Consider the following 230686-nt stretch of genomic DNA (forward strand, 5'->3'; position numbering starts at 1 on the left):
GCTAGCGCGTAGCGTAAAAGTTTTCGCATAGTAGAAAGTAGGTGTGGAAAGGCTGTTTCACGGGCTGCGTTGTGGCGCAGCCGGATTTGGGGACGCAAACTTCCTAGTAACAGAGCGTTATTCCTAATATGAGGTGTACCGCATTTGGGGGTAACGCCGGGGTTGCGCCGGGGCGGCCATAGCCCGTCCTTTGCGGATATGAATTCCCCGATTCGATTGGCTTTGGTAGAAGACGACCCCGAAGTGCGCGCTCTGCTGCACGGCTACCTGTGCCGGCAGCCCGAACTCGACTGCGTGCTCGTGGCTGACTCCGTAGAAGAGTTTATGGCCCAGCTGCCCGACTTAGTGCAGGCTCCCCAGGTTGTGCTGCTCGACGTGCACCTACCGGGCCTAAGTGGCCTAGACGCGCTGCCACTCATCAAACAGCGCCTCCCCGATGCCGACGTGGTCATGCAAACTGTGTTTGATGACGCCGACCGGATTTACCGGGCCCTGTGCGCCGGGGCCAGCGGCTACGTGCTCAAAAACACCCCGTTGGATGAGCTGAAAGCCGCCGTGTTAGAGGTCAGTCGGGGCGGCGCGCCCATGAGCCGGGCCGTGGCCCGCAAGGTGCTGGCGCACTTCAAGCCTACCCCTGCCGTACAGTCAGACCTGTTATCGGAGCGGGAACGAGACGTAGTGAAGGCCATTGTAGATGGCCTCGGCGATAAACAGGTGGCCGCCCGCCTAGGCCTATCGGTGGAAACGGTGCGCACGTACGTGAAGCGCGTGTACAAAAAGCTGCAGGTCAGCAGCCGCACGGAGCTGGTTAGCCGCCACGCCCGCGGTCAACTGTAGCCCTACCCCCTGGCAACAGGCCTACTGAGCCGGCACCGACAGGCGCACCCCAAACCCACCATCTTTGTGCGGGGCGGCCCGCAGGCTTCCGCGTAACGCCGCCGCCCGCTGCTGCATATTGCGTAGGCCCATGCCGCTGCGGGCGGTGCTACCCTCGCTTCTCCCGTCATCCTCCACAGTGAGCAGAATCTGGTCCTGCTGGCGGGTAAGCGACACTCGCAATTGGGTGGCATGCCGGGCGTGCCGCACCGCGTTGGTAACGGCTTCTTTGAAGACGAGGTAGAGGTGCTGGCGCAGCTCGGGCGTCAGGGCCTCCTGGTCGTTGAGGCCGTGCGTAGTCAGCTCGGTTTCCAGGCCGACGGCAGCGGCAGTTTGGTCGAGGTGGTCGCGCATACGGTCCAGTAGGGCGCCCACGGTATCGGCTTGCGCATCAATGCTCCACACGATGTCGCGCATGGTGCTGGCGGCGGCCCGGCTGTTGGTCAACAGGCGGTCCAGGGCAGGGTCGGGCTGATTTTGGCGCAGCAGCTCGGCCTGCAGGTTTACGCGGGTGAGCAGTGTGCCCACTTCGTCGTGCAGGTCGGCGGCAATGCGGTTGCGCATGCGCGGGGCGGCGGCTGTGCTTTCCAATAGGTGCCGGGCGCGCTGCCGCACTACCACCAGCACCAGCATCAGGCCCGCGCCCACCAGACCAGCCAGAAACAGCGTAGTGCGGCGCGTCAGCTCGGCTTCGTGCAGACCGGTGCTGACCTGCAGGCTGGCAATGCGCTGGCGCTGCCGGGCCAGCTGCTGCTCCTTCTGCTGGGTTGCGTACAGGGTTTGCAGCTCCCGGGCGTGGCGGGCGCTGGATTCCTCGAACAGGCTGTCCTGCAGCACGGCGTAGCGCCGCTGATGCTGCAGGGCTTCGCGGTAGCGGCCCAGCCGTTCCAGCGCGGGCACCAGCGTTTCCAACACACTCATCTCATCGTGAATCTGATGGTGGTCGTAGCTGGTTTTCAGCGTGGCCCCGAGCAGTTGGGCCGCTGCCGCGTACTGGCCTTGCTCGTAGGCCAGGGCACCCTTTAAGTTGTCGAGGATAAGCTGAACGCCCACGTAGCGCGGGGGCGGGTACACGGCGTAGGCGGAGTCGAGTAGTGCGGCCATGCGCGGTAACTGCCGCTGCTTGTGGGCAATAGCAGCCAGGTTCGCCAGCTCCACTGCCACGTTGGCCGTGTCGCCATCGGCGCGGGCCAGCTGCAAAGCCTGCCGGTCGCAGTAGGCGGCTAGTTTGTAGTCGGGCACAATAAGCGCACAGGAAGCCAGGTTGGAATAAATGCCGCCTAGCTCCTGGTAGCCAGCTGGCGTATGCCGGGGCACCAGCCGCAAGGCCTCGCGGCCGTAGGCAATGCCTGGCTGGGGCTGTTTAAGTAAATAGTACGAGTAGCACAGCCACTCGCACGCCACAGCTGCCCGCAACGAGTCGTGGTCTTCCAGGGCCATGCGGCGGGTTTGCAGCATCTGCATAATGGCCAGACTGGGTTGGTTTTCGTGCAGGTAATGGCCCGCCAGATTAGCCCGTAGCTCCGCCTGTACACGCCACGGAATATCGGGGCGCCGTAGCAGCCCGATAACCACCGGCGCCGTAGCGGGCGTAACGGTAGCTCCGGCCAGGCGCATCTGCTGGTGAAACGGCCACCGCCATAGCTGCCGCAGACTATCGGGCGCCGTACGTGGCCCGGCGCCTGCCAGATCCGACCATAGCAACAGGACCACGCATAACAGCGGCACAACGCGGGCAAAGCGGTTCATGCTGCAAGTTAAGCGCCTGAACCGGCCAGGCCTAACGCCTTCTAGGCCAGTTGCCGCACGGTTTACCGCGCAGGTGCGGCCAATTCCTTGTACCTTTGCCCGCAGTGATGGGTCGCCCCACCGCGGCGCCAAACGCAAGAATGGCGACGAGGAAAGTCCGGGCAACACAGAGCACCCTGCTTCCTAACGGGAAGGACTGGGCGGCGTAAAGCTTCCCAGGACAGCCAGTGCCACAGAAAATTACCGCCGGTTTTGAAGGGTAAGCGGGTAGGAGGGTGTGAGGGCAAGAGGTTTTTACCTCCTGAACTCCTACCCTCACACCTTCCTACCCAACCAAACCGGTAAGGGTGAAAAGGTGCGGTAAGAGCGCACCAGCGGCTGGGTGACCATGCCGGCTGGGTAAACCTCAGGGGTTGAAAGACCAAATAAGCTGGCACGCGGGCCCTTTCGGGGGCCGGCACCGGGCGGCTCGTCCGGCGCCAGCGGGTAGGTTGATGGAGCCTTTCCGCGAGGACTGGCCTAGATAAATGGTGGGGCCGCTTCTGCTTGCAGGGGCGGACAAAACCCGGCTTACAGACTCATCACCGCCATCAAACGGCCGCCGCAACTTCGGGTGCGGCGGCCGTTTTTGTAACTATATGGTGTTACTTCGCGAATTCAAACGTTTGCATTATGTCTGATTCCTTGCCTTTCCCTGGTTCCGCTCGTAGTGGCCGGTGGTGGTTGCTGGCCGGTTTTGCCTGGCTGCTGGCCGGCACCCCCGCCGCTCTGGCCCAAAAAACTCCTTCCCAAGCCGCCGATGTGTACACGGATGCTAAAGGCGTGCTGCGCTGGCAAGGCAGCAAGCAGGAAGTAGCGCTGTTTGGAGTAAACTACACCACGCCCTTCGCCTACTCCTACCGTGCCCACCAGAAGCTGGGCGTGAACCTGGAAAAAGCTATTGACCAGGATGTGTACCACCTTTCGCGCCTGGGCGTAGATGCCTTCCGGGTGCACGTTTGGGATGTGGAAATTACCGATACCCTGGGCAACATCATCCAGAATGAGCACCTGCGCCTGCTCGACTACCTGGTACAGCGGCTTAAGCAGCGGCGCATCAAAATCATTCTGACGCCCATTGCCTACTGGGGCAACGGCTACCCCGAGAAGGACACGGCCCAGACGGGTTTCTCCAGCATTTACCCCAAAGGCCGGGCCTATAACAACGAGCGGGCCGTGCGGGCCCAGGAAAACTACCTGGCCCAGTTCCTCAATCACCGCAACCAATACACTGGTCAGCTCAACCGCGAAGACCCCGACATCATCGCCTACGAGGTTTGCAACGAGCCCCACTACCGCCAGCCCGAGGCCGAGGTGAGCCGCTTTGTGGAACGCATGGTGCAGGCCATGCGCAGCACCGGCTATAAGAAGCCCATCTTCTACAACATTGCCGAAAGCCCGACGGTAGCCAACGCTATTCTTAACAGTCCGGTGCAGGGTTTCACGTTTCAGTGGTATCCTTCGGCCCTGGTGGGCGGGCACACGCTGCAGGGCAACATGCTGCCTCTGGTAAGCCAGTACCCCATCCCGTACGCCCAGGACCCGCGCTTCAGCTCCAAGCCCCGCATGGTGTACGAGTTTGAGTCGGCTGATATTCTGCAGCCTGTGATGTATCCGCTGATGGCCCGCTCCTTCCGCAGCGCCGGCATGCAGTGGGCTACCCAGTTTGCCTACGACCCGCTGGCTATTGCCTTCGCCAACACCGAGTACCAGACCCATTACCTGAACCTAGCCTACACCCCGGCCAAAGCCCTGAGCCTGCTGATTGCGGGCAAGGTATTCCGGGACGTGAAGCGGGGGCAGCCGTTCGGGGCCTACCCCCAGGATTCGGTCTTCAACAACTTTCGGGTAAGCTACCGCGCGGGCGTCAGTGAGCTAAACACGCCCGAGGAGTTTTACTACACCAGCACCACCACCACCCAGCCGCGCAAGCCCGCCGCCCTGCGCCGCCTGGCCGGCACCGGCTCCTCGCCCCTGGTAACCTACGAAGGCACCGGCGCCTACTTCCTCGACCAGTTGGCTACCGGCGTGTGGCGGCTGGAGGTGATGCCCGACGCTATTCCGGTGCGCGACCCGTTTGCGACTACCTCCCTGCGCCAGCCCGTGGTGCGCATTGCCTGGAACACCCAGCCCCTGCGCCTGAGCCTGCCCGGCCTGGGTTCCGACTTTACCGTGCGCGGCTTAAACGAAGGCAACACCTTCCAGGGCCAGGCCACGGACGGCACCGTGCGCCTGCAGCCCGGCGTGTACCTGGTAGCGGCCCGGGGCAAAAACACCGGCGCCTTCACGGCCCAAACCCAGGTAGGCGACATCCGACTGGGTGAGTTTGTGGCCCCGGCCCCTACCCCTCTCCCCACTCAGGTAGTTCACACGGCGCCTACCCAGCTCCCGGCCGGCCGGCCCGCCACCCTTCAGGCTACCGTGGCCGGCGCCGACGCGGCTGACTCCCTGTTTCTGGTGGCCCAGCACTTTTACGGCCGCACCCGCGCCGTGCCCATGCGCCGCCTTACCCTGACCACCGCCGAAGCCACCGTACCCGCCGACCTGCTCTACCCAGGCCTGCTACGCTACTGGGTGGTAGTGAAGCACAATGGCCGCTCCACCACCTTCCCCGGCGGCTTTGCCGGCAGCCCCCAGGACTGGGACTACGCCCCGCGTGAGCATTGGGAGGCCCAGATTGTGGCGGCCGGCGCGGCTCTGCCCCTGTTTATAGCCGCTCAGGACCAGCAGCGGGTAGAAGTAGGCGGCGTGAACGGGGCCGGCTGGGCCGATTACGTCACCAGCGGCAACGGTCAGCTGGCCCTGCGCCTGCTCCAGAGTCCCCCGTCCCCTACCCCCATTCCCTTCGCCGATGCCACCGCCCCCGTGGCCTTCCTGCGCGCCTACTTCGGCGACCGGCTGGCCTCGCGCGCGGCCGAGGCAGGCGCTTTCCGGGAATTGGTTATCCGGGGCCGCCGGGGCGCCGGGGCGGGCCGCGCGCGCCTCGTGCTGACCACCCGCGACGCGGCGGCTTACGTGGCGGAAGTGGAGCTCGGCGACGACCTGCAGGAAGTGCGCGTGCCGTTGTCGGCGTTCCGGCCCGGGGCCCAGCTGCTGCTGCCCCGGCCCTACCCCAGCTTCCTGCCCCTAAGCTTCCAGACGCCCGGCCCGGCTACCCTACCCCTGGCCCAGGCCGAAGTGCTGCAGGTGCTGCTGGAGCCCGCCGCTACCCCCGCTCCGGCCGCCAACGCCCGCCCCTTCCTCGACCTCGAATCCATCTATCTGCGCTAATGAGTAGTTTTCGTCGTGCCTTACTTGCTCCGCTCCTCACCTTCGGCGGGCTCCTGACGCTGGCCGCCTGCACCCGCCCGAGCGGCCAGGCGGCCTCCTCCGCCCTCCGCCCCGAGACCTTCAACCAGGACTGGGAGTTTGTGAAGGACGTGGATACGACGGTGGGACCTGCCTTCTTCGGGCGCGCCGCTGAGGCTGCCCGGCCCTGGGCCGCGGTGGGCCTGCCCCACACGCCCCGGCTGGAGCCGGTGGTAACCACCGCCCGGCAGTGGCAGGGCACCTGCTTCTACCGGCGCTTCTTCCGGGTGGCTGCTGCTGATACTGCCCGCCGCGTGGCCATTCGGTTTGAGGGAGCCATGCAGGAAGCCGATGTGTACCTGAACGGCCGCCGCCTTGCCCATCACCAGGGCGGCTACCTGCCCTTCACCGTAAACCTGACGCCCTACCTCCGCCCCGGCGCCGAAAACTGCCTGCTGGTGAGGCTCAACAACCAGGACAATCCAGCCATTCCCCCCGGCAAGCCTCTCAAAGACCTCGACTTCAACTACTACGGTGGCCTCTACCGCCCCGTACAGCTGCTAGTGCAGGACAAGCTGCACATTACTGATGCCGTGGAATCAGGGCGGGTGGCCGGGGGCGGGCTACTGCTCCGCTACGAAAACGTGAGCGAGCAGCAGGCCACCCTGCATCTGCAGGCCGAAATCCGCAACGACTACCGTACCGACCGGGCCGCCCGCCTGCGCACCGTGGTGCTTGATGCCGAAGGCAAGGAGGTAGCCCGCGTCCTCACCGATGCGCCCCTGCTCACGCCCGGCGGAGCTACTGCGGTGCGGCAAACGCTGCCCCTGGCCCAGCCCAGACTCTGGACGCCCGCGCGCCCCTACCTTTACCGGGTGGTGACGGAAGTGCTGGACGACAAGGGCCGCGCCCTCGACCGCCAGGAGCTGACAACTGGGGTGCGCACCATCCGCTTCGCGCCGGATGGCTTCTACCTCAACGGCCAGAAAACCCGCCTGCGCGGCACCAACCGCCACCAGGAGTACCCGTACCTGGCCTACGCCCTCTCAGACGAGATGCAGTACCGCGACGCCTGGAAAATCAAGGAAGCCGGGTTCAACTTTGTGCGCTGCTCCCACTACCCGCCCTCGCCGGCCTTTCTGCAGGCCTGCGACGAGTTGGGTTTGCTGGTGATGAACTCCATTCCGGGCTGGCAGTTTTTCGGCGGCGAGGACTTTCAGCGCAACAGCCTCCAGAACGTGCGCGACATGGTGCGCCGCGACCGGAACCACCCCAGCATTGTGCTCTGGGAAGCCGCCCTCAACGAAACCGACATGAGCAAGCCGTTCATGGACCAGGCCCACCAGGCCGTGCACGAGGAGCTACCCTTCCCGACCGATGTGTACACCTGCGGCTGGCTGGATTACGCCTACGACGTGTTTATTCCGGCCCGCCAGCACGCCAAAGCGCCCGACTACTGGCACAAGTACAATAAGCAAAAGCCCATTTTGCTCTGCGAGTACGGCGACTGGGAATACTACGCCCAGAACGCGGGCTTCAACCAAACGGCTTACGCGGGCCTGAAGGAGGCGGAGCGCACTTCGCGCCAGCTGCGTGGCCAGGGCGAGCGGGCCCTGATTCAGCAGGCCCTCAACTTCCAGGAGGCCCACAACGACAACTTTATCGGCCCGGCTATCGGCGACGCCAACTGGCTGCAGTTCGACTACAAGCGCGGCTACGCCCCGGATATCGAGTCGTCGGGCATTATGGACATTTACCGCCTGCCCAAGTTTGCCTTCTACTTCTATCAGAGCCAGTACGGCCCCACCCCCGATGCCCAGGGCTTCGGCAAGCCCATGGTGTACCTGGCCAGCTACGCCCAGGCCAGCCCTACCCCCCGGCAGGTGCGCGTGTTCAGCAACTGCGCGGAGGTAGAGCTGCAGCTTGACGGCAAGCCCCTGGCCCGCCAGCGCCCCGACCAGGACCGTTATTCCGACCACCTGGCTCATCCTTCGTTTACGTTCACTGTGCCGCCGTTCAGCACCGGTACGCTGCGGGCTGTGGCCTATCTGAACGGTCAGGTGGCCGCCGAGCATACCCGCCGCACGCCCGGCCCGGCCCACCACCTGCAGCTTACCTTCGACCGGAGCGGCCGCGACCTGACCGCCGACCGCCAGGACGCCGTGTTCGTGTATGCTACCGTGGTAGATGCCCAAGGTACACCTGTGCCGGACGCCGCTACCCCTATCCGCTTCGCCGTAACCGCCGGCGACGCCGAGCTACTGGGCGACAACCCCGTGGCCGCCGAGGCCGGCATTGCCACGGCCCTGCTGCGGGCCGGCCGCACCCCTGGTACAGTACGGCTTACGGCCTCGGCCGAGGGCCTACCGGCCGCTACCCTGTCGGTGCGCAGCGTTAAACCGTAAGCCAGACTGCTAATCTAAGCTGTCCTTGAAATCAGCCGGGCTATTCGTAGTAGACTACGATTTTCTTCGGCCCATTCCACCAAGGTTCGGGGGTAGGCTTCATCTTTTGCCGCCGGCTTTTCGTTACTTTGGTTTCCTTCAATTGCCCTTCCCTAGCTTATGCCCCGCATCTTAATTATTGACGACGAAAAGGCCATTCGGCACACGCTGAAGGAAATTCTCGAATACGAAAGCTACCAGGTAGATCAGGCCGAGGATGGCCCCACGGGCCTGGACATGCTCATCCGCGACAAGTACGACGTGGTGCTCTGCGACATCAAAATGCCCAAGATGGACGGCATTGAGGTGCTGGAGCGGGCCCGCATTGTGGCGCCCAACGCGGCCTTCATCATGGTGTCGGCCCACGGCAACGTGGAAATGGCCGTGGATGCTACCAAGAAGGGCGCCTTCGACTTCCTGCAGAAGCCACCAGACCTGAACCGCCTGCTGGTAACTGTGCGCAACGCCCTGGACCGTACCAAGCTCACGGCCGAAACCACCAAGCTGGCCACTGAAAACAAGACGCTTAAGAAGAAGCTGGCCAAAAACTCGGAAATGATTGGCGATTCGGCGGCCCTCACGGCCGTGCGTAAAGCCATCGAGAAGGTTGCTCCTACCGATGCGCGCGTGCTCATTACGGGCCCTAATGGTGCCGGCAAGGAAATGGTGGCCCGTCAGCTGCACGAGCTTAGCAACCGCAGCAGCGGCCCTCTGGTGGAGGTAAACTGCGCCGCTATTCCTTCGGAGCTGATTGAGTCCGAGCTGTTCGGGCACGAAAAGGGCTCGTTCACGTCGGCCGTAAAGCAGCGCATCGGTAAGTTTGAGCAAGCCGACGGCGGTACGCTGTTCCTCGACGAAATTGGCGACATGAGCCTTTCAGCCCAGGCCAAAGTGCTGCGCGCCCTGCAGGAAAGCAAGATTACGCGCGTAGGCGGCGAGAAGGAAATTTCGGTGAACGTGCGGGTGCTGGCAGCTACCAACAAGGACCTGCTCCAGGAAATTGCGGACCGCAACTTCCGCGAGGACCTTTACCACCGCCTCTCCGTCATCCTTATCCAGGTACCCGCCCTCAACGACCGCCGCGACGATATTCCGGCCCTCATCGAGAAATTCCTGAAGGACATAGCCGCCGACTACGGCAACAAACCCAAGCGCATTGAGGATGCCGCCCTCTCCTACCTGCAACGCCTAGACTGGCGCGGCAACATTCGGGAGCTGCGCAACGTGGTGGAGCGCCTCGTTATCATGAGCGACGATACCATTACCGAAGCCGACGCCCGCGCTTTCGCCGGGAAGTAATACTGTCATTGCGAGGACGCAGGACGAAGCAATCCGTTCTGACCAACGTACTTAATCCTGAAACGTGACAAGCCCTTGACATCAGCGCGAATGTCAAGGGCTTGTCACATTTAGGGGGCAGTTCTTCGTAAAGGATGGATTGCCTCGTCCTGCATCCTCGCAATGACACTACCTCTCGGCCCCTTATACCATCTGGTTGCACCCCCTGATATCGGAGTTATCGAGGCGGCCGAGCACTTCAAATGAGCCATCGGGGTGCATGCGGGCCAAGTCCTTGGTTTCGATAAAGGCGCAGGAGTCCACGTTAGCTAGGTCGATGACGTTAATGGCGCCACTAGCCCTGGTGGCCGACACCGAAAACGGGTCAGAAGGGTCGCGCAGGAGCACTTGCAGCTGGGGCGGGGCGTGGAAACGGCCGTCGCCGAAGCTGTAGGCCTGGCCCAGCAGCTCCGTCATGCCGTACTCAGAGTGAATGCCGGCCGGTCCGAAAGCCTGTTGCAGCTCGGCGTGCAACTCCTCCCGTATCATTTCGCGACGGCGGCCCTTCATGCCCCCAGTTTCCAGCACCGTCAGGCCCAGCAGGGCTGGGTCGCCGGCGTACTCGGCGGCCAGGTCCAGCAGGGCGTAGCTCACCCCCATCAGCAGCACCCGGCGGCTGGTATCCTGCTTGGCTTCGCGCAGAGCCGCCAGCAACGCCGCGTGGTCGTGCAGAAAGAAAGCCGGCTGCCGCTGCCCCGAAACTTGGGCGAAATAATCGACCATAGCCACCAACGACGACTGGCCTTGCTCCAGATACGAGGGTAGCAAAGCCAGCACCGTCCAGCCAGAAAGCGGGCCGTAGTAGTGTTCAAAGATGCGGGCCGCGTGCTGGCGGTACAGCTGCGGGTCGCGGACGTAGTGGTGGCTGCGCTGCTGCTGGGTGGTGCCGCTGCTCAGAAACACTTCCTGCGGCTCCCACTCGGCCCCGTCGGTGCGCACCTCGTGGGTTTTGAAAAACTCAATGGGTAGGAACGGGATATCCGCCAGCCGCTGCACCTGATCTGGCTGGCAACCCAAGGCGGCCAGGTACGCGCGGTAAGGCGGGCAATGCCGGGCCTGGTAGGCAAATAATTGCAGGGCGGCCGCCTCGGCGGTGGCCGCCGTCAGGTGCGGGAGCTGGTGCAGGTATTCGGTGCGGAAACTCATTCCAAGAGTGCGGGGTTAGCGGAAGAATAGAACAATGCGGGCCGTACTTCGTTCGTTGAGATGTTGTACCTTCCCCCAGTGGGGCCGTTTCTTCACCTCGTTCTTCTCCCTCTTATGATCATACTTCGTACGCTCTGCTATGTGGCCCTGGTGGTTTTGCTGGGAGCCGGAATTGCCTCCTGCGTCAGCCCACCCGACTACCCCGACACGCCGGAGATTTCCTTTAAGAAGATAGAATCGTCCCGGATTGTGAAGTCCACCGGCTCCTACGATACCGTTTCCGTGACCATCTCCTTCAAGGACGGCGACGGCGACCTGGGGCTGGACAACAGTGATACGGGCTACCCTTATAGCCGGCTGGATCAGAACAACCAGCTCAACAAGTATTACAACAACTACTTCATGACCATGCAGGTGCAGGAAAGCAACGGCAACTTCGTGGATCTGCCCCTGGGTACTCTGGACTACAACAGCCGCTACCCCCGCCTCTCACCCGAGGCCCAGGGCGGCCGCAAAACGCCCCTGCGCGGCGACCTCACCTTCGGCCTGACCATCACCCAGGGCACGCTGCGGGTAATCAAGCCCGATTTGCCGGCCCAGATTATGGTGCGCTTCAAGGTCCGGATCGTTGATCGGGCCCTGCACGAAAGCAACGAAATCATCACCGACCCGATAGCCACCCGGTAAGGACACCCCTATGTAGCTTAGCAGCCGGCTCCGGCGCCTGCCTCATGGTTGTGAGGCAAGTGCCGGAGCCGGCTGCTTTTTTGCTACCTAGTAGATGGCCGGAAAGCGCTTGGGGTCGGCCTCCTGCATGATTTCGTACACGGCGTCGAACACGTCCTCGGCGTTGGGCTTGCTGAAATAGTCACCGTCGGAGCCGTAGGGCGGGCGGTGGGCCTGGGCCGAAAGGCAGCGCGGCTGCGAGTCAAGGAAGCGGTAGGCCTGCTGCTCATCCAGCACCTGCTGCATCATGTAGGCAGTAGCGCCGCCGGGCACGTCCTCGTCGGCGAACAGTACGCGGTTGGTGCGCTGCAGGGAATCGGCAATTACGTGGTCCACGTCGAAGGGCAGCAGGGTCTGCACGTCAATGATTTCCACGTTGATGCCTACTTCCTCGAGCTGCTTGGCGGCGTCCTGCACGATGCGGCACATAGAGCCGTAGGTCACAATCGTCAGGTCCTCGCCTTTCTTCAGGGTTTCGGGCCGGCCGAGGGGTAGGGTGAACTCGCCCACGTTGCTGGGGATGCGCTCCTTGAGGCGGTAGCCGTTCAGGCACTCAATCACGATGGCGGGCTCATCGGAGCGCAGCAGTGTATTGTAGAAACCAGCGGCCTGGGTCATGTTGCGCGGCACACACAGGTGCATGCCCCGGATAGAGCCCAGAATCATTTGGATGGGTGAGCCGCTGTGCCAGATGCCTTCCAGCCGGTGCCCACGGGTGCGCACAATCAGCGGGGACTTCTGGCCGCCCTTGGTGCGGTACTGCAGCGGGGCCACGTCGTCGGAGAGAATCTGGATGGCGTAGAGTAGGTAGTCGAGGTACTGGATTTCGGTGATGGGTCGCAGGCCGCGCATGGCCGCGCCAATGCCCTGCCCCACGATGGTGCACTCCCGAATACCCGTATCGGTCACGCGCAGCTCACCAAATTTCTCCTGCAGACCGGCGAAGGCCTGGTTCACGTCGCCGATGCGGCCCACGTCCTCGCCAATGGCGAAAATGCGGGGGTCGCGCTGGAAGTTGGCGTCGAAGCAGGCCTGCAGCACCTCGCGGGCATCTACCTGGGGGGCGTTGGCCTCGAACTTGGCGGGCACTTCTTCGATGTTGCCTACTGCCGCTTCGCTCTGGCTGAAGAGGTAGGAGTTGTAGCGGTCGGCGTTTTCGGCCAGGGCCTGCTCCAACCAGTTCTGTAGGTCGCGACGGGCGGCGCTGCGCTGGCCGCGTACCTGGCGCAGGGCGCGGCGCACGGTGCGCACCAGGTCGGCCCGGATGGGTGCCGAGTTGTGCTCCAGGGTTTCTACCAGCTCGTGCAGGCTGTTTTCGCGGCCAGTTTCGGCCACAAGCTTATTGAGCAGCTGCACTACCTCGTCGCGCTCCTGCTTGATGGGGTTGAAGAAGCTGTTCCAGGCGGCGGCGCGGGCTACCTTCACGGTTTCCTTGGCCTCGTTTTCAATCTGGTCGAGTTCCTGCTCGGAGGCGTGGCCTTCCTGCAGCAGCCACTCGCGCATTTTGCGCAGGCAGTCGTGCTCTTCTTCCCACGAGAGGCGGTCTTTGCTCTTGTAGCGCTCGTGCGAGCCGCTGGTGCTGTGGCCCTGGGGCTGAGTAACTTCCTGTACGTGAATGAGCACGGGAACGTGCTGGGTGCGGCACACCTCAGCGGCGCGCTGGTAGGTATCCACCAGGCCGGCGTAGTCCCAGCCTTTCACCCGGAAAATTTCGAAGCCCTCCTGGCCCTCGCCTTCCCGCTGGAAGCCTTTCAGAATTTCGCTGATATTCTGCTTGGTTGTCTGATACTCAGCGGGAACCGAAATGCCATAGTGGTCGTCCCAGACGCTGACGAGCATAGGAATCTGGAGTACACCGGCGGCATTGATGGCCTCGAAGAACATACCTTCCGAGGTGCTGGCGTTGCCGATGGTACCAAAAGCTACCTCATTGCCATTCACCGAAAACTGCGAAAACTGGTGCAGCTCGGGGTTCTGGCGGTAGAGCTTGGAGGCGTAGGCCAGGCCCACAAGGCGAGGCATCTGGCCGCCGGTGGGCGAAATATCGGCGGAGGAATTTTTGCTCTGGGCCAAGTTGCGGAAGTTGCCGTCCTCGTCGAGGTGACGGGTACCGAAGTGGCCGTTCATGGCGCGGCCGGCCGTGGAGGGCTCAGCTTCTACGTCGGGGTGGGCATAGAGCTGGGCGAAGTACTGCTGCAGGGTCAGCTCGCCGATAGCAAACATAAACGTCTGGTCGCGGTAGTAGCCCGAGCGCCAGTCGCCGGCCCGGAAAGCGCGGGCCATGGCCAGCTGGGGTACTTCCTTGCCGTCGCCGAAGATGCCGAACTTGGCTTTACCCATGAATACTTCCTTGCGGCCAGCCAGGGAGGCCTGGCGGCTTTCCCAGCCCAGGCGGTAGTCGCGGAGCAGGTCTTCTTTGCTGAGGGAGGCGACGCTAGTTTGCACGTCGGCGGCGGTTTCGGCAGTGGACATAGAGACGAAAGAGGCGGGTGGAGTTAGGAGCCGGACACTGGTGGAGGTGGGAAGCTGCTGCCCGGAAAGCAGGCCCCCAAAAGTACGGATTTACCGTTGATGCGGGGGTAGGCGTTTTTGTGGCTATCTTTGGGGAGGGTGTGCGGGCGTGAGGGTATGGGGGCAGGAGTTGAAAAAAGGGTGTTTGGGCTAGGGGCAAGGCGTCGGAACGTACGGTGAACCGGCTTGCCTCACGCCCTCCTACTTCCCCAACTCCTACTCCCATACCCTCACGCCCTCCTACCCCCATACCCTCCTACCCTACTCTACTGCCATGAAACACGTATTCTTCTTTCTGATTGCCCTGCTGGCAGCCTCGGCGGCGCACGCTCAGGGCGTGCTCAAGTTCGAGCAGGAGCTGCATGATTTCGGTAACGTGCCGGAGGGCACCATGGCTACCCACGAGTTCCGCTTCCGGAACGTGGGCAACCAGCCCGTTATCATCGCCAACGTGCAGGCCAGCTGCGGCTGCACTACCCCTGACTGGACGAAAACCCCGGTGCTGCCCGGCAAAACCGGCATTGTGAAGGCTGTGTACAGCAGCGCCGGCCGCCCCGGCATCTTCAATAAAACCGTAACGGTGACCAGCAACGCCGCTACCCCCAGCACGGTGCTCACCATCAAAGGCAACGTGCTGACCAAGGACCAGGTGAAGGCCTCATTGACGCCGGCCCAGCTGGCTCAGTCGGCCCGCCTGACGGTTGACCGCACCACCCACGACTTTGGCAAAATGGAAGCCGGCCAGTCGCCAGTAGCACGCTTCACCGTGAAAAATACGGGCAAGCAGGACCTGGTGCTAGGCACCATTACCTCGCAGTGCTATTGCGTAGGCTATAAAAATGCACCCTCGCCCATCAAGCCCGGTCAGAGCGCGGTGGTAGAGCTGGTGTACAACCAGCGCAAGCTGGGCGCCCAAACCGAAACCGTTACCATCACCAGCAACGACATGAACGGCGACACCAAGCTGACCCTGAAAGCCCAGGTAGTGCAGGACCTGAACGGCGGCAGCATGGTAAAGGAAAGCGGCGCTTCGGTGCCGTTTAAGTGATTTTAGGTGATGAGGTGACAGGTGACGGGTTTCGTACCCCCAGCCTGATAAAGCCGCAAGCCCTTACTTCCAGCACGGAGGTAAGGGCTTGTCACATTTCAGGGGGTAGCAATTTGGCCGGGAAGGATTGCTTCAGCTACCGCCTCGCAATGACAATTACACCTTATCTTTGCCCCGCCTTTTCCCGGCAACACCCATCCACCCACTTTCACTCTTGCTTCGAGCCATGATTATCGGCGTACCGAAAGAAATTAAGAACAACGAAAACCGCGTAGGCCTGACCCCCGCCGGCGTAGCTGAATTCCGCAAGCATGGCCACGAGGTGTTCGTGCAGGCTACTGCCGGCAACGGCAGCGGCTTCTCCGACGCCGAGTATGAGCAAGCCGGTGCTACCATCCTCGCCACCATTGAAGAAGTGTACGCCAAGGCCGAAATGATTGTGAAGGTGAAGGAGCCGATTGCCTCGGAATACCCTCTCATCAAGGAGAATCAGCTGCTATTCACCTACTTCCACTTTGCCTCAAGCGAAGAGCTGACCCACGCCATGATTGAGCGTAAGGCTACCTGCCTGGCCTACGAAACCGTGGAGCTGCCCTCGCGCGCCCTGCCCCTGCTCATCCCGATGAGCGAGGTAGCCGGCCGCATGGCTCCGCAGGAAGGCGCTAAGTACCTGGAGAAGCCCCTGAAAGGCCGCGGCATTCTGCTGGGTGGCGTACCCGGCGTGAAGCCCGCTGAGGTGCTGGTGCTGGGTGGCGGCATTGTGGGAACCCAAGCGGCTAAAATTGCCGCTGGTCTGGGTGCCCGCGTCACCATCATGGACATCAGCCTGAACCGTCTGCGCGAGCTGGACGACATCATGCCCAAGAACGTGGTGACCCAGTACTCCAACGAGTACAACATTCGCGAAGCCATCAAGACTGCCGACCTGATTGTGGGTGCTGTGCTGATTCCGGGCGCGAAGGCTCCGCACCTCATCACCCGCGAGATGCTCAAAACCATGAAGCCCGGCACCGTGCTCGTGGACGTGGCCGTGGACCAGGGTGGCTGCATCGAAACCTGCAAGCCCACCACCCACGAAGACCCCACCTTCATCATCGACGACATCGTGCACTACTGCGTGGCCAACATGCCGGGTGCCGTGCCTTACACCTCTACCCTGGCCCTGACCAACGCTACCCTGCCCTACGCCGTGAAACTGGCAAACCTGGGCTGGCAGGAGGCTTGCCGCCGCGACGAGGCCCTGCGCCTCGGCCTGAACGTGGTGAACGGCAAAGTGGTGTACAAAGGCGTGGCCGATGCCTGGGGTCTGCCCCTGGAATCGGTAGAATCGGTAATGGAAGTAGCCGTAGCCTAAGCGGTAATCCATCCGAAGTACATAGAAAAGCCTTTCCGGCCGGGTGGTCGGAAAGGCTTTTTCTGTAGCGCGGAGCTCCAGCTTCGCGCCTCGGTGAACGGCCAGCAGATACCTCGTTCAACGACCAACGTACCCTGACACGCAAAGCTGGAGCTTGGCGCTATTTCTTATGAGAGGCATTCTATATACCGGCGGCGAGCTGACCGACTTAGTGAGCTTTGCCCGCCTTCCTTCCTACCTGCAAGGCTTCCTGCGCGAACAAAACGGGGTGGTAGCTTACTTCGGCGGGCTCCACATCCGGGGCTGCGTAGCGGAGCCTACCTGGCATTCCCTGGCTGAAGCCTTGCAGGGCGAGCAGGCCTTCTGGCGCACTTACGATGAGGTGGAGGAAACCGACATTCCGTTCGCGCAGGACTGCGTGGGCAACCAGTTTTTGCTGCGCGGCGACGCGGTGCTGTTCCTGGATACCGAAACCGGGGAGCTGGCCGACTTAGAGGTGGACTTCAAACACTTCCTGTTTGGGGCCGAGAGGTTTCCGCTTGATGCCCTGGGCATGGAGCCATTGCGCATCTTCCAGCAGGGCGGCGGCGTTCTGAAACCGGGGCACCTGCTAAGCTTGCATCCACCAGTGTGCATTGCTACCACCAGCAAAAACCGGCCAACCGCCAAGCCCGTGCCCGCCGCGGACCGTCTGGCCTGGCTGGCCGACTTCTACCGGCAGATCAAAAACCTTCCCGACGGGCAGCAGGTGCGCCTGAAGCCTCTCTAGGTAGGCGCTTCATTTCTGCATAGCATTGAAGGGGCTTAAATGGCACTGTCATCCTGAGGTGGCGCCGAAGGACCTCTACTGCCTGACTACTTCAATCGTCCGAGCGACGCGGTAAAGGCCCTTCGGCGCCGCCTCAGGATGACAACCAGTATTCTTGCTATGCAGCAGCTTGCCCCCTTTGCTTTGCTCTTTACTTAGTACCCACTATGCCTTCTTTGTTTCTGCGCCTGCTGGTGCGGCGGTTTGCGCTGCTGCTAGGGATTTACACGCTCCTAAGGCTGGGCTTTTACTGGGCCAACTACGCTGTGTTCCAGGAAGCAACGGGAGAGCAGGTGGCGTGGGCATTTGTGTACGGGTTGCGGTTTGATATAGCGGGGTTGCTGCTGCTGAATCTGCCGTTTGTGGTGCTGTCGTTGGTGCCCTCTGCGGGCCGCCCGTGGCAGAAGCTGGTGCGGGGCGTGTATCTCACGTTAAACGCAACGGGCATAGCACTTAACCTGATTGACACGCAATACTTTAAGTTTATTGGCCGCCGAACCAGTAACGAACTGTTCACCATTACCGGCGACATTCAGCGGCAGGCCGGGCAGTTGGTGGGGCACTACTGGTTTCTGCTGATTCCGTTTGTGGTCTTGTTCGGGCTGCTGTGGTACGCCTACCCCATGCCGCGGCCCGAAGCCTTCGTGGCAACTCGGGGGGTAGCCCCCCGGCAGTGGTGGCGGCCAGGGCTGGCATTTGTGCTGGTGGCGGGCCTGACGGTCCTCGGTATTCGGGGCGGGTTTCAGTTGAAGCCCCTGCGCACCGGTCACGCCTTCGTGCAGGCCCCGCCCATCCTGGGCCACGTCACGCTCAACAGCACCTTTACTTTCCTGAAAAGCCTGGGCTATCAGCCCCCCGAGCGGCGCAACTACTTTGCTTCCGCCGAGGCCCTGCGTGCGGCTTTGGCCGCGCATCAGCCGGAGGCCCGCCCCAACGCCCCGCGCGACAACGTGGTGGTGTTGCTGGTGGAAAGCTTCGCCTCGGAGTACAATGGCATTGAAAACGGCGGGCAGGGCTACACGCCATTCTTTGATTCCCTGGCCACTCAGGGCCTGCTCTTCCGGCACCACTACGCCAACGGCCGCCGCTCCATTGAGGCCCTGCCGGCGGTGCTGGCCGGCTTGCCTTCCCTCATGGAAAGCCCCTTCATCACCTCCAACTTCCAGACCGATGAGCTGCACGGCCTGGGCGAGCTGCTGGGCCGGGCAGGCTACGCTACCTCCGTGTTTCATGGGGCCCAGAACGGAACCATGGGCTTTAATACCTTTGCAGGTATCATTGGGATGCAGCAGTATTACGGTCTGCAGGAATACCCCGGCGGCGCTAAAAGCCCCGATTACGACGGGCATTGGGGCATTTTTGATGAGCCCTACCTCCAGTACTTCGCCCGGCAGCTAAGCCGGCAGAAGCAGCCGTTTTTCTCCACGGTGTTCACGCTTACCTCGCACGAGCCGTTTCCTGTGCCGGCCCAGTACAAAAGCCGGTTTACGCCGGGGCAGCTGCCTATTCACGCCTCCATCCGGTACACCGATTTTGCCCTACGCCAGTTTTTCCGGGAGGCCGCACGGCAGCCCTGGTACCGCAACACGCTGTTCATCCTGCTCGCCGACCACACTTCCCAAACCCTGCGGCCTGACTACCAAAACACGCTGGGCTCCTACAAAACCCCGCTGCTGCTCTTCCACCCCGGCCGGCAGCTGCCGGCAGCTAACCCCCAGCGCATCACCCAGCAAGCCGATGTGCCGGCTACCATCCTCGACTACCTGGGGGTACCCGCGCAGGGTCGGCTGCTGCCTTTTGGCTACTCGGTGTTTGACACTGCCACTCCCGGCCGGGCCCTGTTCCTGAGCGGAGGCAGCTACTTTCTGGTCCACTCTGATTTCGTGACGGAGCTGACGGTGGACAACCAAGTGCGCCTCTACCCCTACGCCAATCATCAACTCTCCCCTACCCCCCTTGCCACCCCCAACCCCGAGAAGCTGCAAGAGTACGGCAACGAGTTGAAAGCCTGCGTGCAGTTCTTTCTGAACGGTCTGGCCGATAACAGCTTATACAAGTAGTCGATGCAGTGTCAGGGCGAGGAGGCACGACGAGGCCATCCGTCCTAACCAACGCCCTACCCCCTCGAAACGTGACAAGCCCTTGACGACTGTACTAGCGTCAGGGGCTTGTCTGTTTACTAGGCTTGTCACAGAAGAGAGGAAAGATGGCTTCGCTCCGCTCGCCATGACACATCACTCATTCACCATATCTCGGCACTTCCAGCAGGCGCTCATTGGTGCGCGCGGCAAAATCAACGCGCCAGCAGAAGTGGCTGAGGCCATTAGAAAGTAGCAGCAGTGGGGCCCCGATAGTTTGGTTGTAGGTGGCGGCCTGCAGGGCTACTGCGGCAGTAATGGGCACGGAGGGAGCTTTGCATTCCACCAGCAAGAGCGGCTGGCCGTGGGCATCCAAGGCCACTAGGTCGGTGCGTTTTTGGCGCTGGTTGTAGCGGTGGCCGCGCTCCAGGCTCAACAAACCCTTGGGGTAGCCGCGGTGGTTGATGAGGTAATGTACTACGTGCTGACGTACCCATTCTTCGGGCGTAAGCACCACGTTGCGGCGGCGTAGAACATCCCAGATTAGCAAATTTTCGCTGGATTGTGTAACTTTGTACTCGAAAGGCGGCAGGTTCAACTCTTGCATCACCTCCAAAGGTACGGCCCTGGGTACTTACTCCCGCTTTTCGCCCCGTACCGTCGCACCCAGCTTTCTGGGTCCCGACGGTTTTTTTGTACCCCAATTTTCCGGCTGCCCGTAGCTGGTGGCGGCAACCTGCCGCGGCCGATGCTCGCGCAGCCTTTTCACAAGCAACACATATTTGACATACCCTATGAAGACCAAAGCCGACATCGTTGAGAACTGGTTGCCCCGCTACACCGGCGTTCCGCTGGATGAGTTTGGCCAGTACATCCTGCTGACCAACTTTATCAACTACGTGCATATGTTCGCCGAGCAGTTCGGCGTGGAAGTACGCGGCCTGGACAAACCCATGCAGACGGCTACGGCCAACGGCATTACCATTATCAACTTTGGCATGGGCTCCCCCATGGCCGCTACCGTTATGGATCTGCTGTCGGCCATCAAGCCCAAAGCAGCTTTGTTCCTGGGCAAGTGCGGCGGCTTGAAAAACAAAACCAAGCTCGGCGACCTAATTCTGCCCATCGCAGCTATCCGGGGCGAGGGTACTTCCGATGACTACCTGCCCGCCGAGATTCCGGCCCTGCCCTCCTTCCGCCTGCAGCGCGCTGTGTCTTCCATGATCAAGAAGCACGAGAAGGACTACTGGACTGGCACCGTGTACACCACCAACCGCCGCGTGTGGGAGCACGACGAGAACTTCAAGGAGTATCTGCGCCAGATCCGGGCTATGGCTGTGGATATGGAAACAGCTACCATCTTCACCGTAGGCTTCGTCAACGAAATTCCTCACGGTGCTCTGCTGCTGGTATCAGATAACCCGATGACGCCCGAAGGCGTGAAAACCTCCGAGAGCGACAAGAAAGTAACCGCCGACTTCGTGACCTCGCACCTGCAAATTGGTATTGAGTCGCTGCTAGAGCTGAAAAACTCCGGCGAATCGGTGAAGCACATGCGCTTCGAGTAAAGCATTTGCTACCCCTACGAAAAGCCTCAACCCTACTCAGGGTTGGGGCTTTTTCGTGGGGTAGGGCGCGGGGCTTGTTCCCGGCCGCCGGCCGCGCCAAGGAACAGTTTAGGGCTCTACGAAAGCAAAACAGTAGAAAGCATAACGCCCCGGACCCAAGCGGGAACAAGCCCCGCACCCTACCAACATTCGAATTTCTACCTCAACTTGCAGCCCACGGCCGGTAAATCCCGACTCTGCCTCACCACAACCATTTCCATCTATATGACCCCACGTTTCCGCCCGTTGCTGGCGCTGCCCCTGCTTCTGGGGAGCTTTACCGCCTGCCAGACTACCTCTCGCCAGACCGCCGACCTGCTGGTGTACAACGCCACCGTGTACACCGTCGATTCGGCCTTCAGCAAGACGCAGGCATTTGCCGTGAGGGATGGCAGGTTTGTAGGGGTAGGCACGGCCGATGAGCTGCGCGGCAAGTTTCAGGCGGAGCAGGAAGTGGATGCCCAGGGCCAGTTTATCTACCCCGGCTTCTATGATGCTCACTGCCACTTCTACCGCTACGCCCTGGGCCTGCGCGATGCCGATTTGGTGGGTACCGGCTCCTGGAAGGAGGTAGTACAGAAGCTCCAGCAGCAGCGCCAGCAATACCCGCAGGCTGCTTGGCTTACCGGCCGCGGCTGGGACCAGAACGACTGGCCCAGCAAGCAATTCCCGACCAAAGACACCCTGGACGCGCTGTTCCCTAACACGCCCGTTTTCATTATCCGGGTTGATGGGCACGCAGCCCTGGTGAACCAAAAGGCCCTGGACTTGGCCGGCGTAACGGCCCGCACGCCTATCAGCGGGGGTACCATTACGAAGGATGCTGCCGGCAAGCTCACTGGTTTGCTGGTCGATAATGCCGTACGGCTGGTGTCAGGCAAGATTCCGGAGCCAACCGCCGCCGAGGCCGAAGCTGCCCTGCTCGAAGCCCAAAAACGCTGCGTGGCCGTGGGCCTCACCAGCATGGCCGATGCCGGCCTGGAAAAAGCCAACGTGGACCGCATTGATGGCTTGCAGCAGCAAGGCAAGCTGAAAGTGCGCCTCTACGCCATGCTCGGGCCCACTAAGGAAAACAAGGACTATTACCTCAAGAACGGCCCCGTGTTCAAGGACCGCCTCACGGTGTGCTCCTTTAAGGTGTACGCCGATGGGGCTCTGGGCTCCCGCGGGGCCTGCCTGATTCACCCCTACTCCGACCGACCCAAGGAAACCGGCTTCCTGCTTTCGTCGGTGGCCGATTTCCGCAATCTGGCCAGGGAGCTGGCGGCCAGCAAATTTCAGATGAACACCCACGCCATCGGCGACTCCAGCAACCGCCTGCTGCTGGATATTTACGGCGAGGCGCTGAAGGGCCAGAAGGACCGGCGCTGGCGTATTGAGCACGCCCAGGTAGTCAGCCGGGAAGATGTGGCCAAGTTCGGACAGTACGGCATTGTGCCCTCGGTGCAGCCCACCCACGCTACTTCTGATATGTACTGGGCCGGGGAACGGCTGGGCGCCGAGCGCCTCAAAACCGCCTACGCCTTCAACGACCTGCGCAAGCAGTATGGGCAGGTAGCCCTGGGCTCCGACTTCCCAGTGGAAGACATCAACCCGCTATTCGGCTTCCACTCGGCCGTAGCCCGCCAGGATGCCAAGAACTACCCTGCCCAGGGCTTCCAGATGGAAAACGCCCTGAGCCGCGAAGATGCCCTGCGCGGCATGACCACTTGGGCCGCGCACGCCGCCTTTGAGGACAAGCAGAAGGGTAGCATTCGCCCCGGCATGGCCGCCGACTTCGTTATCCTCGACCTCGACCTGCTGCAAGCTCCTAAGGAGAAACTGCGCGGCGCCAAAGTGCAGCAAACCTGGATTGCCGGTGAGCGGGTTTTCGGCGGGAAGTAATGAAGGTAACTGCCTAAAGGATAACTGATTTACTAGCAGTAGCGTGAGGCAGCACTTCCATAGGTTGTCTGGCGCTACTGCTTTTGTTTACACTAGTCTTGTATTACGATGCGCCGGACCACTGGACTAGCCTTGGCGTAGTGCACTTGCACATGGTAAACACCGGCAGCCAGCCCTGTTAGGGGCACAGTAAGCGCCGATTTAGGCTGCAGTAGCGTCAGCACGGGCCGGCCCAGTGCATCGAGCACTTGCACCCTTTGGGGGGCGCTGGATGCATCTAGGCTTAGGTGAAGTACTTGGCGGCTCGGGACGGGCCAGGCACTGGTGCCGGATTCTGCAACGGATGGGCTCGCCTGCAATACGTTGGCATCGCGCAGCCGTACCAGAGACGCTATGTAGTTCAGCCCAGGATGCTGCAAAGAACCCGCTACCAGTATCGCACAGTCGGGTTGCACTAATAAACTATTGATACCGCGGTTGTTATGAGGGCTTCTAGCTGCCTGAGGCGTGTCTTTTGACTGGAAGCTGGCATCCAGCGCCCCTGTGGGCATGATTCGCTCCGTTAGGAGGCCGCCTGTCAGGAGGCGGCCATTGGGCTGCATCCAGAGGGCTCTCATGGTATTCAGCTGATTGCCCCGATAGTCAAAGGAAGCATCTGTGGTGCCGTTGGGCCGTAAGCGGCGCAGGAAAGGGTGGCCGCTGCCGGCGCTGTTGTATAACCCGGCGGCGTAAATGTTACCCGCTTCATCGGCAGTCAACGCCCTGATTTCTGATGTGTAGCTGTTGCCCAGGCTGGTGAAGCTGTTGTCCGGCGAACCGTTGGAGTTTAGTTGAGTCAGCAAGGTGCCTTGCTGGTAGGAGAATACAGCCCCACCCACCACTATTTTGCCGTTAGGCAGTAGCAGCAGGGAGTAAACGCCGGAGTTAACGGTCTGATACGGCTGAAATTCAGCGTCAGGCTGACCAGTGCCCCCATCGAGGCGGTCGAGCAGTTGCCTGGTGGTGCCACCCCGGACACTAAAATAGCCACCCAGCAGAATACGACCATCTGGCTGTATAGCCAAGCTATATACCGTAGCGGTTGCGTTGACTAGCTCTGTGGAAGGAGGCGTGAAAGTATTATCAACGGCTCCTGTAGTGAGCAGGCGGCCTATAGCCAGGCGTCTGCTGCCCGATAGCTATGAGAATGAGCCACCAACTACAATTCTGCCGCTAGCTTGCAATACCAGCGCCAGTACCGGACCGTTGGTGGCACTAGCAGCCGTAAAGGCAGCGTCCACGGTGCCGTCGGGCAGTAGTCGGGCCAGGTTATTAGCCGGCACCCCGTTGATTTCGGTGAATACGCCGCCTATTACATACTTGCCATCGGGTTGCCGCACAATGGCGTTAAGTACACCATTCACGCGCGTTCCGGCCGTTTCCTGCCACACCTGGGTGGGCTGAAAGCTGGCATCAAGTACCGGTGCCTGCGCGCTAACACAGAAAGCCATGCCTAGCAATGTATAACTGGCGGCCGCCAGAAAGCGCCAAATTTGGGAAGCTGCCAGCACAGTCATACACAGGCTTTTATATCAAGAACAATAAAGCTTAGTAATATACAACATATTAGCTATATATTACTAAGCTTTATTACTCTGCTAGACTGTGCTATCCGCGCACCGGGCCTTCATCGGCGGAGCCGCCGTAGATGGCAGGCACCGGAATATCAAGCAGGCGCAAGTACACCGACAGTTGACCGCGGTGGTGGATGAGGTGGTTGAGCACCATGGTGCGGGCCACGGCGGCGCGGGGCAGCGTCATGAGCACCTGCTCGCCCCGGCGCAACGACCAGCTGCCATGGAAGGTAGCGTCATCTACCTGCTCCAGCGCCTTGTGGATGTTTTCGCTGTTCACATCAAAGCGGCTTAACACCGCGTCGGTATTCTCGCCCTGGGGCATCTGCACGGTGGTCACCTCCGTTTCCGGCCCCGTAAGGGACAATTCCAGGAAGCCTACCAGGTTGGCCATGTGCGAAGCCAGCGCGCCAATGCTCATGGACTTGGGGTGGGGCTGCCAGCTGAACTGCTCGGTGGGCACGCGCTCCAGCAGGCGGCGGGTGAGTTTCAGCTCGGTGCGCAGCTCCTGGCTGAGGGCGGCTTGCAGGGTGGGTTGGGTGTCGGTCATGGGTTGGAAAAAGGATAATTTAGAAACAACGCCAAAGTAACCGTTTCAGGCAAGGTTGGTTGGCCGCTGAATGCAAAAGCCGCGTCAGGTAGCTGACGCGGCTTTTACTGTGAAAGGGAGGATAGGGCAGATTAGCGGGCGGAAGCGGGCATGCCCACGTTTGGGGTGGCGGGCGGCGGGCCTAGCGTAGTGGCTTCTGAAGCGTCTGTGTCGCGCAGCCTTTTGCCGCGCAGCTGCAACAGGAAAATCAACCCCAGAATAAAGAACACAATCAGGGCTAGAATACTATAGCGCATGTTGCCGTCCATTAGCTGCGAAATTCCTCCGAATACAACCAGCCCGATTACAATACCGACTTTCTCGGTTACGTCGAAGAAGCTGAAATAAGCGGCGGAGTTGGGCGTGTTTTCCGGGATGATTTTGGAGTAGGTGGAGCGCGACAAACTCTGCACCGCACCCATGGTCAGGCCAATGATAGCCGCCAGGGCATAGAAGCTCCAGCCGGCCTGCACGAAATAGCCAGCAATACAAATCAGCATCCAGATGAACACGGCCCAACTGAGGGCGCGCGTATTGCCGATGCGCTCCGAGAGCTTAGAGAAGAGGTAAGCGCCCAGAATACCCACAATCTGAAGTAGTAGAATGGTAATAATAAGCGACTTGCTATCCAGGTGCAATTCCTCGTCACCGAAGAGGGTAGCGACGTACATTACCGTTTGCACGCCCATGTTGTAAGTAAAATAGGCTAGCAGGAAGCGCTTCAGGTTGGGTTGATGCTTGGTTTCTTCCCACACTTTGCCCAACTCCCGGAAGCCGTTCAGTAGCCAGCCCGACTCTGAGACAGCACCAGCGGGGCGGCCACGGTCGGCGGGCAGGGTAAAAAACGGAATCTGGGCAAAGCCCGCCCACCAGATACCGGTTAGTAGAAAGCTGTAGCGCGTGGCGGTGCCAGCGTCGAGGCCAAACATAGGCGTACCTGATAAGGTAGGGCCCTGAATCAGCATCAGGCACAGGATCAGTAGAAGCACTGATCCAATGTACCCCATCGAAAAGCCCCTGGCTGAAAGAGAATCGAAATTCTTTTCCGAGGAAATATCAGGCAGATAGGAGTTGTAGAATACAATGGAGCCTGAAAAGCCTACCGTAGCCATGATAAACACAAACACGCTAATGGTGAACGTGTTGGGCTCAAAGAAGTACAGACAAGCGCAGGAAATAGCCCCGATGTAGCAGAATATCTGCAAGAACAGCTTCTTCCGCCCCGAGAAATCGGCCAGAGCAGTAAGCAGGGGGCTAATTAAAGCAATAATGAGGAAGGCTGCTGATACGGAATAGTTCTGCAGAGAAGTACCGGGCACATGCAGCCCCAGGAACTCAACCGGCGTTTTACCGCTGTCCGTGTTGGTAACGGCCTTTACCATCGAGCCCCAATAAATGGGAAAGATAGAGCTGGTAATCACAAGCGGGTAAACCGAGTTGGCCCAGTCATAGAAAGTCCAGCCGCGGGTAATACGCTTGTCGTCCTTAGGAACGGTATCGAAGGAGGGGTCCGCCGCGGCGGCCGGGGTAGTGCTCATATAAGCGAGGGGAAATGTGGCAACGGCCAAGATAACGGGAATTCCTGGTTGCGGTTGCCAGCTCGGCACTACCATTTTGTTTCCCCAGCAGGCGCTATTCCCCGGCCAGCAAGGCGGCGTACTGCGCTTCCGTGTCCACATCAATCGCACCCTGGGGGAAAGGCACCGACGCAACCAGTTCCGAGTGGCGCTTCAGGAGCTGGCCCGCGCCGGCCTCATCGGGCAGCTGACGGAGTAACGGAACCGCCGAGGCGCTGAAAAATACGGGCACGCCGTGCACACTCGCATAGGCGCAGGCCACAATAGCGCGGCCAGTGGCAACGTGGGTGGCGGCAAGCTGCTGCAGGAGCGCCGGGGTTACGTGCGGCTGGTCGCAGAGCATAAGCGTTATACCTTCCGGCAGGGCCTGATGCTTCTCCAGGGCTGCCAGGCCGCATTTTATGGAGGCCCCCATTCCCTGTTTCCACGCCGGGCAGTGCGCTACCGTTACTGGCAACCCAGCCAGTTCCGGCAGCAGAGCATGATGCTGGGCACCGGTTACTACCACTACCGCCGCGCCAGCTGCGGCGGCTATGGCCGTTTCGGCGGCACGGCGCAGTAGCGTCTGGCCGTGGTAGCGCAGCAGTTGTTTAGGTCGACCCAAACGCGTGGAAGCACCGGCGGCAAGCAGAATGATGGCGGGCATGAAGAGGTTTAAGGCAGATCAGGGGGTAGGGCGCAATAGCGTGATGCCGCAGGCTACAAGCCACACACGGCATCTACCCGGCCCTCTGCCACCAGTGGCCCATCAGCACGCAGGGGCGGGTGGATAGGATGCGGGGAGTCGCGGAGGAAGCCGGCGGGGCGCTTGGTAAGCACCGCCTGGATTTCGGCAATGATGGACAAGGCAATTTCCTCGGGCGTTTCGGCGCCCAGGTTCAGGCCAATGGGGCTGTGGATGCGGCCCTGCAGCTGCTCGGCGGCATCGGGGGTTTGCTGGCGGAGGTCGTCGAGGAGGCGCTCATATTTCTTGCGAGGGCCTAGCAAGCCAATATAGGTAGTGCTCGGGTCGGGCAGCAGGTGGCGCAGCACCGCTAGGTCGTAATAGTAGTTGTGGGTCATCAGCAGGGCGAAGCTGCCGTCGTAGGGCTCGGTTTCCACCTGAGCCAGGGGTAGCACCCGCACCACATCGGCCTCCGGAAACCGATTGAGTTGGGCCTGGGCTGGCCGGCCATCCACTACCTGCACGCGCCAGCCCAACCCCGAAGCCAGTCGCACCAAGGGCTGCACGTCGTTGCCGGCCCCGTACACCGTCAGGCGCACCGGGGGCCGCAGTATTTCCAGGCTTACGCGCACGGTGCCAGCCTCTACAGGGTAGTGCCGGGTAGCGGGCTGACCGGCGGCAAGGGCCGCCTGAGCATCGGCCAGAATCTGGGGGTAGAGCGCCGCCTGTTCCGGCAGGGTGCCCTGAGCGGCGTGGTTGTGGGTGAGCAGCAGGCGCTGCCCTACCCCTACTTCGGAGCTCAAACCGGCCACCCCAAACACAGTGGCTACCACGGCAGGTTTTTCTACCCCATCGGCCCAGCGGCGTAACAGCTCCACGGGGTTATCGGGGTTCTGAAAATCTAGGGGCTCCAGCAGAATCTGCACAACGCCCTGGCAGCCCAAGGCAGCTCCAAACTGCAGGTCATCGTCGGGGTCGGTCGAGTCGTAGGTAACTACCATGGGGCGACCTTGCTGAATGGTGCGGCGGGCCCGCTGGCGGGCATCCCCTTCCAAGCAGCCCCCACTGATGGCCCCGGTCAGCTGGCCTTCATCTGTTACCAGCATACGGGCGCCGGGCCGGCGGTAGGCCGAGCCGGCTACATCTACCACCGAGGCCAACGCGCAGGCGCGGCCGGCGGCGCGGTGTTCATCATAAGCCCGCAAAAGGCGTTGTAATTCGGTCATAATCGATAAATCAGCTAACCGCTGATCAACAAGCACTACGCAGAAAGGAATCTGCAGGCTGCATGCCCGGATGTTCTAACCCGAGCATGCAGCCAACTGTTTTCAGCTTCTCTGTACCGTTCCAGGGTGCAGCCGGAGCATACGGATCGATAACTTAGGCTTGCACCTTTTTCGTTTCCAGCACTTTATCTGGGGTGATGGGCAGGCTACGAATGCGCTTGCCGGTGGCGTGGAATACGGCATTGGCCACGGCTGCCGACACGCCTACCATCGAAATTTCGCCGATGCCCTTCACGCCCATGGCATTAATGTAAGGGTCGTGCTCCTCAATGAATTCCACGGTCATATCAGGAATGTCGGCGCAGACGGGGACGTGGTAGTCGGCGAGGTTGGAGTTGGTGTACCGGGAGAAGTTCGGGTCGCGGAAGGTGCCTTCCATGAGGGCGTTACCGATGCCGAAAATGCTGCCCCCGATAATCTGGGAGCGGGCGGTTTTGGCGTTCAGGATGCGGCCGGCGGCGTGCACGCTTACCCAGCGCGAAACGCGCACGGTGCCCAGGTCGGGGTCAACTTTTACCTCGCAGAAGTGCACGCCAAAGGAGTGCATGGAGTGGCCAGCCATGTCGTCCTGGTGGCCCGAGTCGGCGGGGCCGGCGGCCAGGCCCGATTCGTAGCCGGCGCCGTACTTACCGTTGCCAGTGCCCTCAATGTCGGTGGTTTCGTTACGCTTCATCAGGGTCGCAAAGTCTTCGCCTTTGGCTTTGTTGGCCTTAAGTACCATGCGGCCGTTTTCTACCACCACATCAGCCGCTTTGGCCCGGTACAGGGGCGACTTTTTATCCTGGGTAGCCAGCTTGATGAGCTTTTGCCACACGTCCTGAGCCGCCATGTAAATAGACGACGACACCGTGCCCGCCGCTACCGACCCGCCCGAGTTAGGAGCGGTGGGCAGCCGGGTGTCGCCCAACTCAAACCGGATTTTATCGGGCGTGAGCCACAGCGCGTCGGCCGCTACCTGGGTCATGACGGTGTAGGTGCCGGTGCCCAGGTCGGTGGCGCCGGTTTGCACCACCGCGTGTCCATCGGCGTAGAGGCGGACGCGGGCGGTGCCTTGGTTGTTGTGCACGGGGTAGGAAGCGGTTGCCATGCCCCAGCCCACCAGCAGGCGGCCGTCGCGGGTAGCGCCGGCCTGGGGATTGCGCTTGCTCCAGCCGAACAGCTCGGCCCCGCGGGCGTAACATTGCTTCAGGCTTTTGCTGCTCCACGGTTTGCCGCTGCTGGGGTCTTTTTCAGCATAGTTGCGCAGCCGAATTTCCAAGGGGTCAATGCCCAACTGGTAGGCCAGATCATCCATGGAGCACTCAATAGCAAATGAGCCGGGCGCCTCGCCGGGGGCGCGCATAAACGTGGAGGTCATCACGTCGGCGCGGGCCAGCTGGTACGTCGATTCAAACGCGGGGCAGTTGTAGAGCAGGTTGATGATCCGGCTGTTGGGCTCCGCGTAGTTGTCCCAGGGCGAGGTGGTGGAGGTTTTCTCGTGGATGAGAGCCAGCAGCTTGCCGTCCTTGGTTGCGCCTACTTTCAGGGTCTGGGTCTGGTCTTCGCGGTGACCCATGCTGGTGAACATCTGCGGGCGCGTGAGGGCCAGCTTCACGGGCCGACCAACCGCCTTAGCTGCCTGCACCGTCAGGACGGTGTGGGGCCAGGTGGAGCCCTTGCAGCCAAAGCCGCCGCCGAGGTACTTCGTGACGACGCGCACCTGCTCAGTAGGCAGGCCCAGCATGGCACTCAGGGCCTTCTGCGTGCGCGTCACCCCCTGCGTCGATTCATACACCGTTACGCGGTCCGGGGCTTCCCAATGGGCCGTAGTAGAGCCCGGCTCCATGGGGTTGTGGTGGTTGATGGCGTGCTCGTAGGTGTGGGTAAGCTGCACCGGCGCCGCTGCGAAGGCCGCTTTGGGGTTGCCGCGCACCGTATGGCCCTGAGTTTTGCCATCCTGCACTTTCTGCGGATCGAACAGCTCAGCGCGCGGATCGGCGTAGGAAGCCAGGGGCTTTTCAGCGGCAATATTTACCCGCACCAGGGCAGCTGCGTGCTGGGCCCGCTCTAGGGTATTGGCCAGCACAATAGCTACCGGCTGCCCGGCGTAGTGCACCTGGTCGGAGGTGAGGGGTAGGAAGCCCATAGGGGCGCCAATGGCCTTTTTCCCCTCAGGGCTGTTGGGCGTTTTGGCCAGCTGGGGCAGGTTCTGATGGGTGAGAATGGCTACTACCCCCGGCTCTTTCAGGGCCAGACTGGTATCAATGCTCTGGATGCGGCCTTTGGCTACCTCGCTGGTTTTGAGCACGGCGTGCACCAGGCCGGGCAGGCTGTTGAACTCAGCCGAGTAGCGAGCCTGACCCGTCACTTTGGCCCGGCCATCCACCCGGTCCAGGGGTTGGCCCACGGAGCCGGCCTTGGGGTTGGTTTCAAAGAATGCGGGTTCGGTATCCATGAGGAAGTCTAAACGTTAAGCGGAGAAAACAACATCCTGCTTCATCCCTCGCGGGCGCTGGGTTCAGCAAGGATTGGGGGGTAGGCCACGACTGCGCGCCTAAGGCGGCATGAACTTGCCTACCCATTCGGCGGGAGCCTATCCCGCTACTTTCTGCAAAGCCTGCACCAGCGTGTTCTGGGCCAGCTCTACCTTGAAGCGGTTATGCTCCCGGGGCTGGGCTCCACGCAGAGCCGCCGCCGCCGCCGCCCGGAACGTAGCTTCGGTAGCAGGGGCACCAGTCAGAATCTGCTCGGCCTCGCGGGAACGCCAGGGCTGAGCTCCTACCCCACCCAGGGCTACGCGAGCTGCGCGGATGGAACCGCCCTGCACTTCCAGACCCACGGCCGCTGAGGTCAGAGCATAGGCGTAGCTGCTTCGCTCGCGCACCTTAAGGTAAGTGGAACGTTGGGTGTAAGCGGCTGCCGGCACCAGAATGGACACGATTAGCTCGCCGGGCTCCAGCACGGTTTCAATGTGCGGGGTGTTGCCGGGCAATCGATAAAACTCCGTGATGGGTACGCGGCGCTGCTTGCCCTTCTGGTTTTCCAAGGTCAGGACGGCATCGAAGGCAGCCAGGGCTACGCTCAGGTCGCCGGGGTAACTGGTGGCAATGCAGGCCTCGCTCACGCCCAGGATGGCGAGGTTGTGGTTGTCGCCCTGCTGGGCGGGACAGCCGGAGCCGGGCACGCGCTTGTTGCACGGAAACGCGGCGTCGCGGAAGTAGCCGCAGCGAGTGCGCTGCAAGATGTTGCCCCCAATGCTGGCCATATTCCGCAGCTGGGGCGAGGCCGCCAGCAGCAGCGACTCCGAAACGGCCGGGAACTGCTGTTTTACCAGTGCATTTTCGCCTACGTCGCTCATGCGCTCCAAGGCCCCGATGCGCAGCCCGTCCTTGGTTTGCTCGATGCCTTTGAAGGGCAGCACGTTGATGTCAACCAGCTGCGGGTGCTCCTCCAGGTTGGCCTTCATCAAATCCAGGAGGGTAGTACCGCCGGCAATGTAGGCGGCCTGGGGCTTGTCTTTGCGGATGCCGGTGGCTTCCTTGGCCGAACTGGCCTGGGTGTAGCTGAAGTTGTTCATCTAGACTTTTCCTCCTTTTTGCTGCACCTCGCGCACGGCGGCTACAATGTTGGGGTAGGCCCCGCAGCGGCACAGGTTGCCGCTCATGTACTCCCGGATTTCGGCATCCGAACCGGCATGACCCTCGCGCACGCACGCCACGGCCGACATAATCTGGCCGGGGGTGCAGTAGCCGCACTGAAACCCATCGTGCTTGATGAAGGCCTCCTGCATGGGGTGCAGTTCCTCTCCCTTCGCCAATCCTTCAATGGTAGTTATTTCCTTGCCCTGGTTCATCACGGCCAGGGTCAGGCAGCTCGTAATGCGGCGGCCATCTACGTGCACGGTGCACGCCCCGCACTGGCCATGGTCGCAGCCTTTCTTGGTGCCGGTCAAGTCGAGATACTCGCGCAGGGCATCAAGCAAACTCACGCGGGGCTCAGCCTGAAACGAGCGCACGGTGCCGTTTACTTTCAGCTGCATGGTCGTTACGCCTTCCACCGTTTTGGAGTAGGCGGCCAGGCGCTCGGCCGGCCCGGCGAAGGGCGGAGCCAGGGCCAGCCCCAGAATGCCGCCGGCCTGTTTCATGAAGGAACGGCGCGTGCCGTCCTCAGGACGCGGCTCCTGCGGAAACTCGCCCGGGTTATCGGTTGAAGAGGTCGTCGACATAGAAAATAGAAAGTTGAAAAGCCCGCACCACGTACCGCACTCTACTGCAAACAACCGCTTACCGTTGGGCCGGGTTAGCTTCCATAGGGTACAACATCTTGGCCTGGTAAAAGACCTGACGTGTCTTTACGCCGGAACCGGGGTATTGTTCAGGTACAACCATAGGTCCCCTACCCCACCCTAACTTCTTAAAAGCCGGTTAATGCTTCCCTAGCTGGCTGTATATGCGTTCCAGATATACGTTCCAGGCTAATGGTCATTCCGAGCTTGTCGAGGAATCTCGCGTGCTGATGTTGTGGTGCTAATCGTACGTCAGCACGCGAGATTCCTCGACAAGCTCGGAATGACGTTCTTGACCACACCGACCCGGCTGGACACCTCTGGGGCCAACAACAAACAACCCTGCCCGGCGCGAAGCCGAACAGGGTTGAAAAAAAGATACTGGCAGCTGCTAGCGGCGGCCGACGCTGCCTTTGCCCGCGGCGGACGTGGCAGTTGGGCTTTCCGGCGGACCGAGGTAGGTGGCTGGCAGCGTACCCCGGCTGATAACCAGCTTTTCCAGCACCACACCGGGATCCACGCGCCAGAATTTCACGGTGTGGGTGCCCGCGGCGGCTATGTTGTGCTGGGATGTTTTGATGATGATGCTTTCGGCTACAGCCCGTTCCCAGGGTCTGTTACCATTATCGGCCACCATGCCGGTGTGCAGATTGACGAGCTGGGGCGCTTCGTCGTCAATGGAAACGGCGTATTGCAAGCCTTTCCCAGCGGTGAAATTCAGGGTAGGCGCCAGGTAGGCGTGCACCGTAACGGGGCCGGCCTGCTGCAACGTGATGGTGTACTGCAGGTGAGGCGACTCACCACCGGGCGCGGCCTGCGCGGCGGCTGTAACGGGGAAGGTGGTCATGGCACCCAGGGTGCGGCCCAGGTCGGGCAGGTGCTGCCAGGTAACGGAGCCAGCGTTTACGGCTTTGGTGTAGTGCTCGGCTTCCATGCTCACGTAGCCATCCGTCTCCACGAAACCAGCGCCGGATACTGCAGCAGGCTTGGGCGTGGCAGCGGGGACTGTTGGCTCTACAATCACCTTAGCTTCTTTAAGCGACAGAGTTTTCACTTCGGGCATTTTCTGCTCGTTGGGCTGCTGCCAGTAGGTGTAGCCGATGTGAGTCTGGTCCATCATGTGGTTCCACTTGCCTCCGGCCAGGGCGTGGTAGCGCTTCGTAATTTCGGCATCCTTGGCGTAGAGGGCCCGGGCTTTTTCGGCCAGCTCATTGGTGTTGGCCTGGCCTTTTTGGGCCGCATCGTGGTTCAGGGCCACGGTGTAGTACAGCTCGTTGAGGTTGGCGCAGGCCTGCACAGGGTGCAGCACCAACTGGTAGTAGGCGTCGCGGGAGGTGGCCGGAATCTTCTGGTTGATGGCTTCGGCGCGGGCTAGCAGCTGGTTGTACTCGGCTACTACCGTGGCCCACTCGCCGGTAGCGAGGCTGTAGGTTTTCTGGTCGAGCAGCTCGGGCTTGCGGCGGGCGTTGTACTTGGCGTACTTGGCCAAGATGTCGGCAATGTCGGCGGCATTCTTCTCCCCAAACTGCTCGGCAGCCCAGCGCTGGGTATATGCGGCCACGTCGGTAGCCTTAATCTGGTCGGGGTTCCAGGCGTAATTCAGGAAGAAGCTGATGGGCAGCTCCATGGGCTTCAGGTCGCCCACGTTCACAATCCAGATCTGGTTGGCGCCGTACTCGTGGGCCAGGTGCATTTGCTCCCAGATGCGGGGTAGCGGGTTCGTGTTCAGCCACTTGTAGTTGCGTGGGCCACCCACGTAGTCGAAGTGGTAGTAGATGCCGTAGCCGCCGCTGCGGGGCTTCTCACCGGGCTTGGGCAGCTTGCGAAGGTTGCCCCAGTTATCGTCGCAGAGCAGCAGCGTCACGTCGTCGGGTACGCGCATGCCCCGGTCGTAGTAGTCCTGTACTTCCTTGTAGAGGGCCCAGAGCTGGGGCGTTTGCTCGGCCGGTTTGCCGGTGGCTTCGGCCAGAATCTGGCGCTGGTCGGCCACGATGCGCTCCAGCAGGGAAATGTTGCTTTCCTCGCTCATGGGCTCGTCGCCGTCGCCGCGCATGCCAATAGTCACGATGCTTTCGTGGGTGCCCATGTTCACGATGCCCTGGCGCCAGAAGTCGGCCAGCGTTTTCTGGTTGGTCTGGTAGTTCCAGGGGCCCGAGCCGAAGCGCTTCCACTCCTGCTGGGCCCGCAGCATGGGCTCGTGGTGGGATGTACCCATTACCACGCCGTACTCGTCGGCCAGCACCGGGCTTTGCTTGTCGTCGTCGTTGAAGGCATTGCCCCACATGGCGGGCCACAGGTAGTTGCCCTTCAGGCGCAGAATCAACTCAAACACGTGCACGTACATCTTCGAGTTGATGCCCCCGAACTTCTCCTTGGCCCAGCCGCTCAGGGCCGGCGCCTCGTCGTTGAGGAAGATGCCGCGGTACTTCACTTTTGGCTCGCCCTGGGTGTGGCGCCCCGCCGCCACATAGAGCGCCTTCTGCGGCTGCACCGGCACATCGGCCCACCAGTACCACGGCGACACCCCGATTTGCTGCGACACATCATAGATGCCATAGATGGTGCCGCGCTTGTCGCTGCCGGCAATTACTAGGGCCCGGTCTACGCCCGCCATCGGCTTGTCAACCGTTTGCACCACAAACGTTTCCCACTTGCCCATCAGAGCTGAGGCATCCAGCTTGCCGGCTTGCACCAGCCCATCAATCAGCGGACTTTTGCCCAGGGTACCAATCAGCACCACCTCTTTGCCTTTGGGCGCCTGGTCAGTCGTCAGGGCAGGCTGCTGCTTGGTAACCCGCTGCACGTCAGCCTGCAAATCCCGGGCGGCGCGCAACACGCCGGGCCAATCCTGGGCACTGGCGAACAGCGGCGCTACCTTGCCGGAGGCGGCCAAGGCAAAGCTACCCTTGCTTTTTTTCGCGGAAATGTAGGTTTCGCCTAAGCCAGTCGGCGTATCGGCCCAGCTTGGCGTGTAGGCCAGTAAGAGCAGCAGTAGGGCCAGCGAGAAGCGGGTTAACCTATGGAGGGATGGAGACATCGAATAACCTTGAAGATGAAATGAAACTGACCCGGCAACTGTGGCTACGGCAGCGAGTGTTAACATTCTGCCGCGTCAGTAGCCGGTAGCGTATCTGGTTCGGGCTTACTTGCTCGCCCGGAGCACTGCCTGCACCGCTGGCTTTGGCTGGTAGTTGCGGTCAAACAGCAAAGGGTAGCTCGTGCGGCCTCGGATCGGCCAGTCGTTCAGCCAGGAGTCGGCGTCGGTCACGCCCCAGAGCGTAACCCGGTCGATGACGTCGCGGTGCTTGTGAAACAGAGCAAACAGGTCGGCGTAGCGTTTGGTCAGCTTCTGCTGCACCGAATCAGGCAGGCCGGTGGTGTACACGTTGTATTTGGCATCGGCCCCGAACGTTTCGGCAATGTCGGCGCCCTGGCGGCGGCTGGGGTTCGGCAGCACGTCGATGTCCAACTCCGTGAAATTGACTTTGCATCCCAACTGAGAGAAGGCCACGATGCTGGCTTCCACATCCTCTAGGCTAGGCTTAGTGAGGCCGTAGTGGCCCTGCATGCCAATGGCGTCCACCTTGATGCCTTTCGCCTGCAGGCTCTTGACCAGCTTGATGACGCCCGCCCGCTTTTCGGGACGGTAGAGGCTGTAGTCGTTGTAGTAGAGCTGTGCTTTGGGGTCAGCTTTATGGGCATACTCAAAGGCCTTGGCGGCAAAATCCTCCCCGAGGATTTCCAACCATTTGGTTTTGCGCAGGTCACCCTGCTGGTCGTCGATGGCTTCGTTTACCACGTCCCAGCCCGCAATTTTGCCTTTGTAGCGCCCCACCACCGTGTTAATGTGCTCCTCCAGCCGCTTCAACAGCAGTTCCCGGCTGGCGGGTTTGCCCTCAGCATCCTCAAACACCCACTTGGGCGTTTGCTGGTGCCACATCAGAGTGTGGCCAATCGTGAACATTTTGTTTTGCTGCCCGAAGGCCACGTAGTCGTCGGCGGGCTTGAAGTTGTACGTGTCCGGTTTCGGGTGCACAGCCTCCCACTTGAGCAGGTTTTCGGGGCTGATGGTGTTGAAATGCTTCTTCACCAGGTCCATCGACTTAGCATCACGGCCGCTTATCTGGCGGTTGTTGAGGGCAGCGCCCACGTAGAAATCCTTTTTGAAGGCATCCTTCAAGGGCTGATCCGCCTTGGGTCCAAAGCCGAGGCCAAGGCCGGCTAGCGCAAGGCACACGAGTGCTTTCTGAGGTTTCATAAATCGGTTCTGAATGATGGAGCAGCCGGGCACACGCCGCCGCTGCCTCGACAAATACTTACTTCAATTCCAGCACCAGCACCGACTGCGGGGGCACTTCCACGCTGAGCTTGTCGCCGCGCTTGCGGGCGCCGTTGAAGGCGGCCAGCTTAACGTTGTTGGGCTTGTCGAAGGTGTTGTGGTCGGCCACGTTACCGGAGGTGAGGATGCGGCCCGACACAGTTTTCCAGCTGACGCCGGGTAGGACGGTTTCCAGCTTCTGGCTTTTCTTCGTGTCGAGGTTGACCAGGGAAATGTGCACGACGCCGGCCTTGTCCCGCGAGGCGGAGGCGTTCAGGGCCGGCAGCTTCTCGCCGTTGAGCACGTAGTCGGGGCTGGCAAACTGCAGGGGCAGGAGTTGGGCATCCTGGTGCACCTGGTACAGATCGAAGACGTGGTAGGTAGGCGTGAGCAGCATCCGCTCCTTGTCGGTCAGGACGAGGGCCTGCAGCACGTTCACGGCCTGGGCCAGGTTGGCCCCACGCACCCGGTCGGCGTGGTTATTGAAGATGTTGAGGGTAGTACCGGCCACCAGGGCATCGCGAAGGGTGTTTTGCTGGTACAGATGGCCGGGGTTGGTGCCCGGTTCCACGTCGGTCCATACGCCCCACTCGTCCACCAGCAGCGCTACCTTCTTGTCCTTGTCGTACTTGTCCATGATGGCGGCGTGCTTGGTGACCACGGCGTCTATTTTCAGGCAGTTGCGCAAGGTGTTGAAGTACTGCTGCTCATCGAAACCGGTGGCCTTGCCCTTACTACCCGTCCAGCTACCGGTGGGCAGGGTGTACTGGTGCAGGGTCAGGCCCCACATCTGGTTGAGCGGGATGTTTTTCATGCACGTTTCCGTCCAGTGGGCATCGTCGCCGTTAGCCCCGCTCACGATTTTCTTGAGCGGCGGCGAGGCGGGGTAGCTGTGGGCGAAGGTGGCGTAACGCTTGTACACATCGGTGTAGTACTCGGCCGTCATGTTGCCGCCGCAGCCCCAGCTTTCGTTGCCAATGCCCCACCACGACACGCCATACGGCTCAGGATGGCCGTTTTTGCGGCGCTCCAGCACCAGCGGCGTATCGTCGTTAGAGTTGAGGTACTCCATCCAGCCGGCCATTTCCTGCACCGTGCCGCTGCCTACGTTGGCCGCCAGGTAGGGCTCGGTGCCCAGCAGCTTGCACAGCTCCAGGAACTCGTGGGTCCCGAAGGAGTTGTCCTCCAGGTTGTTGCCCCACCACATGTTCAGCATTTTGGGGCGCTGAGCCGCGGACCCTACCCCGTCGCGCCAGTGGTAGGTATCGGCAAAGCAGCCGCCGGGCCAGCGCAGGTTGGGCACCTTAATCTTGCGCAGGGCCTCCACAATATCCATCCGGATGCGGCCCTGCTTGGGTACGTTCAGCTTTTCATCTACCCAAAAGCCGTCGTAAATACACCGGCCCAGGTGCTCGGCAAAGTGCCCGTAAATGTGCTTGCTGATGACGACTTTCGGGTTGCCGGGCTGCACGGTTATGGGGATGGTTTGGGCCTCTGTTGGAGCAGCCGTTAGCAGGACCAGGCCAGTAGCCAGGCCGAGGGTTTGGCGCAACAGGCGGGGTAGGGAGAAAGGTTGGGACATGGGCGGGAGGTAGGAAACAGTGGGAAAGGTCGGGCACAAAAAAACGTCATGCTGAGCTTGCCGAAGCATCTCTACCGGCTTCGGTGGGATAAACCCCGGCGAAGCGGTAGAGATGCTTGGCTATGCCGACCTTCGGTTCGACAAGCTCAGCACGACGTTCTGTATTTTCCGGTACAAGCAACAAACGATCCTGGCCGACCTTTCCCCCTTGGGTTCCCACGCCCTTAGGAAGGCCGGCCAGTTTCGTTTGTAAAGTCGCTTAGATGTACTGGTTGATGATGTTTTCCAGCCACTCCTGCTTGCCGCTGCGCAGGGTGGGCTCGCCGTGCTCGTGGGCAATGCGGCGCAGGTCTTCCAGGGTCAGCTGGCCTTTCTCGAAGGCAGCACCCTCACCCGAGTCAAACGAGGCGTAGCGCTCGGTGCGGAACTTGCGGTAAGCCGACTTCTCCAGGATGTCGTTGGCTACCACCAGGGCGCGGGCGAAGGTGTCCATGCCGCCGATGTGGGCCACGAAAATATCCTCCAGGTCGGTGGAGTTGCGGCGGGTTTTGGCGTCGAAGTTGATGCCACCGGGCTTGATGCCGCCGTGCTCCAGAATGATGAGCATCGATTCGGTCAGCTCATTTAGGTTGTTGGGGAACTGGTCGGTATCCCAGCCGTTCTGATAGTCACCACGGTTGGCGTCCATAGAGCCCAGCATATTGGCGTCGGCGGCTACCTGCAGCTCGTGCTGGAAGGTGTGGCCAGCCAGGGTGGCGTGGTTTACTTCCAGGTTCAGCATGAAGTCGTCCTGCAGGCCGTACTCTTTCAGGAAGCCGATTACGGTAGCGGCGTCGAAGTCGTACTGGTGCTTGGTGGGCTCGGCGGGCTTGGGCTCAATGAAGAACTTGCCCTGGAAGCCCTGCTTGCGGGCGTAGTCGCGGGCCATGGTCAGGAAACGACCCATGTGCTCCAGTTCGCGCTTCATGTTGGTGTTGAGCAGGGTCATGTAGCCTTCGCGGCCACCCCAGAACACGTAGTTTTCGCCGTTCAGAGCAATCGTCGCGTCCAGCGCATTCAGCACCTGAGTGCCGGCGTGGGCTACCACTGCGAAATCGGGGTTGGTAGAAGCGCCGTTCATGTAGCGCGGGTTCGAAAACACGTTGGCCGTGCCCCACAGCAGCTTAATGCCGGTTTCCTGCTGCTTCTGCTTGGCGTACTCTACAATGCGCTGCAGGTTGCTTTCGTACTCGCTCAGCGAAGAGCCTTCGTCCACCAGGTCGATGTCGTGGAAGCAGTAGTAAGGGGTGCCGAGCTTGGTGAAGAACTCGAAGGCAGCGTCCATCTTGTCCTGAGCACGGCCCAGAATATCACCTTTAGCATCCCAGGAAAACTGCTTGGTGCCGGGGCCAAACGGGTCACCGCCGGTGCCGGTGAAGGTGTGCCAGTACGAAATGGCGAAGCGCAGGTGCTCCTTCATCGTCTTGCCGGCTACAATGCGGTTCTCATCGTACCATTTGAATGCGAGCGGGTTGTCCGACTCACGACCTTCAAACTTAATGGTATCGATGCCCTTGAAGTACTCCGTCTTAGAAAGCGTGCTGAGCGACATGGTGGGAAGTAGTGGTAGGTGAAAGAATTTGTTGGGTGAGGGCCTCATGCCAGCGGGCATAAGCTGAGTGGTATTGCTCCTGCAGGGCAGGGGTAGGCTCCAGGGTCAGGATGCGCTCCAGCCCGGTGAAGGCTTCTGTGGGGCTGGCGTAAAGCCCTACCCCTATGCCGGCACCACGGGCCGCGCCCTGGGCCGCATCGGTGTTATAAAGCTCCAGCTCCACGTTGCCGCTGTTCACGAAGGCCTCGCGGAACACTGGGCTCAGGAACATGTTGGCGTTGCCGGCGCGCACCTTGCGCACCTGCACTCCCGACTCTCGCATGATGTCCATGCCGTAGTTTAGGGCGAAAACGATGCCTTCCTGGGCGGCGCGCAGCACATGGCTCCGGCCGTGAATATTGAAGCTGAGGCCGCGCAGCTCGGCGGTAGTGGGGCGGTTTTCCAGCACTCGCTCGGCGCCGTTGCCGAAGGGCAGGAACTGCAGCCCCTCCGCTCCTACCGGGGCTTGCGCCGCCAGCTGGTTCATTTCGTCGTAAGGGAGCTCGCCCACAACCTTGCGGAGCCAGCTGTTCAGAATGCCCGTGCCGTTTACGCACAAGAGCATGCCATTACGGGGCTGAGCCGGAGTGCTGTTGACGTGCACGAAGGCATTCACGCGGGAGCGGGCATCTACTACGGGCTGGTCGCTGATGCCATATACTACCCCCGAGGTGCCGGCCGTAGCGGCAATTTCGCCGGGCTGCAGCACGTTGAGAGAGAAGGCGTTGTTGGGCTGGTCGCCGGCGCGGTAGGCAATGGGCGTGCCGGCGTGCAGGCCCAGCTCCTGGGCGGCCTCAGGTGTCAAGCGGCCCTGCTCGGCGAAGGTATCCACTACCTCGGGCAGCAGGTCGCGGCTGATGCCGTAGAAATCCAGCAAGTCCTGGGCAATGGCCTGCTCCCGGAAGTTCCAGAACACCCCTTCCGATAAACCCGACACCGTGGTGCACAGGCGGCCGGTCATCTGAAAGGCAATAAAGTCGCCGGGCAGCTGAATTTTGTGGATCTGCTCGAAAATGGCCGGCTCGTTTTCCTTTACCCACTTGAGCTTGGAAGCTGTGAAGTTGCCGGGCGAGTTCAGCAGGTTCTGCAGGCAGTACTCCTCTCCCAGGCCCTCGAAGGCCTGGTTGCCGTACTCCACGGCGCGGCTGTCGCACCAGATAATGGCGGGGCGCAGCACCTTGCCGTTCTTATCTACCAGTATCAGGCCGTGCATCTGGTAGGTAATGCCGATACCGGCTACCTGCGTGGCATCGAAGCCGTAGGTCTGCTTTAGCTCGTGGGTAGCATTTACTACCTCCTGCCACCACCGCTCCGGGCGCTGCTCGGCCCAGCTGGCCAGCGGCGCCAGTATTTCCATTTCCTTTTTAGGAGAGGTGACGCTGGCCAGGCAGCGGCCAGAATCGGCATCGAGCAGGGCTACTTTAATGGAGGAGCTGCCGATATCGTACCCGAGCAGGTAGTTCATGGGTGGGAGTTCAGGGGAGCTACCGGGGTAGCCCAGTGGGAAGCCAGGGTCCGCTAGGCAGCGGACCACAGATCAGCAACGCTTGGAAATATTCAATTTTAGCCACTACCGCAACTACCTATACCAGCTTGTTGCCTGTCGCCGCTAAAAGACCACTTCCAGGGTTTAGTATTCGAATATACAGCAACAGCTTTTCCAGAAGATACTATCAAAACCCTTGTAACAGGCTTATTTTCAAATAAAAATACCGAAAACGTTTCCGAAAACGGTTCCGATAGGCAGCAAGCAATAATTTTATTTTCGTAGAATATCTTCGAATAGTAAAACGAACAAGGCGCGTAGCGCACTATCTGCACTACGCGCCTTGTTCGTGATAGTTCTATTTAACCGGAAACCAGGTGCTAAAGCCGCTCTATGCTACTGGAGAACTACTTTATAAGAAAGTAATTGCCCACTCTCCTCTACCTGCACTACATACAAACCGGGGGCTACTGCCAGCTGCAGCTCCTGGGTAGGCAGGGCTTTGGCGCTCAACTGTTGTACTACCCGGCCCTGCAGATCCAGTACCCGCACCTGCGCGGCTTTGCTCAGGCCGCTGAGGGTAATGCGGCCATGGGTGGCGGGGTTGGGGTACACCCGCACCTTGGAGGCTTGGGCGGCTTTGCTGCTGAGCACGGTGGCCTGCACGTAGGTGCGCAGCCAGGCCAGCGCCGAGCGCTCGGTGTTGTCGGCGTTGGCGAGGTAGGCGCCCTGGGCCGTGCGCCAGTGGCCGGGACGGTAGCCCCACAGGGTCACGCCCTTCACGGCCGGGTGCGTCCAGAGGGTGGGGAATACGCGCTGGTACTCGGCCAACTGCACGGCATCGTCAAGCTGGTTCGAGGAGTTTACACCATCAATGTCCAGCTCCGTAATATAAAGCGGCTTGCCGGCCGAAGCCAGCACATCGAGGTTGGCCTGCAGAGTAGCGGCCGGGATGTTACGGGTCTCGAAGGCGTGACCCTGAATGCCTACCCCGTCCACCAGGTTGCGCTCCTTGAGCAGGTTGATGATGCCGAGGTAGCGCTGGGCGCTACCGCTGCTGGTGATTACGCCGTAGTCGTTGATCATGAGCTGGGCCTTGGGGAAGTATTGCCGGGCCAGCTGAAACGACTTGATTACCCAGTCCCAGCCGGTGGCGCCGGCCCCACCCAGGGCTTCGTAGTAGTTGCCGGCGCCGCTGCCGGGGGTGTTGGGGCCGTTGTTGCCAGTGGAGCCGTTCAGGGGCAGGTCGTTGGTAGCTTCGTTCACGACCTCAATCTGGTCGAGGTCGGGGTAGCGCTGGGCCACGGCCGCAAACCACTCGTTGATTTCGGCCAGCTGCTCGGCAGCGGGCAGGTTTTCAATCCAGACCGGCTGCTGCTGCCCCCAGATGAGGGTGTGCATCTTGAAGGGGTAGCCCTTAGTCTTGGCCAGAGCGTAGGCCGAGTCCAGCTCGGTCCAGTTCATCTGGTTACGGGTGCCTTCCACGCTGCCCCACTTGCCGGCGTTTTCCGGCGTTACCTGGTTGAAGTAGGCGTTGAAGAAAGGCTTCTGGGGCTGGCTGTACACCCCGCCCAGGAACTTCGACTTACCGGCCGCTAGCACCGGACCTTTGGGAATAAAGGTAACCGGGGCGGTAGTAGAGCCCTGGGCGCCGGCATCGAGGTTAGCCACGGTGAAGTGGAGGCCCGTAGCGCCAAATACCAGCTTGTCAATGTCCAGGCCGTCTTCCCGGGCCCCAATCTGAAAGGTCTGGGTCAGGCTGCCGGCTGCTACTGTGAAGTTGATGGGCGCCTCGCCCCCGTTGAATTTTGAGAGGTTAATCCACTTCCAGACGCCATTGGTTGCCCCGCCGGCTCCGTCCACGGCAATGTTGCCGCTGGTGTAGCCCACGGAGTTCAGCTGGTTGACGGTAATCCAGTCGGCGTCAGCATCGACCTGCTTGGTCCCGAAGCCATTACCGTAGTAGAAACTGTCGTCGTTGGCGGTGGCGGGTCCTACCCGCACACGGGCGTAGAGGTCGTAGGCGCCGGCGCCGGGGAACGTTACGGAGTAGGTGATGACGCGCGCGGCCGTGCCGGGGTTCTGGCTGTTAATCGTAGCCGTGGGCTTCACGGTCACGTACTGCACGTCGGCCTGAGTGGCAGTGTTCCAGTCGGCGCCCAAGGTGCCGGTTTCGGCCTGCTGCACCACGGGCGCATTCTGCGCCCAGGCGGCCCCATTGCCGAGGAGAGCGAGTAGCGCTCCGGCAAAAAGAGTAGAGGTTTTGAACATGATAAATGGGAAAAGTGGGTGTTTAAAAGCAGCCCCGGCAGGCAATGTGGGAGCCTGGCTGGGCTGTGGTTGGGAGCTACTGGAGGGGTAGGAAAATCAATCGGCTTCCCTTGGCCCCTCTCCGGAAAAGGATAGGGGAACTAGTTTCAGCATCATTCTGGCTTATCTTTCCCTCCCCCCTCCAGCCGAGAAGTCAGCTTATACTTCCAGCTTTTAGCCCCTCGAAGAGAAGACAGGAGGTAGGCGAACCAGAAATTACTTAACCGCCAACACCGCCGTGGCCGGCTTGCTGGCCCCGAGGGTTTGGCTGCGCGCAGAGGGTAGGGAGCCGCCCACGGCAATGGTCACGGGGGCGGTGGGCGCTACCGATTTGCCCTGGGCGTCGATGAGGGCCAGCTGCTCGGGGGTGAGGGTGAACTTGATGGTGGCGCTGGCGCCGGGCTGAAGCTGCACGCGGCGGAAGTGTTTGAGGGCGTAGCGCGGAATCTGCTGGCCCTGTCGAGGGGTATGGGTGAGGTAGAGCTGCACCACTTCCTCACCGGCTACTTTGCCAGTGTTGCGCACGGTGGCTTCTACTTCTACCGGCTTGTTCCGGGCTGCTTTCTTGGGCAGCTTCAGGCCGGAGTACTCAAATTTGGCGTAGCTCAGGCCGTAGCCAAAGGGGTACATGGGCTCCTGGCTCATGTAGCGGTAGGTGCGACCCAGCATGCCGTAGCTTTCGTAGGCGGGCAGCTGGTCGAGGCTCTTGGGGAAGGTGATGGGCAGCTTGCCCGAGGGCGACACTTTCCCGAACACGATGTCGGCCACGGCGTTGCCGCCTTCCTGACCGGGGTACCAGGCCAGCACCACGGCATCGGCCAGTTCGTGCACCTCCGAGAGGTTCATGGGGCTGCCGCCAGTAATGATGGCTACGATGGGCTGGGTGTTGTTTTTGCGCAGGCCACGCAGGAAATCAATCTGGTTCTGGGGCAGGTTGTAGTCGAGCCGGTCGCCGAATGAGGGAGAGGCAATGGACTCGCCCTCCTCTCCTTCCAGCAGCCCCGTAATGCCCAGCACTACAAACGTAGCATCCGAGGTGCGGGCCGTGCCGCTCACCCAGTCCACGCCGTTCTGGTTGGGGCGGTCGAGCAAGGCGCCGGGACGGTACTGCATCTGGCTGGCGGGACTCACCCCGGCCACCAGACCCTCCAGAATAGTTTTCATCTCGGGGTTGACGCCGTAGTAGTTGCCCAGCAGCGCGTCGAGGTTGGCGGCGTTGGGACCCGTCACGAAGTACTTGGCTAGGTCGTTGCGCAGGGGTAGCACGCCGTTGTTTTTCAGCAGCACAATGGACTTCTGGGCGGCCTCGCGGGCCAGGGCGCGGTGCTGGGGGCTGTTGATGACCTCGGCGCCCAGCTTGTCGTAGGGGCTGCTGCCGGGGGCGTCAAACAAACCCAGCTTGAACTTGGTGCGCAGCAGAATGGCCAGGGAGCTGTCCATCTTGGCCTCCGTGGTCAGCCCTTTCTGCACCGCCTCGGGCAAGGACGGGTACACGCTGCCGCAGTTCAGGTTTACGCCGCGCTCCAGGGCCAGAGCGGCGGCCTCGGCGGGCGTTTTCACCACGTTGTGACCCTTGTAGAAGTCCACCAGCGCCCAGCAGTCCGACACGATGTGGCCCTTAAAGCTCCACTGCTTGCGCAGCACATCCTGCAGCAGGTACTGGTTGCCGCAGCAGGGCTCCCCGTTGGTGGCGTTGTAGGCGCACATTACGGCTTCCACATCGGCATCTACCAGCTGCTTAAAGGCCGGCAGATAGGTTTCCCGCAAATCCTGGGGCGAGGCCACGGCGTTGAACTCATGGCGCAGCTTCTCGGGGCCACTGTGCACGGCAAAGTGCTTGGCGCAGGCCGCTACTTTCAGGTGCTGGGGGTCAGGGCCCTGCAAACCTTTCACAAACGCTACCCCCAGGCGCCCCGTCAGGGTCGGGTCCTCGCCGTAGGTTTCCTGGCCCCTACCCCAACGCGGGTCGCGGAAGATGTTGATGTTGGGCGTCCAGAACGTGAGGCCGCTGTACTGCTGGCGGTAGCCCTTGGCCACGGAGGCGTTGTACATGGCGCGGGCCTCATCGGAAATAGCCGTGGACACACGCAGGGCCAGGTCGTCGTCGAAAGTAGCGCCCAGCCCGATGGCCTGCGGGAACACCGTAGCGGCACCCGCCCGCCCTACCCCGTGCAGGGCCTCGTTCCACCAGTTGTAGGCCGGGATGTTCAGCCGCTCAATGGCCTTGCTGTTGTACATCATCTGATCGGCCTTTTCCTCCAGGGTGAGGCGCGAAATCAGGTCCCGTACCCGCACGTTCACGGGCTTGGAGGGGTCGAGGTAAGCGGCCGGAGCCTGCTGGGCCTGTACCGTGGGCAAGCTCAGGCAGGCCAGCACCCCCGATAGGAGCAGATGTTTCTTCATAGGGTGGGAAAGGAGGAGTCAGGAAACGCAACGCCCTGAGGCCCCGAAAACTCGGGACCTAACAAAGCGGCATAGTACGGGTAGGTGCGGACGTCAGCCTGGGGAGCCGACGGGTAGGTAGGGTTGCTTCGGAAGAAAGACTTTAGAAGCAGCAAAAGGGCAGTTATTGAGCCGGTGCGGTTACTGGCACGCTGGCCTGAAACGGCGAAGCGGGTAGTCCTTCCTTGTTGTAGAGGTTGGCGCCCTCTGGGTTATCGGCCCAGGCGTAGCGCACGGCCACGGGAGTAGGCACGGCATCGCTCCAAACCACCACCTTGTCGCCTTCAATCCGGGCCTGGGCCCACACGAATTTCTTGTCGGACCCGGCCACGGCGAAGTGCTTCAGCGCACCGCCGCCTTGGGCCGCCAAGCCGCCCCCGATACCCGAAAAGCTCAGCGTCACCTGGTTGCCGCTAACCTGCATGGACTGGTAGAGCGGCCCCGAGGCTACTACTTTTTTCTCGCCGTAGGCTACCTGCTGCGCCGCCAGCGCCAGGCGGTGCCCCACGGTTTGCTTGTCCAGGGGGTGAATGTCGTTCCACTCGCCCACATCCGTAGCCACGGCCATGGCGGTGCGCGGCACAGCCAGGGTGCGGCGCTGGGCGTCGCGTACTTCGGCCCAGCCACTCTCGCCGGGCTCCGGCCTCGTCACCATGAAATTGGCCAGTTGCACGTATAGAAACGGCAGGTCGGGCCGCCGGAACTGGGCGCGCCAGTCACTGATCAGGCCGGTCATCAGGGCTTGGTAGTCCTGGGGGCGGCCGGCGTTGCTCTCGCCCTGGTACCAGAGCACGCCCTTGAGGGCATAGGGCAGCACTGGGGCAATCATACCATTAAACAGGGCACCGGGCTGAAACTGAAAGGGCGTTGTGCCGGGTGTAGGCGACAGCGCGGCGCCCAGCCTGTACTGCCAGGGCCCGCGCAGATCCAGGTTCTGCTCACCGGCCCGCAGCTCGTATTTTTTGTCGGGCGTGAAGCCGCCACGGCCCCCGTTGCTGATCAGGCGCACGATTACCACGTTTTTGCCGGCCTTCAGCACACCGGGCTTCACTTCGTATTTGCGGGGCGGATACTGGTAGCCGGTGGTGCCCACCAACTGCCCGTTGATGTAGGTAGAGTCGGCATCGACGAGGGTGCCCAGCTCCAGGCGGGCAGGCTGCCCTACCATGCTGGCGGGCACCTCTACCTCTTTCCGGAACCACACCACACCATTCACCAGGCCCAGCGGAGTCTGGTCGGCCCAGTAGCCGGGCACGCCCATGGTGCGCCAGTCGCGGGCATCGTAGGCCGGTTCCGACCATTTTTGCTGGCCGCGGACCTCGCCCTGGTCGGCCTGGTAGAGGCGCTGGTACCAGCCGGCTACGGCCGCGCCTTCGCGCTGCCGCTGCCCGGCTACCTGGGTGCTGTCGCGGTACTTATCGGCCTGCTGCACGTAGTTCGGGAACTGGCGCAGGGCGTCGGCGCTCAGCCAGGCTTCGGCAGGCGAGCCACCCACAGCATCCTTGATGAGGCCCACCGGCACCTGGTACTTGGCGTTAATTTCCTTGGCGAAGAAGTAGCCTACCGCCGAGAACTGCAGCACCGTCTGCGGGTCGGCGGCTACCCATTTGCCGCCGGCCACGTCGGTGCGGGGCTTCTGCAGGGTAGAGGTCATGGGCACCTCAAACTGCCGGATGCGCGGGTTGGCAGCCTGGGCAATGGCCTCCGGAAACTTGTCGCGCAGGCGCGACATGGGCGTTTCCATGTTCGACTGCCCCGAGAGCAGCCACACGTCGCCTACCAGCACATCAGTCAGTTCTACCTGGTTTGAGGCCTTGAACCGCATGGTGTAGGGCCCGCCGGCTGCTTGAGCCGGCAGCGTTATGGTCCACTTGCCGGCGGGGCCGGTGGTGGCGGTGTAGGTTTTGTTGCGGAAGGTCAGGGCGACCTTCTCACCCTGGGCAGCCCAGCCCCAGAGGGTCAGCTTCGTATCCCGCTGGAGCACCATTCCGTTGCTAACCAATCGTGGCAACCGGACCTGGGCTACGGCCGCGTGGCTGAGCAGTGCGGTTGCTACGAACAGGATATTGGAAATCAGCTTCATGAGGATATGTGCGTGACTGAGGAAGATGAGCAAGGTACCAGAAGAAGAAGCCGTAGCTTCCTTGCGGAAAACCACGGCTTCTGTCCTGGCGGCAATTAATAGCCGGGGTTCTGGGTAATCTTACCGCCGGTCCGGTCAATGTCCTGCTGCGGAATCGGACGGAGCACGTGGTAGGGCTGGATGTTGGCCGCCGCGTCGGAGCCGTAGGTGCCGCTGATGCCATTCACGGGCACGGTCTTATTGACGGTGGCCGGCACGCGGGTTACGGGGTTGGTTTTCACCCGCTCCACCAGCTTGCCGGTGCGGGTCAGGTCCATCCAGCGCATCACCTCGCCGCCCAGCTCGCGGGTGCGCTCATCCAGAATGAAGTCGATGTTGAGCTGGCTGGCCGTGATGCGCATCTGGGCTTCCTTGCCCGGCGCCGCAGCCCGCACCCGCACCGTATTGATGAAGTCGACGGCCTTGGTCATGTTGTTGAGGTACATGTTGGCCTCGGCGGCAATCAGGTAGGTTTCAGCCAAGCGGTACACGATGAAGGGACGAACTGAGGGCGCGTTGGTGCTGGCCCGGCGCACGTCGTCGTACTTGTTCATCACGGGGTAGTACTCGCGGGTGTGCTGGCTGGGCTGGATTACCCGGTAAGGCACCGGGCGGCGGGCGGCGATGCGCGCCAGTACGGCGGCCGGCAGCTCGTAGCTGGGGTACCAGAGCGAGGTGTCGCCGATGATGGCGGCAGTGCTGCCACTGGCCGCGCCCGGCGAGTTGACGTACCAGGTGGTCGTGAACCACTTGTTGAAGCGCGTGTCGGTGGTGCGCAGGGTCCGGCCAGCTTCGCCGGGCATGTTGTAGGAGTTGAGCAGGTAGGGCGTGGGCACGAACCGGGCAAATGGCCGGCCGTTCTTCAGGTCGCGCACCATGTTCGGGATGCCCTGCTCGTAGCGGCTGCGGTAGAAGAAGCTGGAAGCGTTGCCGCCGTTGAAGTAGTTCTGCTCGCTGGTCTGCGTGAAGGTTGGGTCGGTGCTGTACTGCACGTTCATCAGCACCTCGGGGCCGTTTTCGTTCTGGTCGGCAAACACGCGGGCGGGGTCGGCTTCCAGGTTTTTGCCGTAGCGCGTGCGGTTGTTGATCAGCTCCTCGGCGTACTGCGCGGCCTTGGCGTAGTCGTCGGCCTGCTTGGCCGTGGAGGTGGCGCGGGTCAGGTACACTTTGGCCAGAATGTGCAGGGCCGTGGCGCGCGACACGCGGCCGGGCTGGCCCGGTGTGTTGGCAATGTTGGCCAGCGCATCCGTCAGGTCCGCAATAATGGCGTTGTAAACGTCGGCAATGGGCGTGCGCGCAATGTCGGTGGTAGGCGTATCGCGGAATTCGAGCTGCAGCGGCACGTCGCCCCACTGCTGCACCAGCAGGAAGTAGTAGTGGGCGCGCAGCACTTTGGTTTCGGCCACAATCTGCTGCACGCGGGCCGCCGGAATGCCCTGCACCGTGGCGGCGTATTTCAGCACGCCGTTGGCCCCGTTGATGTACTGGTAGTAGTTGTTCCACTGGTTGGTTACCACGCCGGCCGAGGGCCCGAAGTTCAGGCCGCGGGCATACTCGTGAAAGCCATCCTGGTCGGCAATGCCGCGCATGAACTCATCGGTACCCGTCACGGCCATGTACATGGCCTGCTCGTTGCCGTAGATGTTGCGGTGGCCGGCGTACACGCCGGTCAGGCCGGCCTCCACGCCCTGCGGAGTTCCCAGAAACGACGGTACCAGAACGGATTGGGGATCTTCTTCCAGAAGATCTTCGCACCCGCTAACGGACACGAGCAGAGCAAGTCCCAGAAGTGCAAGAAAAGACTTTTTCATATAAAGTAGCGCCGCGGCGCCGGTTGAATCGTTGAAAAGGAGGTGAGAAAGGCGGCCGGAAACCGAGGCAGCTCCCGGCCCGCCGGCCCACAATCAGTAGTTAGAAGCCCAGATTCAGGCCCACAATGAAGGCGCGCGTAGCCGGGTAAGACACCCCGCGGCCTGCTACCCCGGCATTGCCGTTAGACGGGTTGCCGTCCGTGAATTCGATGCCGCCCTGGCTGGAGTTGGCGTTGTTGAAGCGCGACGAGTACGACAGCGCATCCGGGTCAATGGCCTTGTTCTTCTTATACACGTCCACCGGCGACCAGATGAAGGGGTTCTGCACCTGCACGTAGATGCGGGCCGTGCTCATTTTCACCTTGCTGAACAGGCTGCTCGGCAGCGCGTAGCCCAGATCAATGCTGCGCACCTTGACGAAGGTGCCGCTTACGTAGCCCAGCACGCGGCTGTCGGTCTGGTAGTCGCCGATGCCCTGCACCGGCTGCGGGAAGTTGTTGGTAGGGTTCTGCGGCGTCCAGTAGTCCAGATTGATCTGGTTGCGGCGGCCGTCGAAGGTGGTAAAGTACGAGGGGCCGAACAGCAGCGGATCGACGATGGTGGCGCCCACGCGGGTGAGGGCCACGGCCGTCAGATCGAAGCCTTTGTACTTGAAGCGGTTGGTCAGGCCGGCCTCAAACTTGGGCTGGCGCGAGCCGATGATCTGGCGGTCGGCGGCGTCGATGCGGCCGTCGTTGTTCACGTCCTCAAACTTGATCTGGCCGGGCAGCGTGCCGTAGCGGGCCGCTTGCGACTCTTCGCCCAGCTGCCAGATACCGGTTTTTTTGTAGTCGTAGATAACGTACAGCGGCTGGCCGATGAAGCGCTGGTTAGCCAGGTCGTCGATAGGGTCGCCGTTTTCGTTGTAGCGGTTCAGGTCCAGCACTTTCTCGCGGTTCACCGTGAAGTTCCAGTCCGTAATCCACTCAAAGCCCCGGTCGCCGCCGGTACGCATGTTGATGGTCGAGAGCGTAATTTCCAGGCCACGGTTCTGGGTTTTGCCCGCATTCACGAGCACCGAGGTGTAGCCGCTGGAGCCCGGCAGCGCGAAGGGCAGCAGCAGGTCGCTGGTGCGCTGCTGGTACAACTCTACCGAGCCGCTCACGCGGTTGTCGAAGAAGCCGAAGTCCAGCCCGAAGTTGGTGGTAGTGGTGTATTCCCAGCCCAGGTCGTTGTTCGGAATGCTGCCCGGCACCACCCCTACCGCGCCGGTGGAGCCGTAGGTGTAGTTGCCGTTGCCGAGGCCGGTGTTCAGCGAGCCGAGGGTCTGGTAGGGGTTGATGGCCGTGCTGCCCACGCGGCCGATGCTGGCGCGCAGCTTCAGGCCGCTCACCCAGCTCTGGTCCTGAATAAAGCCTTCGTTGGCAATGTTCCAGGCCACGGCCGCCGAGGGGAAGGCCTTGTACTTGTTGCCCGGCGACAGGCGCGATGAGCCATCGACGCGCATGGTCACGGTGGCGGAGTAGCGGTTGTCGAAGGCGTAGTTCAGGCGGCCCATGTAGGAGATGATGTCCCAGCGGCTAAAACCGCTCGTGGAGGTCACCGGCTTACCCGCGCCCAGGTTGTTGTAGAGCTGGTAGTTGGTGGGCAAATCCTGCACCGTGGCCGAGAAGTTGTCGGTGCGGAAATCCTGGATGCTGTACAGGCCCGTGAAGTTCACGTCGTGCTTGTCGGCGAAGGTGCGGTTGTAGAGCAGCAGGTTTTCCAGTAGAATGTTGGAGGCCGTGTTGCCGGAGCGCCCAGCCTGGTTGACGCCCGTGCCGCGGGCCGGCGTGCCGGTAGCAAAGAAGTTGCCACCCGTTTCGGACCGGAAATCCAGGCCCACGTTCAGGCGGTAGTCCAGGCCCTTGAGGATGTTGACCTGGCCGTAGAGGCTGTTGAAGCTGCGCAGCCGGCGGTTCTGCTCCTTATGGGCATCTTCAACGTAGTACGTCAGCGGGTTGGGCAGGGCCGTATCGGTGTTCGGGAACAGAATCGGCAGGCCGTTGGCATCGTAGGGCGAGGCCAGCGGGCTGCCCGTCAGAATCGAGTTGATGATGTTCAGGTTCGGGTCGTCCTGCTGAATGTAGGTATTCAGCGTGTTGAAGCCGATTTTCACCCGCTTGCCAATCTGCTGGTCCAGGGTGCCGCGCAGCGAGAAGCGCTGAAACTGCTGCACCGGCACCACGCCCGTTTCGTCGTAGTAGCCCAGTGAGGCCGAGTACTGGGTCTGTTCATTACCGCCCGACATGCCCAGGGCGTGGTTCTGCAGGCGCCCCTTCTGAATCAGCAGGTCCTGGTAGTCGGTGAAGCGGCCGGCGGCCAGGTTGTCCCGCTCGCCCTGAGTCAGGAAGGTGGGCGTAGCTACCGGGTCGAAGGTGGGGTTGCGGGCCCGGTAGGCGCGCAGGCGGAAATCGTAGAACTCCTGCCCATTCTGCAGGTCGAACTCGCGCGCCTGCTTCACGCCGTAGTAGCCGCTGTAAGTAACGCGCGTCGGGCCGTTTTTGCCGCGCCGCGTCGAAATTAGAATAACACCGTTGGCGCCGCGGGCCCCGTAAATGGCCGTGGAAGAGGCATCTTTCAGCACTTCCAGCGACACGATGTCGTCGGGGTTCAGGTCGTTGAGGCTGCCATCGTACGGTACCCCGTCCACGACCAGCAGCGGGTCGTTGGAGCCCGAGAACGAGCGGTTGCCACGGATGCGGATCACCGGGTTCTGGCCGGGGGTGTTGCTGGAGCTCGAAATGTTCACGCCGGCCGCGCGGCCCTGCAGGGCCTGGCCCACGTTGGCCACCGGCACGTCGCGCAGGCTCTGCTCATCCACGGAGGAAATTGCGCCCGTTACCTGGCTTTTCTTCTGTACGCCGTAGCCTACTACCACTACCTCATTCAGGGCTTTGGCATCGGTGGAGAGCGTAACGTTGAAGGTCGTGTTTGAGCCGATCGGCCGCTCTACCGACACGTAGCCGATAGCCGAGAACACCAGAGTGTTGCCCTGGGCGGGAGCTTGCACGGTAAAGGAGCCGTCGGTGCCGGTAGAGGCGCCGGCCGAGGTGCCTTTCACCAGCACCGTTACGCCCGGGATACCCTCGCCGGTAGCCTGGTCGGTTACGCGGCCCGTAATGGTGCGGGCAGTTTGCGCTTGTACCTGCGTAGGGGCAAGCAGCGCGCCAGTCAGCGGCAGGCCAGCAGCAAGCATCAGCGGCCAACCCAGCCCAAGGGCCGATTTTCGTATAGTTGATTGCATGAGGAGTGGGAACTTTAAAAGTGTGGGATGTTGCAGGTTATCCGCCGCAGCAGAAGTTAAAAACCGATGGAATTACCACCATCGACGGGTAAGGAAGCGCCGGTGATGTAGCGGGCCCCCTCGGAGGCCAGGAACACGGCCGCGTGGCCGATGTCAGAGGGTTGGCCGAACTTGCCCATGGGCGTGCGGCGCATAGCCCGGTCACGGCGGTCGGGGTCAGAGTTCATGGCCGTGCGGCTCATTTCCGTTTCGATGAAGCCGGGAGCAATGGCATTCACGCGCACATTGTGCTTGGAGAACTCCGAGGCCAGCACCTTCACCATGCCCTCTACCGCCGACTTAGAAGCAGCGTAAGCCACTACCCTATCGATGCCGTAGTAGGCAGCCATGGAGGAAATCATCAGAATAACGCCGCTTTTGCGCTCCACCATGCGCTTGGCGCACACCCTGGTCAGGGCAAACACGGCATTCAGGTTGGTGTGAATGATGCGGCTGAACTCCTCGTCGGTTACATCCAGGGCCGGCTTCTTCATGTTGATGCCGGCGTTGTTGACCAGAATATCCAAGGGGCCGTGGGCGGTTTCAATCTGCTCCACCAGGTCTTCCAGGGTATCCAGGGCGCACACGTCGTTGGTGAGGTAGTGCACCGAGGGGCCCAGGTCGGCTACGGCCTCCTGAAGCACGGCCTCGCGGCGGCCCGTGATGATGACGGTAGCGCCGGCCGTAGCCATGCACCGGGCAATTTCCAGCCCGATACCGGTACCGCCGCCCGTCACGAGGGCCAGCTTCCCTTCCAGGGAAAAGGTGCCCGGCTGGTGCTGCCCGTTGGTTTGGGTATGCGGAGAAACAAAGGACTGGATGTGTGCCATGCGAGAAAGAATAGGACTGTCTTGTAAGGGGTTAGCGCAGCTGGTAGATATCCACCAGCTCCTTGATTTCGGCCAGGGGGCGGGTAGGCGGCGGGAGGCCGGGGGGCAGGGGCCGCTTGGCGTAGGTCTGGAAGTAGAGCACGCAGGCATCGCGCCACCACAGGGCCTCACGGTGCTGAATGCGCAGGCGGGCGGCTACATCGGCGTGCAGCTCGGGGTCCACAGCCGGCTTGGCCTGCTCCCACTGCTGCTGCATCCAAAGCACGGAGTCGGCGCCGGTGTAGTAGCGGGTGGTTAGCTCGTCCCAGAGGGTGCGGCCGGTGCTGAGCTGCTGCCCCCAGCCCACATGATGGAACCAGAGCAGGTAGTCGGGCGGGCAGGTGGCCGGGTTGCTCCACACCTGACGGGCGCCGGGGGCGTACAGGCTCAGGGCGTTGGAGCCGCTAGCGGTGCGGTTGAAACCGAGGCCCTCGGCATCGGCCTTGTGGTAGTACACGGAGGTCCAGTCGGGGCGGGCGCTTTTCTCCAGCCAAGGCTCAGGGCCGTAGTGAATGCTCTGACCCATGATGTGGTGCAAACCCAGCGGCGTGGTATAGCGTACGTAAACATCGCGCGACTGATTCAGGACCTGCGTAACGCTGGCCACGGCTTTGGGCTCGCGCGTCACGGTCATTTTGGTCCACTCATCGGCAATGGCCTCGGAGCTGAGCGTATGATCCCAGGCCAGGCGGCCGTAGGCGTACCAGTTGGCTTGCCCCACCGGGTGGCCGGTCCAGTTACGGTCGGAGCCGATGTTGGCTACCCCCGCAATACCGCTGAGGTTGTGCTTTTCCAGAGTACCATCTACCACCTTGGCCACCGTAGAGCCAGAGCCCTGGGCGTGGGTATCGGCCTCAAGGCACTCTTTAATCAGCGGGCCCAGGTACACAAGGTGGGTAGCGAAGCCCAGATACTCCTGGGTTAGCTGCACCTCCAACACCAGCGGGGTGCGCGGCATGGCCCCAAACAGCGGGTGGAACGGCTCCCGCGACTGGAAGTCAATCGGGCCGTTTTTTACCTGCACCAGCACTTTGGGGTTGAACTTGCCATCTAGAGGCTGAAACTCTTCGTAGGCTTCCTTGAACCGGTCGCCTTTGGAGTTGGCTTTGTACACGAAGGCCCGCCACATTACTACCCCATCGTGGGTGCCCAGGGCCGTGGCCAGCATGTTGGCGCCATCAGCGTGGTTGCGGCCATAGTCTTGCGGGCCAGGTTCGCCTTCGGAGTTGGCCTTTACCAGAAAGCCCCCGAAGTCGGGAATGGTCTTGTAGATTTCGTCGGTTTTGGCTTTCCACCACTGCTGCACCTTAGGGTCCAGGGGGTCGGAGGTGGGTAGGCCCCCGATTACTTTGGGCGCGGCCCAGAACACCGAGAGATACACCCGGATGCCGTAAGGGCGCATTACGCCTGCCAGGGCGGCTACCTTTTGCAGGTACTCGGCCGTGAGGTAGCGGGCGCTGGCGTTTACGTTATTGAGTACTACCCCATTCAGGCCGATGGAAGCATTGGCGCGGGCGTAGTCCTGGTAGCGCGGGTCGAGGCGGTCGGGCAGCTCCAGCCACTTCCAGATGGAAGAGCCGGCGTAGCCACGCTCCACGGTGCCGTTGGCGTTATCCCAGTGGTTGAGCAGGCGGTACTGAATGCGGGGCTGGCTGCTCAGGCTGAGTTTGTCGGGCAGCTGCCCGGTTTGCACCTGCCGCAGCAGGGCAAAGCAGCCGTAGAGCACGGCGGCATCGGTGGGGCCGGTAATTTCCAGCCCGTTTTTCTGGCTTGTGATGCGGTAGCCTTCCCGGCCCAGAGCAGGGTCCGGGGCTACGCGCAACCGAATGCTACCCCTACCGCCCGGCGCCGCCCCTATCGGCACCGGGCGCCCCAGCAGTCCTTGCAGCCCGAGTTGCAGCTCGTGCGCGGCGGTTTGCAGGGTGGGGGTTGCATTGGATTCCACTACAATACCCCGGGCCTGCGCCTGCCAGGCCTTGCGCAGACCGGCTTCGGGCAGTTCGTCATACTTCAGCCACAAACGGTAGCCGTCATCGGCGCGCCCCGGAAGGACGGTACCGAAACAAAGCAGCGCGAGTAGCAGAAAAAAGCGGGGTAGCATGCGCAGGAAAGGGTAGAAAGGTCGAGGTTGGGTAGGGCGGCGTGGGCTAAACAAAGCGGGTGGCGTGGGCCTCGTCGGAGAGCTGAGCGGAAGCATTTTCTTCGGAGGCCTCCAGGTTGCGGCGAATGCCGAGCTCCAGCCCCCGAAGTTCGGCCAGCCCGCGCAGGCGGCCAATGGCGGAGTACCCGGGGTAGGTGCGCTTTTCCAGGTCGTCGAGCATCTGGTGGCCGTGGTCGGGGCGCATGGGCAAGCTGGGGTTGCCTCCGCCGGTGCGGGCCCGGCGCAGCTCTTCGCGCACCAGCTCCTGCACCACCGCGTACATATCCACGTCGCCCTCCAGGTGGTCGGCCTCGTGGAAGTTGCGCGGGTTTTCCTCGCGCTTGGTGGCGCGCAGGTGCACAAAGTGAATGCGGTTCCCGAGGCGCCGCACAATACCGGGCAGATCGTTATCGGGCCGCACGCCCAGGGAACCAGTGCAAAAGGTCAGGCCATTGGCCGGCGAGTCGTAGGCCTGCAGCAGGCCTGCCAGGTCGGCTTCGGTGCTTACTACCCGGGGCAGGCCCAGCAGCGGGAAAGGCGGGTCATCGGGGTGAATGCAGAGGCCAATGCCCACCTCTTCGGCTACCGGGCCTACCTCCCGGAGGAAGTAGTACAGGTTTTCGCGCAGGGCATCAGCATCAATAGTGGCGTACTCATTCAGCAGCTCCTGAAAGCCGTTCAGCTCAAACGCCTCTTCGGAGCCGGGCAGGCCCAGCAGCACCACGTTGGTGAGGGTAGTAATTTCTTCCGGGGTCAGGGTAGCGAACTTAGCGCGGGCGGCAGCGGCTACCTCGGGCTCGTAGTCTGCTTCGGCACCCGGGCGGCGCAGAATGCAGAGGTCAAAGAGGGCGAAGTCTTCCCACACAAAGCGCAGGGCCCGCGAGCCGTCGGGCATCTCGTAGGTCAGGTTGGTGCGCGACCAGTCCAGCACCGGCATAAAGTTGTAGCACACGGTGCGGATGCCACAGGCAGCCAGGTTACGCAGACTCTGCTGGTAGTTGCGGATGTACTCGGCACGGGCCGGCCGTCCTTTCTTTATATCCTCGTGCACGGGCAGGCTTTCCACCACGGCCCAGTGCAGGGGTGCGTACCGGTCATTATCGGCTTCAATCAGCTGCTGGCGGGCCCGAATGTCGTCTTGGCTCCATACTGACCCGACGGGCAGCTGGTGCAGGGCGGTTACTACGCCCGTACAGCCGGCCTGCCGGAGAGCAAAAAGAGAAACCGGGTCCTGGGGCCCGAACCAGCGCATGGTGTGCAGCATAAAAGCGTACTCTTCTAACCAAAAAGTCCTATTAACTATTCAGTAGTAATCCCGCGGGCTATCTGGCAAGGTTTTCGTCCAGCACAGCAGTTAGGGAGTACTTACTACCGAAGATAGAAGAACAATTGAGCGGATTAGCAACCTAAAAACCGGCCTAAATGCCTGATTTCTAAATAAAAATATCGAAAACGTTTCCGAAAACGTTTTCGATAGGTATTAATAACACCTGGCGAGGCAAAATTTTTTCTGTAGATTATCCCTGAATTAAAAAGTATCGCATCGGCCTTGACTTTTCAAATCATCTGCCCAATTTTGAAATAATTCAATTCCATCCATGATTAAATGCACCAAGTGCCGGTCGGCCGACGCTGTAATGCGCGCCGGCTTCATTCGGGGGCGGCAGCGGTACCACTGTAAGGCGTGCAACTACCACTTCACCGATGAGAAGGCCCTGCCCCTCCCCGAGAAGAAGCGCCGGCAGACCACCATCAGCGACGTAGCCAAGGAATTGGGGGTAGCCCCGTCCACAGTTTCGCGCGCCCTTAACGGGCATTCTGACATTAATGTGAATACCCGGCAGGCCATTCTGGAGGTGGCCCGCCAACTCGACTACCAGCCTAACCTGCTGGCGCAAAGCCTGAAAAGCAGCGAAACCAAAACCATCGGGGTGGTGATTCCCGACATTGAGCGGCCATTTTTCGCAACGGCTGTTAGCGGTATTCAGCAGGTAGTGGCTGAGGCCGGCTACCGCGTGATGATCTGCCAGTCGAAGGAATCCTACGATATGGAGGTCAGCAACGTGCAGGCTCTCATTGCCAGCCGCGTGGACGGGCTGCTGATCTGCCACTCCCGCGAAACCGAAAATTTCGACCACGTAAAGCAACCTGCCAGCCGGGGCATTCCCATTGTGCACTTTGACCGGGTTTGCAACGAGGTAGATACGGCCAAAGTAATTCTCGACGACTGGAACGGGGCCTTCAGCGTAACGGAGCACCTGATTCAGCAGGGCGCCCGGCGCATTGCCATTCTGGCCGGCCCCGAAGGACTGCTCATCAGCCGCAACCGCCTGGCCGGCTACGTCAGCGCCCTGCAGAAATACGGCTTGCCCCTGCGCGACGAGCTGCGCATTCACATCAACTTCAAGCCCGAGCAGGCGGTAGCAGCCCTGGATACCTGGCTGGCCCTCCCCCACCCGCCCGACGCCATCTTCGCCATTAACTACACCAACGCCTTTGACTTGCTGGTGGCCCTTAAGGCCCGGGGCCTGCGCGTGCCTGAGGACGTCGCCGTGGTTGGCTTCGGCGACGAGTTTATGGCTTCCATGATTGAGCCGGGCCTGACGACGGTAAACCTGCACCCCTACCGCATTGGGCAGCAGGCGGCGCGGCTGTTCCTGGAGCAGGTGCGCGAGAAAGAAGCTTTTCAGCCCCGCACCTTCGTTATTACCGGCGACCTGGTCATCCGACAGTCCTCGCTGAAAAACAAGGGCGAGTTTTTCAAGTTGGATATTTAACAAACTGGCCGGAACCCACGCCTGAGGCGTGAATTCCGGCCGTTGTCTTTGCCGGCAGCTAATGCCAGGTTAGCGCGTGGTACCGGTAGTGTTGCCAGCGGTGGTACCCGTAGTGCCGCTGGTAGTACCCGTGGTGGTAGCGCCCGAGGTGCTGCCCGAAGTACTGCCGGTGGTATTGGCGCCCGAGGTGCTGTACGTAGTTGAGCCGCTGGTAGAACCCGTAGTGGCCGAGCCACTAGTGGAGCCGCTGGTAGAGGCGTCGGTGCCAGAACCAGAACCGGCCGGGCTATCGGTGCTGGTGGAAGAGCAAGAGGCCAGGGCAATGCCCCCGCAGAATACTACCGCAGCCGCCAAACGGGCCGACCATGCGGAAAGGGAAGTGAGTTTCATAGGATGCAGGTTGGTTGGAACAATGTGCTTCTGACAGGCTATCAGGCCATTACCGAGCTTATACGGGCTGGTGCCAAAAAAGTCGATAAACCATTGGTCGTGGTACGCCCGCGGCCGGGATAATAAGGAGGGCAGGCAGCTATAGGAGGATGAAGCGGCTGGATTTTATATATAACTCTTTCATTAATTAATAGTACTTTTATAAAAGCGCGTTGCCTTTCCGGCGGGGCTTTGATTTTAGTTACGAATGAAGCTAGTACTACTACTTGCCTGTCAGCTGATGCTGGCGGGCTGGAGCGTGGGCGCCGCCTGCGCCGCGCCGCCTTTATTCCACCCCGGCCCGCAACCGGCAGCCATTACCCGCATCGGCCAGATCCAGGGCAGCGGGGCAGCGGCTACGCCGGGCACTTACACCATTGAGGCCCTGGTAACGGCCGTGTACGCAAACCTGGCTCCGGGCGGGTTTTACGTGCAGGAATCCGCCGCCAGCGCCGATGCCGACCCAGCTACTTCCAACGCGTTGTTCGTGGTCCAGGCGGGGGCCACTGTAAAGGCCGGCGACCTGGTGCGCGTGACGGGCACCGTGCTGGAGGGCCCTGCGGCTCCTTCCTCGGGCCAGGCCGTCATGACCGAGCCTACGGTTACGGTGCTTTCCGCGGGCAACCCGCTGCCGGCCTTCACGGTGCTGCCGAACGCAACCTTCTCGGCGGCGGGGCTGGAACGCTACGAGGGCATGCGGGTGCAGTTTTCGGGCCCCCTGACCGTCACGGACGTGTATAACCTGCAGCGAAGGGGCGAGCTGACGCTGACTCCCGGGGGCACCCTGTTTCAGCCTACCCAGTTCATTGACCCCAACGACAATCCCGCCACAGGCACTACCAGCACCGGCACCAGCAATATCGCCGCTATCCGGCAGTACGAGGCCGCCAACCTCGACCGGTCCATTCTGCTCGACGACGGCAGCGCGGCTACCAACCCCCAGCCCATTCCGTACACCGATGCCACCTACCGCACGGTGCGGGTAGGCAGCACGGTAGAGGTGCTGCGGGGCGTGCTGGGCTACGGCTTCAACCAGTGGCGGGTGCAGCCCCTCCCCGCTCCGGAGGCCCCGCAGCTGACGGTGGCGCGCCCGGGCGTGCCGGCCTTCGGGCCCCTGGATCTGAAACTAGCCAGCTTTAACGTCCTGAACTACTTTAACGGCAACGGCATCGGGGGCGGCTTTCCGACCAGCCGCGGGGCCAAAACCCTGCCCGACTTTGCCCACCAGCGCAGCAAAATCATCCGGGCCCTGGTAGCCATCAACGCCGATATCATCGGGCTGACGGAAATTGAGAATGACGGCACGGGACCGGCCTCGGCCATTCAGGACCTGGTGAATGGGCTGAACCAGGCCGCCGGGGCCGAGGTGTACGCAGCCGTAAATGATGGGGGCGCCACCCAGCAGCCTAACAATACCGACCAGATTCACTGCGCCCTGATTTACAAGCCGGCCGAAGTGCGGCTGCTGGGCCCGGCCCTGGTAGCGGCGGTGCCGGGCGTATTCGAGCGCCCCCCGCTGGCCCAGCTCTTCATCACACGGCGCAAGCCCCGCCCCGATACGGTGGCTGTGGTTATTAACCACTTCAAGTCCAAGGGCAGCGGCACGGGCCTGAACGCCGACCAGAACGACGGGCAGGGCGGCTCCAACGACCGGCGGCGCGGCCAGTCGCGGGCCCTGGTAGAGTTCATCAACACCACTGTAGTACCGGCCGGCACCCGGCGCGTGCTCTGCCTCGGCGACTACAACGCCAACTACGAGGAAGACCCCATTGACATTCTGCGGGCGGCCGGGCTGGTAGCCGTGACGCCGCCCACCAGCGCGTCGTATGTGTTCAAGGGCCTTACCGGCTCCCTCGACCACTGCATCGTGACGCCTAATCTGGTGGGCTTTATTGATGTGCACAAGTGGAACATCAACTCCTTCGAGCCCCTGTTTCAGCAGTACGACGTGGCCGGCGAAGCCACTGACGCCAACAGCCCCTTCCGCTCCTCCGACCACGACCCGGTGCTCATCGGGCTGAACTTCGCGGGCATCCGGCCCGCCAATGAAGCCAAAGCCCGCCTGTTTGTGTACCCCACCCCCACCGCCGGCAACCGCGTGTACCAGCTGCCGGCCAGCACGGGCATGCTTACCCTGGAGCTGGGCCTGCCCCAGGGCCCGCCTCTGCTCCATTTACAAGGCTCAGGGGCTTTGCTGCAGGCCGAGCTGAACCGGTACACGGCCCACTTGGCGCCGGGCATTTACGTGGTGCAGCTGCGGGGTAAAGGCCTTAACCAAACCCAGCGGGTCATGAAAGAGTAAGGTTTTTCTCTGCTTCCTACCCCTGCTCCCGCCTATAACTCGCCCAGCCGCTTGCCCTGCTGCCGGCCCAGGCGCAGATGCTTGGCCTGCCCGATCAGCTGTGCCGAATAAATGCCCCGGTGGCCCGAGAACAGATAGGCCACCACGCAGGCCAGGGCCAGATACCCTCCGGCCGGCGTCCCGAACAGTTCCAGCCCCATGAGCAGGCAGGCCAGGGGCGTGTTGGCCGCGCCCGCAAATACTCCCACAAAGCCCATGGCTGCCAGCAGCGCCACCGGCAGAGGCACCACCACGGCCAGGGCGCTGCCCAGCGTGGCCCCCATAAAAAACAGAGGCGTTACTTCGCCACCCTTAAAGCCGCAGCCCAGCGTAAGGGCCGTGAGGCCCAGCTTCAGCAGGAAATCGTGGGGCGGCAGTGGAGCGCCGAAGGCCGCCTCTATAACGGGTACGCCCAACCCGATGTAGCGAGTAGTTCCCAGGGCTCCTACGGCCGCTACTACCAGCACCCCGCCCACTACGGGCCGCAGCGGTGGGTAGGAAATACGGGCGAATTGCCGGCTCAGCCAGTGGGTAAGGGTAGCAAAGCTGCGGGCAGTCAGCCCAAACAAAGCCGCCGCCAGCAGGGCCCACCCCATTCCGGCCGGGGTAATGGGCAGCACGGCCAGCTGCGGGTAGTGCGTATGGCCCACGCCCCAGGCCCGCGTGACGAAGTCGGCGCTGAGGGCGGCCAGAAAGGCGGGCAGCAGGGCCTCGTAGCGAATGGTGCCCAGCCGGACCACCTCCAGCCCAAATACGGCCCCGGCCAGCGGCGTCCCGAATACCGAGGCAAACCCCGCACTCATGCCCGCCAGCAGCAGCAGGCGCCGGTCGCGGGGGCGCAGGCGCAGCGGGCGCGGAAGCTGGTCGGCCAGGGCGGCACCCATCTGCACGGCCGTACCCTCGCGGCCGGCCGAACCGCCAAACAGGTGGGTCAGCAACGTACCGCCCAGCACCAGCGGCACCAGGCGCAGCGGAACAGGGGTGGTAGGCGACTGTATTTCGTCGAGTATGAGGTTGTTGCCCCGCCCCACCAGAGTACCCGCGTGGTGGTAGGCCAGCCCGATCAGGAAGCCCGCGGCGGGCAGAAGAACCAGAACCCAAGGGTGCAGCTCGCGCCAGGCGGTAACCCGCTCCAGCGCCACCAGAAACAGGGCCGAGGCGGAGCCCGCTGCCACACCTACCAAACCGCTCAGCAGCACCCAGCGCAGCACGAACAGCAGGGTAGCCGGGGTACTGAGCAAACGAAGGCGGGCCGGAAACAGCCGCAGAAACGCAGGACGATGACGCATACGCAAGACGAACAACACGATGAGGCACCCCGGCCGCTACCGCAGCGGCCGGTTCAGTAGGAATCATCAGCGCGGGGCCCGGGGCGCCGGCGGTTCGCGGTGGAAATCCATCACCGTATGCGGGGTAAAGATAGCGCCGCCCCGCATTAGCTGCCCCCTACCCCCGGAAAGTTATTGAACCCGCCGGTCTGGCAGCCTCGGGGTAGGTTTTACTGAACCACTGGCTGACCCTGGCGTAAACAGCTATTTTCTAACCTATTACCTGTTTGCCATGCGTCATACCTTCTGCTTTTCCCTGCTGCTGGGCAGCTTGCTTATCCTGGGCCTGGGCGCCCGCCCGGCCGCGGCCCAAACCGGAGAGGCCGTGAATGCCACGGCTAACGGCACTCTGCTGGGCATGTCGAAGCTATCTACGGAGCATACTACCCTCATGAAAGCCGTGAAGGCCGCCGGCCTGGAGGAGGCCGCCCGGGGCACCACCAAATACACCGTATTTGCGCCCACCAACGCAGCCTTCGATAAGCTGCCTGCCGGCAAACTGAATGAGCTGCTGCGCCCCGCCAACAAAGGCCGCCTGGCGCAGCTCATTGGCGCCCACGTAGTGCCCGGCAGCTACTTGGCCGCCAACCTTACCGATGGGCTGCAGCTGCAAACCGTGCAGGGCGAAACCCTGACCGTGGTGCGCCAGGCCGGGGGAATTGCCCTGCGCAACAGCCAGGGCACCGTAGCCACCGTCGTCAACGATGATATCGTGGCTGAAAACGGAATTATCCACTCCATTGATGCCGTGTTGGCGCCCGCCGCTGCCCCGGCTCAGAAATAGCGCGGCCCCCTACCCCCGCCGGGGTGGCAAGGCCGCGCCATTCGTCTTACCTTTGCCGCCATGAAACCGCCGCTCTTTCATATCGGACAGGAAGTTATCTGCACTAACGATGACTTTACCCTGCTGCTGGTCCAGAACCCCAACATCCAAACCCCCAAGCGGGGCCCCATCTACACCGTTCGCGGCCTCTACGATACCCACCGGGGCTACGGCATCACCCTCCACGAAATCAACAACGCGGAGGTAGCGCCCGGCTTTCCGGAAGCCAATTTCCATGAGTCGCGCTTTGCCCCGGTGCCGCCGCTGGAGGAAATCAGCATAGCCGAGGCCATAGAGGAAAGTGTTACCGTGTAAACCCACCACGCCCACACAGCGCCGACCCGGCTGGGTCGGCGCTTTTTTTATGGGGCTTCGTCCCCACCGGTTTGTGTGAACCGGCGGGGGTAGCTGGGAAATTATTTCGCGGCCTTTGCCCTACGCGGCCTTACTTTTAGCAGATCATTTAGCCCCATTTTCTTACTGCATGGCTCTATTCTACAAGTCTTTATTCCTGGTGGGCGGATTGTTAACGGCGGGTGCGGCCCGGGCCCAGGCCCCGTACCTCCAGAACCGGCTGCCCCAGGCCAATGCCGTAGCAGCCCCGCGCACGGCTCCCCTGCAACTGACCTTCTCGGAGCCAATGAGCGCCCAAACCGCCTCGCCCGATGCGGTACGGGTTGTAAGCGCCTGGCGGGGGCGGCTGGCGGGCACTTTCCAGGGCGCGGGCACCAACACCATTTCCTTTACCCCTGCCCAACCCCTGCTGGTCGGCGAGCCAGTGCAGGTGGGCGTAGGCACCCAGGCCACCAGCCAGGCGGGCACGGCGCTGGCCGCAGCTTCGCTCTTTCAATTCACCGCCGCCACGGCCCCCAGCACGGGCCGCTTTCTGGATGAGGAGGTAACCCTGGACCTGGGCCCGCGCTGCATGGCCGTGGGCGACATCAACAACGATGGCAACCCCGACTTTGTGGCCGGCGGCTCGGATAACATGCTGGCCGTGCGCCTGGGCGACGGGCAGGGCGGCTTTGCCCCGCCGCCGGCTCCCATCCCGGCCAGTTCAACCGGCGGTGGCTCGGCGCCCAGCAACGTGGAGCTGGCCGATGTCAACAAAGATGGCTTCCTGGATATGCTGGTGGCCGACGGCTCAAGCCGGACAATGGCTATCTCCCTGGGCGATGGCACCGGCCGGTTCACGATTCCGGCGGCAGGCGGCCGCATATACCCGCCGGGCGAGAGCCTGCGCGGGCTGGTTGTGGCCGACTTCAATGCCGATGGCAACCTGGATTTCGCCGTGGGGCTGAGCCGCAGCAGCCAGGTGGCCGTGTACTATGGCAACGGCAAGGCCGGCTTCACGGCCCAGCCCCTGGTTGCCATCGACTCGCTACCCCTGTGGCTGGCCGTAGGGGATGTAAACGCCGATGGCCGGCCAGACCTGCTTTCCCTGAATACGACTTCCGCGGGCAGTTCCGTGTCGGTGCGGCTTAACGACGGGGCCGGTGGATTTACGGCCCGCCCCCTGGTAGCTGTGGCCCCCGATGGCTATACTCTCGTCCTCGGCGACATCGACAACAATGGCACGCCCGATATCCTGACTACCAGCAGCAGCACCAACTCCGTGTCGGTGCGCCTCGGCGACGGCTCGGGCGGCTTCACGGCTCCAGCTACCCCCGAGGTAAAAGTGGGTCCCACGCCCCGCAACATTGCCCTGGCCGACCTGAACCGCGACGGCCGCCTGGACTTTGTGACGGCCAACAATCAGCAGAATACCACCACCGTATCGGTGCGCCTGGGCAACGGAGCCGGCGGGTTCAGCCCGGCCGCCGTGCCCGAAGTTACGGTGGGCCTACAGCCCTATGCTCTGGCCCTGCAGGACATCAACAAGGACGGGCAGCCCGACCTGCTGGCCGGCAACATGGGTATTTACTACTCCTCCACCGTCATCAGCTCGTACAGCCTGACGGTGCGCCTGGGCAACGGGGCGGGCGGCTTTGTAATGCCTGCCGGCGAACCGGTGGCCCTGGCCGACGCCGCTATCAAGACGGCCGTGGGCGACCTGAATAATGACGGCCGCCTGGATATTCTCAGCATCAATTCCCGGGGGGTGGCTTCCGTGCGGCTCGGTGATGGCAAAGGCCGCTTTGCCCCTCCGCCCGCCCCTACCCCCGCCGACATCAGCAGCATCGGCACCTACCCCGGCTGCCTGGCCCTGGGCGACCTGAACAACGACGGCAACCTCGATTTCGTGACCAACATCACGGTTCAGTTTTCTCCGCGGCTGGCTATTTATCTGGGCGATGGGCGCGGAGGATTCAGCCCCCTGCCCGCCTCCGTGCCGCCCGTACCGATACGCTTCGACCAAGTGGACATGGTGCTGACGGACCTGACCGGCGACGGCAACCTAGATTTGCTTGGCTGCAGCCGCGACCAGGGCGTGGTATCGGTGCGGCTGGGCACGGGCACGGGCACCTTCACTACCCCGGCCGTGCCCGAGGTAAGTGTAGGCAACGCCCCGCTTGCCGTGGCGGCCGGCGACTTCAACAACGATGGTCGGATGGATTTTGCCACCGCCAACTACGTCCAGCGCCTGGAGGGCAGCGTTTCCATCCGCCTCGGCGACGGCACCGGCCGCTTTGCTCCGCCCGCCGCCCCCGCCCCGGCCGAGGTACAGCTGGGCGAGGACCAGCCCAACGACATTGCCCTGGGCGACCTGAACAACGACGGCAATCTGGATTTTGTCATCTGCAGCGTGGAAGGCCTGAACGGAGCCGGCAACAATGTGTGCGTCCGGCTGGGTACGGGTACCGGCGCTTTCACCACTCCGGCCGTAGCGCGCCTGCGCGTGTCCCTCGACCCTACCGGAGTAGCCCTCGGCGACGTGAACGGAGACGGCAACCTGGATGTGGTCAGCTCGGCCAAATACCGCAACCGGATGGCCGTCCGCTTCGGCGACGGTAAAGGCGGCCTGACGGTGCCCGCTACCGGCGGGCAGGTGGGAGTAGGTCCTTCCCCCTCTGATATTCTGCTGGCCGACGTGGACAACGACGGCGACCTGGACGCCCTGCTACCCCACGGAGCCGCGCGCAGCCTCTCGGTGCGCCTGAACGGAATTTTCACGGGCACCGTGCTACCCGTGCGGCAGCCCACAGCCCTGGCTTCGGCCCCTCGGCTGGTGGTGTACCCCAACCCGGCCCGACAGGTAGTGCGCCTAGAGCACGCGACTCCCCACGCCCCGCTGGTGCTGTTTGACCTGCTGGGCCGGGAGCAGCGGCGCCAGCCGGCCGGCCCCAGCTTCGACCTGAGCGGCCTCACTCCTGGGCTCTACATCCTGCGCAGCGGTACTCAGTCTGCGCATCTGGTAGTGGAATAGCCTACCCCATCAACAACGGAAAAGGCCCGGCGCTAATTAGCGCCGGGCCTTTTCCGTTGTATAGTCAGACTGTACAGCTCAGCTGCCGGTGACTCCCGCTATTTCGTGGCCGCTGTTGTGGTTTGCAGCCGGATAGCGCCGTCTTTCAGGCCCTTGCCCGAAACCTTCAGCTGCACCTCCCCAGCCTGGGTGGTGGTTTGTACCAGCGCCACCAGTTGGCCTTGAAAAGCCTTCATGCGGGGTTCGTGGAAGGGCTGCAGGTTGGTGGCGTCGCCGTTGGCTACGGCCCGGAATTTGCCCGCCCCGCCCACGCTGAACTGCAGTTGGGTAGTGGCCTCGGGGCAGAGGTTGCCCTGGGCGTCCTCTACCCGCGCCGTCACGAAGGCCAGGTCCTGCCCGTCGGCCCGGAGGGTGGTGCGGTCAGCTACCAGCCGGATGTGGTGGGGCTGGCCGGCGGTGCGCACTTCCTCTTCGGCCACGGCCTTGCCGGCGGCGTCGTAGGCCACTACTTTGATGCTGCCGGGCTCGTATTTCACCTCATTCCACATCAGACGGTAGCGGGCCTGGGGGCTGCCGGTGGTGGTTTTGGTTTGGCGGCCCTGGCTTTTGCCGTTCACGAACAGCTCGGCCGAAGGGTAGCTGGTGTAGCAGAATACGGGCGTGGCCTGGCCCTCGCGGCCAGACCACGTCCAGTGGGGCAGCAGGTGCAGGGTAGGCTGCTGAGTGTTCCAGCGGGCCCGGTACAGGTAGTACCGGTCTTTGGGCAGGCCGGCCAGGTCCAGAATTCCGAAGTAGGAGCTGTGCGAAGGCCACCGCTCATCGTAGGGCGTGGGCTCCCCAAGGTAGTCGAAGCCGGTCCAGACGAACTCGCCCAGGGTGTAAGGCAGCTCGTCCTGGGCCACAAACTCGTCGTCGGGCACCTGCGACCAGCTGCAGGCCTCCAGGTCGTACGACGAGGATTGGTTATCGGGGTACTTCTGCTCCTTGGCCTGCACCACCGGAAACTTGTACACCCCGCGCGAGCTGACTGTAGAGGCCGTTTCGGAGCCCAGAATCATGCCCTGGGGCAGTTTGGCCTGGGCCTCGGGGTAGCGATGGGGCTTGTAGTTGAAGCCCGGAATATCAATAACTGAGGCAAAGTTGTTTTTCAGGTCGTCGTCGAAGCGGTCCATGCCCATGGTTACGGGCCGGGTAGGGTCCTCGCGGTGCACGATGTCTTGGAGGCGCTTGGCGATTTTGTTGCCGCCCGCGGTGCTCTGGTCGGGCACTTCGTTGCCGATGCTCCACATGATAACGCTGGGGTGGTTCCGGTCGCGGTGCACCATGTTCACCAGGTCCTTTTCGGCCCACTGGTCGAAATACTGGCTGTAGCCGTTCTTCACCTTGGGGGTTTTCCACTCGTCGAACGACTCGACCATGAGCATAAAGCCCATTTCGTCGCAGAGCTCTACCAGCTCCGGAGCGGGCATGTTGTGGGCGGTCCGGATAGCGTCGCAGCCCATGTTTTTGAGCAGGGTAAGCTGGCGGCGCAGGGCAGCCGTGTTGATGGCCGCGCCCAGCGGGCCCAGGTCGTGGTGGTTGCACACGCCCTTGAACTTGCGCGGCTGCCCGTTCAGGGAAAAGCCCTTGCCGGCCTCGAAGGAGAAAGAGCGTATTCCGAAGCGGGTTTCGTACTCATCCTTGAGCTCCTCGCCGGCGAAGAGCTTGGAGGAGGCCGTGTACAGCGCCGGCGTTTCCGGCGACCAGAGCCGGGGCGTGGGCACCACCAGGTTTTGCTCGAAGGTTTGCCCATCCGTAGCGCCCAGCGGGGTGCTGAGGGTAGCCACCATCTGGCCCTGGGCGTCACGAATTTCGGTTTGCAGGCGCAGGGCCGACGTGGTGCCGACCGGCGCTTCCACCTGGGTGCGCAGCTTTACCTTGGCGTAGTTCGCGTTGATTTCGGGAGTGGTGAGGTAGGTGCCCCAAACCGGAATATGCACGTCGTTGGTGACAATGAGGTGCACGTTGCGGTAGAGGCCGGCGCCGGGGTACCAGCGCGAAGACTCCGGCTGATTTTGCAGGCGCACGGCCAGGGTGTTGGGGCCGGTGGCGTTCAGGGCGCCCGTTACATCCACGTAAAACGAGTTGTAGCCGTAGGGCCAGACGGCTACCTCTTGCCCATTCACGAAAACGTGGGCGTCGCTCATGGCCCCGTCGAAGAGCAGCACGGCCCGCTTGCCCGGCCCGAAGCCCGGCACCGCCAGGGCCCGCCGGTACCAGCCCGTGCCAATAAACGGCAGTCCGCCGGTGCGGCCCGCTTTGGTGGTGGCCTGCGTTTCGTTGTTCTGCTCAATCCTGACTTTTTGCAGGTCGTTGGTGCTGCTGAACGGGCCGTAGATGGCCCAGTCGTGAGGCACGCTCACGGTTTGCCACTTGGCGTCCCGGAAGCCGGGCTGCTGGGCGGCGGGCTGCTCGCCCTTGGCAAATTTCCAGTCACTGGTAAGCAGGTACTCCCGGCGCACCTGCGCCCAGGTAAGGCCCGCCGGCAGCAGGAGCGCCCCCGCCAGGAGGCCGCGCCGCGCCAGCCGCGCAAATAAATCGTTGGTCATAAGTAGCAGGAAAGAAGCCGTTGAGCCCATACGGGCAGGTAGGGAGGAAAGCAAGACAGAACCAGCGCAGCCCGGCCCTGCGGGCGCCGGAACCCGGCCGGCGGGACGCCCGCCCAGGGGCTATGCCCCCGCGAAAGAGCGGGCCGGGCTGCGCCTTCGCCCTGCATAAACGATTGCGTAAGTATAAAGCAAAACCAGAAACTTCCGTCTGCTCTATCCTTTTGCTTGGTTGGTCTGCCCGCCCTGGCAGCTTGCGTTCCACCCTATCAGGCAGGGCGCACAGTAACTAAGCACAACGTTCCGAGGCACCTAGCCCATTATGCTACACCCTGCACAGCATCGCTACCAAACACTGTAGTGTATGCGAAGCTGTAGGAATGCGTCGCGGGGCTCAGTACCAGGGCCTTTCGCGTGCTGTCCACCTTACTGGTTACTCTGGGTCGGGAGCGGGTTGCGGAGGGCTGATATGTGCAAACGTTTGCGTGTATTTTCCTATCTTTGGTAGCTGGCGCGGGCAGTGCTGCTTGCCGGGCCCGCGCTTTAGTTTTTATACTCCCTCGTTCTTCTTCAACCCTGCTTCCTGTTTCTATGACCCTACCTTTTCTCCTTAAATCTGCCCTGCGCCGGGGGCTGCTGCTGGGCCTGGCGGTGTGCCTGGGCCTGCTCACCTCCTTCTCCGCCGCGGCCCAGACCTTTGCCAAAGGCGCCGATACCAGCTGGCTTCAGCAGATGGAAGCTAACGGCTACAAGTTCTACAACGAGCAGGGCGTGGAGCAGGACTGCTTCCAGATTCTGAAGAGCAAGGGTATCAACTCCATCCGGCTGCGGGTGTGGGTAAACCCCTCGATGGTGGACTGGGTGAACGGCCACTGCAGCCCCGGCGAAGTGGTGCAGATGGCTACCAGGGCCAAAAACCTGGGCTTCCGGCTCATGATAGACTTCCACTACAGCGACTCCTGGGCCGACCCCGGCCAGCAAACCAAGCCCGCCGCCTGGGCTGGCCACAGCTTCCAGCAGCTGCAGCAGGACGTGTACGACCACACTCTGAGCGTGATGACAGCCCTGAAAAACAACGGCGTTACGCCCGAGTGGGTGCAGGTGGGCAACGAAATTCCCAACGGCATGCTCTGGCCCGAGGGCAACACCGCCAACTTCGGCCAGCTTACCCAGCTCATCAACCAGGGCTACGAGGCCGTGAAGGCCGTTAGCCCTACTTCTAAAGTGGTGGTACACCTGGACAAGGGCCACGACAACGCCCGGTTCCGCTCGTTCTTCGACCGCCTGACCGCCAACGGCGGCAAGTACGACGTAATCGGCCTCTCGTACTACCCCTACTGGCTAAACCAGGACTACTCCGTTTCCATCAGCGGCCTGCAGCAGAACCTCACCGACCTGGCCAGCCGCTACGGCAAGCAGGTGATTGTGGCCGAAGTGGGCGCCGACTGCACCAACGCCCCCCAGAATGCCTACGACATGCTGGTGGCCGTGCAGAACGCCGTGGCCGCCGTGCCCAACGGCAACGGCCTGGGCGTGTTTTACTGGGAGCCCCAGGGCTACCGCAGCTTCAGTGGCTACCAGCTCAGCGCCTGGGGCAACGATGGCAAGCCCTCCCCGGCCCTGAACGCCTTTCTGGTGACGCCCACCGCCCCGCCGCCCACGGCCCCCATCACCAACCTGCTCGCCAACCCCAGCTTCGAGGCCAACGGCGCCACCCAATCTCCTGCCTCCTGGAGCACCTGGGCCAACAACACCGCCAACCAGGCCGCCGACAAAACCGAAACCGGCGGCCAGAGCGGCACCTACCGCCTCACCCACTGGCTCGGCACGCCCTACCAGGTCAGCACCTTCCAGACCCTGACGGGCCTGCCCAGCGGCACCTACACCCTGCGGGCCTGGGTGCTGAATGGCGGAGGCCAGAAAGCCTGCCACCTCTACGCCAATAACTTGAGCGGCACGGAAAAGAACGTGCCCCTGCCGCCCACAGAGGCCTGGGTCCAGATTCAGCTTACGGGCATTGAAGTCAGCAACGGGCAGTGCGAAATCGGGCTGTGGTCTGATGCCAACGCGGGCAACTGGTGCAGCCTCGATAACGTGGAGTTTTTCCAGACCTCATCCCCGGCCCTGAGCAGCACCAACCAGGCCCCGGCCCCTACCAGCCGCCTCTACCCCAACCCCGTGGCCGATGTGCTAACCCTGACCCTGCCCACGGGGGTAGGCGCCGCCACCGTGCGCGTTTACTCCGCCACCGGGCAGCCCGTCCTCACCCGCACCCTCACCAGCTCGCCCGCCGGCCAGCGCCTCGATGTGTCGGGGCTGGCGGCCGGCCTGTACCAGCTGCGGCTGGAGGGTGGGGGCCGCACCGAAACCCATAGGTTTATAAAGCGGTAGCTTCCTGGCTACCACGCAACAGCAGGGCCCGTGCTGCTTCCTCCCCCTGGAAGTGGCACGGGCCCTGCTGTTAAGCGGGTATATTCCGAATACGGTTCGCCTTGGGATGATCAGCTACCTTTTAGTTTTTCTGATACCCAACTAATTATGAATCCAACTACCAGTACAATGCCTCCGATTATCATTGCCCATTTGACAAGAACTGCAAGAATATATAGGATAGGCGCTACAACATGCTCGATGAATAGTCCTATAACCGCAAAGCCAAGGATTACCAGGATGAAGAGGCCCAAATAGTATAGAAGTGTTTTCATGATGAAAAATTTTTGCTCCCTGCGTGTCACCGAATGGACAACGCCATGACTTATTTTTTGATCAGATTATGTAGAAAGTAGATGCCACCGCCTATTAAGGCTACTACTAGTCCTAACGCCATAACGGACTGCACAAGAACATGAAGCCAGTTCAGTAGCGGAATCAGGCAAATCAGGCCTCCCAAGTAAAGCAATCCAGCTACACACCCCCAATTATTACCTTCTTTACTGAATTTTGAGAGGCCATAACCTACTAGAAAGCAACAGGCAGCAGCAAGAATACCTATCCCAACATCGGTTGCTGATAATAGCTCTATCTCTTCATCACCGTAATAGTGGCCTCTATCGTAAATTCTTTGAGCACTTGCAGGGAGTGATACTCCTACTGCAATAACGGTTATTAACCTCTTCACTATTTCCTATTGCCTTTCGATTTTAAGAGAAAGAAAACAATGGCGGCGCCACCTAAAATAATCCAGTTCATATTTCCTCGCACGCCCCGGTGATAGTGGTAGCCGCCAGTTTTTCTATTATGATGACCACCATCACTATCTAAGCCGCCACTATGGGCCATAACTTTAGGCGTGGTAAATAAGAGCAAAGCTGCAACTGTAATTGAGTAGAGTGATTTCATAAAGAAGACAGGAATCCAGACAGCGCGCAAGAACCTAAAAAAATACCATTCTGACCTATCCAAAAGATTCGCTTCGCATAATTATCTTCCGCCCTCGATTTCTACCCCAGCTATTCCCTCCTTGACTTACCCCGAATTTGAAGCCCGCTGGAAGCCCGCCGGCGGCGCCGAACGTGCCAACTACGGCCTGTTTCTGCAAGACCTCTGCGACCTGCTGGGCGTACCCCGCCCCGACCCCACCACCGACGACCCCACCCAGGACCAGTACGTGCTGGAACGGGCCGTGCAGTTCAACGACGGCCAGAAGAAAAGCACCGGCCGCATCGACCTGTACAAGCGCGGCTGCTTTGTGCTGGAAACCAAGCAGGGCACCGATACCGCCGACCAGCAGCAGAAGCAGCAGCGCGCCGAGCTGGGCCTGGAGCCCGCCAAACGCCGCAAGGGCCACGCCGTGCGCGGCTCGGCCAAGTGGGCCGAAATGATGCAGGCGGCCCGCCAGCAGGCCCTGGGCTACGTGCGCGCCCTACCCCCCGACGAGCCCCGACCCTTGTTTGTGCTGGTGGCCGACGTGGGCTACTGCCTGGACGTGTATAGCAACTTTGCCGGGGTAGGCGACTCCTTCGTGCCCTTCCCCGACCAGACCCGCTTCCGCCTGCCCCTGGCCGCGCTCCAGGACGAGAAAACGCGGGCCATGCTCCGCCAGATTTTCCTGGAGCCCCGGGAGCTGGACCCCTCCCGCCGCGCCGCCCGCGTTACGCGGGAGCTGGCCGCCCGCCTGGCCAAGCTCTCGGAGCAGCTGGAGCGGGCCGGACACGCCCCCGAGGTGGTGGCCCAGTTTCTGATGCGCTGCCTGTTTACCATGTTCGCCGAAGACGTGAACCTGATTCCGAAGCAGAGCTTTACGGGCATGCTCAGCCAGTACCGCACCCCCGAGCTGCTGGAGTTTCTGCCCGATGCCCTCCAGGGCCTCTGGCGCACCATGGATACCGGCGGCTTCTCCCCCGACCTGAAAGCCCGCCTGCGCCGCTTCAACGGCAAGCTCTTCCACGATGCCACCGCCCTACCCCTCTCCGCCGACCAGGCCGAGCTGCTGCTGCAGTCGGCTAAGGCCGACTGGACGGAGGTAGAGCCGGCCATCTTCGGGACGCTGCTGGAGCGCGCCCTCGACCCCAGGGAGCGGCACAGCCTGGGCGCCCACTACACCCCGCGCCGCTACGTAGAGCGCCTGGTGCTGCCCACCGTGCTGGAGCCCCTGCGCCGGGAGTGGGCAGCCGCCCAGGCCGCCGCCGCCCGCCGCCTCGACGAAGGCCAGCCCCGCGAGGCCCGCCAGGAGCTGGTGCGCTTCCTTACCCGCCTCACCTCCATCAAAATCCTGGACCCGGCCTGCGGCTCCGGCAACTTCCTGTACGTGACCCTGGAGCACCTCAAGCGCCTGGAAGGCGAAGTGCTGGCCGCTATTAACAGCTACGGCCACACGGGTTTGCTGGAATTGGGCGGCGGTACCACCGTGAGCCCCCACCAGCTGCTGGGCCTGGAGCTGAACCCGCGCGCCGCCGCCATTGCCGACGTGGTGCTGCGCATTGGCTACCTGCAGTGGCACCTGCGCACCTACGGCCCCTCCGAGCTGCGCGAACCCCTGCTGGATGAGTACCAGAACATCCGCCAGCAGGATGCCGCCCTCCGGCACGATACGCCCCTACCCCGCCTCGATGCCCAAGGCCTGCCCGTAACCCGCTGGGATGGGTTTACTGTGAAGGTGAATCCGATTACGAATATTGAAGTGCCTGACGAAAAGGCACAGGTTACTGTATTAGATTATCCAAAACCTGTACCTGCAGAGTGGCCGGAGGCTGATTTTGTCATCGGAAATCCGCCGTTCGTAGGGATGAAAAAAATGCGGCTTGCATTAGGTGACGGTTACGCTGAGGCACTTCGCAAAGCCTATAAAGGAGTAGTCCCTGATTCTGCTGATTTGGTTATGTATTGGTGGTACAATGCTGCCAAACTCTTAAAAGAAGGCAGGATTGAGCGGTTTGGATTCATCACAACCAACTCCATTACTATGATTTTTAATCGTCGAGTAATGGAACATTTCCTAAGCAATGACAAAGCCCCTATTTCTCTAGACTTTGTTATTCCAGACCATCCTTGGGTTGATGGGGCAGAAGGTGCTGCAGTTCGTATTGCTATGACTGTAGCGCAGCGTGGTTCATCAGTAGGACGATTGTTGAATGTAACTAAAGAGCATGCGGCAAATGATGAAACTGTTGAAGTCGAATTTATTGAGCAGGAAGGCATCATTAATTCCGACTTGTCTGTAGGTGCAGATTTAACAAGTGCTAAGGTCTTAGAGTCAAATTCTAGCCTCTGCTTTCTCGGGGTTAAGTTCTATGGTCAGGGTTTTGTTCTTGACAAAGCAACTGCTAAGTCATTAGAATCAACAAGCAGCAAAAGCCTTGTCAAAAGATTTGTTGGTGGGCAGGATTTAGTCAAGTCGCCTCGTGGCTTGCATGTAATTGATGCGACTGGGTACACAACCAGTGATTTGACGACGCAATTCCCTGATGCTTATCAGCGGCTTTTAACGCACGTTAAGCCTGAGCGTGACCACAATCCACGTGAGTCAAAGCGACAGAAGTGGTGGTTATTTGGTGAAAACCAGCCTTCAATGCGGGCAGCGGTAAAGGAGTTAAACCAGTACATAGTTTCTGCTGAAACCGCCAAGCATCGCACTTTTACATTTGTTCCAGGAGATTGGGTAGCAGAAGGGACGGCTGTTGTAATTGCTTCTGATGACCCCTTCATTTTAGGTGTTCTTTCTAGTAAAATCCATATAGTTTGGGCATTAGCAGCAGGTGGTGACTTGGGAGGTAATACACCCCGCTACAATAAATCCCGTTGCTTCGACCCGTTCCCCTTCCCGGCGGCCACGGCGGAGCAGCAGGCGCGCATCCGGGAGCTGGCCGAACAGCTCGACGCCCACCGCAAGCGCCAGCAGGCCCAGCACCCCACCCTCACCCTCACCGACCTCTACAACGTGGTGGAGAAGCTGCGCGCCGGTCAGCCCCTGAGCACCGCCAAAGAGCAGACCATCAACCAGCAGGGCCTGGCCTCCGTGGTGCTCAGCCTCCATCAGCAGCTCGACGCCGCCGTGGCCGAGGCCTACGGCTGGCCCCCTACCCTCCCCGACGCCGAGATTCTGACCCGCCTCGTGCGCCTCAACCACGAGCGCGCCCGCGAGGAGCAGCAGGGCCACGTCCGGTACCTCCGCCCTTCCTACCAGGCCCCCGAGCTGCAGCAGGCCGCCCTGGCCCTGCCCGCCGCCCAGGCCGCCTCAGCCGCCGCGGCCCTCACCCCCAACGCCACCGCCCTCCCCGATTTCCCCAAGGAGCTGGCCCAGCAGATGCAAGCCATCCGCGACGCCGTGCAGCAGGCGGGCCAGTCGGTAACGGCCGCCCAGGTAGCCGCCCGCTTCCGGCGCACCAAGCCGGAGCGCGTGCAGCCCCTCCTGGACACCCTCACCGCCCTCAGCCTGCTCCGCACCACCGAGGAAGGCGCCTACGCGGCCTAGTGGGGTAATGGGTTGATGAACTGATTTTTAGCTCTAGAAAACTGTTTAAGTCAGCAAAACACGCCAGATCAGGCATGACAGTCAGAAAATAACTCAAACCGCTATACCAGCCGCCCTCAGCTAACAAACCCCGTGACCGTCTTGCCCAGCCCCGGTAGCATCTCGCGTACCAACACCGGGACTCGGTTCAGAAAGTCGCCAACAACTTAACAAACCATCAAAGCAGAGCCCCGCGAAGCATCCCTACCGCTCCGTCTGAATGATTCAGCGAGGCGGCAGGGATACTTCGCGGGGCTCCGCCTTGATGGTATTTTCTATTCCTGGGTTTGCTTAAACCGGTATTTCAGCCACACCACGTCGTTGTCGAGCTGCTGCACCTGGGCAAGGTACAGGCGGGTGGCGGGGCCTTTGGGCAGGTAGTCGCTCACCTCAAAGGTGGTTGGCGAAAGGGGCGTACCATCGGCCAGGGGCAGCACCAGCAGGCTCAGCTCGTCAATCAGGCCGGCATTAAGCAAAGAGCCGTTGAGGTGGCCGCCGCCCTCCAGCATCAGGGTTTTAATGGGAAACAGGGCCGCCAGCTGCTCCAGCACCACGGCAAAATCCACCTCTTTCTCACCCCCGAACAGGTAGGAAATGCCCTGGCGCTGCAGGTAGTACAGGTACTCGTCGCTGACCTGCTCCGTGAGCACCTCCACAATATGGTCGCCGCCGGTGGAGTTGGTTTCCCATCCCAGCTTGCCATGTGCGTCCACGGCCACAGCAAAGGAGGTAGCGTCCGGGTCGCCGATGAAGGCCTCGCGGGCTATGGGTTGCGGAGCGGGCCGCAGCTCGGGCTGCACACCACCCGAGAAGTCGCGCTCCATGGTGATGCGCCCGCACATCCAGGCCTCAGTGGTAAAGGTTTCGTGGTACTTCTCGAAGTAGCCGGCAAAGGTGTCGGTCAGCTCCTGGTCCTTCCAGTTCGCGGACAGAATCTTTCCGTCCACCGTGGACATCATGTGGCAGATTACGTGGGGTCGTTTCATAGTAGGCCTTCAACGGAAATTACGCCGCCATGGCTTACTGACCCTGAAATACCCTGGCTCCATGATGCCGGCACGTTAAACACCGCCGGCCCCAATGGTTCAGTACGGGGAGTAAAGCACGGGGCCCGCCGCCGCTCGGTGTATGTGGCTCAATACCAGCAGTAGGGCGCGGACAAGCCCTGCACTACGGGCAAACACCTTTGAAAAGCAAAAAGCCCGTTTCTGAATCAGAAACGGGCTTTACTGCAGAGAGGAAGGGATTCGAACCCTCGATGAGCTTGAGACCCATACACACTTTCCAGGCGTGCTCCTTCGACCACTCGGACACCTCTCTAGGATGCGGGGAAGTGGCGCAAAATAACACCCGATTTTCGGAATACGCAAGCCCCGGACCCCGTTACGCTACATTATCGTGATTTCGCCGCGCAGGTCCTGCGTGAGCAGGTGGCGGGTTTCCGGGGCGTTCTGCCTGAGTCCCAGCACGAACATGAGCTTGGCAATGGCTGCTTCCACGGTTACATCGGCCCCGCCTACTACCCCCAATTCGGTGAGGTAGGCGCTGGTTTCGTAGCGGCCCTGCATCACGCGGCCCTCCTCGCACTGGCTTACGTTGAGCAGGTGCACACCCCGGTCAGCGGCGTCGCGCAGGCACTTGAGGAACCAGGGGGCGGTAGGGGCATTGCCCGAGCCGTAGGTTTCCAGCACGCAGCCGCGCAGGTCGTCGGCCTCCAGGTGGGCCCGCAGCACCCGCTCCGTCAGGCCCGGAAACAGGCGCAGAATGGTCACCCGGTCGTCGAGGCGCTGGTGGGCCAGCAGGGGCGCGGAGGGCAGCCGCCAAATCTGCTGGTCGTTGAAATCCAGCTCGATGCCGGCCCGGGCCAGGGGCGGGTAGTTTTCGGAGCGGAAGGCATTGTACTGCTGGCTTTCCACCTTTTTGGCCCGGTTGCCCCGAATCAGCAGGTCGTTGAAGAACAGGCATACCTCCGGCACTCGCGCCGTGCCGGCCGTGGGATGGCGGGCGGCGGCCATTTCCAGGGCCGTAACCAGGTTGCGGCGAGCATCGGTACGGATGCGGCCCACGGGCACCTGGGCGCCGGTAAACACCACGGCCTTGCCCAGATTTTCGAGTAGGAAGCTAAGCGCCGCCGCCGAGTAGGCCATGGTATCGGTGCCGTGCAGCACCACGAAGCCGTCGTAGCGGGCGTAGTTTTCCTCGATTAACGCCGCCAGCCGCAGCCAGTCGGCCACGGTCACGTTGCTGGAGTCAATGGGCTCGCCGAGGTTGGTGACTTCCACCTGCATATTCAGCTGGCGCAGCTCCGGCATCTTCTTCCGGATCTGCTCGAAGTTCATGGGCACCAGCTCGCCGCGGCGGTTGTAGGCCATGCCCACCGTGCCACCGGTGTAAATGACCATGATGGCAGTTTCGGGCTTGGGCGGAAGCGGAGGGGTAGGCAAAGGGCGGGTGGTTGTGGTTGGGTGGTGAAACAGCACGCCGGGGGTGGGCCGGACGGGTCGCCAAGTTAGGAATGAGGACCCACTGTACCGCTTACGAATCGGGGCGGGGCGGCAGACTTCATATAGAGACAGAGCCAAAGCATTTCGCGTCCCGCAGTGGTAATAGTAACTGTCATTCCGGGCTGATTGAGGAATCCGGCGTGCTGACGTTGCCGAAGTAATCAGACGTCAGCACGCGAGATTCCTCGACTGCGCTCTGAATGACGGTTTTACTTCCTGGATTCTATCTCTTTAGTAGCCGGCATTGGCTGAGGTTATGCTTAGCAAAGCATTCCTATAACTACCCTACTTCCCTACCTCCCCAAACAAGGCCAGGGTGTTGCGGGTGGTGACTTCGGCTACTTCCTCGGGGTCCTGGCCCATAATTTCGGCTACGCGGTGGGCCACGAAGGGCAGGTAGGCGGGCTCGTTGCGCTTACCCCGGTACGGGATGGGCGCCAGGTAGGGGCAGTCGGTTTCCAGCAGCAGGTGCTCCAGGCCCAGGCCCGGCAGCACCTTGTCGAGGCCGCCGTTCTTGAACGTCGCCACGCCCCCGATGCCCAGCTTAAAGCCTAGGCGGATTACCTCGTCGGCCTCCTGGCGGGTGCCGGAAAAGCAGTGAAACACGCCGCGCAGCGTGCCGTCCTGGGCGGCCGTAATAATGTCGGCGGCTTCGCGGAAGGCTTCGCGGGTGTGCAGTACCAGGGGGAGGTTGTATTTCTTGGCCAGATCCACCTGAATGCGCAGGGCCTCCTGCTGCTCCGCCAGGTGGGTTTTGTCCCAGTACAAGTCAATGCCGCACTCCCCTACCGCCGCGAAGGGCCGGCGGCTCAGCCAGGCTTCCACCTCATACAGCTCCTTCTCGAAGTGGCGGGTGACGTGGCAGGGGTGCAGGCCCATTTGGGCAAAGCACTGCGAAGGATATTTGGCTTCCACTTCCAGCATGGGGTCAATGCTGGTGTGGTCGATGTTGGGCATGAAGATGGTGCGAACCCCGGCCTCAAAAGCCCGGAGCAGCATCTCATCCTGGTCGGGCTTAAACTGCTCGGAGTAAACGTGCGCGTGCGAATCGGAAAGTTGCATGTCGCAAAGGTAATGAGGTGATGGGGTGACAGGTGATGAGGTGACAGGTGAATGGACGACTGGCGGCAGACTTCTGGCCGCAGGCCAGGCGTCTGCCCGCCGGCAAATCAGGCAAGTCTCCCGACTTGCGGCCGCCGAAGGCGGCCATCCCGCGCCCGCACCATCTGCGCCGCTTGGCAGGATTACTAGAATATGAAAAAGGCAGCCTGCACGATATACTCATGCTGGCTGCCTTTTGGCCTCAGAAGAGGGTAGCAAGTTGTGCAAGTGACGCGGACGAACCCAGGCGCGAGTTGGCCGCCGTTGGCGGCCGCAAGTCGGGAGACTTGCCTGATTTGCCGGCGGGCAGACGCCTGGCCTGCGGCCAGAAGTCTGCCGCCAGTCGTCCATTCACCCATCACCTCATTACCACCAACTCACAACTTCACTTCCCCCGTCTGGCGAATGTCGCGGGAGGAGCTGCCGACGAGCAGAGTGAATTTGCCAGGCTCCAGCACCCACTGCTTTTTGGCTTCGTCGTAGTAACGGAAAGCATCGGGGCCCAGGGTGAGGGTCACCGTTTTCGATTCACCGGGCTTGAGGAAGACTTTCTGGAAGGCTTTGAGCTCCTTTTCGGGGCGCTTCACGCTGGCCTGGTCGTCGTGCACGTAGAGCTGCACCACCTCGGCGCCGGCTACTTTGCCTGTGTTGCGCACGCTTAGGGTTACCGTGGCGCTCTGGGCGGCGGGCTTCACCGTGAGCTTGCCGTAGTCGAAGGAGGTGTAGCTCAGGCCGTGGCCGAAAGCAAACTGGGGCGCTACCTTATAGGTATCGAAGTAGCGGTAGCCCACAAAGATGTCTTCCTTGTACGTCTGTTTCAGGGGGTTGCCGGGGGTGCTGGGGTACTCGCCCAGCTTGTGGGCCGGCGAATCTTCCAGCTTCACGGGGAAGGTGAAGGGCAGCTTGCCCGAGGGGTTTACATCGCCCAGCAGAATGCTGGCCAGGGCGTTGCCGCCTTCCATACCCGGGTACCAGGCCTCCACGATGCCCTTGGCCTGCCCCGCCCACGCCGATACGTCAATAGGCCCGCCGCCCAGCAGCACTACCACTGTGTTGGGGTTGGCTTTCAGCACGGCCTGAATCAGCTCGTCCTGCCCGAAAGGCATTTTCATGTCGGGCTTGTCGTAACCCTCCGCGTCGTAGGCGTTGTCGGACCACACTTTGTAATCGTAGCCGTGGGTGGCGCCCCCCACAATGATGGCTACGTCGGCGGCTTTGGCGGCGGCCACGGCCTGCTCAATCAGCTGCGGATCGGCCTTCTGGTTGCGGGCAATTTTATAGCCGGGAGCGTAGGTGATTTTCGCTTGGGGGCCCAGGGCTTTCTGCAGGCCCTGCAGGGGCGTAATCTCATACTTTGCCTTTACCTGGGAGCTGCCGCCGCCCAGGGCGTTTTCGCGGGTAGCGTTGGCCCCGATAATGGCAAAGGACTTCGCGGTTTTCCGGAGGGGTAGGATGTTACCCTCGTTTTTGAGCAGCACGATGCCTTCCTCGGCCACTTTGCGGGCCGTGGCCTGGTGCTCGGGGGTGTTGTAGGCGCCGGGCTTGCGCTTGGCCCCGTCCATCATGTGGGTGGCATACATAACGCGCAGAATCCGGCGCACCTTGTCGTCTATCAGGGGCTCCAGAGACTTATCCTTTTTCACAGCCTCCAGAGCCGGCCGGCCGAAGAAGAACCGGTCATAGAGGCTGGGCATGTCCTCCTGCTTTACCTGGCTGGCCGTTTGGTCCACGCTGTTGTACATCAGGGAGAGGTCGGTGCCCATTTCCAGATCGGTGCCGTTGCGCAGGCCTTCCTGAGTGTCATGCACCGAGCCCCAGTCACTGATAACCAACCCCTTGAAGCCCCACTCCCCTTTGAGAATGTCGTTCATGAGGTAGGCGTTGTGGGTGGCATACTGGCCCCGGAATTTGTTGTAGGAGCCCATGAGTGTATGCGCCCCGCCCTCCTGAATAGCGGCCTGGAAGCCCGGCAGGTAGATTTCGCGCAGGGCCCGCTCGCTCATGTACACGTCAATGTCGTTGCGGTGCTCTTCCTGGTTGTTGGCGGCGTAGTGCTTTACGCTGGCCGATACGCCCTGGTCCTGCACTCCCCGGATGTAGCCCACCACCATCTTCGACACGAGGTAGGGGTCTTCGCTGAGGTATTCGAAGTTGCGGCCGTTCAGGGGAGTGCGCACGATGTTGATGCCAGGACCCAGAATAATGTCCTTGCCCCGGAAGGCGGCCTCACTGCCCAGCACCGAGCCAAAGGCGTAGCCCAGCTCGGGGTTCCAGGTAGAAGCCAGGGTGTTGCCGGTGGGCAGGTAGGTACCCGAGTCGTTCACGCCTTCGTCGGGCTTCCAGTCGCGGCCGTGCTCCAGGCGTACGCCGTGGGGGCCGTCGGAGGTAGCCATTTCCGGAATGCCCAAGCGCTTCACGCCTCCCGAGTTAAAGGAAGAGGTAGCGTGAATCATGGCAATCTTTTCCTCCAGGGTCAGCTTCTTGAGCAGCTCATCGATTTTAGCCTCGTTGCCCATCAGGGCCTGCTGGCGGTTGGTGCCGGCAGCTGTGGCAGTTTTGGGGGTAGCCGGAGTAGCGGCCCGCTTGGCTTGGGCAGTGGCAAGGTGGCTGGATGCGCAGAACAGAGCGGCCATCAGCAGGGCGCGGGAAGAGGGCGGGAACAGAGGCATGAAACGGGTAGGGTAAATACGCGGAAAGATGAGGCAGCAGCCAGACCCCGCCGATTGTCAGGGGGCCTGGGTAGCCAAAGATATCGGCAGTGTGCCCGAAAATCCACCCCAAAAATGCGCTAATGAGTCTGTTAAGGCCGTTTTCATTCTGACCCCATACACTTACAGCACACGCAGCCCCGCGCCAGCCCAACCTTGCCAAGGCTCGGCCACGAAAAACAAGCGGTTAAAAAACAACTACTTTTTAGCGGTACGCCCGCCCTTTCCAGGTAAAGGCCACCGGCAGCAGGCGAAAGATGACCAGCCCCCCACTGAGCAGAATCGTGTATAGCTCAAACAAGGGCAGCAGCCCCAGGGGGGCGCGGCGCCCCACCCGCCGGAAGCACAGCCAGGCCCATGCCCCCTGCAGCAGCACCTTGCCGGCCCACACACCCAGGGCCGGCCCTACCCCCGCCACCACCGCAAACCCGGCCAGCACCAGGTAAAACGAGCCGTACAGCGCCAGGCAGGTTTTGAGCCAGGCGGGCAGCTGCTCCACCCCACGCATCCAGCGCCGCCGCTGGTGCAGCAGCCCGTTCCAGGTGTATTGGGGCAGCGACTCGGCCAGCACCTCGGGCCGGAACAGGTTGCGGGAGGTGTACCCGCGCCGCAGCACTGCCTTGAACAGCTCGTAGTCTTCGGTGACGGAGAAGGGTAGCTGCTCATAGCCGCCGGTGGCCTCGTAGGCAGCACGGGTAATGAGCATGTTGTTGCCCATGGCGGTTACCGGCCGGCCCAGGTCCGTAACCACCTGCACCAGCCCCAACGACATCAGCCAGTCGAGGCCCTGCAGGCGGTGGAACAGGCGCGGCCCCGTTACCAGCGTCAGGCCCGTAACAATGCCCACGCCGGGCCGGGCATGAGCCAGCAGCCCTTGCAGCCAGGTAGGCGGCACGGCAATGTCGGCGTCGGTAATAAAGAAGAAGTCAGAAGAAGAAGCGCGGGCCAGATGGGCCAGCACATTAGCCTTGCCGCGGGCCGTGCCCCAGGCCTCGGTAATGGACAGAAGACGAAAGGAACCGCCGTAACCCTGCATAGCGGCCGTGGCCACAGCGGCGGTATCGTCAGTAGAGGCATCGTCGCCGAGCAGGACTTCGACCAGCCCCGGGGGGTAGCGCAGGGCCCGGATAGCTTGCAGGCAGCGGCTAATGGCGGCCTGCTCGTTGCGAGCGGCAATGAGAATGCTCACGCGCGGCAGCGGTTGGGGCAAAGGCCCCGGCTGGCTCCCCTGCTGCCGGACAAATAATATGGCCGCGGCGGCCAGCAGCCCAAACCAGCTCAGAAAATAAAGCGTCAACAGCAGCATACAGCACAAAGAACGGGGCGACGCGGCACTTATCAGCACACCACCCACCCTGGCCCGACGCTGGAGGCACCTGACCAGTTAACACCCGCGCCTCTTGCACGGCACCCGCCTCCCCCCTGCCGGCTCTGAACCCTTCCGCATAGAAGTCAGCACGAGGCTAACTGGTCCGATGCCGGAGGTTCCCGACCGGAACGCGCGGCTCCTCCCTACCCCCCTACAGCCGCTCGAAGCGGTAGCCGCGTTCGGCGAAATGGGCGAGGTAGCGAGGCAGCACGTAGCGCAGGTTAGGGCTGGCTTTCAGGCTGTCGTGAAACACGACTATGGAGCCCGGCCGCGACAAGCGAATGGCAGTAGCCAGGCAGGCTTCGGGGGCGAAATCCCGGTCGTAGTCGCAGGTGAGCATGTCCCACATTACTACTTTGTGGGTAAGGTTCAGCTCCCGGGCCAGGCCGGGCGTGATGCGGCCGTAGGGTGGGCGCAGCAGGGGCCGGGCCTCAGGCTGCAGCTCCGTGAGCAGCTCCTGGCACTGGGCCACATCCCGGAGGTAGTGGGCCTGCGGGTGACTCCAGCCGCTGATGTGGTGGTAGGTGTGGTTGGCCAGGCGGTGGCCCTGCTCCACTACCAGCCGCGCTACCTCCGGGTGGCGGCGCAGGTTGTCGCCCACGCAGAAGAACGTGCCTTTGGCCCCGTATTTTGCCAGCTCCTCCACCACAAACGGCGTTTCCTCGGGAATGGGGCCATCATCGAAGGTAAGGTAGAGGGTAGGCGGCGCGGTAGCGGGCATCTGCCAGAGGCAGTCCGGAAACAGCCGCTGAACCAGGCCCGGCATTCGGTGTAAGTGCATGGAAGGTCGGTTGTCAGGTACTGGCAGCCGGGGCCGCGCCGGATCAGCGCGCCCCCCGGCCCCGGCAGAGCCGCAAGCTACGGCTTACGCCACACTTGCTTCGATTTCCAGCCACAGGCGACGGGCGCTTTCTTCCCAGGAAAACCGCTCCACATTGCGCAATCCACGTTCTGTAAGCTCGGCACGGTAGCTCTCGGAGGCGTACACCTCCCCCAGCCCCTCAGCAATAGAAGCCACCGAAAACGGATCGACGAGGCGGGCCGCGCCGCCAGCTACCTCGGGCAGGGAGCTGCAGTTGGAGGTGATAACCGGGGAAGCGCAGGCCTGGGCCTCAATAACCGGAATACCAAAGCCCTCGAAATACGGCACGTAGCAGGTAGCCAGGGCGGCCGCGTACAGCTCCGTCAGCTCGGCGTCCGTCACGCGGCCGGTCAGGTGCACGTCGGAGCGGTGGCGCATCTGCTGGTACACCTCGAAGATTGGGCCGGCTTTCCAGGCCGTGCGGCCTACTACCAGCAGCTTCACGGGCGCGCCGGTGGCGTCCTTAAACGCATCGAAGGCGCGAAGCAGATTCACCAGGTTTTTACGCGGCTGCAGGGCGCCTACAAACAAAAAGTAGGGCTTACCGGCGCTGAACCGCTCCCGCGTGGCCTGCTGCACGGCCGGGGGCTGAGGCCGGAAGTGGCTGTCGGCGGCATTATACACCACGCTGATTTTCCCGGGGGCTACCCCATAGGTTTGCACCAGGTCCTGCTTCGTGGCTTCCGACACAGCCACCACCCGCTGCGAGGCCCGCACGAAGCGCGGGGTGAAGTAGCGGTAGTACCTGAGCACCAGCCGGCTCACATCCTGCGGAAAATGCTCAAAGGCTAGGTCATGAATGACTGTGACGCGGGGCACCCGGGTCCGCAGGGTGGTGTAGCCATCGGGGCTGAGGAACACGGCCGGGCGGTGGCGGCCCAGCCAGCGGGCCACGGCGCCTTCAAACCAGGCCAGCCACAGCAGCGGGTGCCGGGCCGGCGGGGCCAGCACGTGCGGCACCACGTTCGGGCCCAGCCGGTACCGCTCATCAAGCGCCCGGTCAAACAGGAAATGAAACGTGTGCTCGGGGTGCTGCCGCACCAGGCAGCGCAGCGTTTCCAGCGTAAAGCGCCCGATACCCTCCAGCTTGTCGCCGGGCAATAAAAAACGGACGTTAACAGCTATTTCCACTGGGGTGAGGAGGTGATGGGGTGAATCGTGACAGGTGACAGGTGACAGGTGACAGGTGATGGGTGAGAAGGTGTACTGGCGGCAGACGTCTGACCGTTCTCTGTTACCATTCACCTGTCACCATTTACCTCATCACCTTTTCTCCTTAGCTGCCGGATTTCGGAGGGTTTTACTACCCCCAGCGCCCCTACCAGGGTCAGTAGCCAGAGGCCGGCGGCGGCGGTTTCCAGCCACCAGGGCAGCGCGGCGTAGGTGCGCAGGCCGTACCAGCCGGCGCACAGGCCCCCGAAGGCCAGCGCCAGCCGCCGCAGCAGGGCCCAGGGCAGCCGGACGCCCGTGCGGCGCGGGACCAGCCACACATACCCTACCGATACTACCACGGCGCAGAGCAGGGTATTGGCGGCCCCGGCCAGGGCGCCATAGCGGGGCATCAGTAGGAAGTTCAGGCCCACGTTCAGGGCTATACTGGCCGTTACCAGCCAGGAAACCGGCTTTTCGTGGTCGGTGCTGGTGAGCAGGGTGCTGTAGATGGCGAAGAAGGCATGCACCAGCACGTTCAGGAACAGCAGCTGCAGGCACTGAGTCATGCGGGCTACCTCGGCGGGCGTGCTGTGCGCGAACTGAAAAAACAGCAGCTCGCCCCGAAACAGACCGAAGCCCACCACGAACAAGAGCGGTACCGTAACCACGCGCTGCCCGAACCAGAGCAGATCCTGCTGCTCCTGGCGGCGGCCGGTGGCGTGAGCGAAGCGGGCAAAAAACAGCGGCAGCACCGTCCAGAGGTACATCATCACGGCATCAACCCAGCGGTAGGCGGCGGCATAGTAGCTGGCCTCTTTCGCCGATACCAGCCGCTCCAGCATTAGCATATCTACCCGCTCGTTGAGGCCGTACACCAGCGTAATCAGGGCCAGGGGCAGGCTATCGAGCAGAACCTGGCGGGCCTGCGACCAGCGCGGGCGCAGGGCCACGCGGCCGTAAAACCGCCGGATCAGTCCTACCAGCAGCAGAAAGGTAAAGCCCACGGCTATGGTGCGCACGCCCACGTACCGATCCAGCGTAAGGCCCAGGGGCAGCAAAGCCAGCACCAGCGCCAGCAGCAGCAGCCGCTCCAGCACCGAGAGCACGGCATCGGTATTGAAGCGCTGGTGGGCCTGCAGCACGCCCCGCAGAAACAGCATATACTGGGTCAGCAGCAAGCCGGCAGCCGTTACGGCCAGCAGCAGCAGCCAGTGGCCCCGGTAGCCCAGCACCCAGCCCAGCCCCACCGTGGCCCCCAGAAAGCCTACCCCCAGCCCTACCCGCAAGGGGAGCAGAGTGGGGAAAAACTCCTGGAAAAAGCCTGGCCAGGCCGCCAGCCGCTTGGTAGTGAGCTGGGTAGTGCCCAGGTCGGAGATGCCGGCCACAATGGTAGCCAGGGTCAGCAAGGCCGTGAAGGTGCCGAATACCTCGTGGCCGAGGCGGTCCTGCACCACGTTTTCGAGCACCACCCAGGCCGGCTTTACCAGCAGGTTGAGCAGCACCACGAAGCTGATATTTCCTAGAAAGCGTTTGATGCGATACGTCTTGAAGCCTTGGAATACAGGGGCAGCAGCGGGCTTTCTTTCTGGCCGGGCTAGGCTGCCAGGCGCAAAACTAGGCAAAATTGAGGCGGCAGACGTGGCGCCGCAGGCGCTTCCTGCGGCCATTTTTCCTCTATATTTGTTCGCCCCCGCTCGGCCTTTTCATCTCTCCGGCGGGCGGCCTTGTTGCACTATGTCAGAGTCGTCGTATTCGCTTTTGGGGCTGTGGCCCATCATCAACCGTTGGAAAAAGCTGGTAGGTAGTGCCCTGGTCCTGGCCCTGATTGTAAGCATTATCGTGGCGCAGTCGCTGCCGAATATTTATAAGTCAACCGCCGTTTTCTTTCCTACCAACCCTCAAACCACTGACCCTGACCGCATTGCCACTGAGGGCAGCAAGCTGGAGCTGGGCGGGCGCACCGAGGACCTGGACCGCATTATCACCATTGGTGAGTCGCAGCCGGTGGCCGAGCTGCTGATTAACCGCTTTCAACTGCACCAGCACTACGGCACGGGCCAGCCCGGCACCGACCAGGCCGACGACGCGGCTCTGCGCGAGTTCAGCAGCAACCTCAGCATTGTGCACAACGAGCGGGATGCCATTGAGCTAACGTTTCAGGACCGGGATAAGCAGCTGGCCGCCCGCATTGCCAATACCCTGGTGCAGGTAATCGACTCCATCAACCAGCAGCTGACCCTGGAAAACCGCCGCAACGTGCTGGGCCTCTACCAGCAGCGCTACCAGTTTCTGAGCAACGAGTTTGAAAACTCGCGCCAGCAGCTGCTGCGTGCCCGCCGCCGCTACGGCATCTACGGCCTGGAGCAACAGTCGCGCTATCTGGCCCGCGAAATCATCAAGGTAGAAACCGAGCTGCGCACGGCCGAAGGCGGTGGGGCCGATGGGCGCAAGGTGGCCGGTTTGCGCCGGGCCCTGCGGGGACTTACCGAGGCGGAGCAGGGCAACGTCATCAACCTGGAAGACTACACCCGGGGCGTGGACTCGCTCAACTTGTTTACCTCCCGCATGACCGACCTGCAGGAGCGGCTGGTGAAAGCCCGCGGCGACTACGAAACCGCCGATCTGGCCCTGAAGGGTAAGCTTTCCTCCCTGTACCTGGTGCAGAAGGCCTACCCCGCTACCAAGAAAAGCAAGCCCGTGCGCTGGCTGATTGTGGCCGGCTCGGTGTTCCTGACCCTGGCCCTTTCGGTGGTGGTTATTACGCTGCTGGAACTGTGGCGGCGCACCCGCCAGCCGCAAGCTTCGGCGGGCCTATGAGCCAGCGCTTAGCCCAGTGGCTTCCCCGCTCCCCGGAGCAACGACTGTTTGCGGGCTTTGTGCTGCTGCTGCTGGGTGGAGGGGCGGCTACCCTGCTGCAGGGCACGCCCATGGCCCTGCTACCCCTGGCGGCCGGCGTAGGCCTGCTCCTGCTCCTGACGGAGTGGCGCCTGCTCTACTACCTGCTGTTTGTTACGCTGGCTTTCTCGCGGGAGGTAGGGCTGCCCGGCGGCCTGAGTATGGATGTGCCTTCCGAGCCCCTGCTGCTGGTGCTTACCGGTTGCGTACTGGCTACTCTGTTGCTACGCCCAGCGGCTATTCCGGGGCGCGAACTGCGCCACCCGTTGGTTATCCTGCTGCTGCTGATGCTTTTGTGGGCTGTGGTATCCACTACATTTTCCGTGGATACCACCAAATCGGTGAAATACCTGCTGGCTAAAACCTGGTACCTGGTGCCGTTTGGCCTGGGCACCCTGCTGCTGGTGCGCCGCCCCCAGGATTTGTGGCGGGTTGCGGGCCTGTACACCGCGGGGGCCTGCCTGACCGTATTTATCGTAGCCGTTCGGCACGCGGCGCACGGCTTCAGCTTCGAATCGATTAACGAGTCGGTACAGGTGCTGTACCGCAACCACGTCATTTATGCCACGGTGCTGGCCCTGCTGCTGCCCTTCACGCTGTATGGGGCGCGCAGCTCCCAGGGGGCGGCGCGGGTAGCCTGGCGCGTGGGCATGGTTATTCTGCTTTTCGGGCTGATTACGGCCTACGCCCGGGCCTCGGTGTTGGCGTTGCCGGTAGCAGGCCTGTTCTACGGTGTGGCCCGCCTGCGCCAGACCCGGCTGCTGCTGATAGTGGCCGTGGCGGGGCTGGTAACGGGTGCTACCTACTTCCTGAGCCAGAACAACTACATGCTCTATGCGCCGGAGTTCGAAAAGACGGTGTTCAACGGTCAGAACTTTAGCAAGCACCTGGAGGCCACCTACAAGCTGCAGGATGTATCGGGCATGGAGCGGGTGTACCGTTGGGTGGCGGCTATCCGGATGACGGCTGCCAAGCCACTGGTGGGCAGTGGCCCCAGCACGTTTTATCCGGAGTACAAGCGCTACACTGTGCGCAGCTTCCGCACCTACGTGAGCGACAACCCCGAGAAATCAACGACCCACAACTATTTTCTGCTGGTGCTGGCTGAGCAGGGCTTCCCAGGCCTGATTCTGTTTTTTATTCTGCTGGGAGTGGCGCTGCTTACCTTCGAGGCCCTCTACCACCGTACCCGGCCCGGCTCCCAGCCCCGGTACGTGCTGCTGGCCTGCGGTATGAGCTTCGTGATTATCCTGTTCCATCTGCTGCTCAACGAACTAGTAGAAGTAGATAAAATCGGCTCTTTCTTCTTCCTGAACCTCTTCATGCTGATCCGGGTAGGCTCCTGGACAAGAAGTGAGTTGGCGAATGAGGTGATGGGGTGAACTGGCGGGCAATCGGGCAAGCCTCCCGCGATTTGCGGCCGCGCAGCGGCCCGCTCACGCCGGTGCCGTTTGAGAGTTTTCACCTCTTTGTAACGCCATGAAAAAGCGAAGCCAGTGCAGGACAACTGCACTGGCTTCGCTTTTGGGTTCAACGGATAGGGTAGCTCTGCAAGCGCCTCCTGATGGCGCAGCTGGCTCTAACGCGGGCTGGCCGCCTTCGGCGGCCGCAAGTCGGGAGACTTGCTTTATTTATCGGCGGGCAGACGCCTGGCCTGGGGCCAGAAGTCTGCCGCCAGTCCGTTCACTTCATCACCCTACTACCCCATTCACCAACTCACTTGAACCGACAACTCAGGATAGTTACGTCGTCGGCGAAGCCGGCGCCGCTGGCGTTATGGGCCTCGATTTCGCGGAGCAGCTCGCGGTGCACGGTGGGCAGTGGGGCGTAGCGGTTGTGGCGCAGCACCCGCAGCACGCCTTCCTCACCGAACTCATTCTGATCTTCATCGAACACTTCCGTCAGGCCATCGGTGTAAGAGAGTAGCAGGGTGCGCGGGGGCACGTAGATGGTGCCTACCTTCAGCATAGGCAGCTCGTCCATTACACCCAGCATAATAGAGCCTTCCTTCAGCAGCAGAATCGGGCCGGAATCCGGAATCAGCAGGGGGTCGTTGTGGCCGGCGTTAACGTACTGCAGCTCCCGGGTAGCGCGGTTGTAGAGGCCGAAAAAGACGGTAATGAACTTGTCGCCACCGGCGTTGCGGAAGATGAGGTTGTTGAGCTCCTGGGCTACGGTGCCCAAATCGGCCTGCTGGCGCAGCAGGGTGCGCAGCCCGGCTTGGAAGTTCGACATCAGCAAGGAAGCCGCCACGCCCTTGCCCGAAACGTCGGCCACGCAGAACAGAAACCGGTCGGCATCCAGGCTTACCACGTCGTAGTAGTCGCCGCCTACGGCCGTGTGGGGCACGTAGGAAGCATGCACGGCTACGTGGGCGTCGTTGGGGAGCTTGCGCGGGAAGAGCATGGTTTGCACTTCCTGGGCAATTTCAATTTCCTTGCGCATGGCCGCCGCCGCTACCCGCTGCCGGGCCAGGCGCCGGTTTTCAATGGCCCCAATGAGGATGTTGCTCAGCGTCTGCAGAAACTTGGTAGCTTCCTCGCTGGCGTAGTCCTCGTGCACGTTGCCGATGAGCACGTAAGCCAGCACCTCTCCGTTCTGTACCACCGGAATAACGGTTTCCAGGTGCTGCCACGCCGGGCCCAGGTTGCCGAAGCTGCTAAGGGGACACGGGACGCTGGTGCAGTTTTCCAGAATGGCGGCGGGCAGGGCGATTTTATAAAAATCGGGCAGGCCGGCCCCGAACGACACCGTGCACTGCCACTTGCCTTCCTCTTTCACGTAGAGCACCAGCCGCCGGATATTGAGCTGGCCGAGCAGGGTAAACTGGAAGATCTTGTACAGCGCGGCCTCGGTAGGGTCCTGGTTGATGGCCTGGGTGATTTCCAGTAGCGCCCCCAGCTCACGCTCCTTCAGGAACAGGCGCTTTTCGGGAGTAATCGTTGGCATATAGGCAGGGAGAAAGAAAGGCTACAAAAGAAAGAAACACCCCGAAAGTACGACGGTGCCACTCTACTCGAAACCTGAACCGGGAGTTTATATGTGCGGCCAGCGGTCGGCGCCGTTAGCTCAGCGGAGTTTTGGGGTCGTAAGCATCGCGCAAGCCGTTACCTAACAGGTTGAAGCTCAGCACCAGCAGACTGATAGCCAGACCCGGCAGCAGCGTCAGCCAGAAACCGGCCGCGGTGCCCAGCAGCTGAAAGCCTTCGTTCACCATCAGCCCCCAGGAGGGCGCCGGCGGCTGCACCCCCAGCCCCAGGAAGCTCAGGCCGGCTTCCAGCAGAATGGCCGCCGCGAAGTTGCTGGTTGCCAGCACAATCAGGGGGCCAATCATATTGGGTAAGAGGTGGCGGGCAATCAGGCGGCTCTGGGGCAGGCCCAGTACGCGGCCGGCTTCCACGAAGGTTTTTTCGCGTAGGCTCAGCATCTGGCCCCGCACCACGCGGGCCACATCCACCCACATCGTCAGGCCCACGGCCACGAAGGAGGTCCAGACGCCTTTGCTGTCGAGGGCCAGGGAAATGGCAATAACCAGCATGATGCCCGGAATGCTCCACACCACCGTCATCAGGCCCAGCAGCAAACTATCGACCCAGCCCCCCACGTAGCCCGCTACGGCCCCAATAAGCATCCCCAACGCCACGGAAATCAGGACGGCCACCAGCCCAATGCCCAGGCTCACGCGGGTGCCCAGCAGCAGGCGGCTCAGCTCGTCGCGGCCGGCTTTGTCGGTGCCCAGCCAGTAGGTGCGCGGCACAATGTGATCCTGCTCTATCTCCTGACGAAGCGCCGCCGCGGGCCCGGCGTGGCCCGTCACGGCCGACAGGGGGTAGGCCTGCGGCTGGTCGGCGAGGGCGGAGTGGTTTTGGTAAGGCGTGGTCAGGAGCGAATCGCCCTGGAAACGGTAGCCCCCGATGGGCACTTCCTGAACCTGCGGAGCCTGGCCTTCCCACCAGGTACGCAGGAAGTTGCTACCCCCGGCGCGGGCCGAATCGGGCAGGGCCAGGCGCAGCACGGTAGCCCGGAAGCCGGGGGCTTCTTTCTGGAGCTGCACCAGGCCGTTGTTGGCGTTGGGCGAGTTATCGGGCAGCACCCAGTAGCCCAGCAGTGCCACCAGCGTGCACAGCACGATAAAGCCCAGCCCCAGCATGGCCGGCGCGTTGCGCAGCAGGCGCTGGCGCACGTAGTAGCTGGGCGGCCGGGCCACGGAAGCGGCGGCTACGGGAGCCGTAGTAACTGCCACGGCTAGCGGGTGTTGTGTTGGAGCAGCCCTTCCTTGGAGGCCAGAAAGTAACAGTCGCGCACGATGGCCCCGAAGGAGCTTTCCTCGAAGGCCAGCTCCGTATCGGGGTCGGGCCAGAAGCTGCGGATCAGGCCCTGCTCTAGCAGGCCGCGCAGGGTGCGCTCCAGCTCGGCGGGCCCGAGGCCGGTTTTCGGGCTCAGGTCAGCAAAAGAAGTGACGAAGTACAGCTCGTCGAGGATGTCAAATTCAGCGTCAGTCACGGGGAAAGGCGGGTGGTTGTGCGGGGCAAAGGTAGGGTTTGGGAAGGTTCGGGGGGTAGCGGGAGGAATGTCCTTTTCTTAAACCAACGAAGCAATCTACACCTCGCTGTTATTTGAAAAAGGAATCCGGATTATCTGTAGGCAACCGCCCCTGTAGGGATAGAGTGTTCAATATGCTGCTCCTGGAATTCGATATACGTAACAATAGCTTTGATTTCCCGGTCGGTGAGCTGGAAACTGGGCATCTCCTGCTTCTGGTACTGGTTGAAAATCTTCACTGCATACTCATCGCCCTTTGCCACCATTTTGCTGGAGTTTTTCACCCAGGGAATGATCCAGGATATAGGTCGGCGCTTGGCAATGCCAGCTAGGGCTGGTCCTACCACCACTTCGTTCACATCATGACATTGAGCGCAATTGCCTTTGAACAGAGCATCACCGGCGGCAATTGCAGCGGCATCAGGGCCGGTTGGCTGTTGTGTTGGCATAGCGGGCTCGGCTGTTGGCTTAGCAAGCCCGCCCGCTAGTGCCGTCTCCACCTGCTCAGGCTGGGATAGCAGCCCGCTCATTGAAAATCCAAACACCATAATCGTACAGAAAATCAGCACCAAACTAGCCGGCATCACAACTTCTAACCACGCCTTATTCATATTGAAACGGGAATGAAGGATGAAACAATAAAGACAGAATAAGTACGCGCCGAAACGCCGTAAACACAAGTATAAATGTGCCTTTATCTGCTGGCTTGGCTGATGCCCCTACCCCCTACTTAGCGCCCAACCTTCGGCCCTTCCATTTATAGCTGCCGCGCAGCCCCAATAGGCCGGTGACCAGGGCGTAGGGCCCGTAGGCCAGCTGCAGGATCGGCACCCACCACAGCCACCCCGGTCGCCCCAGAAACCGCAACACCGGCCGCAGAAACACTACGTCGGCCAGGAGCTTGATGGCCCAAGCACTCAGTACCCCTACCCCCGAAACCACCCCAAACCACCACAGCCCTACCCCCACCGGAAACGTGAGGTTGCTCAGCAGCACCAGCACCGCCAGGCGTTGCGGGGCGGCGGTTTGGTAGTGGCGCCACTTGCTGGCCCAGCGCACCCGCTGCCGCAGTAGCTGGCGCACCGTAGGCTGGGCCGCCGTGCGGACCAGAGCCGCTTCCTGGGCCAGAAACCGGATGCTGCCGGGAAAGGCGGCGTGCAGCTTGTGCAGCAGAAACTCATCGTCGCCGCTGGGCACGGCCTCGTTGCCCTGGTAGCCATTCACGGCAAAGAAATCGGCGCGGCGGTAGCCTAGGTTGGCGCCGTTGCACATGGTAGGGCGGTTCAGGCCAATACTGGCAGCCCCTACCCCTACCAATCCGGCTAACTCCAGGCCCTGCAGCGTTGCCAGCCAGCCGCTGCCCGTCAGGAGCACGGGGCCGCTGATGAAGCGGGCGGTGGCGTCCGCAGCGGCCAGCTTTGCGTAGGCCTGCACCCAGCCGGCGGGCACCCGGCAATCGGCATCGGTGAGGAGGACCCAGGGGGCGCGGGCTACCTGCACGGCCGCTTGCACGGCGGCTTTCTTGCCGGTGGGTGCCCCGGGCAGCTGCGCCAGCTGCACCAGCAGCACCGGAAACGGCAAATCCCGCGCCGCTGCGGTTACAATGCGGGCCGTGTCGTCGGTCGAATGATCATCGACCACAATCAGCTCTACCCCACCCGGAATCAGGTTTTGCTGGCGTAAGTCGTCGAGTAGGTTGGGCAGGTTTTCGGCCTCGTTGCGGGCCGCTACGATGATGGAAAAGCCGGGAGTTGCAGCTTCTTCTGGAGCTCCGCTGGTTTCAGCAGCGGCTGCCGCTGCTTCTGCTACCTGTGGCTCTTCAACTACCCTACCTCCTGATGCCGCCTGCCGCTGCCACGCCTCCCGAAACCGCAGCATCTGCCAGAGGTAGGCGCCGTTGAGGCCCAGCAGGGCCAAGGTGGCTATCCAGGCGCCGCTGCCCATCAGGAAGCAACCGGCGCGGGCCAGCTTTTCTGGCGCTTGCGCAGCACCTTCATCCGCAGCACGAACACCAGCCCAATGGCGCTGGGCACGGCGATATTCAGCACCCACAAGCTCAGGCTGGCGCTGAGCACAGGCAGCACCGGCTCGCCCAGCAAACCAAACAAGTGGGTGGCCGACAGCTCCCGCACACCCACGTCGGCGAGGGCGTTGAGCGAGGGCACCAACGACTTCAGCAGAAACGTGCCGGCTACGGCGGCCAGGGCCGGTCCTACCGGCGCCTGCACCCCGTAGGCCCATAGCAGCAACCCGAATTGCGCGCAGAACACGGCGTAGCGCAAACTGGAAATCAGCAGCACGGCCGTGAGGGCGCGGGCGGGGTAAGTGGGCATTACGGCCAGAAACCGGCTGAAGCGCCGGAGCGGACGCACGGCCTGCACGGCCGCCACCAGCATTTGGGAGTAATAGAGGGGTAGCAAAACGGCCGCGTTCAGCAGCAGCGTAGCCAGCCCTACCCCCACCTGGGCCGCCGGGTAGCCCACCAGGTAAAACCGCAGCAGAAAATACAGCAGCCCCGCCGTGCCGGCCACTACCGTAGCCACCAGCTGACAGTAGCGCCCCAGAAATACCGCCCCCAGGGCATCGAGCCGCCGACTTTTCAGCTCGATGATGCGGCCGGCGTAGTCGCCTACCCGGTTGGGAGTCACGAACCCCAGGGTGAGGCCCACCAGCACCGCCCGGAAGCTGCGCCGAAACGATACCGGCTCCAGATGCCGGGCCAGGCGCCACCATTTCCAGGCTTCCAGCCCCCAGTTGAGGGGCATGAGCAGCAAAGCCAGCACCACCGGGCCCCGGCCTTCACCGCTGAGGGTGCGCCGGAGCAGGCCCCGCCAGGCGGCAGCCGTGGCTTCATCGGCCACTACGGAGTGCCAGAGCAGCCCCAGCGTGAGCAGCGTGATGAAGAGTTTGCCCGCTACTACCAGTCCGCGCCGCCGAGAGGCCGGTTCTTCCGGCTTTTGGACGTAGTTTTGTAGGTGAGGCGCAGACAAGTGGGCAGCTGGTTGATTTGCTTCGGCAAGTTACCGACGAAAATTCACCTCACTCTGCCTATCTTCTCGCTCTCCCCTAACCCGCTATGATTCTACCCCTTGCCTCTGCCGATCTGCTGCCCAAAGTGATTATGGGCGTTGACCCCGGTACCCAGATCATGGGCTACGCCGTGATTGAGGTACAGGGCCAGCAGGTGAACGTGCTGCGCTACGATGTCATCGACATGAAGAAGCTCGGCACCAACCACGCCCTCAAGCTCAAAAGAATCTATGAGCGCATGACGGAGCTGATTGAGGAGTTTCTGCCCGATGAGCTGGCTATTGAAGCACCCTTCTTCGGGGTGAACGTGCAGAGTATGTTGAAGTTGGGCCGCGCCCAGGGGGTAGCCATTGCCGCCTGCCTCTCCCGCCAGATTCCGTACGTGGAGTACGCGCCCACCAAAGTAAAGCAGGCAGTAACGGGCTCCGGCAACGCCACCAAGGAGCAGGTGGCCCACATGCTTCGCCAGACGCTGAAGCTGCCCCCCATCGAAGAAGCGCCCAAGTTCCTCGACGCCACCGACGCCCTGGCCGTGGCCATGTGCCATCACTACCAAAAGGGCAACAACGTGAAAGCCGGCGGCAAAAGCTGGGGCAAGTTCCTGGCCGACAACCCCGGCAAGCTAGCCGCCCCCGTAGCCGGCAAGAAAGCCACCGCCGCGAAGAAAAAGCCAGCAGCATAAGATTCTCAGCATTTACTTTGCGGGGAAATCTGATTTTCTTTGCCTGTTATGCGCCCATTATTATCTACAATAGCCATACTGCTCTTTTTATTTTTGCTCCCAGGCAGCTCTCAGGGGCAACAGTTATCATTGGATCAGCTTACGGCTCTATCCGGGCAGGACGTAGATCAAATAAATGAATACCTCGCCAGCCGCGGCTGGGCTTTTGATGACGCGCAGCAAGAGGGTGAAGAGGAAATAGCTCATGCCTCATGGGCCTACCAGAAAACAACCTCTTACTACGATAGTAATAGTGCGCGGGCCCAGGCGTGGCTGCAAATCAACAATCCTGGTCCCGATCAGCTCTTGTTTTATCAGACCAGTAATAAATTGTACTATGACGCGCTACGCGCTAAGATTGCCACATATAAAATGGAACGCTTAGGAAGTGGAGTGGTCAATGGTGGCATTCGTACCACGTACGTGGGTGCGAACTTCATTGTCTCTACCTCAGTCCGCACTTCTGAAAACAATCGTAGGCCTGTGTATGTGGTGCTGGTTCAGCGCAAAGAAGCGTACTTACGTCAGTTGCAAGAACAACAAGAAGTATCCGACGACTCGGAGGAAACTGAGCCGGATTTGGAATCCTCTCCAATAAGCGAATCACGTCGTTAGATTATATCTTTTCCTATGCAACGCCGCCCTATCCGCTCTTCTTCCTTGAAAGCCGTTGGCTACAATGCCGCTACCCTCACGCTGGAAATAGAGTACCGGCACGGTGGGCTGGTGCGCTACACCGGGGTGCCGGCCGCTACTTACGAGGCGCTGCTGCAGGTGCCGGGCAAGGCCATGTTCGTGGAGCAGGTGGTGGAGCGCGGCGGCTACGGGCGCGAGCAGGTACGGGGGTAGCCGCCGCGCTCCGGTAGCCTCACCTGCCCCGAAAACCCAGAATTTCCTGGGTGGCTTCGGCCCCCTCATACAGCATAACGAAGCGCTGACCAGAGCCGCCCCTATGGGGCGGCTCTGGTCGGTTATGGCTCTATTATAAATGAAAATTATAGGCAAGGCGGCCCGGAGTTTCTAAGCGGATTTTCGCTAGCCGGTGTAGCATCTGCCGAGTAGCTACTATCAGCACATAACTCTCATTTCCAGTATCATAACCCTGGCTCCGATAGTGAGCCTGCTGGGTACCTTGTGTCGTTGGATGCCTCCGAAACAGTTAGCGTTATCAGCCGCATTTCGGGAAAGGCTTCATACCGTCTTCATGTGCGGGGGTAGTGCTTTGCATCCGTAATCCGCCACCAACCCCATGCCGCGTCAGCATTTTCTTCGGGTTTTGCCGGCTCCGGCCTGATACGCCCGGGCCCCTACCCCGCCGGCCCCACTTGACCTTCGTTTTGCGCACTCCTCTCAGTTATATCCCTTCAGAATCACCAGTAAAGTTCTTATGAACCGCACGTTCACGCTCATGCTCATGGGCTTGGGGCTCTTGTACGGCAGTACAAGCTGCTCCGAAAAAAAGCACGAAAAGGAAGAAAAGGTAAAATTCCTGGTTACCAGCCCTCTGCAGAAGGACACGACCATCACCAAGGACTACGTAGCCCAGATTCATGCCTACCAGCACATTGAGTTGCGGGCCCTGGAAAAAGGCTACCTCCAGAAGATTTTCGTGGACGAGGGCCAGCAGGTGCGCGAGGGGCAGATGATGTTCCAGATCATGCCCCTGCTCTACCAGGCCGAGCTGAAGAAAGCCCAGGCCGAGGCCAAGTTCGTGAACATCGAGTACCAGAACACCAAGAAGCTGGCCGATGGCAACATCGTGTCGCCCAACGAATTGGCCCTGTCGCAGGCCAAGCTGGAGAAAGCCAAGGCGGAAGTTTCGCTGGCCCAGACCCACCTGCAGTTCACCGCCATTAAGGCTCCCTTCAATGGCATCATGGACCACTTCCAGGCGCGGCTCGGTAGTCTGGTAGATGAGGGCGACTTGCTCACTACCCTCTCCGACAACAGCAAGATGTGGGTGTACTACAACGTGCCGGAAGCAGAATACCTGTCCTACAAATCGCACGCGCAGTCCGATAGCCCCTTGCAGGTAAAGCTGCGCATGGCCAACAACGAGGTGTTCGACTACCCCGGCGTGGTACAGACTATTGAGGCCGACTTCAACAACGAAACCGGCAACATTGCCTTCCGGGCCACCTTCCCCAACCCCAAAGGCCTGCTGCGCAACGGCGAAACGGGCTCGGTGCTGATGACCGTACCGCTCAAAAACGCTGTGATTATTCCGCAGAAAGCCACCTTCGAAGTGCTCGAGAAAAAATTCGTGTACGTGGTGGATGGCAAGAACAAGGTGCACCAGAAAGAGGTGACCGTGGCCGCTGAGATGCCCGACCTCTACATCATCTCCTCGGGGTTGAGGGCCGACGACAAGATCATGCTGGAAGGCATCCGGAAAGTGAAAGATGGCGACAAAATCAGCTTCCACTATCAGGAGCCGAAGTCGGTCATCGCCCACCTGAAAACCTATTCTGAATAGTCGTCAGTTGCCAGTTACGAGTTGTCAGTTGTCAGGCACAAGCCCTGGCACGAAATGACAACCGTCAACTGGCAACTGACAACTGAAATCATCAGTTATGTTCAGTAAATTTCTTCGTCGGCCAGTGTTTGCCATCGTTATATCGGTGGTGATTCTCTTCCTGGGCATGCTGGCCATCAATACCCTGCCCACCTCCCAGTTTCCGGAGATTTCGCCGCCCATGGTGATGGTGAGCACCGCCTACCCCGGAGCCAGCGCCAAAGTGCTGACCGAGTCGGTGCTGATTCCGCTGGAACAGGCCATCAACGGTGTGCCCGGCATGAAGTACATGACTTCTGACGCCGTGTCGGCCGGTGAGGCCAACATCCAGATTGTCTTCAACCTGGGCACCGACCCCGAGCAGGCCGTGGTGAACGTAAACACCCGTATTGCGCAGGTGCTCAACCGCTTGCCAGTACTGGTGCAGCGTGAGGGAGTAGTGGTAAACCGCGTGGTGCCCAACATGCTCATGTATGTAAACCTCTACAGCAAAGACAAGAATACCGATATGCGGTACCTCTTCAACTTTGCAGGGGTGAACATGCTGCCCGAAATCCAGCGCATCGACGGCATTGGCCGGGCCAGCATTCTGGGTTCCCGCCAGTACGCCATGCGCGTGTGGCTGAAGCCGGACCGCATGCGGGCCTACAACCTGTCGGTGGACGATGTGATGGAAGCCCTCAACGACCAGAGCGTGATTGGCTCGCCGGGCCGTATCGGCCGCTCCGATGGGAAAGAGGCTTCGGCGCTGGAATACGTGCTGACCTACAAGGGCCGCTTCAACGATGTGGAGGAGTATAAGAACGTTATCATCAAGGCCAACGCCAACGGTGAAACCCTCCGCCTCAAGGACGTGGCCAACGTGGAGCTGGGCTCCGAGTTCTACGACATCTACTCCAACCTCGATGGCTACCCCTCCGCAGCCATCATGCTCAAGCAAACCTACGGCTCCAACGCCGTGGACGTGATTAAGAGCGTGAAAGCGAAGCTGGAGGAGCTCAAGAAAACTATGCCGCCCGGCATGGACTACAAAATCAGCTACGACGTGTCGAACTTCCTCGACGCTTCCACCGAGAACGTAATTCACACCCTGCGCGACGCCTTTATTCTGGTGGCCCTAGTGGTGTTCCTGTTCCTGGGCGACTGGCGCTCCACGCTCATCCCGATTATTGCCGTGCCGGTTTCACTGGTGGGTGCCTTCATTGCCATGCAGGCTTTCGGGATGACCATCAACATGATTACTCTGTTCGCCCTGGTACTGGCTATTGGTATCGTGGTCGATGACGCCATTGTAGTGGTGGAAGCCGTGCACGCCAAGATGGAGGAAAAGCACCTCTCGCCCTACGGGGCGGTACGCGAGGTAGTGGGTGAAATCAGCGGCGCCATCATTGCCATTACCATTCTGATGACGGCCGTATTCGTGCCGGTAGCCTTCATGAGCGGCCCGGTGGGTATTTTCTACCGGCAGTTCTCGATTACCATGGCTTCGTCTATCGTCATTTCGGGTATTGTGGCCCTGACGCTGACGCCGGTGCTCTGCGCCATGATCCTGAAGAACAACCACGGCCAACCCCGCAAGAAAACGCCCATCAACCGGTTTATCGACTGGTTTAACCGGGGCTTCGAGCGCCTGACCGGCCGCTACGTGGGCTTCCTGGAAAAGCTGGTGGACCGCCGCCTCATCACCTTCCTGATTCTGATGGGCTTTGGGCTGGGCATTTTCGGCATCTCCTCTACCCTCCCTTCGGGCTTCATTCCAGCCGAAGACCAGGGCATGCTCTATGCCATCATCCAGACGCCGCCCGGCTCCACGCTGGAGCGCACCAACGCCCTCTCGCAACAGCTTTCTAAGCTGGCCAAAGAAGTACCCGGCGTGGAAAGCATTTCCTCTCTGGCTGGCTACGAGGTACTGACCGAGGGCCGCGGTTCCAACGCTGGCACCCTACTGATTGACCTCAAGCCCTGGGACAAGCGCAAGCAATCCATCCACGATATTGTAGAAGGACTGGAAGAAAAAGCCAAGGAAATTCCCGGCGCGACCATCGAATTCTTCGAGCCGCCAGCAGTTCCGGGCTACGGCGCCGCTGGTGGTTTCCAGCTGCAGCTGCTCGATAAAACCTCCACCGGCGACTACAAAGCGCTGGAAAAGGTAAACGAGGACTTCATGGCGGAGCTGAAGAAGCGCAAGGAACTGGCTGGCCTGTTCACGTTCTTCTCGGCAAACTACCCCCAGTACGAGTTGCAGATCGACAACCAACTGGCCATGCAGAAGGGCGTGAGCATCGGCAACGCCATGAACACGTTGAGCATCATGGTAGGCTCGACCTACGAGTTGGGCTTCATCAAGTACCAGCGCTTCTTCAAGGTGTTCGTGCAGGCCTCGCCCGAGTACCGCCGCCTGCCCAAGGACATCCTGGACATGTGGGTGAAGAATGACAAGGGCGAAATGGTGCCGTTCTCGGCCTTCATGAAGATTGTGAAGGGCCAGGGCGCCAACGAAATCAACCGCTACAACATGTACCCCACGGCCTCCATTCGCGGCGACGCGGCTCCGGGCTACAGCTCGGGTGAGGCCATCAAGGCGGTGCAGGAGGTAGCAGCCAAAACCCTACCCCGCGGCTACGACATCGACTGGGGTGGCCTCTCGAAGGACGAGGTAAGCCGGGGCAACGAAGCCATCTACATCTTCCTGGTGGTGATTGTGTTCGTGTACCTGGTGCTGGCCGCCCAGTACGAAAGCTTCCTGCTGCCGCTGGCCGTTATCTTTTCTTTGCCGGCCGGTATTTTCGGCTCCTTCCTGCTCATCAAGGGCTTCGGCCTGGCCAACAACATCTACGCTCAGGTGGGCCTCGTGATGCTGGTAGGCCTGTTAGGTAAAAACGCGGTGCTCATTGTAGAATTCGCGGTGCAGAAGCGCGAAGAAGGCATGTCGGTCCGCGACGCGGCCATTGAAGGCGCTAAAGTGCGTTTCCGCCCCATCCTGATGACCTCCTTCGCCTTTATTGCCGGCCTGATTCCGCTGGTACTAGCCCACGGGGCCGGGGCCATCGGTAACCGTACCATCGGTACCTCGGCCCTCGGGGGGATGCTGTTCGGGACGATTTTCGGGGTCATCATCGTGCCGGGCCTCTATTACATTTTCGGTTCCCTGGCCGATGGCCGCAAGCTGATCAGCGACGAAAACGAACATCCGCTGTCAGAATTCGAGCCGCACGTTTTAGTTGAAGAAGTTGAAGCTCATGCTTAAAAGACGCATCTATAAAGGCCTGAGCGCCGCCACCCTTGCCCTGGCCGTGGGCGCCTGCAAAACCCCGCAGCTGACGCAGAAAACCGAGAACCGTACGGTTCCGGCTTCCTACACGGGTAGCACCCAGGACTCGACGAACACCACGGGAAAGGTGCAGTGGAAACAGTTTTTCACTGACCCCAACCTGGTAGCCCTGATTGACACCGCCCTGCGCAACAACCAGGAGCTGAACATCACCCTGCAGGAAATCCAGATTGCCCGCAACGAGGTGCAAGTTCGTAAGGGCGAGTACCTGCCTTTCATCGGTTTAGGCGCCCGCGCCGATGCGGACCGGCCCGGCCGCTACACCCTGCAGGGTGCCACGGAAGAGCAGGTGGCCATCAAGCCCGACAAGCCCAACCCCGACCCACTGACCAACTACCAGGTAGGCGCTTTTGCTACCTGGGAGGTGGACATCTGGCACAAGCTGCGCAACTCCCGGAAGGCGGCGGCTAACCGCTACCTGGCTTCGGTGGAGGGCAAGAACTTCATGGTGACCAACCTGATTGCCGAAATTGCCACCTCCTACTACGAGCTGCTGGCCCTCGACAACCAACTGGCCATTGTGAAGCAGAACATTGCCATTCAAAGCAATGCCCTGGAAGCCGTGCGCCTGCAGAAAGAAGCCGCCCGCACCACCGAGCTGGCCGTACGCCGCTTTGAGGCCCAGGTGCACAACACCCAGAGCCTGCAGTACAACGTGCAGCAGCGCATCGTGGAAACCGAGAACCGGCTCAACTTCCTGGTGGGCCGCTACCCCCGCGCCATCGTCCGCGACGATGCCTCGTTTAATAGCTTCGTGCCGGCCACCATTCAGGCCGGGGTCCCGGCCCAACTCCTGCTCAACCGCCCCGACATCCGGCAGGCCGAGCAGAACCTAGCGGCTTCCAAGCTTGATGTGCAGGTAGCGCGGGCTAATTTCTACCCCTCGCTGCGCATTACAGGCTCGGCCGGGTTCGGCGCCTTCAAGCCCGGCCTGCTGTTTTCCAGCCCCGAGTCGATGCTGTTCTCCCTGGGCGGTGACTTGGTAGCGCCGCTGGTGAACCGCAACGGTATTAACGCGGTGTATTCCAGCGCCAATGCCCGCCAGATCCAGACCGCCTACCAGTACGAGCAGACGATTCTGAAGGCCTACGTGGAGGTAGCCAACCAGCTGGCCAACCTCAGCAACCTCGATAAAAGCTACGGCGAGAAAGCCCGGGCAGTGGAAGCCCTGAACCAGTCGGTAACCATCTCCAATAGCCTGTTCCGCTCCGCCCGCGCAGACTACACGGAAGTGCTCCTGACCCAGCGCGAAGCTCTAGAATCAAAATTCGACCTAACCGAGACCAAGCTTCAGCAGCTCACAGCCATGGTGAATGTGTACCGGGCCCTGGGCGGCGGCTGGCAGTAAGCCGGCTCCGCAAGGGGTATAAAATGAACAAGCCGGGCGTACGCGAAAATATTCGCGTACGCCCGGCTTGTTTCGTGCCGGTCCGGTCCGACGGGCGGAGCCCGTTGGACAGGGGGTAGGGCCATTTGCCGTTCGAGACGGGGCAGAGCTTCTACCCTACCTCAATTTCTCCTTTGAGGTAGGTTACGGCGTGGCCGCTCATCAGCACCCGGTCGCCGCGCAGCTCGCACCATAGGTCGCCGCCACGGGCCGATACCTGGCGGGCGTGGAAGGTGGTTTTGCCTAGCCGCTCAGCCCAGTAGGGCACCAGGGTAGTATGCGCCGAGCCGGTTACCGGGTCTTCGGGCACGCCCACGCGGGGGCCGAAAAACCGCGAAACGAAGTCGATGCCCTCGGTACCGGGGGCGGTGGCAATAACGGCGCGGTACTCTACTTTAGCCAGGTGGGCCATGTCGGGGTGCAGGGCGCGCACTTCCGCTTCCGAGTTAAACACGCATACCAGGTCGGGGCCGGCGTGAATGCTCAGAGGCGTAGCCCGCAGCCCGTCGAGCAGGCCATCGGGGTGCAGGCTGAGGGGTTTGGGCGGACGGGCCGGGAAGTCGAGCGTCAGGCGCCCCTCCGCGGCCTGGCTCACGCGTAGCGGCCCGCTTTTGGAGTGGAACACAATTTCGGCCTCCTGAAAGTTGAGGTGACGGTAGAGTACGTGGGCCGAGGCCAGGGTAGCGTGCCCGCACAGCTCAACCTCCACGGCCGGCGTAAACCAGCGGATTTCATACTCGTGGCCCGATTTCGGGACGAAGAAGGCGGTTTCGGCCAGGTTGTTTTCGGCGGCAATGGCTTGCATGGTTTCGGCGGGCAGCCACTCGGTGAGGGGGCACGCGGCGGCGGGGTTGCCGGCAAAGGGCCGGTCGGTGAAGGCATCGACCTGGTAGAGGGGTAGCAGCATAAGGGCGGGGGCAGGAAAAGTCAGTAGAGGTGGAAACGGATTCAGCGCCGAAGCTACTGGTTCCGGCCCTAATATGCCGTTTTTAATACCCTGAATGCTGCTCCGAGAAGCCGCCGAAACCAGTTGCAGGAGTGGCAAGGGCTACCGCGCAGCGTAGACTTTAGCCCGCAGCCCTGAAGCCGGCCTCCTACCCTTAAATTGAATAGAGGGCTGCGGCCTGAAGCCCGTGCTGCTGCGCCCTGGCGGCCCGCTCAGCTTGCTTGCACCTGCCCGCCGATAATCACCGTCCGGACCGGGTTTTCGCCCAGCCAGTACGGTATTTCTTCGGGGGTAGGCACGTCCAGCACCAGCACATCGGCCCGCTTGCCGGGCTCCAGACTGCCGCATTCCTGCTGCTGCCCGATGGCCCAGGCGGCATTGAGCGTTACAGCGGCCAGGGCCTCGCGGGGCGTGAAACCCATCTTCAGGCAGGCCACCGCCACGGCCAGCCACAGGTTTTTGCTGGGACAGGAGCCGGGGTTGAAGTCGGTGCTGATGGCTACGGGCAAACCCGCTTCAATCAGCTGCCGGCCGCGCGCGTACTGCTCTTGCCGCAGAAACAGCGGTACCAGCGGCAGCAGCACGGCCACCGTGCGCCCACCAGTAAGGGCAGCAATACGGGCGGCGGCGGCCGGCGTCAGGTAGTCGCAGTGGTCTATACTGACGGCGTCCAGCCCGGCGGCCATTTCGCAACCGCCCAAGTCGTGGAGCTGCTCGGCATGAATTTTCAGCCCGAAGCCCAGCTCCCGGGCCCGCGCCAGGTAGCGCCTCGAATCGGCCACGGAAAAGGCCCCCTGCTCACAGAAAATATCCACGAACGGCACCTCGGTGGGGTCGAGCCGGGGCAGGACTTCGGCCGCCAGCATGTCGAGGTAGGCGGCCGGGCGGCCCGCATATTCGGGGCCGGGCACGTGGGCACCCAGAAAGGTGGACACAATCCGCGTGGGCTGCTGCCGGCCGGTTTCCCGGGCCGTCTGGAGCAGGCGCAGTTCGGTGGCCGCATCAAGGCCGTAGCCGGTTTTGGCTTCCAGGGTGGTTACCCCGTAGCACCGGAAGCCGGCCAAATGGTGCAGGGCGTTTTCCAGCAGCTGGGCGTCGGAAGCGGCCCGGGTGGCGCGCACGGTGCTCAGAATGCCGCCCCCGCTGGCCAGAATATCAAGGTAAGACTCGCCCTGCAGCTTGCGCTGAAACTCGGCGGCCCGGTTGCCCCCGAATACCAGGTGGGTGTGGCACTCCACCAAGCCCGGCATTACCACCTGGCCCCGGGCCTCTACAATTCGGGTGGCCGGCGTGACTAAGCTTTCATCCAGTTCTGCCATGGGCCCCAGGGCCACAATGCGGTCCTGCTCGCAGGCCACGTACCCATCGGTGATGCTGCGCCAGTCGCGCAGGCCGGAGCCGGTCAGGGGGCCGTGGCTGCCCGTGCCGTCCATGGTCAGCAGCTGCCCGCAATGGCGGATAAGCAAGGTGTATCCCATGCGCGAAAACAGAAAAAATACCGAATGCCCGACAGTGGCCGGGTGAGGCTGGGAAAGGTAACAAAACCGGCCTGCCTGCCCTAGCAGCCAGTGGTTTAGCCTTTCTAATTTCCAGCTGACCTATGTAAAACACAAAAATAACCCGTCAAAAGTGTATCCATTTTTGGGAATTGAGAGTTAATAGCGCGTTCCTGCGTATCTTATCGCTAGGCTAATGAACCCGCTGTCAAGTGTTTACCCATTTTCTCCTTTCTCAAAATGAAAAAGACGCTACTCACTCTTTCTATTTTGCTTGGCGGATACGAGGTATGGGCCCAGCTTCCAACCAACAGCTTCGCCGTTACGGCCCCGTGTCCGGCCAGTGCGGGTAACCCGTCGGTGCTGCAGCAGGTGAACACCGATGGTTCTCTGACCCCCATCGCCACCGTTATGGATGGCACTACCCCCCTGATTCTGAACGCGCTGGGCTGCGACGTGGCCGACCCTACGGCGGTGTACGCCATGAACGTGCAGCAGCCCGTGACCCTGGCTAACTTCGATACCCCGCCCAACCTGTACCGAATTTCGCTGAGCACGGCCGCAGCCACCAACCTGGGCACGGTTACGCCCCCACCGCTGCCCACCACCGGCCTCTCGCCGGTAGGGCCGTTTGAAGCGGTGTTTCGCGAAATCCGCCAGACCTTTAACTTTATCGGCGACGGTGGGCCAGGCTCCGAGTACTACGTGGGCGGGGTCACGGGCCGGGTTATTCTGGGCTTTAGCGGATTTCGGGTGGCCGATGTGCGCCTGTACGTGGGGGTAGTGCAGCTCAGTCCATTCACTACGGCCAGCCCCGTCTGGCGCCTGCTCGATACGTCGTCGGACCCGGCCACGGCCGCCGTGCTGGCCACCTACCAGGCCCAGTTGCAAGCCTACCTGAACAGCGGCGGCAGCGGCCCGGTGCCCGAGGGCGGCATCCAGGACTGGGTGTACGATGTGCGCACGGGCAACCTGATCAGCTACCTGGGCCAGGAAGACAAGTTTCTGACCATTAGCAACCCGGCTACTTCGCCCCGGGGCGTAACCACCACCCCAAGCCCGGCCATTCCGACCCAGCAGAATATAGGCTCCATGTTCACGGACCGCGACGGTAATGTGTACGCCGTGGACGCCGACGGCGGCACTATCTACAAGATTGACCGCCTGACCGGCAGCTACTCGGGCCGCTCCTACGGCTCGGCCTTCGGGTGCTCCCGCGGCGACGCCGTGAGCATGCCGGGCGCTCTGCCCCTGCCCGTGAAGCTGGTGCGCTTCGCGGCTACTGCCGGTAGCACCGGTGTGCGCTTTGAGTGGGAAACCGCCAGCGAGAAAAACGCGGCCTACTTTGAGGTGGAAAGCAGCGCCACGGCTACCAGCTGGCAGCCCGTAGTGCGGGTAGCGGCCGCCAACCGGCCCACGGGTCAGCGCTACTCTGCCTTCGAGCCCGGCGCGTCCCTCAGCCTGACCTACTACCGCCTCGCCATGCACGATGCCGATGGTAGCGTGGCGCACTCGCAGGTGCAGGTAGTAGGCCCCTCGGCGCGCGGGCTAGCAACCACTTACCCCAACCCGGCCCGCGACGAAATTAAGGTGGTACTGGCCGCGCCGGAGCAGGCCAGCCGCCTGGAGCTGCTGAACTCCCGCGGGCAGGTAGTACGGCACTGGGAGCCTGCGGCGGGCACTCCCCTGATTCAGCTTCCTACGGCCGGACTGGCAGCGGGTCTTTACATGCTGCGCGTGCACCAGGCCGGCGGCACCAGCACCTCGCGCATCGCGGTAGCCGGCAGCGGGCAATAGCTTGGTAGGCTCGCAGGGCGTTACCCGCGGGCTTAGTGGGGGCGTTGCATCACTACGGAATAAACCAGGGGCAGCTTGCCGGGCAGGGCAGCCAGCTGGTAGCGGCCGGGCCCGGTTTCCTGCAGGCCGGCCAGGCAGTTGTAGGGCGAGTAGTCATACTCCTGAAAACTCCGCAACTCCAGGCCCTGCCGCAGGAGGCTGCCCAGTACTTCGCCCAAATCGTGGTTCCAGGAAACGGATGGATGGGCCAGGGGCGCGGCGGCATCGGCGTAGGAGCCGCTGGTGGTTTCCTCAATAGCTTCGCGGTTGAAGTAGCTGTACTCTACGCGGGTAAACTGCGCGTCGAACATCCAGACGACCGGGTGAAACTCTACCAGCACCAGTCGGCCGCCGGGCCGCAGGTAGCGGGCCGCTACCCCCGCCCATTGATCCAGGTCGGGCAACCAGCCCAGCACCCCGTAGGAGGTAAATACCACATCAAAACCGGGCTCGGCGGGCAGCACTTCGGGCAGGTTGTACACATCGGAGCAGATAAACTCAGCGGGCAGCTGCAGCTCCGTGGCCAGCTGCCGGGCCGCCTCAATAGCCTCGTCCGACAAATCGACGCCCGTTACCTGCGCGCCCAGCCGGGCCAGGGAAAGCGAGTCTTGTCCGAAGTGGCACTGCAGGTGCAGAATCCGGCGCCCGCCTACCTCTCCCAGCAGGTCTGACTCAATGTCGTTGAGGGAAGAACGGCCGGCCCGGAAGCCCGCCACATCATAAAACTCGGAGTCGAGATGGTAAGGCACCTTGGCGTTCCAGAGGGCGCGGTTCAGGTCGAGGTAGTCGGGGCGAGGGTTGGGGGTAAGCATAGCGGTAAGGTAGGAAAATGACCCGCAACAGCCACCCGGCGCCGATGGCCGTAGAGTAAGCTCGTGCCGACTAAATTTCGCTATGCTCCTACCCCTCGATGCGCCCCTGATCCTGACCCTTACCCTGGATGAAGCCGCGCAGACCCACTTCAACGCCCTGCGCCAGCTCTACTTCCCACCCGAGCGCAACTACCTGCAGGCCCACGTCACGCTGTTCCATCACCTGCCCGGCCCCGAGGCACCGGCCATTGCCGACTACCTGAGCCGGGTTGCGGCCGCTACCCCCCTGCTGCCCCTGCAGGTTGCGGGGCTGCGGTTTCTGGGCCGCGGCGTGGCCTACGACCTCCAGAACCCCGAGCTGCTGCAGTTGCACCGGAGCCTGCAAACGGCCTGGGCTGCTTGGCTCACCCCTCAGGATCAGCAGCGCCTCAGGCCCCACATCACGGTGCAGAATAAAGTAGAGCCCACTGTGGCCCGCGCCCTGCACCAGGAGCTAACCACACAGTTTGAGCCGTTTGAAGCTACCGGCACGGGCCTCACCCTGTGGGCGTACCGCAACGGCCCCTGGGAGCAGCTGGCGCAGTTTCCCTTTCAGGGTTGAGGGCAAGCCGGCTATAGCCTCCCTTACTTCTTGCGGGCCGTGACGGTATGCGTCAGGGACTTAAACTGAGCTAGCGCCGTTTCGAAATCCTGACGGGCCAGGCCCTGCATCACAACGGCCGTACTCCCGATGATGCTTACTTGCTGATACACTAGCACCCGTTGCCCCTGCAACTGAGCAAAGCCTTCGGTTTCGTAGGTTACCAGGTCATTGACTTTGGCCGAGGACATTTTGCGGGCCGCGTAGCCCGCCAGGCCCGCCCGGCGGCTCAGGGCCTGCTGGCTGAGGTCGGCGGCGGTAAGGGAGGGGTTGTAGGGCAGCGTCAGCACCGTCACGGTGGGCTCCGGGCCGTAGTCGGGCTTGCGCTGCCCGCCCAGGGTGTAGAGGTACTGCCCCGCCCGGGTTTCGGCCAGCGCAAACGGCGACTTTTGCTCCTCCAGCAGGAAAACCGCCCCGGCCAGCGAGGCTGGGTCGGGGCCGGTGGTTTTCTGGTAGGTGGCCGTGAGCAGGCTGCGCCGCAGGGCGGTGGCTAGGGCCGTGTCGGCGGCGGGGTAGCGGGCGTCGAGCAGCACGGCAAAGGTAGAGTCGCCGAAGAGCAGCTGCACCGACTCCTGGGTGGGCGTGAGCTGCACCCGGGCCAGGCGGGCGGGGTAGGCGCCGGGCACCTCCCGGAAATCCAGCACCTTGCCCCCACGCGCCGCAAACCGGGCCTGGTTGAAGCCCGCGGCCTGACGGTAGTAGTTCCCCCCTTTCACGTCGTACACCTGCAGCACGGCCTCGCCCCGCCGGAAGCCCGACAGGCCCGGGGTAGCCGTGAAGCCTGCCGGGGGCACCAGCCACACCTGAGTTCCGGCCACTGCCCGGGCGGGGCCCTGCGCCCGGCTACCCAGGGCCAGGGTCAGCAGCAGGGGCAGCAGGCATAGAATACGCGAAGTAGAAGAAAGTGTCATACGCAAACCGGGCCGGCAGCCACGCCAACGGCGGCGCAGCTGCTACCCGTGGCGCGCAAGGTAGCATGAATTCGGCCTGAACCATCCTGCCAGCTTCGCCCCCATGCCCCGGCCGGCCTAGTAATGGGGGCACGAAAAACCGTTCGTAGCCCCGCCCTGCCGCTACCACGGGCGCCGCCTACCCCTTACGGGGCCACCAACCGGCGGGCGCGGCGGGTGTTGGCCTGAAATTCCCGGATCAGCAGCCACAGGGCCGCATCCGTGACGGTATGCAGGCCGGGCAGGTCCCGGCACGCCAGAGTTGAGGACGTCCGCACTTCATCCACCAGGCCAATGGCCCAGCCGGCAAACTGCCGGTGCGTCACGGGGCCATCGGCCAGCACTTGCACGGCCGTATGGCGGCAGTCGGTGCGGATGCGGCCGAAAACGGCAGCTACGGCCGGGGGTGGGCCTTCCAGCACTTGTAAAAAACGGCTCCCGTCAAAAAGCAGGATGCCCGTGATATGGGTTAACTGGTTATGATAGTAGCACTGTTCCAGCAGGCGCCCCAGCTCCGCCTCCGTTAAAGGAGCTACCGCTTCGCTTTGGTATATCAGATGGTGTAACAAGTCCATGGGAAAGGAATAGCAAGAGCACGATTACCTTAGTCCTAAAAAATACGAATAGCATACTACCGGGGCTATTGCACTTCCGTCCCTAATCGAATTCCGGACCTCCTAATTTGGGCCGGCAACCTTCTCTTCCTCCATTTTTCTCATGTTTTGCATGAAAGCTCTGCTGCTGATTGATATTCAGAACGACTTCCTGCCGGGCGGCTCCCTGGCCGTGCCTGGCGGCGACGAAATCATTACCCTGGCCAACGAGCTGCAGCCTACCTACGACCTAGTAGTTGCCACCCAGGACTGGCACCCGGCTCAACACCAGAGCTTTGCCAGCCAGCACCCCGGTCGCCAGCCCTTCGAGCAGATTGACCTGCACGGCCTGCCCCAGACCCTCTGGCCCGACCACTGCGTGCAGGGCACGGCCGGCGCCGAGTTCAGCCCCGCCCTGGACCAGCACCGCATCGAGGCCATTTTCCGCAAGGGCACCAACCCCGAAATCGATTCGTACAGCGGCTTCTTCGACAACGGCCACCGCAAAAGCACCGGTCTGGCCGACTTCCTGCGAGGGCGCGGGGTGCGGCAGGTGCACCTCTGCGGGCTGGCCGCCGACTTCTGCGTGAACTTCTCGGCCCTCGATGCCCTGCAGGAAGGCTTTCAGGTTACCTTTTTGGAGGCGGCTACCCGGGCCATTTCGGCGGAGGGATATGCCCGGGCCCGGCAGGAGTTGCAGCGGCGCGGGGCCCAGATAGGTTAGCCCTACCCCACCGGAGCGGGCTAACCTTTCGGGCGGCTTTGGGGTAGAAAAGCCACCCGGCCCCGGCCCGATACTGCTGAGCCGGCACCTATGTCTGACTTCTTTTCTGATCTGGAACAGCTCCGCCTCATTATGCACGCCGCTGGGGTGGTGGCGGGCAGCCTGGTGGCCGGCTGGCTGCTGAAGTGGCTGGCTTTCTGGCTGCTGGCGGCCTACAACCGGCGCGAGCCCGCTCTGCTGGCCCAGTCGGTGCTGCAACACCTGAGCCAGCCCAGCGCCTGGTTTTTCCCGGTGCTGGTGCTATCCTTCGTGCTACCCCTCACCCGCCTCGAAGACCGTGCCCTGGAGGTGGCCCGCCGTCTGGTGGAAACGGCCCTGCTCACCACTTTTGCCTGGGGCCTGGTCAAGACCGTGGACGTGGTAGAGGACCTGGTGCAGCACCACTACCGCCTCACCGACGACGACAACCTGCGGGTGCGCAAGCTGTTCACCCAGCTGCAGTTCGTGAAGAAGCTGGCCGTCACGCTCATCATTTTCGTGGCTACGGCGCTGGTACTCATGAGCTTCGCCACGGTACGCAAAATCGGGACGGGTTTGCTCACCTCGGCCGGCATTGCCAGCGTGATTGTGGGCTTCGCGGCGCAGCGCTCCATCAGCAACCTGCTGGCTGGCTTCCAGATTGCCTTCACCCAACCCATCCGGCTGGATGATGTGCTGGTGGTGGAGGGCGAGTGGGGCCGGGTAGAGGAAATTACGTTTACCTATGTGGTGTTGCGCATCTGGGACGAGCGCCGCCTGGTGCTTCCACTCAATTACTTCATTGAGAAGCCTTTCCAGAACTGGACCCGCACCACTTCCCAGCTACTGGGCACCGTGTTTCTGTACACCGACTACACCATTCCGGTAGAGGCCGTGCGGATTGAGCTGCAGCGCCTGGTAGAAGAAAACCCGCTCTGGGACGGGCGCGTGTGCGTACTGCAGGTCACCGATTCCAAGGAGCGGACCCTGGAGCTGCGCTGCCTGGTGAGTGCCTCCAACTCCAGCCGGGCCTTCGATTTGCGCTGCGCGGTGCGCGAGCAGCTGGTGCATTTTATACAGGAGCACTACCCCCACAGCCTGCCCAAAAGCCGCACCCTGGTAGAAGCCCCGGATCAGCCATTTACCCCAGCGCCAATAGAGGAATAACCGCTACTAAATTGAACAAAAATCGTATTTTATACCTTATATTTATAGATTATGCAGCCACTTATGGTACTATTTCCAGAAGAAGTAAGCTGCTCTCCTATGGCATGATCCGACTGGAATATTTCACCCCCTCTGACTTCGATCAACTTATTACCTGGATTGACTCGCCCCACCTGCTCATGAACTGGTCGGGCCCCATGTTCAACTACCCCCTCAACCCTGACAAGCTGGACTGGTACCTGCAGGATAGCAACGTGCCCGGCGCCTCGGATGTATTTATCTTCAAGGCCATTGACACAACTACCGAGGCGGTAGTGGGTCATATTTCCCTGGGCAGCATCAGCCAGAAAAACAACGCGGCCCGCGTGAGCCGGGTGTTTATTGATCCGCAGCAGCGGGGCCGGGGCTTTGCCGCCCGCATGCTCACGGAGGTGCTGCGCTTCGGCTTCGAGCAGTTGCACCTGCACCGCATCGACCTGGGCGTGTACAGCTTCAACGAGGCCGCCATCCGGGCCTACACCCGCGCCGGCATGCAGCGCGAGGGCTGCTCCCGCGACGTGCTCAAGTACGAAGGCGAGTACTGGAGCCTGGTGGAAATGAGCATGCTCAAGCCCGAGTGGCAGGCCCTGCACCCGGCCGTGGTTGTGGAGGCCGCCGCCTAGGCCCTACCCCTCTGATAACTGCAAAGCCCCGAACTGCTGACCTGATAGCGGTTCGGGGCTTTGTGCTGGCAGGTGGAGTAGCCGCCGGCTCAGCGGTTGTTGATGAGCTGGAAGCGGGCGTCGATTTGCTCCCGTGAGGCCCGGCGGATTTCCTCGGAGGTGCCGTAGCCCACTTCCTGCTCGCCGGCGGCTAGGCGCTGCATCACGGAGTCGGCAAAATCATTCACGGGCACGCCCCAGGTGTGCAGGCCGGCCCCGCCGAGGTCGGTGTTTACGGCCGAGGGCACCACTTCCAGCACCCGGATGGGGGTAGCCGCCAGTTGGTGCCGCAACGACAGGGTAAAGGAGTGCAGGGCCGCCTTGGTGGCGCTGTATATGGGAGCCTGGGCCATGGGAGCAAACGCCAGCCCCGACGTAACGTTGATAATGGCCGGATTGGTCTGGGTTCGCAGGTGCGGAATCAGCAGCGTAGTCAGGTGAATGGGCGCCTCTACGTTGATAACCAGCTCCTGCCGGCGGGTTTCCCAGTCCTCTTCCTCCGTCAGCTGGAAGCGGCGCTGAATGCCCGCGTTATTCACCAGCACGTTTAGCTGCGGAAACTCCTGCCGGGCCCACTCAGCCAGGGCCACCCGGTCGGCGGCCTGGGCTACGTCGCAGGTCCGGATGTGGAGGCCGGGCAACTGCTGCTGCGCCTCCCGGAGCTTGTCTTCGCGGCGGCCCACGGCTATAACCGTGCTGCCTGCCTGCTGAAACCGCTCGGCCAGGGCCAGCCCTATGCCCGAGCCGCCGCCCGTAATCAATACCGTATTTCCAGCCAGATTCATCTTGTGTAAGGGAATAGAGGTGACAACTCGGGGCCCGCCCCGAAATCCGGAAAACGGGCTGTCGGCTGCATTTTACGGCAAAACCGCGTTGGGGGTCTGGGCGGGGCGCGGGCGGCCCCGCCCAGGGCGGGGTAGCAACCGTCTGTTTGTCAGGGAGTGGCTGGCCCGGAGGCTACCGGCCTTGTATTGTACTGCGGAGGAGCTTTATAACACAAAAAGCAAATTTTCTGCGGGTTTGCCCCGCACTTTTATGTACCTTCCGCCCTTCGATGTCCAGCCCCTCAAGCTGCCCGGTCCTGGGTGCCCGCTCATGAAGCACTGCCTCCTTTTCCTGCTGCCCCTGCTCAGTGTTGCCCCCAGCGGCGTACAGGCAGCTACCGGCGCCCCGGCTCCGCCCGCGGCTGCTAATACCGTGCATCGGAAGGAACTGGCCGCCGACCTGCGCGCGGCCTGGCTGGGCACCCCACTCAAGCAGTTTAAGCGCCTGGTGCCTGAGCGCCGGGCGGCCGCTTCCCAGATCAGCTACTATACCCGCCCCGACGAAGCCCTGACCATAGGTGGCTACGCCGTTACGGGCATCAGCTACGGTTTTTACAAAGGTCTGCTCTGCTGCGTGGAAGTGCGCGTGCTGGGCCCTGCCAACTGCCAGGGCATCTATAGCCTGCTCACCCGCACCTACGGCCCCGGGCAGGTAGCGGCCACCTCGGCCCAGCAGTGGACTAACCCCCAGGTGCGCCTGCTCTACACCGAAATGCCCAAGGGCTACGCTACCGTAATTGTAGCCAGTACCCCACTGGTGGCCCAATATCACGCCGCCCGGCAGGCCGCCAGCAACGAGGCCGCCTAAACCTGGCTCACCAGTAAACCAGGGGTAGCAGCCTGGTTTTTTTGTGCCCTTTGGGGTAGTTACCCGCGAGCGGCGGACTGCTTTCAGTCCCTGATGCTTCTGCTCCGGGCTCTGCGGCGGCCGGCCGCGGCCTCCTAAAGCCCCAACCGCAGCTCGGGCGCAGCATTTGCCGCACAACCCGGGGCTTTGCGGCTTCGTTGAAACAAAGAGTACCGCGGCCCTACCCCTGGCTCAACCGGCAGTCTATTAATCATGTACTTACACGGAACGTGCCCCTACCGGGCCGTGTTATGCGGTATTGTGGTTTTGCGGGCGCCTAGCCGACCGCCTGCAACGGGGTAAGCAGTTTCTTCGGCAACAAAAGCCACCTTTTCCGACTTTCCCCGTACTTCGTAAGTCCTATTCCGAAATACGCATGAGCACTACCGAACCCGCTGACTCCCTATCTGCCGATGTAGTCCTGATTGGGGCGGGCATCATGAGCGCCACTTTGGGCATGATGCTGAAAGAGTTGCAGCCCGATCTGACCATTGCCATCATTGAGCGGCTTGACGTGGCCGCCGCCGAAAGCTCCGATGCCTGGAACAACGCGGGCACCGGCCACTCGGCTTTTTGTGAACTGAACTACACGCCCGAGAAGGCCGATGGCTCCATTGACATAAGCAAGGCCGTTAAAATTGCCGAGCAGTTTGAGGAGTCCAAGCAATTCTGGGCCTTTCTGGCCGAAACCTACGCCGTAAAGGAGCTGACGCGCTTTATCAACCACATCCCGCACCTGAGCTTTGTGTGGGGCGATAAGAACGTGAACTTTCTGCGCAAGCGGCACGCGGCCCTGACCCAGTCGCCCTTGTTTCAGGGCATGGAGTACACGGAGAACCGCGAGGAGATGGAGCGCTGGATGCCTCTGGTGATGCACGGCCGCGACCCGCAGCAGCCCGTGGCCGCCACCCGCATGGACCTGGGCACCGACGTAAATTTCGGCTCCCTGACCCGCGGCATGTTCACGCTGCTGCAGCAAAAGCCGGGCGTGACGTTCTACTTCAACCACAACGTGGAGAAGCTGCGCCAGAAAGATGGGCTGTGGCGCGTGAAGGCCGAAGATATTGCCACCGGCAACTCGCTTAAAATCCGGGCGCCGTTTGTATTCATCGGGGCCGGCGGCGGCTCCCTACCCCTGCTGATCAAGTCAGGCATTCCGGAGGGCTCAGGCTTCGGGGGTTTCCCTGTAAGCGGGCAGTGGCTGAAGTGCGTCAACCCCGACATCATTGCCCAGCACCATGCCAAGGTGTACGGCAAGGCCGCCGTGGGCTCACCGCCTATGTCGGTGCCCCACCTGGATACCCGCGTGATTAACGGCAAGCAGGAGCTGCTGTTTGGGCCCTACGCGGGCTTTAGCACCAAGTTCCTTAAGCAGGGTTCCTACCTCGATTTGCCCCTATCGGTGAAGCTGAGCAACATGCGCCCCATGATTATTGCGGGCCTGAAAAACATTCCGCTCACCAAATACCTCATCAACCAGGTGCGCCAGTCGCCCGACGACCGGCTGGAAGCCCTGCGCGAATACCTGCCCGAGGCTCGGGCCGAAGACTGGCAGCTGGAAATTGCCGGCCAGCGTGTGCAGGTTATCAAGAAGCACGAGAAAGAGGGCGGCATCCTGGAGTTTGGTACCGAAGTAGTAGCCGCCTCCGATGGCTCTATTGCCGCCCTGCTGGGCGCCTCGCCCGGGGCTTCTACGGCCGTCAGCATTATGCTGGGACTGGTGCAGCGTTGCTTCCCCGACCGGGCCCAATCGGCGGAGTGGCAGGCCAAGCTGCGCCAGATGATTCCTTCCTTTGGTCAGTCCCTGGCCGATAATCCGGCCCTGGTGGAGCAGGTCCGCAACCATACCAGCGCCGTGCTCGGCCTCAAGCTGGATGCTACCCCCGTACAGTAGCATTAACCCTACACCCCAACAAAAAGGCCACTTGCTTCAGCAGGTGGCCTTTTTGCTGGGGTGAGAGAAGCGTACCCGCACCTCGTCGTTGAACGGCTGGCCCGGAGCGGTTGCGGTTATAACAAGCTCAGCCAGCCCTCCAGGTCAGGCGCGCTGGCTGTTTCAGCTTGCCCCAGCTTAGGTCCAGTACAGGATGGGTGCGTTCGGGAAGCGCTGCTGCCACTCCTGGTAAAAGAACTCCTTGAGCGTGCGCATATCGGTGGGCTGGTACACGAATTTGGTGCCCCCAAACTTATTGCGCTTTACGGCCCGGGTAGCTTCCTCCAGATCCAGGGACGTGTTAGGGTACCACTGCAGCAGCACCTCCTTGGAGCCGGGCGTAAAGCGGTGGGTAATGCACTCGGCCGTCAGGTCGCAGGGGAAGTCGAGGGTAGCGGCCAGCCTATCGAGCAGGTGGCGGTATTCGTCCTGCCAGCCGGGCAGGGGCATGATGGGGGCCAGTACCACACCCACGGGGTAGCCCCCTCCACCCTGCTCCACGGGCAGGGCCAGCTTCCGCAGGGCCTGCAGGCGGGCCTCCACCGAGGCGGTGCCGCCCTCCAGCTTGCGCACGGCGGCTTCGGCATTGAGGCTGAAGCGGGCCCGGGTACGCCCGTGGTGGGGCAGGCCCAGCAGGGAATCAACGTGGTCATACTTGCTCACAAAGCGCAGGTGCGCTCCTTCGCGCTGCCCATAGTAACGGATGCACTCAGCCAGGGAGCCAGTGAGGTGCTCAATGCCCAGCACATCGGTATAGCAGCTTACCTCAAAGCTGGTGACGCGGCCGGGCTGCTCGTAGGCCTGGGTGTTTGCCAGCAGCTGAGGCAGGTTAGCAAAGGCCTTCACCACGGGCGGCCCCGCGAGGCTGCCGGCCAGGTAGCAGTACTGGCAGTGGGCGGGGCAGCCTTCGGCCAGGTTCATCTGCCAGTCGGCGGAGGGCGGGGTGGGCTGCAGGCGCAGGGCGCTGGGCGGGGCGCACACCACGGCCAGGGTGCTTTTGGCGCGGCGGTACGTGTCGCGGGCATCTTCGCCACGCACGCCCGTCAGGCGGTTGCTTTTCAGCAGCTCCACCTCCAGACCCTGAGCCGTTACGCGCTCCAGCATCTGCTGGCCGAAGGGCTGGTCGAGGGCGTCGGGAGTAAACACCACGCGCTTGGGCAGCCACAGCTTGGCGCTGTGCTGGCGCGGCTCCGGAGTGGGGGTCAGAATATCGAGCGAGGGAAACAGCTGGGTTTGGGTCATAGCTAGTTATAACACCGCCCCACCTCATATAGCTCCCTTGCATTCAATATTTACTAATTGACAATCATATACTTACAAGTATTTTCCCGCCTCAGAAGCACCGCCGTACCACCTACCTTCGCGGCGGCAGAAATACCTCGGCCATCATGCAGCGGGCACTACCGCCGCCAATGGTTTCGATGGTGGGGATGGATAGGGGCAGCAGTTGGGCGTGCCGGCTGAGGGCAGCGCGCTGCTCAGGCCGGAGGGCATCGTAAGCGCTTTGCGACATAGCCAGCAGTTCGGGCCCCTCGGCGGGTTGTAGCGTGAGCATGTTGCCGGCAAACCGTGCCACCTGGGCCAGGGTGATATCCACTATTTCGTGGCCGGTGCGCGTGAGTGAGGCCTCTACCGCCGCGCGCCCGGCCTCGTCCCGGATGCTTTCCAGGCAGATGACAGCGAACCGCGCCCCCAGGCACATCATTACGTTGGTGTGGTAGATTTCCTGGCCGGCGGCATCGTAGGCCCGGAAAGCCACCGGCTCGTATCCCAGCCGGGCCGCTACCTCCCGAAACAGCCGGGCCTCCGTGCGCACCGACAGCCCGGCGTAGGCAATGCGGTGCAGATGGTCGAAGATGATGCTGCCCGTGCCCTCCAGAAACCGGTTGTCGTGCTCCTGCCCCGATACATCTATAACCTCCCGGATGTGAAACTGACGGCCCAGCGCCTCCAGAATATCGGGGCGGCGCTCCAGGCGGCGGTTGGGGGCGCACATGGGGTACAGGAGCACCCGCCCATCGGGGTGAAAAGTTACCCAGTTGTTGGGAAACACCGCGTCGGGCGTGTGGGGCTCAGGCGTATCCTCGAACACCAGCACCCGCACACCAGCAGCGCGCAGGCGGGCTACTACCCCATCAAACTCGGTGAAGGCCCGCGCCTGAATAACTTCCTGATCCAGCCCCGCCAGCGGCTGCTGAAAGTGGTTGGAGTGGGCCGTTTCGGGGTTGAACGTAAAGCGCGTCGGGCGGACAAGGAATACCGTGTGGGCAGCCTGCATAAGATGAGGGAGAAGGTGGGGCTGCAAGTAAACAGCTTGCCAGAGATTCTCGGCTAGATATGTGTGTGCTACCTCCCTACTCTCCTTCCTCTGGTAAGAGACTGCTAGCACCGACCTCAGCATGGTACGCTGGTTTCGCAGAAGAACCAGTGTTTGCTTAATGCGAGAATCTGCTGCCTATAGCTTGCTACCTTCCCATCAGGCCGCAGACTCCATCCGATTTATGTGGCAGGAATTGCACTACTTATTCATTCGCATTAGAACTTGTGTCACTGCTTAAGCAAGAGGCTGATTTATGACACACGCCTTTGTGTCATAAATCAGCCTCTTGCTTAAGCAGTGACACAGCACATCTTGTTCTACTCTGTGCCGGGCTATAGGGGCGCAGTATAGCATGCAGAAGGCGCATTTTGTACCAGAAGCCTGTTTTTCTTTAGCCTGTGCGAGGTAGCATCTGCTGCTTGTGCAGGCTTATTATTTTACCATAATCTTAAGATAATCAAGCTGCTTCGCTGGCCTTCCCTATTACCTTTACAGCTTGTTGAAACGTGTATTTATTTACTGTCCGCATTTGATGTCATTCTACTCTAGCCGGGCGGCGCTACTTAGTGCCGCCTTACTCATGCCTTGGTTCGCCTCCGAGGCGCAGGTACCAGTAATTACCAACCGGTTGCCCGCTGCCAGCAGCCACCGGGCCAGCCCGCAGGGGCCAATACAACTTTCTTTTTCTCAGCCAATGAGCGCCGCCGCAGCCCGGCCCGATGCTATCCGGGTGGTAAGCGGCTGGCGCGGGCAGCTGCCGGGCACGTACACCGGCGCCGGCACCTCAACCATTACCTTCCAGCCTACCCCTGCGCTGCTGCCTGGAGAGCCGGTGCGGGTAGGCGTGCTGCCTACCGCCACCAGCCTGAGCGGCACGCCCGCCGCTCCTGCCAGCTACCTATTTCGGGCGGCGGTAGCGCCCAGCACCGGCGTTTTTCCGGTGCCCCAGGAGGAGACTGTGGCCTGGCAGCCAACCAACCTACAGATTGCGGACATAAACCAGGACGGGTACGCTGACTTTTTAACGGCTAATCGTAAGGAAGCTTCCGTGAGCGTGCGCCTGGGTAACGGGCGCGGCGGCTTCACAACTCGGCCCGATGTTGCCCTGGGGTACATTCCCGAGCAAGTGGTTATAGCGGATGTGAACAAGGATGGCAAACCCGATTTCCTTGTACTACACACGCTGGCCAGCCTTGTGCAAATACGTTTGGGCGATGGGCAGGGCGGCTTTACTGGCACAGGCAGCGTAAATCCCAATAACAGCCCTAACCAGATTGCGCTGGGCGATTTGAACGCCGACGGCAACCTGGATATGGTAATATCCAATACTTATCCGGCGGCCATCAACATCCGAATGGGCGATGGAAAGGGCAACTTCACTGGCACCAGCTACATATCCCTGAACCAGACGCCCTCCAACATTGCCCTGACGGATGTAAACCAAGATGGCAAGCTGGACTTTGTTCTCACGAACACCAACAAAAGCTCTCTGAGTGTGGGACTTGGAACCGGAACCGGGACGTTTAACAACCTAAAGGACCTGACGGTGGGTACCCAACCCCGCGAATTGATTGTAGCAGATGTCAACCGGGATGATCTGCCGGATCTGATATTTGTTGTTGGCAGCTCCAGCACCACCAATGGTCTGCTTAGTATTAGGCTTGGAGATGGCAAGGGGGGATTTACCGGGGGGTTGCCCGATGTTACCGCGGGAATAGCTCCGCGCCAGCTGCTCGTCCGCGACGTGAATGCCGATGGCAACCCGGATCTACTATCAGCCAACATCCTCAGCAGCACGGTGAGTGTGCGCTTGGGTGCGGGCAACGGTCGGTTTACCGGCACGGCGGAGGTAGCAGTAGACCATCACCCTGCCAGCCTGTCCCTGGCTGACGTCGATTCTGACGGCGACCTAGACTTGCTAACCGCCAACGAGGGTATCATCAATGATGATAATAATACGGTCAGTATCCGGCCTGGCAATGGGCGCGGCGAGTTTGCCGGCCCTCTCAACTTGCCCGTAGGCGCTGGCCCGACCCATACAGCTACCGGTGACCTGAACGGTGACGCCCTGCTGGACCTGGTAACCGCCAACGAAACGGCTAACACCGTCAGTATTCACCTGGGAACCGGTTCTGGCACGTTTCGGCCTTTACCCGACCTCACGGTGGCTGCCCAACCTCGCTTTGTTGCTCTGGGCGACATCAACAATGACGGTCGGCTTGATTTATTGACGGCGCATACCAACTCTGTAAACGTAAGCGCGCGGCTGGGTAACGGAGCTGGCGGCTTCGCGTCGGCCACCACAGTGAATATGAGTGGTATTCCCAACGTGCTGGTGCTGACCGACTGCAACCACGATGGCCGCCTGGACTTGTTTGGCTCCAATTATGGCAGTAATAGCGTGGCAGTGCGCCTCGGCAATGGTCAGGGTGGTTTCACGGGCACCACCAACCTGCCTATTGGGGACTCCTACGGCCCTTATGGCCTCGTGGCCGACGATGTCAACCAGGACGGCCACCCCGATCTGCTGGTTATTAACTCGGGTATTGGCATCAACAGCATGGGCGTGTGGCTGGGCAATGGCCAGGGTGGTTTCAGCAAGCTGGCAGAAACACCGGCCGGGGGTAGCCCTAACTGCATGGATTCCGGCGATATCAACAACGACGGACACCTGGATGTAGTCATCGGCAACTTTCAGGAGTACAAAGTAACTGTACTGTTGGGCAACGGCCAGGGCGCGTTTCCGGCTACCACTCCCGTGGCCTCAAGCCGGGTTGTTTCAGATGTGAAACTCGGGGACGTGAACGGCGACGGCAACCTGGACTTGGTAACCAGCATTTACCTGACCCGTCAGTTGCAGGTGCGCTACGGTGACGGCACCGGCCAGTTCAGCCCTACCCCCCAGGTATTGCCCGTGGGCGTGGAGCCTGATGGGTTGGTACTGGCAGACGCGGATGGCGACGGTGATCTGGACATTTTAGCTTCCTGTGAGCAAGCCAACTACGTGGCCGTGCGCTTTAATGGCTCGGTGCAGGCTCCGGTTCTGGCGGCCAAAGCGCCAGCTGTTTCAGCATCCGCAGCCCTACCCCTCAGCTGCTACCCCAACCCCACTGACGACGGGCTGCTCACCGTGGATATGACGGCTTTCGGGCGCACGACGGTGGAACTCAGTGTGTGGACTACCCTGGGCCAGCCGGTATATACCCGGCAGATTACCCGGCCGGAGCCGGCCTACACCATTGCCCTTCCAGTCGCTCTTCCGGCCGGGGTGTACCTGGTGCAGATAAAAGCCGCTGATGGCCGCCGGGCCAGTGGGCGCATCGTTCGCAATTAAGGTCGGGGCCAGCACTATGGCTTTATCGGTTGTCTGAACCAGGCAGCCGAAAACTTCTTTCTTTATCTGTTAGCCCATGCGCTACTTCTATTCCCTGATTGGGCGGCCCCGGGCCTTCGCCCGAGCGTGCACTCTGTGCACGGCCCTGCTATTGCTCTTGATGGGGGCCAGGCCGGCCGCCGCCCAGGCTCCTACCTGGCAAATGGCCCTGAGTGGCAGCGGCAACCAGCCCGCCGCCGGCACATCGGTTGCCCGGGCCACGGCCACCGACGCCCAGGGCAACGTCTTCCTGACCGGCTACTTCACCGGCCAGATTACCTTCGGCACTACTATGCTGACAAGTGCAGGCGGCACAGACATCTTTCTGGCAAAATGGAACACGGCCACCAACACCTGGGCCTGGGCCGTGCGCGGGGGTGGCGTCAGCAACGACCAGAGCCGGGGTGTGGCCGTGAGCGGCACCTCGGTGTTTATTACCGGCACTTACTTCGGGAGCGGCGCCAGCTTTGCCGGCAAAACCCTGAGCAGCGGTGGCACCGACGGCAACATGTTTCTGGCCAAGTACATCGATAACGATACGTCGGCGGGCAACGGGTGGGCCGTCAATAGCGAGAGTTTTGGAGCCGAAGTTGGTAATGGAGTAGCCGCGAGCGGCACGAGTGTGTACGTAACGGGTTTCTACTCCGCCAGCGGCGCTACCGTGGCCGGCACGGTTCTGACGGGCATGGGCCGCATCGATATGTTTCTGGCCAAGTACGTTGACAACGGCACGTCGGCCGGCAACGGCTGGGCGGTAAAGGGCGGGGGGGCCATCACGGATGTAGGCAACTCCGTGGCCGTGAACGGCAACAACGTGTACGTAACGGGCAGCTTTGAGAGCAAGACCGCCCTGTTTGCCGGTGCTACCCTCACTAACCCAGGCAGTGAAAGCGACATTTTCCTGGCCAAGTATACCGACAACGGTAGCAGCGTGGCCGCGGGCTGGGCGGTAAGTGCCGGCGGCACCAGCAACGACAGCGGCAACGGCGTGGCCGTGAGCGGCACCAGCGTGTACATCACGGGTACGTTTGCTACCGGCACCACGGCCACCATCGACGGCCGCCCCATTCCCGGCGAGTTCAACGGCGACGACATGTTTGTGGCGAAATACACCGACCAAGGCAACACGACCACCGGCGTGTGGGCGGCCAGCGGCGGAAGCGGTGGCGACGACCAAGGCCTGGGCATTGCCGTGAACGGCACGGATGTGTACGTGACAGGTTCCTTTCTGGCGTTTTACGCTCGCTTTGCCGGAACTACCCTTCAAAACACTAATACTAACATTTCTAACTCTTACGATGCGTTTGTAGCGAAGTACACCGACCAGGGCGCTACCGTTGGGAATGGCTGGGCTACCAGCGTTAGCGGCACCGAGGTGGATAGTGGGTATGGCCTTGCGGCCACTGGCTCACACGTATTTGTGGCCGCGTCGTCCGGGAACGGGGCCGTCAGCTTTGGCAATGAGTTTTTTGCGCCCGCCAAAGCTGGTGCCTTGGGTCAGCTGGATGCCGGCAGCGGCACCTGGCAGCGGGCCGAAGCGCCCTTGCAGGGCACCACTTCCCGCAACCTGGCTACGGCTACCGATGCCAGCGGCAACGTATTCGTGACGGGCGACTTCTCGGGTAACGTGCAGTTTGGAACTACCCAGCTGTCCAGCGCTGGCAAGACGGATATTTTCCTGGCCAAGTGGGATGCTACCGCCAGCGCCTGGGCCTGGGCCGTCCGGGCGGGCGGCACCGATTCCGACCAGGGGCTGGGTCTGGCCGTGAGTGGCAACAACGTGTACGTGACGGGCTTATACTACAGCGGCAACACGCGCATTGCCGGCCAGAACCTGGAGGCCGCGGGGTTCTCCGACCTGTTTGTGGCCAAGTACACGGATAATGGCAGCAGCGTCAGCAACGGCTGGGTAGTCAGTGGGGGTGGCACGGGCTTCGATGTTGGAAACGATATTGCCGTTTTGGGCTCCAGCGTGTACATCACCGGGCGCTTTGAAAAGCAGCTCAGCATTGCCGGCACCACCCTATCGGCTGCCGCCTACACGGATATAGTGGTAGCCAAATTTATCGATAATGGTAGCAGTGTTAGCAACGGCTGGGCCATCAGCGAAGGTGGCGCGGGGTATGACTACGGCAATGGCATTGCCGTGAGCGGCTCCGCCGTTTATGTAACCGGGTACTTCCAGCTCAACCCACGCATTGCGGGCACGGCCCTCACCGGCATTGGCAACAACGCCGATATGTTTCTGGCCAAATACCTCGATCAGGGCTCTACCGTGAGCAACGGCTGGGCCGTGAGCGGGGGCGGCACGGATTCCGACGAGGGCAACGCCGTGACGGTGCAGGGCAATGCGGTGTACGTGACCGGGTCCTTCACCAGTGGCACCGACGCCCGCATTGCCGGCGCGGAATTGCCGGGGGCAGGTAGCGCCGACATCTTCGTGGCCAAGTACCTTGATCTGGGCGCATCGGCCAGCAATGGCTGGGCCGTGAGTGGGGGCGGCACGGGCGTGGATATCGGCCGCGACCTAGCCATTACGGGCCCTAACGTGTACGTGGCGGGCAGCTTTGCCGGCGGGAGCAGCGCCCGAATTGCGGGCAGCAACTTGTTTGGCAGCGGCACGGCCAGCACCGTTTTCCTGGCTCGCTACACCGACCAGGGTAGCACCGTGAGCGGCAGCCTGGCCGTGAGCGGGGGTGGCGCGGGCGGCGACGTGGCCTTTAGCATTGCCCTGAGCGGCGCTAATATTTATGTGGCGGGCTACACTACACCATCGGCCACCTTCGGCAGTTTTACCCTGACCAACCCGGCGGCAACCAACGTTAATTTTTTGGGCCGCATCCGGGAGTCGGCTCCTACCCTGACCAGCTTTACGCCCACCAGCGGCTACGAGGGCGTTACTCTAACCATTAACGGCGCCAACCTTACCGGCACCAGCCTTATCACATTTGCCGGTTCGGAGAATAACACGGTTAGCAGTGGCTACACCATTAACACGGCCGGCACCCAGATTACGGGCGTTATCGTGCCCGCTGGGGCCCAGACCGGCCCCATCCGCCTGACGGCTCCCGGGGGCACCGTCACGAGTACGGGCAACTTTACCGTGACACCCGCCGTGCCTAACCCGGTGCCCACCATCACGGCCCTAAGCCCGGCCTCCACTCCTGCCGGCAACCCCAGCTTCACGATGACCGTGACCGGCACGGGTTTCGTAGCCCGCTGCGTGGTGAATTTCAACGGCGTACCCCTGCCAACTACCCTCATGTCGGCTACGCAACTCACCGCTACAGTGCCGGCCAGCGCCATTGCTACCGTGGGCAGCTACCCCGTTAGCGTCACCAACCCGTCGCCGGGCGGGGGGACTTCGGCTGCCGTGCCATTCAGCGTCACTGTACCCCAGCCGCCCGTACTGGCTGGTTTCGCGCCGGCCAGCGGCGCGGTGGGCGCTACGCTTACCCTCACGGGTACAAACCTCAGCCGGACCAGTGTCATCACCTTCAGCGGCAGCAATGCCACTACCGTAACCAGCGGCTTTGCAGTGAATACCGCCGGCACCCAGATTACGGGCGTGGTAGTGCCCGCCGGTGCCCAGACAGGGCCGATCAGCGTTACTACCCCCGTTGGCTCGGCCACCAGTCCCGGTGTTTTCACGGTTATCAATACCGCTGCTCCGGTGCTGACCAGCCTGACTCCGGCCCGCGCGGCGGCCGGCGCGGAGGTAACCCTTACAGGTCGTAATCTGAGTAGCATCACGGGCCTGGCAGTAAATGGCGCCGCAGTGCCGTTATCGGCCATTACGGCCAGTACTAATACCAGCTTTACGTTTGTAGTCCCGGCCGGCGCCACGGCCACCGGGTCCCTGGTAGTGTCAACGGCGGCCGGCTCCGCAACCAGCACCGGCTTTACGGCCGAGCTGCGGGCAATCAGTGCCAACCCCACCGTTAATGCCACAGCGGGCGCCCGAACCAGCTCCGTGGTTTCGGTTCTTTACAGTGAGCCAGTAACTGCCCCGGCCGGCAATTTGGCCGTGTATTCGGCCCAGGCTGGCGGCAAAAAGAAGGGCTCTAGTGCTGTAACGGGCAACGCCTTCCAGTTTTCTGCGTCGGCGGGTACGTCAGCCCCTGATTTTCAGCCCGGGGAGGTGATTCGCGTGAGTGTGCCTGGCCCGGTGCGGAGCGCGGGCGGCCTTCAAGCGCCGAAAAAGGTGTTTCAGTTTACTACTGCCGTAGGGGGCACTGGTCAGGGCACTTTCCTGACGGGCCCTACCCTGACAGTAGGCAACGGGCCGGAAGGGGTAGCCCTGGGCGACGTGGACAGCGACGGGGACCTGGACCTGCTCTCAGCCAACGGCAGCAGCAACACGGTGAGCGTACTGCTGAACAACGGCGCGGGTAGCTTCGGCGCCAGTACTACGGTGGCCGTGGGCGCAGCCCCCATTTACGTAGCCCTAGCTGATGTGGACGGTGACAGTGACCTGGACCTGCTGGCCTCCAACTTCAGCGACAATACCGTGAGCATCCGCCTCAACAACGGCACTGGCACATTTGGGGGCGGCCAGAACGTGGCGGTAATCAGTGCCCCCCACCAACTTGCCCTAGGCGACGTGGATGGGGACGGGGACCTGGATTTGCTGGCGGGAGGCGGCGTAGGCAGCACCGTGAGTCTGCGGCTTAATGGCGGCGACGCCAGTGGCTCTAACACCGGCCAGTTTAGCGCCGGCCAGAACATTAGCGTCAGCACGGAGTCGCACGGGGTTGGCCTGGCCGACGTGGATGGTGACGGTGACCTGGACGTGCTGGCGGCCTCTATGGCTGCTGACGTGGTTCTGATAAAGCTGAACGGTGGTGATGCCACCGGCTCCAACACCGGCCTGTTCAGCGGCAGCGGCTTCGTGACGGTGGGCAACGGCCCCGCCAGCATAGCTACCGGCGACTTGGATGGGGACGGAGATGTGGACCTTCTTACGGCCAACTTTACGGACGGCACGGTAAGCGTGCGGCTAAACAACGGCACCGGCAGCTTCACCACCCAATCAACGGTATCCGTTGGCCACGACCCGCATGACGTCGTGCTGGGCGACGTGGATGCCGATGGAGACCTAGACCTGCTGACGACCGGCGCGAATTACAGCACCGGCACCAATACCGTCAGTATTCGTTTGAACGGGGGCAAGGGCACTTTCAGCGGCGGCTCTGCCACTGCCGTAGGCGAAGCCCCACGCAACCTGGCCGTTGGCGACGTAGATAAAGACGGCGACCTTGACGTAGTGACCGGCAACTCCGTGGGCAATACCGTGAGCGTGCGCCTGAACGGGGGCACGCAGGTACTGGCCGCGCAGCCCGGCAGCCCGGCCCCCGGCCTGACACTCTTTCCGAACCCGGCGCACCGAGCCGCTACGCTGACCGGGCTGCAGCCGGGCGAGTTGGTGGTGCTGCTGGATGCGCTAGGACGCCAAGTAACTACGGCTACTGCCACGCCTGCCGGCACGGCTCGTCTGACCTGGCCCGCCGGCCTGGCTACCGGCATTTACGTAGTGCGGGCCGGAACCCAGGCCCTTCGGCTCACGGTAGAATAAGGCACTGCGTCCCGTGGCAACAAACCCGAAAGGCCGGTAGCAACATGCTACCGGCCATCTTAGTTAGATGAAAAGCCCATAACCTCCCGCGCCCCGTTCGCGGGTCACTCAGCAACTCTGCCTTATAGGCTGCTATTTGCGGAGCGCGTGCTTGCTTCTTTTCTCGCAGCGTGTATTTTAGGTAGCACTATGCCTCCTACCCCTACCCCCGCCCCTAGCCTTATGCGACCTTTATGCGTGCTTGTTTTTGCCTTATCGGCTACCCTGGCCCAGGCCCAGAACCCCAACATTGAGCAGGTAGGAGCCGCCGGCCAGGCTAACCTGAACGCCCTGGGCACCGGCGCCGCGGCTCCCGTGTACATGGGCCGCACCGATGGGGTCAGCGGCAACCCCTACGTGGTGGCGCGGTGGCTGCAGGCCCGGCTGGTTACCAGCAACCAGGTGCCGCTGGCGCCCGTGCCCCTGAAGTACGACGTGCTGAATCAGCGGCTGCTCCTGCGCCGGGTGGGCTCCCCGGACTCGCTGCTCCTCGACGACCGGCTGCTGACGGGCTTTGTGCTGGAAGAGCCCGCCACCGCCACGGCTCCGGCCCGGGAGCGGGTGTTTCGCCGTTTCACGGAGGCGCCGGTGCCTACCCAGCGCGCCCAGTACGTGGAGGTACTGCACGAAGGCAAGTATATCTTCCTGAAGCAGCACCGCAAAGTGGTGCAGAAAGCCCCCGTAACCAGCGGCTACGGCGTGGACACCAAAACGGCGGAGCTGCAGGACCAGAACCTGTACTTTGTGCGCCGCCCCAACGGCCAGCTGCTGCCCGTGAAGCTAACCAGCAAGAGCCTGCTGGCCGCCGCCCCGGAGCTGGCGCCCCTGGTGAAGGCCGCCGCCCCCCGAACCGATGAGGAATGGGCCGCCGCCTTTCGGAAGGCTGACCCGCGCTAAGCCCCGCCAACACGCACAAAAGCCTTTCCCGGAAGCGGGAAAGGCTTTTCTTGTAGTCACTACATAGTTTGAGCCGCCGCGTGGCCCACGGAGCAGCTTAGCCCACCTGCACCACGATTTTGCCGAAGTGCGAGCCGCTGCCCATATAGGCCAGCGCTTCCAGGGCCTGTTCGAAGCGGAACGTCTGGCTAATGATGGGCTTGAGGCCGTTGCGGTCAAAGGCCTGCATCAGGTCGGTGAGCATGCGGGTACTGCCCACGTAAATTCCCTGCAGGCGCTGGGTGTTGATGGGCAGCATACCCAGGTTGGGCACCTCGTCGTTGGGGCCGCCTACTGCCCCGATCTGGAAGATGCTGCCACCAGCTTGCAGGGCCCGGATGGAGCGGGCCAGCTGGCCGGCCACTTCCAGCACGTAGGTAACGCCTTCGCCTTGGGTTAGCTCACGGGCTTTTTCGTCCCAGTTGGGGGTTTGCTTGTAGTTGATCAGCAGGTCGGCGCCTAGCTCCCGGGCCTGGGCGAGCTTTTCATCCGAGCTGGAAGTAATGATGGTACGGGCACCCAGCAGCCGGGCAATCTGCAGGCCGAAAACCGAAACGCCTCCGGTACCCTGCAGCAGTACCGTATCGGTGGGCTTTAGCTGGGCCTGCACCACCAGCGCATGCCAGGCCGTAACGCCGGCGCACGGAAATGCGGCGGCTTCCTCAAAGGAAAATGAATCGGGCACCTTGGCTACGGCCTGCTCCGGAAACGACACATATTCTGCCAGTACCCCACCGGTGCTGCCGCCCAGGGAGCGGGCCGTTTTCTCGCCTGAGAAATCCCCGTCGTGCCAGTCGGGAAAGAAGTTCACCGCTACCCGGTCGCCGGCCCGGAACTTCGTGACGCTGCTGCCCACCTCCACTACTACCCCCGCCGCGTCGCTGAAGGGAATGAAGGGCAGCTTCTCGCCGGGGTAGCCAAACCAGCCGTTGGCCAGGGCCCAGTCGCGGTAGTTCAGGGATACGGCCTTCACCTGAATCTTCACCTCATGGTCGCGCACGACGGGCTCGTCGTAGTCGCCCAGCTTGAAATTTTCCAGGCTTTTCGGGCCGTACAGCTTGTATGCTTTCATAGGGAAATGATTGTGCTCAAAACCCTTTAACCAGCCACCCCCGCTATTGTTAGCCCCTGTTACCGGCTGGGCTTTTAACGGGCCCACGTCGGGCTGAGCGCGGGCACGCAGCCGTGGCGGGTGGCGCTAACCTTTTGCCTGGCGCCACCGTTCAGTAAAACACCTGCCTATCCCCAGCCAGCGGCCAGCAACAGTAGCCGAAAACCCTGGTGTTTGTCGGCCGCGAACAAGCTGCCCCGGCGGCCGGCCCGGATTCAGCTGGCCGCGTGATGCCGAGGGCTTTTTGCTTCCCTGGCGCGGCCCGCCGCTCAGGCTCCTGCACTAGTTATCTATGAGTATTACACCAGAGGTATTATCATACGAAAACGAGGCTGGCAGCTTGTATTGCTTACCAGCCGGCTACCTGCATCTGGTCTGGCACCCTGGCTCGCCCCGGTCCCCGCACGCCATGCAGGAAGTTTTTGAGCAGATACTGCGGCAACTGCAGCAAACCGGCTACCCCCGCCTGCTAACCGACCACCGCCAGCTCACGGCCTACGGCGACGATATGGTAGGCTGGCTGCTGGCCGACTGGCTGCCGCGGGTGGTACCCACCCGCCTGCTGCAGCGTGTGGCCCTGATGGGCTCTTCCCGCCTAGCAGTACGCCCTCAGGACGATTATTTATTCCGGGAGGCCGGGGTCCGCTACGGGCTGCAGAGCCGCTGCTTCGCTTCCGCCAGCATGCCGGAGGCCCTAACCTGGCTGCTTTCCGCGCCTTCCTCCGAAAAAGCTGCCGTTCCTGCCAGTCTGACCGGTAGCTAGGTCCGCTCCTGGCTGGTAGGTCCGGCCTGAACCTGGCAGCTTGCGGGAGGCCGGCGCATAACTTTCTGCCGGCCCGGCGGTAGTAGCGCTGGTATTGCTGCTCCGCGTTTCCGGCCTGCCCTTGCCGCCGTGCCGTCCTTACCGGGGCCCCCGCTTACCGCCTGCTTTTTCGCCTGCCGGCCGCTGGCCGGCACTTACTTTAACGTTTTCTTTCTGATGGCCGAACCTGACCTGACGCTCCCCTCCTCTTCCGCCGCTGAGCCGGCTACTGTTGTACTGGCCGGTGCTACCGGTGCCCTGGGCCTGCTGATTGCCCACCATCTTCGGCAGCGCGGGGCTGCGGTGCGGGCCCTGGTGCGCCCGCAGGCCCGGGCTTCGGCCGAGGCGGCTTCGCTGCGCCTGCAGGGGGCTGAGCTGGTAGAAGTTGACTATGGCCAGGCCGACCAGCTCCGCCAGGCCTGCGCGGGAGCCAGCTGCGTGGTATCGGCCTTGTCGGGGCTGCGGGAGGTAATTGTGGAGGCCCAGACGCGCCTGCTGGAGGCCGCCGTAGCGGCAGGAGTGCCCCGCTTCATTCCCTCCGATTTTTCCATTGACTACACCCGCCTCCCCGATGGCTCGAACCGCAACCTCGATTTGCGCCGGGAGTTTCAGCGGCGGCTGGACCAGGCTCCTATTCAGGCCACATCCATTCTGAACGGCATGTTCACCGACCTGCTGACCGGGCAGGCCCCGGTAATTCTGATGGGTCCGCGCCGGGTAGTGTACTGGGGCGACGCCGACCAGCCCCTGGATTTTACCACCATGCGCGACACGGCCGCCTTCACCGCTGCCGCCGCCCTCGACCCTGCCGCCCCCCGCTACCTGCGCGTAGCCGGCGAAGTAGCCAGCATCCGGGGGCTGCAGGCTGCCGCCGAGGCCGCCACGGGCCAGGAGTTTAAGCTGTTCCGGGTGGGTAGCCTGTCGGCTTTCGGGAAAGTCATCAAGCTGACCAAGGCCCTTGTACCCGCCCCCAACGAGGTATTTCCGCCCTGGCAGGGCATGCAGTACCTGCACAACATGTTCAGCGGCTGGCCCAAGCTGGAGCCCCTCGACAACGCCCGCTACCCCGAAATCAGCTGGACCCCGGTGCGGGCGGTGCTGGCCCCGTCACGGGCGTAAGTTTATTTCCCTACCCCCGGTAGCCGCGCAAACAAAGAGAGCATGCCTTGCGACATGCTCTCTTTGTTTTTCCGGAAGAGGAAACGCTTAGGCGCGACGCACCTTAACAGCGTTCAGGCCTTTACGGCCCTGCTCTACCTCAAACTCAACCGTGTCGTTATCACGGATTTCGTCGATGAGGCCGGTTACGTGGACGAAGATGTCCTGGCCGGTGGTGCTGTCGTTGATGAAACCAAAGCCTTTGGTTTCATTGAAGAATTTTACGGTTCCTGTTGACATGATGCTTTAGGAAAGTGATGAAAAAAAGCAACTGGCAACGGAACGCTACTTTGATTCTGCAAGCGAATAGATAGTAGATGAAACGAGGCAATTGGCCTTAAACAGTGTAAACATACGCCTTTTATTTTGACTAGTACTCCGAACCAAATCTGCTGCCTGACCAATACTGCCATATAGCGAAGCCAGGGCCGTTTTCTGGCTTAAGTTCAACGGCATCTTTCTTAAAATAAATACTCAGGCTGGCTTGCTGCCAGCCGAATACACGTATTCGTATCCGGCTACGGCAAATCATGGTAGGTACTGATGCGCACGTTGGGCATGGCCGCGAGCATGCGACGCATAATCATGGTATGGGCTGAGCCCACGGCTACTACTACCCGATGGGCCTTTTGCTCCCGCGCCCGCCGCACAATGTTGTCGCACATGCCTTGGTTGCGCAGCTCCCACTGGGTTTTCATGGCCTGCACGGCAGCCGTGGGGAAGCCCGGCGCCCCGTACAGGGCCTCGTCGCCGTAGAAATTCAAGTCGTCGTTGAGCTTGCCGAAGGCCGGCGCGTTCATTATCCGGTAAGCCTCTTCGCTGGTAGCGGCGGCATCGAGATACGTGAAATAGGCAGTTTTGGCGGCAGTCATTCGGCGAAAAGTAGTGGCCTGCTCCGTCGTGGAATCAGCTTTAAAAGCCTTCTGCAGGGCCAGAAACTGGCCGTATGTCTGGCTGGAGGCCTGGCTAAATTCCTGGCCGTAGCGCTGGCAGTCCATGGAGTATAGCTGATCCTGACCGAGCTCCTGTAGCAGAGGGAAGAAGATGCGGTGGTACTCGGTGAGCGGACGTACCATTTTCAGGACTTTGCGCACGGAATCGGCGGGGCCAAATGCCTGCCGGTAGTAGGCCTGGTCGGCGGCGCTCAGGCGGTCCTTATAGGTTTCTTCCAGCAGATACAGCTGATATTCGGCGTTGGCCCGGTCGTAGTTGTAGGCGTAGTAGCGGGCTAAATCGATGCGCTGCTGGTGTAACTGCGGATTCCGGCGCAACTGGCGGCGCACCGCAGCGGCGGCTTTGGCGCTCAGGGGCGGGGCTTGCATCTCCCGGCGCTGCAGGTAGCGCAGGCTCCGCTGATATGGCCGTGCCTCCCCCTGTGTGGCGGGCAGTTGCCGGGCATCGGCGGGCCCGAGGTACTCGCCAATCACCAGGTCGGGCTGGTAGGCTTTGAGCTTGTCGATGATGGGCCGGTAGCTAGCGTCGGATTCGCCGTTGTAATGCGAAGTACCTACCAGCAACACTTCCAGGGGTGTCTGGGCTGCGGCCAGGGTAGTAGCTGTGCACCACACCAGCCATAGCAGGACTAATCGTTTAAAATTCAGCGCTAAATAACCGTGTAACCGAGGCATAAAAGAGGGTATAAAAGCAGAGCAAACCGCATAAATGTAACAAACCCAAGCCTATCCCTACCCCCTACTGGTGCCTCAAAGCAGGGGTAGGCAGTGGGTAAAAAGCGTAAGTCCTACGCCCCAGGATGCGGCTCTGGCCTCCCGGTGCTAGAGCAACTACATCTTACAGATAAGACAGCCACCAGTAGGTATGGCGTTGCTTAAAGCCCTGGTACCAGCGGCAGGGCCAGTACAGCAGCAGCACCACGGCCACCCACACCCCGTACGTGCGCACCAGACTGGGCTCATACTGCGGCGGCCAGGTAGGCGGGGCGGCCGCCGACAGATTAATGGCCTGCCCAAACGCGAGGTGCGTCCAGAGCCAGGCCCCGGCGCTGATAAGTGCCAGGTGCAGCAGAAAGTAGAAAAACGGTACTTGCCCGTAGGTGCGCAGCCAGTCCATGAGGCGGTTGTGCACGGTCTCCAGGCGGCTCAGCAGCAGCAGCGTGACGCCCAAGGTCAGGCTCAGGAACAGCAAAGAGGGCGGATACTTGCTGACGTTCAGAAACGACAGCACACTGTATTCCCAGCCGCGCGGCTGCGGGCTCCAGGGGCTGGGGTCGCCGTACCAGTTGCCGGCCCGCAGCAGCACAAAAAACACCAGCAGCCCCGCTCCGGCCCACCTCAGCAGCCGGACCCGCTCCACTAAAGGTTGCTTAAACCAGGGCCCAAGCACGTAACCGGCCAGCATCACGCCCAACCAAGGACCGGCGGAGTACGCCACCAGCACCGGGGGTAATGAGCCCAGCGGTAGTACAAAGGGAGTATTGTGCAGCAAGGCCCAGCCAACGTTGGCAGGGGTTACGGGCTGCAGAGAGGGTAGCGCATCGTGGCCGAGCAGAATAGCACCGGCCAGCACGGCCAGCACCGGGCGCGGCAGCCAGAGCAGCCCGGCCAGCAGCACCATGCCCACGCCAATAGCCCAGATAACTTCCAGCAGCACCAGGTTATAGCTCCACAGCAGCAGGAAGGTGATAACCAGCACTTCCATAGCAATCAGCCACAGTCCGCGCGTGAGCAGGAAGCGGCTGGTAGCGGCCCGGCTCCCCCGCTTTTGCTGCTGCAGCCAGATACTCGCGCCCGAAAGGAACACGAACGTAGGGGCGCAGAAGTGGGTAATCCAGCGGGTGAAAAACAGCAGGTCGGTGGTCTGGGTCACATCTTCGGGCCGAAAAGCAGTAGGGCTCCACAGCTCGCGCACATGGTCCAGGGCCATAATGACCATTACCAGCCCGCGCACCACGTCTATGGCCTGCACGCGGGAGGCCTCCCTGGCCGGGGCAGATACTGGGGGCAACTCAAGCGTTTGTTCCATGCGGTAGGAAGGTGGAAAGTAGCGGTGTAGAACGGCGGAGGGAGAGCCCGACCTGCTACGTGAGCTGCTTTAGGCCCTACCCCCTACCGGCAAGTTAACCGTATGATCCACAGATTTTTTCACCTGATACCCGGATAAAAACCTATTGTACCCTGGCCGCGCTGCCAGCCAGCTATAGCCCCAGCCCGGCCCTGAAACCAGACCGCAGCGCTACTCCTGCTCCTTCGGCTGAAACCAGCGCAGGTAGGCGGGGGCAACCAGCCGCTGCCACTCCGGGTGCCGCTTCAGGTAGCTTGTCACGAAGGGGCACAGGGGAATTAGTTGCCGCTGCCGCCGCTCTATTTCCGCCAGCACCTTTTCCACGATGGCCGTGCCTACCCCCTGCCCTTCCAGCTGCGCCGGCACTTCGGTGTGAAACAGGGCAATGGCGCCCTCCCGCTCGCCGTACTCCATAAAGGCCGTGGCGTGGTTCACGATCAGCTCAAAGCGGTGGCTGCCGCTGTTGTCGGTGAGTGGGAGGCCTTGTAACTCAGGTTTCATAAGGAGTAGTGGGAAGCGTGAAGATGAGGGGGTAGCCGGCGCGGAACTTATGGTAGCTGGGCGAGGCAGACTGCTTGTTGTCAAACACTTTACAGGAATCCAGGCCAGCAAACACCTTACACGAAGCTACAATCAAAACGAACGTCATTCCGAGCGAAGCCGAGGAATCTCGCGTGCTGACGTCCGGATTAACAGCACAACATCAGCACGCGAGATTCCTCGACAAGCTCGGAATGACTGTTCTATGAGATGAGACAAGAAATTCTTCCTGTCCGCAGACCCTAGCACGGAAAGAAGAACTCTACTTCCTGCAATCGGCCATTTTTAAATACCAGGTTCAAGGACGCATCGGTCATTTCGCCGTTGTATTCAAACGGCAGGTTTACGGTTAGTTCGCCGGACTCCGCCTCCGGTTCTTCGGCTTGCCTGGTGGCTATGGGGTAGAGGCGGCGCACATCTTCCAGCGTCGTGTTCTGGTCGAGGGTCAGGCTTCCTAGCTTCCCTTTGAATTTGCCCGTTGTCACGTCGAAGCTGTGCAGCAGGGCCTGGGTGCCGCTTACTTCGTACATGGTGTTGCCGTAGTACCACCAGTCGCCCGCAGGGGCATCCGCGGGCGTATCCAACTGGCTGCCGCACTCCACGGCGCCCCTATCCACGCTGTCGGGGCGGCCCATCTGGCGCTCCAGCTCCTGAACCGTAAGCTCCTTGTGCGGCCGGCCATTAACTGTAACTAGGCCGTCTTGTATCCGTTCCGGGTTGGCCGATGCAGTAGCCTCTGAGCTGGGTTCCGGAGTGGGTGAAGGGGTAGGCGGCGCGGGGGCTGTTACCTCGGTTGCGGCGGGGGTAGTAGGGCTGCTCTGGCAAGCGGCCAGGCTCAGCAGGAAAGGCGCAATGCAAATAAAAAGCTTCATGGAGAATATAGGTGTGCGCAAGTATAGTTGTAATGCCTTGTACCAGCCTACTGCCAGCGGATGCCTCCTTCCAGAATAGATGGACGGAGAAAATCCCTACCCCCGATACATCCTTCAAACCGAAGCATATAACTCGGTCTGCCGACTGCTCTTACACCATCAGCGCCCGAAGCGCCCCGGCAAGCATTACCTGACGGGTGACGACCGTTTTCCTACCCCCTACCCCTCCCTCAAACGAAAAGCGCCGCCCCGGAAACCGAGGCGGCGCTTGCTGCGTGTTTTGCCGATGACGCGGCAGTTGAATCGCAAGCTTGTGTTAAGCTGAATCGGCAATAAAGAAAGAACGGTCATTCCGAGCGAAGCCGAGTAATCTCGCGTGCTGACGTTGCCAAAGTATCTACTCCACCTCTCCCCTGGAGAGGGGGCTGGGGGTGAGGCGAACCACGCGAGCGAGATGTCTCGGCAAGCTCGACATGACAGGTACCAGTGCAACGTCAGCACGCGAGATTCCTCGACAAGCTCGGAATGACCGTTCTTTGCCGATTCAGAATAAGTCAGGCAGCTACTTCAGCTTGATACCTTGGTCGGCCATGGCCTGCTCCGCCTTGGCTTGGTTGGCCAGGAACTCTTGGTGCTGGGCTTCGGTGCGCTCGGAGCCGAGGCGGGCCAGATGCTCGCGCACCTGGTCGGCGGGCAAATCGTTGCAGTAGATGGGGCCGCCAGGCTGCTGCCGCCACGACTCGCGCATGGTGCCCCCGTCGAGGGCGTCGAAGCCCAGCTCTTCTACCAGGGCCATTACTTTCTGCTTGGCGGCTGCATCATCAGAAGCCACGGGCAAGGCAATGCGGCCGGGGGTGCCGACAGGCTTGCCGTTTTTCTCGAGGTGCTCGGCGAAGATATTGTTGAACACCTTCACAACGGGGCGGCCCAGGTGCTGCTGCACCCAGCCGCTTTCGGTCAGGTCGCCGGTTTCCAGCTCCGGAATTTGGCCGTCGCGCAGCATGGGGTAGTAGTTGCTCGTGTCGATGATGGGCACCTCGGCCGGCACGTCGGCCAGCAGGTCTTTGGGCAGGTCCGGGATTTTTTCCAGCGGAATGGTCACCACGATGATGTCGCTGCCGCGGCGGGCTGCTTCTTCGGCCGTAACGGGGGTAGCGCCGGTTTTCTGGGCCAGGTCCTGCAGGGTTTCGGGGCCACGAGAGTTGGCGATGTACACGTTGTGGCCGAGGCTGGTGAGCCGCACGGCTAGGGCGCTGCCGATGTTACCGGCTCCAATGATTCCGATGTTCATAGGTTGTGTTGTTTGGTTCGCGCGCCGGTGATGTGCCGGTGCAGGCAGGTAAACAACGGAAGTGGGTGTTTTGCTTTTTTCTGGGGGTAGGACTAGAACGAGCAACGCCGCCGGAGCGGGGCTCGGGCGGCGTTGATGACGGGATTATTTCTGCAGCGATGTGAAATAATCCCTTTTCGAAATGAGAGTATCAAATATTATTTTGCAACAAACGAAATAGACTTAAGTGCCATATATCAGGAATATTTAACCAATATATTGTCAATAATTTTTCATAACCCACCGACTAAATCTACCAGATTTATTTTCCCCTGCATACATTTTACCACCAATAGAAGCTATACCACAGCTATCAATCAATAAGCCAATTTTACCAGCTTTTGAATATACCAAACCTGTTTTACAAAGATCATCAACAAAAGTATATATGTTATCAACTCCTTCTTTCATAAGAACCCTGGAAAACTCTTCATTTTCCTCATAAGATATTTCTTTCCTAACATGGCATAGAGCATTTACAACGATAAATTGAGCCTTATTAAGCTCTACTGGCTCCCAATCTTTTACCAACAATACTTCTTCAAGTTGCTTATCAGGAATAGGAATATAGAAATACTCCCATCCAGATCTACCCTCCTTCTCTACTGGCCTGCATCCTAAATAAAAGAAGACTTGATCAACTTCTAAATCCTCTCCGAAAATATCAGCCGAAAGCTTAAACATATATTGAAGCCTTGTCCAAATCACTTCGAGAAAGAAGTAGACAGGATTTCTATTGGATGACACCATTACGCTCCACCATCCATTTTCAAGCGCAAAACTGAATGGCATACCATTACATTTAATCAACGAATAATCTTCACACATAATTAAACTAGGAAGATTCAAGGGACCATAGCCATTAATTATTTGATCTGGACTACTCGAAATATTAGACGCCAAGTAATCAACTAATGAATCACGGAAATGCTTATGAGATTTAAACCCATTGTATCCCCATACAATCCTAGCAGGATAAAATGCTTCCAATAAGAGAATATGATAGAGCAAGTTCTCATGAAGCGGCAATGATCCCAATTCCTCTCTGCTAGGCAATTCCTTCATGACAATAGACCTATATGCGTCCCTTGTCAATCTACCATGAAATTCTTCCCCGTCCCTCTCTTCCGTTACGTCTATAACAGACTTTAAATTCTCATAGGAATCTTTAACATCTTTGGAATACAGATTCTTTTTAACCTGAATAACAGCTACCACTTTATCCGATTCATAAATATATTTATCACTATTAGGGAGCATTTCACCATCACCAACAACTAACATACAATCTATCTCTCCACTGAAATCCCCCTTTTTATTACGAATAATACCAGCAGCTACTTTCAGTCCTAACCCATCAAAAACACTTTTTTCAAGTACCTTTTTTGTAAGGCCTTCATACATTCCACCTATAAGGCCAGGATGCTTGATGACACCATAACCTTTCATCAATTCGAGTTCCTTATCTCTAAACTCACGCAAAAGATCAGATAAGGAGCTAATTTCTTGTTGTTCAGCTTTCACAAACGTTGAAACTTAAAATGAGACGGTCATATTTTAATTCTCGCGCGGAATCTTCACGCCGCGCTCCTTGGCTACCTGCTGGGCCAGCTCGTAGCCCGCGTCGGCGTGGCGGAAGATACCCATGCCGGGGTCAGTGGTCAAAACCCGTTTTAGTTGTTCGGCTTTTTCGGGGGTACCGGTGGCTACTATGACCATGCCCGCGTGGGTGCTGTTGCCAATGCCCACGCCGCCGCCGTTGTGCAGGCTCACCCAGTCGGCGCCGGAGGCACAGTTGGCCAGGGCGTTGAGCAGGGGCCAGTCGGCTACAGCGTCGGAGCCGTCCTGCATGCCCTCGGTCTCGCGGTTGGGCGAGGCCACGGAGCCGCAGTCGAGGTGGTCGCGGCCGATGACGATGGGGGCTTTCACTTCGCCGCGGGCCACCAGGTCGTTGATGATCAGGCCGAACTTTGCCCGCTCGCCGTAGCCCAGCCAGCACACGCGGGCCGGTAGGCCAATGAAGGGCACTTTGGCCTGGGCCTTTTCAATCCAGCGGCGCAGCATACGGTTTTCGGGGAAGGTTTCGAGTAGGGCCCTATCGATGCGCAGGATATCCTGGGGGTCGCCGGAGAGGGCCGCCCAGCGGAACGGGCCCTTGCCCTCGCAGAACAGCGGCCGGATGTAGGCGGGTACGAAGCCGGGGTAGAGAAACTGCCCGTGCTCGTCGCGCACCCGCAGCCCGCCTTTTTCGGCCTGTCCGCGCAGGTTGTTGCCGTAGTCGAGGGCCACGGCGCCAGCCGCCTGCAGATCAATAATGGCCTGGCAGTGCTTTACAATGGATTGCAGAGCCCGGCGCTTAAACTCCTCGGGGTTGTCCTGGCGCAGCTGCAGCACCTCTTCCAGGTTGCCTTCGGGGATGTAGTCCATCAGGTCGTGGGCCGAGGTCTGGTCAGTTACGATGTCAACCGGGAAGCTTTGGGCCAGCAGCTGGGGTAGCACGGTGGCAGCGTTACCCGTCAGGCCCACGGAATAGCCTTTGCGCTCGGCTTTGTACTGCTGGCATAGCTCCAGAGCGTGGGCCAGGTCGCGGGCCTGCTCGTCCACGTAGCCTTCGCGCACCTTCTGCTTTACGCGGGCATCTACGCTTTCAATTACCAGACACACCCCGTCGTTCATGGTTACGGCCAGGGGCTGGGCGCCCGACATGCCCCCGAGGCCGGCCGTGACAGTGATGGTGCCGGCCAGCGTGCCCGAAAAGTGCCGGTCGGCCACGGCGGCCAGAGTTTCATAGGTGCCCTGCAGAATGCCCTGGGTGGCAATGTAAATCCAGGAGCCGGCCGTCATCTGCCCGTACATCATCAGGCCCTGGCGGTCCAGCTCATCGAAATACTCCTGGGTGCTCCAGGCTGGCACCAGGTTGGAGTTGGCGATGAGCACACGCGGGGCGTGGGCCCAGGTCCGGATTACGCCCACGGCCTTGCCCGACTGCACCAGCATGGTTTCGTCGGGGGCCAGCGTTTTGAGGGTGCGCACAATGGTCTGGTATTCCTTCCAGTTGCGGGCGGCGCGGCCGGCCCCGCCGTACACAATCAGCTCATCGTACACCAGGCTTACGGCCGGGTCGAGGTTGTTTTCCAGCATGCGCAGGGCCGCCTCTGCTTCCCAGGTTTTGCAGCGCAGCTCGGGGCCGTGCTGAGCCCGCACCGTTTCTGTGGGCTTGTACTCATAATACATAGGGCGCTGGGAGGCCGCGCCCCCTACCCCCTGCTGGCCAGGCAACGGGTTACCCACCGGAGCAGGGTTGGCGGTATCGGAGACGGAGGCAGCTTCGAGGTTGAGCTCGGGAGCGGGGGTAGGAGCGGAAGTGGAAGTGGACATAGGAACGAGTGGCTGGATGGGGCTGGAAGGTAGGATTTTCCGGCGCGCCAGGCTACCCCCTACCCCCGGCCGGAGCGGCAATGTTCATCAAAGCGTAACGTCCTGCAACTCACTAACGTAGCCCGGAAGCCGTATCAGCAGCAGTCTCTCTGAGCTTTTTCTTACTCCACTCAGTGTACCATGCATCAGCTTACCGACTACCTCCAGGCCACGACTTTGCTGCTTCTGCTGCTGCTAGGGGCCGCCAACCGAAACCGCCCGGCCCCTTCCCTACCCCTCGCCGCCCGCCCTCTGGCAAGCCCAGCCAGCTGGAACCACCCGCAGCCACAGACCGGGTGGCCGGCTTCGCCCGGGCGTACTTTGCCCCGCCACCTGTGGCCGGCTTCGCCCGGGCGTACTTTGCCCCGCCACCTTCCGCCACAAGCTCAACCATTATAAAAAAACCAAGATTTTATTAATTAAAATCAGGTTACCTCTTCCCGGTTCGGAGTATAAAGCTCTGATTCGGCGCTGTTAGGCTCCGGATTCATCTAAAAACACCCCACTCCTTATCCAACCAACACCATGAAAAAGGTCCTTTTTTTAGCTCTGGCTGCGGCCTCGTTTACTTTTGCCTCTTGCGGCGGTAACTCTCAGGAAGGTGCCGGCGGCTCGGGTACCGAAGGCGGCACCGGCACTGAATCGTCGGCCAGCGGCTCCGGTTCGGGCTCGATGGACGCTTCCGGCTCCGGCGACGCCGGCATGAGCGGCGACACCAGCTCGATGGGCACTGGCTCGGGCGGTGGCGGCACCACCAGCAACGGCGACCAAAGCGCCGGCTCTACTACCAGCGGCACCAGCACCACGGGTGGTGGCTCTACCGCTGGCGGCATGGGCTCTACGGCTGGCGGTTCTACCGCCGGTGGCTCTACGGCCGGTGGCAGCACCGGTGGCGGCATGGGCACCACCGCAGGTGGCTCCACGGCGGGTGGTGGCACCACGGGCACTACCAGCGGCACCACTGCCGGCGGTGGCACCACGGGCCGCTAATCTTGCCTGACCCCACATGGCAAAAAGCCTCTCACTATCATGTGAGGGGCTTTTTTTATGCCCTGATGGGTGCTGCTGCCAGCTACTGGGCTCCGGGGAGCCCGGGGCAACCCGAAGCTCAACCGTACTAAAAAATCAAGAAAACTTTTACTTATCTCGGGTTACCTACCCCCGCCGCCGGTATCAAGGCCTGAATTTGCTGCTTCGCGGCAGCGAAACCCCATTCGCACATACCCATCACCAACCTTTATCATGAAAAAAGTTCTGTTCCTCGCTCTGGCTGCTGCTTCGTTCACTTTCGCTTCGTGTGGCGGCGACGCTACCACGACCAACGAAGGCGGCACCGGTGCCGATGACGCTTCGGCTACGGAGGCTCCTGCCACCGAATCCACCACCGCTACTGACACGACCATGACCGGCACCGATGCCGCTACCACGGCCGGCTCAACGACTACGGAAGGCACCACTACCGGCACCACCGAGGCTACCGGCACTACCGCTGGCACCACGGCCGGTGGCTCTACCGCTCAGTAAGCAGCCTCACCTGCCTTTGGGCTGAAAAGACTCCTCACCACCGGTGAGGAGTCTTTTTTTATACGTTCTGCCCTGCCCCTACGCCGGCCCGGAGTTGCGGGCCAGCGCGGGGGTAGCGGCTACCTTTTCCCTGCCAGTTCTGCCTGTTTTTTCCCCCGGCACCTCACCCGCAGCACAGCCTTATTTTCTGGTTGAACAGGGTATAAAGGGGTGTTCATCTAATTATTCTTCGGTATTGCTATACCTAAATCAATTTTACACGTATGTACCGGCGCTAACCTTACAGGGCTTGTAACTCACCGCTCTCGTTTCCCCCGATTATGCAACGATTTTCTACTCTCCTCCGCTTTTTTGTGCTCTTCCTGTTGTTGATTCTGGGTGCCGTTAACCGCCAGCGTTCGGCAACCCAAACTTCTTTGTCGGAAGAAATTACCATGCTTTTCCGCGGCGTTACGCCTTCGGCTACCTAAGCATCTTGCGCGGGCCGCGCCGGCCACGTTGCCTGCCGCCCTTGCGTATGCCCACCTCACGGCATACGCAAGGGCGGTTTGTCTTGATAGATGGGGCAGGCGGCCCTCACTGGCGGGAATTTTGCCCAAAGGCCTCGCCGTATCTGCCTACTTCTCTACCTTTGCCCGCTACCCTTATGGCCGTCCGCAGGCCGCGGCCGGCCCTTTCCTCGACACTCCGTGAACCCGAATCGAATGGAAACTCCTTCCTCCAACATCTCCGCCATGACCCTGCAGCTGGGCTCTTACCAGGCTGCCATCGACGCTAAACTGCAGGATTTCAAGGCCCGCAACTTCACCGCCGGTTTCTGGCAGAAACAAGCCGACCTGTGGGTGCAGGACGCCGAAGCCCAGCAGAGCCTGCGCAGCTTTATGGGCTGGCTGCGGGTAGCCGAAACCATGCTGCCCCGCGTGGGCGAGATGGAGGAATTTGCCCGCGAGGTGAAGGCCGCCGGCTTTCAGCACGTAGTGGTAATGGGCATGGGCGGCAGCACCATGACCCCGATTGTGTTCCGCCAGGCTTTCCAGCAAGGCCCCGACGCCCTACCCCTCTCGGTGCTCGATACCACTAACCCTGGTACCGTGCGCGAAATTGAGGAGTCGGTGCCCCTGGCCCAGACTCTGTTTGTGGTAGCCAGCAAATCGGGCACTACGGCCGAGCCCCTGGCGTTCGGCGACTATTTCTACGCTCGCCTCAAGGAAATCAAGGGTGATAAGGCCGGCGAGAACTTCGTGGCCATTACCGACCCCGGCTCCAAGTTTGTAACTCAGGCTACCGAAGAAGGCTACCGCCGCATCTTCCTGAACTTTGCCGAGGTAGGCGGCCGCTTCTCGGCCCTCTCCTACTTTGGGTTGGTGCCGGCTGCTTTGTATGGCATTGATATTAAAACTCTGCTGGAGCGCGCCATTGACATGATGCGCGCTACCGGCTCGGAGGGCGACGTAGAGCAGAACCCCGGCCTGGAGCTGGGCGTGGCCCTGGGCGTACTGGCCCGGCAAGGCCGCGACAAGCTCACCCTGGTAGTACCCGGCACCATTTCTGACTTCGGCCTGTGGCTGGAGCAGCTGGTAGCCGAAAGCACCGGCAAGGAAGGCAAAGGCATCATGCCCCTGGCCGGCGACCCACTCAATGGCCCCGAGGTGTACGGCCAGGACCGCGTGTTCGTGTACGTAGGCTTTGAGAACCAGCCCGACGAGCAGAACCGCCAGAAGGTGGCCGCTCTGCAGGCCGCTGGCCACCCGGTAGTTACTATTCTGATGCGCGACGCCCTGGACCTGGGTGCTGAGTTCTTCCGCTGGGAAGTAGCCACGGCCATTGCCAGCGCCGTGCTCGAAATCAACCCCTTCGACCAGCCCAACGTGCAGGCCGCCAAAACCGCCACCGACCAGCTGATGAAAGTGGTGGTAGAAAAAGGCTCCCTACCTGAGGAAAGCACCCCGGTGCTCCAGGAAAACGGCCTCGACTACTACACCAACGTAGCGGGGGGTAGCGCGGTGGAAGTGCTGCGCGCTTTCTTCGGCCAGAGCAAGCCCGGCAACTTCCTCTGCATTCAGGCCTACCTGCAGGAATCGGAGGCCCTGAACCAGGAGCTACAGGAGGTGCGCAGCCTGGTGCAGCAGCACCTGCACATTGCCACGGCGTCGGGCTATGGCCCCCGCTTCCTGCACTCCACGGGTCAGTACCACAAAGGCGGCCCCGATAACGGCCTGTTCCTGCAAATCACCACCGACCACGCCCAGGACCTGCCCCTGCCCGGCCGCCCCTACACCTTCGGCACCTTCCAGAACGCCCAGGCCGCCGGCGACCTGAAGGCCCTGCAGGACTATAACCGCCGCACCCTGCGCGTGCACCTCGGCTCGGCCGGTGAAGCCCAGGGCGTAGGCACCCTGCTCACCGCCCTGCGCGAGGCCCTGGCGTAAGCAGTAGTGCTTTAAGCTTTTCACAAAGGCCCGACTGGTTCGCCAGTCGGGCCTTTTGTATGTGGCAGGGCCGTCATGTCGAGCTGGTCGGGACATCTCGCGTGCTGATGTCTGAGTACCATTACAACCTCAGCACGCGAGATGTCCCGACCAGCTCGACATGACGGCTACTTTGGCAACGTCAGCACGCTAGGCACCTCGCTTCATTCGGAATGACACTTTGCCCTTTTTATACCCAATTCAGATGAGGTTCGTACTGACTGTATCGTTTCACCTACCCCTGAACTCATGGAAAAGGTAGCCGCTGGGGTTCACCAGCTTTCTATCCAACGCTTTGTTAATGTATATTTTGTAGAAACAGGTCATGCCGGAGCGTGGATTCTGGTGGACACTGGTTTGCCGGGCTCGGAGAAGGCCATTATTGAAGCCGCCGACAAGATTTTCTACCCCGGTACCCATCCTGAAGCCATTCTGCTGACCCACGGCCACATGGACCACTCGGGTTCGGCCCAGGCTCTGGCTGAACACTGGAAAGTGCCCGTACTGGCCCACTCCCTCGAAATGCCCTTCCTGACGGCCCGGGCCGTGTATCCGCCCGCCGACCCAACGGTAGCGGGCGGCGGTTCCCTAGCATTCGTGGCCCGCTTCTTCCCGCCCCAGTCGTTTCAGCTCAGCGACTACGTGCAGCACCTACCCGAGCACGATACCGAGCCACCCTTCCTGCCCGACTGGCAGATTCTGCACGTGCCGGGCCACGCGCCGGGCCAGATTGCGCTGTTCCGCGAAAAAGACCGCACCCTGATTGGGGCCGACGCTTTTGCCACGGCCAACCACGAGTCGGTGCCGGAGCTGCTGCTGCAGCTGCCGAAAATCAGCGTGGCGGGCGCGCCGTTCAACTACAACTGGCAACAGGTGCAGGAGTCTATTCAGAAGCTGGCGGCCCTGCGGCCCGAGGCCATCGGGTGCGGGCACGGCCCCGTCATCAAAGGCCCCGCAGCCGCCGCGGGCCTGCAGAAATTGGCCGACGAGTTCCGGATTCCGGCCAAGGGCCGCTACGTGCAGGACCCCGCCCGCCTCGATGAAACCGGCGTGGCCTACCTCCCACCGGCCCCCCACGACCCCATCCGCCAGAAGTTTACCATTGCTGCCGTTGGGTTGGGCGCCCTGGCGGGGGTAGCCCTGCTGGTGAAGCGCTACCAGAAGCACAAGCAAAACGAGTACCCCCAGAAAACTTCCCCCGTGCCCAAGCGCCCCCGCACCGACGAGGTAGTGCGCTACCCCGAGCAGTACTAAGGAGCGTGGACAGGTAGCAAAATGAACGTCATGTCGAGCTTGTCGAGACATCTCGCGTGCTGACGTTGCAATGGTAGCTCAACCTCAGCACGCGAGATGTCTCGACAAGCTCGACATGACGTTCATTTTATGGTCCATCTGTTCTTTTAAACTCCAACAAAAACGCCCGCTGAAAGCGGGCGTTTTTCATTCACTTACTTCCTCCTCGACTGGCTCGGCATCAGCAGGTAGGGCTTCCTGCTTTACCGTTACGCTGCCGTTTACGGTGGCGGCCCGCAGCTGGGCACCGCCCTTCCCGAGGGTTGCCACCAGGTTATGGGGTAGGATGCTTTTGCGCTTGGTATTCAGCTCAGCCTGCACACGGCCCTGCACCGTGCGCGCCATAATGGTGGCGGCATAGACGGCGGGCAAATTCCACGAAATACTTCCGTTGACGGTGCTTACATCCAGACCGGGGCCCTGCCAGGCGTTGCCAGTGAGGGTGAGGTTCAGGCTGCCGGCGGTGGTTTTGCCGCGCACGTCGCCGCCTACCCCGGTCAGGGCCAGGCTGCCGTTGGTGCTTTCGCAGCGCAGCGTCCCGCGTACGTTTTCAATGCTGATGCTGCCATTGGTAGAGCGCAGGGTCAGGTCGGTTTGGGCCGGCACCAGCACTTCGTAGCTGACCTCCCAGCCGTCCAGGCTCTCGTTGGCGCGGGCGGCCCGCAGCGTATTGCCTTGGGAACTGACACGCACGGCAGCCGCCAGGGCTTTGGCCGCTTCCGGGGTAGCAGCCCTACCCGTTACTACCGTCCGAACCCGCACGTCTGCGCCGCTCCAGGCCCGCACCCGAATGCTGCCCTGCAGGCGGGCATCCACGGTAAGGGGCGTGCCGGCGGGCGGGGCTGGCAAGGTCAGGGTGCGGATTTCGCAATGCTGCTTTTGCAGGGAAGAGGATGTGGGCGCCACCGGACAGGCCAGGGTAAAGACGGGCCCGGCAGCCGGTTTTGCGGCGGGCTTCACGGGGGTTTTCTGAGCCACAGCGGGCAGCCCCAGTACCACGCCCAACAAACAGATAAACAGGTGTTTCATAGCAGAAGAAAGAGGCAAAAGCCCTGGCTTTACGCTGGGCAAAGGGGTAGCGTCAGGCGCTGAGGGTAGCGGCTATGCCGGTCAGGTAGGCCGTGAGGATGGTGGCGGCCAGCCGCGCAGTTTGGTTGTCCCGGTCGAAGAGGGGGTTCAGCTCCATGAGCTCGAACAAGAGCACTTCCGGCTCTTTCCCAGCCAGAAAAGCCGCTTCCACCGCTTGGCGGGGCGTAAAGCCATCGGCGCTGGGGGCCGAAACGGCGGGGGCGTAAGCTTCGGCGCAACCGTCTATATCGAAGCTCACGAAGGCCGGACCGGCGGCCGTGGCGCGGCGCAGGGCCCGGCGCATGTATTCGACCATGCCATCCTGCTGCACATGAGCCAGAGGGACCAGGGTGGCCTGCTGCTGGTGCAGAAACTCGATATCCTCGCGGGTATTGAGGTTGGAATGCAGCCCGATTTCAGTGAACCGCTCCCCGGCCAGCACTTCCTCGCGCAGCAGCTTCCCGAAAGGTGTACCACTGCTGAGCAGCCCGGGGCGGTCCTTCACGTCGGCGTGGGCGTCGAGGTTGATGCCGCCTACGGCCTGCCCGTTGGTGGCGTCGCGGAGGGCGCGCACGGTGCTGTAGGTGCAGTCGTGGGAGCCGCCCAGCACTACCACGCGGGGGTACTGGTTGAGCAGGCGCGTGAGCTCTGCCCGGATGGTCTGGTGGTTGGCTTCGTGGTCGGGGGTAGTGCGCAGGTCGAGGTTGCCGGCATCGGCAATGCGCAGGGCTTCCAGGCTCACGTTGTGCTCCAGATTGTAAGTTTTGTGGTAGCGGCGCAGCTCCCGCCGGATGGCCTCGGGCCCATTTGCGGCGCCGGCGCGGCCGCCTTCCAGCACGGTTCCAAAATCGAGGGGTAGCCCCACCAGGCAGACATCGGCCTGGGCAAGCTCGGCGGCGGGGCGCAGTAAGTCGCGGATAAAGGTGGGCATGCTCAAATGTAGCGGGAAACCTGAGCTTGCCCAGCGGCCCCCATTCCACCGGCACGGACTGCGCCCGTCCGACTGGTTGACGGCCGCGCCGCCCGCGCCGAAAGAACAACTGCCCCCTACCCCTGACATCGGCCTAAACCCGAAAACAAACATCAGCACGCAGCCAACCGGTCGGACGGCTCCGCCATCGGACCGGAGCGTTTAACGGGCGCGGCCGAGTACCTTGCGGTATGCTTTATCGTGTTCTTCTTGCGGCCCTTCTCTGCCTGAGTGGTTTTAGGGGGGTAGCCCAGCGCTCCGCTCCGGCCGTGCCCCGGCTAGCGCCTTCGTTTTTCACTACGTACACCTACCTCACGTATTCTATTCTGGACAAAGCCACCAGCCCCACGCCCATGCCGGCCAGAGGGGTAGGCGGCACGCTCACGCTGCGGCCCGATGGCACCTACCAGAAGCGCCTCACGCTCAGCATTAACGGCGGCACCATGCCCTTCGACCAGGACGGGCGCTTCACCTTCGCCGGCAACCGCATCAGCTTTTCCTATACCGACAAAAAGGGGCAGGCCCGCACCGACGAGGGTACGTTTCAGTTGCGCAATGGCCTCCTGACACTGACCATGGCGGGCTTTCCGGCTGGCAACCAGAGCATTTATACCCTGCGCCAGCAGTAGGCTTCCCGCGCCGGTATGCGCCCAGGCTCCGCCGTTGCGCCCCGCCGGGGTTTCTGCTAACTTGCAGCCCCCTTTCGGCCCCACCCGCCGAAACGTCAACTCACTATTTCACCATTTCACCAACTCACTGATAGATGGGACGCGCGTTTGAATTCCGCAAAGGCCGCAAAATGAAGCGCTGGGACCGAATGTCGAAGGACTTCACCCGTATCGGCCGGGAAATTGTCATGGCCGTGAAGGAATCGGGCCCCAACCCCGATACCAACTCCCGCCTGCGCACGGCCATGCAGAACGCCAAGGGCGTGAACATGCCCAAAGACCGGGTAGAAGCCGCCATCAAGCGGGCCAGCAGCAAAGAGGAAAAAGACTACCAGGAAGTGGTATATGAGGGTTATGCCCCTCACGGTGTAGCTATTGTTATTGAAACAGCCACCGACAACCCCACCCGCACCGTAGCTAACGTGCGCATGTACTTCAACCGGGGCAACGGCGCCCTGGGCACGGCCGGCTCCTCCGACTACACCTTCACCCGCAAGGGCGTGTTCAAGCTGGCCGCCGAAGGCCTCGACCTCGATGAGCTGGAGCTGGAGCTGATTGATGCCGGCGCCGAGGACGTGTACGCCGACCAGGAAGAAGACGAGCACGGCAACGTGAAGGAGTACATTGTGGTAGAAACTGCCTTCACCGACTTCGGCCAGATGCAGAAAGCCCTCGAAGAAAAGCAGCTGAACGTGGTTTCGGCCCAGCTGCAGCGCGTGCCCAACACCACCGTGCATCTCGAAGGCGACCAGCTGGAGGAAGTAATGAACCTCATCGAGAAGTTCGAAGAAGACGACGATGTGCAGGCCGTGTACCACACACTGGGTTAGGTTTTAGCCCACCCATTATCCGATTTTACACTGGGCCGCTCCAACGGGAGCGGCCCAGTGTGCTTTTTGGCTACCTTCGGCCCATTCTATTTTTCTGTTTATCTACCAATTATGCAGCTACAAAACATTATCACACAAATCCGCGTCGCTTTGGAAACGACTTTTTCCAGCATCGACTCGTGGTTCGATTTGCCTTCTGAACTGCGCACTTACCGCCCGCAAAATGGCGGCTGGACAATTAATGAAATACTAGAGCACGTTGGGCTGACCAATCATTTTCTGCTCATTCTTATTAATAAAGGCACTCGCAAAGCATTAGCAAATGCAGCCAACACAGACTTGTCCGTCGAGTTAGCCGAGCAAGTTTTTCAATGGAAAAAGCTCGACGACATTGGTCGACACAAGTCTTTTACCTGGCTCCGTCCTGAGCACATGGAACCTACCGGCATCAAGCCTCTGCTTGAGGTCCGTGCTCAGCTACAAGAACAGCTAAGCCAATGCTTCACGAGTTTGGAACAGCTCAAAGACGGTCAGGGTGTGCTTTATAAAACTACCATGTCGGTGAATGACCTAGGAAAAATCAACGTGTATGAATATTTGTATTTCCTTGCCCAACATGGTCAACGTCATATTACCCAGATGGAAAAAAACAGGAATGAATTTTTCGCCCTTCCCAATTAATGCCATCTGCTCCTACTCGTTTATGAAGGCTTTATTTGTTGGCCTACTGTTGTTTTGTGATTTTACCTCTGTAGCCCAGCATCAGCAGGAACTATCGACCCTGCTCGAAAAGAAGCAAGTGCCAGGCATGCAGTTGGTCTATACCAAAAAAGGCGAAACGCTCCGGTACAGCCTGGGCATGGCCAAAGCGGGCACTACGCAGGCCGTTACGGCTGCTACCACGTTTCAGGCGGCTTCTCTGGGCAAAGTAGTACTGGCTTACACGGCCTTGCGCCTGCACGACCAGGGCCTGCTCAACCTGGATAAGCCCCTGCAGACCTATTACACCGAGCCGCGCCTGCGCGCCCAGCCCCGCGCCGCGGCCATCACGGCCCGCATGGTGCTCACGCACACTTCCGGCCTGCCTAACTGGGCCGAAAACCCGCTGGAAGCCAGCTGGAAAACCTCTGCCCTGAAGCTAAAATACGTTCCCGACAGCTGCTGGAACTACTCCGGCGAAGGCTTCGTGCTGCTGCAGAAAACCCTGGAGCACATTACCGGCAAGCCTCTGCAGGCGCTGGCGCAGCAGGAGGTATTCCGCCCGCTGGGCATGCGCAACAGCAGCTACGTCTGGCACGGTGAGTTCGACAAAGATGCCAGCTTCGGCCACGACGACGCAGGCAAGCCCACGGAAATCAGGCGCTTCCAGGAAGCCAACGCGGGCTACAGTCTGCTCACCACTGCCACCGACTACAGCCGGTTCGTGCAGGCGCTGGTAAAAGGCCAGGGGTTGAAACCGACTACCGCCAAGTTGCTGGCTACCCCCGCCAGCGCCGCCGAGCGCTGCGCGAAACCGGCTACCCCCACCGACCCGTTCATTGCCTGGGCCTACGGGGTAGGACTGGCTACTACCAGCCGCGGCCCCGCCCTCTGGCACTGGGGCGACAACGGCGACTTCAAAGGCTTCTTCATTGCCTTTCCCGACACGCAGGAAAGCCTGGTGTTTTTCACCAACAGTGCCAACGGCCTGCACATCACGGATGCCGTGCTGCGGCTGTTCTTCGGGCCGGGGCAGTACCGGGCCATGCAGTGGCTGGCGGAGTAGCTGGGTTTCCGGCGCGGCTGCGGCCGGCCTACCCCTCAAAATACCGGCAGCCCTATATCCCTGCGCGGGGGTATATATCCAACGAAACCCACTCTCCCTGTACCATGCCCATCTCCTATAAACCCCTGTTCCTGCTTGAGGCCGATGCTTTTTCCCTGGTAGAAATCAAGCTGCTGGATGTGCAGAGCGACGACCCGGCCGAGGTCTATTTCTGGCTTCGGTTCGATAACGCCGACCACACCCTCGACAAGCTGGAGTTTGTGTCGATGAATCGGAACGGGGCGGAGGAGCAGCGGGAGTTTCGGCAGGGGCGGCTGCAGTTCTCGGAGGCCAGCGGCACCTTCGTTGCTGAGGATGGCGCCAGCTCGCCGGTGCGGGTGGGCGGCACCGCTTCCCTACCCCCTGCGCTCGACGAAGCCATTCAGCGCTATTTTGTGGGGGCCTAGCGCCTTGCCTCCCTACCCCTACTCAAGGCGCAAACCGTTGCGGGGCCAGGGCTTGCGGATTGGACAGAAGCCGGCCCGGGCCGGGGGCCCCGGCTGTTGACCTGGCGCATCTATTTCAGTAATTCGCCCCGGCTCATGTACTTCCGCCGTATCTTTGTGGTCCGCCTGGGCAAAACGGCCCGGACGGATCATCTTTGTTTTGCCCTCAACACCCGTTGCCCATGCCTACTCGTCTTAATAAATACATCAGCGAAAGTGGGGTTTGCTCCCGCCGGGAGGCCGACCGCTTTATTGAGCAGGGCAACGTGCTGGTGAACGGCAAGCGGGCCAGCATTGGCGACCAGGTGACGACCAAGGACCGGGTTTCGGTGAACGGTATTGTCATTGAGCCTCGCGCCGAGGAAGATGCCGTGTACATTGCCTACAACAAGCCGCCGGGCATCATCTCCACCACCGATACCGGCATCAAAGACAACATCATCCGGGCCATCAAGCACTCGGTGCGCATCTTCCCCATTGGGCGCCTCGACCGGGAATCGCAGGGCCTGATTCTGCTGACCAGCAACGGCGACATTGTCAACAAGATTCTGCGGGCCGGCAACAAGCACGAGAAGGAGTACATCGTGATGGTCGATAAGCCCATCAACGATCTGTTCATCGAAGGCATGGCCAACGGCGTTCCGATTGGGGGCACCATGACCCAGCCCTGCAAAGTGACTAAGGAAACGCCTTACATCTTCCGCATTGTGCTGGTGCAGGGCCTCAACCGCCAGATCCGGCGCATGTGCGAGTACTTCGGCTACGAGGTAGTGCAGCTGGAGCGCATCCGCGTGATGAACATCAACGTGAAGGGCCTGGGCGTGGGCGAGTGGCGCGAGCTGAAGGAAAAGGAGCTGAAAGTGCTGTTCGAGATGATTAAGGACTCCGACGGCACCGATGACGGCTCCACGCCCCGGCGACGCAAGCGTCCTTCCTCGGCCGAGTTCTGGGCTGACCGCCCGGGCCGCAAGGGCGCGGCGCCCAAACGCCCCGCCGATGCCACCGGCCACGCCAGGCCGGCCGGCGCCTGGGTAGAGAAGCCCACCGGCAAACGGGCCGCCAGCCGCCCCGCCCCTACCCCCTCCGCCCCGCCAGAGTGGCCCACGGGCCTGACCCGGCCCAATGGCCCTGCCACCGGCGTCCGCCCCGACGGCCCGGGATTTGGCAAAACGCGGCGCCCCGTCGGCGGACCGGGCAGCAGCCCTCGCCCGCGTGGTGCGGCGGCCGGCAAAGGCTCCCGGCCTACCCCTGCCGGACCGCCCAAAGGTAAAACCAGCACCCGCGGTACCCGCGGCGCCAGCCGCCCCGGCAAACGCTCCTAGCGTCACAAACACAACGCCAGCGGCCTATTCTGCGCAAGGATGGGCCGCTTGCTCGTTTCAGAGGGGTAGGGTGTGCAAATGAGGTGAAACTGAAGTCTTTCCGAGTACCATAAGGAACCCGGCTGGCTGATACTGCCAAACTATTGTAAGCCCCTCTCCTTGAGGGAATGCAGTGAGATTAACACGCGAGATGCTTCGGCTGCGCCCCTGCCAGACGAGCTTATGCCCTACCCTAACCAGGTGCAGCAAGTCTCCTCAGCGGTACGGTTGAGTAGGATTGGCGACGCTCTGTTTAACTGATTTCACAATACTTAAAGTCTGAACTAACAATTAGCAAATGAAACAATAACATTATACAAGATTCTGAAATACAGTATAATAATCTCATATTTCTATTATTATAACGACATCATTTCTTAGCAAGACAAAGTCTGATTTTATCGAAAATTCGGATGCACATCGGAGAGGGAGCCGCGTATGTTTGAACTGTTCGGCCAGGGTGGCTGAACGGCCTTACTCCCAATCTTCCGCGCCATGAACACCAAACCATCTAACGCCTTTATTGCCGCTTCCTGGGTAGCCCTGCTAGCGGGCGTCGCCGCTTTCATCATCGGCCTCTGGAACGCCCAGATGCAGCTCAACGAGAAGGGCTACTACTTCGCAACCCTCATGTACGGCCTGTTCGCCGCCATTTCCCTGCAGAAATCAGTGCGCGACCAGCTGGAGGGTATTCCCGTAACGGGCATTTATTATGGCCTGAGCTGGTTTTCAACCCTGCTCTCGGTAGCCATGCTCACGGTAGGCCTCTGGAACGCTACCCTCACCCTGAGCGAGAAAGGCTTCTACGCCATGTCGTTCCTGCTGAGCCTGTTCGCGGCCATTGCCGTGCAGAAAAACACCCGTGACAACCGCGGCCAGAACCCTACCCCCGAGGCAACGGCTTTGAGCTAGTGGTGGGGGTAGCAACCCAGGCAGTACCTTGCCGCCGACAGGGTCTGGTTCTTCCCCTGCTCAACTTGCTATGCCTTTGACGCCCAAACAACAGATGCTGGCCGGGGAGCTCTACCTCGCCAACGACCCCGAGCTGGTAGCCGAACGGCTTCGCGCCAAGCAGCTTTGCCACCGCTACAACCAGGAGCCCGTGCACCTGAACCGGCAGGTGCTGGCCGAGCTGCTGGGCTACGAAACCGATGCCCACCTGGAAGCCCCCCTGCGCTGCGACTACGGCTACAACATCCGGCTGGGCCAGGGCGTGTACGCTAACTATAACCTCACCATCCTCGATTGCGCCCCCGTCACCATCGGCGACAATGTGTTCATTGCCCCGAATGTAGTGCTGACCACGGCCGGGCACCCCGTAGAAGTAGCCCCGCGTATTGCCGGCTGGGAATTCGCGAAGCCTATTACCATCGGGAGCAACGTGTGGCTGGGCGCGGGGGTGCTGGTGATGCCGGGCGTAACCATTGGCGAGGGTACTACTATTGGGGCCGGGAGCGTGGTTACGCGCGACATTCCGGCGGGGGTGGTAGCCGTGGGCAACCCCTGTCGGGTGCTGCGGAAGGTCTAGTGCGGGTGGTGCCAGCGTAGTCCCTTCATCTTTTGAAATGCACTTCTCGTGTATCTTGCAGCCCGCCCCGTAGCTCCGCGCTACCGGCGGGCTGCTTTGTTTAGCCTCCACCCCCAACCACAAACCAGAAACTACTTCCTCCCCGCCCCATGATGATGCGTACCGACTGGACTCTCGACGAAGTAAAAGCTATTTATAACCAGCCCGTACTGGAGCTGGTAACCAAGGCTGCCGCCATCCACGCCGAAACCCAGGCCACCGGCGAAGTGCAGGTGTGTACCTTGCTGAGCGTGAAAACCGGCGGCTGCCCCGAGGACTGCGCCTACTGCCCCCAGGCTGCCCGCTACCACACCGGTGTGCAGGCCCATAAGCTCCTGCCCGATGCCGAGGTGCTGGCTGCAGCCCAGCGCGCCAAAGACGGCGGCAGCACCCGCTTCTGCATGGGCGCCGCCTGGCGCGAAGTGCGCGACAACCGCGACTTCGACCGGGTGCTGAACATGGTAACCGAAGTCAACAACATCGGGCTGGAAGTGTGCTGCACCCTGGGCATGCTGAACGAGTACCAGGCCGAGCGCCTGAAGGAAGCCGGCCTCTACGCCTACAACCACAACCTGGATACCAGCCGCGAGCATTACGACGACATCATCACTACCCGCACCTACGACGACCGCCTGAACACGCTGGAGCACGTACGGAAGGCCGGTATTTCGGTGTGCTCGGGCGGCATCATTGGCCTGGGCGAAACCGACGAGGACCGCATTGCCATGCTGCACACCCTGGCGACCCTACCCCAGCACCCCGAGTCGGTGCCGGTGAATGCGCTGGTGCCCGTGGAAGGCACCCCTCTGGCCGACCAGCCCCGCGTGAGCGTGTGGGAAATGCTGCGCATGATTGCCACGGCCCGCATCCTGATGCCCCGCACCATGGTGCGCCTCTCGGCCGGCCGCCAGGAAATGCCCGTTACGGAGCAGGCCCTCTGCTTCCTGGCCGGCGCCAACTCCATTTTCTCGGGCGAGAAGCTGCTCACTACCCCCAACCCCGACTTCGACGCCGACAAGCAGATGTTTGCTTTGCTGGGCCTCAAGCCCCGCAAGTCCTTCAAGGACGTGCCCGAAGGTGCCGTAGTGCTGGGCAAGGAAGCTGCTCCGGTAGTAGCGTAGGTAGCAGTTGTTTTTCAGAAAGCGTCTGTCATCCTGGGCAGCGCGAAGGACCTTCTCACGCCGAAACGAGTCGTTGTTACGATTGTCGTGCTACTGTGAGAAAGTCCTTCGCGGGCTCAGGATGACAGACGTTTTTTACCCCGCCTCATCTTTTATGCGCCTTACTGCTTGTCTTTTCCTGCTGCTGGCGGCAACGGCCGGCCGGGCGCAAACCATATCGGGGCCCATGCCGGCACTGCGCCCGCTCGATTCCGTGTATGCGGCTCACGGAGTAGCATTCGGGACGCCGCCAGAGGGGACCATGCTCCGGCCGCAGTTCTCTGGTATGGGCAAGCGCTGGAAAACAACGCAGGTTTATGTGTTGCCTCCCCAGGCAGATACCATGATGCTGGCGCATCAGCCGGTACACCCAGAATTCTGGTTTCGGAGTGGCCAGTTTATTGGAGTTACTTATCAGTTAAAGCGGGAGCAGAAGAGCCGCACTGTTTTGCGGGAGCTTACCCGCCGCTACGGCCCACCCCGGCCCGGCAACGTACCCGGCGCGCAGTATTGGTTGGGCCGTCGTACCTACATTCTGTATGAGGATGCTGTGCCGGATGTTGTGCTCCACATTGCCAGTCTGGATATGCTCAATGAGCAGGTAATTGAAACCTCCGTCCGGCAGGAAGCCCGGAATTCGCTGGGCTGGCAGCCCGATTCGCTGGGGCTACCAAGGCAATTTCCACTGCCCACCGAAAAGATAAAATAGTGCCTACCCCCTCTCCCCTCCACCAACGCCTTACCCGCGAGCTAGAGCAGCGCGAAGCCGCCGGCACGCGCCGCCGCCTCACGCAGCCCGCCGCCGGGCTGGTGGATTTCAGCTCCAACGACTACCTGGGCCTGAGCCGCCACCCCGCCGTGCAACTGGCTTTGCAACAGGCCACGGCCGAAGCAGCGGGCAGCACCGGCTCCCGCCTGCTCACCGGTAACTCTACAGAGGCCGAGGCACTGGAGCAGCACTTAGCGCAATTCCACAAGGCCGAGGCGGCTCTGCTGTTCAACTCGGGCTACGCGGCCAACCTGGGGTTCTTCGCCGCCGTGCCCCGCCGCGGCGACACGATTCTCTACGACGAGGCTTCGCACGCCTCCGTGAAGGACGGTATCCGGGGCTCCTTCGCTACGGCCTGGAGCTTCCGCCACAACGACCTCACCGACCTGACCCGCAAGCTCGCCCGCGCTACCGGGGCCGTATTCGTGGCCGTGGAGGCGCTGTATTCCATGGATGGCGATGTGGCCCCGCTGGCGGAGCTGGCGGCGTTGTGCCGGGAGCGGGAGCTGTATCTGGTGGTAGATGAAGCCCACACCAACGGCCTCTACGGCCCCCAGGGCGAGGGTTTGGTGGAGGAACTGGGCTTGGAAGCCGACGTATTTGCCCGCGTGCTCACCTTCGGCAAGGCTCTGGGCAGCCAGGGCGCCGCCGTGGCCGGCCCGGCCGTACTCCGCGACTACCTGCTCAATTTCAGCCGGCCTTTCATCTACACTACTGCCCTACCCCCGCACTCCATCGCAAGCCTGCGGGCTGCGTACGAGGCGCTGCCGGCTCTATCGGCGGAGCGGGAGCAGCTGTTCTCGCTTTCCGACTACCTGAAAACCCGCCTGAACGCCGTACCGGGGCTGCGCGTGCCGCCGGAGAGCCATGTTATCCACCCCGTTTTCTTCACCGATGCGCCCGGTCCGGTCCGTGTGCGGGCGGTAGCGGCGGCTGCCCAAGCCTCCGGGTTCGATGTGCGCCCTATTGTGGCCCCCACGGTACCGGCCGGCACGGAGCGGCTGCGGCTTATTCTGCACAGCTACAACACGGAGGCGGAAATTGACGGGCTGGCGGCAGTGCTAGGGCAGATGAGGGCGGAGTAGCGGTACATTTCGCAGAGCATTATCTCACCCAAAGATCCTTACATAATGAGCAGCAAGGAGTTTACTGATACACTCCGTCCGTTCTTCTGGTCGGAGCACGAAAACAGCGCGTCAGTTTGCCTGGAGGTGGGCGGCTACCGAAACGAAATCTTTGCCACAAGAGCAGCAGAAGGCTTTGAGGGCAGCGGGTACGACTGGGCGTCTCTGGCCCAGGTATTCTTAACGGAGCAGCAGCCCCAGCTGGCGGGCATCGTGAAATTCGACCCGGAAGGCAGCATGTTCTGCGCTTACTCGGCGGATAAGGAGGCCCTGAAGCAGTTTGCGCTGGCCTTCAAGATAGCCCTGGACGATGAGCGTATCGCAACGGACCTGTTGTCTCGCGCTGAGCTGGATTAGGGAAAGTCAGACGGCACTCGCAACTCCTACTCACCCCAACCACCCGACTTTGGAACGACTTTTCATCACCGGCATCGGCACCGACGTAGGCAAAACCCTGGTGTCGGCCATCCTGACTGAGGCTTTGCAGGCTGACTACTGGAAGCCTGTGCAGGCGGGCCTGGAGCCCTCCACCGACGCGGGCACGGTCCGCAGTCTGGTGCGCAACACCCGCAGCCACTTCTGGCCGGAGCGCTACCGCCTGCAGCTACCCGCCTCGCCGCACGCCGCCGCCGCCGCCGAGGGACTCACGCTCCGCCCAGAAGATTTCCAGCTGCCCGAAACCGACAACCACCTGCTGGTAGAAGGGGCCGGCGGCCTCCTGGTACCACTCGCCCCCGGCTTCCTCATAGCCGACTTAGCACGGCAGCTGGACCTCGATGTGGTGGTGGTTTCGCGCAATTACCTGGGTAGCATCAACCACACCCTGCTCACGCTGGAAGCCCTGCAGGCGCGCGGGCTGCGGGTGCGCGGCCTCGTGTTCAACGGGGAGCCTACTCCCGCCACCGAGAACTTCATCAGTCAGCATACTGGCGTGCCCCTGCTACCCCGCATCCGGCCCGAAACCGAAGTAACCCCCGAGGTAGTAAGCCGCTACGCCACCGAGTTTCGGGCGTGGTTTGAGCTATAAGAACGGCTCTGCGTTTCTCTGCGAAACCCTCTGCGCGCCTCTGCGGGAGCCGACGCCAGGCAGCCGTTGCTCCAGCCGGTTGTACCTTCGCGCTCCATTACCCCTCCTTCCATGCCTACTCTTTCCGAGCGGGACCACGCCGTAGTGTGGCACCCTTATACCCAAATGCAGACTGCCCCGCTGGCCGTGCCCATTGTGCGTGGCGAGGGCAGCTGGCTGATTGCCGAGGATGGCACCCGCTACCTCGACGGCATTTCGTCGTGGTGGGTAAACCTGCACGGGCACGCCCACCCGCACATTGCGGCCCGCGTGAGCGAGCAGCTGCGCACCCTGGAGCACGTGCTGTTTGCCGGCTTCACGCACCCCGCCGCCGTGGAGCTGGCCGAGCAGCTGCTGGAAATTCTGCCCGAAAACCAGGCCCGCGTATTCTATTCCGACAACGGCTCGACGGCCGTGGAAGTGGCCCTGAAAATGGTGCTGCAGTATTTCCACAACCTCGGCCAGCCGGAACGCCGCACCTTCATCTGCTTCCAGAACTCCTACCACGGCGACACCTTCGGGGCTATGGCCGTGAGTGCACGCGGGGCCTTCACGGAGCCGTTCTGGCCGCTGCTCTTCGACGTGGAATTTATTGATGTGCCGGTGCCGGGCCGGGAGGCCGAAACGCTGGCTCAGCTCGATACTCTGCTTGGCCGCCCTGATATAGCAGGCTTCATCTTCGAGCCTCTGGTGCTGGGCACAGCTGGCATGGTGATGTATGAGCCAGAAGTACTCACGGAAATGCTGCGCCGCTGCCACCAGTGCGGCGTGCTGTGCATTGCCGATGAGGTGATGACGGGCTTCGGGCGCACCGGTCCCCTGTTTGCCAGCAGCCTGCTGCAGGAGCAACCCGACATCATGTGCTTTTCCAAAGGCCTGACGGGCGGCACCCTGGCCATGGGCCTGACCACCTGCGCCGCGCCCATTTACGCCGCTTTCCTCAGCGACAACAAGATGCGGGCCCTGTTCCACGGCCACTCTTACACCGCCAACCCCGTGGCCTGCGCCGCTGCCCTGGCCAGCCTGGAGCTTACCCGCACCGACGACTGTCAGCAGCAGCGCCAGCGCATAGAGGCCGCTCACGCCGCTTTCCGTCAGGAAATAGAAGCCTTGCCCGGCATCCGGCAGGTACGTCACCGCGGCACCATTCTGGCCGTGGAGTATGACCCCGGCGAGGGCACCAGCTACTTCAGCCGCCTCCGCGACGCCTTCTACCAGCTGGCCCTGGACAACCACATTGTGCTGCGCCCCCTGGGCAACGTAGTGTATTTGCTCCCCCCCTACTGCACCACCAACCCCGAGCTGGAGCTACTGTACGCGGTGCTGCGCCGCATGCGTGAAGTAGTGCTGAACTTCGAGCCGGCGCCTACCCTCCCCGAGTACCTGCATGACTGAGTTTGCCCCCGACGAGCTAATTGTTATCCGGGGCCGGGGCCGGGTATCGGCGCTGGGGCTGCAGCCACTGCCCGCTGACGCCAGCGTTTCGCCCTTCACCACCCACGCCACCGGCCTGCCCGTAGCTGCCCTACCCCCCGCCGCTGAGGCAACCCTCGCCGAGCTGCGCCGCACCCAACCCGCCTACCGCCAGCTCGACCGCACCGTACTGCTGGCCCTGCTGGCCGCCCGTCAGGCCGCGGCCGCAGCCGGCTGGCAACGTAGTGAGGTGGTGAGTGGTGAGCAAAAACACGACCCATTACTCACCATCTCACCATTTCACCATTTCACCACTTCACCTCTGGCCGTCAGTATTGGGAGCAGCCGGGGCGCTACGGGGCGCACGGAGGAGTTTCACGCTGGTTTTCTGGCTGATGGCGTTGTGCCCGCCGGTGCCTCGCCGCTGACTACCCTCGGCAACGTGGCCAGCTGGGTGGCCTACGATGCGGGCAGCGCGGGCGGCGCGGCCCTGAGCCACTCCAGCACCTGCAGCAGCGCGTTTCAGGCCCTGGGCAACGCCACGGCCTGGCTGCGGGCGGGCATGGCCGAGCGGTTTCTGGCCGGGGGTACCGAGGCGCCCCTCACTGATTTCACCCTGGCTCAGATGCGGGCCATCGGCATCTACTCACCCTTTGCCGCCGAAGATTTTCCCTGTCGGCCCGGCGCGGGCAAGCCCTCTACCTTCGTGCTGGGCGAAGGCGCGGCGGTATTCGCCCTGGAGAAAGTGGGCCGACAACAGCTGGCGGCGGAAGCCGGTAGCGCACCGGTTTTCGTGCTGGAAAGCGTAGGGTTTGGCTTCGAGGCCATCGGTAGCAAAACCGGCCTTTCGCCCGAGGGGCAGCACTTTCAGCAAGCTATCCGGCAGGCGCTGGCTCAGGCCCGCCTCACGCCCGCCGCCGTGGATGCCGTAGTGCTGCACAGCCCGGGCACCCCGGCCGGCGACGCGGCCGAGCGGGCGGCGCTGCGAGCAGTTTTCGGGGAAAGCCTACCCCCACTGCTGTCCAATAAGTGGCTGATTGGGCACACCTTGGGCGCCTCGGCCGCTCTCAGCCTCGATTTTGCCCTGCACATCCTCGAAACTCAGCAGTGGCCGGCCGCGCCGTTTGCCACCGACATAGCTTCCGCAGCCCCGAAGCCTATCCGCCGGATTCTGGTGAATGCGGCCGGCTTCGGGGGAAACGCGGCTTGTGCGCTGGTATCGGTGCTGGACGCAGGTAGATAGAACTGTTGGCTCTGCTATCCTGATTACCCGGCGAAAAACTTCTGCCGCTTCGTTGAACAGGTAATTACTCCCGGTAAAGGTCCTTCGCTGCACTCAGGATGACAGGCGCAGGAACAGTGTTCGGCTTGGCCCATAACTTATACCCGGCTAATCCGGTGGGTGCCTTACCTTGCGCCGCAACGTGGGGCCACCCTTCCGCGTCTCTTGCCCAATTCCCAAACCAGATCCTACCCTTCTCCATGCGCCGTTCCTCGCTGCTGTTGCTTTCGCTTGGTTTCACTACCTCGGTTTTCGCCCAGAACAAGCCCAACGCTACCCCCGATCCGCTCATTACCAAAATGGTGCAGGACATATCGGAGAAAAACCTGCGCGACGACATCGACAAGCTCGTGAGCTTCGGCACGCGCCACACCCTGAGCGACACCAAGAGCAAGAAGCGCGGCATCGGGGCGGCCCGCAACTGGGTGGAAAGTGAGTTCAGGAAGTACAGCAAGGCCAGCGGGGGCCGCCTGAAAGTGGAGCAGGACACCTTCACCATCAAGCCCGACGGCCGCCGCATCGACCGGCCGGTGGTCATGGCCAACGTAATGGCGACCCTGCCCGGCACCGACCCCACCGATAAGCGCGTGTTCATCGTGAGCGGGCACATCGACTCCCGGGTGACGGACGTGATGAACGCCACCGCCGACGCGCCCGGCGCCAACGACGACGGCTCGGGCACGGTGGCCGTGATGGAGCTGGCCCGCGTGATGTCGCAGCAGCAGTTTCCGGCCACCATCATTTTTGTGGCCGTGCAGGGCGAAGAGCAGGGGCTTTATGGCTCGACTCACCTGGCTAAGCGCGCCAAGAAAGAAGGCTGGAACCTGGTGGCCATGCTCAACAACGATATCATGGGCAACTCTTCGGGCCACGACCCCGAAATCAAGGACGACAAGCGCCTGCGCGTGTTCAGCGAAGGTGTGCCCGCCACCGAAACCACCGACGAAGCCCGCGTACGACGCACGCTTTCTTCGGAAAACGACTCGCCCAGCCGCAACTTGGCCCGCTACACCCGCACGGCCTGCCAGCAGTACGTGCCCGGCCACGAGGTAGTGCTGGAGTATCGTCCCGACCGATTCCTGCGCGGCGGCGACCATACGCCCTTCAACCAGCAGGGCTTCACGGCAGTGCGCTTCTCGGAGATGAATGAGGACTTCCGCCACCAGCACCAGGACCTGCGCACCGAAAACGGCGAGGAGTACGGCGACTATGCCAAGTTCATGGACTTCCCCTATCTGCGCCGCAACACCGGCGTAAACCTGGCCACGCTGGCTAGTCTGGCCCTGGCCCCCGCCGCCCCCGAAAACGTGGGCGTGCTCACGGCCAACCTCACCAACCGCACCGAGCTGAAGTGGGAAGCGCCCAAAGCCGGCGAGAAACCGGCCGGCTACTACGTGCTCATGCGCGAAACCAGCGCCCCGGAGTGGCAGCAGAAGTTCTTCGTGACCGATACCAAAGCCGACCTGCCCCATAGCAAGGACAACTACATTTTCGGGGTGGTGTCAGTGGACGCCGAGGGCCACGAGAGCCTGCCCATCATTCCGAAACCGGTGCGCTAGATTCTCAGAATCTCAGGAGTTTTACGCCTTTTACCACACCGGACCCGGCCGCGTTCATCAACGCGCCGGGTCCGGTGCCGTTTAATGACAATCCGAACCGTTTTGCAACTGTTGTGCTTCGGATTGGTTACTCCGCTGGGTACGCGGCGCGGGCACCTAACCCGATGGCGTACTTTTGCCTTTCTCTTAACCCCAAAGCCATGCCCTCTTTTCGTCAGAAACTTTTGAAATTCCTCTACCCGCTCATCATGAAGCTTTCCAAGTCGGGCAGCAAGGGCAAGGTGCTCCGGAATGAAAAGCAGGCCGCCGCGCCCGTGCCGTTCTACGACCTCGCCGGCCAATTGAACTCAGGGCAGCCGCTGAAATTTGACGAGTTGCGGGGCAAGAAAGTACTGCTGGTGAATACGGCGTCCAACTGCGGCTACACCAACCAATACGAAGAGCTACAGCAACTTTCCGAGCAGTTCTCTGACCAGCTGGTGGTTCTAGGCTTCCCCGCTAACGACTTCGCGGAGCAGGAAAAGGCTGACGATAAAGCCATTGAGCAGTTTTGCCAGGTGAACTTCGGCGTATCGTTTCCTTTGATGAAGAAGAGCGTGGTGGTGAAAAAGGGCGAGCAGAACCCCGTGTACCAGTGGCTTAGCAACGCCCGCCAGAACGGCTGGAACGAGCAGGCTCCCGACTGGAACTTCTCGAAGTACCTCATAAGCGAAGACGGCCGCCTGACCCACTACTTCGGCCCCGCCGTTTCTCCCCTCAGCGACACCGTTATCAGCACGATTAAAACGCCGGGCCAGAAAAGTTAGCGGCAGCGCTTACTAATCCTGATAAACAAGCCCGTCATTCCGAGCGCAGCCGAGGAATCTCGCGTGCTGACGTTGCATTGGTAACCTGACGTCAGCACGCGCGATGTCTCGACAAGTTCGGAATGACGGGCTAGGAGCCAGTACAGCCTACCCCTTCTTTTGGCCCGAATCTGCATTACCGGCACTCTGCCGCTGGCCTTTACCCAAAGCACGAGCCAATACCCAGCCCAACGCTACTCCTAACAGAACGTGCCGGGTGCGGCTGGTGGAGACAAACCGGGTGCGTTTGGGTCGGATGTCGAGTACGCCGGCCGGAAAAGCCAGCGCACCACCTCCGAAGCCGCCGCCGCTGCCGGCCGCTTCACCTTCGCCCTCTCCGGCTTTAGCCGTGCGCTTGCCTACCCCGAAACCACCGCCCAACCCGTACACCACCCTGGCCACGGGCACTACCGTAGCGTACGGCATCACGATGGGCTCGCCGAAAACGGTGCGCACTCCGGCGTTGCGCGTAAACTCATCAGTAAAGGATTGGAGAGATTCCTGGGCGGTTGGCATGGGCTGGTTGGCTAGTGAAATGGGGAGAGAAAAGCAGTAGGTACGCTTGAGTCCTTGCTGCATCTTACGTCTTTTGGCCCTGCAGGATAGGATTTAAGCCTGCAGTAAGCGGGTTGTTGCCTGCACGAGGGGGTAGGCAGTTGGCATATATTCAAAAATTCCAGCTCAGCCGTTGGTGTTTTTCCAAGGAACTGCGTACTTGCGGCCGCAAAGCGGGGTAGCCCCCACTTTTCATTTGCTTATGCGGCTCACTACCACCTCATTCGGCACTTCTACTTCTCTGGCCTCGGCCGGGGTGGCAGCCGCGTGTATGGGCATGAAGCCGGGCAAACAGGTAGCCTCGCCGCTGTCGGCGGGCCTGCTGATGGTCAAGAAATCGAAGAAACGCAACCCGACCTGACCGTCGCACCTGTTCGTCGTACCTACCTACCACTGAACCCTCAAGCGCCGGTCCTCCCAGGATCGGCGCTTTTTTTTCCTCTTTTCTTTTCCGGCTCGCAACCCGCCGGAGTTTTCTGCGCCACTTATCTCCTGTTTTTCCCTGTTTATGAAAGTTCTCAAGTTTGGTGGCACGTCCGTAGGGTCGCCACAGCGGATGCGCGAAGTAGCCGAGTTGATTCATGCCCCGCATCTGCAGCGCCGCATTGTGGTACTGTCGGCCATGAGCGGCACTACCAACGCGCTGGTGGAAATTGCTACCCTGCTCTACGCCGCCGATGCCACCGCTGCTACCGCCCGCATTGAGGCCCTGCGCCAGCGCTACCACGAGGTAGCCCGCGAATTGCTACCCGGCGAAGGCCTGGCTGAATCGGCTATTGAAACCCTGAATCAGCATTTCGACGCGGTGTTGGCTCTGACCTCGGCCCCGCTTTCTGCCGATGGAGAGCGGGTGATTTTGGCCCAGGGCGAGCTGCTGAGCACGCTGCTCGTGCACCGCTACGTAACCCAGGTGCTGGGCCGTCCGGCCGTGCTGCTGCCTGCCCTCGACTTTATGCGCCTGGATGTGGACGAGGAGCCCGACGCGGCCTACATCCGGGAGCACCTGGCCGCTACCCTCGCGCCCTACGCCAACCAACAGCTGTTTATCACGCAGGGCTACATCTGCCGCAGCGCCCAGGGCCATATCGATAATCTCAAGCGCGGCGGCTCCGACTACTCTGCTTCGCTGATTGGAGCGGCCGTAGAGGCAGAGGAAATCCAGATTTGGACTGACATCGACGGCCTGCACAACAACGACCCGCGCATCGTACAGGGCACCTACCCCATTCGGGAGCTGTCGTTTGATGAGGCGGCGGAGCTGGCTTACTTCGGCGCGAAGATTCTGCACCCCAGCTCGGTGCTGCCCGCCCGCCAGCACGGCATTCCGGTACGCCTGCTCAACACCATGCAGCCCGAGGCCCCCGGCACCCTAATTTCGGCCAAAACGGGCTCCGAGGCTATCAAGGCGGTAGCCGCCAAGGACGGCATTACGGCCATCAACGTGAAGTCGAGCCGCATGCTGCTGGCCCACGGCTTCCTGCGCAGCTTGTTCGAGATTTTCGAGCGCTACCGCACCTCCATCGACATGATTACGACCTCGGAAGTAGCCGTGTCGCTGACCATCGACGACGCTACCCGCCTGCCCCAGATTCTGGAAGAGCTGCGCCGCTTCGGCACCGTAGAAGTCGATGAAAACCAAACCATTATTTGCCTGGTAGGAAGCCTGGGGCAGGACGCGCACGGGGCGGCCAACCAAGCCTTTGCCGCTCTGCGCGACATTCCGGTGCGCATGATCAGCTACGGCGGCTCGCCGAACAACATCAGCATTCTGGTGCACAACAATCACAAAGTAAGCGCCCTGCAGGCCCTGAATGCCGGGCTGTTTCAGCGGTAATTCTCTATTTCGATGGCTTTTCAACTTCCGGCGGAGCTTACCCAGCAGCTTACCCCCTTTTATTACTACGACCTTCAGTTGCTCGACCAGACACTGGCGGCACTTACGGCGGCCGCCAGGCCGGGCAATTTCCAGGTGCACTACGCCTTGAAAGCCAACTCCAACCTGCCCATTCTGCAGCGCATTCAGCAGGCGGGCTTTGGGGCCGACTGCGTGAGCGGCGGCGAGGTGCAGCGCGCCCTGGATGCTGGCTTCTCCCCCGACCATGTGGTATTTGCGGGAGTAGGAAAATCAGATGCGGAAATCAACCGGGCCCTGGCCGCCGATATCTTCTGCTTTAACGCCGAATCGGTGCCGGAGCTGCAGGTGCTCAACGAGTTGGCCGGCGCCCAGGGCCGCAAGGCACGAGTTGCTCTACGCATCAACCCCAACGTGGACGCGCACACCCACGCCTACATCACCACTGGCCTCGATGCCAACAAGTTCGGCATTAACTTGGCCGATCTGGCGGGGGTAGTAGATGGCCTGGACAACCTCCCCAATGTAGAGCTGATAGGTCTGCACGCCCACATCGGCTCCCAGATTACGGAGCTGTCGGCGTTTGCCAACCTGAGCCGCAAGCTCAATGAACTGCAAACCTGGCTGGAAGATCGGGGCCACCGCCTCCCCCACCTTAACGTGGGCGGCGGCCTGGGCATCGACTACCACCAGCCCGACCAGAACCCCATTCCAGACTTTGCGGCCTACTTCGGGATGTTTGAGCAGCACCTGGAGCGGCGGCCGGGGCAGCAGGTACACGTAGAGCTGGGCCGGGCCGTAGTAGCTCAGTGCGGCACCCTTGTAAGCCGGGTGCTCTACGTGAAAGAAAGCCAGCAGACCCGCTTTGCCATTCTTGACGCGGGCATGACGGAACTGATCCGGCCGGCCCTGTACGGCAGCTACCACCTCATCCAGAACCTGACCAGCCAGCGCCCGGAGTTGACCTACGACATTGTGGGCCCCATCTGCGAGTCGTCGGATACGTTTGGCAAAGCTATTACTCTGCCCGAAACCCAACGCGGCGACTTGGTAGCTATCCGCTCGGCCGGTGCTTACGGGGAGGTAATGTCCTCAGCCTACAACCTGCGCGAGAAAGCTGAAGCCGTTTACCGGTAGTCATTTCCAGGGCTTACGCTTGTTTACCTGGTACTCCTTTTACGCCCGTCGGGTGAAAGGCTGTTCTGGCCGGGTAGAACCGGGCATTGACCAAAACTTTCAGCAGGCCAGGTATTGCTCCTACTACCTTTGACTCAATAACAAACGGCGCACGAAGAGTTAATGGAAAGGAAGGCTCTCCGCGTGGTGTGTTGCAGCTGGTAAATGGAGTAGGGTGGATATAGAACAGCCAGCTGCAGCCCCGTAGATAAAAAGCCGCTACCTCTGGTAGCGGCTTTTTCTGTTTTCAGGAGTAGGGAAACACGCCAGCCTTTCTACCATAACACCGTCCACTTGCCCAGCTTTTCCCGCTGGGTGAAGTAGCGCAGCATCCACTGGCGCTCAGGTTTTAACTCGCCTTTCACCAGGAGCACCGGGTGCTGCAGCAGGAGGGCGCCCAGGGCTGGCTCCTGCTGGGGGTCCTGGAGGTAGAGCAGGTAGCGCTGCCAGCTGGTGCCGGCCTCGAACTGGGTTTCGCGGTTGAGGTTGTGGTTACCATCGTTGAGGAACACGGGCAGCTGGCCCAGCTCGAAAGCCAGGGACGGCAGCAACTGGTCGTACACCAGCACCTGGCGGTTGGTGAGCTGCTTATCCCGAATGAACTGGGCCAGGGGGCGGCTGCCGTTGAACGCCAGCTCGTTCTGCTGCATGATGGGCTTGGCCGACAGCAGCAGAAACACCGTGAACAGGGTGGTGGCCACCAGCAGACGCGGGGCAATGCGCACCTGGTTCCAGAGCGTGAGCGTGAGCACCAGCAGGATAACTCCGGCCGCCGGCCAGAGGGCCGTGAACGGCTTCACCTCGAACCCCAGGTTTACCACCGTCGTGAGGATGGGCAGCAGGCACAGGGCGCCCAGCAGAAACCCGTAGAACGCCACGATGCCCACGTACCAGCGGTGCAGGACGGCCTCGGTGCAGCGGCCCAGGTAGTACACCGTCAGGAGCACTACCCCCGGGAAAATGGGCAGCACGTAGAGCAGCAGCTTGGATTTGGACAAAGAGAAAAACAGCAGGGGCACCAGCACCCAGAAGATGAGCACGTTGCGCCACTCGCGTGGCACCGTGCTCCAGGGCGTGCGCACCGCCCGAACTACCAGGGCCACAGCCCACGGCAGGCTGGTAGCGGGGGCCAGCACCAGATAAAACCACCACGGTTTGGCCCGGTTGAAAGTAGCCGCGTTGGCAAAGCGCTCCACGGTGTGTTCAAACAAAAAGTAGCGCAGAAAGGCCGGGTTTTCGGCTATCAGGTACAGATACCAGCTCAGCCCTACCCCCACAAACAGCGCAAACCCCAGGGCATGATGCCAGGTAAACGGCCGTTTGGTCTGCCCTTGTTTGAAGTAGAAGCCCATAACGGCCATTAGCGGCAGCACAAAGCCTACCGGCCCTTTCGTGAGGAAGGCCAGCCCAAGCCCCAGCCAGAACAGGTACAGCCACCGCACTCCGCCGCCGTGGTAGTAGCGCAGAATACCGTAAGCGGCGGCCAGCTCCAGGGTAGCCAGGTAGGCGTCGGTGGTAACGTTAAGGGCCGAAATCAGCACGACGGGAAGCGTGCCGTAGATAACGGCGGCGGCCAGGGCCCGGGCACGGTCCTGCTGGAACAGCAGCAACCCCAGCCCATACATCAGCCCCACCTGCAGCAGCACGGCCAGCACCGGCAGCAGGCGCACGCCCACCGTATTTTCGCCGAACAACCCCAGCCCCGCCGCGGTAAGCCAGTAGGTAAGGGGCGGCTTGTGGAAGTGCTGAATGCCCAGCAGGCGCGGGTGCAGCCAATCCTGGCCCGCCAGCATTTCCCGGCCTATTTCAGAGTAGCGCGCCTCGCTGCTTTCCAGGGGCCCCCAGCTGCCCAGCTCCCACAAAAAGGCGGCGGCAAGCACCAAAAGAAAAAGCCAGAGCCAGCGGCGGGAGGTCATCGGGAAGGGCATAATCAGAACAGGGTAAAACCGCCGTGAAGGTAGCCACAAAGCCGGCTTCCGGCGGCACTCCTACCCCTATTCGCCGCGCATAGGCTCCTCCGGTTCCTCATGGGGTGGCTCCTGACCTCGCTTTATGCCTAAGGCAATAAACGCAGCCCCTACTCCCACAAAAGCCAGCCGCTTCGAGTTAGTCAGACCGAGAATCAGAAACAGGAAACCGATGAAAAACAGCGGCGTGAAACGGAAGCGGCGGGGCGTCGTCATGATTATCTAACATACGAAACTCCGGCCGGAGTACCTATCCGGCCGGTGCAAGGGTAGGGAGCCGGCAGGAGTTGGGGAGAACTGCAGCTATACACTTCTGCCAGGACCTTATTTCCTACCCCCGCCCCTACTCTGAACTTCGCCTACTGCCGTTCATGGCGTAACTTGCGGTTTGTTTACTGGCCTCAATTCGTGAATGATCCTGAAATCCGGGCGCTTCTTTACCCGCTGCTGACGGGCGGCGTGTACGTGGATGAGCTGCCCACCGGCACCACCCGGGCCGATGTCGTCCACATCACGGAGCAGTTTATGCACGGCTACGAGCTGAAAGGCGACGGCGACACCCTGCAGCGGGTGGCCAAGCAGCTGCCCTGCTACGGCCGGGCCTACGATTTTGTCACCTTCGTCGTCACGGAAAAGCACTTGCCCAAGCTCCTGCCCCTGCTGCCCGAGTGGGTGGGCGTGCTGGTGGCCTCGGCGGAGGGCCTGCGCCTACACCGGCCGGCCCTCTACAACGCCACGGTAGAGCGCCCGGCGGTGGCGGCGTTGCTGCGGCTGGAGGAAATCAAGCAGTTTCTGCTGGCTCAGGGGCTGGTAGGCGTGAGCACCTACCGCCGCCGGGACGTACTCAATTTTCTGCGCACCACGCAGCTGGTTACGCTTTCAGCCCTGGCTCACCATGTCCGGCGGCAGCTCATGGGCCGGATGGACGAGCGCCTGGCTTTCCGGGCCGAGCGCAAGGCCGAGCGGGAACGGGTGGCGGCTCGCCGGCGCAAGCGCCCCAAGCGGAAGTGAATTCACCGTCATTCCGACGCAGGAGAAATCTGAGTGCGCCATCTAACGGTCTGACCCAGATTTCTCCTGCGTCGGAACGACAAGAGGCAGCTCGACAACTTCCTGGTACACAAAGCAGTTAGACGAGTACACCCACCGTCTCCTGCTGCCATGAAGATTCTGCTTACCGGGGCCAATGGTTACATTGGGCAGCGCCTGCTGCCGCTGCTGGTGGAGGCGGGCCACCACGTCATTTGCGTGGTGCGCGACGCCCGGCGCTACGAGCTACCGGAACGCCTGCGCGCCCACGTTACGGTAGCGCAGGCCGACTTGCTGAAGCCCGATTCGTTGGCCGGGCTGCCCGCCGACATTGATGCGGCTTACTACCTGGTGCACTCCATGAGCGGGCACAACAAAGACTTTTTCCGGCTGGAGCAGGAGTCGGCCCGCAATTTTACGGGCTACCTCAACCGCAGCAGCTGCCGGCAGGTCATCTACCTTTCCGGCATTGCCAACGACCGGGCCCTGAGCGTGCACCTCCGCTCCCGTAAAGCCGTAGAGAAAGAGCTGCGCCGAACCGAAAAAGCGACCCTTACAGTGCTGCGGGCCAGTATTATTATCGGTTCCGGGTCAGCCTCTTTTGAGATTATCCGGGATTTGGTGGACAAGCTGCCCGTGATGGTGACGCCGCGCTGGCTGAACTCGCGCTGCCAGCCCATCGGCATCCGCGACGTGATGCACTACCTGCAGGCCGTGCTCGATAACCCGGCCTGCCTGGGCCAGTCGTTTGATATTGGCGGGCCCGACGTGCTGACCTACCGGCAGATGCTGCTGGGCCTGGCCGGAGTACGGGGGCTGCGGCGCTACATTCTCACGATTCCCGTCCTTACACCGCGGCTGTCATCTTGGTGGCTGTACCTGGTCACCAGCACTACCTTCTCCCTGGCCCAGAGCCTGGTAGAAAGTTTACGCAACGATACCGTAGTAAACCCGCGCCGCAGCATTGGGGCGGTAGTGCCCCATGCCTGCATGAGCTACCGCGCGGCCGTGGAGCTGGCCTTTCAGCGCATCGAGCAGAACGAGGTGGTCAGCAGCTGGAGCGACGCGCTGAGCAGCGGTGTGATGCCGCAGGGCTACATGGACCACATCCAGATTCCGCAGCACGGCTTGCTACAAGACCGCCAGATGCTGCGCTTCACGCGCCCGGCCCAGGAGGTGCTGCGCAACGTGTGGAGTATAGGCGGCGAGCGGGGCTGGTATAAGGTGGACTGGCTCTGGCGCGTGCGGGGGCTGCTGGATAAGCTTGTGGGCGGCGTGGGCCTGCGCCGGGGCCGCCGCTCGGCTACCAAGCTGCGCGCCGGTGACCCGCTCGACTTCTGGCGCGTACTCGTGGCCGACAAAGCCAGCCGCCGCCTGCTGCTCTACGCCGAAATGAAGCTCCCCGGCGAAGCCTGGCTGCAATTCCGCATTCTAGACAACCCCGACGGCTCGCACACCCTGGAGCAGCTAGCGGCGTTCCGACCCCACGGCCTGGCCGGGCGCCTGTACTGGTACTCGCTGGTGCCGTTTCACTTTGTCATCTTTAAGGGCATGATCGAGAACATTGTGCACTACGGGGCCACGGAGCTCTTGCCGGCCCGGCAGGCACCAGCCCCCGCGCCAGGCTAACGGAGGCACCGTGGCAAGGTAGTTGAGAAGCGGGCTCGTCTGTTTCAACCTCTTCTTATCCGGCCCATGTATGCATAAAACATTACTTTTCTTGCTGTTATTCACGTTTACTGCGCCCGTATGGGCACAAACCTCTCCATCTTCAGCGGCTCGCAATACAGTGGTGGCGGGTGGCGGATGGGCCCAGCAGACCAACTATGGCTGGCCGGGCACCGCCATCTTTCTGGGCTTGGAGCACCGGCTCTCAACACGCTCCTTGTTTAGCGTGCAGCCTCGCCTGAGCGGCTTCCGGGCCGATACGCGCAGCCGGGAGCCGGACAAGCAGCCCGGCGAGCAATACGCCACGGCCGTAGCGGAGGCGCTGCTGGCTGTGCGCACCAGTCGGCGGCCCGAGCGGCTTGCCCTGCGGCTGGAAGCCGGGCCGGCGTTGTTTATGGGCCGCGAAACCACGCTTTACCGTTACCCAGGCACGTATCTTAACTCCAACGGTACTACCACTACTCTGCTAACCAGCGAGTATCGGCGCGAGACCATTCGCAAACCCGGCTTCTCCCTGGGGCTGAGCGCCGACGCTACCCTGCGCAACCGCCTCTACCTGGGCGTGGGCATAGAAAGCCGCACCTACTCCTATTTTCCCGGAGATATCCTGACCGCATCAGTACGGATAGGGTACGCGCTTCCTTAACCTGCCCCCTGGCATGACCGTGGCTCACTTGAACCTGGCCGCCATAACTACCCGCGTGAAGGAGCTACCATGTCGGCTTGTGCCGCCGCACCGCCAGATGCCCCTTCGCTGGCACTGCCTGTTAAAGTCCTTTGCATTCGTATTTATTGCCTTACTTATCAGATACATATACTTTATAGATACTTCCCCATAAGTCTGGCACAGTGAGATTCTCGTTGGCGAATCCACTGCGGGACCGCCTACCTTCAACTCGTTATCCACCGCACTATTCCTTTCGTGACGGGCCTTCAGGCCCCCTCGTTACCCGCCGGTTATTATTGCTGCATCCAAGCCGCCGCCTTTGCCTCGTTCCGGGGGTGGGGCGGCGGTTTTTAGTTAGGCTCGCGTTACCTGCCGATTTCTGATTTTTCCTGTTTTACTCTGCCAACTATGTTTCCGTCCACCGTTGTTGCCGTTCCGCACGGTTCTGGTTATTACGCCCTGTTTTACGTGCTGGGCTTCGGGGTGAACCTGGCGCTGTTGGTATGGGAAGGCCGGCAGCGCGGCTACCCCCTCCGCTCCTGGCTGCTGCTGCTGGCCTGTATAACGGTGCCGTTTATTCTGGGTACCAAGCTGCTGGCGTTATCGGGGGCCGAGTGGGAAACTTTGAGCAGTAGCGGCGTACTGCCGGCCTCGGAAGCCCGCTCTATTCTGGGCGGGGCGCTGGCCTCGGGGTTGGCCCTGCCCCTGCTGCGGCGGGCCTTCGGCTACGGCCGGCACGTGTACGATGCCTTTGCCCTACCCTTGTGCGCGGCTCTGGTGGTGCAGTGCGTGGGCTGCGTGCTGACGGGTTGCTGCTTTGGGGTGCCCACGGCGGGCAGTTGGGGCCTTACCTACGCGCCCGGCACCCTGCCCTACCTCGTGCAAGTGTACCAAGGGCTGATTCCGGCCGGGGCCGCGGCCTCGCTTCCTACCCACCCTACGCAGCTGTATGCGTTGGCGCTTTGCGCGGGGGTAGGCGGCGTGCTGCTGCTCACGCGCCACAGCGCATGGCCCGATGGCAGCCGCCGCTGGCTGCAGGTGGGGCTGCTGCTGGCGGGGCGCTTTGTGCTGGAATTCTGGCGCGACCCAGCCGGGGAACCCGTGGGCGCCGCAGCCCACACCCACGCCGGCCTGACGATGCTGCAGCTGCAATGGTGGCTACTGATTACGGCGCCGGCAGCCCTGGGCATCTGGTGGTGGCAGGTGCGGCGGGCGGGCCGGATGGCGGCAGAGCCGGAACAAGCGCCGATCAACTTTTCGGGCCGAAACCTGCTGGCCGTTGGGGGGCTGTTGCTGCTCACGGCCGGGGTAGGACCCTGGGCGCTGAGCTTGCCGGAAGTGCTGGTGATAAAGTCCTTGCTGCTGGCCGTGCTGGTGCTGGAAGCCGGCGCTTACCTGCGCGGACTGGCCTCCGCGCCCCGACTGGTGCGGGCAGCCCTACCCCTGGGCCTGGCCAGTACGGTGTTCGTGCTGACCAGCCAGGTTTCACCTGACTCGACCTTATCGGTAGCCACTCCCGAGAAGTATTACACGCTGAGCGGCAGCTTCAGCTCGGGCCAGTTTCTGCGGGAGCAGAACACCGAGGGCGGCTGCGGGGGTAGCACGCCCCTGGAGCTGTACCGCCACCGCTACGCTACCGGCACCCTCGACTTCTCCCGTACCAAAATGCCCGGCACGGACCCGGATGGCGACGTTCATAAGGCCGAACGAACCCTGGGCCTACGTATGCACATAGGCGGCGACCAGGAAACACCCCTGGGCCTGGGGCCTTACCGCCGCCGTACCACGCTATTCGCCCTTAACCCCTACGTGCAGCTCGACCGCCCCTGGCTAGGCGTGGGCCTGGGCCTGATGGTTGGCAACCTCGGCTACCACCGGTACCTGTCCGGCGATGATGTCAGTGTCTTGGATATGCAGTCCTCGGTGCGGGTGGGGCGGCGCGAGCAGCTATATGTTCTGGTAGATTACAACTACCTCGGCTACGGCCCGGGTAACCCGCAGCAGCGCATCGGCATCGGTACGGGGCTAGGCGGCTCCAAATGGCAGCTACTAGCTGGCGCGGCCAGCAGCAAAGGCTACGATGTGCAGGATGGGGCCAATCGGTGGTCGGGGTTTGCGGAGGCGGGCTTCCGCCCTACCCCCGCCTGGCAGATCAACTCCTTTGCCCTTTTTGGCAACCCCAACCAGCGGCAGGTGGGCTTGCGGCTCAGTCGGCGGCTGAGTGCCCGCTAGCTTTCAGTGGGCTTACTTTTCCTCTACCAACCGCGGCCCTAGTGCCTGCCGAAGCTGAGGTAAATCGTAGCGACGCAGCACGCCCGGCAGCACCCAGGAGTAGGTGTCTTTGCGGGTGGGCTCCCGCAGCATATCCTGGAAGGAAGTGGGAGCCTGCCGCAGCTCCAGCCTGCTGATGCGCTCCGTGAGCACAGCGGCGTGAAGAGCTGCTACCCCTACTAGGCCCGTGGCGTGCACTTCCTGGGGCTTGCCTTGCAGTCCAGTCTTGCTTCCAGCCCAATCCAGCACCGTCAGGATATCAGTAACGCGCTGCCTAAGCAACGGCCGGCCGAGGTGGAGGCTGAGCAGAGCCGGACGATACTCGTGGTTGTAGTATTTGGGGTCGTTGAAGGCGGCGGGGTCGGTGGTTTCACCCAGGCCGCGCAGGTCGGACAGCACCACGGCAGTTTGCTGCTGTAGGTAGCCTTGAATGTAGGCATAGCTATCGGCAAGCGTGTTTTTGCCGCCATCGGATAGCATTATAACCACTCTCTGCGGAGCAGTACCGCCGGCCGGTAGCGCCAGCAGCAGGGGTAGCGGAGGCTCCCCGGCGCGGCGCAGTAGCAATTTCTGCCAGGCAATTCCTTTTACAGTCGTTTCTTCCTTTACCTCTGCCACAGTAGGTGAGGTAGGCGCTAGCTGCAGTTGCTGCTGCACCTGAGCCCGGAGCTGTTCCGCGGTAAGAGAAGCGCGTGCCTGGCCTAGCTTTTTTGCTTCTTCGGCGTAGATCTGGGTTAAGGTTACTTCCTGCCGAAAAGCTGTGTTTACCTGCCCAGTGGCCGTGCACCACAGCTCTTTTTCCGGCAGCGTGGCAAGGTTTGGCTCCCGTACGGGGGTAGCATCTTGCAGCAAGAACTTTCGAAACCAGGTAACGGCGGCTTCACGCTTGGGCTGAGAGATACCGTGCCCATCGTCGTAGGTGAACATCCCTATCTGCTCGGGCTGGCCGAGCAGGCGGTAGGCCTGCTGCAGTTCCTGGTGGGTTGCCTCCATGCTGGTATAGTCCACGAAATCGTAGCGGGCCGCGAGTAGCAGCAGGGGTTTGGGGGCGAAGATGAGTGGATACTCTGTTAAATCGAGGCCGGCCGCGCCGGCGCCAGGCAGCATTACGCAGCCGTCGGCGGGGCCGGTCAGCTCCAGGTTCCGTTCGCCGGCGGCCACATAGCTGCACAGGGCCGCTACCTTCACCCGGTCGTCAAACCCCAAGAAATATGCCGTTTGGGTGGCGCCGCCGGAGTTGCCGAGGCAGCCGATTCGCTCGGCATCCACTTCGCGGCGGGTAAGGAGGTAGTCGAGGCCGCGCACGTTGTCCCAGAGCTGGGCAGCCGGCACCGTGCGGCCCAACAGCGCAGCCTGGGCGTTGAGCAAGGTGTGCTCCGTGGTGCCGCCCCGCGTTAAAGGCTTGCCCGCGGCATCAGTCAACTGCATTCTTTCACCCTGAGAAATAGGGTCGATAACGAGCACCAAAAATCCATTCCGGGCAAATAGAATAGCCGTTTTCTGGTACGATTCCGTGGCTTTCGATTCCTGCTCGTGCCCGCAGAACAGCAGCACCGCTGGCCGTTTGCCTTTTCCATCCGGCACGTACAGGTTGGCCGTTACGTGGTGATTGGGTGTGCTTTCGTAGATAACTTTTTCGATTCGAAACCCGGTCCGCGCCAGCGTGCCCGTCACCCTTGCCTTGAGCGGCGTGCGCGGCGGCAAAGGCCCCAGCACCCGCCGAAACCGCGCCCGCGCACTGTCCTGATACGTCCGCATCTGCTCCGCCGACTGCGTAGCTTGGCTCCAGGCCGCACGGCGCTGGTCGTACTGCCCGTGCATCTGCTGCAGCAGGTAGGTACTGAGCGTGGCCGGGGCTTTCCAGTCGATGACGTTGTAGGCCTTTTGCGCGGCGGCGGGGGTAGGCAGCAGCAGGCTGAGGGCCGCCAGCAGAACAGGTACAGGTTTCATGTCAGGAAAGAAATAAAGCCCTTTCCACAAGGTGCAGAAAGGGCTTTCTATGGATGCCTTTTGGGCAGAGAGTTTCCTACCTCAGTCCGACGCCAAAAGCCTCCGGACCAAGCTGGCAGCTTAGATTTTCTCCGGCAACAGCAGCGCGTCCTGGAAGTTGCCCAGAATGGCTTTGTCGCCTTCCGTAACGGCTTCTACTAGTAGGGCCCCGCCTACAAATGCGCCCTTCCACGACTCGCCCATACCGCCGAATACCTCTTCCCGGTCGCCGCGGGAGCGGAGCTTGTTGAGGCCGACTTTGAAGGCGCGCACTTCCTTGGCCGTGCGGGCGGCCCACTTCTCGTCGTCGGAAGCCACGGCGGCTACCAGGGCCCCGTTCGAAATGTTCATCTCCCCTACTAGTTCTTCTACCCTATCCACCAGCACAATGCTGTCGATAGGGCCGAAGGGCTCCTTGAAGTACAGCTCGCTCTGGCGGGGCAGGTTCACCAGGGCCCGTGGCGCACGGTAGGCGCTCCTGTCCTGGCCGGGCAGGAACAGGGAGTCATCAAGCTTGCCTTCGTAGATGGGGGTAGCGCCGGTTTTCAGGGCATCGGCGTAAAGACGGTCGAGGTCCTCGGCCTGGCGTGCGTTGATGACGGGGCCAAAGGCCAAATCGGGCAGCTTGTCGTCGGGGTTATCCACCAGGGTAGGATTACCCACTTTCAGGTCCTTGATGGTGTTCCAGTAGGTTTCTAGGAACTGGGGGAACAGGCGGCGCTCCACTACGAAGCGCACGTAGGCCGTGCAGCGCTGCTTGCCGTAGTCGTAGCCCTTCTTGAGCTGGTCGGCCAGGGAGGTCCAGTCGGAGTAGTTCCAGATGCCGTAGGTGTTCACGCCTTCCATTTCCAGCATGTAGCGCTTGTGCTCCTGGCTGAGGGCGTCGGCGATGTTGCGGCCGTTGTAGCGCCCGCCCACAAAGCTTAGGCAGTCCACGGCCTCGTGCTTTACCAGCACGTCGCTCAGCTCCCCGCCCGAGCCGCTCACCAGCGTCACGGGCAGGCCGCAGCGGCGGGCAATGGCAAAGGCCAGACTCAGGGAAATAAAGCCCCCATCGGTGGGGGTTTTGGCAATAACCGCGTTGCCGCACAGGGCCTGCACCAGCACCGCGTGCAGCAGCACCGACATGGGGTAGTTCCAGGAGGCAATGTTGCTCACCAGGCCCAGGGGCTTGCGCTGGCCCAGCATGCCTTCAATATTATCTACGTACCACTGCACCCCGTCAATGGCGCGGTCAATGTCGGTGAAGCCCAGCTTAAAGGTTTTGCCGATTTCCCAGATCAGCAGCTTGCCGATTAGGTCCACTTGCGGGCGCAGCTGGTCGAGGCAGTCTTGCACGCGGCGCTTGCGCTCATCCAGGTCGGTAGCACCCCAGGCGGCGGCTTCCTGCTTGGCGGCTACCACGGCACGTAGGGCGGTGGCGTGGTCGAGCATGGGTAGGGAGCCGATTTCGGAGCCATCGACGGGCGACACGAACGGGCGAGGCTTGCCGGGCTCCTGCCAGCGGCCTTCGAGCAGGTTCAGAAAGCCAACGCCATCCAGCGCGAAGATTTCGGGAGTTACACTTTTGGTTTGGTTGAGCAGGTAGCCAAACTCTACCTGAGGGGAAACGATTTTAGGCATGGTTGGGGAAAGAGTAGAAGGACGACAAACCGGCGTCGCCCACTGGAAAAGCACGGCCCACGGCCGACAAGGTATCCGGCGGCAGCCATCTGCCGCCGACCGGGCTAAGTAAGCAGATCAGGCGTGATTTTGTTCTATGGCTTCTTTCTTCGGTGCTACCCCCACCGGGGCCAGCAACCTCTCCACCAACGCCGGCGAGCCCACGAACAGCGGGGTACGCTGGTGAAACTCAGTAGCCACAATATCCAGAATAGGGCCAGTGCCCGACTCGGCACGGCCGCCGGCCTGCTCAATCAGGAAAGCCAGCGGGAAGGCCTCATACAACACCCGCAGCTTGCCGCTGGGGTTCTTGCCGGTGGGTGGGTATAGGTAAATGCCGCCCGTGAGCAGGTTGCGGTGGTAGTCGGCTACCAGGGAACCCACGTAGCGCCCGCTCTGCCCTTCGCGCTTGCACTGCATCAGGTACTCGCGCACGTACTGAGGGTAATCGAACCAGTAGCCTTCGTTGCAGCTAAACACTGTGCCGGAGGTAGGAATAGTGATGCTGGGGTGGGAAAGGAAGAATTCGCCCAGGGAGTTTTCGTAGGTGAAGCCCGCTACCCCGTGGCCGGTGGTGTACACCAGCATGGTGCTGGAGCCATACAGAATGTAGCCAGCTGCTACCTGCTGCCTTCCGCCCTGCAGAAAGTCCTCGCGCGTGGCCGACTCCCCTACCGGCGTCACGCGCCGGTAGATGCTAAAAATGGTGCCGATGCTGATGTTGACATCAATATTAGAGGAGCCGTCCAGGGGGTCAATGGCCACCACGTACTTGCCCTGGCAGTTGCCGGTGTGAATGATGTCATCTTCTTCTTCCGAGAGCACCGCGCAGGCCTCGCCTCCGTTCGTGAGGGCCCGGATAAAGCGGATATTAGCTTCCACATCGAGCTTCTGCTGGGCCTCACCCTGCACGTTCTGCTGACCCATGCTGCCGATGATGCTCGTCAGGCCCGCCCGGTTTACTTCCCGGTTCACAATTTTGCCGGCCAGCGCAATGTCGCGCAGCAGCTGGCTCAGCTCACCGGTGGCAAAAGGAAACTCTGCCTGTTTCCGCATGATGTAGCGCTCCAGCGTGGTACCAACGGGCTGAGCAATAGCGTTTTCAGTAGAAATATTCATGCGTGGTAGGGGTACAAAAGCTCCCGCAGCCTACGCCACTGCTTTTTATGAAGCCGCCGCGAAGTCTGAAGAGGTAAGCTGAATGAGTTGGGGAAAAGACTAGGCCTTACAAGAATACAGGCTCACGTAAGTGCACCGTGGACAAGTATTGTCATGCTGAGCAAAGCCAGAGGCGCGGCCGACGTATCTCTGCCTCTGGTTAACATGTGCTACCTGCTCAACGAAGCGGTAGAGATGCTCCGGCCGCGCGTACGCCAGATGAAGCATGACGCGCTGCTATCTGCTTTTGCCTGAGCCCGGCTATGCTGGCTTAGCTTTTGGCTTCGGGCTGTTTCTGGCTTTGCCACAGCACTACCTGCCAGCCTTTTTTGGGGTCTTTGATCTGCACCACCACGTATTTGAGGTGGGCCAGATTGGGGGTTCCGTCGGGTTTGGGGGGTAGCGTGATGGTGATGGTGCCATTGACCACGGCAGCCTTGCCATCGTTGTAGGCGCGTACGTTCAGGGCCTCCACATCAATCTTCTCGTACTGGCTTTTGCCGTCGCGGATGCTCTGGATGTACTCCTGCTTGTTGTTTTGCTTGCCGTTGGAATGGGTGTACACCAGGTCCTCGGCGAAGACTTTTTCCAGCACCGTGTAATCCTTCTTCACCTGGGCCTCGAAGCGCTGCCGCTCCAGGGTTTCTACCTGCTTAGCAGCAGCCTGATCGTTCTTGGTTTGGGCAAATGTGAGGGTAGGCAAGGCCAGCCCCAGTAGCATGAATAGCAACTGCAGTTTTTTCATAACTCAGAAAGACAAAAGGTTAGCGCGCCTCCGAGGTGGTAGTATCTAGGTTGATTTGCTTCATGGTGGGAGCTAGCAGATGCATAAGTCCCCAAGCCAGCAGGTAGGCCCCACCGCAAATCCAGAACATGATGAAATAGGCCTTATCCAGCTGCCCAATGCTTTCATAGTACACGAACATGCGCTTCTGCACCAGCGCCGACAGCACGATGCCACCCATGCCACCCGCCATTCCGCCAATACCCGTCACGGAAGCCACAGCCCGCTTCGGGAACATATCCGACACAGTGGTGAAGATGTTGGCGCTCCAGGCTTGGTGAGCTGCCGCCGCAATACCAATTACCAACACGGCCAGCCACATGTTAATCTGCCCGAGCTGCTGAGCAAACACAATCGGGAACACGCAGAGGGCAATAAGCAGCATGCTGGTTTTACGGGCCCGGAACGCCGGCATGCCGCGCTTGATGAAGTTGAGTGGAATCCAGCCGCCGCCTACGCTCCCGATACTCGAAAGCATGTACACCATGGCTACGGGTAGGGCAATATCGGTGCCTTTGAGGCCGTACTGCTTGCTCAGGAAGTCGGGCAGCCAGAACAGGTAAAACCACCACACGGGGTCGGTCAGGAACTTGCCCAGCACGAAACCCCAGGTCTGACGGAAAGTCAGCAGCTTAAACCACGATACTTTTGGCTCCGTCTCAATGGCAGCCGCCGCCAGGTCATCTACGTCGCTGTGGATGTAGTCGAATTCGGCTTTCGTGAGCTTAGCGTGGCGGGCCGGCACTTCATAGAGCCAGAACCACAACGCCAGCCAGATAAAGCCAATAGCCCCCGTAATAATAAAAGCCCACTTCCAGCCAATGGTTTCGGCAATGAGAGGCACCGTGAGCGGGGCAATGATGGCCCCCACGTTGGAGCCCGAGTTGAAAATGCCCGTGGCCAAGGCCCGCTCCTTTTGCGGAAACCACTCGGCGGTAGTCTTGATGGCAGCCGGGAAATTGCCGGCCTCCGTTACGCCTAGGAAAGCCCGCGCCACGCTGAATCCCAACGTAGTAGTCACGAAGGCGTGCCCAATGGCGGCCAAACTCCACAAAAACGTGGACAGCGCATATCCGATTTTGGTACCCAGCTTGTCAATCACGCGGCCTACCCCCAGCATGCCCAACGAGTACGCCAGCTTAAAGGCTATTTCAATGTTGGCGTAGTCACCGGCATTCCAGTTGAACTCGGTTTCGAGGTAGGGCTTGAGCAGGGAAATTACGGCCCGGTCGAGGTAGTTGACCGTAGTAGCGAAAAACACCAGACCGCAAATGGTCCAGCGGTATTTCCCCATGCCCGACACGGGAGCCGGGGGGGCGGGCGGAGATTGAGTGGCGGATGGCATCATCGAGTTCAGGGAATTCGGTGGGAGATACTCGGGAAAGGCGGCAGTACGGAAGGCGAAAGCGCAGGCCTGGGGGCCTTACTTTTTCAGGGAATCCACGACGGTCAGCAGCCCGGCAATCTGTTGGCTCAGGGGGTCGGTGTCATCGGCGTTTTTGAAGAGCTGGGAGCCCATGCCCACTACGTTCACGCCGGCCGTGAACCATTCGCGCAGGCTTTCTTCGGTGGGCTCTACCCCCCCAGTCACCATCAAAGGCACCGTGGGCATGGGGCCGCGCAGGCTTTTAATGAAGCCCGGCCCGAGCACGTTGCCGGGGAATATTTTGACGATGGCCGCCCCGAGCTGGGTAGCCTGGTACACCTCGGAAATGGTCATGGTGCCGGGCAGCCAGGGTGTGTTGTGCTGGCGGCATACCTCGGCTACTTCCGTCGTGAGGCAGGGCTGCACCACAAAATCGGCCCCGGCCTGAATAAAGCGCTCCGCGTCGGCGGCGGTGTAAATAGTGCCGATGCCCAGTAGCATGTCCGGGCAGTTTTCCTGAACGAAGGGCACCAGCTCCTGGAACACATCAAAGGCGTTGGCCCCACGGTTGGTGAACTCAAATACGCGCAACCCGCCAGCGTAGCAGGCCTGCAGAATGCGCTTGGTATACGCTGCGTCGGCGTGGTAGAATACCGGCACTATGGGGTAGCGCAGTACGGTTTCTAGGGCAGCGGCAGAGGAGAATCGGGACATGGAAGGAAAGCTGGTTCACTACCCCTCAGCCGGAAGCCGGGGGTAGGAAAGGTTCAAGGGAATTACCGGAGCAAGCGGCCCGACGTATTGCCAGCCACAATGTGCTCCACTTCAGCGGCCGTCACCAGGTTGATGTCGCCGTGAATGGTGTGCTTAAGGGCGGAAGCGGCCGTGGCAAACGTCAGGGCCTCTTGCAGAGTGGGGTAAGTAAGCTGCCCGTAGATGAAGCCCGAAATGAAGGAGTCGCCCCCGCCAATGCGGTCTACTACCGGGTTGATATCGAAGAACTCGGTTTCGTGGTACTGGCCGCCGCTGAAGGCAATGCCCTTAATCCGCTCGTGGGAGGCGCTCTGCGTTTCGCGGCGGGTAGCAATTACCTGCTGAATCTGGGGGAAGCGCCGGATCAGCTGCTGGCTCATCGACACGAAGCTGTTCTCGGCGTCGGCTTCCGCTTTGATGCCAAACAGGTCTTCGGCGTCGCCCTCGGTGCACACCACCAGGTCGCAGCCCGCTACCAGGTCGGGCATTACATCCTGGGCGCGCTGCCCGTACTGCCACAGGTTGCGGCGGTAATTCACGTCGGCCGAAACGGTGAGGCCCAACCGCCGGGCGGCCGCAATAGCCTCCTTCGTAGCCTGGGCCGCCGAAGCCGATATGGCGGGCGTGATGCCCGTCCAGTGGAAAAGCTGGGCGTTGCTGAAAATCTCGTTCCAGTTAAACCACTCCGGTTGCAGGTTGGCAAAAGCCGAATCATATCGGTCGTACACAATGCGGCTGGCCCGCAAGGAAGCACCTACTTCCAGGAAGTACAGGCCCAGGCGCTGGCCTTGGAACACGCAGTGGCTCATGTCCACGCCGTGGTGCTGAAATTGCTGGGCCGCGGCCCGCCCTACAGCGTTATCCGGAAAGCAACCCGCGTGAGCCGCTGGCACGCCCAGGTAAGCCAGAGCCGCCGCCACGTTGGCATCACCACCGCCGTAGGTAATTTCCAGCGAGCTGGCCTGCGACAACCGGTAGTTTAACGGCGGCGACAACCGCATCATGATTTCACCAAAGGTGACAACTTGCTTCATGGACAAGAGAAGTGAGAAGCTATACTAGCTCCCCTCCTCAGATGAGGAGGGGTTGGGGTGGTTGATGGGGTAGGAACGATGCTAGAGCTAATGCTAAGCTCAACTAGAACTAGTTTCTGATGGGAAAGTCAACCACCCCCAGCCCCACGCCGCTTGATGCGCGGAATCATCTGAGGAGGGGAGCTAACTCACTAGTTCTAGCCTAGACTACTGCCGTTTCAATCGGCTGGGCTACCGAGGCAAAGCCGAAGTACTCCTTGGCGTTGCCATAGCAGATGTTCTGAACAATGCCACCCAGCAGGTCCATATCTGCCGGTAGCTCGCCGTTTTCTACATCGTTGCCGAAGAGGTTGCAGAGCACCCGGCGGAAGTACTCGTGGCGGGGGTAAGACAGGAAGGAGCGCGAGTCGGTGAGCATACCCACGAAGCGGCTCAGCAGGCCCATGTTGCTCAGGGCGTTGATTTGCTTCTCCATGCCGTCCTTCTGATCCAGGAACCACCAACCGGAGCCGAACTGCACCTTGCCAGCCACTGAGCCATCGTTGAAGTTACCAATCATGGTAGCAATCAGCTCGTTGTCGGCGGGATTGAGATTGTAGATGATGGTTTTAGCCAGCTTGTTCTGCCCATCGAGGCGGTTGAGGAAGCTGGAAAGGGCGCGGCCCTGGGCGAAGTCGCCGATGGAATCCCAGCCGGTATCGGGGCCTAATTCGCGCAGCATGCGGGAATTGTTGTTGCGCAAGGCACCCAGGTGGAACTGCTGGGTCCAGCCTTTCTCCCAGTCCATTTCGGCCAGCAGCACCAGCATGGCCGACTTGAATTTCAGGATTTCCTGCTCCCCTAGCGTCTCCCCTCCCCGCACTTTAGCGAAGATGGCGCTGATTTCGGCGTCGGTGTAGTCGGCGGCGTAGATCTGCTCCAAGCCGTGGTCCGACAAGCGGCAGCCCAGGGCGGCGAAGTAATCGTGGCGCAGACGCAGGGCGGTTTCCAGGTCGCGGTAGGTCTTAATGTCCACGGCCGCCGATTGGCCCAGCTTGTCGAGGTAGGCGTTGTAGCCGGCGGCGTCTTCCGGGGCCATGGCCTTGTCGGGGCGGAAGGTGGGTAGCACCTGCACCTCAAAACCGCTTTCCCGGATGGCACGGTGGTGTTCCAGGGAGTCGGCCGGGTCATCGGTGGTGCAGAGGGTTTCCACGTTCATGCGGCGCAGCAGGTTGCGCACCGAGTACTCGGGCGTCTGCAGCTTCTCGTTGCACTGGTCGAAGATGCGGCGGGCACTGTCTTTATTCAGCAGCTCCGTGATGCCGAAGTAGCGCTGCAGCTCCAGGTGGGTCCAGTGGTAGAGGGGGTTGCGCACGGTTTGGGGCACCGTTTCGGCCCATTTCTCGAACTTTTCCCAATCAGAAGCGGCGCCGGTGATGTAGCGCTCCGGAATGCCGTTGGCCCGCATGGCGCGCCACTTGTAGTGGTCGCCGTAGAGCCACACCTGGGTAATGGTATCGAACTGCTTGTCCTCCGAAATCTGGTCGGGCAGCAGGTGGTTGTGGTAGTCGATGATGGGCATCTGCTTGGCATACTCGTGGTAGAGCGTGCTGGCCGTGGCCGTTTGCAGCAGGAAATCGTCGTTGAGAAATGGCTTCATAGTCAACTCGAATGAAGTGGGCGGTACCCGCAGAATAGTGGGGGCGGGATGGGTAAAGGTATCAGCTTCCGACTGGCCCAGGGCGGGTTTTAGCGGCTTTTTTAACGGAAACGATTACGGTAGGCGGGCGGTGAGGAGAGTGATTTTGCTACCCCCACCGGCTCTCCGGAACGTCATTCCAAGCTTGTCGGGGAATCTCGCGTGCTGATGTATGATTAGTAATCCAACGTCAGCACGCGAGATGCTTCGACTTCGCTCAGCATGACGTTCTGTTTTACAGCGAAACGCCGCGCTTCCAGGGAATGAAATCGGTTTGGCCGTGGCGCACGGCGGCTACCTCCTCCCCGCTGGCTACCCGAATCACGTAGTCGAGAATTCGCTCGCCGGCTTGCTCAATGGTTTCTTCCCCGTCGATGACGGTACCGGTGTTCAGGTCGATAATGTCGGGCATGCGCCGGGCCAGGGCCGTATTGCTGGAAATCTTCACTACCGGGGCAATGGGGTTGCCGGTGGGCGTGCCCAGGCCCGTGGTAAACAGCACCACGGTAGCACCCGAGCCTACTTCCGCCGTCGTCGATTCCACGTCGTTGCCGGGAGTACAAAGCAGGTTCAGGCCGGGTTTCGTGACCAGCTCGGGGTAGTCGAGCACGGCCACTACCGGCGAGGAACCGCCTTTACGGGCCGCCCCGGCCGATTTCATGGCGTCAGTAATCAGCCCGTCGCGGATGTTGCCGGGTGAGGGGTTCATGTCGAAGCCGGAGCCCACAGCCACGGCCGAGTCGCCGTAGGCTTTCATCAGGGAGCTGAAGCGCTCGGCCGTGGCGGTGTCCACGGAGCGGTCCACCAGTTCCTGCTCTACCCCGCACAGCTCCGGGAACTCCGCCAGAATCACCGAGCCGCCCAAGGCCACCAGCAGGTCCGAAACGTGACCCACGGCCGGGTTGGCCGAGATGCCCGAGAAGCCGTCGGAGCCGCCGCATTCCAGCCCAATGCACAGCTTGCTGAGCGGGGCGGGCTGGCGCGTTACCTGGTTGGCCATCATCAGGCCGGCAAAGGTCTGGCGCAGGGCAGTGCTTACCAGTGCTTCCTCGGTCCCGATCTTCTGCTGTTCCAGGATGTAGAGCGGCTTCTGGAAGTTAGGGCTACGCTTGTTGATTTCTTCCTGGAGCATGCTTACCTGAGCGTTCTGGCAACCCAGGCTCAGCACGGTAGCGCCGGCTACGTTGGGGTGCGTGATGTAGCCGGCGAGCAGTCCGCACAAAGTCTGGGCGTCCTGGCGGATACCACCGCAGCCGCCCTCATGGCTCAGAAACCGGATGCCGTCCACGTTGGGGAACAGCTTGGGCTTCTGGTGGCCGTTTTCCGCCGAGTGCAGATCTGTCGCCAAAATTTCCTCTACCGACTTACCCGCCTGTATCAGCGAAATCAATTCCTGGGTCTGGGGCTGGTAGCTTTTGCGGCGGGCATAGCCTAGGTCATTCACCAAGGCTTCTTCCAGCACCTGAATGTTGCGGTTCTCGCAGAAAACCAGCGGAATAACCAACCAGTAGTTGGCCGTTCCCACCTGCCCATCGGGGCGGTGGAAACCCATAAAGGTGCGCTCCTGCCACTTGCTTACGTCCGGGGCCTGCCAGTCCTGGCGGCGCTGATGGTGCTCGTCGTAGCTGTCGGTGGCGTGCTTGATGTTGCTGGTGGTCAGCAGGCCGCCTACCCCAATGGCTTCGCGGGCCGTGCCCACCAGCACCCCATACATGTGCACTGGGTCACCGGGGGCCAGGAACTGCAGGGCCAGCTTGTGCTTGGCCGGTATCTTATCGGTAGTCGTGACGGTGGTGCCGTCCCAGGTAACGGGCGTGCCCATGGGCAGGTCCGTGAGGGCAACGAGCACGTTATCGTCGGGGTGAATTTTGGCTACCAAGTGTTTCATTGGATTGTATTCTAAAGTGGTGTTGCTGGCCGCATAACTGCTGGAAAAGCAGATGAGTTTACACGGCCACGTTTTGCTCCACGCTACGGTTCAGGGCGTGGGCGACGGTAGCGCGGGCGCCGTGCTCGAGCAACTTTTCGAGGTAGCGCGTTACACATTCGGCAAAGCCAGGCAGGGCCGAGAGGTCATGTCCCCAGAGTGCTTGGTTGTGCAGTACAGTCCGAACAAGTTCGGCTGGCTCCAAGCGAGCCCAGAGGTCGGCAAAGTAGCCGGCTTTTTCGTCCTGAATTTCATAGGGCTGGCCTTCCAGCTCTCCCTGCCACTTACCTCCCTCCTGCCGGGTTGCGCGCATAAAGAGCAGGTAGGCGGCAAAGCCCAGGGCCATGTAGTGTGGCACAGCCCGCAGCTTCTGGTAGTAATGCAACAGCGTGGGCACGTTGCGCATCTGCATTTTGGCCGTGTAGTTCATCGAAATCGACAGCCACTTGTGCTCAATGGAAGGGTTGCGGAACCGGTCGAGCACCTGCATACCGAAGCGCTGACCCGCCTTTTCATCCACTTGATAGGGAATGCCGGGCAGCAAGTCGGCCAGCATCAGGTTATGGATGAAGCCGGACATGTTGACGTCGTTCATGGCCTCGCGCACGGTAGGGAAGCCCGCCAGGAAGGCCAGGCCGCAGCTCAGGGTGTGGGTGCCGTTGAGCAGGCGCAGCTTCAGCTCCCGGAACAAGTTGATGTCGGGCTGCACGATAACGCCGACGTCGGCTTGTTCGAAGCTCAGGATTTGTTTTACCCGTGCATCGCCCTCAATGGCCCACAGCGTGTACACCTCCGACATGGTCAGCAACTCGTCCTCGTAGCCCAGCTCGGCTTCCAGCGCCGCCTGCGTGGCGGCATCCGGCCGGCCTGGCACGATGCGGTCCACAAGGGAGTTGCACACTTGGTTGGCGGTTTCCAGCCAGTCGATGAACTCGGCGTCGAGGTTGTTGCGGTGGGCCTGTTCCAGCAGAATAGCTTCGAGCTTGGTGCCGTTGTCGGGAATCAACTCGGTAGGCACAATTACGAGGCCCTTGTCTTTGGCCCCGTTGAAGGCCTGGTAGCGGGCCAGCAGAAAGGCTAGCAGCTTGCCAGGAAACGACTGGGGCGGGCTCTGGCTGATGTCGTCGGACACGAGTTGAATCCCTACCTCGGTGGTATTGGAAATAACCACCATCAACTCTGGGTTGGCGGCGCAGGCCACTATGTCGGCCCACTGGCTTTTGGCCGACAGCACCCGGCTGATGGCTGAGCACACCACGTTTTCCGACACTTCGCGGCCGTCTTCAATGCCCCGGATACTCAGGGTATAGAGACCATCCTGGCGAGTGAAGGCGTCGATGTCGCCGCCGTCGGTGCTTTTCACGACCACAATGCGGCCGTTGAAGATGCCCTGGCGGTTGGCTTTGTCGATGAGGTAGTCGGGCAGGCCGCGCAGCAGCACACCAGTGCCGAATTGGAGAACTTTTTCGGGCAGTTCTAGCAGGGCAGACGAGGGCAACGCCTCAGAAACCGCGGGTGCCTGCGAAACCAGTTGTTTGGATAGTTGCGGCATGATAAAACCGTTTTATTGTTTGCTCCCCGGGGTGGACGGGGCGGTGCTGTTCCATTTTTGCTGCCAGCGGGGGTAGTCGCGGCTGAGCAGCTTGGCGGGCCACACGCCGGCGTAGGCGTAGCCGGTGCGGCGCTCGTATTCGATGTCGGAGAGCTTCGGCCGGGGCTTGGAGTCGCGGCCGACGTAGATGGGCTGGTTAGTTTGCAGGTCGTAGAAGCGGGCCCAGATGGTGGAGCCAGCTTCCGGCAGAATCACCCGGTCAAAACCTTTCGGCTGTTTGGGGTCGGGTTGGTCCTTGACGGTATAGCCCGTGATTTTCACCGATTCCAGCCAGGCCACGGCCGCCTCCACGCTTTTCCTGATGGCGGGGGTAGGGTTTTCGGTGTCCATCAGAAACTGCACGATGTACACAGTTTCCATTCCGCTCAAGGAGGCCAGTTCGAAGGCGCGGGCTTTTACCGGCTGAAAGGTTTTCTCGTCGTGCTGGGCACACCAGGCCGTGAGCTTGCCCTTCTGCACATACTGGGTTTTCAGGATGCACTCAATGCCACGGGCTACGGCCTGGGTGGCGGGGGCTACCAGGCTGCCATCTACTACTTCCAGGCCGTTGGTGCGGCGGCTCACGTCGCGGAGCACCTGCAGGGCCCGCACCATGGCGTTATCGTTGTAGGTGATGTAGTGGCGGTAGCTGCTGGAATCGGGGTAGTACTGCGGGAAGCCGCCGGTGCGCTGCTGCATCCGGAGCAGGTAGCGGACGCCTTTTTCGGCGGCGACTTTGTAGGCGGCGTTGCCAGTGGTTTTGTAGGCGCCGGCCAAGTAGCGAATCTCGCGGGTGGTGGCCTCGTTGTCGATGGTGGCGTCGTTGCGGCCGGAGTCGTCGCGGGTGGCGGCTTCTTCAGCCACTGTCATCGGGTGGTCATACTTCACCTTGATGTTGTTCACCATCTTGGGCCAGCCGCCAACCGTGCGCTGGTAGATTAGCATGCGCTCGGCCACTGAATCGACCTTGGGAGCCGCAACGGGGGTAGGGTTGCCGGTGGAAGCTATGGCCGTGGCTTCAGGCTTCGGCGCAGTTGAGTACTTATCTGGCCCGCCGAGGTTGGAGGGCTTCAGTGGCACCGTGGCTGGCTTGCCCGACTTCGGGTACCAGCGCCCCCCGAAGGTCCAATCAGCGTTGATGCAGCGGGGTTTCGGGGCGTTTTTGGCTGAGCTCAGGTTGTTGCTGAACCAGGCATAGTCGCCGCCTTTGCGGTGGTTGTTGTGGTAGTACACGCGGCGGCCCCACTGTTTGGCTCCGGGCCCCGATTGGGCCCAGTAGATGTCGGCATCGGCCATATTCTCCCCAAAGCTGCAGTTCACGAGGTAGAACTGGGCCTCGCGGTGGAAGCGCCCCAGCTTGAAGCCAGCGTCGCCCTCAAAGGAGCAGTTCCGGAGCACCGTTTTCGAGTCCTCGTCGCTGGAGCCGTCGTGCCAGATGGCCGCGTTGGGGTTGTGGCAAATGAAGCGGCAGTTTTCGGCGTAGGCCCAGCCCCGGGGGCAGTAGAAATCTACCCCACCTTCCATGGTGCAATCCTTGAAGTAGTACAAACCCGCATCCACGTCCCAGGGGCTGACGGTGTCGCCGCCGAGGGCGCGGAAAGTGCAATGCTTCACCACGAGGCGGGTAGTGCCGGGCATGGTGCGCAGGGCCATCTGGTGGCCGGTTTTACTGATGGTTTTCTTGCCGCTGGGCTCCGTGGGGCAGTCGATTACTACCCCCTCCGGCGCGTCAAACCCGTAGCTGTTGATGACGGTGAGATTTTCCAGGGTGATGTCAGGCGAGTTGCGCATGTTCAGCGTCGCCACGCCCCAGTCGTCCTGACCCGCCACCGGGTCGCAGCGCCAGGCGTCGCGGGCCTGAGCCGAAGTCAGGACAACGCCCTTCTCGCTCTGGCCCTTGAGGATGATGTTCTGCTTGCCATCGAGGAAGACCTTCTCGCGGTAGGTGCCATTTTTGATGTACACCGTGCGCGGCTTAGTCGCCTCGTTGGGCAGGCTGTTGATGGCGGCCTGGATGGTCCGGAATTGCCCCGAACCATCCGCCGACACCGTTACCTGCTGGGCCCGGGCCGATAAGATTCCCATTTCCCCAACCCCCGCCAGCAGGAACAGCAGTACCAATAGTCTTTTCATATAGCGCAGCACACAAGCAGCCTCCGGCCGTTACACAAAATCTTCCCGCATGGGGCTGAACGAATCGAGCAGCACGCCGGCTTCCAGGCACTCCACGCCGTGCCACACATCGGGGGCGGCGTAGAATGTGTCGCCGGCCCGCAGCACCAGCTCCTCCTCTCCTACCGTGCACCGGAACACCCCGCTTTCCACGTAGGTAATCTGGGAGTGCACGTGGTGGTGCCGCGCCCCGATGCCGCCCGTTTCAAAGGCTACTTTCACCAGCATCAGATCAGGCCCATAGGCCAGAATTCGGCGCTGCACACCTTCGCCCACCGTAAGCCAGGTAGGGTTTTCGGGGGTAGGAAAGGCTGGATTCATGAGGTCAGATGGGGAAAGGATAAATGGTGACGGGTGACAGTTAGATGGTGAGAGGAAGCGGGAGAGTCGGGTGTCATCCTGAGCGGAGCGAAGGACCTCTACCGCTTCGTTGTAGCGGCGGAATTACCCTCTACAGAGGTCCTTCGACACTGGCTTGATGCGCCACCCGCCCAGGATGACACTTACTTTCTCTTCTCTCCTTCCACCTTGCCCATCACTTTAGCACTCTTGTTAATAACCGGAGTTCTGAACCAGAGCGGGGTCGGAGGCCAGGGTGCTCTGCGGAATTGGGAGCAGCTCCTTGCCCTGGCCGGGCACGTACTCGGCGGCCAGGCCGGCCCCGGTGCTGGCAGCCGTGGTGGTGCCCAAAGTGAAGGAAGTACCGGCCGGGCGCAGGTTGGCCAGGTAGGCCGCATCAATGGCCTGGCGCCAGTTCACGCGCACCGTGCCCGCGGGAGCCGCGTTGGGCGTGGGCGAAGGCCGGTAGAACGAGCGGGTCCACTGCACGGGGCCGGCGGCCGGGGTTTTGAAGTACATGTACTGGGGCACGTTCTGGTACGGCGCCTGCGCCCGGGCCAGCTTCTCGATATCGGCCTTTACCTCGTTCATGCGGGTAGCAAACAGGTTCCAGCGGATCAGGTCGTACTTGCGGATGCCTTCGCCGCCAAACTCCAGGTAACGCTCATTGACCAGGGCGTTAAAGAAGCTTTCCTTGGAAGCCAGGTTCAGACCGGCCGCGGCCTTGGCGGCCGTACCAAACGCGCGGGTGCGTACCTGCAACAGGGCCTCCCGGGCCGCCTGGGTGGGGCCGTTCAGCTCGTTTTCCGCCTCGGCAAACATCAGGACCACATCCGAGAAGCGAATCAGCGGCCAGTTGTAGCCCAGGTAGTTGCTGGAGCCCGTCACGAGCGGAATGTGCCAGTCGCGGCGGAACTTGCCGTCGGCCACCACGTTCAGGGCCACCCCCGAGAAGAAGGTGCTGGTGCTGGCCATGCCGTAGGTGGCAATGGTTACGGGCAGGCGGGTATCGGTAGAGTCGAAGGCGTAGAAGTAGGTAGGCGCAATGACCATAGCACCCTGGGTAGAGCCGTAGGCGCTGCTGGCGTTCTGCAGACGCGGGCCGTTGTAGTAGCCCAGCTTGCTGTCGGAAACCGAGTTAGAGCCACCCGCCCCTACCTGGAACAGGATTTCGTTGGCGGCTTCGGCACGCTGCTCGTTAATGCTCTTGAATACTTCCTGGAAGCTTGGGTTCAGCCGGTGCTCGGTGGGCCGGGCCATCAGCTCGGCGCATTCCTGGCGGGCAATGCGGTAGTACTCCTGGTAGTCAGTGGGGCGCACCATCTGGGCACCTTTCAGGGAGTAGCCGCCACGGTACAGGGCCAGGCGGGCGCGCAGGGCCTTCACAGCGCCTTTGGTAATCCGCTCGTTGGCCGTGCCGGCAGCCGAGCGCCAGGGCACCAGCTTCTGGGCCTGGGCCAGGTCGGCAATGAGGCGGGTCAGGGTTTCGTTGCGGTCAGCGTTGGGCAGGTTGAAGTCCTGGCCCGACACCGAGGGCGTGAACTGAGCCGGCACGTCGCCCCAGTTCCGGATCAGCTCAAAGAAATACTGCGCCCGCAGGGTCAGGGCCTCGCCGTGCAGGCGGTGCAGGGCGGCCGTGTCGGCGGCCGAGCCGCTGGTGTAGAGCGCCATCTGCGGAATCTGCTGAATGCAGATGTTGGCGCGCTCCACGCCCTGGTAGAGCTGGTTCCAGGGGTTGGTAATTTCGGTGTTAGTCGAGAGGGCTTTGTAGCGGGCTATGCTGCGGCGCTGCCCGTCGGGGGCGCCCGGCGAACCAATCATCTCGTCGGTATCCACGGAGTAGTACAGGCTCACGCGCTGCCCGTAGCCATTGTCGCCCGAGAGGGGGTCGTAGGCCCCGATAACGGCGGTGGTGGCGCCGGCCACGGTGCTGAACACGTAGGCCGTGGTGTTGAGGGCTACCGGCTCTACATCCAAGAAATCTTTGCAGGACGATACCAGCCCGGCGGTTCCGGTAAGCGCCAGGGCGGCAGCTACGGCCCGGAAGGGGAAGGAGGATTTCATATGCTGAAGTGGGAATGCAGTGGGTGGGAATTACAGGGCCAGGTTCACGCCGAACAGGAAGGCGCGGCTGCGGGGGTAGGCGGCGTAGTCAACGCCGGGCGTGAGCGGCGACGAGCGGCGGGTGTTCACCTCGGGGTCGTAGCCGGTGTATTTCGTGAAGGTGTACAGGTTGTTCAGGGTCACGTAGAAGCGCGCCTGGGTCAGCTTCACGGGCGCAATCAGGGCCTTGGGCAGCGAGTAACCGATGGTTACGTTGTTCACGCGCAGGAACGAGCCGTTCTCCACGGCCCAGGAGTGCAGGAAGTAGCGCTGGGTGGGGCTCCAGATTTTGGCGTTCTGGTTTACCTGGCGCAGGGTGTTCAGGTCCGTAATCCGGCTGCCATCGGGGTTAATGGTGCGGTAGCGGTCCTCCATAATGCCCAGTACGTTGCTGTACACGGTGTTGGGCGTGTTCGAGGTAAACTCAATCTTATTGGCGTTGTACACATCGTTGCCCAGCACGAAGTTGAGGAAGATGCTGGCATCGAAGTTCTTGTAAGTAAACTGCTGGTTCAGGCCGCCCGTTACTTTGGGGTTGGCATTGCCGATTACCTGCTGATCCTGGTCGTTTACTACCCCGTCGTTGTTGAGGTCCTTAAGGCGGATTACGCCGGGCTGCGCCACCTGCCCTACCGCGGTGCCCGAGGGCAGCAGACCCAACTTCGGAATCCAGAGGTTGGTAGCCGGATTAAAGCCCTCAAAGTCGTCGGCGGTGTAGAAGCCGTCGGTGACGTAACCGTACATCTCCCCTACCGGGCGCCCTACCTGCGCCTTAAAGTCGGCGGCGGAGGCAAAGTTGGAGCCGGCCCAGCCCGAGTTGATGGGGGTAATTTCGCGCAGGTCGCCGCCCAGGCTTTCAATGCGGCCACGGTTCATGGAGGCGTTGGCGGTGGCTGTCCAGGTGAAGTTGGGCTTGTTGAAGATGGTGCCCGTCAGCTGCAGCTCAATACCCTTGTTCGAGGTTTTGCCTACGTTCTGCAGCTGGCTGGTGTAGCCCAGGAAGGGCGGAATGGGCACGTTGATGAGCAGGTCGGTGGTGGTGTTGTAGTACACGTCGCCGGTAAACTGCACCCGGTTGTCCCACAGGGCCAGGTCAATGCCCAGGTCGCGGGAGGTGGTTACTTCCCACTTCAGGTTGGGGTTGGGCAGGGTGGTAGCCGTAGCGCCCAGCACCTGCGCATGGTTGAGGTAGTAAGGCGCACTGCCGGCCGCGAACAGCTGGTCGTAGAGGAAGTCGCCGATGCGGTTGTTACCCGCCTGCCCGTAGCTCAGGCGCAGCTTCAGATCCGATACGCCCGACACATCCGTAAAGAAGTTTTCCTTGGAGATACGCCACGCCGCCGAAGCACCGGGGAAGAAGCCCCATCGGTTGCCTTCCTTGAACTTCGAGGAGCCATCGGCCCGGAAGGTGCCCGTGAACAGGTACTTGTCGTCGTAGGAGTAGGTGAGGCGACCAAAGCCCGAGAGCAGCCGGAAGTTCTGCGGAATATCGGTGCGGGGCAGTACGGGCTGGGCCGTTACGCCGGAGGGCAACACACCTTGGTTGATGTTGGCCCAGGCCCGCTCAGCGGTAATATCCAGGGGCAGGTAGTTTGCTGGAAGGCGTCGCGCCCGAAAGCTTCGTCCTGCCAGTCCAGGAAGGGCGAGTTGCGGGCCCGCGCCAGGGTGTCGCTGAGGTAGTTGGAGGAGCCAAACAGGCGGCGGTAGGTTTCCAGGCTGCCGCTGCCGGTAGCGCCTACCTGCTGGGAGCGTTCAAACTGGTAGTCGAGGTAGTCCTGGGGGTTCAGCACGTCCAGCTTCCTGGCCAGGCGCCGGAAGCCGGCAAAGCCGTTGTAGCTGATGACCGTTTTGCCCTCAATACCCTTCTTGGTGGTAATGATGACAACACCGTTGGCCCCGCGCGCCCCGTAGATGGCCGTGGCCGAGGCATCCTTCAGCACGTCAACGGAGGCAATATCCTGGGGCGCAATAACGGCCAGGGCATTTTCAATCTGAATGCCATCCACCACGTAAAGCGGGGAGTTGTCCTGGGTGATGGAGCCGCCGCCCCGCACCCGCACCCGCACATCGAGGTTGCCGGGCGTGCCTTCCGAAGACGTGAGCTGCACACCCGCCAGGCGGCCGGTCAGGGCCTCAGCGGCCGAGTTTACCGGGATGTCCTTGATCTGCTGGGCACTCACCGACGATACGGAGCCCGTCACGTCGCGGCGCTGCACGGCCTGGTAGCCGATTACTACTACGTCGTCGAGGGTTTTGCTGTCTTCTTTCAGCGTGATGCTCAGGTCGGTGCGCGTGCCCACGGCTACCTCATAGGGCAGGAAACCGATGTAGCTGAAGCGCAGAGTAGCATTGGCCGGCACGGCCAGCACAAAGCGGCCATCGGCATCGGTGGTAGCGCCGGCCATAGTGCCTTTCACCACTACCGTTACGCCAGGCAGGGCCTCACCCTTATCCGACTTAACGACGCCCTGCACGCGCTGTTGCTGCGCCCAGGACGGTGCTGCTACCGCCAATAGCGGGGCCAGCAACAGTAGATTTCTTTTCATGACGTAGAGTGTGTGGGAATTGAGTGGGAATTGGAGCGCGGTGGGCCGTTAGCGCATGTCCGTCAGCGGGGCGGGGTCCATATCGGTGTATTCCTGGTTTTCGCCGCCCATACCCCAGATGAAGGTGTAGCCGGCCGTGCCGCAGCCCGAGTGAATAGACCACGGGGGCGAAAGGATGGCCTGCCCCTCTCCTACCCACAGATGGCGGGTTTCCTGGGGCTGGCCCATGAGGTGGAGCACGCGCTGGCTCTCGGGCAGATCAAAGTAGAGGTAGGCCTCCATGCGCCGGTCGTGGGTGTGGGCAGGCATGGTGTTCCAGACGCTACCGCTGTGCAGCTGGGTCAGGCCCATCACGAGTTGGCAGCTCTGGATGCCCTCGGAGTAGATGTACTTATAAATAGTGCGCTGATTGGCGGTTTCCAGCGCGCCCATGGTTACCGGCGTGGCTTCGGCCTGGGTCATGCGGGTAGTGGGGTACACGGCATGGGCAGGGGTAGAGAGCAGGTAAAACTTGGCGGGCTCGGCGGCATCCTGGCTGGCGAAGGTTACCTCGCGCGCCTCTTTACCCACGTAGAGGCAGTCCTGGCGGCCCAACTCGTAGGCGGTGCCATCCACGGTTACGGTGCCGGCGGCTCCGGTATTCAGAACGCCCAGCTCGCGGCGCTGCAGGAAGTATTCGGCCTTCAGGTTCTCGGGGCAGGGTAGCGTAATGGCTTCCTGCGTGGGCATCACCCCACCCACAATCATGCGGTCGTAGTGGGTGTACACCAGCTCGATTTCGCCGGCCACGAAGAGGCTTTCAATCAGGAAGTTTTCGCGCAGCTCGGCCGAGCTCATGCCCGCCGTTTCGCGGGGCCCGATGGCATATCGTTGGGTCATGGAGTAGCTGGGTATTTGAGAAACTGAGCAAGCAGGGCAGCTCAGTAGGTGGACACAGAAAGGGGGGGGGTAGAGCGAAAACAGGGTTCTAACGGAAGCGAGCAGACAATTCAGTTACTCAGCTTACCTAGTTATTCTATCGTCCCATCCAGCCGCCATCGACGGTGAGGATGGTGCCGTGGATGTAGTCGGAAGCGGCCGAAGCCAGAAAAACAGTGGGGGCTTTAAAGTCCTGGGGGGTGCCCCAGCGCCCGGCCGGAATGCGGGCGAGAATGCTCTGGGAGCGGTCGGGGTCCTGGCGCAGGGCCTGGGTGTTATCGGTGGCGATGTAGCCGGGGGCAATGGCATTCACGTTCACGCCGCGGCCGGCCCACTCATTGGCCAGGGCTTTCACCAGGGAGCCGATGGCGCCCTTGCTGGCCGCGTAGCCCGGCACGTTGATGCCGCCCTGAAACGTGAGCAGGGAAGCCGTGAAGATGATTTTGCCCGCGCCCTGCTCCAGCATGCGCCCACCCAGGGCACGCGCCAGCCGAAACGGAGCATCCAGGTTGATGGCCAGCACGTTGTCCCAGAGCTCATCGGCGTGCTCAGCGGCAGGGGCGCGCTGAATGGTGCCGGCGTTGTTAACCAGTATATCAATGCGGGGGAAATCCTGCTGCACCCGATTGATGAAGGCATCAACCTGCTCGCGCTGGCTGAAATCGGCCTGGTAAGCGTAGAACTGCCGGCCCAGGGCCTGCACCTGCTGCTGCGTTTCGGAGCCGCTCAAGGCCAGGGAGGCCGATACTCCGATGATGTCGGCGCCGGCCTCCGCCAGTCCGAGTGCCATAGCCTGCCCGATTCCCTTGTTACAGCCCGTTACAAGGGCTATTTTACCAGACAAATCGAACCAGGAAGCAGCAGACATACGCAGGGAGGTTTATAAACTTTTCGGAGAAATCCGGTGTACTTTTGAAACAGCCGATTGTCCGTCAGCCTGATTAAGGTTAAATGATGCTTTTCCGAAACGGAAGAGGATCATCTTAATAATTTGCGCAAACGATGTCGGGAACGTTGCCATTCGACCAGTTGCGCGGTTTCGGCGGCGGCAATGGCTCTATATCCGGCGGGTATTTCTACTTTTCAGCCCCGAAACCCGCTGGTTGCTACCGGCTTGTTTCTTGGACTTTAGTAAGTACCCACTCTCCTACCCGTCCCACCTTCCTGTTGCCTCTGCCTGTGGAAACGTACACGATTAAAGACATTGCCCGCGAGCTGGGTATCTCTACTTCTACCGTATCGAGGGCACTGCGCGGGAGCTACGAAATCAACCCCGAAACCAAGCGCTTGGTGATGGAATGCGCTGAGCGCCTGAACTATCGCCCCAACCCTATTGCCTTGAGTCTGAAGGGTAGCGCCAGCCGGGCCATCGGGGTTATTCTGCCCCAGATTGCCAACTACTTCTTCTCCCAGGCCATCAACGGCATTGAGGCCATTGCCTACAACCGGGGCTACCACGTTATCATCTTCCAAAGCCAGGAGTCCTACGAACGGGAGGTGGCGAACGTGCAGCAATCCATGTCGAGGAAGGTCGATGGGCTGCTCATGTCCTTGTCCAGCGAAACCTCCGACGTGGCCCACCTGCAGGAAGTGCTTGATAAAAATGTGCCGCTAGTGCTGTTTGACCGGGTTTCGGCCGACCTGAACGTGACCAAGGTGGTAGCTGACAACTTCGGCGGGGCCTTTGCGGCCACCGAGCACCTGATTGAGTCGGGCCGCCGGCGCGTTGCCCACCTCACCATTCAGCCCTGGCTCAGCATCACGCAGGAGCGCCTGGCTGGCTACCGCGCCGCCCTGGAAAAGCACGGGCTGGAGTTCGATGAAAGCCTGATTCGCTACGGCTCCTTCGGGCCGGATGAGGTAGGCCCCATGGTGGACGAACTGATGCGCCTGCCGAGCCCGCCCGACGCGTTTTTCACCGCTTCCGACCGCCTGGCCGTGGGCTGTCTGCAGGCTCTGCGCCAGCGCAACCTGCACATCCCAGAGGATGTGTCGCTCATCGGCTTCACCAACCTGAACGTGGCCGATTTTCTGGCCCCGCCCCTAAGCACCGTGGTGCAGCCCGCCACCGAAATCGGGCAGATAGCGGCCGAACGCCTCATCGACCAGATTGAACGCAAGCACCGCGCCCTACCCATCGAAACCGTCAAAATCCCCACCGAGCTCATCGTGCGCGGCTCCACCACGCTGGAAGCGGTGAAATTGTAAACTGATGAGTTGTCATGGCTTCGGCGTACCTCCTCGCTATGACAATTGGAAAGGGTTTGTCACGTTTTAAGGGGTAGGGCGAATGGCGTCGTTGGGTTTCCGTATCATGACACATGGAGTTACTCCACTCGGAACCAATCAATGTCGGCGCTGCCGGAGTCGTTGAACTTTCCGGGGCGGGTAGCAAACAGGCCTACTTTGGCTCCAATCCACTTGCCTTCCCGGGCCTGAAACTCCGCGCCCAGCGGCTGAAAGTTCTGGCCGTCGAGGCTGTAGCTAAACTGGCACTTGGCACCGGCTTTCACGGCCACGCGCAGATAGAGGGGCTGCTTGGTCTGGGCGGCGGGCACTTCCACGGTGGGCGTAGTGGTTTCGGGCGTGCCTTTGTCGGCGTTCAGGCAGGTGCTTTGGCTGAGCTGCAGTTTGCCGCCTTGGTTGGTTAGCGAGAGGTAGGCGTAATCCAAGCCCATCATCACCAAGCCCACTTTCTCACCATCCAGGCGGGAGTCGAAGCGCAGTTTGGTAGTAACGGTGAACACCTCGGCGGGCAGCTTTTGCAATAGTAAGTTGGGCTGCTGCCAGAGGTTTTTGTAGCCCTCGGCCAGTGGCATGGCGTAGAGACGCAGGTACCCCTGCGGCCCGTTGAGGTAGGCCCAATAGTCCTGGGGGTTGGCGTGCCACTGCCACTGCAGGCCCAGCTGGTTGCTGCTGAACTCGTCGGAAGTTAGTGGGGTGGCCAGGGGCTGAGCCTTGGCTTTAACTCGTGGTTTACGGTAGGTCAGCATGGGCTGGCCTTTGCCGTCACCGTCGGGGTCCTCCCCGATAACGGGCCAGTCGTTTTTCCACTGCATAGGCTGCAGATGCACCACGCGGCCGTAGGGCCCTTGGTCCTGGAAGTGCAGAAACCAGTCTTCGCCCGCGTTAGTATCAACCCAGGCGCCCTGATGCGGTCCATTGATGGGCGTTTTGCCCTGGTCCATCACAATGCGCTCTTCGTAAGGGCCGTACACATTTTTGGAGCGCAGCACCAACTGCCAGCCGGTGGGTACACCCCCGGCCGGCGCGAAGATGTAGTAGTAGCCGCGGCGCTTGTAGAACTTCGGCCCTTCCAGCGTAGGGTGGCCTTGGTGCCCGTCGAATACCAACGCATCGGGCCCGGTCAGGCTCAGGCCGTCGGGTGCCATCGGCGACACGGCCAGGATGGTTTTGATGCCGGCCCGGGAGCCCGCAAAGCCGTGCACAAGGTAGGCGCGGCCGTCCTCGTCCCAGAGCGGGCAGGGGTCAATCCAGCCCTTAGCTTCCTTGATGCACACGGGCGTGCTCCAGGGCCCGGCCGGATTCTTGGCCTTGGTCACGAAGATACCCAGGTCGGGGTCGGGGTAGTAAATGTAGAACTCCTTGCGGTGGTAGCGGATGGCCGGGGCCCACACGCCGTTGCCGTGCTGGGGCTCACTGTAGCGCGCTTTGGGCAGCTGCTCGGTGAAGGCCGCCCCGATGATAGTCCAGTTTACCAGGTCGCGGGAATGCAGGATTTGCAGGCCCGGGGCGGCGTTAAAACTCGATGAGGTGAGGTAGTAGTCCTCCCCTACCCGCACCACGTCGGGGTCCGAGTAGTCGGCGTAAAGTACCGGGTTTTTGTAGGTGCCATTACCCAAGTCGGGCACCCACACTTTGGATAAAGCCGATTGAGCCCAGGAGCTCAGCGGCAGCAACAGCAGCAGTACAGAAAGGAATCGGAGCATAGGCAACGAGAAAGGGGGTAGCAAAAACACGCACCTACCCGGTCGGGCGGCTTGTTAGCCAGACCAGTTGACGCCCGCACAAGATGAACAGTAGCCGCCTACCCCCTGCAACAGCCCAAACCCTTCTAAAGTCAGCGCAACGCCAACCGGGCAGGCACTTTCCAGTCCTGGACCGGGGTAGGCGGCAACAATGCGCCCCGACCACCGCTCCACTCACCAGAGCCGGTTGCCGGGGCGCTACCTGTTTAGCGACCTGACTGTTGCAGCAGCCAGGTGGCCAGGTCTTTTGCCGCCTGGAAGTTCTGGTACTCGGCCGGAATCTTGCGGCCATCCACGTACTCGTTGTACAGCCACGGGTCGCCCACCGCGAAGACGGTGCCCTTGCCCACCTTGGCCGTGGCGATGATGACATGACCATCTTGTGTAACAACCGGCTGGGCGGGGGCTTTCACGTCCAGCGGGGCCAGTTCCTTGATGTAGGCCGTGCGGGCATTCTTGAACACGGCGTTGCCAGCCGGCAGCACTACTTTGCCTTGCTCAAACTGATTACCCTTCACCATATTCAGGTTCAGGGGCTTGAACTGAATACCGAAGGCCTGAGCCAGGGTATTGAAGCGCGGAATCTCGCAGTTGCTGGTGTCGTTGGCCATAAGCACCAGCGTGCCGCCGTCCTTCACCCACTTGGTCAGGGCCTGCACATCGGAGGGCTGTACGAAGTTAGGCTTGGGGGTTTCCTTTTTGGTGTCAGGGTCCACGATGATGTACACATTGACGCCTTTGAGGGAGGTAGCGGTAGGCGCGGTGCTGATGGTAGCGGTTTTGGCGCCCAGGTCGCGGAACTGCTGGCCCCAGAAGTAGAAGCCGCCGTGGGTGCGGTCCTGCCAGGTATAGTGCCAGGGTTCCTCCTGTCCGCTAAGGGAATTCTTGCGTAGCTCGTGGTTGAAGTGGTTGTCAACAGCCACAGTTTTGCCGCTGCCCAGTTTGCTGTCGGCGGCCACTTCCATTTCCACGCTAGCCAGAATAAACGGCCCTACCCCCTTCAAATCGTTCTTACGCAGGGGTTCCGAGAGGTAGTACTCGAAGCTGCCGTCGCGGTAGGGGTTGCCGCCGAGGCCGCCTACGCTCACCGTGCCATTAAAGGCCAGCGCCTCGCCAGTTTCGGTAGCTACGAACTGTTTCAGCAGACCGTCGTAGCCTTTGCGGGCCACGTCGGCGTACTTTTTATCGAGGTAGCCCATGCGCACGCCCTTCTGCAGGAAGTACACAAACATGCTGCTTCCGGAGGCCTCCTGATAGTTGCCCTTGCGCGAAACTTGGTCTACTACTAACGCCCAAGTGCCCGTTTTCGAGTCCTGATACTTGGCCAGCACCGGAGCCAGGCGCTGCACATCTTTGATGAGCTGCTGGCGCTGGGGGTGGTTCTCGGGGAAGTAATCCAGCACATCTACCAGCGCCATGGCGTACCAGCCCATGCCCCGGTCCCAGAAGTTCGGCGACTGGCCGGTGGTTTTGTTGGCCCACCTCTGCTCCCGGCTTTCATCGTAGCCGTGGTAGAGCAGGCCGGTTTTGGGGTCCACTAGGTTTTTCTCGATGAGAGCAAATTGCTTGGCTACATCATCGAAGCCGGCGGGCTGGTTAAATACCTTGCTGTACTCGGCGTAGAAAGGCTCGGCCATGTAGAGGCCATCGAGCCACATCTGGTTCGGGTACACCTTTTTGTGCCAGAAGCCGCCGGCCTTGGTGCGCGGCTGCCCTTCCAGCTGCTTGCGCAGCAGTTGGGCCGCCTTCTGGTACTTCTCGGCCTGGGGCACCGACATCTGGCTGAGCGTGAGCAGGGCGTGGCCGGTCGTGAGGTTATCGAGGTTGTAGTCTTCCAGCTTATAGGTCCGGATGGTGCCATCGGGGCGCACGAACTGGTCGAGGTCTTTCTGAATGTAGGTGAAGTAACGGGCGTCGCCGGTGCGCTGCCATACCCGTTCCAAGGCCTTGAGCATCAGCCCCTGCTCGTAGTCCCAACGGGCCGTTTTGCGGTTACCAATCAGGATTGAGTCAGGATGCCAGCTGATAAAGGCGTCCGCCATGCGCTGCGACATAGGCCGCGAGGTAACAGGCGTGGTCTGGGCCTGAGTTGACAGGGAAGTGAGTAGCAGGCCGGAAAGGAAGAAGCGGCGAGAGAGCATGGGTAGGGAGAGTTAATCTTACGAACGTCATGTCGAGCTGGTCGAGACATCTCGCGTGCTGACGCTGAGTTACCATTACAACATCAGCACGCGAGATGTCTCGACCAGCTCGACATGGCGCTCCACAGTATGATACTGCTATTATGGGTTTTCTTGTGAGGCCAACACTTCGTAGTTTTTGCGGCTCGCGTACCTGAGTTACCGCTTCGACACGGTCACCGTCTTCTTCCCTACTTTATCTCCGGTTTCCAGGCCTTTTTTAGCGGCTTTGAGGTCGGTGTTGCGTAGGGTTACGGCTTTGCTGCGGCTGCCCGTCACACGCAGGAGCAGCTCGGCGCCGGGGGCGTAACGGATGTTGTCGAGGCTGATGTTGCGGCTGTTCTGGATTTCCATGACGGGGTTGGTTTCCCGGGAAATCAGGGTCACGTTTTTCAGGCGGATGCCGTCGGCCTCCTGGCAGACCAGGCCCTTGTTGCTTTCCAGCACCGTGTTTTCAATGTCCACGTCCTGAATGGCCATTTCCGGCAGGCCGCGCACCAGAATGCCGGTGTTGGCGCCTTTGCACGTCACGTTTTTAATGCGGAAACTCTTGAACTGGGGGGTGCCTTCGTTCAGGGGCTCGGCCTTGATTTCGGGAATGCCGAAGGCCTCGCCATTTACCTGCACGGGGTCCTTGGCGGCGTAGTACATGTCAAACAGAATGGCCTCGCCGGCAATGTCGGTCATGTCCACGCCATCCACGAAGATGTTTTCCACTACCCCCCCGCGGCCGCGAGTGGTTTTGAAGCGCAGCCCTACATCCGTACCCATGAAGGTGCAGTTGCTCACAAAGATGTTGCGCGCCCCGCCCGACATTTCGGAGCCAATCACGAAGCCGCCGTGGGCGTGGTACACTTTCGTGTCGCGGATGATGAAGTTCTCGGTGGGCACGCCGCGCTTGCGGCCTTCCTCATCGCGGCCCGACTTGATGCAGATGCCGTCGTCGCCTACGTCAAACGTGCAGCCTTCTACCAGACCGTTACGGCAAGATTCCAGGTCGAGGGCGTCGGTATTCTGGCCGTACCAGGGGTTTTTGGCCGTTACGTTGCGCAGGGTGATGTTGTCGCAAAGCAGGGGGTGAATGGTCCAGGCCGGGGAGTTCTGAATGGTGAAGTCTTCCAGCAGAATCTGCTTGCAGCGCTGCAGGCTGAGCATGTTGGGCCGCAGGAAATCCTTGAACTCCTGGTACTTGCTGTAGTCGGGCTGTTGGCCAGCCGGAATGGTCCAGGGCTTGTTGAGCGTGGAGCCTTTCAGGGAGCTAGCCGAGGGATACCAGGTAGTACCCTTCTCATCCACTACCCCTCCCGACTTCACCAACCGTTGCCACTGACCGGCGTTCAGCTTTTCCTTTTTTACCATGCGCCACGCGTCACCGGCCCCATCGAAGGTGCCCTGGCCGGTAATGGCAATATTCTCGAGGTCGTAGCCCGAAATGGGCGACTGGTTGCGCACGGCATCCTCGCCTTCCCAATTGGTTTTGATGAGCTGGTAGTCAGAGAGCTTGTTGCTGAATTGCACCAGGGCGCCTTTGGCCACGTGCAGATTTACGTTGCTTTTCAGCTGAATCGGGCCCGTCAGCCAGAGGCCGCGCGGCACCAGCACTACCCCACCCTGCTTGCTGCAGTCGTCGATGGCTTTGCGGAAGGCTTCGGTGTTCAGGGTCTGCCCGTCGGCCACGGCCCCGTACTTGGTAATGTTGAAGGTGTCCTTGCGGAAATAGGGCTGCAGTACCACGGGCAGGTCATACTGATATTTGCCCGCGAAGGCCAGAGGCTGCAGGTGCGAGGCAATACCCAGGTTCATCTTTTTCACGTCCTGGGCTACCAATTGGGCCACGCGCTCCGCCCCATAGGCCGAGAAGTGCGTGTTATCGAGCTTGGTGTTGTTGGCACCGTTCTGGTAGCTCCAGAACAGAGGCTTGGAGCCTGCGTCGCCAAGCTGGGAATACATGGCCCAGCTGGTTTCATGCAGGTCGATTACCGGCACCTTCTGAGCTTTGGCTACTTCCTTTACTACCCCGGGGTAGTCGCCGTGGTCGTCCTTGCGCTTGCCTTGGTCATCGAAGTAGCGGCGGCCAACGGGCGTGAGGAGTACGGGGTTAGCCCCCTTAGCGCGGGCCTCCTGCACGTAACGAGTCAGGTTTTGGCGGTAGGCGGTTTTGGGCGCGGCAAAGCGGGCCGTGTCTTCCTGCTTGCTGTCGTTGTGGCCGAACTGAATGAATACCCAGTCGCCAGGCTTCACTTGTTCCAGCACTTTCGCCCAGCGGCCTTCGTGGCGGAAGTTGCGGGTGCTGCGCCCGTTCATGGCGTGGTTTTGCACGGTCACGCCTTCATCGAAATACTGCTTGAAGTACATGCCCCAGCCGCGCTCGGCTTTGTCCAGGGGCTTGTCGGACATGGTGGAGTCGCCGACCAGGAAAATGGTGGTTTTCTTGTCCTCGGCAGGCCGGAAGGCCAGCAGCAGGACGGCAAGAAACAGAACGGTGAGTTGTTTCATAGAAGTAAAAAAGCCTGGTCAGACCAACGTTTGCCGGCCTGACCAGGGTAGGAAATGTTATCTGTAACCAGGGTTCTGGGTGAAGTCGCCCTTATTGGAAACGGCATCAAGCTGGCGCTGCGGAATGGGCCGTACCAAGTGAAACTCCTGAATGCTGGCGCCCGCGTCGGGATTGTACTTCTTCACGCGCTCCAGCAGCTTGCCGGTGCGCTTGAGGTCAAACCAACGCAGCTGCTCACCGCCCAGCTCCCTACCCCGCTCATCCAGGATAAAGTCCAGGGTTACGTCGGTGGGCTTGATGAGCATATCCGTTTCCTTGCCGGGTAGGGCGGCGCGGCGGCGCACCACGTTAATCAGGTCGGCGGCTTTGGCGGCGTTACCGGCCTTGAACTCGGCCTCGGCGGCCGTCAGGTACACATCGGCCAGGCGCAGCACATAGGCGTCGCGGGCACTTTGTTCCTCGGCAATGGTAGGGCGGGTGGGGTCCATGAATTTCTTCATGGTCATGTAGTGAATTCGGTCCCCGCTGATGGTGCCGTTGGGCCGGTACACGGCGCTCTGGTCCCAGATGCGGTACTTTTTCTGGGCCTTGGTGGCAGCCGGAATAATGTATTTGCTGGCTACTACGGCCGTATCACCCACGGCAATGCCGCTTACGGCCCGGTTGGCCAGCCACACCGTCTGGAAAGTGGCGGCGTAGCGAGAGTCTATCTTTTCGTTGAACAGGTTCAGGTAAAAGAGCGAGGGCATGAAGCGGTTGAACGGCCGGCCGTAGGCAATGTCGCGGATAACGCCGGGCTGATCGTCGTACTTCATCAGGAACAGCAGGTGGCCGTTGTTACCGCCGCGGGGGTGGCCGTCGGGGTAGAGCGTGGCATCTACCCTATCGTTCAGGCTCAGGTCCTTGGAGTAGTTCACGGCCCAGAGTATTTCCTTGTTCTCCAAGTTGGTCATCGACCACAAATCGGCAAAGCGGGGCTGCAGGGCGTAGCCGTAGCTACTGATGACTTTCTGGGCCAGATCGGCGGCCTGCCGGTCCTGGCCGCGGGTCAGGTACATCTTGGCCAGGAAGGCTTCGGCGGCGGGCTTGGTTACGCGCCCATAATCCACGGTAGTGGTGGGCAGATTGGCCACCGCCACGTTCAGATCCTCGAAAATCTGCTTGTAGAAGGTTTCGACGGGGGTGCGGTTGGCCGTGTTGGCTATGGAAGTCACCTCTTCGGTGGTGAAGTGCACGCCGCCCCAGGTTTCCACAATCTGCCAGTAGTAGAAAGCCCGCAGGAAGCGCAGCTCCCCCTCCCGAGTTTTCTTCAAGGCGTCACTCATACCCGAGTTGCCAACACGCGTAATGCCCGCGTTGCACACGTTCACGGCAGCGTAGAGGCGGTTCCAGAGGTCGGTGAGGGCGGCCGAGCTGCCTTGCAGGGTGGTGTACTCGGTCAGGTCGGGGTTTACGTCGCCGGCACCTCGCTGCCACAGGTCGGTGCCCATTTCCGAGATGCTATAGCCGTTTTCCTTGCCGTACCACCAGCGGTTGTAGGAATAAGCGGCGTTAACCAGCGTCTCGAAGCCGGCGGGCGTGCTGTACACACCTTCGGCCGTGAGGCCCGAGGGGTTATATTCTTCCAGCTGCTTTTCGCAGGCGGGCAGGGTAACACTTGCTACCCCGGCAGCCAGCAGCAACTTCAGCGTATGATTAGGTAAGAATTTCATCGTTCTGACTCAGCTTAAACTACCTCTACTTGCTTAAAAACCCAGGTTGATACCGGCCGTGAGCACCCGCGGGATAGGCGTGGTAATGGCTCCTCCCCGCTCGGGGTCGTAGTTGTCGATGTGGCTCCAGGTGTAGAGGTTTTTGCCCTGCACGTACACCCTAAGCGACGACATGCGCAGGCGCGAGGCCAGGCCCGCCGGGAACGTGTAGCCCAGGGTAGCAGCCCGCAACTTAGCATAAGAGCCGTCTTCGTAGAGCAGCGTGGTGCCGTAAAGGGCATTTTGCAGGGTGCTTTTCGAGAGGCTGGCGTCGGGGCGGGGGTAGTCGTTTGAGGGGTTCTCGGGGGTCCAGTAGTTTTGGCGCGAGCTGTTTTCGATGCCTTGGGGGTCGAAGAAGCCGTTGTACTCGTAGTTGAGCATCTGACCGATGCGGGCGAACAGCTGCACCGATAAATCGAAGCCTTTGTAGCTGACATCGGTATTGAAGGAGCCGCTCCATTTCGGTACCGTGGAGCCCAATACTTTCCGGTCGCCGGCCGCCGTGATGGTGTTGCTGCCGTCCAGGTCGCGCACCTTGATCTGGCCGGGCTTCTGGCCATAGGCTTTGGCCGCGTCGGCTTCATTGGTTTGCCAGATGCCAGTCTTCTCGTAGTCGTAGAACACGTTTACCGGCGAGCCGATAAACCAGCGGTTCGTCACGTCGTTACCCGACACGGTGAGGGCCGTAATTTCCTCCTTGTTCTTAAACCAGGTTAGGCCAGCATTCCAGCGGAAATTGTTCTTTTCCAGCACCAGTGCGTTCAGCCCCACCTCAATGCCGCGGTTGCGGGTTTTGCCGGCGTTTTCGGTTACAATGGAATAGCCAGAGGTAGCGGGCAGCACCCGGTTCAGCAACAGGTCGCTGGTGCGGGTATCGTACACGTCCACGGTGCCCGTAAAGCGGTTGTTCAGCAAAGCAAAGTCAAGCCCGAAGTTCAGGGTGTTCGACAGTTCCCAGCCTAGCGCTTTGTTGCCGATGCGATTAGCGAAGGTGTAAGCCGGGGCCGACGATTCGCCGAACGCAAACGGAATGCGCACCAGCAACGACTGCGTGGAGTAGGCCGGAATATCGTAGTTGCCGGCGCGGCCGTAGCTGGCCCGCAGCTTCAGGTCCGTAATCGGCGTGAGGTCCTTCATAAAGTCTTCCTCAATGATACGCCAGGCCACGGCGGCCGAGGGGAAGAAGGCCCACTTGTTGCCCGGCGCTAGCACCGAGGAGCCGTCGGAGCGCCCGGTGAGGGTAAGCAGGTAGCGGCTCTTGAAGTTGTATTGCACCCGGCCCGTAAACGAAATCAGCTTGCTGTTTACGTAGCCGCTGTTGATGCCCACCTGCTGGTTGGCGTTGGCCAGGGCGTAGAAACCCTGGTAGTCCAGCAGCTGGTTGCGGCCCTGGGCGTTGGAGTTTTCGGTGTTGAAGGTGAGCAGCGAGGTGACACCCGTGGCCGTAATGGCGTGGTTGCCGAAGGTTTTGTTGTAGTTCAGGATGTTCTCCCAGCTCCAGTTGGTAACGAACTCCGTCCCGTACGCCGACTGTGCCACCGAGCCGTTGCGGTCCAGGGTGTTGGAGCCCTGGTAAATACCGGTGCGGGCACTGGATAAGGTGAGGCCCAGGTTAGAACGCAGGTTCAGGCTGGGCAAAATCTGGTAGCTGGCGTAGCCCGTGACAAAGGTGCGCGTGGTGCGCACGTTGTTCTGGTAATTGCCCTCCTGCTCGTCAATCAGGGGATTGATGAAGTTGCCGGCGTTGGGAAAAACCGACAATTGCCCGTTCTCGTCGTAGGGTGTGAGCAGGGGGTTAATCTTGTTGGCTTGGTTGGTAGGGTCGCGGCGGCGGTCCTGGTTGAAGTAGGTGAGCTGACTTTGCAAACCTACCCGCACTTTATTGTTGATTTCCTGGTCGAGGTTGAAGCGGATGGAGTACCGGTTCAAATCGTCCATCCGAAACAGACCCTGCTCATTGAAGTAGTCGAAGGAGGTGTAGAACTTCGTCTTGTCCGAGCCACCCGAAAGGCCAATCTGGTGCTCCTGCTGCACGCCCTGGCGCAGCAGCATATCCATCCAGTCAGTTCCCGTACCGTTGGCAATATTCTGAATCTCCAGCGGCGTGAAGATTTTGGAGTCGTCGGCAGGGCCGGTCCAGGTGCCGGTGGTGCGGTTGGCTTCGCGCTTCTGGGCTACGTAGGCGGCCGCGTCGTTCACGCGGGGGTAGTACACGGCATCGGTAATGCCATAATAGGAGTTGATGGTCACCCGGGGCTGCCCGGCCGCCCCCTTCTTCGTCGTGACGATGATTACCCCGTTCGCCCCGCGCGAGCCGTAGATGGCCGTGGAGGCCGCATCCTTGAGCACCTCCATGCTCTGGATGTCGTTGGGGTTGATGTCTTGAATGGAGTTGTACTGCACCCCATCCACAATGAACAGGGGGCCGTTTTGGGCCGTGATGGAGCGGTTGCCGCGTACGGCAATGTTCACGCCTGAGCCCGCCGAGCCGCTGCTGCGGGTAATATCCACGCCCGGCAAACGGCCCTGCAGAGTTTCCATCACGTTGGCTGAAGGCACCTTCTTCAGGTCCTCTTCCTTCACCGACACAATGGAGCCGGTCACGTCGCTCTTCTTCACCTGCCCGTAGCCAATGACCACTACCTCGTCCAGTGCCTTCTCATCCGACTTCAGCGACACTTTCAGCTGGGTTTGTGAGCCGACACTTACCGTTTGAGGCAGGTAGCCGATGTAGCTGAACGTCAGGGCCACATCCCCACCTTCCGGAATACTGAGGGTAAACTTGCCGTCCCCATCCGTGGTAGCGCCAATAGTGGTATTTTTCACTACCACCGTCACCCCGGGCAAGGCCTCACCCGTGGTACCATCGAGCACTCGTCCCTGAAGCTGGCGGGTTTGCTGCGCCTGGGCAGCCACCGTTGTACCCAGCACCAGGGCACTCACTAGTAAAGCGTTTCTCATGGTGGGGAATTTTGATTGGTCGAAGAAAGAGCAGCCGGGCGCACCGAAGTAGCCCTCACTAATGTTAGGCGAATACCCACCGCATTCTACCTACCAAGCCCCTGATTATTTGCGCAATCGTTGTCGGGAACGTTGCCAATGCTGCCCGTCAGGTGTCTTTGTACTCTCTTCAACCCACCTTCCCTACCCCTGCAGCTCACCCCACCCCGAACGGCCAACTCCTGCCGAGGCTACTATTAATTGCACTTACCGAATATACACTAGCTCAAGCGCCGCACCAGCCACATGATCAGGCTTAGCAGCAAGCTCACCAGCAGCATGGACACAATAGGTGCGTAGAACCGGAACCCCGGCCGCTCCACCCGAATGTCGCCCGGCAGCCGCCCGAACCAGCCGAGCAGACTACCCCCACCCAGCCATACAAACACCCCAAAGGCCACCAGCACGAGGCCGAGAATGACGAGAGTTTTGCCGAGTTGAGGGTTCATGGCGGAGACTATTTTTTTGCAGGCACCCACTCCTGCGTTTTACGCAACGACTCTAATAGTGCGTATAGACGTGTCAGGCCGAACGCCCCTATCCCACCTTTGTCTTCTACTTGTAAGCGCCGCCCATCCGCATACATTACACGTAGCGTAATATAGGGCACATGGTTGAAGCCAATGCGGTACTCACGGCTTATCTTATCTGGTTCCAGATAGTTTAATAGTTGTACCAGTTGCTGTTGCGTTGTGTCAGTGAGCTTGGCTGTCAAGTCTTCGCACTTCTTCTCAGACTCATCGAGCACCGGGTACTCGCAGTCATGGTACTTGGTTCTACCGAGAGGTTCCACCCGTATTTCAATTTCTTCTACATCGTGGTAGGCGAAATGTGAGGTGTACAGAATACTATCCGGCTGAATGTTCAGCGTGGGGGTCGGGTTATACTCAATTAAGCCTCCAAACCGATAAGTTAACAGAAACTCCTGCCGATCCTTCTTTTTCAAGGGCTCCGTAATCAAGAAAGGCTTATCATAATCAGCGTATGAAATCAGGGGTTGTTTGCCCGCATACTTAATGCGGGCCACCGGGCAATACCGGTAGAACTGACGGCTGAACTCTTCCAAAACCAGCCTATCCCTCATATCAAGCACGCAGATTACTTTACTCTTATTATTGTAGTGAGTACCTGTGATGAGTAGATCTAGCAATCCATTTCCATCAATATCTGCCTTTTCCCAGGCCCGCACTTTTTCCCGCTGATAAAGCTGTTGCACCCGCTTGTCTTCAAAGCGAAGTCGAGAGTCCACCTGAAAATTCTTGTAACTCTCATCTAGCGACCTTACTACCTGCTGAACTGCGGCGTCAGTAGTCAGATTAGCTAATCTCCCTTGTGCCTGAACATTGACCGTCAGGCCCGACAATAGCAAGAGAATGAGTACGGTATAAGTCTTTAGCATATAGCAGATTTTACCCCTTATTATCAAACACCGGCTCAATCCTACCCTCCGCGCCAACCTGCAGGGCGGCTTCGTAGCGGTTGCCGGTTTTGAAGGAGATGAAGCCCCGGATGACGCCGGTTTTGCCTTTGCGCAGGAGCTGGTTCATCTGGGCGTCGGTGAGGGTTTTGCCACCCCATTCGAAGGGCACCCGAAACTGGCAATCCTCGCGGAAACGGGAGCAGCCCCAGGCGCTTTTGCCCTTTAGCATCTGGCCCAGGCGGCACACCGGGCAGGGTATCTGGCCGGGGTCGGTGGCGGTAGTAGGCTTGCTTTCGGCGGCACGCACCAGCTCCAGGGTATGCTGGGGGGTGAGCTTGATGGCGGCGCTGTACTTGTTGCCGGCATCATCCAGAAAGCCCTGCATAACTTGAGTACGGCCCTTCTTGAGCAAGTCACCGACTTGCTTGTCAGTTAGCTTCTTGCCTTCGTACTGGGTAGGAAGCCGCAGCTGGCAGCCTTCACGCCAGCGCGAGCAGCCGAAGGCCGTTTTGCCGCGCAGCACATGGCCGCTCCCGCAGGCCGGGCACGTACCCAGCGCGCCGGGTACGGCGGGGGTAGCCGCCGCAGCCGGTGTCGGGCGAGGGTTGGCGGCTTTGGCGGGGGTAGCGGCGTCGGCAGAAGTTACCGTTACGGCCCGGCCCGAGCCATCCTGCTTTACCTCGTGCACCATTTCACGCACCAGCTGCTTTAGCTCGCCCAGAAACTGCTCCTGATCTAGCTGGCCGCCTTCAATCTGGCGCAGCTTTTTCTCCCACTGTCCCGTTAGCTCCGCCGATTTTAGCGTGGGGTTGCGGATAAGGCCGATCAGCTCCACGCCGGTGGCGGTGGGCACAATCTTCTTTTTGTCGCGGCGGATGTAGCCCCGCTTGAACAGGGTTTCGATGATGGCGGCACGGGTGGAGGGCCTCCCAATACCGTTTTCTTTCATGGCCTGGCGCAGTTCGTCATCGTCTACATTGCGGCCGGCGGTTTCCATGCCGCGCAGCAGCATGGCCTCCGAGTATTCGCGCGGGGGCTGAGTCATCTTGGAATCCAGGCGGGGCTTGTGAGGGCCGTTTTCGCCTTTCTCGAACGCAGGCAGCACGGTGCTTACCACATCGTCGTCGCCCTCGCCGGCAGCTTTCGGGGCTGAGGGGGCCTGCTGTTTTTCCGGGTCGCCGTACACCACGCGCCAGCCGGGATTCAGAATCTGCCGGCCCCGTACCCGGAAGGTGCGGCCCGCCGCTTCGGCTGTCACCGTAGTGTTCGACACTTCACAATCGGGGTAGAAAGCGGCCAGGAAACGGCGCACGATGATGTCATAGACGCTGTGCTCGGTGCCGCCTAGGCCGCTGGCGCTGGCCCCGGTCGGGATGATGGCGTGGTGGTCGGTAACTTTATTGTTATTAAAGACCTTGCCCGACTTCTTGATTTTACCGGCCAGCAGCGGGGCCGTGAGGCTGTTATAGGCCCCCAGCCCGCGTAGAATACCCGGAATTTTGGGGTACTGGTCGTCGGGCAGGAAGGTGGTATCTACGCGGGGGTAGCTCACCACCTTCTTCTCGTAGAGGGCCTGCACGGTTTTCAGCGTGTCCTCGGCCGAGAGGCCCAGCTGGTTGTTGCACTGCACCTGCAGGGAAGTCAAATCAAACAAGGACGGCGGCGTTTCCAGCCCCTTCTTGATTTCGACGTTGGTTACCGTCAGGGGCACGTCCTTTACGGCGGCCATAGCGGCGTCAGCCTCTTCCTGGGTCAAGAAGTAGCCACGGGCTTTCAGGCGGGCCTTTTCGTCGGGCTCGTCGTCGTCCTTGCCCTTTTTCACCACGGCTACGTGGCTGAACATGGTGCCGCGGTACTCCGTGCGCAGCACCCAGTAGGGCTCGGGCCGGAAGTTCTGGATTTCGTGGTAGCGGTCCACGAGCAGGGCCAGGGTAGGCGTTTGCACCCGCCCAATGCTGAGTACCTGGCGCTGACCGGCGGCATACTTCAGGGTAAACAGGCGGGTAGCGTTCAGGCCCAGCAGCCAGTCGCCGACGGCGCGGCTTTTGCCGGCCTGGTAGAGCGAGTCGAACTCGGAGCCGTCGCGCAGGTTCTGGAAGCCCTGGCGGATGGCTTCTTCCGTCAGCGAGGAAATCCAGAGGCGCTTGGTGGGCTTGCGGTACTTGGCCTCCAGCAGCACCCAGCGCTGAATCACCTCTCCTTCCTGACCGGCGTCGCCGCAGTTAATAACTTCCTCGGCGTTAGCCAGCAGGTTTTTGATAACAGTAAACTGGCGCACTACCCCGTCGTCGCGGCGCATGAGCTTGATGCCGAAGTTCTCGGGCACCATGGGCAAATCATGAATACTCCAGCGCTTCCACTCGGGACGGTAGTCCTCGGGCTCCCGCAACTGGCAGAAGTGCCCGAACGTCCAGGTAACCTGGTAGCCGTTGCCCTCAAAATACCCATCCATTTTGCGGGTGGCACCCAGCACCTGGGCAATTTCGCGGGCTACGCTGGGCTTTTCGGCAATACAAACTTTCACTTCTGACTGATTCTCGCGGATGAATACCTTACCCCCAAGGCAGGGGGTAGCAGGGAATCAACAAAGATAAGAGGAGAAAAAGTCGGGGCGAAGGGGCCGATTTTCAGCCCCCAGCGGTTCAGGAGGCCGAAGCCAGCTCCAGTTGGTTGGCCGCCACAAAATGGTAGCGTACCTCATAGAAGCCCGCATCCGACACCCGGTCCAGCATCAGTACGCTGTCAATCTCAAAGGGCAGGCCCCGGGCTACCACCCGCACCGGGTTGAGGCGGCGCTGCAGGGCAATTTCTTCGCGGGCAATGTGAAGGGCGGCGGCTTCGGAGGCGGCCTGCACGCGCACGTAAAACAGGTTGGCCATCGGGAACTGCCGGTGCTCCCGGATTTCGCCGTCCCAGTTGCTGAAGTTGTCCAGATCAGCCGGGAAAGCGCTGTCGTAGCGCTCGTCCAGCACTTTCTGCTTTACGGGGTGGTAGGCCACGGGCGTGTTCAGGCGGTGGGTAATGAGCCTGACCAGGTGCTCTACCTCCAGCTGGGGGCCTTGCCCCACCAGGTTGCCCCGATGATAAAGGCCAAACAGGTTCTGCTGCTCGTTGTGGGTGACTACTACCCCGCTTTTGGCCGCCACCTGCTGCAATTCCTGCTCATACAGCTCCTGATCGGCGTGGAGGTGGCCCCAGCGGTTGTCCGGGGGCACCAGCACCCCAAACTCATCGGGGGGCGTCAGGACCATGGTAGCAGAGTTGTTGCCCTCAAAAATGCGGGGGTAGTATTGCTTCAGCTGGCTGAAGCTCAGGCTGGCGACCCATAGGGCCAGCGTAGTGCGGTGCAGCCGGAAAGCACCCGCCTCGCTGTTTATATAGTAGCCGATGGACGTGAAGCGGCTGGCCTGGCTGAGCGGCAGCGTAATCACCTGAGGCTCATTTTCGGCATTCAGGCCGAAGAAACAAGGGTGTCCCTGCTCAGCCAACTGAAGAACATACAGCCCGAAGGGAATATTTTCCTGAGCGCTCTGCAATGGCGTCCCGCGGTATTCCGCTTCGTGTTTTTTTACCTCCCCGGCCAGCTGGACGAGCGAGTCATAGGCAAACAGTTCTTCAATTTTCCTCAAACCGTGCATGACAACGACACTATATACTTTGTATTATGCGGCAAGATATTATGACGAAGCCAACTTTACACAATTAATAATACAATATATAGTGAATATAATTATAAACTATAGATAAAAATCATATTCCTATATTTTTGATTATCAGCATCTTGCGCACAACCGAGTCTCTGACACCCAAGCTCAGCAGTAGCCCAAATTCCGATGGCGTTTTGGCTCCGCGCCCAAACGACCCGCTCCGGCAGCCACCGGCGCTATCTGAGGCTATGGCGCATACTGCGCTTTTGAGGCGTGGGCTTTGTTCCAGTGTGCTGCCCTACCCAGCTCGACCGAACCAACCGCCGGGGCGGGCGCGTAGAAGAGGCTTCTGGCGCTTCTTTCCGATGAACTCTCTCGCCTCCGCTGTCAGTACTGTGCCGCCTACCCCGGCCGCGGGCCTCAGGGCCTGGGCCCGGCTGGGGTTTGCCTCCCTGGGTTTTGTATACTTAGTACTGGGAATACTGGCGGGCATGGCGGCCCTGGGAGTGCGGGGTAGTGCGGCACCCGGGCAGCAGGAGGTGTTTGAAACCATTCAGCACATGCCCCTGGGCCAGGTGCTGCTGTGGCTGGTAGCGGCTGGCCTGCTAGGCTATGTGGCCTGGCGGCTGGCCCAGGCCCTGCTCGACACCGAAGGCAGAGGGCTGACGGTGGCCGGGCTGGCTTTCCGGGGGTTCTACCTGTTCAGCGCCCTGCTCTATGGCCTACTGGCTTTTTTCGCGGGTAAAACGGCCTGGTATGGCCGCCTGCCGCGAGGACAGGAAACCGGCAAGTCGGAGTTGCAGAAGGTGCTGCATCAGCCGCACGGGCAGGGGCTGCTGGCCCTGATTGGGGTAGTTATTCTGGGGGCCGGCCTGCTTCAGCTGTACCGGGCCTGGTCGGGCAAGTTTGACACCGACGTTAACGGCAGCCCACTGACGTCGGCGCAGCGGCACCTTGTGTACCGGATGGGCCAGATCGGCTACAGTGCCCGGGCCGTGGTATTGAGCAGCATGGGCCACTTCTGCTTTCTGGCGGCCCACCACGCCAACGCCAACGAAATCCGGGATACGCAGGGCTGCTTTCACGCCCTGCAGGCGTTGGGGCCGGAGGTTTTGGGCACCGTGGCTGGTGGGCTGACCCTCTACGGGGCCTACCTTTTGGTACAGGCCAAACACCCCATTTTGCGCGGTCTGTAAGCGGGGTAGTGCCTTTCCGGAAGCCCGCGCACTTGGGGTCCTACCCTAAGGCAGCCGTAGGCAGGTAGCTGGCAGCCTGGCATCTGATTTTCAGCTAAATGCCAGTGAGCTGCGTATCTCATCCTCGTAGCTTCTCTTTCCGGAAATTTATGTGGTGGATGTTTTCCTTGCTGGCTGCCCTGTCGGCGGCGGTGGTGGTTACGCTTTCCAAGGTAGGCGTGAAGAATATTGAATCCAGCGTGGCTTTCGCCATACAGTCGGTACTGATTGTGGGGGTAGCCTGGGGGGTAGTGGCCTGGCAGGGGCACCTGGGACAGGTAGCCGAAATTGACCGGCGCACCTGGCTGTTTCTGATTGCCGCCGGCGTTATCACCTGCCTTTCCTCCTTGTTCTCCTTTCAGGCCTTAAAAATGGGGCAGGCTTCGCGCACTTCGTCCTTCGATAAGATTTCCCTGGTTTTCTCTATCCTGCTGGCGGTATTCTTTCTCAAGGAGAAAGTCACCTGGCAGGTCATTCTGGGCGCGGCCCTGATGGCCACCGGAGCCGTGCTGATAGCCTTCACCCGGGAAAGTAACTAAGCCGCCTACCCCCTCTGCCGGCCCGAAGCCTCTGGGGTTATGGCTGCAGGCACTTGCCCAACAGGTGGCCGGCCGGGCAGCCAATAAAGAAAGCCATTCCGAGCTGGCCGGGAAGTTCCACCCGGCTTAAGCTGGGTTACTGTGGCAACACCAGCTGGTGAGAGCTCCAGCCAGCTCGGAATGACGTTCTTCCGGGGAGGCTAGTCCACCGTTAGCACGATTTTGCCGGCGGCGCGGCCGGTTTCGCTGTAGCGGTGCGCTTCGGCTGTTTCCGGGAGCGGAAAGGTTTTGTCGATGACGACGCGGATGGCGCCCGCCTGCAGCCAGGCCGAAATCAGAGCCAGATCGGTGCCGCGTTCCTTGGCCATGAACACATGCGCCGATTTGGTGGAAAACGCGGAAGCCAGCTTATCGGCCACCACGGCAACCGGATCGGGGGTAGTGGTTACGTAGCGCCCATTACGACGCAAGGCGCCCTGGCAGGCCGTGAAGCTGCTTTTGCCCACGGCATCAAAAATCAGGTCGTAGCGGCTCAGGTCTTTCGTAAAGTCGTGCTCCCGATGGTTGAGGACCCGGTCGGCACCCAGGCCGCGCACTAGCTCAGCGTTGTCGGGGCCACAGACGCCGGTTATCTCGCCTGCCCCCAGAGCCCGGGCAATCTGCACGGCAAATACTCCTACCCCACCAGCCGCGCCGTTAATCAGCACCCGGTCGCCGGAGAGTAGCTGGCCGTAGTCGTGCAGGCCCTGCAACGCCGTGAGGGCACCCAGGGGCACGGCCCCGGCTTCTTCGAAGCTGAGCTTTTCGGGAATGAAGGCCGCCACCGATTCAGCCAACAGAGCGTATTCGGCGTTGGCATTGCCGGCGCCATCGTTGGGCATGCCGTACACCCGGTCGCCTGGCTTGAACCGCGTCACGTTGGCCCCCACAGCGGCTACCTCCCCGGCTACGTCGCGGCCCGGAATCTTGGGAAACTTCTGCCCGGTAATAAGCTTCAGGTCGCCGCGCCGAATTTTCCAGTCCACGGGATTCACACTGCTGGCTCGCACCCGTACCAGAATCTGGTTGGGCTGGGGCATGGGGGTAGGCAGCTGGCCGTAGCGTAGCACTTCGGCGGGGCCGTACTCATTGAAATAAATGGCGTTCATCGGTACACAGGTTGGTTACGCAGCCTACGCAGGACCGATGTGCCAGGGTTAGGTCAGGGCAACACCTGATTGACTTAACGGCTTACTGGCGCGGACTTCACGAAGATTAGAGTGCTGCTACTATTGCCGTTGCCCATCTGGCCACCCGGAATGATGCCCTGTAGCACATAGCCCTGCTTTATGTAGGTGCTAACCAGCTTCTGAGACTGTTCGGCGACCATCTGACCATAGGTCTGGCTCTTGGCAGGCACGAATTTCTGGGTTTGCGCGGGCCCGCTTCCAGTAGAAACAGAAACGTAGAGGCGCCCGTTGTCCTGCCCTAGTTGCGCAGTCACAACCGCGGGGGCTTCCTGGGCAAGCACCGGGGAAACGCTTAGCACCAGCAGGCAGCTAACTACAAAGAGTAGCTTTTTCATAGGAATTTGACTTAAGTACAACTGCCCAGTGCCCACACGAACTTCATGCTAGGAAACCGCTATACTTTCCGGTCAGGGTTTTGGGCCGGCTTTTCCTCCCGATGGGCGCTATTCGGGTACGAGACGGTACGCATACACGCAAAAAACCACCGCATCCAAAGGACGCGGCGGTTCCACACATCGAAAGCGCACTCCCCTCAGACTACGCCCGATGATGCTACGTGCGCGGAGCTACTGCCCCGGCGCACCGGTTTTTCGGTATCTAGCGGGCAGGCGTGCCGCTCGGCGCAGCAGGCGCGGCGGCTTCGTCGGCGGCCTGCGTGCCGTAGATGTGCTCCAGCTCCGTGATGAGGTCGTCCTCTACCTTGAGGTCCTTGAGCAGGCCTTCCTTGATATCATATACCAGTCCGTGCAGGCGCGGGGGCTTGGCACCTTTACGGGCGTTCTGGATGATGCTGGTTTTGGCCAGGTTGCGCACCTGCTCCATTACGTTCAGCTCTACCAGCCGGCGCAGGCGGGCCGCCTCGTCGGAAATGGCCAGGAACTCCGTTTCGTGCACCCGGATTACGTCGCGAATGTTGGTCAGCCAGTTGTCAATCAGGCCAAACTGCTTGTTATCGGCCGCTGCTGCTACCCCACCGCAGCCGTAGTGGCCTACCACCATAATGTCTTCCACACCGAGCACCTCCACGGCGTACTGCAGCACCGAAAGCAGGTTGAAATCGGTGTTCACCACCATGTTGGCGATGTTACGGTGCACAAACATCTCGCCGGGGCCGGTGCCGGTAATGGCAGAGGCCGGCACGCGCGAATCCGAGCACCCGATGAACAGGTACTTCGGCTTCTGCCCATTGGCCAGGCGGTTGAAGAAATCGGGGTCCTGGGCTTGCTTTTCGCTAACCCATTTGCGGTTATTTTCCAGAATTGGCTCGATGCCTTTCATATGCAGGGAAAAGTGGAGAGGTAAATGAGGGGAACAATGTGGGTCTGGTCAGGCAACTCGCGGGCCGCTTCAGCACCCGTGTCGGCTAGTGCCCCAGCACATGTACTTGCTGAATGCCGCGCAGCTCCAGCCCAATACCGCGCTCAGGGGCCGAGAGCCGGAAGTTCTCAATTGCTTCCAGCACATCGTAATCGATAAAGGATGAATCGGACCCATCAATGAGCACTTGGGAGTTAGGCGGAAGCTCGTCAAGTACTTTTACGATGCTGGCCTTGTTAAGGAACGAGACTTGCTCCGATAATTTCAGGTGTATGGGCCCACCGGCCTGCGAGGCTGGCCGGCTCAGGAAATACGCCGACTCGTAGTTGGCCTTCAGAATGTAGAAGATACCTACTACCAGCCCCACGGTTACGCCCTTCAGCAGATCGGTGAAAAGGATGGCAATAATCGTGACGATGAAGGGCAGAAACTGCTGCCAGCCCAGCTTCCACTGGGTGCGGTACAGGGAGGGCTTCGTGAGCTTGAAACCCACCATCAGCAGCACGGCGGCCAGCGCCGAGAGCGGAATCCGGTTCAGTACGGGCTCCAGGAACAGCAGGCTGGTGAGCAGCAGCAGCCCGTGAAAGAAAGCCGACATGCGGGTTTGGCCCCCAGCGTTGATGTTGGCCGAGCTGCGCACGATAACCGCCGTCATGGGCAGGCCCCCAAGCAGGCCGCTCAGGATGTTGCCTACCCCCTGGGCCAGCAGCTCGCGGTTGGTGGGCGTCACCCGCTTGTGGGGGTCCAGCTTGTCCACGGCTTCCACGCTCAGCAGGGTTTCCAGGGAGGCCACAATGCCAATGGTGAAGGCCACAGTGTAAGTGGCAGGCCGCTGGAAGGCAGCCCAGTCGGGGGACGTGAAGATGCGGGTGAAATCCTGCCAGGCCGTAATAGAGGGCAGGGTTACCAGGTGCTCGGGCCGAATACGAAGTACGGGCGCGGCCACATCCAGTAGGCTGTTCAGGCCTATGGAAATCACCACCACCACCAGGGCCCCCGGCACCAGCCGCAGAAAGGCAACGTGCTTGCTTAGCGTATCCCAGGAGAGCAGAATGGCCAGTGAAACCAGCCCCACCAGTGCCGAGCCGGCACTGATACCGCCCATGGCCGACTGAATGGCCGAGAAGGTGTTCTGCCCGTTGAACTGCAGGAAGTCCATGTCCTCGAAGTAGTCTGAGTCAGCGCCTACAAAGTGCGGAATCTGCTTCAGAATCAGGATCAGGCCGATGGCAGCCAGCATTCCCCGGATAACGGAGGTAGGGAAGTAAAGCCCGATGATACCGGCCTTGGCTACCCCCAGCACCAACTGCAGCACCCCGGCTAGCACGGTGGCCGCCAGCACGGCCTCGAAAGAGCCCAGCGTGCTCAGGGCCGAGAGAATAATGGCCGTGAGGCCGGCGGCCGGGCCGCTTACGCTCAGCTGGGAGCCACTGACCCAAGATACCACTACTCCCCCTATAATACCCGCTATGATGCCCGCCAGCAGCGGAGCGCCCGAAGCCAGGGAGATGCCCAGGCACAAGGGCAGGGCCACCAGAAATACCACCAGCCCGGCGGGCAGGTCTTTACCCAGCGTCTGGAAAGGCGAGGTAGGCACATTTGGCGGTTGCTGAAGCACCGGTGCTTCGGTAACCGAAGGAGTCTTTAACATACGGGAGGGGAGTTGAGGCGGGCGAACAGTTTCGGAGGTAGCCCAGGGGCACCTCCGAGTGTATGCAATGCTACAGCTCAGTTGTTAAGACCCAATTAAAAGCACGTTAAAAGCAAATTAAAACCAGAAACTGACCTTAGCGGCGGGGTTGAAACCGGGGAAAATGATACCTGCCGGCCATGCCCCTACACCACCGCAGCTGGCAGGTCGAGGGTGACGGCTGTGCCCTGGCCCAACTGGCTTTCCACGTACACGTGCCCCCCGTGCAGGTCCATGATTTTGGCGGTGAGGGGTAGCCCAATACCGTGTCCGGGCACGTTGCGCACAGTTTCAGCCCGGAAGAAGGGCACAAATACCTGTTGGCGGTCGGCCTCCGTCATGCCTACCCCCTTGTCGCGCACCACCAGCTGCACCCGGCTCTGCGAGGCCGTGAGCGTAGCCACCACCGGATCGGAGCATCCGGCCGAAAACTTGCAGGCATTTTCTAAAATGTTCAGAAAGGCTGACAGCAGCAGGGGTTCGTTGCCGGGCACCCCGTAGGGCACCCGGCGCCGGTTGTCGGCGGGCTCACTGAACTCCAGGTCGATGCGGCAGGTAGGGTGGCGGCGGTGGACCTCCTCGTGGGCCTGGAGCAGTAGCTCATCTACCCGGATCAGGCTCAGGGGCACCTGCGAGGGGTCGTCGGAGGCGCGGGCAATCTGCAGCAGACCGTTGGTGAGGTCCTTGAGCAGGCGGGCCGCGTCGAGGGTATTCTGTAGCACACGCCGGTATTCCTGGGTGCTGCGCTCCTGCTGCAGCAGGGCCACCTCCAGCTGCCCGATGATGGCCGTGAGGGGGGTGCGCAACTCATGGGAGGCGTCGCGGACAAAGGTGCGCTGCCCAGCAAAAGCGGTTTCGAGGCGGTTGAGCAGGCTATTGAAGCGCTGCGCCAGCAACGACACCTCATCCTGCCCATCGGACTGAGACAGGCGGCGGTGCAGGTCGGAGGCCGTAATGCTATCCACCTCCTGAATAATGCGCTGCATGGGCTTGAGGGCCTGCCCGGCAAAGAAAAATCCGCCAATACCCACTATCACGAAGGAAGCCAGCAGGCCCGTTACCAGCACCGTCAGCAGGTCGCCCATTTTCTGGCGGCTGTCGGCATCCACCGAGGAGGCCACCACCACAAAGTCGCCGCGCCGGGCGTCGCGGTAGAGCATGCCCACCGTCTGGCGATAGTCGCGCTCCTGAACTACTTCCCGACCTTCTTCGCGCACAGCGGCCAGCAGCTCCTGCGGCACGGGCTCCGGGCCGTCGCGCCCTTCCTTGAACACTACCTGATTGCGGGCATCGAATACGCGCACTTCCTCCTGGGGCAGGGTCCGGTAGAATTGCCGCAGGTAGCGCCGGTAGGAGGCGCGGCTGACTTCGTCGGCGCGGTTGGTACCGTCCAGGTAAACGTGCGCCACAATCCGGGCCCGGGCAAACAGGCTTTCACTGAAGAAGTCGCGCCTGGAGGTGTAGGTGAAGTAGTAAATGGCCACCGAAAACAGCAGCAGCGTAACGGCCAGAATAAGGGCGAACTGCAGCGTCAGGCGCGTACGGATGGTCATGGATCAGTTGTCGGTTGTGAATTGCCGGTTGCTGGTTGCCAGTTACGAGTTAACAGGGGTGAGTTGTGGGAGAATATGCTGATAGAGGGCATTGTGGCGCATCGGCTGAGAACTGGCAACCGGCAACTCACAACTGACAACTCACTCCTGGCAACTGAATCAGTCTTCCTTCATCACGTAGCCCATGCCTACCAGGGTGTGGATCAGCTTGGGGGTAAAATCTTTATCGAGCTTTTTGCGCAAGAAGTTGATGTACACGTCGATGACGTTAGAGCCGGTATCGAAGGACGTTTCCCAGACGTGCTCCAGAATATCAACGCGCGAGACTACACGGTTCTGGTTGCGCAGCAGGTACTCGAGCAGGGCAAACTCGCGGGCGGTCAGCTGAATTACCTGCCCGGCCCGCTGCACAACCTTGCGCACGGGGTCCAGGGTAAGGTCGGCCAGGCGCAGTACGGCTTCGGCCGCCGGCGACTCGTGGCGGCGGCGGGCCAGGGCCCGGATGCGGGCCAGCAGCTCCTGAAAGGCGAAGGGCTTGACCAGGTAGTCATCGGCTCCGGCATCGAGGCCCCGAATTTTGTCGTCGGTTTCGCCCAGGGCCGTGAGCATTAGAATGGGCACACTAGTGTCCTGGGCCCGCACCTGGCGGCACACCTCCAGCCCGCTCAGGCCGGGCAGCAGCGTGTCGAGAATCAGTAGGTCGTAGCCGCCGGCCTGGGCCAAGCGCAGGCCCAGCAGGCCATCGGCGGCCAGGTCAACGGTGTAGTGCTGCTCCGTCAGGCCTTGATGCAGAAAGGAGGCCACTTTCGGTTCGTCTTCAACCAGCAGAATTTTCATGGGCAGGCATACGCAAGTTCAGGCGGGCAAGGTAGCGCCTTAACCCTAGACCCGCTGAAATACGGCTCCACCACAACCGCCAGGACCTAAATTGCGTTGCCTGTACAAATACTAATAATTATCGAAATAATTTTAATATTCCTTGTTATTATAGATTACATCCAATACGTTTATGGAAATATTCCATGCAGTTTTTACCCAACTTCCTTCTTTTTCATCTTCTCTCTGCTTTTCGCCGGTAGCTGCTCTCCCTGCCTCACTCCTCTCCCCCTGCCGCTATGCTCCCCACGTTCTACCGCTTCGGTCGTACTCTGTTATTGTCCTTACTGCTTGTTTTGCCAGCCCTCACGGGCTGCGTATCCCAGAAGAATTTACCGTATCTGCAGGGCAAAAACTACAACGCGCGCACGCCGGTAGCCACTGACAATGCCCCGCAGCGCTACCGCATCCAGCCCGGCGACGTGCTCAGCATTCGGGTGCAGAGCGTGCAGCCCCAGCTCAACGACCTGTTCAACACCGTGGACTCGCGGGCCGTGTTCAACGGCGACCCGGGCAACCTGTACCTGACGGGCTACTCCGTGGATGAGGCCGGCACCATTAACCTACCCACCGTGGGCAAGCTGAAGGTGCAGGGCCTCACGGTGGAGGAAGCCCAGACCCAGACCCAGCTGCAGGTGGCCCGCTACGTGCGCGACGCCAACGTGCTGGTGAAGCTGCTCTCCTTTAAGGTAACGGTACTGGGCGAGGTGCGCAATCCGGGCCGCTACTTTGTGTACAACGCTCAGTGCACCGTGCTGGAGGGCCTGGGCCTGGCCGGCGACCTAACCGAGTTCGGCAACCGCAACAACGTGAAGCTGATCCGGCAGACGGCCAAAGGCTCGGAGGTGGTGCTGCTCAACCTCACTGATCCAGCCCTGCTCAGCTCCCCCTACTTCTACCTGCTGCCCAACGATGCCCTGTACGTGGAGCCCCTGAAGGCCCGCACCGACCGGGGCAATGCCACCAACCTGGCCCTGGTGTTCTCGGGCGTTTCGGCCCTGGCCCTGATTCTGAGTTACCTGAAGGTTTTCTAAGCCTGTCCTTCCCCCTTTCCCGCGCTCCTCTCACCTAACCTGTTCTGGCATGGAAACACGTCCACACACTCCCTCCGACGAAGTTGATCTGCACGAGCTGCTGTTCCGGTTGCGCAACCGGTGGCCGCTGTTTCTGGCGTCGTTGCTGCTGGCGGGTCTGCTGGCCTTTCTCTACCTGCGGGTGAAAGAGCCTGTATATGCCTTCCGGGCCACCATGCTGCTGGGCGACCAGGGCACAGGCTCGAAGCAGGCCCAGGAGCTGCTCAAAATCCTGGAGGTGAAGGAGAAGGGCACAAAGATGGAAGACGAAATCGGGCTGCTGACCTCGGCCGATATGGTGGGGCAGGCCCTCAACCGCCTGCCGTTCAACGTGGCCTACTACGCTGCCCCCACCACCTGGCTTAACACGCTCAAGGATGTGCAGGTGCGGGAGCGGCCGGCCGGGGCCGTGCCCTTCCGGCTGGTGCCCGACCCCAATACCCCCCAGCTCACGGGAGTCCGTATTTACATCGAGCCCCAGCCTGATGGCCGGTTTACCCTCAGGGCCGACGCCGACGAAGGCAAGCTTTACAGCCTACCAACCGGCGAGCTGGTGCGGGAGGTGCTGGATGTGCACCTGAACGAAACCGTGCGCCTCGGCGACACGCTCCGTCACCCCCTGCTTACGGCCGTGCTGCTGCCCGAGCCAGGCTACCCGGCCGGAAGTTCGGCGGAGCGCTACTTTGTGGTGCTGCGCGACCATAACAGCCTGATTGCCGAGTATAGTAAGCATTTGTCCATCAAGCCCATCGACCGGGAATCGCGCATTATTGAGCTGACCAGCAAGGGCGCCGTGCCCCAGAAAGAGGTGCAGTTTCTGGATACCCTGATGCAGAGCTACGTGGAAAACGACCTGCTTAGCAAGAACCTGACCGGGCAGAAAACGGTAGCCTTCCTCGACAAGGAAATCGGCCACCTCTCTGATTCGTTGCGGCGTTCCACGGCGGCCCTGAGCTCGTTTCGGGCGGCCCGGGGGGTAGTAGATGCCAGCGCCCAGTCGGCGCGCGGTATTCAGCAGCAGGGCGAGCTGGAAATGATGCGGGCCAAAGTGGCCACCAACCGCAAGTACTACCAGAACATGCTCAGCTACCTGCGCGAAAACCAGGGCACCACCCAGATTGTGGCCCCCAGCAGCGTGGGTATAGAGGATCCGGTAGTCAACAACCTGATTCTGCAGCTCACCGACCTGAACAGCCAGCGGGCAGCCCTGGGCGTGAATGCCAGCTTTGAAAACCCTATGGTCACGGTGCTGAATGAGCGCATCAGGGTAGCCAAGGAAACCCTGACCCAGACCCTGGCCAATATGACCCGCGCCGCCGACATTACCCTGCGCGACCTGGACGCCCAGCTTGCACGGGTACGGGGCAGCATGAGCCAGATGCCGGAAAATGAGCGCCAGCTGGCCTCGCTGCAAAGCAAATCCGATTTCAACGACAAAAACTACCAGTTCCTGATTGAGAAGCGGGCCGAAGCCGCCATTGCCCTGGCCACCAACGCCACCGATAAGAAGGTAGTGGATGCGGCCGGCATGCAGGGCGATACGCCTACCGCGCCCAAGCCGGGGGTAGTGCTGCTGATTGCTCTGGTAGCCGGACTGGGCCTGCCCCTGGGCCTTACCCTGCTGCTGGACAAGGCCAACCGCCGCATCCAGAGCAAGGAGGACCTTTCGCGCATTACCGCTATTCCGCTGCTGGGCGTGGTAGCCCACGGCAGTAAGCAGGATAAGGAAAACATGCTGCACGACCCCAAAGGCCCCCTGCCCGAGTCGTTCCGCTCCATTCGGGTGAACCTGCAGTACCTGGCCGCCGGCCTCGATAAGAAGCTTATCGGGGTTACCTCCTCGGTGCCGGGCGAAGGCAAAACCTTCTGCTCAGTAAACCTGGCAGCTGAAATGGCCCAGAGCGGCCGGAAGGTGCTGCTGCTGGAGTGCGACCTGCGCCGCCCCACGGTGGCGAGCTACTTTCAGCTGGACAAAGCCTGCGCCGAGCATGGCCTGAGCAGCTACCTGATGGGGCTGAGCAGCCTGGAGGAAAGCCGCCACCCCTCGGGCGTGCGCAACCTGGACGTCATGTGCTGCGGCCCGACTCCGGCTAACCCCACCGAGCTGCTGGAAAGCACCCGCATGGAGGAGCTGCTGGCCCAGCTGCGCCAGCAGTACGACTACGTGATTGTAGATACCCCACCCTCGGGCTACGTTTCGGAGTTCTTTATGCTGCTGCGCCACCTCGATGCCAACATTTACGTGGTGCGCCAGAACTACACCGACAAGGGCCTGATTGCCCAAATCAACGAGCTGCACCGCGAGCAGAAGGTAAAGCATATCTACATCGTCATCAATGATATGCACTTCACCAAAACCTACGAATACCGCCACAAGGAAAAGGCCTATGCCTACGGCTACTAGGTAGCCGGCTGCCCTTTCCCTACCCATCCTGCCTCCTTCCGGCCCACCGGGGAGCCGCTGGCCATGCCCGCTGTTTTCCGGCCCAATTCCCCTCCCGTACTCCCGTGCGCTGCTCCCCTACCTTTCTACCCGGATAGCCTTATGGCATCTTCTGCTCCTAACCTCACCACCGCCGCCGTACAGGGCGTCAAGTGGACGACTGCGGCAACTCTTACCACTTCCCTGCTTCAAATCGGCTACACCGCAACCATGGCCCGCCTGCTG

173 protein-coding genes, 1 tRNA gene, 1 other RNA gene and 1 riboswitch (2 of these 176 running past the window's edge) are annotated in these 230686 nt (G+C 61.3%); of the genes, 74 read left to right on the forward strand and 101 right to left on the reverse strand.

Features of this window, described 5'->3' with window-relative positions; all coding sequences use genetic code 11:
• Positions 1-29 carry the 5' end (the start) of a tail fiber domain-containing protein gene (locus tag FGZ14_RS08050; protein WP_139923110.1) on the reverse strand. 3241 nt of this gene lie to the left of the window's left edge, so the window shows 29 of its 3270 coding nt (coding positions 1-29); it begins with the start codon at positions 27-29; its stop codon lies beyond the left edge, outside the window.
• 169 nt (positions 30-198) lie between these two features.
• Here FGZ14_RS08050 and FGZ14_RS08055 point away from each other — a divergent pair, with 169 nt between their 5' ends.
• A complete protein-coding gene (locus FGZ14_RS08055; protein WP_139923112.1) occupies positions 199-837 on the forward strand; it encodes a response regulator transcription factor in 639 nt (212 codons plus the stop codon).
• 21 nt (positions 838-858) lie between these two features.
• Here FGZ14_RS08055 and FGZ14_RS08060 read toward each other — a convergent pair whose 3' ends face one another.
• Positions 859-2625, reverse strand: coding sequence for an ATP-binding protein (locus FGZ14_RS08060; RefSeq protein ID WP_139923114.1), 1767 nt, complete (start codon positions 2623-2625; stop codon positions 859-861).
• Positions 2626-2729: 104 nt separating this feature from the next.
• On the opposite strand from FGZ14_RS08060, the gene rnpB reads away from it, so the two are divergent.
• The 4 genes from rnpB to FGZ14_RS08080 all read left to right on the forward strand — a co-directional run bounded on the left by rnpB (position 2730) and on the right by FGZ14_RS08080 (position 9695).
• Positions 2730-3214, forward strand: an RNA gene (rnpB, locus tag FGZ14_RS08065) — RNase P RNA component class A.
• 83 nt (positions 3215-3297) lie between these two features.
• On the forward strand, positions 3298-5934 hold the full coding sequence (locus FGZ14_RS08070; RefSeq protein WP_139923116.1) for a cellulase family glycosylhydrolase: 2637 nt from the start codon (positions 3298-3300) through the stop codon (positions 5932-5934).
• On the forward strand, positions 5934-8357 hold the full coding sequence (locus FGZ14_RS08075; RefSeq protein WP_139923118.1) for a glycoside hydrolase family 2 TIM barrel-domain containing protein: 2424 nt from the start codon (positions 5934-5936) through the stop codon (positions 8355-8357). Before FGZ14_RS08070 ends, FGZ14_RS08075 begins: the two co-directional genes overlap by 1 nt.
• A gap of 159 nt (positions 8358-8516) precedes the next feature.
• The gene (locus tag FGZ14_RS08080; protein WP_139923120.1) at positions 8517-9695 is read left to right on the forward strand and encodes a sigma-54 dependent transcriptional regulator; all 1179 of its coding nucleotides are present in this window, start codon (positions 8517-8519) and stop codon (positions 9693-9695) included.
• 183 nt (positions 9696-9878) lie between these two features.
• On the opposite strand, the gene FGZ14_RS08085 is transcribed toward FGZ14_RS08080, so the two are convergent.
• The gene (locus FGZ14_RS08085; protein WP_139923122.1) at positions 9879-10880 is read right to left on the reverse strand and encodes an acyl transferase; all 1002 of its coding nucleotides are present in this window, start codon (positions 10878-10880) and stop codon (positions 9879-9881) included.
• Between the two features lie 114 nt (positions 10881-10994).
• On the opposite strand from FGZ14_RS08085, the gene FGZ14_RS08090 reads away from it, so the two are divergent.
• Positions 10995-11567 (forward strand): hypothetical protein, encoded by a 573-nt coding sequence (locus tag FGZ14_RS08090; RefSeq protein ID WP_139923124.1) that lies wholly within the window; start codon positions 10995-10997, stop codon positions 11565-11567.
• Between the two features lie 87 nt (positions 11568-11654).
• On the opposite strand, the gene FGZ14_RS08095 is transcribed toward FGZ14_RS08090, so the two are convergent.
• Complete coding sequence (locus FGZ14_RS08095; RefSeq protein ID WP_139923126.1) at positions 11655-14078, reverse strand: thiamine pyrophosphate-dependent enzyme; 2424 nt, start codon at positions 14076-14078, stop codon at positions 11655-11657.
• Positions 14079-14391: 313 nt separating this feature from the next.
• Here FGZ14_RS08095 and FGZ14_RS08100 point away from each other — a divergent pair, with 313 nt between their 5' ends.
• The 4 genes from FGZ14_RS08100 to FGZ14_RS08115 all read left to right on the forward strand — a co-directional run bounded on the left by FGZ14_RS08100 (position 14392) and on the right by FGZ14_RS08115 (position 19387).
• Positions 14392-15165, forward strand: coding sequence for a DUF1573 domain-containing protein (locus tag FGZ14_RS08100; protein ID WP_139923129.1), 774 nt, complete (start codon positions 14392-14394; stop codon positions 15163-15165).
• A gap of 226 nt (positions 15166-15391) precedes the next feature.
• Positions 15392-16519 carry an alanine dehydrogenase gene (gene ald, locus FGZ14_RS08105; protein ID WP_139923131.1) on the forward strand — a complete coding sequence of 376 codons (1128 nt, stop codon included), beginning with the start codon at positions 15392-15394 and terminating at the stop codon, positions 16517-16519.
• A gap of 169 nt (positions 16520-16688) precedes the next feature.
• Positions 16689-17288, forward strand: a complete 600-nt coding sequence (locus tag FGZ14_RS08110; RefSeq protein ID WP_139923133.1) for an SMI1/KNR4 family protein — start codon at positions 16689-16691, stop codon at positions 17286-17288.
• Positions 17289-17494: 206 nt separating this feature from the next.
• Positions 17495-19387, forward strand: coding sequence for an LTA synthase family protein (locus tag FGZ14_RS08115; RefSeq protein ID WP_139923135.1), 1893 nt, complete (start codon positions 17495-17497; stop codon positions 19385-19387).
• A gap of 178 nt (positions 19388-19565) precedes the next feature.
• Here the strand turns inward: FGZ14_RS08115 and FGZ14_RS08120 are convergent, their stop codons facing one another.
• Positions 19566-19955: a type I restriction enzyme HsdR N-terminal domain-containing protein gene (locus tag FGZ14_RS08120; protein WP_308217175.1), complete on the reverse strand. Its 390-nt coding sequence runs from the start codon at positions 19953-19955 to the stop codon at positions 19566-19568.
• Between the two features lie 244 nt (positions 19956-20199).
• On the opposite strand from FGZ14_RS08120, the gene FGZ14_RS08125 reads away from it, so the two are divergent.
• Complete coding sequence (locus FGZ14_RS08125; RefSeq protein WP_110977383.1) at positions 20200-20973, forward strand: AMP nucleosidase; 774 nt, start codon at positions 20200-20202, stop codon at positions 20971-20973.
• A 264-nt stretch (positions 20974-21237) separates the two neighbouring features.
• Positions 21238-22896 (forward strand): amidohydrolase, encoded by a 1659-nt coding sequence (locus FGZ14_RS08130; RefSeq protein WP_139923140.1) that lies wholly within the window; start codon positions 21238-21240, stop codon positions 22894-22896.
• Between the two features lie 92 nt (positions 22897-22988).
• Here FGZ14_RS08130 and FGZ14_RS08135 read toward each other — a convergent pair whose 3' ends face one another.
• From FGZ14_RS08135 to uxuA, 22 genes are all read right to left on the reverse strand, one after another.
• Entirely contained in the window at positions 22989-23960 is a 972-nt protein-coding gene (locus tag FGZ14_RS08135) for a T9SS type A sorting domain-containing protein (RefSeq protein WP_139923142.1), read from the reverse strand.
• 114 nt (positions 23961-24074) lie between these two features.
• Positions 24075-24386: a delta-60 repeat domain-containing protein gene (locus FGZ14_RS08140; protein WP_180754536.1), complete on the reverse strand. Its 312-nt coding sequence runs from the start codon at positions 24384-24386 to the stop codon at positions 24075-24077.
• A gap of 157 nt (positions 24387-24543) precedes the next feature.
• The gene (locus tag FGZ14_RS08145) at positions 24544-25059 is read right to left on the reverse strand and encodes a DinB family protein (RefSeq protein ID WP_139923145.1); all 516 of its coding nucleotides are present in this window, start codon (positions 25057-25059) and stop codon (positions 24544-24546) included.
• A 131-nt stretch (positions 25060-25190) separates the two neighbouring features.
• Entirely contained in the window at positions 25191-26636 is a 1446-nt protein-coding gene (locus FGZ14_RS08150; protein ID WP_139923148.1) for an MFS transporter, read from the reverse strand.
• A 94-nt stretch (positions 26637-26730) separates the two neighbouring features.
• Complete coding sequence (locus tag FGZ14_RS08155; protein WP_139923150.1) at positions 26731-27321, reverse strand: NTP transferase domain-containing protein; 591 nt, start codon at positions 27319-27321, stop codon at positions 26731-26733.
• 53 nt (positions 27322-27374) lie between these two features.
• Complete coding sequence (locus tag FGZ14_RS08160; RefSeq protein WP_139923152.1) at positions 27375-28565, reverse strand: XdhC family protein; 1191 nt, start codon at positions 28563-28565, stop codon at positions 27375-27377.
• A 154-nt stretch (positions 28566-28719) separates the two neighbouring features.
• Positions 28720-31059 carry a xanthine dehydrogenase family protein molybdopterin-binding subunit gene (locus FGZ14_RS08165; protein WP_139923154.1) on the reverse strand — a complete coding sequence of 780 codons (2340 nt, stop codon included), beginning with the start codon at positions 31057-31059 and terminating at the stop codon, positions 28720-28722.
• A gap of 138 nt (positions 31060-31197) precedes the next feature.
• A complete protein-coding gene (locus tag FGZ14_RS08170) occupies positions 31198-32181 on the reverse strand; it encodes a xanthine dehydrogenase family protein subunit M (protein WP_139923156.1) in 984 nt (327 codons plus the stop codon).
• The gene (locus tag FGZ14_RS08175; protein ID WP_139923158.1) at positions 32182-32829 is read right to left on the reverse strand and encodes a (2Fe-2S)-binding protein; all 648 of its coding nucleotides are present in this window, start codon (positions 32827-32829) and stop codon (positions 32182-32184) included.
• 451 nt (positions 32830-33280) lie between these two features.
• Positions 33281-35926, reverse strand: coding sequence for a glycosyl hydrolase 115 family protein (locus tag FGZ14_RS08180; RefSeq protein ID WP_139923160.1), 2646 nt, complete (start codon positions 35924-35926; stop codon positions 33281-33283).
• Positions 35927-36031: 105 nt separating this feature from the next.
• Positions 36032-37147: an endo-1,4-beta-xylanase gene (locus tag FGZ14_RS08185; RefSeq protein ID WP_139923162.1), complete on the reverse strand. Its 1116-nt coding sequence runs from the start codon at positions 37145-37147 to the stop codon at positions 36032-36034.
• 58 nt (positions 37148-37205) lie between these two features.
• Complete coding sequence (locus tag FGZ14_RS08190) at positions 37206-38789, reverse strand: alpha-N-arabinofuranosidase (RefSeq protein WP_139923165.1); 1584 nt, start codon at positions 38787-38789, stop codon at positions 37206-37208.
• 259 nt (positions 38790-39048) lie between these two features.
• The gene (gene xylA, locus FGZ14_RS08195) at positions 39049-40380 is read right to left on the reverse strand and encodes a xylose isomerase (RefSeq protein WP_139923167.1); all 1332 of its coding nucleotides are present in this window, start codon (positions 40378-40380) and stop codon (positions 39049-39051) included.
• Complete coding sequence (locus FGZ14_RS08200) at positions 40358-41884, reverse strand: xylulokinase (RefSeq protein ID WP_139923169.1); 1527 nt, start codon at positions 41882-41884, stop codon at positions 40358-40360. Before FGZ14_RS08200 ends, xylA begins: the two co-directional genes overlap by 23 nt.
• Before the next feature lie 417 nt (positions 41885-42301).
• A complete protein-coding gene (locus FGZ14_RS08205; protein WP_139923171.1) occupies positions 42302-44176 on the reverse strand; it encodes an endo-1,4-beta-xylanase in 1875 nt (624 codons plus the stop codon).
• Between the two features lie 255 nt (positions 44177-44431).
• The gene (locus FGZ14_RS08210) at positions 44432-46618 is read right to left on the reverse strand and encodes a glycoside hydrolase family 3 N-terminal domain-containing protein (protein WP_139923173.1); all 2187 of its coding nucleotides are present in this window, start codon (positions 46616-46618) and stop codon (positions 44432-44434) included.
• Positions 46619-46781: 163 nt separating this feature from the next.
• Positions 46782-48740: a sialate O-acetylesterase gene (locus tag FGZ14_RS08215; protein ID WP_139923175.1), complete on the reverse strand. Its 1959-nt coding sequence runs from the start codon at positions 48738-48740 to the stop codon at positions 46782-46784.
• A gap of 95 nt (positions 48741-48835) precedes the next feature.
• Positions 48836-50590, reverse strand: a complete 1755-nt coding sequence (locus FGZ14_RS08220) for a RagB/SusD family nutrient uptake outer membrane protein (RefSeq protein WP_139923177.1) — start codon at positions 50588-50590, stop codon at positions 48836-48838.
• Between the two features lie 100 nt (positions 50591-50690).
• The gene (locus FGZ14_RS08225; protein ID WP_139923179.1) at positions 50691-53855 is read right to left on the reverse strand and encodes a TonB-dependent receptor; all 3165 of its coding nucleotides are present in this window, start codon (positions 53853-53855) and stop codon (positions 50691-50693) included.
• 56 nt (positions 53856-53911) lie between these two features.
• Positions 53912-54724 (reverse strand): SDR family NAD(P)-dependent oxidoreductase, encoded by an 813-nt coding sequence (locus FGZ14_RS08230; RefSeq protein ID WP_139923181.1) that lies wholly within the window; start codon positions 54722-54724, stop codon positions 53912-53914.
• Between the two features lie 31 nt (positions 54725-54755).
• On the reverse strand, positions 54756-56864 hold the full coding sequence (locus tag FGZ14_RS08235) for an alpha-glucuronidase family glycosyl hydrolase (RefSeq protein ID WP_139923183.1): 2109 nt from the start codon (positions 56862-56864) through the stop codon (positions 54756-54758).
• Positions 56865-56910: 46 nt separating this feature from the next.
• Positions 56911-58167, reverse strand: coding sequence for a mannonate dehydratase (gene uxuA, locus FGZ14_RS08240; protein WP_180754537.1), 1257 nt, complete (start codon positions 58165-58167; stop codon positions 56911-56913).
• Between the two features lie 334 nt (positions 58168-58501).
• Here uxuA and FGZ14_RS08245 point away from each other — a divergent pair, with 334 nt between their 5' ends.
• The gene (locus FGZ14_RS08245; RefSeq protein WP_139923185.1) at positions 58502-59680 is read left to right on the forward strand and encodes a LacI family DNA-binding transcriptional regulator; all 1179 of its coding nucleotides are present in this window, start codon (positions 58502-58504) and stop codon (positions 59678-59680) included.
• Positions 59681-59749: 69 nt separating this feature from the next.
• Here FGZ14_RS08245 and FGZ14_RS21710 read toward each other — a convergent pair whose 3' ends face one another.
• Positions 59750-60070, reverse strand: a complete 321-nt coding sequence (locus tag FGZ14_RS21710; RefSeq protein WP_180754538.1) for a hypothetical protein — start codon at positions 60068-60070, stop codon at positions 59750-59752.
• A 247-nt stretch (positions 60071-60317) separates the two neighbouring features.
• Here FGZ14_RS21710 and FGZ14_RS08255 point away from each other — a divergent pair, with 247 nt between their 5' ends.
• Positions 60318-62411: an ExeM/NucH family extracellular endonuclease gene (locus FGZ14_RS08255; protein WP_139923187.1), complete on the forward strand. Its 2094-nt coding sequence runs from the start codon at positions 60318-60320 to the stop codon at positions 62409-62411.
• A gap of 32 nt (positions 62412-62443) precedes the next feature.
• Here FGZ14_RS08255 and FGZ14_RS08260 read toward each other — a convergent pair whose 3' ends face one another.
• Entirely contained in the window at positions 62444-63739 is a 1296-nt protein-coding gene (locus FGZ14_RS08260) for a chloride channel protein (protein ID WP_139923189.1), read from the reverse strand.
• Positions 63740-63789: 50 nt separating this feature from the next.
• Positions 63790-63863, reverse strand: a riboswitch (Fluoride riboswitch).
• Between the two features lie 147 nt (positions 63864-64010).
• Between FGZ14_RS08260 and FGZ14_RS08265 the strand changes: the two genes are divergently transcribed.
• The 3 genes from FGZ14_RS08265 (at position 64011) to FGZ14_RS08275 (ending at position 67968) form a co-directional block, all read left to right on the forward strand.
• Complete coding sequence (locus FGZ14_RS08265) at positions 64011-64562, forward strand: fasciclin domain-containing protein (RefSeq protein ID WP_139923191.1); 552 nt, start codon at positions 64011-64013, stop codon at positions 64560-64562.
• 60 nt (positions 64563-64622) lie between these two features.
• Positions 64623-64916 carry a hypothetical protein gene (locus FGZ14_RS08270; protein ID WP_139923193.1) on the forward strand — a complete coding sequence of 98 codons (294 nt, stop codon included), beginning with the start codon at positions 64623-64625 and terminating at the stop codon, positions 64914-64916.
• Between the two features lie 169 nt (positions 64917-65085).
• Positions 65086-67968 carry an FG-GAP-like repeat-containing protein gene (locus tag FGZ14_RS08275; RefSeq protein ID WP_139923195.1) on the forward strand — a complete coding sequence of 961 codons (2883 nt, stop codon included), beginning with the start codon at positions 65086-65088 and terminating at the stop codon, positions 67966-67968.
• Between the two features lie 98 nt (positions 67969-68066).
• Here FGZ14_RS08275 and galB read toward each other — a convergent pair whose 3' ends face one another.
• Positions 68067-70556 (reverse strand): beta-galactosidase GalB, encoded by a 2490-nt coding sequence (gene galB, locus FGZ14_RS08280; RefSeq protein WP_139923197.1) that lies wholly within the window; start codon positions 70554-70556, stop codon positions 68067-68069.
• Positions 70557-71144: 588 nt separating this feature from the next.
• On the opposite strand from galB, the gene FGZ14_RS21715 reads away from it, so the two are divergent.
• Positions 71145-72944, forward strand: coding sequence for a glycosyl hydrolase 53 family protein (locus FGZ14_RS21715; protein ID WP_180754539.1), 1800 nt, complete (start codon positions 71145-71147; stop codon positions 72942-72944).
• 726 nt (positions 72945-73670) lie between these two features.
• On the opposite strand, the gene FGZ14_RS08290 is transcribed toward FGZ14_RS21715, so the two are convergent.
• Positions 73671-73892, reverse strand: coding sequence for a YHYH domain-containing protein (locus tag FGZ14_RS08290; protein WP_139923199.1), 222 nt, complete (start codon positions 73890-73892; stop codon positions 73671-73673).
• 121 nt (positions 73893-74013) lie between these two features.
• Between FGZ14_RS08290 and FGZ14_RS08295 the strand changes: the two genes are divergently transcribed.
• On the forward strand, positions 74014-77463 hold the full coding sequence (locus tag FGZ14_RS08295) for a DNA methyltransferase (protein WP_139923201.1): 3450 nt from the start codon (positions 74014-74016) through the stop codon (positions 77461-77463).
• A gap of 314 nt (positions 77464-77777) precedes the next feature.
• On the opposite strand, the gene FGZ14_RS08300 is transcribed toward FGZ14_RS08295, so the two are convergent.
• The 9 genes from FGZ14_RS08300 to FGZ14_RS08340 all read right to left on the reverse strand — a co-directional run bounded on the left by FGZ14_RS08300 (position 77778) and on the right by FGZ14_RS08340 (position 88865).
• Positions 77778-78488 carry a dihydrofolate reductase family protein gene (locus FGZ14_RS08300; protein ID WP_139923203.1) on the reverse strand — a complete coding sequence of 237 codons (711 nt, stop codon included), beginning with the start codon at positions 78486-78488 and terminating at the stop codon, positions 77778-77780.
• Positions 78489-78734: 246 nt separating this feature from the next.
• A tRNA-Ser gene (locus FGZ14_RS08305) sits at positions 78735-78822 on the reverse strand.
• Positions 78823-78890: 68 nt separating this feature from the next.
• A complete protein-coding gene (locus FGZ14_RS08310; protein WP_257883375.1) occupies positions 78891-79946 on the reverse strand; it encodes an asparaginase in 1056 nt (351 codons plus the stop codon).
• A 345-nt stretch (positions 79947-80291) separates the two neighbouring features.
• A complete protein-coding gene (locus FGZ14_RS08315) occupies positions 80292-81068 on the reverse strand; it encodes a TatD family hydrolase (protein WP_139923205.1) in 777 nt (258 codons plus the stop codon).
• Positions 81069-81484: 416 nt separating this feature from the next.
• Complete coding sequence (locus FGZ14_RS08320; protein WP_219601091.1) at positions 81485-83776, reverse strand: glycoside hydrolase family 3 C-terminal domain-containing protein; 2292 nt, start codon at positions 83774-83776, stop codon at positions 81485-81487.
• A 244-nt stretch (positions 83777-84020) separates the two neighbouring features.
• Positions 84021-85121 carry a glycosyltransferase gene (locus FGZ14_RS08325; protein WP_139923207.1) on the reverse strand — a complete coding sequence of 367 codons (1101 nt, stop codon included), beginning with the start codon at positions 85119-85121 and terminating at the stop codon, positions 84021-84023.
• A 214-nt stretch (positions 85122-85335) separates the two neighbouring features.
• On the reverse strand, positions 85336-85965 hold the full coding sequence (locus tag FGZ14_RS08330; RefSeq protein WP_257883376.1) for a polysaccharide deacetylase family protein: 630 nt from the start codon (positions 85963-85965) through the stop codon (positions 85336-85338).
• A gap of 84 nt (positions 85966-86049) precedes the next feature.
• Entirely contained in the window at positions 86050-87177 is a 1128-nt protein-coding gene (locus FGZ14_RS08335; RefSeq protein WP_180754540.1) for a glycosyltransferase family 1 protein, read from the reverse strand.
• A 110-nt stretch (positions 87178-87287) separates the two neighbouring features.
• A complete protein-coding gene (locus FGZ14_RS08340) occupies positions 87288-88865 on the reverse strand; it encodes an oligosaccharide flippase family protein (RefSeq protein ID WP_139923211.1) in 1578 nt (525 codons plus the stop codon).
• A gap of 67 nt (positions 88866-88932) precedes the next feature.
• Between FGZ14_RS08340 and FGZ14_RS08345 the strand changes: the two genes are divergently transcribed.
• Both FGZ14_RS08345 and FGZ14_RS08350 read left to right on the forward strand, forming a co-directional pair.
• Entirely contained in the window at positions 88933-90015 is a 1083-nt protein-coding gene (locus FGZ14_RS08345) for a hypothetical protein (protein ID WP_180754544.1), read from the forward strand.
• Complete coding sequence (locus FGZ14_RS08350; RefSeq protein ID WP_139923214.1) at positions 90012-91475, forward strand: O-antigen ligase; 1464 nt, start codon at positions 90012-90014, stop codon at positions 91473-91475. The genes FGZ14_RS08345 and FGZ14_RS08350 overlap by 4 nt, the downstream gene beginning before the upstream one ends.
• A gap of 334 nt (positions 91476-91809) precedes the next feature.
• Here the strand turns inward: FGZ14_RS08350 and FGZ14_RS08355 are convergent, their stop codons facing one another.
• The 6 genes from FGZ14_RS08355 to FGZ14_RS08380 all read right to left on the reverse strand — a co-directional run bounded on the left by FGZ14_RS08355 (position 91810) and on the right by FGZ14_RS08380 (position 97625).
• Positions 91810-93042: a PP2C family protein-serine/threonine phosphatase gene (locus FGZ14_RS08355; RefSeq protein WP_139923215.1), complete on the reverse strand. Its 1233-nt coding sequence runs from the start codon at positions 93040-93042 to the stop codon at positions 91810-91812.
• A 115-nt stretch (positions 93043-93157) separates the two neighbouring features.
• On the reverse strand, positions 93158-94336 hold the full coding sequence (locus FGZ14_RS08360; RefSeq protein ID WP_257883377.1) for an ABC transporter permease: 1179 nt from the start codon (positions 94334-94336) through the stop codon (positions 93158-93160).
• Positions 94337-94338: 2 nt separating this feature from the next.
• Positions 94339-94596 carry a hypothetical protein gene (locus tag FGZ14_RS08365; RefSeq protein ID WP_139923217.1) on the reverse strand — a complete coding sequence of 86 codons (258 nt, stop codon included), beginning with the start codon at positions 94594-94596 and terminating at the stop codon, positions 94339-94341.
• A 131-nt stretch (positions 94597-94727) separates the two neighbouring features.
• Entirely contained in the window at positions 94728-95246 is a 519-nt protein-coding gene (locus FGZ14_RS08370) for a cytochrome c (protein ID WP_257883378.1), read from the reverse strand.
• Positions 95247-95361: 115 nt separating this feature from the next.
• The gene (locus FGZ14_RS08375; protein WP_139923219.1) at positions 95362-96579 is read right to left on the reverse strand and encodes a glycosyltransferase; all 1218 of its coding nucleotides are present in this window, start codon (positions 96577-96579) and stop codon (positions 95362-95364) included.
• Positions 96579-97625: a lysylphosphatidylglycerol synthase transmembrane domain-containing protein gene (locus FGZ14_RS08380; RefSeq protein ID WP_139923221.1), complete on the reverse strand. Its 1047-nt coding sequence runs from the start codon at positions 97623-97625 to the stop codon at positions 96579-96581. The genes FGZ14_RS08375 and FGZ14_RS08380 overlap by 1 nt, the downstream gene beginning before the upstream one ends.
• Positions 97626-97711: 86 nt before the next feature.
• Between FGZ14_RS08380 and ruvC the strand changes: the two genes are divergently transcribed.
• The 6 genes from ruvC to FGZ14_RS08410 all read left to right on the forward strand — a co-directional run bounded on the left by ruvC (position 97712) and on the right by FGZ14_RS08410 (position 105580).
• Positions 97712-98347, forward strand: coding sequence for a crossover junction endodeoxyribonuclease RuvC (gene ruvC / locus FGZ14_RS08385; protein WP_139923223.1), 636 nt, complete (start codon positions 97712-97714; stop codon positions 98345-98347).
• A 48-nt stretch (positions 98348-98395) separates the two neighbouring features.
• Positions 98396-99001: a hypothetical protein gene (locus tag FGZ14_RS08390; RefSeq protein WP_139923225.1), complete on the forward strand. Its 606-nt coding sequence runs from the start codon at positions 98396-98398 to the stop codon at positions 98999-99001.
• Between the two features lie 15 nt (positions 99002-99016).
• Positions 99017-99235 carry a KTSC domain-containing protein gene (locus tag FGZ14_RS08395; protein ID WP_139923227.1) on the forward strand — a complete coding sequence of 73 codons (219 nt, stop codon included), beginning with the start codon at positions 99017-99019 and terminating at the stop codon, positions 99233-99235.
• A 538-nt stretch (positions 99236-99773) separates the two neighbouring features.
• On the forward strand, positions 99774-100862 hold the full coding sequence (locus FGZ14_RS08400) for an efflux RND transporter periplasmic adaptor subunit (protein ID WP_139923230.1): 1089 nt from the start codon (positions 99774-99776) through the stop codon (positions 100860-100862).
• A 97-nt stretch (positions 100863-100959) separates the two neighbouring features.
• Positions 100960-104148, forward strand: coding sequence for an efflux RND transporter permease subunit (locus tag FGZ14_RS08405; RefSeq protein ID WP_139923232.1), 3189 nt, complete (start codon positions 100960-100962; stop codon positions 104146-104148).
• Entirely contained in the window at positions 104141-105580 is a 1440-nt protein-coding gene (locus tag FGZ14_RS08410; protein WP_139923234.1) for a TolC family protein, read from the forward strand. Before FGZ14_RS08405 ends, FGZ14_RS08410 begins: the two co-directional genes overlap by 8 nt.
• A 151-nt stretch (positions 105581-105731) precedes the next feature.
• Here the strand turns inward: FGZ14_RS08410 and FGZ14_RS08415 are convergent, their stop codons facing one another.
• Positions 105732-106526 carry a PhzF family phenazine biosynthesis protein gene (locus FGZ14_RS08415; RefSeq protein ID WP_139923237.1) on the reverse strand — a complete coding sequence of 265 codons (795 nt, stop codon included), beginning with the start codon at positions 106524-106526 and terminating at the stop codon, positions 105732-105734.
• A 251-nt stretch (positions 106527-106777) separates the two neighbouring features.
• Positions 106778-108043, reverse strand: coding sequence for an imidazolonepropionase (gene hutI / locus FGZ14_RS08420; protein ID WP_139923239.1), 1266 nt, complete (start codon positions 108041-108043; stop codon positions 106778-106780).
• Between the two features lie 258 nt (positions 108044-108301).
• Here hutI and FGZ14_RS08425 point away from each other — a divergent pair, with 258 nt between their 5' ends.
• On the forward strand, positions 108302-109858 hold the full coding sequence (locus FGZ14_RS08425) for a T9SS type A sorting domain-containing protein (protein WP_139923241.1): 1557 nt from the start codon (positions 108302-108304) through the stop codon (positions 109856-109858).
• A gap of 32 nt (positions 109859-109890) precedes the next feature.
• On the opposite strand, the gene FGZ14_RS08430 is transcribed toward FGZ14_RS08425, so the two are convergent.
• A complete protein-coding gene (locus FGZ14_RS08430) occupies positions 109891-110709 on the reverse strand; it encodes a bifunctional 2-polyprenyl-6-hydroxyphenol methylase/3-demethylubiquinol 3-O-methyltransferase UbiG (protein ID WP_139923242.1) in 819 nt (272 codons plus the stop codon).
• A gap of 82 nt (positions 110710-110791) precedes the next feature.
• On the opposite strand from FGZ14_RS08430, the gene FGZ14_RS08435 reads away from it, so the two are divergent.
• On the forward strand, positions 110792-111310 hold the full coding sequence (locus FGZ14_RS08435) for a 2'-5' RNA ligase family protein (protein WP_139923245.1): 519 nt from the start codon (positions 110792-110794) through the stop codon (positions 111308-111310).
• A 23-nt stretch (positions 111311-111333) separates the two neighbouring features.
• On the opposite strand, the gene FGZ14_RS08440 is transcribed toward FGZ14_RS08435, so the two are convergent.
• Complete coding sequence (locus FGZ14_RS08440) at positions 111334-112260, reverse strand: hypothetical protein (protein WP_139923247.1); 927 nt, start codon at positions 112258-112260, stop codon at positions 111334-111336.
• 185 nt (positions 112261-112445) lie between these two features.
• Positions 112446-112874 (reverse strand): BLUF domain-containing protein, encoded by a 429-nt coding sequence (locus FGZ14_RS08445; protein WP_139923249.1) that lies wholly within the window; start codon positions 112872-112874, stop codon positions 112446-112448.
• 151 nt (positions 112875-113025) lie between these two features.
• Between FGZ14_RS08445 and pncA the strand changes: the two genes are divergently transcribed.
• The 3 genes from pncA to FGZ14_RS08460 all read left to right on the forward strand — a co-directional run bounded on the left by pncA (position 113026) and on the right by FGZ14_RS08460 (position 115463).
• Positions 113026-113616, forward strand: a complete 591-nt coding sequence (pncA, locus tag FGZ14_RS08450) for a bifunctional nicotinamidase/pyrazinamidase (protein WP_139923252.1) — start codon at positions 113026-113028, stop codon at positions 113614-113616.
• A 90-nt stretch (positions 113617-113706) separates the two neighbouring features.
• Positions 113707-114801, forward strand: a complete 1095-nt coding sequence (locus tag FGZ14_RS08455) for a mechanosensitive ion channel family protein (protein ID WP_257883379.1) — start codon at positions 113707-113709, stop codon at positions 114799-114801.
• 104 nt (positions 114802-114905) lie between these two features.
• Complete coding sequence (locus tag FGZ14_RS08460) at positions 114906-115463, forward strand: GNAT family N-acetyltransferase (RefSeq protein WP_139923254.1); 558 nt, start codon at positions 114906-114908, stop codon at positions 115461-115463.
• 89 nt (positions 115464-115552) lie between these two features.
• On the opposite strand, the gene FGZ14_RS08465 is transcribed toward FGZ14_RS08460, so the two are convergent.
• A complete protein-coding gene (locus tag FGZ14_RS08465) occupies positions 115553-116287 on the reverse strand; it encodes an SDR family oxidoreductase (RefSeq protein ID WP_139923256.1) in 735 nt (244 codons plus the stop codon).
• A 250-nt stretch (positions 116288-116537) separates the two neighbouring features.
• Between FGZ14_RS08465 and FGZ14_RS08470 the strand changes: the two genes are divergently transcribed.
• On the forward strand, positions 116538-117134 hold the full coding sequence (locus tag FGZ14_RS08470; RefSeq protein WP_139923258.1) for a hypothetical protein: 597 nt from the start codon (positions 116538-116540) through the stop codon (positions 117132-117134).
• A 415-nt stretch (positions 117135-117549) separates the two neighbouring features.
• The gene (locus tag FGZ14_RS08475; RefSeq protein WP_139923260.1) at positions 117550-119067 is read left to right on the forward strand and encodes a malate:quinone oxidoreductase; all 1518 of its coding nucleotides are present in this window, start codon (positions 117550-117552) and stop codon (positions 119065-119067) included.
• A 177-nt stretch (positions 119068-119244) separates the two neighbouring features.
• On the opposite strand, the gene FGZ14_RS08480 is transcribed toward FGZ14_RS08475, so the two are convergent.
• Both FGZ14_RS08480 and ctlX read right to left on the reverse strand, forming a co-directional pair.
• Positions 119245-120348: a spore photoproduct lyase family protein gene (locus tag FGZ14_RS08480; RefSeq protein WP_139923262.1), complete on the reverse strand. Its 1104-nt coding sequence runs from the start codon at positions 120346-120348 to the stop codon at positions 119245-119247.
• Between the two features lie 112 nt (positions 120349-120460).
• Positions 120461-121384, reverse strand: a complete 924-nt coding sequence (gene ctlX / locus FGZ14_RS08485) for a citrulline utilization hydrolase CtlX (protein WP_139923264.1) — start codon at positions 121382-121384, stop codon at positions 120461-120463.
• 622 nt (positions 121385-122006) lie between these two features.
• On the opposite strand from ctlX, the gene FGZ14_RS08490 reads away from it, so the two are divergent.
• The 3 genes from FGZ14_RS08490 to FGZ14_RS08500 all read left to right on the forward strand — a co-directional run bounded on the left by FGZ14_RS08490 (position 122007) and on the right by FGZ14_RS08500 (position 131310).
• Positions 122007-124760, forward strand: coding sequence for an FG-GAP-like repeat-containing protein (locus FGZ14_RS08490; protein ID WP_374221706.1), 2754 nt, complete (start codon positions 122007-122009; stop codon positions 124758-124760).
• Between the two features lie 76 nt (positions 124761-124836).
• Positions 124837-130374, forward strand: coding sequence for an FG-GAP-like repeat-containing protein (locus tag FGZ14_RS08495; RefSeq protein ID WP_139923268.1), 5538 nt, complete (start codon positions 124837-124839; stop codon positions 130372-130374).
• 222 nt (positions 130375-130596) lie between these two features.
• Positions 130597-131310, forward strand: coding sequence for a hypothetical protein (locus tag FGZ14_RS08500; protein ID WP_139923270.1), 714 nt, complete (start codon positions 130597-130599; stop codon positions 131308-131310).
• Between the two features lie 97 nt (positions 131311-131407).
• Here FGZ14_RS08500 and FGZ14_RS08505 read toward each other — a convergent pair whose 3' ends face one another.
• Positions 131408-132421, reverse strand: coding sequence for an NAD(P)-dependent alcohol dehydrogenase (locus FGZ14_RS08505; protein ID WP_139923272.1), 1014 nt, complete (start codon positions 132419-132421; stop codon positions 131408-131410).
• Between the two features lie 331 nt (positions 132422-132752).
• Between FGZ14_RS08505 and FGZ14_RS08510 the strand changes: the two genes are divergently transcribed.
• The gene (locus FGZ14_RS08510) at positions 132753-133223 is read left to right on the forward strand and encodes an STAS/SEC14 domain-containing protein (protein WP_139923274.1); all 471 of its coding nucleotides are present in this window, start codon (positions 132753-132755) and stop codon (positions 133221-133223) included.
• 216 nt (positions 133224-133439) lie between these two features.
• Positions 133440-134381, forward strand: a complete 942-nt coding sequence (locus tag FGZ14_RS08515; protein WP_139923276.1) for an NmrA family NAD(P)-binding protein — start codon at positions 133440-133442, stop codon at positions 134379-134381.
• A gap of 87 nt (positions 134382-134468) precedes the next feature.
• Here the strand turns inward: FGZ14_RS08515 and FGZ14_RS08520 are convergent, their stop codons facing one another.
• From FGZ14_RS08520 to hutU, 9 genes are all read right to left on the reverse strand, one after another.
• On the reverse strand, positions 134469-134660 hold the full coding sequence (locus FGZ14_RS08520; protein WP_139923278.1) for a cold-shock protein: 192 nt from the start codon (positions 134658-134660) through the stop codon (positions 134469-134471).
• A gap of 278 nt (positions 134661-134938) precedes the next feature.
• Entirely contained in the window at positions 134939-135988 is a 1050-nt protein-coding gene (locus FGZ14_RS08525) for a DUF5694 domain-containing protein (RefSeq protein WP_139923280.1), read from the reverse strand.
• Positions 135989-136211: 223 nt separating this feature from the next.
• Positions 136212-137402, reverse strand: coding sequence for a DUF1624 domain-containing protein (locus tag FGZ14_RS08530; RefSeq protein ID WP_139923282.1), 1191 nt, complete (start codon positions 137400-137402; stop codon positions 136212-136214).
• Positions 137403-137612: 210 nt separating this feature from the next.
• Positions 137613-137942, reverse strand: coding sequence for a GNAT family N-acetyltransferase (locus tag FGZ14_RS08535; RefSeq protein ID WP_139923285.1), 330 nt, complete (start codon positions 137940-137942; stop codon positions 137613-137615).
• On the reverse strand, positions 137932-138090 hold the full coding sequence (locus tag FGZ14_RS21720) for a hypothetical protein (RefSeq protein ID WP_180754548.1): 159 nt from the start codon (positions 138088-138090) through the stop codon (positions 137932-137934). Before FGZ14_RS21720 ends, FGZ14_RS08535 begins: the two co-directional genes overlap by 11 nt.
• A 133-nt stretch (positions 138091-138223) precedes the next feature.
• A complete protein-coding gene (locus tag FGZ14_RS08540) occupies positions 138224-138853 on the reverse strand; it encodes a hypothetical protein (protein ID WP_139923287.1) in 630 nt (209 codons plus the stop codon).
• 562 nt (positions 138854-139415) lie between these two features.
• The gene (locus tag FGZ14_RS08545; RefSeq protein WP_257883380.1) at positions 139416-140249 is read right to left on the reverse strand and encodes an NADPH-dependent F420 reductase; all 834 of its coding nucleotides are present in this window, start codon (positions 140247-140249) and stop codon (positions 139416-139418) included.
• Between the two features lie 156 nt (positions 140250-140405).
• Positions 140406-141707, reverse strand: a complete 1302-nt coding sequence (locus FGZ14_RS08550) for a DUF6602 domain-containing protein (RefSeq protein ID WP_139923291.1) — start codon at positions 141705-141707, stop codon at positions 140406-140408.
• Between the two features lie 33 nt (positions 141708-141740).
• The gene (gene hutU, locus FGZ14_RS08555; protein WP_139926064.1) at positions 141741-143417 is read right to left on the reverse strand and encodes a urocanate hydratase; all 1677 of its coding nucleotides are present in this window, start codon (positions 143415-143417) and stop codon (positions 141741-141743) included.
• A gap of 708 nt (positions 143418-144125) precedes the next feature.
• On the opposite strand from hutU, the gene FGZ14_RS08560 reads away from it, so the two are divergent.
• The 5 genes from FGZ14_RS08560 to FGZ14_RS08575 all read left to right on the forward strand — a co-directional run bounded on the left by FGZ14_RS08560 (position 144126) and on the right by FGZ14_RS08575 (position 148846).
• Positions 144126-144590, forward strand: coding sequence for a hypothetical protein (locus tag FGZ14_RS08560; RefSeq protein WP_139923293.1), 465 nt, complete (start codon positions 144126-144128; stop codon positions 144588-144590).
• Between the two features lie 252 nt (positions 144591-144842).
• Entirely contained in the window at positions 144843-145124 is a 282-nt protein-coding gene (locus FGZ14_RS08565; protein ID WP_139923295.1) for a hypothetical protein, read from the forward strand.
• A 320-nt stretch (positions 145125-145444) separates the two neighbouring features.
• Entirely contained in the window at positions 145445-145594 is a 150-nt protein-coding gene (locus FGZ14_RS21725) for a hypothetical protein (RefSeq protein ID WP_180754549.1), read from the forward strand.
• Positions 145595-145828: 234 nt separating this feature from the next.
• The gene (locus tag FGZ14_RS08570; RefSeq protein ID WP_180754551.1) at positions 145829-147553 is read left to right on the forward strand and encodes a glucose-6-phosphate isomerase; all 1725 of its coding nucleotides are present in this window, start codon (positions 145829-145831) and stop codon (positions 147551-147553) included.
• 288 nt (positions 147554-147841) lie between these two features.
• Positions 147842-148846, forward strand: coding sequence for an MBL fold metallo-hydrolase (locus tag FGZ14_RS08575; protein ID WP_139923299.1), 1005 nt, complete (start codon positions 147842-147844; stop codon positions 148844-148846).
• Between the two features lie 186 nt (positions 148847-149032).
• Here the strand turns inward: FGZ14_RS08575 and FGZ14_RS08580 are convergent, their stop codons facing one another.
• Together FGZ14_RS08580 and FGZ14_RS08585 are read right to left on the reverse strand one after the other, a co-directional pair.
• The gene (locus FGZ14_RS08580; RefSeq protein WP_139923301.1) at positions 149033-149914 is read right to left on the reverse strand and encodes a DUF4097 family beta strand repeat-containing protein; all 882 of its coding nucleotides are present in this window, start codon (positions 149912-149914) and stop codon (positions 149033-149035) included.
• Positions 149915-149966: 52 nt separating this feature from the next.
• A complete protein-coding gene (locus tag FGZ14_RS08585) occupies positions 149967-150884 on the reverse strand; it encodes a formimidoylglutamase (RefSeq protein WP_180754553.1) in 918 nt (305 codons plus the stop codon).
• A 230-nt stretch (positions 150885-151114) separates the two neighbouring features.
• Between FGZ14_RS08585 and FGZ14_RS08590 the strand changes: the two genes are divergently transcribed.
• The 17 genes from FGZ14_RS08590 to FGZ14_RS08670 all read left to right on the forward strand — a co-directional run bounded on the left by FGZ14_RS08590 (position 151115) and on the right by FGZ14_RS08670 (position 166778).
• The gene (locus tag FGZ14_RS08590) at positions 151115-151552 is read left to right on the forward strand and encodes a hypothetical protein (RefSeq protein WP_139923306.1); all 438 of its coding nucleotides are present in this window, start codon (positions 151115-151117) and stop codon (positions 151550-151552) included.
• A gap of 134 nt (positions 151553-151686) precedes the next feature.
• Positions 151687-152421 (forward strand): YebC/PmpR family DNA-binding transcriptional regulator, encoded by a 735-nt coding sequence (locus FGZ14_RS08595; RefSeq protein WP_139923308.1) that lies wholly within the window; start codon positions 151687-151689, stop codon positions 152419-152421.
• A gap of 111 nt (positions 152422-152532) precedes the next feature.
• Complete coding sequence (locus tag FGZ14_RS08600; protein ID WP_139923310.1) at positions 152533-153102, forward strand: DinB family protein; 570 nt, start codon at positions 152533-152535, stop codon at positions 153100-153102.
• 22 nt (positions 153103-153124) lie between these two features.
• A complete protein-coding gene (locus FGZ14_RS08605) occupies positions 153125-154186 on the forward strand; it encodes a serine hydrolase (RefSeq protein ID WP_180754555.1) in 1062 nt (353 codons plus the stop codon).
• Between the two features lie 104 nt (positions 154187-154290).
• The gene (locus tag FGZ14_RS08610; protein ID WP_139923314.1) at positions 154291-154632 is read left to right on the forward strand and encodes a hypothetical protein; all 342 of its coding nucleotides are present in this window, start codon (positions 154291-154293) and stop codon (positions 154630-154632) included.
• 221 nt (positions 154633-154853) lie between these two features.
• The gene (rluF, locus tag FGZ14_RS08615) at positions 154854-155993 is read left to right on the forward strand and encodes a 23S rRNA pseudouridine(2604) synthase RluF (RefSeq protein WP_180754556.1); all 1140 of its coding nucleotides are present in this window, start codon (positions 154854-154856) and stop codon (positions 155991-155993) included.
• Between the two features lie 534 nt (positions 155994-156527).
• Complete coding sequence (yiaA, locus tag FGZ14_RS08620) at positions 156528-156944, forward strand: inner membrane protein YiaA (protein WP_139923316.1); 417 nt, start codon at positions 156528-156530, stop codon at positions 156942-156944.
• Between the two features lie 76 nt (positions 156945-157020).
• Complete coding sequence (locus FGZ14_RS08625) at positions 157021-157560, forward strand: sugar O-acetyltransferase (protein WP_308217178.1); 540 nt, start codon at positions 157021-157023, stop codon at positions 157558-157560.
• A gap of 155 nt (positions 157561-157715) precedes the next feature.
• Positions 157716-158720, forward strand: coding sequence for a biotin synthase BioB (gene bioB / locus FGZ14_RS08630; RefSeq protein WP_139926065.1), 1005 nt, complete (start codon positions 157716-157718; stop codon positions 158718-158720).
• Positions 158721-158874: 154 nt separating this feature from the next.
• Positions 158875-159468 carry a hypothetical protein gene (locus FGZ14_RS08635; protein WP_139923321.1) on the forward strand — a complete coding sequence of 198 codons (594 nt, stop codon included), beginning with the start codon at positions 158875-158877 and terminating at the stop codon, positions 159466-159468.
• Positions 159468-160613: an 8-amino-7-oxononanoate synthase gene (locus FGZ14_RS08640; RefSeq protein WP_308217179.1), complete on the forward strand. Its 1146-nt coding sequence runs from the start codon at positions 159468-159470 to the stop codon at positions 160611-160613. The genes FGZ14_RS08635 and FGZ14_RS08640 overlap by 1 nt, the downstream gene beginning before the upstream one ends.
• A 45-nt stretch (positions 160614-160658) precedes the next feature.
• Positions 160659-161009 (forward strand): immunity 51 family protein, encoded by a 351-nt coding sequence (locus FGZ14_RS08645; protein ID WP_139923324.1) that lies wholly within the window; start codon positions 160659-160661, stop codon positions 161007-161009.
• A 49-nt stretch (positions 161010-161058) separates the two neighbouring features.
• Positions 161059-161679, forward strand: coding sequence for a dethiobiotin synthase (bioD, locus tag FGZ14_RS08650; RefSeq protein WP_139923326.1), 621 nt, complete (start codon positions 161059-161061; stop codon positions 161677-161679).
• 111 nt (positions 161680-161790) lie between these two features.
• Positions 161791-163113: an adenosylmethionine--8-amino-7-oxononanoate transaminase gene (gene bioA / locus FGZ14_RS08655; protein ID WP_139923328.1), complete on the forward strand. Its 1323-nt coding sequence runs from the start codon at positions 161791-161793 to the stop codon at positions 163111-163113.
• Entirely contained in the window at positions 163106-164374 is a 1269-nt protein-coding gene (locus FGZ14_RS08660; protein ID WP_139923330.1) for a beta-ketoacyl synthase N-terminal-like domain-containing protein, read from the forward strand. Before bioA ends, FGZ14_RS08660 begins: the two co-directional genes overlap by 8 nt.
• A gap of 239 nt (positions 164375-164613) precedes the next feature.
• Positions 164614-165972 (forward strand): M28 family metallopeptidase, encoded by a 1359-nt coding sequence (locus FGZ14_RS08665; protein ID WP_139923332.1) that lies wholly within the window; start codon positions 164614-164616, stop codon positions 165970-165972.
• Positions 165973-166220: 248 nt separating this feature from the next.
• Positions 166221-166778, forward strand: a complete 558-nt coding sequence (locus tag FGZ14_RS08670) for a glutathione peroxidase (RefSeq protein ID WP_257883381.1) — start codon at positions 166221-166223, stop codon at positions 166776-166778.
• Positions 166779-166925: 147 nt separating this feature from the next.
• Here FGZ14_RS08670 and FGZ14_RS08675 read toward each other — a convergent pair whose 3' ends face one another.
• The gene (locus tag FGZ14_RS08675; RefSeq protein WP_180754558.1) at positions 166926-167333 is read right to left on the reverse strand and encodes a spore germination protein GerW family protein; all 408 of its coding nucleotides are present in this window, start codon (positions 167331-167333) and stop codon (positions 166926-166928) included.
• A gap of 241 nt (positions 167334-167574) precedes the next feature.
• On the opposite strand from FGZ14_RS08675, the gene FGZ14_RS21730 reads away from it, so the two are divergent.
• From FGZ14_RS21730 to lysA, 3 genes are all read left to right on the forward strand, one after another.
• Entirely contained in the window at positions 167575-167733 is a 159-nt protein-coding gene (locus FGZ14_RS21730; protein ID WP_180754560.1) for a hypothetical protein, read from the forward strand.
• 147 nt (positions 167734-167880) lie between these two features.
• Positions 167881-169206, forward strand: coding sequence for an aspartate kinase (locus tag FGZ14_RS08680; protein ID WP_139923335.1), 1326 nt, complete (start codon positions 167881-167883; stop codon positions 169204-169206).
• Positions 169207-169218: 12 nt separating this feature from the next.
• Positions 169219-170361 carry a diaminopimelate decarboxylase gene (lysA, locus tag FGZ14_RS08685; protein ID WP_139923336.1) on the forward strand — a complete coding sequence of 381 codons (1143 nt, stop codon included), beginning with the start codon at positions 169219-169221 and terminating at the stop codon, positions 170359-170361.
• A gap of 314 nt (positions 170362-170675) precedes the next feature.
• On the opposite strand, the gene FGZ14_RS08690 is transcribed toward lysA, so the two are convergent.
• Positions 170676-172328 carry a glycosyltransferase family 39 protein gene (locus FGZ14_RS08690; protein ID WP_139923338.1) on the reverse strand — a complete coding sequence of 551 codons (1653 nt, stop codon included), beginning with the start codon at positions 172326-172328 and terminating at the stop codon, positions 170676-170678.
• A gap of 66 nt (positions 172329-172394) precedes the next feature.
• On the reverse strand, positions 172395-172583 hold the full coding sequence (locus FGZ14_RS08695) for a hypothetical protein (protein WP_139923339.1): 189 nt from the start codon (positions 172581-172583) through the stop codon (positions 172395-172397).
• 192 nt (positions 172584-172775) lie between these two features.
• Here FGZ14_RS08695 and FGZ14_RS08700 point away from each other — a divergent pair, with 192 nt between their 5' ends.
• From FGZ14_RS08700 to FGZ14_RS08715, 4 genes are all read left to right on the forward strand, one after another.
• Positions 172776-173378, forward strand: coding sequence for a sce7726 family protein (locus FGZ14_RS08700; RefSeq protein WP_180754562.1), 603 nt, complete (start codon positions 172776-172778; stop codon positions 173376-173378).
• Positions 173379-173528: 150 nt separating this feature from the next.
• Positions 173529-175025 (forward strand): SDR family oxidoreductase, encoded by a 1497-nt coding sequence (locus tag FGZ14_RS08705; RefSeq protein WP_139923343.1) that lies wholly within the window; start codon positions 173529-173531, stop codon positions 175023-175025.
• A gap of 70 nt (positions 175026-175095) precedes the next feature.
• Complete coding sequence (locus tag FGZ14_RS08710) at positions 175096-175710, forward strand: hypothetical protein (protein WP_139923345.1); 615 nt, start codon at positions 175096-175098, stop codon at positions 175708-175710.
• 429 nt (positions 175711-176139) lie between these two features.
• Positions 176140-177963, forward strand: a complete 1824-nt coding sequence (locus tag FGZ14_RS08715) for a prolipoprotein diacylglyceryl transferase family protein (protein ID WP_139923347.1) — start codon at positions 176140-176142, stop codon at positions 177961-177963.
• Between the two features lie 12 nt (positions 177964-177975).
• Here the strand turns inward: FGZ14_RS08715 and FGZ14_RS08720 are convergent, their stop codons facing one another.
• The 17 genes from FGZ14_RS08720 to kduD form a co-directional block, all read right to left on the reverse strand.
• Positions 177976-179952, reverse strand: a complete 1977-nt coding sequence (locus FGZ14_RS08720) for a S9 family peptidase (RefSeq protein ID WP_139923349.1) — start codon at positions 179950-179952, stop codon at positions 177976-177978.
• 120 nt (positions 179953-180072) lie between these two features.
• Positions 180073-181614: an aldehyde dehydrogenase family protein gene (locus FGZ14_RS08725; protein ID WP_139923351.1), complete on the reverse strand. Its 1542-nt coding sequence runs from the start codon at positions 181612-181614 to the stop codon at positions 180073-180075.
• 117 nt (positions 181615-181731) lie between these two features.
• Positions 181732-182772 carry a class 1 fructose-bisphosphatase gene (gene fbp, locus FGZ14_RS08730; protein WP_139923353.1) on the reverse strand — a complete coding sequence of 347 codons (1041 nt, stop codon included), beginning with the start codon at positions 182770-182772 and terminating at the stop codon, positions 181732-181734.
• Positions 182773-183082: 310 nt separating this feature from the next.
• Entirely contained in the window at positions 183083-183556 is a 474-nt protein-coding gene (locus FGZ14_RS08735) for a nuclear transport factor 2 family protein (RefSeq protein ID WP_257883382.1), read from the reverse strand.
• A 19-nt stretch (positions 183557-183575) separates the two neighbouring features.
• A complete protein-coding gene (locus FGZ14_RS08740) occupies positions 183576-184943 on the reverse strand; it encodes an MFS transporter (RefSeq protein WP_308217180.1) in 1368 nt (455 codons plus the stop codon).
• A gap of 75 nt (positions 184944-185018) precedes the next feature.
• The gene (locus FGZ14_RS08745) at positions 185019-185675 is read right to left on the reverse strand and encodes a bifunctional 4-hydroxy-2-oxoglutarate aldolase/2-dehydro-3-deoxy-phosphogluconate aldolase (RefSeq protein ID WP_139923355.1); all 657 of its coding nucleotides are present in this window, start codon (positions 185673-185675) and stop codon (positions 185019-185021) included.
• A 62-nt stretch (positions 185676-185737) separates the two neighbouring features.
• Positions 185738-186748, reverse strand: coding sequence for a sugar kinase (locus tag FGZ14_RS08750; protein ID WP_139923357.1), 1011 nt, complete (start codon positions 186746-186748; stop codon positions 185738-185740).
• Positions 186749-186950: 202 nt separating this feature from the next.
• Entirely contained in the window at positions 186951-188387 is a 1437-nt protein-coding gene (gene uxaC / locus FGZ14_RS08755) for a glucuronate isomerase (RefSeq protein ID WP_139923359.1), read from the reverse strand.
• A gap of 274 nt (positions 188388-188661) precedes the next feature.
• Entirely contained in the window at positions 188662-190314 is a 1653-nt protein-coding gene (locus FGZ14_RS08760; protein WP_139923361.1) for a UxaA family hydrolase, read from the reverse strand.
• A gap of 58 nt (positions 190315-190372) precedes the next feature.
• The gene (locus FGZ14_RS08765; RefSeq protein WP_139923363.1) at positions 190373-191905 is read right to left on the reverse strand and encodes a tagaturonate reductase; all 1533 of its coding nucleotides are present in this window, start codon (positions 191903-191905) and stop codon (positions 190373-190375) included.
• A 12-nt stretch (positions 191906-191917) separates the two neighbouring features.
• Positions 191918-194077 carry a pectate lyase gene (pelA, locus tag FGZ14_RS22015; RefSeq protein WP_257883383.1) on the reverse strand — a complete coding sequence of 720 codons (2160 nt, stop codon included), beginning with the start codon at positions 194075-194077 and terminating at the stop codon, positions 191918-191920.
• A gap of 30 nt (positions 194078-194107) precedes the next feature.
• Complete coding sequence (locus tag FGZ14_RS08780) at positions 194108-194437, reverse strand: cupin domain-containing protein (protein WP_139923366.1); 330 nt, start codon at positions 194435-194437, stop codon at positions 194108-194110.
• A gap of 231 nt (positions 194438-194668) precedes the next feature.
• Positions 194669-196519, reverse strand: a complete 1851-nt coding sequence (locus FGZ14_RS08785; protein WP_139923368.1) for a RagB/SusD family nutrient uptake outer membrane protein — start codon at positions 196517-196519, stop codon at positions 194669-194671.
• Between the two features lie 30 nt (positions 196520-196549).
• Positions 196550-198094 carry a SusC/RagA family TonB-linked outer membrane protein gene (locus FGZ14_RS22020; RefSeq protein WP_257883384.1) on the reverse strand — a complete coding sequence of 515 codons (1545 nt, stop codon included), beginning with the start codon at positions 198092-198094 and terminating at the stop codon, positions 196550-196552.
• Positions 198076-199104 carry a TonB-dependent receptor plug domain-containing protein gene (locus tag FGZ14_RS22025; RefSeq protein WP_257883385.1) on the reverse strand — a complete coding sequence of 343 codons (1029 nt, stop codon included), beginning with the start codon at positions 199102-199104 and terminating at the stop codon, positions 198076-198078. Before FGZ14_RS22025 ends, FGZ14_RS22020 begins: the two co-directional genes overlap by 19 nt.
• 48 nt (positions 199105-199152) lie before the next feature.
• Positions 199153-199983: a 5-dehydro-4-deoxy-D-glucuronate isomerase gene (kduI, locus tag FGZ14_RS08795; protein ID WP_139923370.1), complete on the reverse strand. Its 831-nt coding sequence runs from the start codon at positions 199981-199983 to the stop codon at positions 199153-199155.
• 136 nt (positions 199984-200119) lie between these two features.
• Entirely contained in the window at positions 200120-200890 is a 771-nt protein-coding gene (kduD, locus tag FGZ14_RS08800; protein ID WP_139923372.1) for a 2-dehydro-3-deoxy-D-gluconate 5-dehydrogenase KduD, read from the reverse strand.
• Positions 200891-201201: 311 nt separating this feature from the next.
• On the opposite strand from kduD, the gene FGZ14_RS08805 reads away from it, so the two are divergent.
• A complete protein-coding gene (locus tag FGZ14_RS08805) occupies positions 201202-202230 on the forward strand; it encodes a LacI family DNA-binding transcriptional regulator (RefSeq protein ID WP_139923374.1) in 1029 nt (342 codons plus the stop codon).
• Between the two features lie 119 nt (positions 202231-202349).
• Here FGZ14_RS08805 and FGZ14_RS08810 read toward each other — a convergent pair whose 3' ends face one another.
• The 9 genes from FGZ14_RS08810 to FGZ14_RS08850 all read right to left on the reverse strand — a co-directional run bounded on the left by FGZ14_RS08810 (position 202350) and on the right by FGZ14_RS08850 (position 218488).
• On the reverse strand, positions 202350-203972 hold the full coding sequence (locus tag FGZ14_RS08810) for a glycoside hydrolase 43 family protein (RefSeq protein WP_139923375.1): 1623 nt from the start codon (positions 203970-203972) through the stop codon (positions 202350-202352).
• 245 nt (positions 203973-204217) lie between these two features.
• Positions 204218-206152 (reverse strand): DUF4350 domain-containing protein, encoded by a 1935-nt coding sequence (locus FGZ14_RS08815; RefSeq protein WP_374221707.1) that lies wholly within the window; start codon positions 206150-206152, stop codon positions 204218-204220.
• A gap of 198 nt (positions 206153-206350) precedes the next feature.
• The gene (locus tag FGZ14_RS08820) at positions 206351-208687 is read right to left on the reverse strand and encodes a glycosyl hydrolase family 28 protein (RefSeq protein WP_139923377.1); all 2337 of its coding nucleotides are present in this window, start codon (positions 208685-208687) and stop codon (positions 206351-206353) included.
• Positions 208688-208744: 57 nt separating this feature from the next.
• Positions 208745-210400, reverse strand: coding sequence for a RagB/SusD family nutrient uptake outer membrane protein (locus FGZ14_RS08825; protein WP_139923379.1), 1656 nt, complete (start codon positions 210398-210400; stop codon positions 208745-208747).
• A 33-nt stretch (positions 210401-210433) separates the two neighbouring features.
• Positions 210434-213400, reverse strand: coding sequence for a TonB-dependent receptor (locus tag FGZ14_RS08830; protein ID WP_139923382.1), 2967 nt, complete (start codon positions 213398-213400; stop codon positions 210434-210436).
• A 260-nt stretch (positions 213401-213660) separates the two neighbouring features.
• Positions 213661-213888, reverse strand: coding sequence for a DUF2905 domain-containing protein (locus tag FGZ14_RS08835; RefSeq protein ID WP_139923384.1), 228 nt, complete (start codon positions 213886-213888; stop codon positions 213661-213663).
• 8 nt (positions 213889-213896) lie between these two features.
• Positions 213897-214838 (reverse strand): hypothetical protein, encoded by a 942-nt coding sequence (locus FGZ14_RS08840; RefSeq protein ID WP_139923386.1) that lies wholly within the window; start codon positions 214836-214838, stop codon positions 213897-213899.
• A 10-nt stretch (positions 214839-214848) separates the two neighbouring features.
• Positions 214849-217383 carry a type IA DNA topoisomerase gene (locus FGZ14_RS08845; RefSeq protein ID WP_139923388.1) on the reverse strand — a complete coding sequence of 845 codons (2535 nt, stop codon included), beginning with the start codon at positions 217381-217383 and terminating at the stop codon, positions 214849-214851.
• Between the two features lie 118 nt (positions 217384-217501).
• Positions 217502-218488, reverse strand: coding sequence for a hypothetical protein (locus FGZ14_RS08850; RefSeq protein WP_139923390.1), 987 nt, complete (start codon positions 218486-218488; stop codon positions 217502-217504).
• A 383-nt stretch (positions 218489-218871) separates the two neighbouring features.
• On the opposite strand from FGZ14_RS08850, the gene FGZ14_RS08855 reads away from it, so the two are divergent.
• Both FGZ14_RS08855 and FGZ14_RS08860 read left to right on the forward strand, forming a co-directional pair.
• Positions 218872-219702, forward strand: a complete 831-nt coding sequence (locus tag FGZ14_RS08855; RefSeq protein WP_180754564.1) for a DUF1206 domain-containing protein — start codon at positions 218872-218874, stop codon at positions 219700-219702.
• Positions 219703-219851: 149 nt separating this feature from the next.
• A complete protein-coding gene (locus FGZ14_RS08860; protein ID WP_139923394.1) occupies positions 219852-220280 on the forward strand; it encodes an EamA family transporter in 429 nt (142 codons plus the stop codon).
• A 200-nt stretch (positions 220281-220480) separates the two neighbouring features.
• On the opposite strand, the gene FGZ14_RS08865 is transcribed toward FGZ14_RS08860, so the two are convergent.
• The 6 genes from FGZ14_RS08865 to FGZ14_RS08890 all read right to left on the reverse strand — a co-directional run bounded on the left by FGZ14_RS08865 (position 220481) and on the right by FGZ14_RS08890 (position 226906).
• Positions 220481-221428 (reverse strand): NAD(P)-dependent alcohol dehydrogenase, encoded by a 948-nt coding sequence (locus tag FGZ14_RS08865; RefSeq protein WP_139923396.1) that lies wholly within the window; start codon positions 221426-221428, stop codon positions 220481-220483.
• 74 nt (positions 221429-221502) lie between these two features.
• Positions 221503-221844 (reverse strand): hypothetical protein, encoded by a 342-nt coding sequence (locus FGZ14_RS08870; RefSeq protein ID WP_139923398.1) that lies wholly within the window; start codon positions 221842-221844, stop codon positions 221503-221505.
• A 262-nt stretch (positions 221845-222106) separates the two neighbouring features.
• On the reverse strand, positions 222107-222787 hold the full coding sequence (locus FGZ14_RS08875; protein WP_180754566.1) for a carbonic anhydrase: 681 nt from the start codon (positions 222785-222787) through the stop codon (positions 222107-222109).
• An 85-nt stretch (positions 222788-222872) separates the two neighbouring features.
• Entirely contained in the window at positions 222873-224477 is a 1605-nt protein-coding gene (locus FGZ14_RS08880) for a SulP family inorganic anion transporter (protein ID WP_139923400.1), read from the reverse strand.
• Positions 224478-224662: 185 nt separating this feature from the next.
• A complete protein-coding gene (locus FGZ14_RS08885; RefSeq protein WP_139923403.1) occupies positions 224663-226069 on the reverse strand; it encodes a HAMP domain-containing sensor histidine kinase in 1407 nt (468 codons plus the stop codon).
• 159 nt (positions 226070-226228) lie between these two features.
• Complete coding sequence (locus FGZ14_RS08890; protein ID WP_139923405.1) at positions 226229-226906, reverse strand: response regulator transcription factor; 678 nt, start codon at positions 226904-226906, stop codon at positions 226229-226231.
• 278 nt (positions 226907-227184) lie between these two features.
• Between FGZ14_RS08890 and FGZ14_RS08895 the strand changes: the two genes are divergently transcribed.
• From FGZ14_RS08895 to FGZ14_RS08905, 3 genes are all read left to right on the forward strand, one after another.
• Entirely contained in the window at positions 227185-227979 is a 795-nt protein-coding gene (locus FGZ14_RS08895; RefSeq protein WP_139923408.1) for a polysaccharide biosynthesis/export family protein, read from the forward strand.
• 49 nt (positions 227980-228028) lie between these two features.
• Positions 228029-230422, forward strand: coding sequence for a polysaccharide biosynthesis tyrosine autokinase (locus tag FGZ14_RS08900; RefSeq protein ID WP_139923410.1), 2394 nt, complete (start codon positions 228029-228031; stop codon positions 230420-230422).
• Between the two features lie 141 nt (positions 230423-230563).
• A protein-coding gene (locus FGZ14_RS08905) for a lipopolysaccharide biosynthesis protein (protein WP_180754568.1) crosses the window boundary here: on the forward strand, positions 230564-230686 show its 5' portion. 1494 nt of this gene lie beyond the right edge of the window; 123 of the gene's 1617 nt are visible here — the first part of the coding sequence; the start codon lies at positions 230564-230566; the stop codon falls past the right edge of the window.

It is taken from the genome of Hymenobacter sp. DG01, from assembly GCF_006352025.1.
In the GTDB taxonomy this organism is placed as follows: Bacteria; Bacteroidota; Bacteroidia; order Cytophagales; family Hymenobacteraceae; genus Hymenobacter.

What these genes read in the sequence shown, in the direction of transcription:
- FGZ14_RS08055 (WP_139923112.1), top strand. Translation starts at nt 199, where the DNA reads ATGAATTCCCCGATTCGATTGGCTTTGGTAGAAGACGACCCCGAAGTG.
- FGZ14_RS08060 (WP_139923114.1), bottom strand. Translation starts at nt 2,625, where the DNA reads ATGAACCGCTTTGCCCGCGTTGTGCCGCTGTTATGCGTGGTCCTGTTG.
- FGZ14_RS08070 (WP_139923116.1), top strand. Translation starts at nt 3,298, where the DNA reads ATGTCTGATTCCTTGCCTTTCCCTGGTTCCGCTCGTAGTGGCCGGTGG.
- FGZ14_RS08075 (WP_139923118.1), top strand. Translation starts at nt 5,934, where the DNA reads ATGAGTAGTTTTCGTCGTGCCTTACTTGCTCCGCTCCTCACCTTCGGC.
- FGZ14_RS08080 (WP_139923120.1), top strand. Translation starts at nt 8,517, where the DNA reads ATGCCCCGCATCTTAATTATTGACGACGAAAAGGCCATTCGGCACACG.
- FGZ14_RS08085 (WP_139923122.1), bottom strand. Translation starts at nt 10,880, where the DNA reads ATGAGTTTCCGCACCGAATACCTGCACCAGCTCCCGCACCTGACGGCG.
- FGZ14_RS08090 (WP_139923124.1), top strand. Translation starts at nt 10,995, where the DNA reads ATGATCATACTTCGTACGCTCTGCTATGTGGCCCTGGTGGTTTTGCTG.
- FGZ14_RS08095 (WP_139923126.1), bottom strand. Translation starts at nt 14,078, where the DNA reads ATGTCCACTGCCGAAACCGCCGCCGACGTGCAAACTAGCGTCGCCTCC.
- FGZ14_RS08100 (WP_139923129.1), top strand. Translation starts at nt 14,392, where the DNA reads ATGAAACACGTATTCTTCTTTCTGATTGCCCTGCTGGCAGCCTCGGCG.
- ald (WP_139923131.1), top strand. Translation starts at nt 15,392, where the DNA reads ATGATTATCGGCGTACCGAAAGAAATTAAGAACAACGAAAACCGCGTA.
- FGZ14_RS08110 (WP_139923133.1), top strand. Translation starts at nt 16,689, where the DNA reads ATGAGAGGCATTCTATATACCGGCGGCGAGCTGACCGACTTAGTGAGC.
- FGZ14_RS08115 (WP_139923135.1), top strand. Translation starts at nt 17,495, where the DNA reads ATGCCTTCTTTGTTTCTGCGCCTGCTGGTGCGGCGGTTTGCGCTGCTG.
- FGZ14_RS08125 (WP_110977383.1), top strand. Translation starts at nt 20,200, where the DNA reads ATGAAGACCAAAGCCGACATCGTTGAGAACTGGTTGCCCCGCTACACC.
- FGZ14_RS08130 (WP_139923140.1), top strand. Translation starts at nt 21,238, where the DNA reads ATGACCCCACGTTTCCGCCCGTTGCTGGCGCTGCCCCTGCTTCTGGGG.
- FGZ14_RS08140 (WP_180754536.1), bottom strand. Translation starts at nt 24,386, where the DNA reads ATGGCTTTCTGTGTTAGCGCGCAGGCACCGGTACTTGATGCCAGCTTT.
- FGZ14_RS08145 (WP_139923145.1), bottom strand. Translation starts at nt 25,059, where the DNA reads ATGACCGACACCCAACCCACCCTGCAAGCCGCCCTCAGCCAGGAGCTG.
- FGZ14_RS08150 (WP_139923148.1), bottom strand. Translation starts at nt 26,636, where the DNA reads ATGAGCACTACCCCGGCCGCCGCGGCGGACCCCTCCTTCGATACCGTT.
- FGZ14_RS08155 (WP_139923150.1), bottom strand. Translation starts at nt 27,321, where the DNA reads ATGCCCGCCATCATTCTGCTTGCCGCCGGTGCTTCCACGCGTTTGGGT.
- FGZ14_RS08160 (WP_139923152.1), bottom strand. Translation starts at nt 28,565, where the DNA reads ATGACCGAATTACAACGCCTTTTGCGGGCTTATGATGAACACCGCGCC.
- FGZ14_RS08165 (WP_139923154.1), bottom strand. Translation starts at nt 31,059, where the DNA reads ATGGATACCGAACCCGCATTCTTTGAAACCAACCCCAAGGCCGGCTCC.
- FGZ14_RS08170 (WP_139923156.1), bottom strand. Translation starts at nt 32,181, where the DNA reads ATGAACAACTTCAGCTACACCCAGGCCAGTTCGGCCAAGGAAGCCACC.
- FGZ14_RS08175 (WP_139923158.1), bottom strand. Translation starts at nt 32,829, where the DNA reads ATGTCGACGACCTCTTCAACCGATAACCCGGGCGAGTTTCCGCAGGAG.
- FGZ14_RS08180 (WP_139923160.1), bottom strand. Translation starts at nt 35,926, where the DNA reads ATGTCTCCATCCCTCCATAGGTTAACCCGCTTCTCGCTGGCCCTACTG.
- FGZ14_RS08185 (WP_139923162.1), bottom strand. Translation starts at nt 37,147, where the DNA reads ATGAAACCTCAGAAAGCACTCGTGTGCCTTGCGCTAGCCGGCCTTGGC.
- FGZ14_RS08190 (WP_139923165.1), bottom strand. Translation starts at nt 38,789, where the DNA reads ATGTCCCAACCTTTCTCCCTACCCCGCCTGTTGCGCCAAACCCTCGGC.
- xylA (WP_139923167.1), bottom strand. Translation starts at nt 40,380, where the DNA reads ATGTCGCTCAGCACGCTTTCTAAGACGGAGTACTTCAAGGGCATCGAT.
- FGZ14_RS08200 (WP_139923169.1), bottom strand. Translation starts at nt 41,884, where the DNA reads ATGAACTACCTGCTCGGGTACGATATCGGCAGCTCCTCCATTAAAGTA.
- FGZ14_RS08205 (WP_139923171.1), bottom strand. Translation starts at nt 44,176, where the DNA reads ATGTTCAAAACCTCTACTCTTTTTGCCGGAGCGCTACTCGCTCTCCTC.
- FGZ14_RS08210 (WP_139923173.1), bottom strand. Translation starts at nt 46,618, where the DNA reads ATGAAGAAACATCTGCTCCTATCGGGGGTGCTGGCCTGCCTGAGCTTG.
- FGZ14_RS08215 (WP_139923175.1), bottom strand. Translation starts at nt 48,740, where the DNA reads ATGAAGCTGATTTCCAATATCCTGTTCGTAGCAACCGCACTGCTCAGC.
- FGZ14_RS08220 (WP_139923177.1), bottom strand. Translation starts at nt 50,590, where the DNA reads ATGAAAAAGTCTTTTCTTGCACTTCTGGGACTTGCTCTGCTCGTGTCC.
- FGZ14_RS08225 (WP_139923179.1), bottom strand. Translation starts at nt 53,855, where the DNA reads ATGCAATCAACTATACGAAAATCGGCCCTTGGGCTGGGTTGGCCGCTG.
- FGZ14_RS08230 (WP_139923181.1), bottom strand. Translation starts at nt 54,724, where the DNA reads ATGGCACACATCCAGTCCTTTGTTTCTCCGCATACCCAAACCAACGGG.
- FGZ14_RS08235 (WP_139923183.1), bottom strand. Translation starts at nt 56,864, where the DNA reads ATGCTACCCCGCTTTTTTCTGCTACTCGCGCTGCTTTGTTTCGGTACC.
- uxuA (WP_180754537.1), bottom strand. Translation starts at nt 58,167, where the DNA reads ATGCTGCACACCATGCGCTGGTTCGGGCCCCAGGACCCGGTTTCTCTT.
- FGZ14_RS08245 (WP_139923185.1), top strand. Translation starts at nt 58,502, where the DNA reads ATGATTAAATGCACCAAGTGCCGGTCGGCCGACGCTGTAATGCGCGCC.
- FGZ14_RS21710 (WP_180754538.1), bottom strand. Translation starts at nt 60,070, where the DNA reads ATGAAACTCACTTCCCTTTCCGCATGGTCGGCCCGTTTGGCGGCTGCG.
- FGZ14_RS08255 (WP_139923187.1), top strand. Translation starts at nt 60,318, where the DNA reads ATGAAGCTAGTACTACTACTTGCCTGTCAGCTGATGCTGGCGGGCTGG.
- FGZ14_RS08260 (WP_139923189.1), bottom strand. Translation starts at nt 63,739, where the DNA reads ATGCGTCATCGTCCTGCGTTTCTGCGGCTGTTTCCGGCCCGCCTTCGT.
- FGZ14_RS08265 (WP_139923191.1), top strand. Translation starts at nt 64,011, where the DNA reads ATGCGTCATACCTTCTGCTTTTCCCTGCTGCTGGGCAGCTTGCTTATC.
- FGZ14_RS08270 (WP_139923193.1), top strand. Translation starts at nt 64,623, where the DNA reads ATGAAACCGCCGCTCTTTCATATCGGACAGGAAGTTATCTGCACTAAC.
- FGZ14_RS08275 (WP_139923195.1), top strand. Translation starts at nt 65,086, where the DNA reads ATGGCTCTATTCTACAAGTCTTTATTCCTGGTGGGCGGATTGTTAACG.
- galB (WP_139923197.1), bottom strand. Translation starts at nt 70,556, where the DNA reads ATGACCAACGATTTATTTGCGCGGCTGGCGCGGCGCGGCCTCCTGGCG.
- FGZ14_RS21715 (WP_180754539.1), top strand. Translation starts at nt 71,145, where the DNA reads ATGACCCTACCTTTTCTCCTTAAATCTGCCCTGCGCCGGGGGCTGCTG.
- FGZ14_RS08290 (WP_139923199.1), bottom strand. Translation starts at nt 73,892, where the DNA reads ATGAAATCACTCTACTCAATTACAGTTGCAGCTTTGCTCTTATTTACC.
- FGZ14_RS08300 (WP_139923203.1), bottom strand. Translation starts at nt 78,488, where the DNA reads ATGAAACGACCCCACGTAATCTGCCACATGATGTCCACGGTGGACGGA.
- FGZ14_RS08315 (WP_139923205.1), bottom strand. Translation starts at nt 81,068, where the DNA reads ATGCAACTTTCCGATTCGCACGCGCACGTTTACTCCGAGCAGTTTAAG.
- FGZ14_RS08320 (WP_219601091.1), bottom strand. Translation starts at nt 83,776, where the DNA reads ATGCCTCTGTTCCCGCCCTCTTCCCGCGCCCTGCTGATGGCCGCTCTG.
- FGZ14_RS08325 (WP_139923207.1), bottom strand. Translation starts at nt 85,121, where the DNA reads ATGCTGCTGTTGACGCTTTATTTTCTGAGCTGGTTTGGGCTGCTGGCC.
- FGZ14_RS08330 (WP_257883376.1), bottom strand. Translation starts at nt 85,965, where the DNA reads ATGCACTTACACCGAATGCCGGGCCTGGTTCAGCGGCTGTTTCCGGAC.
- FGZ14_RS08340 (WP_139923211.1), bottom strand. Translation starts at nt 88,865, where the DNA reads ATGGCCGCAGGAAGCGCCTGCGGCGCCACGTCTGCCGCCTCAATTTTG.
- FGZ14_RS08345 (WP_180754544.1), top strand. Translation starts at nt 88,933, where the DNA reads ATGTCAGAGTCGTCGTATTCGCTTTTGGGGCTGTGGCCCATCATCAAC.
- FGZ14_RS08350 (WP_139923214.1), top strand. Translation starts at nt 90,012, where the DNA reads ATGAGCCAGCGCTTAGCCCAGTGGCTTCCCCGCTCCCCGGAGCAACGA.
- FGZ14_RS08355 (WP_139923215.1), bottom strand. Translation starts at nt 93,042, where the DNA reads ATGCCAACGATTACTCCCGAAAAGCGCCTGTTCCTGAAGGAGCGTGAG.
- FGZ14_RS08370 (WP_257883378.1), bottom strand. Translation starts at nt 95,246, where the DNA reads ATGAATAAGGCGTGGTTAGAAGTTGTGATGCCGGCTAGTTTGGTGCTG.
- FGZ14_RS08375 (WP_139923219.1), bottom strand. Translation starts at nt 96,579, where the DNA reads ATGGGCAGCGGCGCCTGGATAGCCACCTTGGCCCTGCTGGGCCTCAAC.
- ruvC (WP_139923223.1), top strand. Translation starts at nt 97,712, where the DNA reads ATGATTCTACCCCTTGCCTCTGCCGATCTGCTGCCCAAAGTGATTATG.
- FGZ14_RS08390 (WP_139923225.1), top strand. Translation starts at nt 98,396, where the DNA reads ATGCGCCCATTATTATCTACAATAGCCATACTGCTCTTTTTATTTTTG.
- FGZ14_RS08395 (WP_139923227.1), top strand. Translation starts at nt 99,017, where the DNA reads ATGCAACGCCGCCCTATCCGCTCTTCTTCCTTGAAAGCCGTTGGCTAC.
- FGZ14_RS08400 (WP_139923230.1), top strand. Translation starts at nt 99,774, where the DNA reads ATGAACCGCACGTTCACGCTCATGCTCATGGGCTTGGGGCTCTTGTAC.
- FGZ14_RS08405 (WP_139923232.1), top strand. Translation starts at nt 100,960, where the DNA reads ATGTTCAGTAAATTTCTTCGTCGGCCAGTGTTTGCCATCGTTATATCG.
- FGZ14_RS08410 (WP_139923234.1), top strand. Translation starts at nt 104,141, where the DNA reads ATGCTTAAAAGACGCATCTATAAAGGCCTGAGCGCCGCCACCCTTGCC.
- FGZ14_RS08415 (WP_139923237.1), bottom strand. Translation starts at nt 106,526, where the DNA reads ATGCTGCTACCCCTCTACCAGGTCGATGCCTTCACCGACCGGCCCTTT.
- hutI (WP_139923239.1), bottom strand. Translation starts at nt 108,043, where the DNA reads ATGGGATACACCTTGCTTATCCGCCATTGCGGGCAGCTGCTGACCATG.
- FGZ14_RS08425 (WP_139923241.1), top strand. Translation starts at nt 108,302, where the DNA reads ATGAAAAAGACGCTACTCACTCTTTCTATTTTGCTTGGCGGATACGAG.
- FGZ14_RS08430 (WP_139923242.1), bottom strand. Translation starts at nt 110,709, where the DNA reads ATGCTTACCCCCAACCCTCGCCCCGACTACCTCGACCTGAACCGCGCC.
- FGZ14_RS08435 (WP_139923245.1), top strand. Translation starts at nt 110,792, where the DNA reads ATGCTCCTACCCCTCGATGCGCCCCTGATCCTGACCCTTACCCTGGAT.
- FGZ14_RS08440 (WP_139923247.1), bottom strand. Translation starts at nt 112,260, where the DNA reads ATGACACTTTCTTCTACTTCGCGTATTCTATGCCTGCTGCCCCTGCTG.
- FGZ14_RS08445 (WP_139923249.1), bottom strand. Translation starts at nt 112,874, where the DNA reads ATGGACTTGTTACACCATCTGATATACCAAAGCGAAGCGGTAGCTCCT.
- pncA (WP_139923252.1), top strand. Translation starts at nt 113,026, where the DNA reads ATGAAAGCTCTGCTGCTGATTGATATTCAGAACGACTTCCTGCCGGGC.
- FGZ14_RS08455 (WP_257883379.1), top strand. Translation starts at nt 113,707, where the DNA reads ATGTCTGACTTCTTTTCTGATCTGGAACAGCTCCGCCTCATTATGCAC.
- FGZ14_RS08460 (WP_139923254.1), top strand. Translation starts at nt 114,906, where the DNA reads ATGATCCGACTGGAATATTTCACCCCCTCTGACTTCGATCAACTTATT.
- FGZ14_RS08465 (WP_139923256.1), bottom strand. Translation starts at nt 116,287, where the DNA reads ATGAATCTGGCTGGAAATACGGTATTGATTACGGGCGGCGGCTCGGGC.
- FGZ14_RS08470 (WP_139923258.1), top strand. Translation starts at nt 116,538, where the DNA reads ATGTACCTTCCGCCCTTCGATGTCCAGCCCCTCAAGCTGCCCGGTCCT.
- FGZ14_RS08475 (WP_139923260.1), top strand. Translation starts at nt 117,550, where the DNA reads ATGAGCACTACCGAACCCGCTGACTCCCTATCTGCCGATGTAGTCCTG.
- FGZ14_RS08480 (WP_139923262.1), bottom strand. Translation starts at nt 120,348, where the DNA reads ATGACCCAAACCCAGCTGTTTCCCTCGCTCGATATTCTGACCCCCACT.
- ctlX (WP_139923264.1), bottom strand. Translation starts at nt 121,384, where the DNA reads ATGCAGGCTGCCCACACGGTATTCCTTGTCCGCCCGACGCGCTTTACG.
- FGZ14_RS08490 (WP_374221706.1), top strand. Translation starts at nt 122,007, where the DNA reads ATGCCTTGGTTCGCCTCCGAGGCGCAGGTACCAGTAATTACCAACCGG.
- FGZ14_RS08495 (WP_139923268.1), top strand. Translation starts at nt 124,837, where the DNA reads ATGCGCTACTTCTATTCCCTGATTGGGCGGCCCCGGGCCTTCGCCCGA.
- FGZ14_RS08500 (WP_139923270.1), top strand. Translation starts at nt 130,597, where the DNA reads ATGCGACCTTTATGCGTGCTTGTTTTTGCCTTATCGGCTACCCTGGCC.
- FGZ14_RS08505 (WP_139923272.1), bottom strand. Translation starts at nt 132,421, where the DNA reads ATGAAAGCATACAAGCTGTACGGCCCGAAAAGCCTGGAAAATTTCAAG.
- FGZ14_RS08510 (WP_139923274.1), top strand. Translation starts at nt 132,753, where the DNA reads ATGAGTATTACACCAGAGGTATTATCATACGAAAACGAGGCTGGCAGC.
- FGZ14_RS08515 (WP_139923276.1), top strand. Translation starts at nt 133,440, where the DNA reads ATGGCCGAACCTGACCTGACGCTCCCCTCCTCTTCCGCCGCTGAGCCG.
- FGZ14_RS08520 (WP_139923278.1), bottom strand. Translation starts at nt 134,660, where the DNA reads ATGTCAACAGGAACCGTAAAATTCTTCAATGAAACCAAAGGCTTTGGT.
- FGZ14_RS08530 (WP_139923282.1), bottom strand. Translation starts at nt 137,402, where the DNA reads ATGGAACAAACGCTTGAGTTGCCCCCAGTATCTGCCCCGGCCAGGGAG.
- FGZ14_RS08535 (WP_139923285.1), bottom strand. Translation starts at nt 137,942, where the DNA reads ATGAAACCTGAGTTACAAGGCCTCCCACTCACCGACAACAGCGGCAGC.
- FGZ14_RS21720 (WP_180754548.1), bottom strand. Translation starts at nt 138,090, where the DNA reads ATGACGTTCGTTTTGATTGTAGCTTCGTGTAAGGTGTTTGCTGGCCTG.
- FGZ14_RS08540 (WP_139923287.1), bottom strand. Translation starts at nt 138,853, where the DNA reads ATGAAGCTTTTTATTTGCATTGCGCCTTTCCTGCTGAGCCTGGCCGCT.
- hutU (WP_139926064.1), bottom strand. Translation starts at nt 143,417, where the DNA reads ATGTATTATGAGTACAAGCCCACAGAAACGGTGCGGGCTCAGCACGGC.
- FGZ14_RS08560 (WP_139923293.1), top strand. Translation starts at nt 144,126, where the DNA reads ATGAAAAAGGTCCTTTTTTTAGCTCTGGCTGCGGCCTCGTTTACTTTT.
- FGZ14_RS08565 (WP_139923295.1), top strand. Translation starts at nt 144,843, where the DNA reads ATGAAAAAAGTTCTGTTCCTCGCTCTGGCTGCTGCTTCGTTCACTTTC.
- FGZ14_RS21725 (WP_180754549.1), top strand. Translation starts at nt 145,445, where the DNA reads ATGCAACGATTTTCTACTCTCCTCCGCTTTTTTGTGCTCTTCCTGTTG.
- FGZ14_RS08570 (WP_180754551.1), top strand. Translation starts at nt 145,829, where the DNA reads ATGGAAACTCCTTCCTCCAACATCTCCGCCATGACCCTGCAGCTGGGC.
- FGZ14_RS08575 (WP_139923299.1), top strand. Translation starts at nt 147,842, where the DNA reads ATGGAAAAGGTAGCCGCTGGGGTTCACCAGCTTTCTATCCAACGCTTT.
- FGZ14_RS08580 (WP_139923301.1), bottom strand. Translation starts at nt 149,914, where the DNA reads ATGAAACACCTGTTTATCTGTTTGTTGGGCGTGGTACTGGGGCTGCCC.
- FGZ14_RS08585 (WP_180754553.1), bottom strand. Translation starts at nt 150,884, where the DNA reads ATGCCCACCTTTATCCGCGACTTACTGCGCCCCGCCGCCGAGCTTGCC.
- FGZ14_RS08590 (WP_139923306.1), top strand. Translation starts at nt 151,115, where the DNA reads ATGCTTTATCGTGTTCTTCTTGCGGCCCTTCTCTGCCTGAGTGGTTTT.
- FGZ14_RS08595 (WP_139923308.1), top strand. Translation starts at nt 151,687, where the DNA reads ATGGGACGCGCGTTTGAATTCCGCAAAGGCCGCAAAATGAAGCGCTGG.
- FGZ14_RS08600 (WP_139923310.1), top strand. Translation starts at nt 152,533, where the DNA reads ATGCAGCTACAAAACATTATCACACAAATCCGCGTCGCTTTGGAAACG.
- FGZ14_RS08605 (WP_180754555.1), top strand. Translation starts at nt 153,125, where the DNA reads ATGAAGGCTTTATTTGTTGGCCTACTGTTGTTTTGTGATTTTACCTCT.
- FGZ14_RS08610 (WP_139923314.1), top strand. Translation starts at nt 154,291, where the DNA reads ATGCCCATCTCCTATAAACCCCTGTTCCTGCTTGAGGCCGATGCTTTT.
- rluF (WP_180754556.1), top strand. Translation starts at nt 154,854, where the DNA reads ATGCCTACTCGTCTTAATAAATACATCAGCGAAAGTGGGGTTTGCTCC.
- yiaA (WP_139923316.1), top strand. Translation starts at nt 156,528, where the DNA reads ATGAACACCAAACCATCTAACGCCTTTATTGCCGCTTCCTGGGTAGCC.
- bioB (WP_139926065.1), top strand. Translation starts at nt 157,716, where the DNA reads ATGCGTACCGACTGGACTCTCGACGAAGTAAAAGCTATTTATAACCAG.
- FGZ14_RS08635 (WP_139923321.1), top strand. Translation starts at nt 158,875, where the DNA reads ATGCGCCTTACTGCTTGTCTTTTCCTGCTGCTGGCGGCAACGGCCGGC.
- FGZ14_RS08645 (WP_139923324.1), top strand. Translation starts at nt 160,659, where the DNA reads ATGAGCAGCAAGGAGTTTACTGATACACTCCGTCCGTTCTTCTGGTCG.
- bioA (WP_139923328.1), top strand. Translation starts at nt 161,791, where the DNA reads ATGCCTACTCTTTCCGAGCGGGACCACGCCGTAGTGTGGCACCCTTAT.
- FGZ14_RS08660 (WP_139923330.1), top strand. Translation starts at nt 163,106, where the DNA reads ATGACTGAGTTTGCCCCCGACGAGCTAATTGTTATCCGGGGCCGGGGC.
- FGZ14_RS08665 (WP_139923332.1), top strand. Translation starts at nt 164,614, where the DNA reads ATGCGCCGTTCCTCGCTGCTGTTGCTTTCGCTTGGTTTCACTACCTCG.
- FGZ14_RS08670 (WP_257883381.1), top strand. Translation starts at nt 166,221, where the DNA reads ATGAAGCTTTCCAAGTCGGGCAGCAAGGGCAAGGTGCTCCGGAATGAA.
- FGZ14_RS08675 (WP_180754558.1), bottom strand. Translation starts at nt 167,333, where the DNA reads ATGCCAACCGCCCAGGAATCTCTCCAATCCTTTACTGATGAGTTTACG.
- FGZ14_RS21730 (WP_180754560.1), top strand. Translation starts at nt 167,575, where the DNA reads ATGCGGCTCACTACCACCTCATTCGGCACTTCTACTTCTCTGGCCTCG.
- FGZ14_RS08680 (WP_139923335.1), top strand. Translation starts at nt 167,881, where the DNA reads ATGAAAGTTCTCAAGTTTGGTGGCACGTCCGTAGGGTCGCCACAGCGG.
- lysA (WP_139923336.1), top strand. Translation starts at nt 169,219, where the DNA reads ATGGCTTTTCAACTTCCGGCGGAGCTTACCCAGCAGCTTACCCCCTTT.
- FGZ14_RS08690 (WP_139923338.1), bottom strand. Translation starts at nt 172,328, where the DNA reads ATGCCCTTCCCGATGACCTCCCGCCGCTGGCTCTGGCTTTTTCTTTTG.
- FGZ14_RS08695 (WP_139923339.1), bottom strand. Translation starts at nt 172,583, where the DNA reads ATGACGACGCCCCGCCGCTTCCGTTTCACGCCGCTGTTTTTCATCGGT.
- FGZ14_RS08705 (WP_139923343.1), top strand. Translation starts at nt 173,529, where the DNA reads ATGAAGATTCTGCTTACCGGGGCCAATGGTTACATTGGGCAGCGCCTG.
- FGZ14_RS08710 (WP_139923345.1), top strand. Translation starts at nt 175,096, where the DNA reads ATGCATAAAACATTACTTTTCTTGCTGTTATTCACGTTTACTGCGCCC.
- FGZ14_RS08715 (WP_139923347.1), top strand. Translation starts at nt 176,140, where the DNA reads ATGTTTCCGTCCACCGTTGTTGCCGTTCCGCACGGTTCTGGTTATTAC.
- FGZ14_RS08720 (WP_139923349.1), bottom strand. Translation starts at nt 179,952, where the DNA reads ATGAAACCTGTACCTGTTCTGCTGGCGGCCCTCAGCCTGCTGCTGCCT.
- FGZ14_RS08725 (WP_139923351.1), bottom strand. Translation starts at nt 181,614, where the DNA reads ATGCCTAAAATCGTTTCCCCTCAGGTAGAGTTTGGCTACCTGCTCAAC.
- fbp (WP_139923353.1), bottom strand. Translation starts at nt 182,772, where the DNA reads ATGAATATTTCTACTGAAAACGCTATTGCTCAGCCCGTTGGTACCACG.
- FGZ14_RS08735 (WP_257883382.1), bottom strand. Translation starts at nt 183,556, where the DNA reads ATGAAAAAACTGCAGTTGCTATTCATGCTACTGGGGCTGGCCTTGCCT.
- FGZ14_RS08740 (WP_308217180.1), bottom strand. Translation starts at nt 184,943, where the DNA reads ATGATGCCATCCGCCACTCAATCTCCGCCCGCCCCCCCGGCTCCCGTG.
- FGZ14_RS08745 (WP_139923355.1), bottom strand. Translation starts at nt 185,675, where the DNA reads ATGTCCCGATTCTCCTCTGCCGCTGCCCTAGAAACCGTACTGCGCTAC.
- FGZ14_RS08750 (WP_139923357.1), bottom strand. Translation starts at nt 186,748, where the DNA reads ATGAAGCAAGTTGTCACCTTTGGTGAAATCATGATGCGGTTGTCGCCG.
- uxaC (WP_139923359.1), bottom strand. Translation starts at nt 188,387, where the DNA reads ATGAAGCCATTTCTCAACGACGATTTCCTGCTGCAAACGGCCACGGCC.
- FGZ14_RS08760 (WP_139923361.1), bottom strand. Translation starts at nt 190,314, where the DNA reads ATGAAACACTTGGTAGCCAAAATTCACCCCGACGATAACGTGCTCGTT.
- FGZ14_RS08765 (WP_139923363.1), bottom strand. Translation starts at nt 191,905, where the DNA reads ATGCCGCAACTATCCAAACAACTGGTTTCGCAGGCACCCGCGGTTTCT.
- pelA (WP_257883383.1), bottom strand. Translation starts at nt 194,077, where the DNA reads ATGAAAAGACTATTGGTACTGCTGTTCCTGCTGGCGGGGGTTGGGGAA.
- FGZ14_RS08780 (WP_139923366.1), bottom strand. Translation starts at nt 194,437, where the DNA reads ATGAATCCAGCCTTTCCTACCCCCGAAAACCCTACCTGGCTTACGGTG.
- FGZ14_RS08785 (WP_139923368.1), bottom strand. Translation starts at nt 196,519, where the DNA reads ATGAAATCCTCCTTCCCCTTCCGGGCCGTAGCTGCCGCCCTGGCGCTT.
- FGZ14_RS22025 (WP_257883385.1), bottom strand. Translation starts at nt 199,104, where the DNA reads ATGAAAAGAAATCTACTGTTGCTGGCCCCGCTATTGGCGGTAGCAGCA.
- kduI (WP_139923370.1), bottom strand. Translation starts at nt 199,983, where the DNA reads ATGACCCAACGATATGCCATCGGGCCCCGCGAAACGGCGGGCATGAGC.
- kduD (WP_139923372.1), bottom strand. Translation starts at nt 200,890, where the DNA reads ATGTCTGCTGCTTCCTGGTTCGATTTGTCTGGTAAAATAGCCCTTGTA.
- FGZ14_RS08810 (WP_139923375.1), bottom strand. Translation starts at nt 203,972, where the DNA reads ATGCTCCGATTCCTTTCTGTACTGCTGCTGTTGCTGCCGCTGAGCTCC.
- FGZ14_RS08815 (WP_374221707.1), bottom strand. Translation starts at nt 206,152, where the DNA reads ATGCTCTCTCGCCGCTTCTTCCTTTCCGGCCTGCTACTCACTTCCCTG.
- FGZ14_RS08820 (WP_139923377.1), bottom strand. Translation starts at nt 208,687, where the DNA reads ATGAAACAACTCACCGTTCTGTTTCTTGCCGTCCTGCTGCTGGCCTTC.
- FGZ14_RS08825 (WP_139923379.1), bottom strand. Translation starts at nt 210,400, where the DNA reads ATGAAATTCTTACCTAATCATACGCTGAAGTTGCTGCTGGCTGCCGGG.
- FGZ14_RS08830 (WP_139923382.1), bottom strand. Translation starts at nt 213,400, where the DNA reads ATGAGAAACGCTTTACTAGTGAGTGCCCTGGTGCTGGGTACAACGGTG.
- FGZ14_RS08835 (WP_139923384.1), bottom strand. Translation starts at nt 213,888, where the DNA reads ATGAACCCTCAACTCGGCAAAACTCTCGTCATTCTCGGCCTCGTGCTG.
- FGZ14_RS08840 (WP_139923386.1), bottom strand. Translation starts at nt 214,838, where the DNA reads ATGCTAAAGACTTATACCGTACTCATTCTCTTGCTATTGTCGGGCCTG.
- FGZ14_RS08855 (WP_180754564.1), top strand. Translation starts at nt 218,872, where the DNA reads ATGAACTCTCTCGCCTCCGCTGTCAGTACTGTGCCGCCTACCCCGGCC.
- FGZ14_RS08860 (WP_139923394.1), top strand. Translation starts at nt 219,852, where the DNA reads ATGTGGTGGATGTTTTCCTTGCTGGCTGCCCTGTCGGCGGCGGTGGTG.
- FGZ14_RS08865 (WP_139923396.1), bottom strand. Translation starts at nt 221,428, where the DNA reads ATGAACGCCATTTATTTCAATGAGTACGGCCCCGCCGAAGTGCTACGC.
- FGZ14_RS08870 (WP_139923398.1), bottom strand. Translation starts at nt 221,844, where the DNA reads ATGAAAAAGCTACTCTTTGTAGTTAGCTGCCTGCTGGTGCTAAGCGTT.
- FGZ14_RS08875 (WP_180754566.1), bottom strand. Translation starts at nt 222,787, where the DNA reads ATGAAAGGCATCGAGCCAATTCTGGAAAATAACCGCAAATGGGTTAGC.
- FGZ14_RS08880 (WP_139923400.1), bottom strand. Translation starts at nt 224,477, where the DNA reads ATGTTAAAGACTCCTTCGGTTACCGAAGCACCGGTGCTTCAGCAACCG.
- FGZ14_RS08885 (WP_139923403.1), bottom strand. Translation starts at nt 226,069, where the DNA reads ATGACCATCCGTACGCGCCTGACGCTGCAGTTCGCCCTTATTCTGGCC.
- FGZ14_RS08890 (WP_139923405.1), bottom strand. Translation starts at nt 226,906, where the DNA reads ATGAAAATTCTGCTGGTTGAAGACGAACCGAAAGTGGCCTCCTTTCTG.
- FGZ14_RS08895 (WP_139923408.1), top strand. Translation starts at nt 227,185, where the DNA reads ATGCTCCCCACGTTCTACCGCTTCGGTCGTACTCTGTTATTGTCCTTA.
- FGZ14_RS08900 (WP_139923410.1), top strand. Translation starts at nt 228,029, where the DNA reads ATGGAAACACGTCCACACACTCCCTCCGACGAAGTTGATCTGCACGAG.